Origin of the sequence: Chitinimonas prasina (assembly GCF_030160395.1) — a bacterium.
Lineage (GTDB): Bacteria > Pseudomonadota > Gammaproteobacteria > Burkholderiales > Chitinimonadaceae > Chitinimonas > Chitinimonas prasina.
Genome location: NZ_BSOG01000001.1, coordinates 957,644 through 1,188,329, shown reverse-complemented (window position 1 = coordinate 1,188,329; position 230,686 = coordinate 957,644). Strand labels below are relative to the sequence as shown.

Below are 230,686 nucleotides of genomic sequence, written 5' to 3'. Positions count from 1 at the left end.
AGCGCGCACCCGCCATGCGCGCCTACATGCGCGAGCAGTTCGCTTTCCTGGGTGTCCCCACACCTGCGCGGCGCAAAGCCAGCGCCAGCTTTATCCGCGAGGCGGCCGGGCTGGATGCTACCGCCTTGCTGGCATTGGCGCAGGCCTTGTGGGCTCAGCCCGAGCGAGAATTTCAGTATGTAGCGGTAGACCTGCTCGACAAGCACGGCAAGCAGCTGGATGCCGACAGCCTGCCGGCACTGGAAGCCCTGGCCAGCAGCAAGCCCTGGTGGGATACGGTGGATGGCCTGGCGTCCTGGGTCGTCGGCGGGCTGGTACACCGCCATCGCAAGTTGCAGGCACGCATGGACCAACTGGCTGGCGTGCGTGACCACTGGCTGCGGCGGGTGGCCATCCTGCACCAGCTAGGCTGGAAGCAGGATACCGACAGCCGCCGGCTGTTCCATTACTGCGCGGCCAACGCGGCCGATACCGAGTTCTTCATCCGCAAGGCCATAGGCTGGGCGCTGCGCGAATATGCCTATACCGATGCAGACGCAGTACGTGTCTTCGTCACCCACACCCCGCTCTCGCCCCTGTCGCGGCGGGAAGCACTGAAACATCTGACCTAGGAGCGCCAGCATGGACGGCCTGACCCAAACCAATCTCAAGAGCCTGAAGAAGATCTACAGCGGCAAGGTACGCGATCTGTACGAGATCGACGAGCAGCGCATGCTGATGATCGCCACCGATCGCCTGTCGGCCTTCGATGTCATCCTCAACGAGCCCATCCCGGCCAAGGGCAAGATACTGACCGCCATCTCCAACTTCTGGTTCGACAAGCTCAAGCACCTGGTGCCCAGCCACTTCACCGGCGACAAGCCGGAGGACATGGTCAGCGCCGAGGACCTGCCGCAGGTCGAAGGCCGCGCCGTGGTATGCAAGCGCCTCAAGCCCGTGCCGGTGGAAGCCGTGGTGCGCGGCTATATCGTCGGTGGCGGCTGGAAGGATTACAAGGCCACGGGCAAGGTCAGCGGCATCACCCTGCCCACCGGGCTGGTCGAGGCCCAGAAGCTGCCCGAGCCCATCTTTACCCCATCCACCAAGGCGGCTGTAGGCGACCATGACGAGCCCATCTCCTTCGAGCAGATGAGCGAGCTGGTGGGCGCCGAGCTGGCCGCCCAGGTGCGCGACACCGCCATCAAGCTCTACCTGGCTGCCAGTGAGTATGCTGCCACCCGTGGCATCATCATCGCCGACACCAAGTTCGAATTCGGCCTGGATGCCGATGGCACGCTGACCCTGATGGACGAGGCGCTGACCCCGGACTCCAGCCGCTTCTGGCCTGCCGACCAATACCAGCCCGGCAGCAACCCACCCAGCTACGACAAGCAGTTCGTGCGCGACTGGCTGGAAACCACCGGGTGGAACAAGACCCCCCCCGCGCCTGCCCTGCCGGTCGAAGTTGGTGAAAAAACCGCGGCCAAGTACCGCGAAGCGTTGGAAAAACTGACAGGCTGATCCCGCTCCGCATCAGCAGTCAGCATCACCGCCTTGCCGACGGCCGCCCAGCGGCCAAGGCAGGGCGTGCGCTGTCGTGGCTCGCGCCGCGGCACCCGTCCTCGCCCTGGCCCATCGCCCCATAAAAAACAGCCACCTTGCACTGCAACACCTTGGGGGCGGCACATTTCTCGGTCTATCCTGATGAACGACAGGGTATGAATCCACACGAAATGGCAGGCTACACATGGTCTTCGGGCTGATCAAAAAGCTGTTCGGTGGCGAGGAAACGCCTCCCCCACCTACTTCCGCCGCCCAGGCTGCACGTACTTCGCCCAACACCGTCACACCGGCCACCAGTGCCTTGGGCGCGGCACCGGGACAGGCTGGCTTCGTGGCAGGTGTTCCTACCGAGACCATGTTGCAGCGGGAAATCGTGCTGGATCGCGAACTCAAGGTGGTGGGCTATGACTTCCGCCTGCGCGACAGTGTGCTCAAGCGCAAGGACAAGATGGCGCACTCGGTCTGGAAGCTGTACGACGAGGTGCTGTTGCGCAACTTCCTGGCCGAGGAATCCACCAAAGCCTTCGGCGCCAAACGCATCTTTCTGGAAGTTTCGGTCTGGGCGCTGGACAGCCCCCTGCTGGCCAAGCTGCCCAAGGGCCGCTTTGTGCTCATGCTGCACTACAACGCCGAGTTCTTTCAGGATGCGCTCGAGCATATCGAGATGCTGCAGGCCCTCAAGGACCAGGGCTTCCAGCTGGGCTTCGACAATTTCCCCATGGATGCCGCCCTGCTGCCACTGTTCCAGATGGCTGACTACCACAAGCTGTCGGTGTCCGATAAGGATGTTACCGAGCTGTCCAAGATCATTTCGGCCACCGCCAATGCCGCGCCGGACGCCGAGTTGCTGGTGGGCGACATCCATTTCTTCGAGGAACTGCAGGTCTGCCGCCAGTTACAGGTGCACTATCTGCAAGGCAGCTACCTGCGCCGCAAGGAGCTGTCCGAGGCCGATGCCGTGGATGCCAGCTATCTGCGGCTGCTGGAGGTACTGAACCTGGTACGCGCCGAGGCAGAGCCACCGGTGATAGCCAACGCCATGAAGTACGACCCCATGCTCAGCTTCAAGCTGCTGCGCTATGTCAACTCGCCCGGCGCCGGCCTGCTGGCCAAGGTGGAGACACTGGACCGCGCCATGATCGTGCTGGGCCACAAGCAGCTCTACCGCTGGCTGACTCTGCTGCTGTTCAGCCATGAGCGGCAGGAAGGCGACCACAGCCTGCTACTGGAAACCGCATTGCTGCGGGGCCGCATCATGGAAACCCTGGGTGCCAAGCAGTTTAAGCGCGAAGAGCTGGACCAGTTGTTCACCACTGGCATGTTCTCCATGCTCGATGCCCTGCTGCGCCAGCCCATGGAAAAGATCGTGGAGAAGCTGAACCTGCCCGACCAGATCAACCAGGCCTTACTCACCCAGGAAGGTCGCTTCGGCCCCCTGCTGGCGCTGGCGCTGGCCTGCGAAGACGGCGACTTGCCGGAAGACCCCAAGCTGTTCGCTGCTGCCGGCGTCAGCAAATCCGAAGCCAACCGGGCACAGATAGAGGCCTTGCTGTGGGTGGAGGAAGTGGTTTGAGGGTGCGGGCGAGACCGGTTCACGGTAGATTTAGCGTAAGCGTAACAGGCTGGACTACTGCGGCTGGATGGTTGCTAACTGCCGCCCCATGTACCGTTTGCTGCGATCGAACTTGTCCAACTCACCGAAGCGCAGCTTCGTTAACAGCACTCAATTTGTAGCAAATTCAACCTAATTCTAATTATGACATTCGAGTTTATCTCTCATCGTACAAAGTAGGAACAAGGATAGTACTGCGGGTGAGCGCCTCATTGGAATCACTTAACATGATGAACGCTTTACGAAAAATCCAAAACGGGTAGATTATTACGCTCCCAGCAACTAGTCGCTGGGTCAATTACTACCAGTTAACGATTATAGGAAAAATCTATGTTTCGCAAGATAGCATTAGCCGGCGCCGTCGCTATCCTGGTTACAGGCTGCGCATCTGTACCAATGGAAAGCAAGGAAGTGTCCGACCAAGCGAAGCGTTTTGCTCCGCCTGCACCTGGCAAAGCAGGTCTCTATATCTATCGATCCGCCGGTTTGGGTGCCGCCCTGAAGAAGGATATTTTGGTTGACGGAAAGTGCATTGGCGAATCAGCGCCGAACGTCTTCTTCTATGAAGAAGTGGCCGGAGACCAAGAGCATACCATTGCGACAGAGTCAGAGTTCTCGCCAAATGAAATCAAGCTCGCTGTAACCAGTGGCATTCACTATTTTATTAATCAGTACATAAAAATGGGTGCATTTGTTGGCGGAGCAAACCTGGAAGTGGTTAAAGAAGCCGATGGGAAAGCAGCAATTCAGTCCCTAGAAATGGCCAAGAAGGGCAATTGCGGCGGTTAACAAGGTCGTACGCGTTTAGCCGGACTTCAGTCTGCTCTTCTTGACTGTAGTCCGGCCAAACGGACTGGAGATAGAGCTTTATCTATCTCTGCAGTGCCAGTAAGCAGCCAGGGAAATTATTTGGAGCACACCAGTATCTTCAAGAGCAACACCCCTGTTCCGAGCAGCGAAGGGTATGGCAGTCTGAGGCTTAGTGGCTATTGGATTTCATAATAAGATAGGGTGGGGCGGTTTCAAAAAGCCGATGCAACTGTCAGGTTGTTAATAAATTCCATCGGGTTGCACCAAAGCCTCTCTTTGCGCTTTCCAGTTCAGGCACCTGTGTGGGCGTAAGTTGATCGGTGACTATCGGCCGGTGCTTGCTCCCTTTCATTTAGCCCGTAATCACGCATGACCGCTGCTACACATAATCGGTAGTCGGTGAACATATGATTCCGTCCCTTCGCTTGTGCCTCTCTGTGAAGCTCAATATTCCGCCAGCGTTTGACAGCCTCTTCGTCACGCCAAAAAGACAAAGATAGTAATTTAGCCGGGTGGCTCAGGCTCTGAAAGCGCTCTATTGAGATGAAACCGTCTATCTGTTCAAGCAGGGGCCTAAGTTCAGCGGCGATAGCAAGATAGCTGCCTTGTGCACCAGTCGCGGGCACGGCTTCGAATATTACGACTATCATTAGATATCCTGTATTAAAGGAATTCTGGTACACGAGCGTTGAGTGATCTGCGCCAACTTTGTTGGCCCAAGACTTTTTGATCCGCTCCGGATTCCAACAAATATTCGATACCCGCTACTGCAATCGACCGGGCCCAACGGGAGCCTGGGCAGGCATGCTGGCCGTGGCCGAATGCAAAGTTACGCTGAGTCATCTTATCCTTGGCAGGAAGAGCAGTCAGCAGCACATCTCCAGCATGCACTTGGCACCCGGCAATGTTTACGTCTGCTGCGGCAAAGCGCCGTGTGTTCTGAATGGGTGGCGTCACATCAAGCACTGCGTCAACCAAGTCGGCTGCGTTGCTTTGCGACTCGCTCATATTTGCCAACATGAGCGCTTGTCCAATCAGTCCGGCGCAGCCCTCGCAAGCCTGAAACCACAAGCCAACTACATTCGCAATCAATAGCATTTGTACGTCGGGCAACCCAGTTCGTTCAAACTCGGTGACAAGCTGCTGCAACAGTGGGCCTGGAGCATCCAATTGGTCACGGACTCTTTGCTCGAGCTGACTTGCAGCCTGAATCCCTGCCGCGACCTCGACGTCGCTACCCCCTGGTGCGATACATCGGACGCAAGCCAGAACCTCATCAACCAACTCACTCCAGATATCCTGATTAATACCAATCCAATGCGCCAAAACGACGGTCGGAAATGCGTAGTTGAAGCGGGTAATAGCAGCACCGGTCGGCGGGATTGGCAGGGCGAGTACGGGTATCGTGTCAATAGCACTCTGGTAAATTTCCGTCTCACTCACACTACCGAGTGCTGCTTCAAGAGCTGCCTTGAGTGGTCCATGCCTAGGGCCGTCAGTCATTCGTACCAGAGAAGCAAAGATCTTGGCAGCCCCCGTGTTCAGCAATGATGCTGGTACGGGCTCAACCAGAGGGCGCACCTGCAGTTCTGGATGAGATAGGACCTCTTCAATAACATGCGCAGAAGATGCAACCCAACTACGTAACGTCGGATCGAAGAATAGTCCTCGGTCAGCGAGAATTGCATAGTAGCTACAAGGATCATCATGAGTTGCGGCTGCGACCAGGTCGGCGGGCAGAACTGTATTGTGAGCGGGCATCGTATTTCTCATTCAGGATGGCGCGGTAACGATACCCCTACGCTCATAGCCATGCTTCGCTTATCATCGAAACATGGATGATGATTTTCTCGAAAGGCGGCTCGCAGCAGTGGCCGCAGCCGTTGCTGACAAGACACGTGCAACCATGCTGTGCGCCCTGATGGATGGACGTGCCTATACTGCAACTGAACTGAGTGTTATTGCCGATGTGGCGGCCTCGACTGCCAGCAGTCATTTGACGCGTCTGCTTGAACAAAATTTGATCGACTGTGTACCGCAGGGGCGCCATCGCTACTTCCGCATTGCCAGTCGCCAAGTGGCCGAGGCACTAGAAACGCTAATGGGATTGGTGAGCACCAACAAGGCAATGATCCGCAGCAAAACCCCCCAAAACCTACGCTTTGCCCGCACCTGCTATGACCACATGGCTGGAGAACTGGCGGTAGCACTTCATGACAGATTTATCGCTCTTGGGTGGCTACACAGTGACAGTTACAGTTTGAGCGATGACGGTAAGCTGCAATTGAGCAATTTTGGTGTGTATAGCGAGCCTTTGGCCTCTCGTCGTCGCTTTGCCTGTGCTTGTTTAGACTGGAGCGAACGGCAGTCACATCTTGGTGGTCAGCTCGGTGCAGCCTTGTTGCAGGTATTCGAACGGCAGAACTGGGTAATCCGCCAGCTTAATAGCCGTGAGCTGTTGCTGACTTCCGTCGGTCGGAAAGCACTGAGTAGTGTTTACGGCCTGACGATTCACTAGGCGAATGGTTCGATGATCTCGTGGGCATATATACCTATATCCGACGGTTCGATTCGTCATTGAACATTTCGCTTATCTGAGGCCGCGGACCTTCCCCCATCCAGATCCCAGGAATCAGTTTGCATAAAGAGAAACGGCCCCGCAGGGCCGTTTAGTTTTCGTCAGCGCTCAATTCATACGCAAGTCATACAGGCGGGCAATCTGCTCGCTTGGTAGCAGCACCACCGCCGCGCTGGCGCTGACGGGCAGGGGGCTGAACAGTTGGTTGCTGCCGCTGTGCTGGGAGTACAGCACCAGATGATTGGGGCCGGTAGCCAGATCCAGCACCCGCCCGGTGTTGGGGCCGTACTGGATATGGCCGTCTGCCTGCTGTCGCCAGACCTGGCCGGTGGCCGCCAGGCTGCATGGCGCCATGGTCACGGCCTTGGCCCAGCTGCCGTCACTGCTCAGGCAAAGCTCGGGCCGGGCACGGTTGTGGATGGCGCCACGGGCATCGCTGAACCATTGCTGCTCAGGCTCATTGCTGCAGCTGGCGGCGGGGACGGTGACAGGCAGCGGTGGATAGGCTGCTGTGTCGAGCTTGAGGCATTTGCCGCCGTGTATCGTCAGCCGCCCACCCTGGGGGAGCAGACGTTCGCTGCTTTCGGCCAGGCCGGTGCGGCGTAACAGTTCGGCCAGCTGGCGCTTGTGGTCCTGGCTGCCTTGGCCCAGTTCGGTACGATAGCGATTGAGGAAGGCATCGATTTCCTGGGCTGCAGCCCGCTGGGCGGCAATGCGCTCGGCCACTTTGCTGGCACTGGCGCCCAGGCCCTGCAACTGCGTGCCCCAGCCGGCCAGCTTGGCGGCGGCTTCCGCTGGCAACAAGGGGACAGATTGTCCTGCCAGCGCCTGCAGTTGGCCATCCAGCTCGGCCATCTCCTGCTTGCGCAGCACTTCATAGCCGGCCTCCTGCCCCACGATCGCCGGGGCGGGCATGGGGGGCAGGCCGGTAGGAATGGACTGCCGGAACAGCACGGTCTCCTGGCCGGCCTGGCGACAGGTGAGCTTGGCTTCGGTCGGGGTGGCGGCTTCCTCCAGATTGATCTGGAACTGTTTGACACCATCACTGGGGTCAAGACTGACCCGCTGCAGCTTGCCATCACGGTAGCTGATGGCCATCCAGCATTGGCGCGACGCGGCATTCAGATCCGGCTCCGGCAGCTTGAAGACGTTGCCATAGTTGCTGCGGAAAGCCGGATAGATGAGGTTTTGCGCGGCATTGGCCGGGTTGTAGCCGCCCAGCAGGGTAAACACCGGTACGCCCACCTTGCTGGGTGCCAGGTAGTTGAATGCCGGGTTGGCCTGGCGGGTATCGATGTACTTGCCCAGTGCTACGCTCCAGCTCTTGTAGCCGCTGGGGTAGCTAGCATCGGGCACCGGGCGGGCGACATGGCTGGGGTAGCGATAGCGTCCCAGCGTCAGGTGATCCTGTATGCGCAGGGCGCTATAACCGGTGTGATGGGTGTAGCGGGACAACGCGCTCACCACTTCGCCACCCGCCATGGCATCGCGGTTGTAGAGGTAGAGGCCGGCGAAGCTCTGGCCGAAGGGTTTGCCATTGATGTCGGATTTGCCATCGCCATAAGCCCAGCTCCAGTGCAGGTTGGCGCGCATGCGGTCACGATAGGCGATATAACCCCAGCCGCTTTCGCTATGGTGGGAGGCGTGCATCAGCTTCTGGTCGGTGACCGGGTCGGAGAAATCGGCCCCTGGGTAGTGGCCCAGCTCATAGGAGTGCCCCAGCTCATGGCTCAGCTCATTGCCCCAGGAGCTGTAGAGGGTGGCCATGCCATTGCCGCCGCTCAGGCCGTGGCCTTGCACGCCGTTGGCGTACAGGCCCTGGGCATGGTGCAGGGTGCGGCGGTTATACACATGCGGGTTGGATTGATTCATGCGGGCGCTGGCTATGCCGAAGTTCGCCAGATTGATACCGGTGCTGACCTGGGCCTTGGCCACGTTCTCGCGCATGTCTCCGTCGTAGGTACCGCCCTGGTCCTTGCTGGCCGTGGTATAGATTTCCCCGCTCGCCACCATGACCTTGTCTAGCTTCATGGTCTCGTAGTGGGCCAGCGTCAGGCGGGCCAGCGGCACGGTCTGAAAATAGTCGGCTGCCGCCTTGGCCGGTTGCGTCAGCATGTAATGGTCGTCGCTGACCGGGGCATCGGTCAGCATGCCCAGGCGCAGGCTGTGTATCACCATCTCGGCCGGCGCTGCCATCTCGATCTGGTCGGCCTCCAGGGTGCCGTTGCGTCCCTGCTCATCTTCGAACTGCAGCGCCATGCCGGGCTGCACCAGCTCCCAGGGCAGGGTCACTGTCCAGGCTCGCCGCGAGTACAGCACGTCCTCACGTCCTGAATTGTCGGCATAGTCCGAACGCGGTATCAGGTTAGGGTGCTTGAGTGCGTAACTGCCTTTGTCCTGGCCGTTGATTGTCACCCTGACCTTGAGCGACTTGACCTCGCTGGCCGGGCTGACCAGCAGCAGGGCCGCCCGCTGGGCTACCAGCGTTGGCAGATTCAGCGCACGATTGCCCTGGGGCTGTATGGTGTGGCTCTGGCCAAACTGCACCATGGCAGTGAGGCTCCCCTTGAGATCATTGCGCAGGCTGCGCGGTTTACCGCCAGCATCGACATCATGCGCCCCCAGCCTGGGAGTGCTGAGATAGCTGGCCGGATTGGGCTCACTGCCACCCGTGCCCCCGCCGTTCCCTCCGCCGGTGCCGCCACCCGTGCCGCCGCCATCCCCGTCTCCGCCGCCTTCACCCCCGCCGGGCTGGGGCTCGGCCAGTTCGGTGCTGGCGTGCAGGGTCCAGCCCTCGCGGTCGGGTGCAAACAGGGCGCGCACCAGCTTGCCGTCCAGCCGCAGGGCCGGCACCACCAGATTGCCGTCGGCTACCGAATAAAGCGCCGGGCGACTGGTGGTTGTGGCCTCGCCATGATCGAGCAGACGCAGCTTGAGCACGCCGCTCTCGCTGCTGGCCGCGAACACGCCACGCAGTCGCCGCACCGCGCCTTTTTCGCCCAGCGTGGTGACCACATCGGGCAGCAACAGCTTGCCATCCTGAATGGCGATCTCGGCCGGGTTCGGCACCAAGGGCCCGGCCTTGGCGTTGGACAGTACAAATTCTATCGGCTCCACCCCAGCCAGCAGCGCCAGCTCGGCCTCCATCACCTGCATGCCGCTGCCCAGGTCCACCGACAGCGCCGGTATCAGCAGCTTGCCATCATGCAGGTTGAGCACAGCCATGCCGGGGCGGTCGGTGGTCAGCTTGCCCTGCTCCAGCCTGAACCGCATGGGGTCGCTCCCTGGCACCAGTGTCAGCAAGGCATCGTACTGATCCACCCAGCTGCCGGCGCTAACGTTCACCGCCGGCAGGCAGAGCCGGCCGCTCTTGGCATACATCGGTGTCTGGCACTCGAAAGCCATGGCGGGCGCCTGAAATGCGGTAGCAATCAGGGATGCCAGCAGCGCGCGGCGGATAGGGCGTTGCAGGTAAGTCATGGGTGTCCTCGTCGACGCTGGGCGGGGCCGCGATGACAGGTCATCATCGGTACCCAGCCGTAGCGGGAGGATGCAGCTAGTCAATTACCATGCCAACACAACGCAAACCGTGAAAATGCACAAAGCATGGACATCTTCTTGCGCGCATATATCTTACCCATTTGACATATGCCGGCACTAGCTGCCGTGTTTCGTCAGGTAGCTGCCTTCCTGGCGGGCTGCCAAAAGCCTCTCGCCTTGCCCCTGCGACAGGACAAGATGAGAGGCTTGGGATAATGCACCTGCGGTGCAAGGTAAGGCTTACTTCAAGCGATGAATCGCCGTGTACTTGCTGTCTAGCAGCAGATACAGCGATGAAGACGGCCAGGCAAGCTCCCAGGCCTTTAGCGCACGGCCTGGCGAAGTGAGCCGGCCCCGGCCATCAAACGCTGGTCGCCATCCGGGTCTTCATCGCCTCGCAGGCAGCGACCAGGCCACGGGTGATGCCCGGCTCCCAGGCCGAATGGCCGGCATCCTGCACAATGGTCAGTTCCGAGCCAGGCCAGGCCTGGTGCAGCTCCCAGGCCGAGACTGGCGGGCACAGCACGTCGTAGCGCCCTTGCACGGTAATCATGGGCAGATGCTGGATGCGGCCTACCTGAGCCAGCAGGTCGTTTTCGGGCAGGAAGATGCGGTTGACGAAGTAGTGCGCCTCGATGCGGCCCACCCCAAGTGCGACCGTGTCGCTGCCGTAGTTGGCCTGCACCGCTGGATCAGGGAACAGGGTGGCGCATTCACCCTCATAGACGCTCCAGATGCGGGCGGCGGGCATATGCACACTGTGGGCCGGGTCGTTGAGGCGGCGGTGGTAGTTGCCCAGCAGGTCGTCCCGCTCATCATTTGGCAGATAGCTTGCGAAGCGGTCCCAGGCCTCGGGGAAGAACTGCCGCATGCCGCGCATGAACCAGTCTATCTCCCATGGCCGGCACAGAAACACGCCGCGCAGCACAAAGCCCAGGCAACGCTCGGGATGGGCCTCGCCATAGGCCAGTGCCAGGGTGGAGCCCCAGGAACCGCCGAATACCAGCCAGCGCTCCACCCCCAGGGTGGTGCGCAGCTGCTCGATATCGGCAATCAGGTGCTGGGTAGTGTTGTCCTGCAGCTCGCCTAGCGGCGTGGAGCGGCCGGCACCTCGCTGGTCGAAGATGACGATGCGGTAGTAGGCCGGATCAAAGAACTGCCTATGCTTGGCCCCTGCGCCAGCACCAGGCCCGCCGTGCAGGAACAGCACCGGCACCCCGTCGGGGTTCCCTGATTCTTCCCAATACATGGTGTGTCGTGCATCCAGCGGCAGCATGCCATGGCGATGGGGTTCGATGGCCGGGTACAGCTCGGTACGTGCAGTCATGGCAAACAGTCCTTAGGCGCCTGTTATGAACTTAAAAATTGAACAGCGGAAGCTAATTCAAAATGATGGCGAGCGCCAGCGAGGCGCCCGCCACGCTGCGTGCAAGGTGGGCTTCCGTCGCAGTGGTGGGGGTTCAATCAGGGGGCGCCTACAGATTCCGGCTGAGCTGACGTCCGGCACCAGGGTTGCCCTGGCGCCCATGCATTCCGTCACCTTGCACCATGGCAGGCGCTTACTTGAGCAGGCTCTTACAGTTTCTTGAGCTGCTTTTCTGCTTCCTTGGCCGCTTCGGTGCCAGGGTAGCTGGCGGTCAGTTCTTTCAGCGTACGGGCAGCGCCCTTCTTGTCGCCTTTTTCCAGTTGCACGCTGGCGATGGCCCGCAGTGCATCGGGTGACTTGGCATGTTCCGGGTAGGCATCGACCAGCTTGCGCCAGCTGAGCTGGGCCGCCGCTATGCTGCCGGCCTGTGCCTGGGCCATGCCTAGCCAGAACAGGGCATTGGGCGCGACTTGGCTGGTGGCGTATTTGCTGCTGATACTGCCCAAGGCCTCGATGGCAGGCTTGAGCTTGCCTTCGCGGTACTGGTTGTAGGCCGCCTCATAGGCGCTGGCCGCCTCGGCTTCCAGCGCGGCATTCTGCGCTTCGGCACTCGCTGTCAGCGGCTTGTTCTTGCCTTCCTCGATATTGCGCAAGCGGGTATCGAGGTCGACATAGAGGTCCTGCTGGCGCTTCTGCAGACCTTGCAGATTGAAGGTGATCACCTCCAACTGGCCGCGCAGCTGGGCTATCTGCTGGCTCAGCTCACTTAACTGGCCGGTAATCTCAACCAGCTTCTGGCTGCTGCGGCTGTCGAGCTGGTCTACCCGCTCATTCACTGCCGTCAGCTTGGCCTCGGCCTGGTTGCGCACTTCGGCAATCTGCTTGCGGGCTTCGTCGTCATCGAACAGCCCGGCCTGGGCCGGTAGGGCCAGGGCCGACAGCAGGGCTAGGGAAAGAAGCCGCATCTGCATCGTTGTCATCCTGTCATGCAAAACCCCGTGCGGACACGGGGTGGGGAAACAGACGGGGGCTGGCAGGCCAGCCCCCGGGGGGATTACTCGCCGTTGTAGACCATGTCGGCACGACGATTCTCAGCGTAGCTGGCCTCGTCCTTGTCGGTGGCGCGCGGCTTCTCTTCGCCATTGCTGGTGGCTTCGATCTGGCCGTCCTTGGCGCCGACCACGCTCAGGGCCTTGCGCACTGCTTCGGCGCGCTTCTGACCCAGGGCCAGGTTGTATTCACGGCTGCCGCGCTCGTCGGCATTGCCTTCCACCCGCACCGAGCGGCCGGGGTTGGCGGCCAGGTAGCGGCCATGGGCCTCGACCAGGGCTTGCTGGTCGGCACGGACGTCGTACTTGTCGTAGTCGAAATACACGCCACGCTTGGACAGCATGCTGGCTGGGTCATTCAGCGGATCCAGCTTGCTACCCTGGCTGGGCTGCACAGGCTGGGTGCTGGTATTGCTGTTATTGGTGCTAGGCGTAGGCGTCGCATCGGGGGCCTTGTTCTCGACCGGCGCGGGGGTGGTGCTGGCACAGGCGGCAAGCAGGCCAACGAGCGTGAGGCTGGCGAGGGTTTTCTTCATGGCGATCTCCTGGCTGAAATATTTCATCATGTTGTGGTGATAGGGATTATGGGTTTGAGGATAGTCGAGTCACGGCAATTTGCCCGATGTAGGGCCCCCAGGCCGGCTCGCGGGCATCGCCGTTGGCCGACAGGCGCTGGCGGGTCTGGCCATCGCTGGACACCGTGCCCAACGTGCCTCGGTTGCCGGTCTCGCTGGCGTAAAGAATCAGCTTGCCATTGGGGGCAAAGCTCGGCGATTCGTCGTAGCTGCCCTGGCTGAGCGTCAGGCTCTGGCGCGAAGCCAGGTCCATGGAGGCGACCACGAAGCGGCCTTCATCGCGGCGGATATAGGTAAGCGATTTGCCATCGGGCGAGAAGGCCGGCGAGACGTTGTAGCTGCTGTCGAAGGTCAGGCGCTGCGGCTCGCCGCCGCCTACCGGCACGGTGTAGATCTGTGGGCTGCCGCCCCGGTCCGAGGTAAAGGCGATGGTGCGGCCATCGGGCGAGAAGGTGGGCTCGGTATCGATGGCGCTGCTACGGGTCAGCCGGCGGGGCGAACCGCTGCCGCTGGCATCCACCAGATAGATCTGGGAAATACCGTCGATGGTCAGGGTCACCGCCAGGGTGCCGCCATCGGGGGAGAAGGCCGGGGCGCTGTTGCTGCCCTTGAAGGCGGCGACCGGGCGACGGGCGCCGCTCAGCAGATCCTGCACGAAGACGATGGCCTTCTTGCGCTCGAAGCTGACATAGGCCAGTTTGCTGCCGTCCATGGACCATACCGGCGACATGATGGGCTCGTTTGAGGCCATCACCGTCTGGGTATTGTGGCCATCGGCATCGGCCACCTGCAGCGAGTAGCGTTTGCCTTGCTTGAGCACATAGGCAATGCGAGTGGCAAACACGCCGCGCTCTCCGGTCAGCGCCTCATAGATCTGGTCGGCCAGCTGGTGGGCCACGCCGCGCAGCTCGCTGGCTCGGGCCCTTACCTCAAAGCCGGCGATCGGCTTCTGGGTCACGGTATCGTGCAGCCGCAGCCGTATCACGGCGCTGCCGTCGGCAGCCAGTTGCACCGTGCCGCTACTCAGGGCATCGGCGCCACGGGCTTTCCAGTCGGCCAGTTCGGCCGCCACCGGCGATTCGACCGGCGGGGTGGTGCCGGTCTCTACCAGCTTGAAGCGGCCACTGCCCGCCAGGTCGGCGCGGATGATGGCGGTCAGCGGCTCCTTCAGCACGGCCTCGCCGGACAGGGTGCCGATGGCAACCGGGAACTGGCGTGTACCGGTGCCGGTCACGTCTATGGTGATATCGGCCCGGCTGCTCAGGGCGCAACAGGCCAGCAGCAGGGTGGCAAGGTAGCGTAGTGGATTAGCGCAGGTCATTGAGTCGATATTTGATCTTGTGGGTCATGAACAGGGAAAACTCCAGCCCCTCGGGCAGGGGCGGGTAGCTGCCCGCTTTTTGTATGGCACGTTGCACCGCCTGGTCAAAAGCCTTGTTGCCACTGGAGCTGACGCGGCGTACGGCCTGGATGCGCATGTCGGGCTGCAGGGTGACTTCGAACAGGGCATCGGGGTTGCCGGTCTTGCCTTTGTAGACCATCTTGCTGCGTATCAGGCGACGTACTTTGTCCACATACTGCGCCAGCAGCTCATCGCGCGATGGTGTGGCCACCACTGGTGCCGGCGCTGGGCTGACCACAGGGGCGGGCGCCTCGACCGGCGGGGGGGCGCTGGGCTTGGCACAGCCCGCCAACCCTAGGCCCAGCAAGGTGGCTGCCAGTACGCCGCACCGGCTCAGGCGTGCGCGCCTGGGGTGGGGTAGGCAATGCGCTGCCGTAGTCGTGCTACTGGCGGAAAACGTAGGCAGGTTCATAACGGGGACTAGGCATCACGCAGACGGAATTTCAGCTTGTGTTTGCGCAGGCTGGAGAAATCAACTCCGGCCGGCAGGGTTGGGTACTGGCTGGTACGCAGAATGGCGCGTTTGGCCGCTTCATCGAAAGCCGCATTGCCACTGGATTTGCTCAGTTCTGCGCTCAGCACCGACATATCCGGCAGTAAGGTGACACTGAACTCGGCCTCCGGGTTCCCCGCCTGATCGTCGGGGTAGTTCATATTGCGGCGTATCAGATTACGTACGCGGGCGTAGTAGGCTTCCATGGCACTGGCCTTCGCGCCGGCTTCGGCCGCCTGCTGGCGGGCTGCCAGAGCGTTGAGCGAGACACTGGCGTCCACCGGTGGTTTGTCGAGCTTACCGGCCAGTTCCTGCAGCACCTTGTTGGGTTTCTTCTCCGGCTTGGGCTCCACCTTCCTGGGCTCGACCACGGGTTTGGGCGGTTCGGGTTTGGGTTCAGGCTTGGGCTTTTCCGGTTTTTTCCGCGGTTTGGCAGGCTCCAGCTGTATGTCGGGCTTGGCCGGGGTAGGTTCCGGCTCGGGTTCGGGCGCCGCCTCCCTGGGTTTGGGCTGTGGCTTGGTTTGCGGTTCTCGCACGGCTTCCTGCGCACCGGCCCACAGCTCTACCTCGACTGGTGCGGCAGGCTGGGTTTGCCATTGCACGCCAAAGTAGAGCAGGGCGGCGATCACGCCGTGCATGGTGACGGCCAGTACAAACGAGAGGGCGCGATGCTCTTCGCGCGGGTCCGATCTGCTCATCGTTCCGGCATGACCTCCAGGCCCACTCGCTCGACGCCGCTCTTCTTCAAGGCGTTCATCACCTTAATGATAGCGTCATATCGCACTTCTTTGTCACCTCTGATCAATACCGGTCGCGCCTGCGCCACGGTTCTGGCCTTCACCGCAGCGATCAGGTCGTCGGTGGTGGCCAGCTTGTCGGACTTGCCCGCATCTTCCAGCGTCATCAATTCGTCACGGCTGACCTCCACCCGCAGAGGCTTGACGTCCAAGGCGCGGTCGGCCTTGTCCACCGAGGGCAGATTGACCACGCCAGGCTGCATCATGGGGGTGGCCACCATGAAGATGACCAGCAATACCAGCATCACGTCGATATAGGGCACGACGTTGATTTCAGCCTTGGCGCGGCGTTGTCGTCTGGCCATATGTACACCTTCTTCCCGACCACCTGCCCTGGCTGCTCATGCGCCCGGGCGGTGGTAGCTCAATATTGTTTGATACGGAAACCGCGGGTCTTCAGCAGTTCCAGCACACTGTCGTCGCCGGCCAGGTGGCCGGCACCCACCACCACCAGCGGCGGGCGGGCGGCGGCCATGCTGGCAATCTTGTCGGCCATGGTGCGGTTGCGCTGGCCCAGCAGCTTGTCGTTCAGGCGGCGACTCAGCGGGTCGTTGGGCATGGCGTCATCGATCACCCGGCGCAGGGCATTGGCGTCGCCACGCTGCCAGGCCGCCATGGTGGATTCCAGCATGGGCTTGAGCTGCTGCTTGTTGATGGGCTCCAGGGTGCTGAGCAGGAAATTCAGGCTTTCTTCCTGCGTCAGGCTGTCGAAAAGCTCGAACTGGGCCTTGACCGATTCCAGCTCCAGCACCTTCTTGCGATCGCTACGGGCGCGCTGCAGAAAGTGCATGTCTATGCCGTTCTGGGGCTGAAAGCCCAGGCGCTGCATCTCCAGCACTCCCAGGGTCAGCGCCAGCAGCCAAGGCTTCATCCGGTCTGCCGCTACGCGTGGCAGGTTGACGCGGGCCAGGGCCTGGTTGAGTTGGCGGTTCTGCGCCGGGCTCAGCATGCTGCCCAGGCTTTGCTCGGCCGGCAGCATGGCCATGGCGGTCAGCGGCACGAATGCCACCGGGTCGCTGATATCGGCCTCCACCGCCAGGGTGTCGGCCTCCTTGTAGGCCGCCTCAATGGCAGCGGGCAGGGGGTAGAGATCGGCGCGGCCCAGGTGGATGGAGCCCAGCAGCCAGATACGCTGGCCATCGCGCTCCGCTTCCCACAGGAATACCTTGGCCTGTGCCGCCAGCGAACTGGCCGCCAGTATCAGCAGCAGGGCCAGGCGCAGCAGGGTTTGCGGCAGTTGGTGCGTCATTTGGTGGCCTGCCGTTGCAGGATATTGCTGAACTCTTCGATAAAGCTGTCGAAGCGGTTGGCCAGGCGGTCTACATCATGCGAGAAGCGGTTGTAGGCCACCACGGCCGGAATGGCGGCAAACAGGCCAATGGCCGTGGCCACCAGCGCCTCGGCAATGCCTGGGGCCACGTGCGACAGGGTGGCCTGGCCCACATTGGCCAAGCCTCGGAAGGCATTCATGATGCCCCAGACGGTACCCAGCAGGCCCACATAGGGAGAGATGGAGCCCACGGTGGCAAGGAAGTTGGTGTGGGCGTCCAGCCTGTCCACCTCGCGCTGGCAGGCGGCCTTCATGGCGCGGCGGGTGCCTTCCATCAGGGCGCCCATATCGTGGCCGTTCTGCCGGCGCAGCTTGAGGAACTCGGCAAAGCCGGCCTCGAAGATCTTTTCCATGCCGGCGCTGTTGTTGTCGCGGCTGACCTGCTGGTACAGGGTGTTGAGATCCGAACCGCCCCAGAAGGACGTCTCGAAGCTGTCGGTCTTGCTGGCGGCATTACGCAGGCCAAACCATTTGACGAAGATATGCCACCACGACAGCAGGGACATCAGCAGCAGTATCGCCATCACGATCTGCACCACTATGCTGGCGTTGCCTATCAGGCTGAAGATGGACAATTCATCGGTGGTGAGGGTGGCTTCCAAGCTCGGGTTCCTTCTTTACGGGACGATCAGCGGCGTGCGAGCCGCGGAGTATGCTAATGGTTAACTGAGCGCAAGCTGAACGGCAGCTTAAAACCGCGACCCACTGCCGCCCGGCAGCGCGGGGAGGCATGGCGTGTCGAAGATCTATTGGCCGGCCGGCTTGAGCCCGAAGTGTTCATAGGCCAGCAGGGTGGCCATGCGGCCACGCGGTGTGCGTTGCAACAGACCCTGCTGGATCAGGTACGGTTCCAGCACATCTTCTATGGTATCGGCTGCTTCGCCTATGGCGGCGGCCACATTGTCCAATCCTACCGGCCCGCCACCAAACTTCTCAATCACGGCAGACAGCAGCTTGCGGTCCATCACATCAAGGCCGGCATGGTCCACATCCAGCATGGACAGTGCGGCGTCTGCCACCGTGCGGCTGACGCGGCCATCGTGCTTGACCTCGGCAAAGTCGCGCACTCGCCGCAGCAAGCGGTTGGCAATACGGGGGGTGCCGCGCGAGCGGCGTGCCACCTCGTAAGCGCCTTCGTCATCAATCTCCATGTTCAGCAGGCTGGCAGAGCGATTGACGATACGGGTCAGTTCGGCCGGGGTATAGAACTCCAGCCGCGCCACAATGCCGAAACGGTCGCGCAGCGGATTGGTCAGCATGCCGGCGCGGGTGGTGGCGCCCACCAGAGTGAAGGGTGGCAGGTCCAGCTTGACCGATCGGGCGGCCGGGCCCTCGCCTATCATGATGTCGAGCTGGAAATCCTCCAGTGCCGGGTAGAGGATTTCCTCCACCACCGGGCTAAGCCGGTGAATTTCGTCGATGAACAGCACATCATGCGGTTCCAGATTGGTCAGCATGGCCGCCAAGTCGCCAGCCCGTTCCAATACCGGGCCGGAGGTCTGGCGTAGGTTGACGCCCAGCTCCCGAGCGATGATGTTGGCCAGGGTGGTCTTGCCCAAGCCGGGTGGGCCGAACAGCAGCACATGGTCCAACGCCTCGGCCCGCCGCTTGGCGGCCTCGATGAAGATCTCCAGCTGGCCGCGGGCTTTCTCCTGGCCTACGTATTCGTCCAGCAGCTTGGGCCGTAGGGCGCGCTCCAGCGCTTCCTCCTGGCTGGACTGCCGCACCGGGGTGACGATGCGCTCGGGTGCACTGCTGAGATTGTCGGACTGGATCATGGCCGCCGTACTTTATTCCATGGTAATAGAGAACGATCGTACACTAACTGGCCTGGCGGGATAATCCCTGGCGAGGGCAATCGGCATATTTACCGTCTGCCGCATCAGACCTTGGCCAGCGACTTCAGCGCCTGTCGAATGCCATCGTTGACGCTGACATCTTCGGGCAGCGCCTTGATGGCGGTATTGGCCTCTTTCTCGTTGTATCCCAGCGCCAGCAGTGCGTTCACCACATCATCGCGGGTGCTGGCAGGCGGTGCAAACAGGCCGCTGGCGTGCGCCTGCAGCGCCGTGGTGCCGGCCAGCTTGCCGCGCAGTTCCAGTATCAGCCGCTCGGCTGTCTTCTTGCCTATGCCGGGCACCTTGGCCAGGCGGCCGGCATCTTCGCGTTCCACTGTGGCGGCTAACTCATCCGCCGTCATGCCCGAGAGCACGGCCAGGGCAATCTTGGGGCCGATGCCACTGACCTTGATCAACTGCCGGAAAGTCTCGCGCTCGGCCCGGCTGGCAAAGCCGAACAGCAGCTGGGCATCCTCGCGCACCACGAAGTGGGTGTAGAGCGAGGCGGGTTCGCCTGCATGCGGCAAGACATAGAGGGTGGACATGGGCACATCCACCTCGTAACCCACGCCGCCGACATCCAGCAGCACTTGCGGGGGGTGTTTTTCCAATAGCTTGCCGGTGAGTTTGCCTATCATGCTGGGGCTTTCCGTGGGGTTGGTGCGGGAGGGGGCCGCGAGTCATCAGGGGAGGGCATCAGATACTGACCCAGCGGCCACGCCGCGACTTCATGCCGATATTGGCGAGGCCGCCGGTGGCGTGGTTGGCGTGCGCCAGGGCGCAGGCCAGGGCGTCGGCGGCATCCGACTGGGGTTCGCCGCTGAGGCTGAGCAGCCGTTGCACCATATGGCTGACCTGCTCCTTGGCAGCATGGCCGTTGCCGACCACGGCTTGCTTTACCTGCAGGGCGGTGTATTCGGCTACCGGCAGGTTGGCCAGTACCAAGGCCGAGATGGCGGCGCCACGGGCCTGCCCCAGCAGCAGGGTGGATTGAGGATTCACATTGACGAACACCTGCTCAATGGCGGATTGTTGCGGCTGATAGCGCTGGCAGACCTCGCTGATGCCTTCCAGCAGTACCTTGAGCCGTGCCGGCAGGCTGCCCTCGCCGCTGCGTATGCAGCCGCTGGCCACGTAGACGCGTGTCTGGCCCACAGCGTCGATGACGCCAAAGCCGGTGGTACGCAGTCCGGGATCTATGCCAAGTATACGGATGGGAGTGTCCTTGCAGGTTGCAGTGCTATGCTGGCAATTATATCGTCCGCCCCCCACAAATTCGGTTTGATATCGTGCTCGTTCGGAAATACTTTCCCAGCAACCCCAGCCTGAATGCGGAAGCCATGATAGATGGCTACAAGCAGGGGGGGGCGATCCTGTCTGGTTTGAAGGTGGTGGCCTTTGCCATGACGCTGAGCCGCGATGCCCTGCTGTACCTGTCGCAGTCGGCCACCGATCTATACGGCGAGCAGGTTAACCTGCTGGCCCAGCACCCCAATTTCTGGTTGGAAGCCATCCACCCCGAAGACCAGCCGGCAGTGTGGCTGGGCATGGACAAGCTGCGCGAGAGCGGCAGCAATGAAGTCGAGTTCACCTACCGTCTGATGGCCAGTGATGGCGATACCTGCTGGGTACTGCACCGTTGCCGGGTAGCCACCAACGAGGCAGGCGTGCCGGTGCGCATCGACTGCCTGGTCACCCCCTGCAAGCCGCCTGCGGTGCTGCAGGCGGTGCCGCACGAGATAGGCAATGCAGTTTTCGTGGCGGCCGGCGACCCCTTGCTGGTGCGCGACGCACAGACCCTGGACATACTCGATGCCAATGCCGCCACCCTGGCCATGCTGCGGTGCAGCCGGGGAGAGCTGCTACGGCAGAGGCTGGTGGACTTCTCGGCCACCACCGAGGGCTACGACGCCCGCGCCGAGGCCGCCTATCTGGATGCCGTCCGCCATGGCAGGCCACAGCGCTACGACTGGCTGCTGGCCCCGCGCGAGGGGCCAGCCTGCTGGGTGGAGGCCATGACCACCAGCCTGCGCCACGCCGGGCGTGACTGCCTGCTGACCATCATGCGCGATACCGATCACCGGCATCGCGAGCGGGAGCGCCACACTCTGGCCAGCGAGGTGGTGGAGCGCAGCCGCGAGGTGATTGCCTGGGCAGACCCGGCTGGGCAGCTGCAGAATCTCAATGCCGCCGGCCGTGAATGGCTGGGGATCGGTATTGAGGGGCTGCACGGGCTGTTCATGACCGACCTGCTGCCGCCCTGGGCACAGCCGCACTTCCTGCACACCTGCCTGCCGCTGGCGACCAAGGATGGCGCCTGGCGGGGCGAGATGGCCTTGGTGAGCCGTGATGGCCGCAACCTGCCGGTGATGCTGACCATGCTGGCGCACAAGCAGGGCGGCGCCCTCAAGGGTTACAGCCTGATCGCCCAGGATATCGCACCGTGGAAGCTCAAGGAGCAACGCTTCAAGCGTGACAAGGAAGAGCTGGAGAGCGACAAGCTGCTGAAGGAAAAGCTGCTGGAGAATGTCAGCGCCGGGCTGATGCCCTCGCTGGATCAACTGCGCCAGATTGTGCAGATACTGGAACGCAATCCGGCCGATGCCGAGCGGGCGCTGCCGCATCTGAAGCGTGCCGTCGAACAGGCACGCAGACTGGTGGATGCTACCTCTGAATTTCTCAAGGCCGGCGCCCAGCGGGACTTGCCGCCGCGCTGAACGCACGTCGGGCGGCCTAGCCCCCGGCCGGTTCCTCGGCCGTCATGGCGTTATCACCGCGTGAGAAGGTCCACGAGCGGGTGATGGACAGAATGTCGGCAGGCGCGCCCTGGCGATCCAGTATGCCGCGCGGCAAGCCTGGGAACGGAGCAGAACGGGCCAGGATGCGGGCAGCTGCTTTCTGCAGGGCCGGATCATTGTTGCAGGTGCGGCAGTTGTCGAAGGTGACATTGCGCAGGCTGCCGTCGCGGTTGATCTCCACCGTCACCAACAGGCGGCCGTACAGGCGCTTACCCCCAGCACTGGTGGGGAAGTTCTCGTTGCCCACTCGTTCCACTACCGTACGCCAGTCATCCACGTAACGGGCCTCGGCCACCGCCTTGGAGCGGCCGGCCACGTAGGCCATGCGGGGGCGCGACTGGTAGGCAGCGATCTCGCGGGCGATCTCGCCTTCGCGGCGGGCGATCTCGCTGGCCTGCTTGTTCAGTGCCTCGGTTTCCTGCTTGCTGGTGGACGGCACCGGGCTGGGGCGCAATACCGCCTCGGCGCTCAGACTATGTGCCATCTGGGCCTGCGCCAGCAATTTGCGCAGGCGTTCTTCCTGTTCCTGCTGCTGGCGGGTGGCATGCACCAACTCATTGCTGGGCTGCAACACCTGCTGGGCCGGCAAGGGCGTCTTGATGCGGCGATTGGCCTCATCGGTATTGCCGCCGCCATCCAGGTTGGCCTGCGCCAACACATCGGCCTTGGCCGGTGCATTCTTGGAGCGTGCATTGACCAGCACGATCTCCAAGGGCGCGCGGTTGAACAGCGTACGCGGATCGGGCGGAGTGAAATGGACCAGGCCGATTACAACAACATGGGCCAGCAGGGAGAACCCCACTGTCATGGAGAACAGTCGGTTATCGGGCTGATCAGGATTCAGGGTATCAACATGCATCGGGAATAGTTTACTGGCCGGTCAAGCTGCGCGGCAGTGTAGCACAGCATATTCCACTGTCCTGAGAGCCTGTGATGAACGCAGGCCATAGCTGGGTGATAACGGGCAGTGCAGGCACCAGGGCAAGCCTGGCGTTGGACGTTGGCGCTGCCTGTGCCATCGGTGTTCTCCCTGGTCTGCCGCAACGCTGGCTAGCCTCCGCGATCTGCCTCAATTGCATCGTGTTGCGCAGGGGGCTAAGATCATTGACCAAGTCAGACCAAAAACAACAGGTCGCCCTGGAAACAGCGGGCCTGGATAGTTGTCATACCGTATTGCAGGACGAACACCTCGTCAGGAGACATTGATGAAACTGCTGCTCGCCGCCCTTGTGGCCGGCACTGCCCTGGCCGCCCAGGCTGCTCCCGATGGCGCCACCATTGCCGCCAAGAACAACTGCATGGCCTGCCATCAGGTGGCCACCAAGGTCGTCGGCCCCTCCTACAAAGATGTGGCCGCCAAGTACCGTGGTGACAAGGCTGCCGAAGCCAAGCTGATCGCCAAGATCAAGAAGGGTGGCGTAGGCGTGTGGGGGCAGATACCGATGCCGCCGCAACAGATCGCCGACGCCGATCTGAAGGTGATCGTGAAGTGGGTGTTGAGCCAGAAATAACGTAGCAAAGCCGGCCCTGGTCGGCTTTGTGTCTTTACAGGGACAGCATCGTGGCCTGTTTAACCGCAATATTCACGGTCCTGTTCCGATGATGATGGTTGCAAGGCGCCTGACACCCCGTTAAGCTCGCGCCCCGCAACTTTGGAGCATCGCCGCCTAACCTGGGCGGTGTGTCCGTCAACCAGCGTGGAGAAGCACCACCATGGCCAAGAAACTGACCGAGGAAGATATCCTCAACTGGCAGGGCGACGATTATATGAACGAGGATCACCTCGCGTTCTTCCGTCAACGCCTGCTCGATATGAAGGCCGAGTTGCTCGCCAATGCCACTGCCACCAGCCAGCACCTGCAAGAGCAGGAAGCGACACCTGATCCGGCTGACCGCGCCACCCTCGAAGAGGAATACGCGCTGGAGCTGCGTACGCGTGACCGTGAGCGCAAGCTGCTGCTGAAAATCGAATCCACCGTGAAGAAGATTGACGATGGCGATTACGGCTACTGTGACGATACCGGCGAACCGATAGGCCTGGCTCGACTACTGGCCCGTCCTACCGCGTCGTTGACGGTAGAGGCGCAGGAGCGGCGTGAACGGCTCAAGAAGCAATACGCCGACTGAGCCCGCAACAGCCCAAGACGAAACCGCCGCTTGAAACCGGCGGTTTTGTTTTTTAGAGCGGCTAACAAAACCCTTCTGGCGTTGCTGTGCGAGCTTGCCGTAGCTAAGTACTGCCGTCGCTCGCACGCCTAACCAGAAACGCTACGCTGGGTTTTGGTAGCCGCACTTAGCTCAGCTTGCGCACTGCAGTCCGGCGCATCGCATACAGGGCCAGCGAGGCAAGCAGGAATAGGCCAGCCTGCAAGGTCAGGCGCCAGGCTATCTCGGGGCGGCCGTCACCACCGTACTGCCACCAGCGCCACAGGGTGCCGATCAGGCTGTAGCCGGCCAGCAAGGCCACGCCAGCCAGCAGCCATGCAAGTAGCCTGCTCAAGCAAGGTCGATGGATCTTCAAGGTCGGCTCCCGTATATGCGTGGCCGCTATCGTGGCCATCGAACAAAGTTATTTGCGCCGCAGCAGGGCTGTCGATAACCTAGGCAGTCCCCGAATCCAACCGCAAGCGCCCGCCATGCTGTTCCAAACCGACGACGTACGCATCAAGGAAATCAAGGAATTGCTCCCGCCCATCGCGGCACTGGAAAAGTACCCGGTGACCGAGGTGGCGACGACCACGACCTTCCAGGCCCGCCAGGCCATACACCGCATCCTGACTGGCGAGGATGATCGCCTGCTGGTGGTAGTGGGCCCCTGCTCGATACACGACCCGGAGGCCGCGCTTGATTATGGCCGACGCCTGCTGGCGATCCACGAGGAACTGGCCCGCGATCTGTTGATTGTCATGCGTGTCTACTTCGAGAAGCCGCGTACCACGGTGGGCTGGAAGGGCCTGATCAACGACCCGCACCTGGATGGCAGCTTCGATATCAACAACGGCCTGCGCATTGCCCGCAAGTTGTTGCTGGATCTGAACGATATGGGGGTGCCGGCCTCTACCGAATTCCTCGACATGATCACGCCGCAGTATTTTGCCGACCTGATCAGCTGGGGCGCTATCGGTGCCCGCACCACCGAGTCGCAGGTTCACCGCGAACTGGCATCGGGCCTGAGCTGCCCGGTGGGCTTCAAGAACGGTACGGACGGCAATCTCAAGATCGCCATCGACGCTATCCGCTCGGCCAGTGTGCCGCACCATTTCCTGTCGGTGACCAAGTTCGGCCATTCCGCCATCGTCGCCACCGGCGGCAATCCGGATTGCCACGTTATCCTGCGTGGCGGCAAGACCCCCAACTACTCGGCCGAGCATGTCGCGGGCGCCGTCAACGACCTGGCGGCAGCCGGCCTGCCGGAAAAAGTCATGGTGGACTTCAGCCATGCCAACAGCAGCAAGGATTACCGCAAGCAGATCACGGTAGCCGACGATGTGGCCGGCCAGATAGCCGCTGGCAATCACGCGGTGTTTGGCGTGATGATAGAAAGCCACATCAATGAAGGCCGCCAGGATCTGGTGGAAGGCCAGCAGTTGAAATACGGCTGCAGCATTACCGATGCCTGCCTGGGTTGGGACGACAGCGTGGCCGTGCTGAAGAAGCTGGCTGGTGCCGTCAGCGAGCGTCGCAACAAGCGCTGATACCGGCCCCTGCCCAAAGGCAAAAACGCCGCTCCCAGCGGCGTTTTTTTATGGGCGGCAGCGTGCTAGCCTTAGGCCCAATTTCTAAAAGGTTCGCTACCATGCCCTCCACCACCCATCTGGTTTGCGCCCCCGACGATCTTGGCACCCCCACGGTCGTGACCGAATGGCTGGTGGCCATAGGCGCCGATATTCCGGCCGATACCCCGCTGGTGCGCTTGGCCGTGGCCGGCGAGACCCATATGGTGCTGACACCCATGGCCGGCGTGTTGATCGAGCACTGCGTAGCCATAGGCGAGCCGCTGGCGCCCAATGACCTGCTGGCCATGATAGAAGCCGAGGAACCCTCCTTCGGTATCAGTCTGCTGCCGGCCGACGATATGGACGACAACCTGTCGGTGCCGGCCTGCCGCCTGGGCCGCGCTTTGCCGCCCGTCAGCAACTACGACGACGATGCCCTGCTGCTGTGTGCCGAGCTGGGCGTGGCGCCCGATGAGGTGATCTGCAGCGGCGATAGCCTGAGCCGACAGGATGTGGTGTGCCATGTCCGCAGGCAGTTGCGCACCCTGGCCAGCGTCCGGCAGTTGCTGGGCGAATAGCTGCTTCTAGCCCGGTCTGCAAGCAGCCTGCCCGTGGCACAAGTGGCCATGCCTCAGGTTTTTCAGTTTTTTCCCAGCAGGTAGGCACGTGTCAACTCGGCCGCCAGTGCTGGGTCCTCCTGCATAAAGCAATGGCCACCACTGGTCTGCATGACTTCGACCTGAGGGTTGAGCCGTTGCCAGCGCTGGGCCGAGACCGGCACGAAGGGGTAGGTCTGGTCGCCGTGGATCAGCCGCACCGGGGTGCTGCTGGCACGTAGCGAGGGCCATAGACGCTGCGGGGCCGAACCGAAGATGGTGGATTCCAGGCTGGCAGGCGTGCACAGGCCGATACCCTCCGCAACCGGGGCCATGGCGTGGGCCACATAGGCGGCCATGGCGGCCTCGGTCCAGCCCCGGAAGATGCCTCGGCCGCTGAGTGCTGCCTGCGCCGCAGCGGCACTGGGCCAGACCCGGCGGCGCTTGCGTGACAGCCTGGCCAGCGGGGTGTGGTGCGCCAGCCCCAGGGTTTCTGCTGCCCGCAGCAGCCGGTTCATCCAGGGGGTGAAGATCACCGGGTCCAGCAGCACGGCACGTTGGAACAGGCCGGGCCGTTCTGCCAGCGATAGTGCCGTCAGCACGCCACCAAAACTGTGGCCCAGGGCGTAGCGCGGCAGCCCGGCATCCCACAGCGACTGGTGCGCCATAAAAGCGTCCAGCGACAGGCTGGCATTGCGGTTCCAGCCCAGAAAGCGATCGCCGACATCGCTGCGGCCATGGCCGGGCAGATCACACAGCCATAGGTCGAAATCCACCGCCAGCAGCGCCAGCATGGGCTCATAGGTGCGACCGCTAAAGCCATTGCCATGCAGGAAATGCAGCACAGGCTTGCCTGAGGGCGGGGTATGCCAGCCGCGCAGGGTAAGGCCGTTGGAGTCGGTGTATTGCCAGGGCTGCCAATCCATCATTGCTATTAATCTAGGGGGCGCGGGAGCCGGATGATAGCGGCTGGCCTGCGCGGCGCACAGCGCGGGTGACTGGCGGCGACCAAGCCGTGCACATGGTGCTTGACCTTGCCATGATAGGAAGGTTCAGACTGCGGTCATCACAGTAGCCATGACGAGGCATAACACCATGCAAAGCGAAACAAAGGAGCAAAACAGTCAGCTGACCGTGCCGGTGGCCGGTATGACCTGTGCAAGTTGCGTTAGCCGAGTGGAGAAAGTGCTGGCACGGCTACCCGGGGTGCAAGCCGCCAGCGTCAACTTGGCTAGCGAATCGGCCACGCTCACGGCGGGGCCCGAGCTAACGCTCGCCATGGTGCGAAGTGCCATTGCCCAGGCAGGTTTCAGCGTGCCGCAGCAGACGCTGACCCTGGCCATAGGCGGGATGAGCTGTGCCAGCTGCGTAGGGCGGGTGGAGAAGGTGCTGGCGCGGGAGCCCGGCGTGCGCGAAGTGAGCGTTAATCTGGCGACCGAGCAGGCTACGCTGCTGGTGGACCAAGGGGTGGATAGTGCCAGCCTGATGGCTGCCGTGACGCGCGCCGGTTACAGCGCCAGCCTGCACCAGGAGGGCAAGGACAGCCCACGGCCTGCGCTGCCAGCCTGGTGGCCGGTGGCCGTATCGGGTGCGCTGTCGCTGCCGTTGGTGTTGCCCATGGTGGCCGAGCTGGCGGGTGTCCATTGGATGTTGCCGGGCTGGCTGCAGCTGCTGTTGGCCACCCCGGTGCAGTTCTGGCTGGGCGCACGCTTCTACCGCGCCGGCTACCTGGCCATGCGGGCGGGGAGCGGCAATATGGACCTGTTGGTCGCCCTGGGTACCAGTGCGGCCTATGGCTTGAGTGTTTACCTCTTGCTACGGCATGGCGAGCACGGCATGCCCCACCTCTACTTTGAAGCCTCTTCCGTGGTGATCAGCCTGGTGCTGCTGGGCAAGTGGCTGGAAGCCCGGGCCAAGCGCCAGACCAGCGAGGCCATTCGCGCCCTGCAGGCCCTGCGACCGGCCACTGCAAGGCGCCGCCGCGAGGGGCGGGATGAGGATGTGCCCATCGCCCTGATTACCGTGGGTGACCTGGTGGTAGTGCGCCCCGGTGAGCGGGTGCCGGTGGATGGCGAGGTGGTGGAAGGCAGCAGCCAGCTGGACGAAGCTCTGCTGACCGGCGAGAGCCTGCCGGTGCCCAAAGGGCCGGGCGAGCGGGTAACTGGCGGTGCCATCAATGGTGATGGCCTGCTGCTGGTCCGTACCGTGGCCATCGGGGCGGAGACCACCCTGGCCCGTATCATTCGGCTGGTGGAGCATGCTCAGGCGGCCAAGGCGCCGATACAGCGTCTGGTAGACCAGGTCAGCGCGGTATTCGTGCCGGTGGTGCTGGTCATCGCCTTGCTTACGCTGCTGGCCTGGTGGCTGCTGGCTGGCCAACTGGAACCCGCCATCATCAACGCGGTGGCCGTGCTGGTGATTGCCTGCCCTTGCGCCCTGGGCCTGGCTACGCCCACAGCCATCATGGCGGGCACTGGAGTCGCGGCAAGGCACGGCATACTGATCAAGGACGCCGAGGCGCTCGAAACGGCCCATCGCATCAGCGCTGTGGCGTTTGACAAGACCGGCACCCTTACCGAGGGCAAGCCGCGCCTGCTGGCCATAGCCGGCAATGATGTAAGCGACGCTACCCTGCTGGCACTGGCGGCCGGGCTGCAGGCGGGTAGCGAGCATCCGCTGGCCCATGCCGTGATCGGGGCGGCACAGCAGGCTAGTGTTGCCGCGCTACCGGCTAGCAAGCTGCAGGCCCTGCCGGGGCGGGGCATACAGGGCGAGATCGATGGGGCGGGATACCTGCTGGGCACCGCCCGCCTGATGCAGGAGCAAGGCGTTGCCCTGGCAGGTCTGGCTGAGCAGGCCGCTGCGCTGGAGCAACAGGGCCGCACCTTGTCCTGGCTGGCTCGGGTGGGCGAGCCCTCGGTGCTGGGCCTGCTGGCCTTTGGCGATGCGGTCAAGCCCGGCGCGGCAGCGGCACTGGCCAGGCTACAGACCATGGGGGTGCAGACCATCATGCTGACGGGCGACAACCAGGGCGCCGCCGCCCAGGTGGCTGCCGAGCTGGGGCTGAGCCAGTTCCAGGCCGGTATCCTGCCGGCCGACAAGGCCCAGGCCCTGCTGGCGCTCAAGGCCGAAGGCCATGTGGTGGCCATGGTGGGCGACGGCATCAATGATGCACCGGCGCTGGCAGCCGCCGATGTCGGCATCGCCATGGGCAGCGGCACCGACGTGGCCATGCATGCAGCCGGCATCACCTTGATGCGGGGTGATCTGGCCCGAGTGGCCGACGCCATTGCCATCTCCCGCCGCAGCTATGCCAAGATCCGGCAGAACCTGTTCTGGGCCTTCTGCTACAACGTGGTGGGCATTCCGCTGGCCGCCATGGGTCTGCTCAACCCGGTGGTAGCAGGGGCAGCCATGGCGTTCTCCAGCGTCAGTGTGGTGGCCAATGCTCTGTTGCTGCGCCGCTGGCAGCCGGGGGGACGATAATGTTACGTACGCTTGTGGGCTTGTCCGCAGCGACACCGCCAGGTAAACACGCCATGAATATCGGAGAAGCCGCCCGCGCCAGCGGGGTCAGCGCCAAGATGATCAGGCACTACGAGGGCATAGGCCTGCTGGCAGCCAGCCACCGCAGCCAGTCGGGCTACCGCCAGTACGGCCAGCGCGATATCCACCTGCTGCGCTTTATCCGGCGCGCCCGTGACCTGGGTTTCTCGCTGGAGCAAATCAGCGTGCTGCTATCACTATGGCAAGACAAGCAGCGCGAAAGCGCGGCGGTCAAGCAACTGGCCGAAAGCCATATCGCCGAACTGGATGCGCGCATCGCCGCGCTGAGCGAGATGCGGGCCACCCTGCAGACCCTGGCCCAGGCTTGCTGCGGCGACCACCGGCCAGACTGCCCGATACTGGAGGGACTGGCGACGGCGCGCGATCAAGGGAGCGCTGCGGTCTGAGCCGCCGCAATCGTTGGCACCGGGGGAGCCCTGCCGCATCCGCCCGGCCTGCCCATTCAATGTGCCCACCCGTGACGGCAGGCTACCCGGTAATACTCACACTCTGACCAGGATGAGGATAGGCCAAGCGCTTGAAACAAAGGCGGAATGCGGGTTTCGGCGCAAGCGGGCAGGAGGGGAAGCTGTCTAGACAGCAACACGCTTCCTGCTACTTGGCAGCGTACAACCGACCAGCGGTCATTTAGCATTATGACGGAATGATATTATATAAGCCCTTATTAATACCGGTATCTAACCGCCTGTTGCAGCTCCCGGCGGCGCCCAAAAATCATGAATGATTACAGCGAGCTTCAGTCCATACGCATGTTTGTGGCGATCGCCGAGGCCGGCAGTTTTTCCGGCGCGGCCAAGCAACTGGACTTGAGCACGGCGGCGATGTCGCAGCGCCTGAAGCAGCTGGAGGGACGACTGGGCGTGCGGCTGCTGGACCGCAATGCGCGCGGTATCAAGCTGACCGAAGAGGGTGAATTGCTGCTGGTACGGGGACAGGAGCTGCTGCGCGAATTCGACCGCCTGATGGACGACGTGCGCGGAAGCAGCGGCCGCATTGCGGGGGCGCTGCGCATCCATGGCCCACTGGGTTTTGGCCGGCGCTACCTGGCGCCCATCGTGGCGGCCTTCCACGCCCAGCACCCCGAACTCGATATCTCTCTGATCCTGAGCGACCGTTTCTCGGTCAACCGCAACGAGCGTTTCGACCTGGTGCTGCACATAGGCGAGCTACCCGACTCCGACTGGGTAGCCTACCCCATCGCCCCCAACCGCCGCGTACTGTGCGCCTCGCCCGAATACCTGGCCCTGCACGGCTACCCCCAAACACCAGAAGACCTGCGCCGGCACCAGTGCCTGGTACTGCGCGAGAACGACGAAGACACCACCCTGTGGTCCTTCCACCAGAACGGTGAAAAGACCAATGTGCGCATCAGCGAGGCACTCAGCGTCAACGATGGCGACGTACTGCGGCAATGGGCGCTGGCCGGCAAGGGCCTGATGTTGCGCTCGGAATGGCATGTGGCCGACGACCTGGCCGCCGGCACGCTGCAACGGGTACTGCCCGATTGGCAGGTGGCCGACGCCGACGTGGTCGCCCTGGTCCCCCACCGCAACGGCATGCCTATGCGCCTGCGGGCCTTTCTCAACTTCCTGCAAGACCACTTCCGCCCAACACCGCCCTGGCGGATGGCACCGGCGGCTGTTGAGGACAGGGTGGCGGAGCTGGCGTAGCGTCTCTGGCAGCCGAGTTGTTAAACAGTGGCGTTTGTATTCATGACGCCACTGGCTGATTGACTGTGCTGACGTCTGGGGGTGCCTGCAGTAACATGATGAATATGTTAATGTTAAGGTGAATTCCATGTCGCATTCCTATGCTACCAAAACCTACATAGTAGATACCAATTCTATCCCTGCTTCATTTCCCACGCTTGAGGCGTTCGAGGATTTTAAGTCCTCTGTTGGAGCAATAAAGCATGGAGAAGCGCTTTGCAGCGTCTCTGGCGACACAAGGGGTGGGTGGGCTATCTATGCGATAAAAGCACTTCTCGAGCATGGGGACTTCCCCGCTATCGCGTTCCTTGGTGATGCCAGCAGCTGTCAATACAGTTTTGAAGGCGAGTATGGAGATATAACGAGAATTACCATCGTCAATCCAACGCAGCAGGCGCAAGTGATTGCTGATTTTGAGCGATTAATTTCTGATTTGATCAAAAACCCAGATGCTGCCTATGACATAGGGGATTTGAATGTTTATTCCGATGGTGATGTGGAGGCTGCGCTGGAGCGTGACTATGTATCGTCATCTCCTGCATTTGATAAAAATGTGAAAGGGGAAGACGGTGAAAGTGCCGATTATCTTTTTGTTTTCCTCCGGAGTATTCTTGAGGTGTTTAAGAATGCAAAATCACTGGGGCAAAGCGTTGTTCATGTGCTCTATATCTGAGTAGTTCTGTGTTTAGCGCTGCTAACGAACCCCTTATGGCGTGTTTGTGCAAGCTTGCCGTACCCGCGTACTGTCAGCATTTCCACACCTAGCCATAACCAGCCTCGCTGGGTTTTGTTAGCGGCCTTTGAGCCTGTTCCAAGTCTTTTCGCCGCGTCGCTGACGTCCCCCTGAATTCGCTAGAGTCCGATTGTAGCGTTCGGTGGGACTTCAGGGAGTTGCTGCGCCAGCCATCCTAGTTCTTGGCCTGCCCGCTAGGCTGGAACAGGAACTGCCAGTCCGCTATCCGCTCTGCCTTCTCGAATTCCTTGTAGCGCAGGGCAAAGCCCCGGCGCATCAGGGGGGGGCGGTCGGAGGGGCTGTGGACGCCGACGATACCTTCGTCTTCGCGCCGTATCAGCTGCATGGGCTGGCCGCTGACCGGGTCGGCATAGGCGCGGCGCAGGTGGCGTACCGGTTCGCTGGCGCGGGGGTCTTGCAGCAGGTCTTCCACCGAGCGCGGCAGGCTGCCGTCGCTGCCGGGCAGGGCGGCATAGCTGGCGATGGCGCGGCGGTAGGCGTCGCCCACCTGCAGCAGGGTGCGTTCGCGCTGGCGATCTGCCTGGGTGCTGGCCACCTCGATGGCGCGGCCCATGATAAGGCCCAACACCACCAGCACGCCCATCAGCCAGAGATAGGCCGAGCCCCGTTCACCAGCTGCCATAGTCGCGTCCGTCGCTGCCCCGGCCGCTGGCGCCACTGCGGACATCGCCGACATTGCCTTGGCTGCCGGGCGGCGGTGGCTCTACCCGCCAGGTATCGTTGCGCTCGGTCAGGGGGTCGACCGGGATGCTGCGTAGATAGCGGGCGCTGACCAGCTCTTCCAGATCATTGGGGTAGCGGCCACGGTCGGCATGGAATTGGTCCAGTACCTTGCGCATGGTGTGCAGGTCATCCTGCAGCACGGTCTCTTTCGCGCGGTCCACACTGCCCAGGTAGCGCGGCGCCACAATGCTGAGCAGGGTGGCGACGATGGCCATGGCGATCATCAGTTCCAGCAGGGTAAAGCCGCGATGGCGCATGGGGGTCACCATAGTCGGTAGGGCTGGCCGTCCAGCGCCGTGCCGGGGTTGAGGCTGTAGACATCGTACACGTCGGCGCCGGCCCTGGGGGCCTCGGCTGGCGAGGCGTAGCTGCGCAGGCCCCAAGTGGTCTCGGGGGGCGCGGTCTGGTCGGGGAAGAAGGGGTCGCGCGGGATGCGGCGCAGGAAGTACAGCTTCTGGGCGTCCGGCGAGGAGATATCCGATACCCCGTCCACCAGCACCCGCAGGTTGGGCGGATAGCCGCTGCTGCCCACGGTCTTTTCCAGCCGGCCTTCATCGTAGGCGCGCTTGTACTCGTCGATGGCATTGCGCAGCGACCACAGCGCTTGCCGCAGATTCTGCTCGCGGCTGCGCTGGGCCTGCAACTGGGCCAACGGTAGCGCTGCGCCGGCCAGGATGGCCAGCAGGGTCAGGGTGACCAGCAGCTCTATCAGGGTAAAGCCACGTTGTTTCATTTCGGGTTCTGCGGCGGGACCGGTAGCGGTGGCGGCGGCACTGGGTCAACCTGCGGTGGTGGCACCGGCTCTACCTGTGGCTGCGGTGCGGGCGGGGGGGCCAGCGGCTGGCTGCCCTCGGCCGGGATGCTGATCTGGCTGTTGCCGTCCGGCAGGCGCAGGGTTTCGCTGCCCACATGATCTTCCGTGCCGCTGGTGAACTCGGTCTGGCTGGCGTCGGGCACGGCCAGGTTGCGCAGTATCCTTGGGGTGATCAGCAATACCAGCTCGGATTTGGTGCGTTGCCGCTTCTCCGACGAGAACAGCTTGCCCAGCATGGGCAGCTGGCCCAGGCCCGGCAGGCGCGAGGCCGATTCCAGTTCTTCCTGTTTGATCAGGCCGGCCAGCACTTGGGTCTCGCCATCACGCAGGCGCAGGGCGGTGCTGGTGGTGCGGGTGCCGATCTGATAGGTCAGGAGGCCGGTCTTGCTGGGCACTTCCTTGACGATATTGCTGACTTCCAGGTTCAGGCGTATGCCCACCTCGTCATCCTGGAACACCTGCGGTTCCACATCGAGCTTGAGGCCCACGTCCAGATAGGCCACCGATTCGGCCACCGAGCCCGAGGTGGGATTGGTGGTGGTGGTGATCACCGGCACGCGGTCGCCGATATGGATCTTGGCCTTCTCGCGGTTGCGTACCCGTATGCGTGGGTTGGCCAGGGTATCGGTGGTGCCGTCGGTGTGCTTAAGGTTAAGCAGCAGGGCCGGGTCGCCTATGCCCAGCTTAAGGCCATCGCGGCCCAGGTTCTTCAGCTCGCCCAGGCTGAGGCTGCTGCCGTCAAAGGCCTTGGGCAGCGACAGCGACAGCTGGTCGGGGAACTGCACGCCCAGCTGGGCCAGGCGCTCGCTGCCGATTTCCATCACTTCCACTTCCAGCATGACCTCGGCCTCGGCCAGGTCATGGGCAGCCACCAGCTTCTCGGCCACGCCTATGGCCTCGGGGGTGTCGCGCATCACCAGCAGGTTGAGCTTGTCGTCGGTGTAGATGTCGCGGGTCTTGACGATGGTCTTGATCAGCGCGGCGGCCGCCTTGGCCTCGATATTGTTGAGGTAGAAGGTCTTGACGTTGAGGCCTTCCAGGTCTTTCTGCCGATTGGGCGTGGCCGGGTAGATCAGCACGGTACGGTCGTTCAGCACCCGCTTGGCCAGTTGCTGGCTGGTCAGCAGCACATTGAGGGTCTCGTCCAGCGGGGTGTCGCGGGCCAGGATGGTGGCCTGGCCGTCCAGCTTGAGATCGCGGTCGAACACGAAATTGACGCCGGTGCTCTGGCTCAGCATGTCGAAGATGCTTTGCAGCGGCGCGTTGCGGAATTCCATGGTGACGGGGGCGCGCAGTGGCGAGTTGGCCGATATCGGCGCCATGTCGGCCTTGTTGCGGGCCTTGTCCAGCTCGGCCAGGCGCTTGCGGGCGCCCAGGTGGCGGGGCGATTCGGCCAGTACCTGCTTGAGCAGGGCGCGGGCCTGGGTGGTCTGGCCAGCCTGCTGGGCCGCTATGGCTTGCTCCACCAGGCTGTTGTGCGCCAGCTCGCGGTCCAGCGCCAGCCGCATGTCGGCTGCGCGCGGGTTGCCCGGCTGTATCCGTAACACCGTCTCTATCCGTGCCTGGGCCTCGCTGTAGCGCTGGTTGATACGCAGGGATTCGGCCTCACGCAGGGTGCGCTCGACGATAGCATCGCGCTGGCGCAGCCAGTAGCGGCGGAACTCCTGGTTGCCGGGCTCCTGCTTTACCAGTTCTTCCAGCGCCAGCAGGGCTTCTTCGCTGCGGTTCTCACCCAGCATCTGGCGGGCTTGGTCGAAGCGTTGCTGGGGCTGGCTGGCACAGGCAACCAGGGTCAGCAACATCAGGCCGGTCAGGCCAGGGCGTATCAGATTCATGGCGTAAGGCCCACGGTGTGTTGTTCGCTGGTGGCGAGATGGGTGAAAACAAGCTGGCCGGCCGTCAGGCTGTTCAGCCGCCAGCCACCGGGCAAGGTATCGCCAGGGCGGGCTATCAGGGGGCTGCCCTGATTATCGAGATAGATATCCAACTTGCCGCCTTTCTCCAGCTTGCCCAGGTAGCGATAGGGCGGTGCCAGGGGCGGCGGTGGCGGCGGGGGGGCGACGACAGCGGCCGGTTCGGTCACGGCGGCTTCGGCCGGGGGCGTGGCCTTGGGCTTGCTGGAGCCAAAGGGATCGGCCACCACACCTTGCAGCGAACCGGTGTCGCGCTGCATGGCGCTCTGCCAGCTTTCGCCATTGGCCGGCGCCGTAGTGGCGTCTGGCGGCAGCACTGGGGTGGACGAAGCGACATTCGGGTCGCTGATGCTGACGGTCGGCCCTGCCGGCGTCAGGTCGTCTTCATCGCCGCCCATCCGGGTAGACCAGACGGACAGGCCGACCACGACCACCAGGGCCAGCCCCATGGCCTGCTTGCGGTTCAGGCTCATGGCCGGGCTCCCGCAGGGGGTGGCATGGGTGCGGCGGGCGGTGTGGCCGCTGCCGGTACCGATGCGGCGGGTGCTGCAGGTGTTGCTGCCGGTGCAGGTGCCGTAGTTGGGGCCGGCGTCGGCTTCGGCACTGCGGCAGGTGTTGCGGTGCCGGCCACGGCGGGTAGGCTGGCTGGCAGCGGCACATCCAGGCCTGTCGGTGTGGCTTCGCGATAGTAGTAGCTGAGCTTGAGCTGGGCCGTGACCACATCACTCTTGGGGTCGCGCTCGAAGCGGACTTCATCGAGCACCGCATTGGGCGCATCGCCCAGCGCGCGGTTGAGGAACAGCCGCAGCGACGGGTAATCGCCATCCAGCGGCAGGTTCACCTGGTAGCGCCGTAGCGCCAGGCCGTTGACGGTCTGCAGCTGGTAGTACGATTCATTGATAGCCAGGTCCGCTGCCTCGGCGGCCACGTCCAGCGCCGCCAGTTGGTCGGGTAGCTGCTCCAGCGGTGGGAAGCGGGCATAGAAGTCATTGATGCGGCGAGGCTTGGCCGGCGCGGTCAGTGTCTGCGTCTGCTGCGCTTGGCGCAGCTTGGCCTGGGTCTCGGTCAGCTGGGTGGCGGCAGGCTGCACCTGTACCAGCCAGAATACGGCGGCACCCAGCAGCAACCACACGCCCAGGCGGCCCGAGGTACCCAGCAGCATCCAGATATAACGTGGCCAGACCATCATGGTGCCCCCACCGATTCCTGGCCGGCGTCCCAGCGGGCCTGCACCACAAAGCGCAGCGCCTCGCTCTCGGCATCCCAGTGCTGTTGCAGCAGGTAGACGTCGGTTACCCCGCCCTGGCGGCGCAGCGCACGCAGGTATTCATACAGTGATTCGGCATCGCTGGCTTCACCGCCCAATTGCACCGAGGCCTTGTCGCCAGCCTGCGGCAAGATCTGGCCCAGGCGTACGCCTGGGACATTGATCTGCTCCAGCCGCTGGAACAGCATGGTCCAGGGTCGGCGGAACTGCCGGGCCAGGCGGTCGGCCGCAACCAGGGCCGTGGCCTCGGTATCGGTTTCGGGGCTGGCGGGTGGGGCCTGCAACTGCCATAGCTGGCCTTCCAGCTGCTGTTGCACCTGCTGGGTCTGGCTCATGCGCCAGCTGGCCAGCAGCAGGCAGGCCAAGCCCGCGGTGAGCAGCAGCAGACCGAAAACACTGAAATGGCGACGCGTCGCCACGAAATCCAATTGCATGCGTCCCATTCAAACACCTGTGCACAGGGCCCATTCGGGGTCCCTGCGCGGATCATAGCCGCGTTGTGCCGGCAGCCGCAGCCAGGTGGCGGACAGCCTGCCCAGGTCCGGCCGCTGGAACAGCGGGGCAGCAATGTAGACGGGGCTGTTGAGCGCGTCCAGGGTGGCGCTGGCCTGGGTAATCAGGCTAGGCAGGCGGCGCTCCCAGGGCTCGGGCAGTACCCGGTTGTAAAGACTGGCCCACTGGCCCCGCTGCAGTTGCAGCAGCGCCAGCCGGCGTGGTTCCACCACGGCCAGCAGGGCATCCTGGGGCAGCTTGTCGGCCAGCCGGTTGAACAGCGAGACCAGCACCGGCTGCATGGAAACCAGCCGGTAGCGTTGCTGCTGTGCCAGTTCGCGCAGGGCGGCCAGCCAGCGGCCATCCAGTGCACTGGCAACCCGGGCGCTGCCGGGCTTGAACGGCGACAGGGTGATTTCCCAGCCGGCACTGGCAGCGCCGTACTGCTCGGCAAACAGGGCCTGGGCCATGGCCTGCGCGACGGTTTCGTCGCTCAGGGCATTCTGCCAGGGCAGGATGGCGAAGCGCACCCAGGCGCTGGACAGCCGGACTTCCAGCCGGCGGGCACGGCGTTCGCCCAGCCACTGGGCCAGCAGGTCAAGCTGCGGCAGGCCGTCCTGCAGCCGCAGGGGCAGGCGCAGCTCGGCTGCGCGACGGCGTTGCCAGCCATGTTGCTCGACGGCAAGCAGGGAATCGGCGCCGAGGAACAGCACCACCCTATCGGGGCGCAGTTCAGCGAACGAAGGTAACACGGTTGATTTCCTGCAAAGTGGTCGCGCCCTGGGCCACGGCGGCCAGGGCGATCTGACGCAAGGGCCGGCTGCCGGCCTTGCGGGCGGCGGCCTTGATCTCGCTCATGGGGGCGCGGCTCAATATCAGCTCGCGCAGGGTGTCGTTCAGTTGCAGCACTTCGGCAATGGCAATCCGGCCCTGATAGCCGGACTGACGGCACGCCGGGCAGCCACGGCCGATACGGAACTGGAAGCGGGGCAGCCAGGATGCCTGGATGCCGGAGGCGATCAGCAGGTCCGATGGCGGCCGATAGGGCACGCTGCAGTGGCTGCAGATGCGCCGCACCAGGCGTTGGCCCAGCACGCCGTTGAGGGCGGAAACCAGGCTGTAGGGGTCTACTTCCATGTGCAGGAAGCGGCTGATCACGTCGAACACGCTGTTGGCGTGCACGGTGGAGAGTACCAGGTGGCCGGTCAGCGCCGCCTGCACGGCGATCTGGGCAGTCTCCGGGTCGCGTATTTCGCCCACCATGATGCGGTCGGGATCGTGCCGCAGGATGGAGCGCAGGCCACGGGCGAAGGTCAGGCCCTTCTTCTCGTTCACCGGTATCTGCAGCACGCCGGGCAGCTGGTATTCCACCGGGTCTTCGATGGTGATGAGCTTTTCCTCGCTGCTGTTCACCTCGGCCAGCGCGGCATACAGGGTGGTGGTCTTGCCCGAGCCGGTCGGGCCGGTGACCAGCAGCATGCCGTAGGGCTCGCGGGCCAGGCTCAGTATGGTGCTGCAGGTGGCGGCGTCCAGCCCCAGGCTGGCCAGGCTGAGGCCATTGATCTGCTGAGTGACGGCCTGCTTGTCCAGCACCCGCAAGACCGCGTCCTCACCGTGCATGCTGGGCATGATGGAGACGCGGAAATCCACTTCCCGCTCCAGGATAAAGGCCTTGAAACGGCCATCCTGGGGTACCCGGCGCTCGGCGATGTCGAGTTCGCTGATGATCTTGATACGCGAGATGGCCTGTTCGGCCAGCTCCTGGCCATTGACCCGGCTGGCGGCGTGCAGCACACCGTCTATACGGTATTTGACGCACAGCCCGTCAGGCTCGCTCTCGATATGGATGTCGCTGGCGCCGCTCTTGAGCGCATCGTAGAGGGTGGAGTTGACCAGCCTGACGGCGGCACTGGATTCCTCGGCGATGGTGGCCAGGGTGATGACTTCCACCACCTCGCCCCGCTTCTTGCCCTCGGTTTGCGGCAGCAGGCCATCGATGGCGCGGCGGCCTTCCTCCAGGGCACCCAGGCGCTCGCGCAGGGCTTCGTCATCGCACAGGGCCAACTGGTAGGCGCCATCGAGCTTGTGTTCCAGCCAGTGCAGCAGGCCGGCCTGCAGCGGGTCGGCCACGATGGCGATGGTGCGGTCCTTGTGCTTGATGGGCAGGCATAGCCGGGCCGAGGCTTCGCTGAAGGGCAGGCGGGTGAAATCGGGGCTGAGGTCGGCCAGCTTCTGGGTGGGCACCAGCGGAATCCGCAAGGTCGACGACAAGGCGGCCAGCACGGCCTCCTTGCTGGACTGCGATTGCGCGGCCAGGGCCGTCAGCAGGTGCAGGCCACCGGTCTCGGCCTCCACGCGGGCGCGGGCCAGTTGTTCGGCGCTGAGCTTGCGTTCCAGGGTGTTAGGCGTGGCCATTACTGCATGCCTCCCGCCAGGTCGAAGATGGGCAGGTACATCAGCAGCACGATCATGCCGATAAAGCCGCCCATCAGCAGCATCAGTATGGGTTCCACCAGCTTGGCGGCGGTATCGACAAAGCGGCTCAGCTCTTCATCATGGAAGGCGGCGGTACGCTCCAGCATCTCGCCCAGCTGGCCGGTGCGCTCACCCACCTGCAAGAGCCGCAGGGCGATGGCTGTGGTGAGGCCGGCGCGTGACAGCGTCTCGGCCAGCGGCTGGCCCTGGCGCAAAGCCTGTATGGCCTGGCGCAGCGGCGGCCGCAGGGCCGGGTGGAGCAGATCGGTTACCCGCTCGAAGGCGGTCACCAGCGGTATGCCGCCCTGCAGCAGCATGCCGGTGGCGCGGTAGAAGCGAGCCAGTTGGAACAGCCGCAGGCGGGCGCCCAGGCCAGGGCTGCGCCAGGCCAGATCGGCCAGCTTGGCGCGGCTGGCCGGTTGCATCAGCAGGGCCACGCTGCCGGCGATGGTGGCAAACAGCACGCCAGCCGCCATGGCACGGTGCTCGGCCAGGAAGCCGCCAAAGCCCAGCAGCAGGCGCGACATCAGCGGCAGCTCACCCTGCATGCCGTCGTAGATTTGGGAGAACTTGGGCACCAGGTAGCCAACCAGGAACAGACACACGCCACCGCCGGCGAACAGCAGCATGGCGGGGTAGGTGGCGGCACTGATCAGGCGCTTGCGCAGCGCGTCTATCTGCTGCTGGTAGGCGATATAGCGGCCCAGCGCACGATCCAGGTCGCCCGTGGTCTCGCTGGCACGCACGCTGGCCACCAGCAGTTCGGGGAACAGGGCAGGCTTGGCGGCCAGGGCGGCCGACAGCGATTGGCCCTGGTGCAGGGCATCGCGCACCTCAACCAGTATCTGCTGGGTGCCGGGGCGGGTTTCTTTTTCGGCGAGGGTGGCGATGGCTTCGCTCAGCCCTAGGCCGGCAGACAAGAGGGCGGCCAGCTCCTGGGCAAACAGCAGCAGGTCGAACTTGATCTTGGCGGCGCCTTTCGAGGCGCCAAAGCCGGCCGGACGCAGGGTCAGCGGCGTTAGCCCGCGCGCACTCAGCTGCGCCCTGGCCTCGGTATCCGAGGCCGCTTCAAGGCGAAGGCTGACGACGCGCCGCTCGCTATCGAGCGCGCTGACCAGGTACGACCGGCTCATTTCAATTGCTCAGATCCGCGTCTTCGGCGGCGCCACCAGGGCGACCATCACGGCCTAATGATAGTACTTCGAACTCGCGGCCGTTGCTGCCGGGTATCCGGTACTGGTAGGCATTGCCCCAGGGGTCGGGCGGGGCGGCTTTCTTCAGGTAGGGGCCGCGCCAGGTGCTGACGCCCGAAGGGGGCTGGGTCAGCGCGGCCAGGCCTTGCTCGTTGCGGGGGAAGTGCCCGTTATCAAGCCGGTAGGCCTCTACCGCCTTGCTGATGGCGTCTATCTGCGAGCGGGCCGTGGTGATCTCGGACTTGCCCAGGTTCTTGAACAGATTGGGACCGACCACGCCGACCAGCAGGCCGATGATGACGAGGGCGATCAGCAGTTCGAGCAGGGTAAAGCCCCGGCTTGAGCGAAAAAGAGGCATGGCAGCAAAAACCTATGATTAATAAGAGATTATGCCATCCGTGTATGCGTTGCGCATTAAGCAAATACTAACATTGCATTCGACTGTGGTAATCCTTACCCAACCGATGGCTTGGCAACGCATCTACACGACAGACGGCAGGGTGCTACAGCTGGCATCAGGGCAGGGCCAGATCCAGTTGCAGGGTCAGCGGCGCCTCAATGCGCTTCTCTTCCAGGCAATAGCCCTTGATATCGTCGGTACGGCAGTCTGGGCCTGGTTTGCCCTGGTTCTGTAGACGATAGCGCTGGGCCGTGACTTGGGCCTTGAGGCGGCCATCGGCAGCGGTGAGGAACTCGATACGGCCTTCACCACGCTCGCTGTTTTCCAGGTGTATGGCAATCATGCCCTGGGCGGTGGGATGGTAAATATCACCAAAGCGGAAATGCTGGGCCAGCTGTGCCGGGGTGTAGGGCGCTTTCAGCTCAGGGCCGAATGACAGGTAGACCTCCTGCTTGCCGACATTGACCAGCAGCGCCCGGTAGTCCGGCGTGCCATCGCAGCGCTGGTTGGCGGGGCATTGCCAGCTGCTGCTGTTGCTTTGTATCAGCAGCGGGGTGGTGGCTGCCATGGGCTGTTGGCAACCGGCAGCCAACAGCAGGCTACCGGCCATGAGCAGATGCAGTGCGTGAGACATGTTGCGCTCCTTGTGAGCATTTCCGGAAACCGCAGTTCTGTGGTCAGACCACGGCGGGGAAACCGAGGTTTCCGGAAGCGCCCTGTTTGGGGGTAAAAAAGGGCCGCCACGGCGGCCCAGGATACTCCCAGGGGAAATAGGGGGTGCTGCCCGTCGGACAGTATAGGGTAGCGGGGCCGGCGCCGGTCTTGTTGCCCTGCCATCAGGCAGGGCTGCACCGGCTTGCGGCAGGCGCGCTGCAAGGCAGCGCGCCCACTTGCACCTTACAGTGGCGACAGCAACCAGGTGGCTGCGCCGCTGGACAGCTTCACTGCAGCGCCATCGTTCTCGCTGGCAGCAGCCAGCGGCAGGTTGGCACCGCGCGACACCAGCTGGTAGCCGCTACCGCTGGCACGGGGGCAGAACTGCTGGTTGGCACCGCCGTGCACCGGCCAGACGATCACTTCGCTACCTGCCAGGGTGGCGCCGTTGGCTACATCCAGGGCCAGGCCGGTGGCGGCGCTGGCGATCACGTAGTAACCCTCGGCGTTGCGGGTGAGCTTCCAGCGCTGCTGGCCGGCATCGGGCCACAGCATCATCGGGGCGTTCTGCACGTCACCGGCCGGTACCAGCGACTTGCGCTGGCTGCTGCTGGTGATCTGGTACTGGCGGTTGACGTCCAGTACGGTTTCGCAGGCAGGCTTGGGCGTGGTGCCGCCGCCATCACCGCCGCCGACTTCAGTCCAGTACACCTTCAGCCAGTTGCTGTAGACGAACGGGGTCTGCGGGCTGCAACGGACGGGTTCGCAGTAGCTGCCCCAGATCCAGTAGGTGGTGGAGACCTTGCCGTCGATCATCACGGTCATGCTGTAGGTCTTGCCGCCGAAGCTCACCTGGTTGCCGGTGGTGTACTTGGCTGCGCGGTCATACGGCTTGGCCGTGCTGGTACCGCCGCCACCGCCGCCGGTGGTGTCCTTGGCGACCGTGACTTTGACGCTGGCCGTGACTTCCTTGCCCGAGGCCGCAATGGCACGCAGGGTGATGGTGGCCACGCCCGAGGCCTTGGCTACCGGGGTGATGGTCACGGTGCGCTGTGTACCGGTACCGGCCTGCACCACCACACCTGCCGGGGCGACCACGGCGCTGTTGTCGCTGCGGATATCAAAGCGCAGCGACTTCAGGTCGGCATCGCTGCCGGCCAGGGTCAGGCTGAACTGGCCGCTCTTGTCCTGCATGAAGCTGACCGAGCTGGTGCTGGTGGTCATGGTCAGTGGCACATTGCCGTTCACGGCCGGGTAGAACTTGTTGATGGCGGTGATATCGGCCGCGCTCAACTGGTTACGCTGGCCCATGCGGCTGGGGTCGACCTTGGGGTCCAGCGGCACGATGGTGGGCTTGCCGTTCTTGGAAAAGGCCCAGTTCGGGTAGTGCATCACCGAGTCGATATCGTAGCCACCAGCCGGGTTGACCTGGTCGGCGCGCAGCTTGGTGAACTGGCTGGCCATGCCGTCCTGGATGTTTTCTTCCACGACACGCACGTAGTTGTCGCGGTCAGGACGCATCTGTTCGTGCATCCAGCCCAGGGCGTGCATGATTTCGTGGGCGACGGTACCGCTACGCTCACAGCCATCACCGATGGAGATGGGTTGTTCCTTGCCTATCATGCCGACATAGGACCAGCAGCCGCCGTCAGACACGAACTTGACGTAGTTGGTCTCGCTGGTGCGCGGAACGAAGCGGATATTGGTGTTGTCGCTGATCAGCTTCATGCCGACGGCAATCGCATCCCGCTTCGCCTTGCTCAGCGAGGGATCGAACGTGTACGGCATGGTGTTGTTGGTCCAGCTGGTGGCGGACTTGTAATGGTTGTCCTTAGCCACGACGCGGCCGGAATCCAGCTTGTCGCCAGCTGCCTTGGGCAGGTCCAGCTTGGGCAGGTTGATGCCGTTGGTCTGCACATCCTTGTGCATGCCCAGCATGATGTCGCCCAGCATGGCGCGGCCATCGATGACCATATAGGTCATGTTCTGGTCGGTGCCACGGATCTTGGCGGTTGCGGTTTCGATGCGGCGCGGGGTGTCCAGCTCAGGGGTGGTGCCGACATCGGCCCAGACAGTGCTGCCCATCATCGCGATGGCGGTGGCCAACAGGGCCAGTTGCGGTTTCTTCATCTGTTATTCCTTGGATACGGCGCGATATCAACGGGCGTAGGCGTAGAGCGACAGGCCAGACACGGCGGCCTTGGCGTCGATCAGCAGATAGGCCTTGCCGGCACGGGGCGACTTGATCAGTACGGTTTCGGCATTGCTGGCGCCGGTCGAGGACGCGTCGAAACTGCTGGTCGAAGCCAGGGCACCCTGCTTGACGTAGAGGTTGGCGTTGCCGCTGCCATTGCCCAGACGCACGGTCAGGAAGGTGGCATTGGCGGGCACATCCACCACGTACATCAGCTGGCCGGCGGCATTAGCCTGCAGGTTGCTGACGGTGGCGCCGTTGGCGATCGCAGTGGCGGTGTTACCCGGCTGCGGCGGCACGCTGGCGCAACGCACGCCAACCTTGTCGAAGGCCGAGATCACGTCGTTGATGTTGTAACCCTTGTCGCGGGTCGCCGAGATCACGCCACAAGCGCCTTCGTTGAAAGTGCTGTTGGCCTTCCAGTACAGGCGGTTGGCGCCCAGGAACACGTCGAACGCCTTGCGCGCATCCCAGCCGCTGGTGGTGGCCAGCAAGGCGTAAGCCTTGTTGTACACGCCGCTGGAGTGGTGCACGTCCATATTGTCGTTGTACTTGCTGGCGTGGCCGATGGAAGCACCATCCTGCTCAGGGTTCAGCATGTAGCGCATGGCCTGGCCTTGGCGCTTGTAGATCTCGGCGCCGATCAGCATGGAGGCCTTGCCCATGTGGTAGAACTCGGCAGCCTGGGCCGACATGTCGGAGAAGGCTTCGTTCATGCCACCCGATTGGCGGGCATACACCAGACCGGAATTCTGCTCGGTCACGCCGTGACTCACTTCGTGCGCCATCACGCCCAGTGACACCAGCGGATAGAGGCTGCTGCCGCCATCGCCAAAGGTCATGCGCTGGCCGTCCCAGAAGGCGTTCTGGTAGTTGGTGCCGTAATGCACGCGGACGATGAGCTTGTCCTTGAGGGGACGGATGCCGTACCAGTCGCGGAACATGTTGAACACCACGCCGCCAAAGAAGTGGCCGTCGTTCAGGGGCGAGTAGGCGCCGTTGGCGACGCGCTGGGTGTTGACCGGAATGCCGGTGGCCGGGCAGTTGGCCAGCTTGTAGGGGCTGCGTACTTCGGCGGTGCGGTTACCCATGTCATAGGTAGCCACGTTGGCGTTGTCGTAGCTGCAGTCGTTGGTGATCTCCATGGCCTTGTATTCCTTGCCATAGTAGTACTGACCCATCTTGGGGTTGCCGCCGGGGCCGTGCGCATCGCGGTGGGCCAGGCCATCCCAGCTCATCAGTACCGCGCCGGTGTTGGCGTCGATCATGAAGCTCGGGCTGGCAGGCTTTTCGCCCGGGATATGCAAGGAGGTCAGGTAGACCAGTTGGGCGCGGGACTTTTCATCCAGGCGCACCACCAGTTCCGACTTTTCCAGCTCGACCGCGCTCAGCACATGGCCTTGGCGACGGGCCAGCTGGCGCGTCAGGAAGGCTACTTGCGCCTCCGACAACACCGGCTTGGTATTGGGCAGATCGGCAGCCAGGCCGCTGATCAGGGTGCCGTCATTGAAGGCTGGGGCATCCGACTGCTTGCCATCCTGACCGACGCTGAACTGGGCGACCGGTGCTGCTTCACCCCAGATGCGCACACCTTGGTGGAACTGCTGGTACTTGCGCTTGATGCTGCCATCTGCGGTGGTCATCTCGGTGCTGGTGGGGCGCAGTTCGGCGGCGCTCAGGGCACCCTCGAATTGTACGCCCTGACCCAGTTCGATACGGGTGGCGGCCTGGCTACCCAGGGCAGCCACGATGGCCATCGTCAACATTGCTTGCCGGCTTGCGCCTGGCACTCTTCTCTTCATCATGCATTTTGCCTTTGTTGTTTATGCGTTCCAGTCAGGTATGGCTGGGCTGTCCTGGCTCCTTGCCAGGGAGGACGATGCGCTGCGAGGGCAAGCCCTGGCAGACGCACCGTCAGGCGAACATCCGATGCGCTGGATAGTCGCGCTGTACAACAGCGGGCACGCCCCGTCAGGGCCGCGCCCGCCTGGGCTTAGTTCAGCTTGGCGCTGAGGGAAAGCCCCTTGAAGCTCTGCTTGGCTTGCAACTGGATGTGGTAGTAGGTGCGCCCTTGCGGGTTCTCTATCACCACCTGCTCGTTGTTGCCGGGGTTGCTGGACTGGCCGTCGTGGTCAGTCGGCGACGGCCAGTTGCGGCTCTTCACAAACATGTCGGCATTACCCTCGCCACCGCTGGTGGTCAGGGTCAGCCTGGTGGTGCCTTGCGGCACGTATATCCAGTACCAGGCCGAGTAGTTGCTGCCGATATTGGTGCGCACGCAGCCGTCGTTGAGCGAATCCTTGCGCTCGACCGGGCAGGTGGAACCATCGGCCGACAGCTTGACCTTAAAGCTGGACTGGCTGCTCAGGGCGCCATCCGAGACCGTCACGGTGACAGTGCTTTCGCCCGTCTTGCCGGCTGCCGGGATGATGCTCAGAGTGCGCTGGCCATCGCTGCCGCCCAGGATCAGGCCGCTGGCGGGGATCAGGCTGCTATCGCTGGCGACGGCCGTGACCTTGAGCTGGCTGGCAGCGGTTTCCTTGTCGGCCACGCTGAAGCGCATGGCGGGTATGGCCTGGCCCAGCTTGGTGCTGACATTGGCAAGGCCACTCAGCTGAGGTGCGGTGTTGCCTGCCACGGCCGCGATCTTGACCTTGAAGCTGCTCTGGCTGCTGAGCTTGCCGTCCGACACGGTCACCGTCACGGTGGCCTCGCCACTCTTGCCGGCTGCCGGGTTGATGGTCAGCGTGCGCTGGCCATTGCTGCCGCCCAGGATCAGGCCGCTGGCGGGAATCAGGTTGCTGTCGCTGGCGACGGCGGTGACCTTTAGTTCACCGGCAGCGGTTTCCTTGTCGGCCACGATAAAGCTCAGGGCCGGGATGGCTTGGCCGACATTGCTGCTGACATCGCGCAGGCCATTCAGCTGCGGGGCAGTATTGCTGCCGCTGGGGCCAAAGGGCTTGCCACCGACAAATTCACCGCCGGTGCCGACCGTGGCCAGCCACTGGGCGAACTCGGCGTCGTGACGGGTGCCCATGCTGGCCAGCTTGGTGGTGTAGCTGGCGTAGTCGCCGCTGCGGGTGTTGCTCAGCAGGCTCTCCAGATCAGCCCGCTGGCGCTCGTACATGAAGCGCACGGCCAGGTAGCCCCAGCGATAGGCGCGATTGCTGTAATCGGCCATGCTGTAGTTGTTCTTGAAGATGGTGCTCAGCTTGTAGGTGTTCTTGCGACCTTCGTCTATCGCTGCGCTGTAGTTGTTCTGATAGGACAGATACTCGGCAACGCCCTCACCCCACCAAGTGGTTTCGTACTTGTTGGATTTGCCGAAGTCGCCTTCCAGGTTGTAGCGGGCATCGAGGTAGTGGATGTATTCGTGCTGCAGGTTCCACACTTCAAAGGTCGGGCGCTTCCACGAGGCTTCATGGGCGATGAAGCGAGCCTGGTTGCCAGGCTTGGACGGGTTGCCTTCCAGATACATGCCACCGTTGTCGGTGCTGATGCCGAACAGCGTGCCAGCGTAGGTGTTGTAGTTGTTGTAGTCGTCGAACACCACCACTTCGAGGCTGGTGTTGTTGTCGTTCGCCACCGGCGGGCTGGCCAGCGGGTCGGTGTTGCCGAAGGTGCCGTAGTGGAACAGCTTCTCTTCCTTGGACAGCACTTCACAGGAGTTTGCCAGCTGCTCGGCGCTCATCTCCTGGGCGCGAATGGTCACGGTGGGGCCGCACTTGTGGGTAATCGGCAGGATGGCAGCCTTCAGGTCTTCCTTGTAGTTACAGGTGCCGTAGTAGCTGCAGTTGCTGCCGTCGTAATAGGTTGCGCCATCCACGGCTGCCGCCCAGATGCTGGAGCCGGCGCCCTTGATGGGGTTGTCGGTGATCATGCCGCGCAGCAGGGGCTGTACTTCAGCCTTGCGCTCGGGATACTTGAGGAAACGGGCCAGCTCGCGGGCGGCGTTCGCCAGCATGAACTCGGAACCGGTACCGCGCAGCTTGAACTGGCGACGGTAGAAGTCGTGCAGGACGGTGGCGTAGCTGCCGTCAGCCTTTACCAGGGCCTGGAAGTCGGCATTCTGGTGGCCACGGAAATACACGTTGAAGATGCTGTTGTAGGCGTTGCGGACCGAATTGTCCTTCAACTGGGCATCGCCAAAGCTATTGAGCATCTGCTTCATCAGCGGCATGTAGCGGGCGTTTTCTTCCGCGCTGTCGATGAAGATGATGGCTTCGCCCAGGATCTTGCCGTTGTCGGGCGAGACCGTGTAGATGGCCTTGTTGCCGAAGAAGGCATCCAGTGCCTTCTGCTGGGCTGCTTTGACGGCCGGGCCGTAAGCGCCCACATCCTTCTCGTGGTAGTACTGCACGTAGTAGCCGGCGCGCAGGAACAGCACAACCTGATGGATGCTGTCCTTATTGCTGCCATCGTAACGTGCGCCCAGGCGGCCCAGTTCTTCCAGTGCTGTGATGATCTTGGCTTCGTTGAAGGTATTGCGGGCATTGCTGCCAGTCAGGCTGAACAGGCCGTTCACGCAATTGGTGGTGGACGACTTGATCAGGCTCACCAGGGTGGCACCCTGGGCGGTACCGAAGGCCGAATCATTGCAGTTGGCGTCGGCCATCATGGACTTCAGCAGCGGACGGCGTTCCATCATGCGTGGATCGCTGGTCGGGCTGGGGTCGGTACGGGTGGCCGTGCCGACAACCGCTTCTTGCGGTTCCACCGGCATATTGCTGTGGGCGGGTGCCAGCAAGCTGGCGGCGTTGGCGGTGATAAAGCAACTGCTGACTGCGGCGGCCACCAGGGCGAGCGCAGGCTTGGCGTGTTTGAAAGCCATTTTCTCTATTGCATCCTTTGTATACATGTTTGGGAAGACGTCCCCGGCCGACGTCTTTATCGCGTCGTACTCATGGCGTCTTTTGTGCCTGCTCCCTGGGATTGCAGATCTCGTTACCCACGGCATGGTCCGGGCAGGCATCCGGACCCTGTTTGTCTGCAAATTCATGTATGCAAACGGGATTTCGAGGCGCGAATAGCTCGCGCATTGTTATGACGTGAGGTTATACTCACGTATCGCCAAGATCATGTCAATGACATTGTCATATTTTGGGACGAACGGTCGCGTTGTTTTGCAAGTTCCGTTTACCCGATCAGGGTTATAGACAAGCTGCAAAGCCAGCATTGACGAGGCTTGCAGCCTGCTCCCCATCCAGCCGTCCGGCTCCGTTGTATATTATTCACACTGATGTTCGCCGCGCCGGCATTGGCCTGCTGCAGGGCAGCGCTGTTGCCCGCCGCCGCCTCTCTCCCACTTTTTCGTCTGCTTGTCCCCTGCCTGCTGTCCGGACATAAAAAAAGGGCCACAGATGTGGCCCAAGGATGCATGAGGAGAAAAAAGGGGAGAGAAGGACCCGCCCAGGGGGTTCGCAGAGGAGGACGAACCGGGAACGGGGCGGGTCCAGACCGCTTTACTGTGCGGTCAGCAGCCAGTTGGATGCAGCTGCCGGTGTGACAGCGGCGCCATCGGCCTCGCTAGCGACACCGATACCACGGCCGCTTTGGCGCGATACCAGCTGGTAGGCCGAACCGCTGGCCTTGGGGCAGAACTGCTGGCTGGCATTGGCCGAAGCATTGGCGACTACCAGTTCGGTACCGGTGGCTTCCAGCGCCAGCTTGGCGGCGGGGCTGACCAGGCTGTAGAAGCCTTCGCCATTGCGTTGCAGCTGCCAGCGTTGGGCACCGCCGTCCTGCCACAGGATGGCAGGTGCGCCGGCCACATCGGCCATGGCAACCAGTGCTTTACGCTGGCCGGCCGTGGCAATCTGGTAGCTGCGCTGGGTATCGAGCACGGTGTCGCAAACAGGCTTGGGCTGACCACCGCCGCCACCGCTGTCACCGACCACCGACCAGTAGAAGGTCAGGCCACCGTAGTTGCCTTGCTTCTCGGCCGAGCAGCTGGCGGGCAGGCACATCGAACCGAAGATGTAGTAGTTGGTGACCTTCTGGCCCTTGACGATTACAGTCAGCTCGTAAACCTTGCCTTCGAAGCTGACACGATCACCACCACGGTACTTACCGGCCTTGTCATACGGCTTCTCGGTGCCGTTGCCGCCACCATTACCACCACCGTTGCCGCCGCCGCCGTTCGGATCCTTCACCACGGTCAGCTTGAAGGTGGCCTTGGCCTCCTTGCCGCTGGCGGTAATGGCCCGCACGGTCACGTTGGCCACACCGTAGGCCTTGGCCACTGGGGTGATGCGCAGGGTGCGCTGGTTGCCCATCCCGGCGCCGAACACCACACCACTGCTGGTGATTACCGAGCTGTTGTCCGAGGTGGCTTCCAGCTTCAGGCCCTTGAGCTCGGCTTCGCTACCAGCTACGTCCAGCGTCAGCGAACCGCTCTTGTCCTGGTCCAGTTGCAGTTCCAGGGCCGACAGGGCGATCTTCAGATCCACTGTGCCGCTATCGCCAGGGTAGAACTGCTTCAGCGAGGCCACATCGCCAGGGCTGAGGTCGTTACGCTGACCCAGGCGCTTGGGGTCGACGCTGCTGTCCTTGGGCAGGATGGTGGGCTTCTGGTTCTTGCTGAAGGCCCAGGTGGGGTAGTGCATCACCGAGTCGATATCGTAGCTGCCGGTTGAGTCGACCTGGTCAGCGCGCAGCTTGGTGAACTGGCTCTTGAGGGTATCGGAGATATTCTCTTCGAACACGGTCACGTAGTTGTCGCGGTCCGGGCGCATATGCTCATGCATCCAACCCAGGGTGTGGATGATTTCATGGGCTACCACGCCGGCCTTCTCGCAGCCATCACCGATGGAGATCGGCTGTTCGCCGCCCTTCATGCCGGCATAGGCCCAGCAGCCACCCGACGAGGTGAACTTGGCGTAGTTGGGCTGGTTGGTACGCTCGACAAACTTGATGGCAGTCTTGTCGGTGATCAGCTTCATGCCGGCAATGATGACGTCGCGCTTCTTCTGCGTCAGCACCGGGTCGAAGGTGTAGTACAGGGTGTTGTTGGGCCAGCGGGTGGCGCTCTTGAAGTGGTTGTCCTGGGCAGTGGCGCCGCGTTGCGACGACACCGGCTTGGTCCAGTCACCCACGAACAGCGGCGGAATGCCGGTGCGCTGGATGTCTTCGTGGCGGCCCAGGGCAATGTCACCCAGCAGTGCCATGCCGTTGACGACCGTGTAGGTCATCTGGGTATTGGTGCCCTGGATGGTGGCAGTGGCGGTCTGCACGCGGCGCGGCAGTTCCAGTTCGGGATTGTCGCCAGCGGCGGCGAATGCGCCGGTGCTGAGCAGGGCTGCGGCTACCGAGGCGGCCAGGATGGAGTAGGGAGCTTTCATGTTGGGCTAGTCCGGTTAGGGGTTCTTGACGGCATCAACGGGCGATGGCGATGACCGAGGCGCCAGCAACGGCGGCAGGGGCATCCAGCAACACGTAGTAACGACCGGCCTTGGGCTGCGGTATCACCAGGGCTTCGGCATTGGCGCTACCTTCGGACTTGGCATCGCTGCTGCTCTTGCTGGGTTCGCTGCCGAACTTGGCGTAGAGGTTGGCATTGCCGCTGCCACTACCAGCACGCACGGCCAGGAAGCGGGCGTTGGCCGGCACTTCGATGGTGTAGACCTGCTTGCCGGCAGCGTTGATGCTGATACCGGTGACGGCCGTACCGCTCTTCAGTGCAATGGGGCTGCCACCAGTGGGCGGTTCGGGCGGGGTGGTGCCATCGCAGCGCACGCCGACTTTGTCGAAGGCGGCAATCACGTCGGCCGTGTTGTAGGCCTTGTCACGCGCAGCCTGAATCACACCGCAAGCGCCTTCGTTGAAGGTGCTGTTGGCCTTCCAGTACAGGCGGTTGGCACCCAGGAAAATGTCGAATGCCTTGCGGGCATCCCAGCCGCTGGTGTTGGCCAGGGTGTAGAAGGCCTTGTTATAGACACCGCTGCTGTAGTGCACGTTGAGCTTGTCGGTGAACTTGCTGGCGTGGCCGATGGACTTGCCATCCTTTTCCGGCTCGGCCATGTAGCGCAGAGCCTTGTCAGCGCCGCCCTTGACGATCTCGCCGCCGATTAGCCAGGTTGGCTTGCCGTACATGTACTGCTCGGCCACCATGGCAGCGATATCGGAGAAGGCTTCGTTCATGCCGCCCGACATGCCACGGTAGATCAGGCCCGAACTCTGGGTGGTCACGCCATGGCTCACTTCGTGGGCCATCACGCCCAGCGACACCAGCGGATGGAAGCGGGTAGCGCCATCGCCGAAGGTCATGCTGTCGCCGTTCCAGAAGGCGTTCTCATAGCCATTGCCGTAGTGCACGCGCACCTTCAGCTTCTGGGTCAGCGGGCGGGTGTTGTACCAGTCCCGGTACATATTGAAGATGACGTTACCGAAGTAATGGCCATCATTGACCGGCGAGTAGGCGCCGTTGATGGTGCGGTAGTCGTTCACCGGGGTGCCGGTGGCGGGGCAGCTGGCCATCTGGTAGGGCGCAGTGATGCTGGCCGTGCCGTTCTTCAGGTCGATGGTGGTGACATTCTCGCTATCGAAGCGGCAGTCCTGGGTGATGTCCAGGGCCTTGAAGTCCTTGCCATACATGTACTTGCCGACCTTCTCATTACCGCCAGGGCCGTGCGCGTCGCGGTGGGCCAGGCTGTCCCAACTCATCAGTACGGCGCCGGTGTTGGCATCCAGCATGAAGGTGGGGCTGGTGGGCTCATCGCCAGGAATATGCAGCGAGGCGATGTAGACCAGTTGGGCGCGGTTCTTTTCATCCAGGCGCACCAGCAGTTCGGCCTGCTCCAGTTCAGCGCGGTTGGCCATCAGGCCCTGGCGGGTAGCCAGTATGCGCACCAGTTTCTGGATATCGTTCTTGCTCATGCGCGGCTGGGCCGACGGCAGGTCGGCGGCGATGCCGTCCACCACTACGCCAGTGCTGAATGTCGGCGTGCTGGAGACCAGGCCATTGCCCTGCTTGGCAAAGTGGGCCACGGGAGCGGCTTCGCCCCATACCCGTACGCCTTGGTAGTACTGCTGATACTTGATCTTGCGACCGCCGTCGGCGGTAGTCACGCTGTGATGGGTGGCTCGCAGGTCGGCCGAAGCCAGTGCGCCATCGCGTTGTACATTCTGGCCCAGGTCGATACGGGTGGCGGCCTCGCCATGCAGCGCACCGGCTACCGCGAGGGCGAGCAGGGCAATCCGTGTCGCACCCACGCGCTTGTTCTGTGTCATTGAAGCTCTCCTTAGTGGTTTGATGACAGGTGAATAATTGCGGAGCGCACTACAACATCATGCAATCGTCATGTCAGCGCGGCGGCGGCTTAAGTTAGCTTGAAGTGGCGCTTAATGCTGTTGGCATTTGTGTGTAAGGCATTGAAAATAAATAAGAATGATGAAAATTTTGCGCGACCTTGGGCTGCCTGGACTGCGGCATTTCGCCTAAAAAAATTGCAGCAAAGACGCATCAGGGCAGGTCTATGGGCAGCGTGCTGATGCTGCTGGCGGGTTGGTATCGGATGTGGCGGGGTGGTGGCGGCATGGACTGACCGTTGCCCGCCCCACTATATTGGCGAGCCTGGCGAGCGCAGATTGCCGGCGAACAACAACAGACAGACAAGGAGTAGAGGAATGGACGAGCAGGACCTGGTCGGCGTATGGCATCTGGTGGGCAGTGCCCACATCAATGTGGATCTGGATCTGCCAGATGATGACGACGACGATAGCGCCGTAGTGGATTGGCTGTATGGCCATAGCCCTGAATTGCTGGCACAGCTGGAAGCCACCGGCGGCCTTACCTTGCAGGTACAGGCCGATGGCAGCTTCCGCCAGACCTGCAGTGGTGAGCCGGCGGTTGAGTGGTTTGGGGTAAACGGTGTGCTGGAGGAGAAGGTGGTGCCCTTTGATGGCCTGGTCAACAGCGAGGGCGGCGAGCATTTCCTGTTGGTACCCGATCTCGACTGGGGCGCACCCGAGGGAGAGCACGAGCAGGCCACCCTGCGCTATGACGACGGCGACACCATGATATGCGACCGGGTGGCATTGCAGGGTGCGCAACTGATACGCACGGTATCGGTCGTGACCGACGAAGCCTATGGCGACCGGGTGGTGATGGCCTTCCGGCGGGCAACCAACTGAGCGACTGCGATGCCCTCAAGTCATGGCTGGGTGGTGATGGACTAAGCGGGCAGCGCGGCGGCCCCGCTGCTGGCTTTAGGGCCGCCTGAACCCGCGTCTCTCTCCTGATTGACGTGCCTATAGCCCCAGGCTGAACCGTACCTTGCTGCGCTGCTGGGCGCCCAGCCGCCGATAGAAGCGGATGGCGCCCTGGTTCCAATCCGGGGTTTGCCACTGCAGTTCCTTGCAGCCCAGGCTACGGCCGTGCTGGCAAACCGTAGCCAGCAAGGCAGCGCCTAGGCCCTGGCCGCGCGCATCGGGGCGCAGATAGAGGCAATCGAGGTGCAGATAGGCCAGGCCGGCCAGGGTGGCGTAATCCAGCGTGGTGCTGGCATAGCCCAGCACTTCGCCGGATTGCTCGGCTAGCCAGGCGTGCAGGCGCGCCTGCTGCAGTGCCGTGGCCAAACGCTGGGCATGGCCCTCAGCTTGGTAGGGGATGCGCTCGTAGCGGGCATGCGCTTCGCACAGGCGGGCTAGGCTGGCGGCATCGGCCGCTGTGGCCAGCCGTATGGTCGCCGGCTCCGTCATATCAGCAGCCGCACTCAATGGCGGGTGTATGGCCAGACAGGCTGCCGGGTTCGGTGCCGGTGGCCAGAGGGTGGCCATCGCGCTGCCAGAAATCCAGGCCGCCCAGCATCTCCTTCACCGAAAAGCCCAGGCTGGCCAGTTTGTAGGCACCCTTGGTCGAGCCATTGCAGCCTATGCCATCGCAGTAGGTGATATAGGTCTTGCTACGGTCGAGCTGTGCCGTGCTGGACGCATCAATCAGGCGGTGCGGCAGGCTGATGGCACCGGGTACGTGGCCGGCAGCATAGAGGGCTTCGCTGCGGGTATCGATGACCACGATACCGCTGACGCCATTGCGCAGGTCCTCGGCCACATCCCAGGCATCGGTGTGGTAGGCCAGCTTGGCCAGCATGAAGCTGGCGGTGTCGGCAGGGGCGGCGGCGGGGAAGGCGAGGACTTGGGAGGTGGCTGTCATGGTAGGTATCCGGTGTGGTTGGAAGGCCAGGCCATTTTAGGCAGGCTTGGCGCTATCATTAAGGCCAATTCCCTCGCCTGGATAAGGCCAATTCATGACGATACCCAGCCTATGGTTGTCGCTGTTCCGCCAGACCGCTGCACCCGGCACCAGCCTGCGCGAGCAACTGTGCCGTGCCTTGCGGCAGGCCATTGCCAACGGCACCCTGGCGCAGCACACCCGCTTGCCGGCATCGCGGGTGCTGGCGGCCGACCTGGGCCTGTCGCGGGTGACGGTGGAGGCGGCCTATGCCCAGCTGGAAACCGAGGGTTATCTGGGCCGGCATGTCGGCCAGGGTACCTTTGTCCGCATTGCCATACCCAGGCGGGAGACATCGGTGCAGGGTGGCGTGCCTGCCATTGGCCTGGGCCTGTCGCGCCGGGGCGAGCAGATACGCCGTGGTGGTGGCTGCCAGGATCCGCTACGCCCACAGGCATTCTGCGCCGGCAGCCCCGAGCTGCGCGCGTTTCCGGCCGATACCTGGCGGCAGCTGCTCAACCGCCGGCTGCGGCAGGATAGCGAGGCGCTGATGCGCTATGGGGACCCACAGGGGCACCCGGCGCTGCGCCGGGCCATCGCCCACTATCTGGGGCAATCTCGCGGGGTGCGCTGCAGTGCCGAGCAGGTGCTGGTGCTGACCAGCTCGCAGCAGGCCTTGCAGCTGCTGGCCACCATGCTGCTCGATACCGGCGACACCGTCTGGGTGGAAGAACCAGGCTATCGCGGTGCCAAAACCGCGTTTGCGGCAGCAGGGGCCAGTCTGCTGCCTCTGCCGGTAGACCAGGACGGTCTGCAGTTCAGCCCGCAGTCGGCCGCGCCACGGCTGATCTGCCTGACACCCTCGCACCAGTACCCGCTAGGCGCGACGCTCAGCCTGCCGCGCCGCCTGGGCCTGATCGACTATGCCCGCCAGCACGGCAGCTGGTTGGTGGAGGATGATTACGACAGCGAATTCCATTACGACGGCCAGCCCTTGCCGGCCATGCAGGGGCTGGATGCCCAGCAGCGGGTGATCTACCTCGGCACCTTCTCCAAGGTCTTGTTTCCGTCCCTGCGTTTAGCCTACCTGGTGCTGCCACCGGCCCTGGTCGAGCCCATGGTGACAGCGAGGACGGTGCAGGACGGCCATTGCGCCCAGCTAGCCCAGGCAGTAACGGCCGATTTTATCGAGCAGGGCCATTTCGCCGCCCACCTGCGGCAGATGCGCCAGCTCTATCGCAGCCGGCGCGATACCTTGCAGACGCTGCTGACCACCCATCTGCCCTGGCTGTCGCCGCAAGCCACCAACGGCGGCCTGCAACTGGCAGCCAGCCTGCCCACGGGTTGGGAGCTGCCGCTAAGCCGGCAGGCTGCCGCCCTGGGTATTGCCACACCCAGTCTGTCTAGCCTGTATCTGGGCACACCCAGGCAGGAAGGCTGGCTACTGGGTTATGCGGCACTGACACCGGACGAGATGGCCGGTGCGGTGAAGGTACTGGCGGGAATGAAGCGGCCTGGATGACATTGGTGGTGCGACATGTGTCCAGGCCCAACCCAGGGAGCGCCGCTGCGTGAGCTACCGCAGCGGGTCAGCACCCGGGTTTCCAAGGTGCCGCTTCAGCAGAATCTCAGAAGCGCCAGCCAGCACCTGCGCCGATCAGCCAGGGGTCGACCTTGAATTCGCCGACCTTGGTGCCGGCCGATTTCACATCGGTGCGTATCTGTACCTTCTTGATGTCGAAATTCAGATAGGTGCTGTCGTTCAGCTTGTAGTCCAGGCCGGCCTGCAGGGCCAGGCCCACGCTGTTTTTGCTGATGCTGGGCTGTAGCGCGGCCACGACGGCAGGGTGGAACTGCACCTGGGAGAAGCGGGTGTAGTTGATACCGGCGCCGACATAGGGCTTGAACGCGCCCTGGCCATTGAAGTGGTACTGCAGGGTCAGGGTGGGCGGCAGATGCTTGAGGCTGCCGATGTCCACGCTGCCTGAGCGTATGGTCTGCTTTTGCGGGTAGGTCAGGACCAGTTCGGCTGCCAGCTCCGGGGTGAAGAAGTAGGAGATATCGAATTCCGGTATCACCTTGTTGTTGATGGACAGATTCAGGCCGGTGTTGTCCTTGTTGGCGCTGTCGAGGTTGACGGCGCGCAGGCGTACCAGCCACGGGCCTTCCTCGGCTTGTGCTGCCAGCGGCAGGGCAGCGCTGGCGGCCAGTGCAAGGCTGAGGCCCAAGTGCTTGAGCGTACTGGTTTTCATGGGGAATATCCTTTGCGAGGTTGGTGAGAAATCCTGGCCTGGATTACACCTGAGCCCGGCAAGCACGGTATTGATGCGGATCAAGCGGCTGCCATCCGTCGGAATCCCGGCTTTTTACCCGATTTGCATATACCATCTAGCAGATTTGCATGCTTTTGGTCTCTGCCTGCACAAATCCGTACAATCGTACAAACTCCCCTAAGTTCATGATGCTGCAGCCGATATCCCATCGGCATAATTAGAATAGAGGCGCATCATGAAGCATTCCCTACCCTTTATGCTGGGGCTGGCTCTGGCTGGTCAGGCGGTATACGCGGCGGACGGCTTGCTGCTCCGAGTGAAGCAGAACAACGACAGGGGCAGCAGCGACTACGAGCTGGTCCATGCCCAGACCGGCCAGTTCACCAGCACGCCCAAGCCGGTACAGCCCAGTGCATCCGATCTCTATGTGGTGGGACGCGACCGCCAGGGTAGGGAACTGTTCCGTAGCCGGGTAGCCAACCCGGCCACCTTGAATGCCGAATCGTTCAACCCCGAGACCGGGGAGATAGAACACGCCCAGAAGGTCACCCTGCCACAGACCGTGTTCGAAGTACGGGTGCCGGGCTACAAGACACTGGACCATGTTGAACTGGTAGGTGGGCAGAATACCGAGTTGGGCGATGAGCGTGCCTTTGCTGCCGCTGCTGCCAAGCCCGCCAAGCGCTTCGACCGCAAGCTGCTGGACAAGCTGCTCAATGGCAACGAACGCATGATGGCCGTACGTGCCCAGGCCAGCTCGGTGCTGCTGCACAATACCGGTCCATCGAACAACCGCATGGACATCGTGCTGATAGGCGATGGCTACACCAGCGCCGAAATGAACAAATGGGCCAGCGATGCCCAGAAGGTTGCCAACGGCTTGCTGGCCGACCCCCTGTTTGGCGCCAACAAGGCCGGCATGAACATCCGCCGGGTCGATGTGGTCAGCGCCCAGTCTGGCGTGGATGAGCCGGACAAGGGCATCTACAAGGACACCGCCCTGGGTGTGCAGATAGGCTGCTGGGGCCTGGACCGCCTGGTCTGTGCCGATGACAACCTGGTGTATTCCAACGTGGGTTCGGTGACCGCCGCCGATGGCCGCGACGTGATTGTGGTGATTGCCAACTCCACCCGCTACGGTGGCGCGGGCGGCAGCATTGCTACCATGACCATGCACTCCTCCGCCATTGAGCTGGCGCTGCACGAGATAGGCCACACTGCGTTCAAGCTGGCTGACGAATATGACTACGGCAGCTGCGATACCAGCCGTGAACCGACCGAAGCCAACGTCACCCTGCAGGCCAATCGCAATGGCAAATGGGGCAGCCTGATCCCGTCGAATGTCCAGCTACCCACACCGACAGGCACCTACGCCAACGGTACCCTGGGCCTGTTCCGCGGCGGCCGCTATTGCACCAGCGGCATGTACCGACCCACCGAGAACTCGCGCATGCGCACGCTGGGCCAACCCTGGCACGCGGTGAACGAACGTCGCGCAGGCGTGGTGTTTGCCAACTACTACAAGCCCGGCGATGGCACCACGCCGGTGACGGTAACGGGCTCGGTGGCCAACAAGCAATGGGTTAATCTGCCTGCTGCCGGCGCCCATACCAGCAATCTGGGCGGCAACTTCAAGCTGCAACTGACCGGACCGGCCAACACCGACTTCGAACTGGCACTGTATAAATGGAATGGTTCCGCCTGGGCGGTAGTGGCATCGGCCACCGGCCCCACCTCCAGCGAGACCATCAACTACGCCGGCACGGCAGGGCACTACTACTTCGAGGTGAAGTCCTACTCGGGCGCCGGTAACTTCTCGGTTACGTATACCTTCCCCAAGTAAGTCATCGCCAGGTCTGGACCTGACCACCCCCGGCTTCGGCCGGGGGCAGCTGCCGCTCTCACCGTAGCGGCTTGTTGCTGGTGCCGGTCAATCGTCCCGCGTCAGCACTTCCAGCAGCTCAATCTCGAAGATCAGGTTGGAGTTGGGCTTGATATGGGCGCCGACCTGGCGCTCGCCATAGCCCAGGTGGGCCGGCACCAGCAGCTTGCGCTTGCCACCTACCTGCATGCCCATCAGTCCCAGATCCCAGCCCTTGATGACACGGCCACTGCCAATGACACACTGGAAAGGCTTGCCCTTGTCGTAGGAGGAGTCGAACTGGGTGCCGTCCTCCAGATAGCCCCGGTACTGAGTGGTGATCAGGGCGCCCTTGACGACGGCCTTGCCATCGCCCAGTTGTATGTCGATGATCTCTAGTTCTGTGTTCATGCGTTTGCTCCCTTGAAGTCCCGTGCAGCCGGCGTTGTCGCAGGATTTGGCTGCCAGGGCAAGGGGTGGCGGGGGCCAGGCGACAGTGGCGCTAGCGGGGCCAGTGTGGTTCCCACGACACCAGCGTGGATTGCGGCTGGGTCTGCAGCCACTTGCGGTAGCTGGAGGGATTGGTGCCGATCACGCGCTGGAACTGCCGGCTCAGCAGGCTGTGGTCATAGAAGCCGCACTGCAGGGCAATCTGGCTGAGCGGTGCGTCGTCGCGGCGGAGCAGGGCGCAGGCGGCGCGGACGCGGCTGCGCAGTATCAGGTCTGCCGGGCTGATGCCGTAGATCTTGCGGATACGGGCAGAAAACTGGCTGCTGCTGAGGCCGGCCTGCTCGGCCAGATCGGCAATCTGCAGCTTGTCCTCGAAGTGGATGACCATGCGGTCCACGGCATTGGCCAACTGTTCGTTGATCAGGCCGTTGCGCGAACCTTCCGGCAGATCGCGCGACAGGCACAAGATGCCTGCCAGCTCGCCGGTGGTGACATAGAGCGGGTACTTGTGGGTCACGCACCAGCCGGCTTCACCATCGGTATAGAGCGTCGGATCGAGCTGGTCGAAGATGGGCAGTTGCCGCTTGATCAGCCATTGATCCTGCTGGTTGTATCGCGCGGCCATGTTTCCGGGCCAAATTTCTGCCGCAGTGCGGCCACGTATGTCTTCCGGCCGGCGTGCCTTGACCCGCTGTATCACCGACTGGTTGAAGGAGACATATCGGCCGGCGGCATCCTTGACGACGTAGGCAAAGCCCGGCACGCCGTCGAACAACATGGCGGTCTGCGCCGCGCCGTGCAGATGTGCGGCTTGCCACCCCTGTTCATCCTGTCTGTAATCAAGCTGATTTGCTATGTGCGGCTGCCACGCCATGATGCATCCTCTAGATACGCAGCTGCGTTTACCCAAAAAGGGTTATATATAGCACGCTGTAATGCGAAAGGATGGGTCAAGCCCATGTGAAAAAGACACATGCGTTCCAGGACAACACCGATGTTATAGAACGTAGGGGGGCGGGATGACAGCGGCGCGTGCTGCCTGGGCGGTGCGGCTGGCGATGGCGGCGCTGTGATCAGGCCTTGCGGTTGGCGCTGCCATGACATCAAACCCTTGAATAGCAGAAGCCCGCCCAAGCGAGGGCGGGCTTCCTCCTTGCCCCTTGGACTGCCGTTGTGATGGCAACGGCGTAGTCCATCAAGGGGTGGCTGGTTCAGGCTACTGGCCAGCGATGGCTTGCGTCGATAACAGGTGCTCAGATTTCAAAGAAGCGGCCCGGCTCTACCAGTCTGGCGCTGACGCTGCCCAGGCCCTGCGGCGTGGCGGCGTCGTAGCGCTTGATGGCGGCGTCAAACTTGAAACCACAACGGGCTTCCACCGTGGCCAGGGGCACCTGGTACCAGCGGAACATCTCCAGCTCCAGCGCCTCGGGCTTGAGCTTGCCCAGCAGATCCTTCTGGCTGAGGATAAAGGCCCTGGCCTTGTGGCTGCCGTCGGCGTCGTCGGTAAAGAACACCACCTTCCAGAATTCGTCGGGTAGCCGGGTGCCGCGATAGGGGCGGTCGTCTTCATCCAGTATCGGGCCACCCCAGAGGCTGACCTTCAGGTCCTTGACCACCACCTCGTCCAGAATGGCGTCTTCCAGTTCGCCCCACTTGCCCTTGAGCGAAGCCTGGTTGAAGGCCTTGTGCTGGGGGGTCATATTGCTGAAATAGAAGCTGTCGATATTGGCCTGCTGGGCTTCCGCCATCTCACCCCAGACCAGGTCGTCGCGGCGGGCCACATGGCCCCGATCCAGGTCGTTGCTGGCATAGAGCTCGTCCCCCAGCTGGTAGTCCTCCAGCTCGCCACGGGTGTCCTTGCTGAAAGCGATACCCTTGCGGCTCAGTGATTTCTTGCTGTTGCCGTCGATATTCCAGGCCACGCAGCGGGCCAGCTTGCGCGATTTGGACAGCCACACACTGTAGTGGCAGTAATCAATGCGGTCCGTGTCGTCCAGCCCGATCAGGTCTTTGGCCAGCTTGCCGCTGAAGGTGGGCAGGGCTACCTCGAAGTCCAGGAACCCTGTCTGGAAGCCGGTCTGCAACAAGGACTTGCCGGCCTTGGGTGGCTTGCCCGGCTTGGTGCGGACGGTCTTGTCCAGCGGTGTGATCTCCAGTTTCTGGAACACGGCTGGGGCACTGCAAGCCAGGGCGAACTCGCCATCGCTGCCCTGCACATCGCCGCCAAAATGCAGGCCCAGCATGACCGAGGTCGGCTTGCCGGTCTTCGGGTTGGCGGCCAGCCAGGCCGCGCCCGAGTCACCTCCCTTGGATATCTCGTCACCGTCGGCCGGATGGTCGGCAGACGGGCCGATCTCGAAGCCGGAGATATTGACGATGCCCATCCCCTCATAGGGCATCTTGACCAGGGTTTCGATGCGGGTCACCTCGCCATAGGTCACCCCCGTGGTACGCCCCGACTTGACCACCAGGTCGCCCAGTTCGGGCTTACCCACGCTCTCTATGGCCACGCCCAGTTCCAGCACCGTGGTGTCGACCTTGCGGCCAGCCAGCGAGGCCACGGCACAATCGCCAGCCAGGCCCAGGTGCGAGCGCCTGAGCACGCCCAGCTTGTTGCGCTGCACCTGGCTGTCGTCAAAGGGGCCGGGCTGGACGATGGTGTCGCCTTCCTTGCCGTTGGCGCCGCAAAGCACATGCCAGTTCGACAGCAGCAGCACCTCCCCGCTGGCGGCATCCTGCACCACGGCGCCCAAGGTGCCGGCGCTAAGTTCGATATGGGAGATGCTGATGCCGCCCAGTACCGGATCCAAGCGCGACTTGCGCGGCGACTTGGCCTCCAGTGCCACCTGGATATAAGAGGGCTTGTAGCTACGCTGTATCACATCGGTGGGAATGGCCATGCCCTCGAACTCATAGCTGGCAGGTATGGGCGCGCCATGCACCGCCTCCAGCGATTCCAGCGCCACCTTGCGCTCGACGGTGAACTGCAGGGCCAATGTCCTGCCTGGTTTGCCGGCTTCTTCCTTGTAGCCTATGCCGAGGCTGGTGACATTGCGGTGCTCCAGCATCTGCTCGCCCTTGGCCCGGATAAAGCGCTTGATACGGTCTAGCTCGGTGCTCTTGGGGCTGGCGGGCTGGGCTTTGCCAGCGGTGGTTTTGCGGGCCATGTTTTCCTGTCTCCTGGATACGATCGATGTTGGGCCGCTGCACTGGCGGCTGTGATTAGCAGTCTTAGCAGCTTAGAGCCGCAAACAAAACCCTTCTGGCGTTGTTGTGCGAGCTTGCCGTACCCACGTACTGTCTGCGGCGCGCGCCTAGCCAGAACCGCTACGCTGAGTTTTGTTAGCCGCTCTTAGCGCCGTGAATGAAAGGCGGCGCGTGTAGCTGATGCACGCCGCCTAGTTTCATGCACCACGCCGCTTGCCGCTTCCCCCATATGGATGATTTTTTCCGGTTTGCTGTTTTCTATGCTCCAGCAGGCAACACAGACCCGGCTGTGTTGCGGCAATGTGCAGCATGGGCTGCGTGCGCCTTGCCGGGGCCGGTTTTCCGATGAATCTCCGCTTGGGAATACAAGGCCATGATGAGCCCCGAATTGCGCAAGGCGCTATACACGCATCTGCAGACTGCCATCGAGATTGAGCTGTCCACCATCCCGATCTATCTCTACACCTACTATTCCATACAGCGTCAGCCGCAGGATACCGATAGCCTGCCCAATGGGCGGGCGCTGGCCACCTTCGCCAACAAGGCGGGCGGGCTGCTGATGAGTGTGGCGGTGGAAGAAATGCTGCACATGTCGCTGAGCTGCAATATCCTGCGTAGCCTGGGCGGCGAGCCCAAGCTTTACTGCCGCTCGCCCGGCGCCTACCCGACCAATCTGCCTCACCACAAGGCCGGCTTTGCCGTGGGCTTGGAGCCCTTGTCGGCGCATCAGCTCGACCAGTTCAAGGTCATCGAGGTACCCGAGGCCGAGGGCGCGCCGCCGCAGAGCGACAATTGGGATTCCATCGGCCAGTTCTATCGCTATATCGTCGAGCTGCTAGACCAGACCAGCGACGAGGACTATGGCCATGGCGATGAGCAACTGGCAGCGCACCGGGGCTATTACTCGCCCAACAATGTCGACACCGTTTACCCCAAGGACGCCTATTACATCCAGCAGCCGGAAGACCCGTTCAATCCGGTCAAGCGCGGGGCAGAGCAGGCCCAGTATCCCAATAACAAGGATAGCGGCCACCTGCGGCGCATACGTTGCAAGCACGATGCCAAGATGGCCATCCATTCCATCATGCTGCAGGGCGAGGGCTATACCAACGACCCCAGCCACAAGCGCGACGACCCCGAGCGCAACGAGGTATCGCACTGGTACAAGTACGATGCATTGCGGCAGGAGATCAACCGCTTCAGCGCCAGCGACCTCAGCCTCATCATCCAGCCCTTTCCGGTCAACCCCACCCGTGCCGGTTATCCCGCCCCTTTCCTGCCCCTGGTCGATCTGGCCAATGCGGTGTACTCCTATCTGTTCCTGCTGACCGAAACCGCCTACCGGCTGGATGGCGAAGCGCAGGAATCGCTGTTCTACGTGGGCATGCACAAGGGCATGATCTTCATACTCGACAAGATACTGGGGGGCATGCGCTACCAGTACCTGAACAACCAGGCCGGCCAGGTGCTGGCCCCGACCTTCGAGAACTATCAGTTCAACAGCTTGGCCACCGCCAAGCAGGAGCTAATAGACCTGTGCCTGGCCGTACCCGCCAGCCTTGGGCTGGACAGCAATATCCTGGGGCGCATACGCGACCTGCCCGACGTGAATGTCGGGCCGGACGGCATCGTGCGCTTTTAGGCTGCAGCTTGGCCTGTTGATGCCTGTGTTCAACGACCGATGGCGGGTTTGCCGCCCACCATCCTATGCGTAGCGAGAGATACCATGACTTCACCCGTGATCAAGCAGCCCCGAGAACTGCATGCCTGCATGGGCCTCAATGCCTGTAAAGGACATGACAGGCTGGGTACCAATAGCTGCGCCGGCAGCGGCGTTTGCGCCACTGCCGCCGCCCACTCCTGCCACACCCTCAACAACTGCCGGGGCCAGGGGGGATGCGGCCTCTATGGCACGGGCGAAGAGCAGAACCACCCCGGCGAGAATCCCTGTGCCTGGCTGGGGTCCTGCGCCGTGCCCATCAATGCCGAGCGCTTCTCCACCAATGGCCCCAACCAGGGCCAGAGCGTATGGCTGCGCGCCCGCGCCCTGTTCGAGCAGCGCATGAAGGATGCCAAGCGCCAGGTGCTGCCCTCGCCATCGCCAGTTGGCCCCACGGCAGCCTGGCTGGATGCCAATTTCGATCCCGATTACGTCGCGTGCGGCGCCAGTGGCATGAGCGGCGGCGGTAGCTGCATCTGAGCATGCACGCCCCACATCCTGGCGACAACTGGCCACGGCTGGGCTTGGGCTTGGGCCTGCGCCATGTCCATGTCGAGCACATCCTCAAGCATTGGCCCGCTGTGGATTGGTTCGAGGTGATCTCGGAGAACTTCATGTTCTCGGCTGGCCGGCCGCGGCAGGTGCTGCGGCAGGTGGCCGAGCGCTACCCGCTGGTCATGCATGGCGTGTCCATGTCGATAGGCAGCAGTGACCCACTGGATTTCCGCTACCTGCAGGCTTTGAAAGCCCTGGCCGATGAGATACAGCCGAAGTGGATCAGCGACCACCTGTGCTGGACCGGGGTACAGGGTAAACACACCCACGATCTGCTGCCCCTGCCACTGACCGACGAGACCCTGCAGCATGTGGCCGAGCGCATACGCATAGTCCAGGCGGTGCTGGAGCGACCGCTGGTGCTGGAGAACCCCAGCAGCTACCTGAGCTATACGCAATCAAGCTGGACCGAACCGGCCTTCCTGGCCGAGTTGGTGGCCCAGACAGGCTGCCGGCTGCTGTTCGATGTCAACAACTGCTATGTCAGCTGTTACAACGCCGGGCTGGACCCACAAGACTACCTAAAGACCCTGCCGCACGAGGCCATCGTGCAGCTGCATCTGGCAGGGCATCAGCACTGCGGCAGCCATATCATCGACACCCATGACCGCCCGGTGGCGGCCGCCGTCTGGCAGTTGTTCCAGCAGGTCTGGCGGCGCAGCCCGGCGGCGGCCATCCTGCTGGAGTGGGACGGCAATATCCCGGATTTTGATACCTGCCTGGCCGAGCTGCACAAGGCCAAGGGCTTTATGCAGCAGCAGGTCAACCACTGGCCGGCGGTCGATATGGGCAGGGTGGATGCCGCAGAAGCGGTTTCCACCCCAGTGGATTTCATGGTTGCGCCCCTGATGGCAGAAGCACGGCAGATGGCGATGACGGAGCAGGAGCGCCAGGATGCGTGATGGTCGCGCCGACGTGGCGCCGCTGGCGCTGGCCCAGCTGCAACAATTCATGCAGTCCGCCTTGCTGCAGCAAGCCGAGGGGCCGGATCACGGCTTGATAGAACGCTATATCGCGGCCACCGGCCAACTGGCCCCGGCACAGCACCTGGCCATCTACCAGCGCGCCTACTTTGCGCGCCTGCTGCAGTGCATGCAGGGCCAGTTCAAAGCACTGGCCCATGCGCTGGAGCCAGCGCTGTTCCGCGACTTCGCCTGCGAGTACCTGCGCGCCCACCCTTCCCGTAGCCCTACCTTGGCCCACCTGGGGGCGGGGTTTGCCGACTACCTGCAACAAAACCGGCCCGATGCCCACGCTGCCCAACCAGAAGCCTGGATAGACTTCATGGTGGACCTGGCGGATTTCGAGTGGACGCTATACAGCCTGTTCGATGCCCCCGGCGCCGAGGAGCAGGGCTATGCAACGCTCGCGCAGCAGGATCACCCCATGCTGCGGCTGCAGCCCTGCCTGGCTTTGCGGCAGTATCGATTTCCGGTCGGTGCCTACTACCAGCAGGTTGCCGATGGCCATGACCCTGACTTCCCCTTGCCACAGCAGGTACAACTGGCCCTGGTACGTACTCATTATCGCCTGGGCATCTTCAGCCTGCAGCCCGCCCAGTACGTGCTGCTAAGCCGGTTGGCGCAGGCAGACGGCACGCTGGCGCAAGCCCTGGCGGCCACGGCCGACCAGTTTGGTGAGGCGATCCACAGCCTGGCCCCCATCTGGCTACGCGGCTGGCTGCAGGCGGGTTTTCTGGTGCTGGGGCATGACAGAGCCTGGTGAGTCTCGGCGTACTGCAACGCAAGTTGGGTTTCTGGAAGCGCCAGCAACAGCGGTGTTGATGACGGGCATCTATTGCCATGGCGCGCAAGCAAAACACTGATATTGCCCGGCTGATTGAATGCTGAATAAAATAAAGGCCCATATATCTATGTAAAGAAACGATATGCAAAAAGAGAAGTACACCAGCACATTCCAACATCTGCCTCTGGCTATGGTGGCTGCATTATCATTAACAATATCCACGCCGGCAATATCGGCTGAAGGGTTTTCCGATAAGTCCAATGGCGGGGTCAATCGCAATAATCCAGACTGGATGTCGCGTTTGCCTGATGCCACGCCCATCAGCCAATTATCGGTACTGGGTACGCATGACACGCCAACCTGGGATGTGATCGACTTCAATTGGATTCATATCGCCAAGACTCAGAGCATGGATATCCAGCGCCAATTACAAGCGGGTGTCAGGGCGATTGATATACGCTGCCAGCATAAGAACAATCGCTGCGCCTTGCGCCATGGTCGGTATGATCTGAATAAGGATTTGAGTGAAATCCTGGATGCCACCACCGATTTCTTGAGCAGGAATCGTGGTGAAACCATCTTTATGGTGATGAACAATCCCAATGGCAATGGTTCGGATGGTGCGCCCACAGGTAATATGCCCGCGGACAGGGATTTTACTGAAACGTTTTATGAAACCTACTGGCGGAATGCACGTTATCATCCTTATTTCTGGAAAGGTAGCACCCCCAATCGTAATGCCAGCTACCCCCAGGGTAGTGGAGATATCTTTCCTAGCGGGCAGAACAAGAACCTGCCGGCGCTGCCCAGCTTGAAGGATGTGCGTGGCAAGATTGTGGTCATGCAAGATTTCAATGAGGAATCGGCAAGAGGTTGGTTTGGCCTGCCAGGCCCAAATAGTTACGAGTGGCGTACACGCTTTGCCAACTATATCAATACGGACAACCTTTACACCGTACCCAATCCAGGTGCACGCGAAGAGTACTGGCAGAAAAAGAAGGAGGTCTTTAACAAGATTTCCAACCCCAGCCTATCAGCCAGCAATGTCATACAGTTTCACGGCATCAGTGGTGCACCGACTACCGCCTGGGCGATAGGTATGGATTTTACTCCAGAAAATATTGCCCGGCATGTGAATGTACAGGCAAATAAATATTTCAAAGAGCTGGCGCTTGCTCCCAATGCCCACCATCGTGTTGGCTTGGTCATGGCTGACTATCCCGACCTGAATCTGATTGAAAATGTCATTGCCCTGAACTACAAAGCTGCGGGCACGGTGCCGCATCGCTTTGCCATTGACTTTAGCGATATCAACGACCGGATTGAGGTGTCAGTCAACGGCGTCGATGTTTTCAACTTCAAGGACAAGGCAGTTCAGCTACCCTTTGTCAATGCCCAAAGGCTACGTCTTGGGCAAAACGAAATTGGCATCAGGCTGGGTAATAATGATTGCTTCTCTACATCATTGAAAGTGACTTTGCTGGTGGATGGTGTTGCAGTTGACCAGCAGCATTTCTACAAGCGAACCTCTCATTGTGGTCGGCAACTCAGCTGGAAATACAATGTGGATACCGTGACCGGCAGCTGGCAGCGTGTCGAATAGTCGCCGTTAGCCAGAACCGTTACGACGGGTTTTGTTAGCGACGCTAAATGGCCTTCACTCCAGAAACCTCGTCTTCGTCGCAATGATGCGTTGCTTGGATAGCGAGGTTTCTGGAGTTCCATTGTGAGTGTGGGGCAGTTCTGGTCGGCTAGCTGCGCTTGATGCCATGCCTATCGAACTTGCGCTGCACGTATTTGGTGCCTATGGCCTGGTAGCGTTCTGCGGCGTCCTTGCGGGTCGCTTCGTCCGGCGATGCCAGATCAGTAAAGATGGACTGCAGCTTAGCGCTCTTCTTGGTCCACCACTTGCCGGCCTGGGCAAAGTCCCCACTGGCCCGGACATCCTTGAGCTTTTTCACGAAGAGATCACTGGCAGCCTGATGGGCCTCTTGGTGATAGGCCTGGATATGCTTGGTCTGCTTGCGTTTACTGAACGCCGTGCCGCCAGCATCCCAGTGCGCCTTGACCGCTGCGATGCCGGTCTTTTTCAGGCCTGCTGCCTCTATGCCGTCATTGCCCAGCTGTGGTAGTGCCGTCAGCAGATCATCACGGAAACCCTGGCCGGCGTCCTCCTTGCCGCTCGCCAGTATCTGCCATTTGGTGGCCATGGTCTTTGCCCGTATGGCGGAACCGACGTCTTGCAGGCTGACTGCCCTGTACGCGGTGATGTCCTCCAGGTGAGCGCCCAGCGCAATGCCGCCCAGCGTGGTTCTTTTGGGGAAGCTGCCATCCTTGTTCAAGTTGAGCTCATCCAGCTGGGATTTCTTGGCATCGGCCTGGTAGCCGGTCTCGGTCAGTTGCTTGATGGCGCGGCCCTCCAGCCGGGCACGCTGTAGGCTGAGATTGGCCGGCAGTACGCTGTGGTCCTCGCTGGAGCCCCAATAGGCGGTCAGGTTGGGGGTATGCAGCGAGCCTTGTACCAGGCCGGTGCCCTGGCCTATCACGCTGAATTCCCCCTCGACAGGCACGCTCACCGACTTGTCGGTACCACGTTTTACCTTCAGGTTGAATTGGGTCTTGACGATCTGATCGCCGCCATCACGCAGGGCGCCTATCGCATCGTGGAATGGCTTGCCCACCTTGGGGGCAAGTGGGTGGGAGGGGCCTACGGTGGTGCTGGACTGCCGGGTGTAGGTATGGGGGACGTTCAGGTCGGGCAGTTCCGCTGGCTTGGGTTTTTTGGCCTTGGGTGCCGGCTTGACTGTGCTGCTTGATGCGAAAGTGGCGAGCGTCCTTTTTCCCTTACCCTTGCCGTCGCGCGAGCTCATCTTGGTGCTTCCTTGGTTTGGCCTGTATGCGCTTTTCCTTAGCAAATCCTGCACCATGGGGTGGCCGGCTGGGCGGGGTAGGCCCGAAACCGTGTCCAGCCAAGCCGGGCCATCGGAAGGCGCCCTGGGTTTGCCAGGGGCCTGCTTGGCAATGCCGGGTGGTTTATTACCCAGAGACGGGTAGAAAAATACCCGTTTGCCCGTGCCGCGCATGCATCGAGGCCCAAGGGGGCGAACGTGGCATTTCGCTGGCAATGCTTCCGCCTGCTGCTACCCTGATGGAATAAGGGCATGTCGCCGCGTGCCCAATGCGTCGTCCCGGGAGCGCGCCATGCGACCTCAGCTGTCTTGTTTACTCGCTATCACCGCTTGGCTTTTGTTGCCCCTGCAGACCTGGGCAGCAGAGCGACCCGCACAGTTGCATCTGTGTTCAGAAGAGGAAGACGCCTATCCCTGGGTGATGAAAGACCGCCCTGGCCTCAATATCATCATGATGCGCATGGTCGAGAAGCAGCTGTCACTGCCCATACGTATCACGCCCCTGCCCTGGAAGCGCTGCATGGCCCTGGTTGGTGCGGGGGAGATGGATGGCTTGTTCAAGATCAGCTTTGCACGCGACCGGATGGAACTGGGTGTCTACCCCATGTCGGGTGACAAGCCCGACTCCACCAAGCGTATGTTGGACGAGAGCTATAGCCTTTACCGCCTCAAGGGTAGCAAGCTGGATTGGGATGGCACCACCATACGCCATGCCAGCCTGCCTATAGGCGTACAGCCGGGTTTCTCGATCGTTGCCCAACTGACCGCCATGGGCCTGAAGCTGGATGAAGGCGTGCGCAGTACCGACGAGAACTTCCAGAAGCTGTTGCTGGGGCGGGTGTCCGGCGTGGCCCTGCAAACCCAGCGGGGTGATACCAGTATCGAGAGCCGGCCGGAGTTCCGGGCCAGGATAGAGCGGGTAGAGCCACCCCTGGTATCCAAGCCTTACTTCCTGATGCTGTCCAAACCGTTTGTGGGCAAGTACCCGGCTTACGCACAGAAGATCTGGGACAGTGTCGCCGCCGTCCGGGAGTCGCCCGAGTACAAGGCGGAAATGCAGCATTTCAAGTAGGTGCCCGTAGCGCTGCGTCAACGTGGATAGCGAACGGCCAGTTCCTTGCGTCGTCCCCGTATCAGATCATTGTTCGGCGCCGACCGCAGATGGTGGTCCGAGTTGAAGGGGAAGGTGACGCCATTACCGGCATAGCCGGTCACCCGAATGCGGGGGAAGTCCTCTTTGATGGCCTGGTACAGGGTGGGCACCAGGTAATTGGACTTCAGCGATGCTTTACGTTGCTGCGAGTTTTCGACTGGCGGCACGCCCTGGCAGGCGGTCAGCCGCAGATCAACAAAGTTCTTGGGCAACCCGGCCTGTTTCAGGTGCTCGCGCAGGGCTGGCACGTCCAACGACTGCTTGCCGTCCTGTGTCGCATAGAGCTTGCTGCTATCCGGGGCGCCGTGTCCCAGCACATAGAGTTTGTCCTTGTGTGCCAGGTGTTGCAGTGGCGGGTCGGGGAACAGCTGTGGATACAGGTGGGCCGAGGTATTGAGTATGCGGGTCTGCTGTAGCGCGGCAAAGCGCTCCTGGTGCAGGCCCAGGTCGCTCTGCGCCATGATCTTTTCGGTTTTCAGGGTATCCAGCGCAAACTGCTGCTTCTTGATCTGCGAGGCCTTCAGCTTCATGTTGGCCATGGGGCTACCCTTGTTGTGGTCGGTAATGCGCTTGATGCGATCAAGCAGCAAGGCATCCTGTTCCCGGCCGCGCTGTGCGTGGCTGTTCAGTGTCTGGTTGGCCTGGTGTATGGCACCACCCCATTCCTGCAGGCGCTGCTGCCTGATGGCTTCCAGGTTATCGGCCATCTTGTGGCTAGGGGCCAGCACGCCATGCGCCTGCTTGCCCTTGCGTATGCGCACCATGTTCTCGCCCAGTGCGCTCTTGAGGCTGTCCTCATTGGCGAACGGCGTGTACATATAGGCACGGCTTTGCCGCTGCGCCAGCGGCACATAAGGAATCGCGTCCGGGTTGAGCGGGCGTCGCACAGCAGGGCGCACTGGCGGAACCGGGATAGGTGCAAAGAACGGTTGCTGGTCACCGCTCCCTTTTCGATTCATGGCGCTCTCCTGTGTTTGGCCTTCTTTATCGTCGGCCAGCCTGCGATTTACAAGTCGCCGCAGACAACGAACCTCAGGGTATGGTCACACCATGCTGACGGGCCAGCCTGGCCAGCTCACCCTTGCGTATCAGGCCGTTGAAGAAGGCATTGAACTCTGCGCGCAAGGGGCCGGCCTCTGCCGATTTGGGGAAGGCAAAATAGCCATCCAGCACCTCGATGATCGGGCTGATCGCCTGGATGTCCGGCGGGTTGGCCATGGTGGCCAGCAGGGCTTCGGTATTGCGGCGATTGGTGGCCAGCAGGTCTACCCGCTTTTCGTTCAGCATCAGGATGCCGCTCTGCAGATTGTTGGTCATGTCCGCCTGCAGCCGGGCTGCCTCAAAGCCCGCACCATAGGCCCAGCCCCGGATGGCGGCAATGCGCAGCCCCCGCAGCTGGGCATAGTCGCCATCCCAGCGCGTACTGCTGCCCGTACGCGCATAGAACACCATTTCATCGCGGTAAAAAGCCTTGTCGGAAAAGGCAAACAGCAGCTCGCGCTCTGGTGTCTTGTAGGGGCCGATCAGCATATCGGCCTTGCCGGTCTGTACCATCATCTGCGCGCGTGCCCAGGGGTAGATGTCAAAGCGCACGGTATGGCCACCGGCCCTGGCAAATTCGCGCACCAGTGTCACGGCCAGTCCCTCGAACTCCCCGTTGGGGGCTTGTTCGAACAGCCGGCCAAACTGGGTGCCGACCACCAGCAGTTCACGGGCACAAGCGGGGAGTGCGCCTGCCAGCAGTATCAGGGCCAGCCCGGCCCTGGCCATCCATCTCAAGATCATGCATTTCCCCTCGTGGGCGCCCCTGTTCCCCGCTCGCGGGTAGATTTCTAGCATACCAAGCAGCTTTGCTGCTTGCGTATTCATCATCCACCATCTTGGAAGGATGTGCCGGAATGCAAGACAGCCCGCATGTGCGGGCTGTCTGCGGCGGTACCCTCGGGTGCTCAATAATCTAGGCTGTAGGCCATACTGAAGGTACGGCCACGACCCTGGAAGTCCACGGTGGCAGGCGCGACCAGGCTGCCGTAGAACACCTTGGCGCGCTGGCCCCAGACGGTGGCATATTGTCTGTCCTGCAGGTTCTGTATGCCAAAGCTCAGCGTGCCCTGCGGCAGGGTATAGCTGCCCAGCAGGTCGGTCAGACTATAGGCTTTCAGCCTGGCGCCGCTGGGGTCGCTCAAGCTGAAATTGCGGACAGTCTGCAGGCGCAGGTTCAGGGCTCCCTGGCTCCAGGCGGCATAGGCGGTGGCCTTGCTAGGGCTGGCAGCGGTAACGGCTTGGTTCTGCCAGTTTCCGCTCTTCTTTTCTTCAGACTTGATGGCCAGGAGGCTGCCGCCCAGCTTCAGCTGCTCGTTGAACCGGTAGCCCAGCTCACCCTCGATACCGTAGTTGCGGGTGTCCTGGTCGATGACGTTGATCGCCAGGGTGGAGGTGACGAACTGGATATTGGTATCGGACCAGGCGTGGAAGGCGGCAAGCTGGCTGCTGAAGCCACCAACACTACCGCGCCAGCCGGTCTCGAGCTGGCGTGTCTTGATGCCGGCCAGGGGCGAGCCGGCCACGCTGACACCCCGGTTCAACACCCAATTGCCATTGCGGCCACCATTGAGGCTGTAGCTGCCCTGGCCATAGTACTTGGCCGGGTCGGGCAGGTCGAAGCCTTCGGAGTAGTTCATGTACAGCTGGTTGCGGGCATTCAGCCGGTAGCTGGCGCCGATGTTGGCCAGTGTCACGCTGTAGCGGTTCTCTCCTCCGGGTATGGCAGCGGCAGACTTGCCTATGCCGGCAGCTATCAGCACCTGCTGCTGGGAGGCGACGAAGTCATCAACCGAGACATCCATGCGCTGGTGGCGGAGTCCGCCGCTCAGTTGCCATTGCTCGTTTAGGCGCCAATCTGCCTGCATGAATAGCGACCGCCCCCTGACCTCGAAACCAGGATAACGTCCGACCTCGCCGCTGCGCTTCAGGGTCATGCCACCCGTGGCAAAGCCCTGCGCCGCGTCGAACAACACTTGGCTGGCTGCAAACGCCTCCTGGTCCAGATCGATGCCGTAGCTGAGCTTGAAGTCGCCGATTTGCTTGACCAGGGCCGCCTTCAGCGCTTGGACGTCGGTGTTTTGGCGCGAGGTGCTGTAGTAGGGCACCGTAACCGGTGAGGCGCTGACGCCCGCTACCCTATAGGTGCCAGGGAAGGGATAGAAATCCAGCTTCTCGCTACGTGCTGAGCCTTGCAGATAGACATCCTGCCCGCCCAGCACCTGTGGCAGGTGGTAGTCGAACATGGCCAGGGTTCGTCGAGTTCGTGGTTCGATGTCGGACTGGAAGCCGCTGCGCACCTGCAGTAGCTCTGGTCGGCCGCCCAGGGCGCCTGCCAGATTGGGGCCTAGGTACAGTGCCTTGTCGCCATCGAAGCCAGAATCGTAGTACTGGGCAGTAAGCTTGAGGCTCTGGGCGGCAGGCAGGCTGAAATCCAGGGTGCCCAGCACGTCTACCGCACGGTTGTATTGAAGGTCGGTCTGGGTGATGTCCGGCGTCACCTGCTTGCCTGAGGCATCGAAGGCTGCGCTGTTGCGCTGGTAGGCAAAGCCAAGACGGCCCTTGACCCACGTATTGCCGCCGGATAGCGATTGGCCGATGTGCCAGTCATGGTCTTCGCTGGTTTCGAAACCCGAGCGTAGGCCCAGCTCGGTACTGAACTGCAGCCCCTTGCTGCCACGCTTGGTCACGATGTTGACGACGCCCCCGGTGGCGCCGCCGCCGTACATGGCGCTGGCGCCAGACAGCACTTCAATGCGCTCGATATTGTAGGGGTCGATGGAATCAAACTGCCGGCTCACTCCGCGCGAACTGTTCAGCGAGACGCCATCTATCATCACCAGCACGCTGCGGCCCCGCAGGTTCTGTCCGAAGTTGGTGCGGCCCTGGGGGCCGACATCCAGGCTGGGCACCAACTGGCCGAGCAGTTCCTTCAGCGGCACACCGGCCCGAGCCTGCTCGATGATTTCCTCACTGCTGACTACCCATGCGCTGCGGGGCAGATCGCTGATACGGGTGGGGGTGCGGGAGCCAGTGACCACGATGGTTTCGAGTTCGCTGTCATTGGCAAGCGCGCCCAGGCTGGCCAGGGCGAGCGACAGGGTCAGGGAGACGGGACGTAGACGGAAGGAAGACATGGTGAGGATCGTCGTAAGCAAGGGATGAATCAAACCGGGCTAAGGGAGGCCCGAAATAGGGGGGGGGCTGCTGTGCGCTAGCCTGGTGTGAGTCGAGGCGGAGAGATCAGCAATCCGCCCAACACCATCGCCCCGCCCAGCAGCGACGCCAGCAGGAAAGGCGCTGTCGACCACAGCCCGAACAGCGCGCCCGCTAGCCCGGCGGCCAGGGAGAAGCCCACGGTATGGGTGGCTGCAATGGCGCCTGCTACGCGGGATTGTCCCGCCTGGCCGGCAGCCAGGGAGGCGAGGGTGGTGTAGGTAGGCACCAGCAGGGCGGCGGCCATGCCCATTACGGCAAGGCCTAGCCAGGCCATGGCCAGGTGGTTGGCCAGCGCAAGGAGCAGGCCGGCCAAGCACAGGGCGGCACCGCCAGCCAGCAGCAGGGGACGGCCAGGCTTGCAGCGAGGCACCACCCACAGCTGCAGCAGCATCACTACTACGGCGCTGCCAGTCAGCATCCAGCCTAGCTGTGCCGAAGCCGCTGCAGCATCAAGCACGAAGCGCTGCGTCAGCCATGGACCCAGTGTGTATTGCACTTGGCCCAGCGCCATCTGCATGGCCCAGGCAAAGCCCAGCCAGGCAAGCACGGGCCGCCAGTTCAGGGCGTTGCTGACAGTTGTGCTTGCTTTGCCTGACGGGGGCCGGGCCATGGGCAGTAGCAGCAGTGCGGGCCAGGCCGCCAGTGCCACCAGCCACAAGGGACCCAAAGGGTTCAGCCACAGGCTGGCGGCGGCCAGTGCCGGGCCAAGCAACCGGCCCAGGGTCAGCCCGGCCGACAGTCGTGACAGCGCAGCCAGTCGATGTTCGGCGGCACTCAGGTCTGCCAACCAAGCCTGGCAGGTAGGTATCAGGCCTGAAACCGTCAGGCCATACAGTATTCGGCCAGCCAGCAGGGTGTCGGCTTGGCCGGCCCAGTGCTCCCCCTGCTGCATCTGCCACAGCAGCATGGCATGGCTAAGGCCGAACCCCAGTAGCGCAATGGCAACCACGCTGCGTCGCCCCAATTTGTCCGACAGCATGGCCCAGAGTGGGGAACCTAGCAGAAACAGGCCTGAACCCACGGCAAACGCCAGCGTGATGTGTGCCAGGTCCAACCCAGTGTGATGCATCAGTAGCGGTAGGAAAGTAAACAGGGTGGTCTGGCCTAGCCCCATCACCACAGCGGCCAGGGCCAGAACCACGAGCGTGCGCTTACCGGGCTGCAGCGCTTGCTGCGCGCTGCCCACTTGATGCTTCGCTGTTCTTTCCATTGCTTCTGCCTGCAATCCTTGCTCCCTTGAACGGGTGAATGGCCCAGTCCCGTTAGGCGGCGGATTGTATCGGTCGAACGTCTGTTTGCAAATAAGAATAATTATTGTTTAATAAAAAGACCTACCAATCCGCTAAGGATGAATCGCATTGATACACCCCTCCATCCGCCGTGAAACAGCCTCGCTGACGGCATTCATGAATGCCCTGTGGCGCGAGTGGCCGCATGCCGCCATGATCGGCTCCAATGCCCATGATCTGGCCGGCCCTGCAGGCGCATTGCGCTTGCCCCTGACTCGCCCGGGCGGGGCGTTGATTGTGCCCCTGTGCCATTACTCTCCTGCCGGGCGCCATCGCTTTACCGGTGAGCTGCATTTCATCAGCTTCAATGATGAGGCCTTCGAACTGGACTTTGCCCAGGCTGTTGCGTTGCTGGCAGGTGAGCCTACGCTGGCGCCCGGCACCAGCGACAATGCCCGCAGGCTGTTCCTGCGCCGGGTGCTGGATAGCGCCAACACCCTGCTGGCTGCAGAAACCAGCCGGCAGCAGGACATGCAGGCGCTGGCCTGGCCAGCAGCCGACTATCTGGCGGCGGAACAAGGGCTGATCTACGGCCATGCGGTACACCCCACCCCAAAGAGCCGCGACGAATTCACACCCGAGGATCTGCGTCGTTACAGCCCGGAGATGGCAGGAAGCACCCCGCTGGCATGGATGGCGCTAAAGGGTGCAGCGCTGTGGCATACCGATGTGGGCATGGCCACGGCACAGGACCAGCTCAATGCCCTGATTGCCAGCGACCCGGCGCTTGCGCCCATGGCGCAGGCCTATCCGCGGGCCGACGGCTGGAGCCTGCTGCCGGTACACCCCTGGCAGGCCCATGTGATCCGTCAGACCCAGGCCTATCGGTATTGGCACCAGCAGGGCGATCTGATCGACCTGGGCGAGGCCGGGGCGTCTTGGTTCCCCACCTCGTCCCTGCGGGCCATGTATGCCGCCCATGCGCCAGCCCAGCTCAAGTTCTCGCTGTCGGTCAGATTGACCAACTCCCGGCGGGTGCTGCAGCCCACTGAAGTAGCCCGTGGTCGGTTGATACACGGTGCATTTGCCAGCCGGTTGGGACGCCAGTTGCAGGAGCGCTGCCCCACGCTGGGCATACTGCACGAAACTGCGGCGTTGGCTTTGGCCACGCCTGCGGGCGAGCCGCTGGCCGAGAGCTTTGTCATCTTCCGTGACAATCCTTTCCCGGCGGGCACAACTGCCTATGTGATGGCCACTTTCTGTCAGGACGGTGTCGCCGGGGCGCCGTCGATGGTGGCGCGGCTGATACAGGATCTGGCCCACGCCAGCGGCGAGCCCCTGGCGACAGTGGCGGCCGCCTGGTTTGATCGCTTTCTCGAGGTGGCGCTCAAGCCCTTCCTGATCGCCCAGGCCGACTACGGCTTTCTGTTCAGCGCCCACCAGCAGAATACCGTGCTGGCGCTGGAGGGCGGCTGGCCTGCAGGCATGTGGTTCCGTGATTGCCAGGGCACTACCTTCCGCGCCGAAACCATTGCTGCCCTGGCTGGCGAAGTACCGGGCATCCAGGCAGCCAGCGAGCTGGCCTTCGACGAGCCCATGACCAATCAGCTGTTCGGCTACTACCTGATCGTCAACAACGTATTGAACCTGGTGGCGACATTGGGTGGCGACGGCATCGCCAGTGAGGCCGAGCTGTCCCGTCAGCTCCACGCTTTCCTGCAGGGGCTACGTCGCGAGCCGTTGCGCTATCCCCATTTCATCGACTTCCTGCTGAACTCTCCCGAAATCATGGGCAAGGGCAACTTCATGATTTGCTTCGGCGATATCAATGAGACCACCCAGCCGGAAGGCTCCTTCCGCTCCTATGTGCCCATACACAACCCTATCTGTTCCGCAGGCCTGGCCTGAGATTTCTGGAAGCCACCCATGAACACCTATACCCTAACCCTGCCCAATGGCCACCTGGCGAGTGCCGAGTGGACCGACGACAAACTGTATGTACTGATACGCGGTGAGCAACTGGCGGCGCTGCAGCTCAGCCGCCCAGCCGCAGACCGCATCGTACTGATTGGGGCGCTGCCATTGACGCCCCATCCGCTGGCCCTGATGCCGGCATTGGCCCTGCTGTTCTGCCGCGATGCCAGCCTGCAGGAGGTACGGATGGAGCTGGCCTGTCCGCGAGACTTTGCCCTGGACGCAGTGCGCCACGGCGTGGCAACCAGCATGCAAGCCATGGACTCGGGCTGGGCACTCAGTTGCAGCCGCAGCACCTTCTGGCAGCAGCCGGCGCTCTGGTTGACTGCACCCGCCTCGGCCGGCATGGCGCTGGACTACGTGATGACAGGGGAGAAACGTCATCCCCGCCGTGCGCCCAAGCCGGAAGGCGTAGTCTACCGGCGCTACCTACCCGAACTGGACAGCGTGTACACGATGCGGGTTGCCAGCGTAGCGCAGGATCTGGCGGTGTTTCACGACTGGATGAACCAGGATAGGGTGCACCGCTTCTGGGAGCTGGCTGGCGACCGTGATGCGCACGCTAGCTATCTGCAGACGCAGTTGGACGACCCCAAGACGCTACCGCTGATTGCAGAATTTGACGGTGAGCCCTTCGCCTACTTTGAGACCTATTGGGCCAAGGAAGACCGGCTGGCGCCCTACTATGACGCGCAGGACTTCGACCGAGGCTGCCATGTGCTGGTGGGCAACAGCCAGCACCGAGGCCCGGCCAAGGTAACGGTGTGGATACGGGCAATCTGCCACTACCTGTTCCTGGACGACCCCCGCACCCAGCGCATCGTCGGCGAGCCCAGGGTCGATAACGTCAAGTTCATCAGCTATGTGCAGAGCCAGGGCTTTGCCAAATGCAAGGAATTCAACTTCCCACACAAGCGGGCAGCCATGATGCTGCTGGAGCGTGAGGCTTTCTTCGACCAGTATGGTCCCTGGGGTGAGCAATGAGCGCCATGGTGATATCCCACCCCACGGTCGCGCAGGGCTACCCCGGGCTCCACTCCCCTGCGCTGTGGCATCGGGCTAATGTCCGGCTGATAGAAAAAGCGCTGTCCGAGCTGAGTTATGAAGGCCTGGTCACCGCCGAATCGCAGCCGGACAGCGTTAGTGGCGACAGCGTATTCACCCTGGCCAGCAAGGCCGGTGGCTACCGCTGGCGAGGCCACTTCAACTTGTGGGATCAAATCGTGGTCGCTCCCGGCTCGGTTCGGCAGTTGGCCGATGACCAGCCGGTGGTGGATGCCATCTCCTTGCTGGCCGATGTGCTTGCACCGCTGGCGATACCGCCAGTGACCCTGGCCAACTACCTGCGCGAGACCTTGAATACGCTGGCTGCGGATACCCAGATGCTGGCCGCCCGCGAGGGCCTGTCGGCCGCCGATTGGTTGGCGCTGCCTGCAGACCGTCTGCAGCGCTTGCTGGATGGCCATCCAAAGGCCGTGCCCTCCAAGGGCAGGGTGGGCTGGGGTTTTACAGAGAACCTGCGCTACGGGCCGGAACAAGGGGGAGGCTTTCAGTTGCACTGGCTGGCGGTAAGCCGCACGTTGGCGCAGCCGGTCTGCGCCCCTGGTTGGGATGCTGCACGCCTCTTGGCCGCCAGCTGCGATGCGGCCGAGCGTGTCCGCCTGCATCAGTTGCTGGCGGCAGCCGCTCCTCGGGCCGAAGACTACTGGCTGCTGCCGGTGCACCCCTGGCAGTGGCAGGCCATGATCGCGACACAATTTGCTGGCCTGATCAACGCTGGCCTGCTGATACCGCTGGGTGAGGCGGGTGATCGATATACCCCACAGCAGTCCTTGCGGACGCTGAACAACGTGGACCGCCCCAGCGAGCCCAACCTCAAGCTGCCGCTGACCCTACTCAATACCTCGGCCTATCGGGGCCTGCCTGCACGCTACCTTGCCATCACCCCGGCCCTGTCCGATTGGCTGCAGCGGCTGCTGGCGGCGGATGCGCTGCTGCAGCACTGCCAGTGCGATGCCCTGGCCGAGCCAGCGGCTGCCTTCGTGGCCCACCCGCTGTATCACGGACTGGAGGGCGTACCCTATCAGTTCGACGAAATGCTGGGTGCCGTCTGGCGCGAGAGTACCGAGAGCCGCTGCGGCATGGGTGAGTCCATCCTGATGGCAGCGGTGCTGCAGCAGGCGGACGACCAGGGCCAACCCTTGGTGGTAGAGCTGATCCGCGCCTCGGGCCTGTCGGCCGAGGAGTGGCTGGTCCGTCTGTTCGATCTGGCCGTGGTACCGCTCTACCATCTGCAGGCAAGGTATGGCCTGGGCTTTATCGCGCATGGCCAAAACCTGATGCTGCGGTTTGCCAACCATGCCCCAGCGGGCATCCTGCTGAAGGACTACCAGGGCGATCTGTTCCGCACCGAGGCGGAATGGGCGCAGCCGGAAGGGCTGGATCCTGCCGTCTGGGCCGCCCTCCCCACCATGCCTTCGCACTACTTAGTGCACAACCTCTGGACCGGCCTGTTTGCCAGCGTGTTCCGCTTCATGGCCCCCCTGCTGGAGGGATCCGGGCTGCTGCAGGAGCGGCGCTTCTATGCGCTGCTGAGCCAGCGACTGCGCCATTACCAAGCAGGCCACACGGCGCTGGCTGCGCGGTTTGCCGAACTGGACCTGTTCAACCCCAGTATGCCCCGCCTGTCGCTTAATCGTGCCCGCTTTGCTGCCGGATATGGCGATACCGCCAGCCGGCCCATCCACGCGCTGGGCCCTGCGCTGAACAACCCTCTGCTGATCGGGGACACGCTGGCGACAGCCTAATCCCCGACTGGGCCGGTTTGCTGCCGGCCCAGCAATCAAATTCATAACCCAGGAAGCATCATGACAGTTCAACTCGACATCGCCGGCATAGGCGCAGGTCCCTTCAATCTCAGCGTGGCTGCCCTGCTTGCGCCCATCCAGACCATGCGCAGCCGCTTTTTTGACAAGCGCGAGCACTTCGACTGGCATCCCGGCATGATGCTGGACGATGCCAAGCTGCAGACCTCCTTCCTGAAGGATCTGGTCACGGCTGCTGATCCAACCAGCGCCTACTCCTTCCTGGCTTATCTGGTGGCCCATCGCCGCTTCTATCGCTTTATCAATGCCGAATTCAGCCATGTGCAGCGCCGCGAGTTTGCCGACTACCTAAAGTGGGTGGCCGGCAAGCTGCCAAATCTGCAGCTCAATCACGAGGTGCGCGAAGTACAGTTCGGCGAAAACGGCTTTACCCTGCGTTTCGATCAGGGCGAAGCCAGGGCCCGCCACCTGGTGGTGGCAACAGGTACCACGCCACGCATCCCGGAATGGGCTCGGCCGCATGATCATCCGCAATGTCTGCACACCCACCGGTATCTGGCACGGGTGCCAGGCGTGGACGGCCAGCGGGTGGTCGTGGTCGGCGGCGGCCAGAGTGGCGCCGAAGTGGTTCTGGACCTGATGTCCGGCAAGCGTGGCAAGCCCGCCTCCATCACCTGGCTGTCACGTCGTCAGACCCTGGAAGCGCTCGATGAAACGCCCTTCTCGAACGAATTCTTTACACCCTATTACGTCGATGCCTTCCACCGCCTACCCATGGCACGCAAGCCTGCCATCGTCGACCGGCAAAAACTGACCAGCGACGGCATATCGCCCGATACGCTCAAGCAGCTGTATCAGGCGCTATATACCAATGGTTTCCTGACTGGCGACAGCCAGTGCCTGCAGATATTGCCTCACCGCGATGTCAAGGCGATGGAGGCAGCGTCCGGCGGAGGCTGGACACTGACGGCGCATAATGGCTTCGACGGCCAGTATGATAAGGTCGATGCGGATGTCGTCGTCCTGGCCACCGGCTACCTGACCAAGGTGCCAGACTGCCTGGCACCGCTGCAGGACAGGCTGGACCTGGACCCGGAAGGCCGGTTCTTGCTGCAGCGGGACTTCTCGGTAGACTGGGCCGGGCCATCCCAGCATCGTATCTATGTCCAAAACGGTGGCCGTTACAGCCATGGCATTGCCGACCCACAGCTGAGTCTGGCGGCCTGGCGTGGCGCCACCATCGTGAACTCCATATTGGGAGAGGAGCGCTACGCCACGGCTGATGCGCCGCTGCCCATTGCCTGGGCCACGCCAGACCAGGCCGAAGCCTGCTTGGAGGAGGCGGCCTAGTGGGTGTTGCCAGTAGCCGCATTCGGTCGTGATGGGGCACAGGCTGTGAGCGTATCTGCCGGCCTATTCGGACATGGGATGGGTATGAATGCATCCCTGCGGGGCGAGTGTGCGTCACTCCGACGACCCACACTGATAGTTGTGAATGCTGCTGTGCAACAGACAGACTGGACAAAATACGTAATAATTCTCGTTTGAATTATCAACCGGGCGGCCACACTATGGCTGCCCCGTCAGCGTTTATGCATACAGCTTCCCAGGCCCCCGAGACCCTCAGCGCCGAGCAACTGGCTGTGACATTGGGTGGGCGCACCATCCTGCAGGCGGTGAACCTGATGTTTCCGGCAGGACGGATCACCGCCCTGTGCGGGCCCAACGGCTGCGGCAAGAGTACCTTGTTGCGCACCCTGGCAGGCCTGATACGGCCCACCTCGGGTACTGCCCGGCTGGGCGATGCCCCTATTACCGATCTGGCGCCCAGGGAGCGTGCCAAGCGCCTGGCCATGCTGGCGCAATCGCCGCTGACCCCATCCGGCATGACCGTGCTTGAGCTGGTGTGCTGTGGCCGCTTTGCCCATACCGGGCTTGCCGACAAGGTAGGCGTGGAAGACCAGCGCTGGATCAACTGGGCCATCGACGCCACCGGGTTGGCCGCCTTGCGCGACAGAGAGCTGGCCGCCCTGTCGGGCGGTGAGCGGCAGCGAGCCTGGGTGGCCATGGCACTGGCGCAGGGCGCGCGGGTACTGCTGCTGGACGAGCCCACGACCTTTCTGGATGTGCGCCACCAATTGGAAGTGCTGCAACTGGTGCATCGCCTCAACCGCGAGCACGGCATGACCGTTGTCTGGGTACTGCATGACCTGAACCAGGCCGCTGCATTCTCTGACCATATGGTGCTGCTGCGGGAGGGGAGGGTGTATGCCAGTGGACATCCTGCCGATGTGGCGACTCCGGCCCAGCTGGAGACCATATTTGGCGTGCCGATGTGGCGTGGCGTGGTGGATGGACAATCGGTCTGCCTGCCCAGGATGGCCCAGACGATCGAGGTGTTGGCATGCGGGGATTGAACGGCGCGTCACTGCCACAGCGCCTGCCCTGGCTGCTGACTGCCGGCCTGATTCTGGCACTGTGCTGGAGCTTGCTAGGGCCGCTGCCGTCGGGTCGGGCAACGGTGTTGCAATGGCTGGCTGGCGGTGTAGATAGTGGCATGCTGTGGGTGGCGCTGGCCGAACTGCGGCTTCCCCGCCTGGCGGCCACGCTGCTGGCAGGTGCCTCGCTGGGTATGGCGGGTTGCCTGCTACAGGCCTTGTCGCGTAATCCGCTGGCCTCTCCCAGCGTGCTGGGGGTGACTGCCGGCGCGCAGCTGGGTTTGATCGTGGCCGTGCTGCTGCCTGCCAGCATGGCGCTGGCAGCCGTGCCAGCGGTGTTTGTCGGTGCCCTTTTGGCCGTTGCCTTGTGTTTTACTGTGGCGGGCGGTTGGCGGGCACACCCGCTCACTCTGGTGCTGGCTGGCACGGTAGTGTCGCTTCTGCTGTCGGCCGTGGTCAGCTTGCTGATGGTGCTGTTCGACCAGAACGTGGCCGGCGTCGCATTGTGGAGCGCAGGCTCGCTGTTCCAGCCCGGTTGGCGGGGTGTGACGACCAGCCTGCCCTGGTTCTGCCTAGCACTGCTGATTGCCTGGCGCAGCAGGGCATCGCTGCAACTGCTGGCCCTGGGCGACGATGCCGCCTCTGCTGTGGGTCTGGACGTGGATCGCTTCCGCCGCCGCCTGCTGTTGGTGGCTACCTTGCTGTCGGCGGTGGCGGTTACCCTGGCTGGGCCGATTGCCCTGGTGGGCCTGATTGCTCCCAATCTGCTGCGTATGGCTGGCCTCACCCAGTCCAGCCGATTGCTGCCTGCCTCTGCCCTTGCAGGCGCCCTGTTGCTGGCCCTGGCCGATCCGGCCGCCGACTGGCTGGCTGATACCAGCCGCAGTATGCTGCCGCTGGGCATTGCTACGGCCCTGGCCGGTACGCCGCTGCTGCTGTGGCTGATCGGCCGGCAAAGCCATACGGTATTGCCGGCACCCACGCCGCAACCGCAAGGTCGCCGCCGTGATCAGCGGTTGGTGCTGGGCATGGCGCTGCTGGCGGTATTGTTCGTAGCTATGCTGGCGCTGCAAATGTCGCCCGCAATGCTGCAGCAGGCCTGGCGTGAGCCAACCAGTTTTGCCGCCTTGCTGGTGGATTTGCGCGGTCCCCGCATAGGCGTGGCCATGCTAGCTGGTGGCCTGCTGGCGGCCAGCGGCGTGTTGCTGCAGGGAGTGGTGCGCAACCCGCTGGCCGGCCCGGAGTTGATGGGCCTGAGCCAGGGAGCCGCTCTGGCCGTGCTGCTATCGCTGTCACTGTTCGTCGAACCCACTCTGGGCTTGCGTCTGCTGTTTGCCTTGGCCGGAGCGGCCGGCATGCTGGGTATATTGCTGTGGGCTACCCGTCGGCACTCCTGGGAGCCCATGCAATTGGCTCTCGCTGGCATGGCATTGGCGACGCTGGGCGGCGCCATGGGCACACTGGTGGTATCGCAGTCCAAGCTGCAGGTAGCCCAGGCGGTAACCTGGCTGGCCGGCAGTAGTTATGGCCGAGGCTGGCCCGAGGTTGTCCTACTACTGGGGGGCGTACTGTGTCTGCTACCCGGCGCCTACTATCTGGCACGGGGGCTCGATCTGCTGGGGCTGGGCGACGAAACCGCCAGCAGCCTGGGCTTGGCTGTCCAGGCCACCCGTCTGCAAGCCTTGCTGCTGGCCAGCGCACTGACTGGCGTCGCCGTGGCCGCGGCCGGCCCTGTGGGTTTTGTCGGCCTGGTGGCACCCCACTTGGCCAGTTTGCTGGGCGTGGGCCGCTTCCGCGTCCGCCTGGTCCTGGCGGTATTGCTGGGGGCCTCACTCTGCGGCTTGGCCGATCTGGCCGGCCGCACCCTGCTGGCCCCGCGCGATCTACCGTTCGGCCTGGTGACCGCCTTTATCGGCGCCCCCTATTTTCTCTGGCTGCTGGCCAAGGCGCGCAGGACAGCATGATGGAGAAGGTAGACCCTAGACAATGGCTGATCGGGCCACTGGCCCCCTATACCCGCTGCATGGTGCTGGCGCCCGATGGTGCCGAGGAATTCCCCGTTTCCAGCCTGCTTGATCCGGCCTGCATGGCCGAGGTGCTGGCTCCCTATGCCCGGCTGCATCCCGGTGCACCCCGGCGGGCCTTGGTTTCGCAGTGGTCCAAGCGCTACTTTGCCAGTCTGCTGATTCCCATGGTGCCGCTCCTGCTGGCGGGCTGGCGCATGCCGCAGGCCATGGGCGCATTGCACCTGCGGCTGAACGCCCAGGGCGAGGTCTGCGCTTTCCGTTATGCCGAGGTCGGCGCCCCCATGCTGGCCGGACAGGCCGCTGCCGAGCGTTGGCTGCCGCTAATGGACCAACACCTGCAAACGTTGATTGCCGCCCTGGCGAAGCACGGCAAGGTGTCGCAGCGGGTGCTGTGGAATAATTTGGGCAATCTGCTTGAAGCCATCTTTGGGCAACTGGCCAAGCTCCCCCAACCGCCCCTGGTGCTGGAGCAGGACAGGGCCTTCCTGCTGGAGAACGCTCTCTGGCCGGGCGTTGACCCAGATGGGCCTGATCGGCGCAATCCCATGCGCCACCCGGTGCACTACGTCGCGCCGCTGATTCCCGAAGTGATCGCCGAGCCCACCCGGCTAAGGCGCCACTGCTGTCTGCGGCACGAGGTGCCTGGCGTGGTGTACTGCGCCACCTGCCCGCACCTGACCGCGCTGAACCAGACCCAACTGCACGCATTGATGGAGCATTGGCACCATGAAGACTGATCGCCGCCATTTCCTGGCTGCCGCCGGCGGACTGGCGCTCAGCCCCCTGCTGGCACGGGCACACAGGCGCACACCACGCGTGTTGACGTTGGAGTATCACGCCACGGAGATGGCGCTGGCGCTAGGCATCGTCCCAGTAGGCGTGGCCGACCCCAAGGGCTATGCCCGCTGGGTGGGTGTAGGCAAGGATCAGCTGCGCCATGTGGCCAGCGTCGGCAACCGGCAACAGCCCTCGATAGAGGCTATGGCCCGGTTGCAGCCCGACCTGATCATCGCCGTCGGTTTCCGCCACGCCAGCCTACGCGGCCTGTTCGAGCGTATCGCGCCAACCCTGATGCTGCCTAACCCCGAACAGGACGGCCTGGCCGGGGTGTACAGCGACTATCGAAGTGTAGGTGCTGCACTGGGCCTAGCCAGCCGTGCCGAGCAGGCATTGCAGCAGCTGGACGCGCAGATCGCGACGGAACGCCTGCGCTTGCAAGCTGCCGGCTGGGCAGGCAAACCCCTGGCCATACTGCAAGGCTTGGGCGGTGTATCGCAGATGTGGGCCTTCGCCGGCAACAGCGTGCCCGGTGGTATACAGAAAGCCCTGGGCCTGACCGGCCCGTGGATGGGCATCACGGCCAGGCAAGGTGTGGATACCAAGACGGTGGAAGACCTGCTGAGCCTGGACACCACCCTCGCCCTGCTCAGCGATGGCCGCCCCGGTGCCAGTAAATCGACCATCTGGCAGCAGGTTCCAGCAGTGAAGCAGGGCAGGCTGATCGAACTGCCCGCAGGCCTGTGGCCTTTCGGTGGCCCAGTGTCGACACCTAACCTGGTGCATGCCCTGAGCAGCGCCTTGCTGCGTGTCGCGAACTGAGGGGCTGGTGCGGTTCAGCAACCCTTATTTTCGAATCGAACCGCATCATCGGAGGAGACATCAGCGTGCGTGCTGGCGTATTGGTCATGCCGGGAGTAACGCTGCTGCCGGCTAGTCCTATTGCTGCAGATCGTGAAATACCGCTAGCAGTGCCAGGGGAGACCAAACGAGTACAAACGGGAAGTCGCTGAATGGTATGTGTGCGTGGCCGGCGTAAAATCGGGCCATTGTTCATACAGGATAACGCCAGCACCCCCTGCGATGCAGCAGATGAAGCCTACAAGGCCTATGCGCAATAATCGCCTCATCGTGATAACTCAGCTAAAAAGTCGTAAAGAAATCACGCGGAGGAGGCGGATATGCCCATAGCTTTTTCGTTCCCGTCACGTCAGTCAGCGACCTTTGGTCGAGGCTGATATCGCCGTGACAAATAGCTTGCCCTTGTCGTCGCCGCGACCAACTTGGTCCGCAGTGCAAGCTTGTTTCTGCCTCGTTCTTATGTAGCCGGCGTTTGAGCACGAATACGTCCACCCTGAAGCGGCCAATCGACTACAAACTCGATAGTTGTAGTATGCGTACCCGCTACAACGCCGGCAGTTGCTACGTCATGGCCGTGGTAGAGCGGGGACGCTAAGTTCCCCAGTAAGGCCCAGGTTGGGGGGGCGACGAAAAAAGCGCATTCATCTCCGCATACTCCACGGCCCTGTCGGTGAACAAGCCAGCCGCTTGGTGCGTATTCAGCAGGGCCTGAGTTGTTGTGAATGTGCGCCCATAGGCTAATAGAAAGTTTGCCGGGCCGGCGGTGAAACGGCGCGCACCTGCCGCAAACAGCGCCGGGATGGGAGGCATGTCTGGCAGCAGCATCAGGTTGACCGGCAAAGCTGTTCGTGTCGCGATAAATGCAGTGTCGTCGATGCTTGAGAGGCCCGGCACAAATAAGCCGTCGGCCCCAACTCCTTGATACTGCTGGGCACGCATCAAGGTGAGTTCGAGCGCCTCTGCTCCCGTCGCCAACCCACGCAGGTAGACGTCGGTTCTGGCGTTGATGAACAGCGGCCTCTTGCCCAATGCCTGGCGACAGGCTGCTATTTTTTCGACCAGCAAGTGGGAAGGTTGTGCGCCGTCCTCAAGGTTGATTCCGGTGACGCCCGTCTGCGCTACCTCGACGACCAAACCAGCCACTTGTTTTGCGTCGTTGCTGTAGCCATCTTCCAGATCGACAGTCAAAGGGACTGTTAAAACCCTTTGAATTCGCGCAATGGCCGCCAACAACTCGTGGCGCGGCAGGGTGCTGCCATCTGCATATCCGAGAGACCAGGCCAATGCCGCACTGGAGGTTGCCACTGCGGGAGCGCCAGCGCGTTGAAATATTGCTGCGCTGGCTGCGTCCCAGGCATTGGGTAGAACCAGCGGTTTCGGCTGGGTGTGCAGTGCGCAAAAATGGATGTGGTTTGGGACGGTCATGAGCAGCTCCGTATCACTCTATGCCTTCGTGTCAAAGGCGGTGTTCGGTCTATGTTGGACTAATGCTTCGGGGCAAGTTAGTCGGCGAGCTGTCCATTGCTGGTGAGGGTTCGATTGCGCAAGGCCTCGACGCGATCGTGGCTCATCTCTATCACCACATTGCTGTCTGATGCGATCAGACTCACGATGGCTTCTCGTGGACCGTTGCGCCAGGTAGGGCTTGCATAGAAGGCCGCCTGGACGGCTTCCAGGTTGGTTAAATCGTGGAAGGCGCGAATCAGGAAGTAGCAATCCCTGTCGTGGAGCGACGGGCCAACGTCCAGTACGTCAATGCCCCACGCCAGCATCAGGGGCAGGCTTTGTTGGCTGATCAGCTGGTGGAACCGATCTCCGCTGCCTGGTACAAGCCGGTAGCTGCGAATCTCGATTACAGGCATGCTGGTGTTCCTGCCATGCCATCGGTACGGCGGAAGTCCATCACCCAATTGACCTCCCAGTTGTCCCCGCCATCGGTGGAGAACGCTTGCTCCCAGCGTGGCTGCCCCAGTTCAGAGCATTGAGTCCACAAGAAGCGAACGCGAATGGCTTGGCCGTTGTATGTGTCATCGGCGTAGAAGCAGCCCTTGCCGTCTTTGAAGCCACCTACAACGGGCGTATCGAGACGACCTGGATGACGACCATCCAGCCACCAGATCGACCATAAACCACTTGATGCGTCAAAGCTTCGGATGGTCAAGGCCCGGTAATCACCATCGGGCAGGTGGATCACGTTGTCATCCACATTGGCACAGCCTCCCAGCAGCTTTTGCATGGTAGAGCTGCCTTCAAAGTGTTCCCACTCCTGGCAGCCGGTCAGCCGTTCTTTGAGACGACTGTGCTGGATCTGCCAGGAACCGACAAAGAAATCGAAGTCAGAAGCAGCACCGGTGCTGGGGAGGCTGGTTGTAGGGTTTGTCATGCCAGTTTGCTCTTGGGGTGGGCGATATAAGCAGCGAAGTATAGGTGGTTGATCGGTTTTCCTTTCATCCATCTGTGCAAGCTATCATGTCAAAAATGCAAACTCGCGCTTTCGCAACCTGTGGTAGCCCGCCATGACCCAAAGCCCTAAATCCTGGGACGACTTACGTTTCTTTTTACACATTGGTCGTGCTGGATCACTGACCGCAGCTGCCGACACGTTAGGGGTCAGCCATGCTACCGTTTTTCGTCGCCTGGGATCTCTTGAAGCCGAGCTTGGCGTGCGTTTGTTTGAGCGCAGCCGGGCTGGCTACGCGCTGACCGAGGCGGGGCAAGAGCTATTGCAAGTTGCCGCTGATATGGAAACCGAGTTGGCCTCTGCAACACGGCAACTCGGTAAGCGTGCGGCCTGGCCAGGAGGGGTTGTGCGGTTGACCACCACCGACACCCTCATGCATGCTGCCCTGGCACCCTTGCTCAGTGTCTACCAGCGGCAGGCTGGTGTGCAGTTGTTGATCAACACCTCCACGGTGCAGCAAGACATTCTGAAAGGCGAGGCCGATGTGGCCATTCGTGCGGGCGGCCGGCCGGCGGACCCACTGGTGGCAAGGCGCCTGTGCCGCATCGAGTCCACGGTGTACCGTTCCCGGCAGATTGGTGGCGCAACACCCAGCAACCTGGCCGATTTCCCCTGGGTTGCTGGCGACGAGACCTTCGCGCACCTGGATTCCACCAAGTGGTTGTACCAGCAAGGCTTGGACGCCAACGCCGTGCTGCGCACCAACAGCCACGTCAACGTATTGAATTTGGTTAAAGCCGGCGCAGGCTTGGCCGTGCTGCCATGCTATCTCGGCGATTTGGAGCCCAGCATATGCCGCGTGTTACCGTCGCCGCCCAAAGTGTGGAGTAGCGACCTTTGGCTCCTCACCCGTTTGGAATTGCGCCATGTGCCACGCATCAAGCAACTGTTTGACGCGGTGTTTGAGGGCACTCGTCCCATGGTCGAGCTGTTTGAGGGGCGCGCGGCATTGTCCTGACATTAATCTCCACTCGCGGTCGCAATGACACGCGAAATACCTACCTCTCAAGACAATATATGCCGGAGCCTGGTTGCCAGTGTTGTTCCATTTGTGAGGGGTCAACCAAGCAATACGCCAGGTCCCATGGCAACAGTACAGGCCTTTTCCCCAGGGGTGCGACGGAGACTATGCCGTTCATAGGGGGGGGGCAGGAGCATCGCTTGGCGTAGTAAATCCCCACAGCTAGGAGAACGGTCATTGAATTGGCTGGCCGCAACCAGCGCGCCAATTCGGCACGGCGGGCTATCGCCGTTTTGCCGTATCTCATGCTATGGTGCGCGCCTATGCCATTTTCATAATTGGCTGAGATAAACAGAACAAACAAAGGAGAAATGATGACAATACTGATTACCGGCGCCAGCATACAGCTGGCCCAGGCACAGGCGATGGCCACGATAGAGCGCTTTTCCGCTGCGCAGCAGGCGGGGCGCCCGCACTTCTATTTCAACCGTTTTTGCCTGGACCAAGCGGTTGCAGCAATATTCGGCGACAACATGGCTTTTGTGTCGACAAGCGACTTCCTGTCGCAAGTGGTGGAGCGCGTCGCTGCCGCCCATGCCGAGCTGGACGTGCAGAAGCACGCTTGGCGGGGCCGCACACCGGGTAATTACATTCGTTTTGCCCAGATTCCCCTGGTTTATCAGGCGGCTGTGCGTAATCTGATAGACAACAATAATCCCTTTCCCGGGCATTGCCGTGGCCCCCACACCACCAACCCCGGCGCGGCCGGTGCCGGCACGGCGAGCGAGTACGACCTGTCGGCCAGCAGGGACGGGCGCCTGACCATACGCACGCTGGGTGGGCGCCGCGCCTTCTACTACTCGCGCCACCATGCAGCCGCGACCTATGAGTACCTGCTGATCACCGACAACGCCAATCGGCCGATCTTCCGGGGCAACTTGCCGCCTAACCTGATGCGCGTGCCGGTCTAAACGGAGCCTGCTCGCTCTGTAGGGCCACCTACGGCGGCGATCAGTCCAGTAGGCAAGGGGGCACAACGGCGCTGTTGTCCCTTGCCTGCAAGTGATCTGTTGAATCAAGTCGGCATGACCATCTCATCCGTCTTCGCTCGCTTAGCTGCAGTGACGTCCAATGTCGGAGTCTGAGCACAAGCGAATCAAGCCAATCGGAATCGCCGCAACAAGCCCTGCAACTCGCCGGCCAACTGGTCCAATTGCCCCGCCAATTCAGCTGCCCGGTCGATGGAGCGGCTGTTTTCCTCTGCCAATTGGGCAATCTGTTCCACCCGGTTGGCGACTTGTCCGCTGGCTGCCTGCTGTTCCTGCATGGCTGCGGCGATCTGGTTGCTGTCCTGGCCAGTGATGACGGCCTCGTCGTTGATGCGCTGCAAGGCCTCGGCGGCACTGCGCACCAGTTGCACGCCGCCGTCCATGCGTCCGCAGGATTGCTGCATGGCATCGGCCGAGTGCACCGTATCGGTCTGAATATGGTTGATCAGCACGGATATCTCGCTGGTGGCCTTGCTTGCCCGCTCGGCCAGCTTGCGTACCTCGTCAGCCACCACGGCGAAGCCGCGCCCCTGCTCGCCGGCACGAGCGGCTTCTATGGCGGCATTCAGTGCCAGCAGATTGGTCTGGTCAGAGATATCACGTATCAGCCCGACTATCTCACCAATTGCGCCGGAGTGCTCGCGCAGGCGGGCCAGTGCGGCGCTGGATTCATCGACTTGCTCACGCATCTGCTCCATCTCGCCTACTGTCTTGCCAGCAATCTCGGCGCCTTTTCCTGCCAGGCTCTGCGTGCGCATGGCGTGGGTTTTCGAGTCGCTGGTGATGGCAGTCACTGCCGAAATACTGACCGACATTTCCTCTACCGCCGCCGCAATGGCCGATACCGCCTCGGATTGCAGGTGTGAGGCACCGGCCACCTCGCCCGCCGTGCTGGCCATTTGTTGTGTTGCGCCGGTTACGGCCGCCGCACGCTGGCCGATATCGCCCAAGGTTTCGGCCAGCTTGTCCAGTAGCAGGTCGAACGCACGGCCTATACGGGCCAATTCATCCGTGCCAGGTAGCTGTACCCGTTCGGTCAGGTCCAGATGCTCGCGCACGCCATCCATCACTCCTTCCAGCCGCTGGATAGGGTGAATGATGCTGCGGGCCACTACCAGCACGATGGCGCCGACTACCAGCAATACCACGGCCAGCAAGCCCAGCGACCAATAGAGCTGCTGGTACGCCGCATCGCGGCGGCTGGTCGCCGTGCCGGACAGCTCGCCCAATAGCCGGCCCTGCAACACATGCAAGGCATTGATGCGAGCGGTTGAGGTGGCAAACCATTGCTGGGCATCGCCTTGCAACTGCTCCGCGCCTATGGCCGCCAGCGCCTGCTGCCGCAGTGCAGCCGTGCCGGTAAAGTCGGCCGATTGCTGAAGCTCGGCGTGCTGCTGGCGTAGCCCGGCGCCCGCATATTGATCGAACTGGCGGGCACAGATCTGCTGGCGCGCTACATTGCTGCTGACTTTGAGCCCTTGCGTCAGGTCTATCTTGCCTGCGCTGAAGGCGCCATTGAGCAAAGCACGCTCACGGCCGGATTCCTCCTTGTAGCAAAGCAGGCCGATCAGCGCCTGGGTTTGCCGCAATAGCTCAGGTTCATCATTCACCAAGGCGAGTTGATCGACCACGCCCAGCAGCGTTTCGATGCGTTCGCTGTAGGCACTGATGGCGGCAGCCGGCGCCAGGCCTCTGCGGTCGACCTCGCTGCGTACGTTCGACAACGAGGCCAGGCCCGCTTCGCTGCGAGTGAGCACCTGGCCCAACTGGCCCTCGGCCGGATTGGCGGCCAAGGCAGCGCGCCAATCGGCAGCGGCCTTATCCGATTTCGCACGCGGTTCGGTGAGCACGCCAGCATTGCCATCAGCCTTGGACAGAAAACCGGCGCTGGTGCCACGCTCAACCTGCAAGGTATGGATCAGCGCGCCGGCGCGGTCGGCCAACACGGTCAGGCGTGTGGTGGCTTCCAGCTGTTGGGCCAGTTGATAGCCAGACCACGCCCAACTGGCTGCCGCCAGCAACAGGCACAGCAAGGGCAGGGCCAGTAGCAACAAGAGCTTGCCGCGGATAGGAATATTCGCCAGTGTCATGTCGTGGACTCCCCATATATGCACCACAAAGGTGGTGCCTTACCGATGCTTGCCACGCAGGCAACAGCCGGTAGCAATATATTTATAGTGACTCCATGGAGGGCTGGCATGCGGGGCGTCCATACCGTCCATCCGATAATGGTGCGCCGCATCAAAACTGGAACGCTGGAGGCGCCATCAAGGCATGTAGTACGCTACCGCCTACACACAGCGCCGAACCAAGGACATGAGACAAGTAGGAGAGCCATTGCATGTCGTTCAGCGCGCATCGACGTAAATTGTTGGACGAGACGGTGCCATTCTTGCACCGGGCATCCCACGCACGGTCCTGCGCGCTGCATGTTGCCAATAAGCTGGGGCTGGCGCGTGAGGCCGTCATCGAACGGGTTGCGCAACAGTCGGGAGTGAGCCTTCTCCAGCCTGAGAATGCCGCCCAATTGCGGGCAGCATTGGCCGTGCTGGAGTCCATGCGCCAGAATAGTTAGCCGCCCAATATTTGGCTGCATGCAGGTCCAGGTCCATCGCGCTGCAGAAGTGGTTTTTGACGGCGTGTGCGGCTAGGCTGGCAGAACCAGCCTAGCTGGCGCTTACTCGTAAAACCATGCCATGCAAACATTACCGCAACCGTTATTGCCCTTACTCGACGCAGCGCTTTCCGGCGTCATTGAATACGGCTTGCTCAAGGAGGCGGCGCTTGCTTCGGCCACTTCTGCGCCGGATGTACTGAATCGGCTTTCGCGTCATGTGGCAATCCAGTATTCATGTGGCGCCATGTGTTTCTACGACGCGGACGTCATCATGAATGCAGTCTTCAGCCTTGGGACCAGTGCACCGTACTGGGCTGATCACGATGCAACGATTCCGCAAGCCATGTTCGAGGTGTATTGCGCGCTTGATCAGGGCGAGTATCACCATCCGGGTGATGCCGAGGATGTCGATCCAGAGGTCAAATACACGCAGCAGCTTATTGCCCATTTCCTCGCAGATCAGCAGCACGATGGCTAGACCCGGCATGGCCTCGTAACTTGTGCTGGACCAGTGCCAGCTTGCCTTTACGCAGTATGTCACCTATCGATGCATCGCTATGATTGCTGGTAGGACGTTGCAGTTGTCCGGCAGTCCAGGCAGATGAAGGCGTAATAGATGCCTTCCGTACCGTCTTCCATGTCTTGATGATCGAGCTGCCCCAGGAACATCATGGTTTGTTCGCAGTCTGGACACAGGGGATACCGAGCATCCTGTATCCACGTAGGGTGCCCTCCAAGCTGCGAGAACGTGGTAGGCAGGAACTCATGTGCGGCAAACAAGGGCGGGCGTTGTGGGCCAGCCCTCAGGACGTTGCTCGGTAGCTTGTCGTATGCGCCTGTATCTGTTGGCAAAGGCGCCGGAAGGATGTTTTGGGGCGACCAATGTGCTTGCCCGCTGTCGTCCACGCACCCGAACACCGTGGCCGCGCATGTGCAACGTTCACAGCAGGCGATGGCGACCGATACACGCCAGTTTTCCAGCTCGGGTAAGTCGCAGGTGTTAGAGCTCAGCTCGAACAGGTTGGTAAGTGGCATCGCGCATTGGGGGCAGTTGTCAGTGCGCGCTATCGTTGTCCTGATGCCGGAATCCGTAGTGTTGGCGCCTCGCTCAAGCGGCGTACAGGTGGAAAAATACAAGTTGCGTCGTTGGCCGCCGCTGGTCAGTTCCCAGCCCGCCTCGCGAGCATAATCCTGCGGGGCAATATGGAGCGTCTCGCCCCAGCCGGGGGGATGACGCACCCATTGGGCGAATTGTTCGACGACCACGGCATCACCTATCCATGCCAATGCCAACAAGACATGATTGCGCTGGAGTACATCGATATCAGACTCCAACCGCGCTAACAGTGCATCCCTCACATCAGGTGGAGAACGATGAAACGGTAGACTCGGCCATAGCGTGCCTAGGTCGACAAATCGTCGCAGGCAGGCATCAAGGTTGGTGTCGGTAAAAGCCGCCAAGCAAAGGCCTATCTCTTCCGCTTCCTCGTGGCGCTCTGTACCCGCCAAATCTGCTGCATGGTCAGCCAAGCAGCGCGCCTCTTCGGCCGAGAGATTGAGGTAAAGCCTGTCTGTTCGCGTCGGGTAGGGTAACCAGTTGATGAGCGGATCGAACGGGCGAGGGCGATGAACCAGCTTCAGTATTTCGACAGGGCTGGTAATGCCCTCGAACGCATACACATCGCGCCGGTGTGCTTGGATATACGCGGCTTTTTCGCGCCTAGCTGCTGCGTGTACGCAGGGCATGCACAGGCCGTCGTTTCTCGCAGCCGTATCCGGCAAGATCCGGTGCTCACAGCTGGGGTTTTTACATCGTACTCGGTCAGTCATGCGGGCCTTTCGTGGCGTCCAGGCATGCTCAAGCGTGTAGGCTTGGTTGGCTTGGCAAGCATGCCGTCTATCTCGTTCCGTTTCCACAAGCCATGAAGCTACGCATGCCGGCACTGGATTGCAAACAGGTAGACGGGCTCCTGGCTATCTATCCGTCTGCCTATACAACGGCGAGTAGATAGACAGCACTTCTAGGCCTATGACCAATTTCTGCTTCCCGTCGGTGCGCTGTCTAAGGAACAATATGGTATTGGATGCAGGCTGCGCCGAGCAAGGCGGGGCTGCATCAGCAAGTTGCTGCGGCCGTAGCAAGTAGCAAACCTTTTACCTACGCAAGAAGTTCTCCCCATGAAGATAGAAAAGAATACTGCAGTCACCCTGCTGATGAAGGTGACTGACACCCAAGGCTTTGTATACGACGAGGGCAAGCAGCCGACGGCCTACCTGCACGGCGGCTACGACAACCTCTTCCCCAAGATCGAGGCTGCGCTGGAAGGGCAGGAGCCGGGTTATCAGGCCACGGTTGAACTGGCCACCGAAGACGCTTTTGGCCAGCGCGATGAAGCGCTGGTGACGACCATGCCCAAGGCCGAGTTCCCGCCGGGGGTCAAGGTCGGTGGTCAGATACAGCGCCGGGGGCCGGATGGCGAGCCGCGCTATTACTTTGTCACCAAGATCAAGGGGCCAACCGTGCTGCTCGATGGCAACCACCCGCTGTGCGGCAAGGCCATGCGCTTCATCCTCAAGGTGATCGATGTACGCGCTGCGACTGCTGAGGAAATCGAACACCAGCATGTCCACGGTGAGCATGGCCATCACCACTAGGCTTGGGTAGCCGAGTCCTTGCTGGCTTGGTGTGCCGTCTTGCCATAGCAGAGGCATTGGCGCCTGCCTGGCAGTCCTTCGCGGGTTTGCCGGGGGGCGCTGGGCAACTGCTGCTATGGCAGTTCCTTGGGCTCCGTAGCATGCTTGATCTTATGTGCTGTACGCCTGCCTGCGGTGAAGGTCGTGCAGCATGCCATGACCGTAAAGTGATCAGATAGATGTCCTTGTTTTCCAATGAGATTGAAAATTTTTGGCGCGCCGCTTTCCTCGGCGGGGAGATACGGTGCCGCGAGGGTAAATTGACGCTGGCAGTAAACCCGGCACTCAGTGAGGACAGGCGGGTAATGCTGCTGGCGACCGCGGATGGCCATACGAGTGCCGTCATGACGCCAGCACTGGCAGACCAACTGGACCTGGGCAGCGGCCAGGGGCTGACCGAGCAGGTATTGCGGCAAAAGCTGCGCGATGGGCAGGTTGCCCTGCATGGCGCCGACTATGTTTTCTATTTTTCCGAAGCCGCAAAGCGTGTGCTGTTGGAAGAGGCCCCGGTACACACCCTACGGCAGCTTACTGCGGCTGATGAGGCGGTGTTTGCCGAATTCCAGATGGCGGCCTCGGAGCAGGATCTGGACGATGCCTATGTCGAACTCGATCACTGGCTGGTATTTGGCGCCTTCGAGGGCGAGCGCCTGGTCTGCGCCGCCAGCATGTACCCTTGGGAGGGCCAGAAACTTGCCGATATGGGCGTGCTCACGCTGGCGTCAAGCCGGGGCAAGGGCCACGCCAGCCGGGTGGTGCGTGCGATCAGCCGCCATGCCTGTGGTCTGGGCTACCAGCCGCAATACCGCTGCCAGGTGGACAACCAGGTGTCCGCCGCCTTGGCCAAGGCGGCTGGGTTGAGTCAGTTCGGGACTTGGGAGGTGATTTCCCCTGATTCGGCAGAAAGCCTGTGAGGAACGCAAGTCATGGCTGGGTGACGGGCTGAGCAGGTACCAGTGCCAGACTGGCGCTGGGCGGGCTTCGTTCACGCCTGGCTTGCGTGGCGTAAATCAAGTATCACCATGAAGATGTAGCCATTGTCGCTTGGTGCGCGGTAGGCGGCGATACCGCCCAGGACGTCGGTAGCAATGCTGGTCATATGCCAGCCATCGGCTTGATCCGCATGCCACAGGGGTACCAGCAGGTGCGGATAGTTGTTGGCTTCGCCTACGGCACGCACAGCGTTGATGCGGGAGCGTACCGGCGCCAGCAAGCTAAAATTGGTCCAGGACCACTTCCAGGTATGGCTAACGGTAGATAGCGTGCCGACAAACTCGACGTCTGCAATCAAGTCAGGTACGTCCGCACCTGAGAACACCAACTGGGCAGTCGCCTGATCGTAGTCCCAGCGAGGGTACTGGTTGATCTGGAAGTCGTCTTGCAAGATGCTTTGCTTGCTGTTAAGCGACTGGCAGCAGTCATCGACATAGGCCTCCCAGGCAATCAGAGCATCACCTGCCAGATAGCCTACACTTTTCGCCAAACCATCGTCGTAGCATCCGCTACACAGCAGCTGTATATCAGCCACATCTGAGTTCAGCTCATTCCACTCGCCTTCACGCTCATAGGCAAGGTTGCACTCACCACACCAGGCATCCGGCCAAGGGTTATCTTCCGCTGGGTAGTCGCAATACCAGGGCTGCACGGGGTCGGCTGCCAGGTGTCGGCAGACAAAAGTCGTATGGCGGCATCCGTGTGTATCACAGCTGATCTGGTTGTCTTCGTCGCTAGCGGAGTTGGCAGCCGTACTCTCATTCATGGCGGTGTTTTGCATTTGTGGTCTTCCCGTTTTCAGATCAGCCTATCAACCAAGCCCACCTCGAACACGATGTGGGCTTGGTTGAAGCCAGGATTATCCGTGCTTTTACCCCTGCTGTTGAGCCCAATAGCAGGGGTAGGTTGGATGTGGCAAGCCATCCTGCCTTATGGGGACGCGCCTGAATACGGCACTTTGTTGCTGTCTGCCCGTTTATTCAGAACAACACCCCCGGCATTGAGGCCTTGATCGCCGGCTCGGCTTTGTTGGCTGCGTTGAGTTGGCGCATGGTGTGAATCGGGTGGAATTTGACTGCCCGATCGTCAGTACACAGAATCATGCCCGTTTCAACGCTACCAAGTGGACAACCACCTATCCGCCGCCTTGGCCAAGACGGCTGGGTTGAGCCAGTTCGGGACCTCTCCCGATTCGGTAGAAATCCTGTGACGAACGTAAGTCTCGTCTGGGTGACGGGCTGAGCAGCTACCAGCGCCAGATAGGCGCTGGGGGGCTTCGTTCACGCCTGGCTTGCGTGGCGTAAATCCAGTATCACCATGAAGGTTAGCCATGGCCGCTTGGCATTTGGGCGCGGCGGGTTTAAAGCACGGCAATGGCGGCCTGCAATCACAATTCCTCGGCGGACCCTGATGTCCGTGCCATCGCTTTAAGGCCTCTCCATCCCCCATGCGTATAGAACTAGAACCGCCCAACCAGCCTGAAGTCGTGTCGCTCATTGCGGAGCTGGATGCATATCAGGATAGCTTGTATCCAGCCGAAGCACGTTACGCGCTGGACCTCTCCGCCCTGCAACAAGAGAACGTCGTGTTTGTCGTTGCCAGGGATGAGGAGGGTATGGCCGTTGCTTGTGGTGCCGTCGTTCTGCAGCTTGAGGTGGGCGAGCTCAAGCGCATGTTCGTGCGCCCAGCCTACCGCTCGCAGGGCGCAGCAGCCAAGGTGCTGGCGAAACTCGAAGCGGAATCATATCGGCGCGGTTGCCGCCTACTGCAACTTGAGACAGGGCCGTATCAAACGGCCGCGCTGGCCTTTTACCAAAAGCACGGCTTTCAGGTATGCGGTGCGTTCGGTGATTACCCCGAGCATCCGCTCAGTGTATTCATGCAAAAGAGGCTGGGCGATGGGGTGTCATTGCAGGCCAGTTGACCACCTTCAAGCCAGTTGACGATCTTTATAGCCCGGATTGAAAAGATCGTGACCAGGCTCTTAGGTGTTCGCAGATCAACGCAACTGCCGGTGTGTCAGAACAACATGCCCAGCATGGATGCCTTGATCGCGGCCTCGGTCTTGTTGGCGGCGTTGAGCTTGCGCATGGCGTTGACTAGGTGGAATTTGACGGTTCGGTCGTCGATACCCAGGATCATGCCTGTCTCCAGATAAGTCTTGCCGGTGGCGGTCCAGCGCAGGATTTCCCGCTCTCGTGCGGTCAGCTCGGAAACACACTCCGGCATCAGCTTGGGCGCAATCAATTGGGCCATCGCACTGTGTACTAGTCGAGTCAGCCAAGTCATGTGCAGTTCCTTGGCGTCCAGTTCTGCCGGAGTGATGGCCTCGGCCGAACGCACCAGTGATAACAAGCCAGTCAGGCCATTCTTGCTCTGGGCCGGCATACACCAGCCATGCTGCAATTTGTGCTGCCGCGCTTCGTCCCAGAACTCGTTATGGGTTTGCGGATTACTGGCAGACCACAGCAACGGCGAAGTTTCCGAGAGACCGTGCTTGACCGTGGGGTCAACCTGGAAATAGTTGCGCTCCACATAACGCTGCGTCCAGCTGTCAGGGTAATCGGATAGCAGAGAGAACTTAGGCATGCTGACCGGAAGGGGGACGCGCATGCCGTAGGAGCAATAGTCAAAACCCAGTTCGCGGACGACCTGCTTTACCCGCTCGAACAGCACAGATTCAGTATCTGCCGATGAAAAAAGATCGATATAGCGTTCGCGCCAGTCATGCATGGGGCGCTGCCTTTTCATTGCACGAGATGCCCGAAAGGACAGTGTGCGAACCAAGATGAAGCCGGTAACATGAAATCATGACCCCACTCCTTTAGAATAATGGCATAAAATGGTATGGGCTCCACGGACTTTGCGGGAGCCGGTTGCGTAAAATAGCGGGCGCGCGCTTGCGCTGCAAATACAAAGGCGATCGGGCATAGGCATTTGTCTCATCGGCCATTGCAGCAATTTACGGTGGTGTGGTAATCCCGGCAGCTAAGGTGATGGCTCGTGCGTTTGATTCACGTAGCCTGGCCTCTGCAGGTGGGCCTTGCGGTTCAGTTGATCAAGCGGATCTAAGGACTACTGATGTTGACGTTAGCCCCCGATGGCCTGATACGGCTGTCCTTTAATGAACTGTGCAGCTTGAGGCTACACCCTTGCATGATCTGGTCAGACAATGATCTGCGGGTGGAGTTGAGTGAAAGCGGCATTGAAATGGTGGACGCTGGTTATTGCGAGTGGGTAAGCGAGATGGGCATGCCCCAGGTGAGCATAGGTTGGGCCTGGTACCGGGGAGAGCCTGGCCAGTGCTTGGCGCTGGCGCCCGGCGGTATCAGCAGCAATGTGATGCTGCGTAGCCAGACGGGCTATGACCTTGGCGCATGTCGTACGGGGGAGCTACTGCAAGACTGGCTGGCCCAGTTATCCTGGCAGGAGCATTTGTCACACCCTGCATCAACGGCATTGCAATGGCAGTCAACGGTAGCCCAGGCCAGATGGGCTTGCCACTAATGTTGCAGGGCCTTGCATGGTTTAGTGCGCACATCCAGTAACCTTGCTTTCAACTTTAGACTGCGTACGTGGTGTTAAGTGGCGCCTGATCTGGCTTGGGTATTGCGGTTGGTTGGAGGTCCGCTAACTGCATGGGTTGCGACAAGTCTCTCCCCACTGCAGATGGTTTAGGGTCAAGGCTGCGAACGACGTGGCTGAAAGACCTTGAACAGGCTCCAAGTGGCGGCCCCCCGGATATTGCACGGCTGTCCGTTGTAAAAAGCACGAAAAAGAACGAAAAGCGCATCTTCCCGCGCTGGCTGCGCAGCGACCGCACTTGCACCATGGCAGGGCGGCTTTTGGCCAGACACCTGCTCCTCGCGAGAAAAAGCAGCAAGGATCTCACGCCAAGTTTTTTGGAATCAGTGGCTTGTGCGCTATAGCGCCTACCGTGGCGCTATAGCAGTACGGTCCGACGATGGGCGCATCTCTGGTGCAGGTGCCTGTGCACGGCCAACTCGTGAAGTATTGCAAGAATAAGGCGATTCCACCTGCCCATATGGGCAGCTACTGCTTCTGACGGCTTGCCTTTCTAATTCGCGCCATCCTTAAAAAAATAAGATAGGTTGCGAGATGCTGCAGATGGTTTCTGGTACCCGGGAACAATTGCGGGTTGAGGTGGAGGTCTCGTTAGCGCAATACCGTTATCGGGTATTTGTAGAGGAATTGGGGTGGCCGTTGAAAACCGAGCATGGTCTGGAGCGTGATGCTTTTGACCGTGATGACACGGTTTATGTGGTTGCCCGAAATAACGAGGAACGAGTCTGTGGTTGTGGACGGCTGTTGCCCACCACAAGGCCTTATCTCCTGAGCGAGGTTTTTCCACATCTGATGGGGGGTATTCCCCTGCCGCATGCGAGCGATGTTTGGGAGCTGTCGCGGTTTGCCATCAGTTCGCCGAGTAATGCCGGCCTCAGTGTTGCCGATGCATGGCGCAACACCTGTGCGCTGATGGCCGACATCGTACGGGTCGCCGCCAGTCACGGCGCCAAGCGGCTGATTGCTTTTTCGGTGGTAGGCAATGAGCGCCTGTTGCGCCGCATGGGGGTCGATGTACACCGGGCTGCTGCGCCGCAACTACTGGACGGCAAACCGGTACTGCCCTTCTGGATAGAGATCAACAAACAAACCACAACTGCACTGGGCATAACGCTCCCCACCGGAGAGATGCCTGCTGCAACGGAAGGCAGGCATAGCTAGGTCACGGACTTACCCACCTCAAGCGCCGAAACCCCATTTTGACGTTGCGGTGCAAGCTCGTGTAACACGCTACAGCGCTAAATTGCTAGATAAACAATCCTTTTAAAAATCCGGTTAAGCATTGATTGATACGTGTGTCGGGCTGGCTTCAATTGAAGGCGGGTACAGGCTGGGCGCAGGAGTAATAGAAAGCTGGAGCGCTACTCGGGATGTACTGAAAAGCGGATTTTAAAGGTAATGCTAGTTGTTTTGGTTCCATGGTTTTACCCGATTTGAATAAATCCGGGGCAGGCTGCGGAATTTGGTCGCCATATTTCATTGCAGTGATGTGATTGCAATGTGTTGGTGATGATTGAACGGGCGCAGTCTTTGCGCCATATCACACAAAAAAGAGGAGTAGGAAATTGGAAAGTGAATGCCTGGTTTGTTCTGAAGAATTCAACGTGGCTCCCGACACCCTGGCGGGCGAAATACTCGCCTGTTCGGCCTGTGGTCAAGAGCATGAACTGTTGATGGTGGATGGCAGCCCTAAGCTCGGGCTGGCACCTGAAATCGAGGAAGACTGGGGAGAGTAAGCATGCAGACCGGTACCGTACTAGTCGTACTCACCAAGATCCGGCCTGAAGAGCGCGCCATCATCACAGCGCTGGAGGCGTTGGGCATTAATGTGATCGTTAGCGTCGACGGTCGTGATCTCGGTTGGCTGTTGCAGGGGAACGAGCGTGCACAGCCACATGTTGCGATGTTGCGGTGCCTGTCGCAATCGAGAAACGTCGAAGTGTCGAAGCTGCTGAAGGCTTGTGGTATCCCCACCATCAACAGCAGCGAATCGATCAGCATCTGTTGCAGCAAGGTCGCGCAGGCGCTGATTTTCAAACAGCACGATATCCCTGCGCCTGAATCCTGCATCGCCTTCAGCGGTGAGGAGATTGTTCGTCTGGGCGAGCAGTTCGGCTATCCCTTCGTCCTGAAACCCTCGTCCTCCTCGTGGGGGCGCGGGGTGACCCTGATACGTAGCCGCGATTGCCTGGAGGCCTGGCTGTCGGCGTGGGAAACCCACGATGCCAGCTATAAGGAATTCCCTGTCGTGGTGCAGGCATTCGTGGAAAAGCCCGGCTATGACCTACGGGTTGTGGTGGTAGGTGATCAGCCTCTGGTGGCCTTTCGGCGAGCGACTGACCACTGGAAGACCAATACCCATCTCGGTGCGAGCGTGGTGCCGTGCGAGATCACTGAGGCGATACGGACTTTGACCATGCAGGTGGTCGAGGCCATTGGCCCGGGCATCTACGGGCTCGATCTGTTTGAGCAGGTCAATTCGCCGGATCTGCTGGTCTGCGAAGTCAACCAGAACCCGGAGTTTGCCCGTTCTTCTCTTATTCACGGTGTTGATGTTGCAGGTGCAATTGCTTCCTGGGTTGGCCACGAGGTGGCGATCTATGAGCCGGCATTCCTGATGATCAACCCAGTGCAGCATTCAATGGTGGCCGCGTGAACAATTTTCAGCAATCCCTCGTACTCACTCGCGTCATGACCAGTGGCGTGGTCATGAGCATAGAAAAGAACGACCGGCAGTTGCCCGGTCTGGAAACACAAATCCGCAACAAGGTCGATCGCCAGTATGTGGCCTTGTTCAATTCGGTCACAGGCGCCATCCACGCCGCCTTACATGGTCAGCAGATCGGCTTTGGTAGTAAGGCGGTGTTTCCTCGAGTCAGCCAGCGTGAGCAGAAATTCCTGACCTGGCTGGGCGTGGGCATAGAAGAGAGCACCAGCATACCGCGCACCTACGGCATGGCCTCGATCGCCTGGCAAGACGCCGGGACGACGCTGGATGCCGCCGTTGCTGCCGTTAGCCACGACAAGGTGCAGGTGCTGGACTTTACCGAACTGGGCTTTGGCCCCTGTGCGGCCATCGCCACCAATGATGAACAGATCTGGAAGCGGGCTGAGCGATTGAAGATTTTCGGTGCATTCGATCTGCGGACCATGTGGTCGCAGGCGGAAAGCGAACCCGAGATACAGCCCACCATACAGTTCAACTATCGACTCAGCCCGCTAGTTGCCGCCTGCGTACGTCAGGCCATCCAAGGAAACCAATGATGCAAACCGATTTTCCTGCACTGCCACTGCCGTGGCCGACCGACGACATGGCCCAACAGGAACTGGCCCATCTGGGCGGTAATCCGGTGATTGGTCATGGATTCCGCAAGACGCTTTTCCCGGTGATTACCAAGGAGGACGTGCTGCAGATGCAGATCAGCATCCTGCGCAACCACTCCAACTCGGAAGCCCAGTTCACTGAAGACTACCGTAACTATGTGGGTGCGAAGTACGCCATCGCCACGGCGAGCGGAACCTCCGCACTGCACCTGGCCTTGGTCGGTGCCGGCGTGACGCCGGGCGACGAAGTCATCGTGCCCTGTTTCACCTTTATTGCTACTGCCCAGGCCATCGTTGCAGCCAAAGGCATCCCGGTATTTGTTGATATCGACCCGGTGAACTATTGCATCGACGTAGCGGCGGTGGAAGCGGCCATTACGCCCCGCACCCGAGCTGTCATGCCGGTGCACGTGCATGGTCTGCCCGCCAATATGCCGGCCTTGCGCCAGCTCTGCACCAAGCATGGGCTGCTACTGGTAGAGGACGCCTCGCATGCTCACTCGGCTGCCATCGACGGCACCATCTGTGGTGCACTGGGCGATGCCGCCGGGCAGAGCTTGATGGCTGACAAGAACTTCCCAGTGGGTGGCGAGGGCGGTATCGCCTTCTTCGCCGACGAAGCGAAGTACAAGCGTGCCCGGGCCTTCCTGGAGGAAACAGGTATCGACTACAGCATGTCCGGTATCGTCGCGGCGTTTGGTATCAGTCAACTCAAGCGCCTGCCGTACTACGACGCCATCCGCCAGCGCAATGCCGCCTACCTGACAGCGGAGCTGGCCAAGACGGGGCTGTTTACCGGCCCTGAAGTGCCGGCCACTTATGTCCATGCCTACAATATGTACCGTATCGCCCTGCATCCTGCCGCCGTGGGGCTGGACGACCTGCCCATCCATGCGGTCAAGGGCGCAGTACAGGAGCTCCTCGTGGCCGAGGGCGTACCGGCGCGTGAATGGCAGAACAAGCCTATACCGGGACATCTGCCATTCCAGAACCGTCAGGGCTTCGGTCAAGGTTACCCGTTTACCTTGAGCCAGCGCGACTTCAGCGAATACTCACTGGATCGCTTTCCCAATGCACTGAAGATGCTGGCTTCCACGCTGACCCTGTGCCGAGAGCTGCGTTCGCCGGTCGAAACCGAGCGCATCCAGTCCTACGCCCTGGCATTCCACAAGGTTGCGGCAAGGCCCGACGCGATACGCAAGCTGGCCACTGAAAACACCTACCCCCTGCCTTACGAGCGCGACGGCAGGCTGGGTTGATGATGAAGACTGTCACTGTTTCCGTCCTGGGCGCTGCCGGCTTTGTAGGGGGCGAGTTGATACGCCTGCTGCAGTCGCACCGGCACGTCCAGCTGGTCGATGTCACTTCCCGCGCGCGCGCAGGCCAGCCCATAGGTCGCAGCCTACCTGCATTGCGGCATTTTCCTGAAACTGGCAGAAAGCGCTTCGCCACGATAGAGGCGATGCGCGAGGTGGATATTGTGTTCTCCTGCCTGCCCGGTGGGGTGCTGCCCAAGATCATGGAGCAGATCCGTCCCAAGGCCAGGCGCATCATCAATCTGGCTGGTGACTACCGGCTGCGTGATCCAGCACTACTAGCGCGGCACTATCCAGAGACGGCCGTCACTGGCGTTCCGGCTGACTCCCGCTATGTTATTCCCGAGCTGTGGCAGCCTGAGTATGCCGACAGCAGCCTGCTCAACCTGCCTGGTTGCATGGCGGTGGCTACTTTCTACGGTCTCTATCCGCTGGTGGCCCGTGGTCTGGTTGAGAGCGAGATTGTGGCGGAAGCCAAGACAGGCTCCAGCGGTAGCGGCAAGGAAAGTGCCGAACACCCGGCCGAGCGCAGCCACAACTATCGGCCCTATATGTTGTCTGGGCATAGGCACGAGCCTGAGATCATGCAGGCCTTGCATGATCATACCGGCCACCAGGTGGCATTGCGTTTTTCGGCAGGCAGCCTGGACAGCCCTCGCGGTATTGCAGTGTCGTCCTTTCTGACGCTGCGCGAGGGGGTGACCGAGCTGGATGTGCGCAAGGCCTTCTTCAGTACCTATGGGACTACCCGCTTTGTGCGCTACCTTGGACCCGCTCAGGGGCCGTGGAGCATGCCCATGCTCAAGACCGTGGTTGGCTCAAATGCAGTGGAAGTGGCGACCGATATTGATGGTCGCCGCTGCACGGTGGTCAGTGCACTGGACAATCTGATCAAAGGCGCAGCCGGGCAGGGCATACAGGCCATGAATCTGGCTGAGGGCTTCGACGAGGATGAAGGCCTGTCGCACGGGGGGATGTGGCCATGACCGCCGCCTTGAATCCTGCAGCCAGCAGCCCCGTGCCTGGCGCGCCAAGCAGTCTTGCAGCACCTCGCCAGCGTGCCCGCGAGCCGCTCTATGTCATCAAGGTGGGTAGCGCTTCGCTCGATGCCGGCAGCGGCATATTGGACGAGATCGCGGTCTTGTCGCGGGCAGGCCGGCGCGTGTTGGTCGTCATAGGCGGCGGCAGTGCCATCGCCCGGCAGTACGGGATGGAGTCGCGGACCATGGCTTTCCATACCCTTGCCAATGGCGATGTGGTGAGGACCGCGACCGCCGATGATATCGGTGTGCTGGTGCGTGCCTACCAGGGCCAGGTCCTGCCGCCCATACAGAATGCCTTGCAGCAGTTGGACCTGCGCGCCTTTGCCGCACCAGCCTACAGCCTGGGCCTGGTGGAGGCCAGCCGTAACCGCCCCATCAAAGTGATGCGTGATGGCAAGACCCTGGTGGTACGGGAACACCTGGTCGGCACCCCCTCGCGTTGCCGTACCGAGCTGCTGCTGCATCTGCTGGAGCACAATGATGTGGTCTGCTTGACGGCCCCGGTGGCAGAGGAAGGCGTGAATGGCGGCATACTCAATACCGACGCCGATATGCTGGCGGCTTTCCTTGCCACGGCGCTCAAGGCCGACCACATTCGCTTCGTGACATCGACACCGGGGATACTCCGGCAGGTTGACGACCTGAGCTCGCAGCTGGCCGACATCTTCCCCGGTGAGCCGCTGCCCTTCGTGCAGGGGCGCATGAAGCAGAAGATGCGTGCCGCCAACCACGTGCTGGAACATGGCATCGCCGATGTGGCCATCGTAGGCCCCCATTCGGTAGCCAAGCCGGCGGGTAGCACCCGGGTCTGGCCGCTGATGCCACCCGATCCCGCATTGAAGCTGTTGACCCAGACGGTCTCCATCAACTCGGTTTCGATGGATGAGACCGAGGCGGTGGAATGGCTGGTAAGTCATTGCCTCAGTCTGGGCATTGCCGCCTGGCGCGACGATGCCGGTAACTTCGTCGCCAGTAAGGGCGAAGGCGCGGACCATCTGCTGTTGCTGGGGCATATCGATACCGTACCTGGCCCCTGGCAGCCGCTACTCAATGCAGAAGGGCATTTGAGTGCGCGTGGCGTGGTCGATGCGAAAGGCTGCCTGGTCAACTTCATTGAGGCGCTGATCGCCGCCGACGTTCCTCCTCATGGCCGCCTGACGGTGGTGGGTGCGGTGGAGGAAGAGGTGTCGTCCTCCAAGGGGGCATTCCATGTGCGCGACACGTTGGTGGCGGATGCCGTGGTGATCGGCGAGCCCAGCCGTGCCGATACGCTGACCCTGGGTTACTACGGACTGCTCAAGATCCGCCTCCTGGCTGCGGTGCCGCATGCCCACTCGGCTGGCAAGGGTGTCGTCTCTGCGCCCGATCTCATGGTAGAGACCGTAGCGCGCTTGCGTACCCATGCTGACGAATTCGATCCGGAAGGCATCAGCGCGCTGATCTCCACCAAGAGCTGGAGCGACCCGGCGCGACAGTACGCGGAAGGCATACTGAATTTCCGGGTTTCGCCCCAGGCTGATCTAAAGGGCCTGCTGGCTGCAGTGGAGGCCGCCGGATCGACGGAAGTGCGCTGCGAAATACTGCGTGCTACGCCAGGCTATAGCACGCCGCGTACCTGCAATCTGGCGCGTTGCTTTACCCGCGCGTTTGCGGCGACCAGCACGCCGCCCCGTTTTGTGGTCAAGAAGGGCACCAGCGACATGAATACCCTGGCCACCCGCTGGACAGGGGTGGACATGGTGGCCTACGGCCCGGGGGACTCTGCCCTGGACCATACCGACCATGAGTTCCTGACGGTAACGGAATACAAACAGGCACGCCACATCCTGGATCTGGCCATCAACAACTGGTTCGCGAGCAGGGTGAAATGAACATGCAGACACGCATCGAAGATAGCGATATGCAGGCACCCCGGCACGCTGCCCAATGGGCGCCACTGCAGCAGAAGATAAGGCGAACCATAGTCGATCTGGCGGCCACACCGACAGGCTGCCATATCGGCGGCAGCCTGTCGGTCGCCGACATACTGCTGGCGGCCTTTGCCTGCAGCGATCGAGAGCAAGGTGACGAGGTGATCCTGAGCAAGGGGCATGCGGCAGCCGGGCTGTACGCCGTCATGTACCACCTGGGCGAGTTGGCGGATGACCCGGTAGCCAGCTACGGGGCCAAGGGCTCCATCCTGACCGGCCATCCCAACCACAAGATACCAGGCGTGCGTTTCTCAACCGGCAGCTTGGGCCATGGCGTGGCCTATGCAGTGGGTTGGGCGCTGGCGCGCAAGATGAAGGGCGACCTGCGCCGCGCGCTGGTTGTGGCGGGAGACGGCGAGCTGCAGGAGGGCTTGTGCTGGGAGGCATTCCAGCTGGCCAGTGCCCAACAGCTGGGTAATTTCGTCATGGTGGTGGATCGCAACGGCGGGCAGAACGATGGCGCGGTGGCGGATATATCGCCACTGAACCGGCTGGATCTGCGCTTGCAAGGTTTTGGCTTCTGCGTGGTGGAGCTGGATGGCCACGATGTGCAGGCCATGGTCGACGTCATCCGTGCCCATGACCATCACGGCGGCCAGCCACTGGCCATCATTGCCAACACAGTCAAGGGCAAGGGTGTCCCGGCCATCGAGAACAACCCATCCTGCCATTACGCGGTGCTGCGTCCCGCGCTGGCGCATAAGTGGAAGGAGGCCGTGGTATGAGTCTCGCAGGACGCATTGCCTACCGGGATGAACTGACCCGCCTGGCGCAGGAGCACCCCGGCATTGTCTGCCTGGAGGCTGACCTCGGCGGAGCCAAGCACCCCTTTCAGGAAGCCTTTCCTGATCGGTTCTTCAACCTGGGCATCGCCGAGGCGGCAGCCATAGATTGCGCCACAGCCATGGCATTCAGCGGCTATACGCCGTTCTTCAGCACGTTCGCGCCGTTCGCGGTATTGCGTGCGGCCGAGAGCATCAAGTTATCGCTGGGCTATATGGTCGCCAACGTCAAGATCGTTGCCCCCTATGCCGGCGTGGCTGGTGGCTGGTTCGGCACCACCCACCATTGCCTGGAAGACCTGGCTGTGGTGCAGGCCTTCCCGGGTGTACGCATCCTGGCACCCTACGGCGAGGAGGAGACACGGGAGATGGTCCGTCTGATGGCGACCACCGATGGGCCCTTCTATATGCGGCTGGGTCGTAATGGCGCCTATGCCAGCATCGAAGGCCGCCGTGATGAGCACGGCATCACCTGGCAGCACGAGGAAGGCAGGACGGCTGACAGTCTCTGCGTGGTATCCGTCGGCGAGATGGGTACCGTGGCCGCCCTGGCGGCCTGCGAGCAGCGCAGCGATATCGTGCACGCCCATCTGTGCCAGCTCGATCAAGCCGCGCTGTCGCAGGCTGCCGCTGTGCTGGCTGGCCGATTCCGGGCTGTGCTGGTCGTGGAAGAACATCGTCCCATGGGTGGCATAGGCGCGGCGCTGGCGCTGCTGATGCCCACCTGCCAGGTTTATTCATTCAACTGCGGACAGGCTTGGCCCGGCACTGGTGGTAGCCACGAGGAAGTATTGGCATCGCTGGGCTTCTCGTCCGAAGCGCTGCTGGATCGTATCGCACAAATCACAGCCGAGCCCCTCGGGTCGGCGTCTAACCAAGCAAGTCTCACTAAGAGCGAGGAACTCACATGCATATCCTGATGATTGAATGCAACCCCAATGGTGTTGCTGGCATTGCAAACGCGCTGGAACTCGGCCACGACGTCACGCTGGTCTCGGCCGATCCCGACTTCTATCTGAACGCTTCCCCGCTCGCCAAGCCTGCCTTCGAGCATCCGCGCTGCCAGGTGCTGAAAGCGGCCGATGCTTTTTCCATTGAGGCCCTGGAAGCTCTGGTCAAGCGCGTGCATGCAGAAAAGCCGGTGCATGGCGTGGCAACCTATAGCGAATACCATACCGTGCATGCCGCTTCGGCTGCCCGTGCACTGGGCTTGCCCGGCATGAGCGTGGACGGTGCCCTCAATGCCCGCCACAAGCACCGCACCCGCCTGACCCTGGCCGGTACGGGTATACGCCAGCCGCGCTTTGTCCATGTCCAGAGCCCGGAGCAGATCGAAGCGGCCGTCCGTGAGATCGGTTTCCCCTGCGTGATCAAGCCTTCCGACGGTACTGCCAGCCTGCATGTGCTGCATTTGACCAACGAGGCAGAACTGGCCCGCTATCTGGAAGACCTGGCCAAGGTGGCTGATTACGGCCGTGGTGTGGTCCGCATACCCGACATCCTGGTCGAAGAGTTTGTCGAAGGCGAGCTGGTGTCGGTGGAAGCCTGTGTGCACCAGGGCGGCAAGATCGTGAACCTGGGCATCACCGACCGCTGCCTCAGCGGCTTTCCGTACTTCATCGAAATGGGCGCTACCTATTTTAGCGGCCACCCCCTGCAGGATGAGCTGTTCGCCATGAACGAGCAGGTGCTGCGCCATCTGGGCATCGACTTTGGCTTTATCCATACCGAATACCTGCTGAGCAAGGACGGTCCGGTGCTATGCGAGGTCAATGGCCGCCTCATCGGCGGTATTGTGCCTGGCCTGATGAAGATCTCCAGCGGCGTGGATCCTTATCTGGAGGTGATACGCCAGGCCTTGGGCGAAACCCCCGAGCATCCGCTACCGGGTGAGCTGGTGGCAAGCGTACGTTGGTTTGGGTCGCCCGTGGATGGCACCCTGGCAGAGATCGACCTCGGCGCACTCAAGAGCCTGCCCGGCTATCACGATGCCCTGAGCTATCGCGCCAAGGGCCGTGCGGTGTCGCGTCTGTCCAAGAGCAACTTCGACTGGCTGGGCCACTTGGTATTTACAGGCAGCAGCCGCGATGAGGCGACTGAGCGCTGTGAGGCTGCCCTCGATAACATCCATCTGGCAGTCAACGTCGGCGTGGCGCGATGATGGAACTGGCCACACCAGACGCAGGACAGACCGCCGGCAGCATCCCGGCGGATGGGCGAAGGTCCGTCCGCCGGGTGGCGATTCCGTGCATCGATGCCGACACGATATTTGATGTGACGGTGGAGGAGGGCCTGTTTGCCAGCATCCAGCCTGCGGGGGAGCGGGCGGACAGTGCTGGCCCGGGGGGGCTGGCGGATGTGCCGACCTTGTGGCCGGCCTATACCGAGTGCCACGCCCATTTCGCACTCCCGCCGAACTTCGACGACAGCCTGGATGACCCGGCTATTATGGCCATGCAGTACCTGTACCACGGTGTGGCCCATGTCGTGGACATGTTTGGCTTTCCACTGGTGAAGGCCGCCTGGGAGCGTAGCGCCGCACAGGCTACGCTGCCCTATCCGGAGGTGGTCCATTGCGGTTATGCCGTGACGGCCATGTGCGGTTACGACGGCAAGATAGGGCATGGCAGCGAGTTCCCCGCGCCTGTCTTCATGCTGGGCGGCAAGCACGATCTCGACGTGATCCTGGAAGGCAACCGGCATCTGGGCGCCACCTTTCTCAAGGTGATGTTCACCAATGGCGTGGAACAGCCCGGTGGCAGCCCTCGCTTCTCCCGGATATCGCCCGAGATGCTGGCAGCGCTGGCCCAGGTGGCGAGCGCGCGGGGCATCAGCTGTGTCCTCGACTGCAATACCCGCGACGAAGTCATGCTGGCGCACCACTTTGGCTTCCGCTATTTCGCCCATGCTGTGCGGGACGAGGTGCTGTCCGACGCAGACTGGCAGCAACTGAGCGGCAGCTGCTTTGTGTCCACGCTCAGTGGTTTGCGGCCCATGGTGCTGCGGCGCGAGGAATTCCTCGATGAGTACGGCCGCCCGGGGTTCTCGGATACCCAGGACACCCGGAACCTGGATTTCGTGGCCGGTATCGATGAGCCTTTCGGTATCAAGCGTAACTGCCAGGAATCCCGTACCCGTGCAGTGGAGACCATGCGCCAGAACAGTCTCGCCGCCCTTGAGCGGGGCATGCTGCTGACAGGAACCGATGCGGGCAATAGCGGCTGTTTCCATGGTTACAGTCTGTTGGGCGAGCTACGCCTGCTGAGCGCGCGACCCGACGCTGCCAACCTGCCACTGCAAACGGTCGCTACCGTCGCCGGGCGGCAGTTCTTTGACCGCATGGCAGGTCATGCCTCGCCAGCCCACCCATTGCGCGTGGGGGCGGCGGCCACCTTCAATCTCTTTTCCAGACACGGCCATGCCGCGGGCGGATTGCCCGATGCCACGTTGATCCGTGGCATCCCAGTTGATCGCCAGCAGGTTGTCAAGACTATCCAGGCGCTGCGTGCGTCCCCAACACAAGGAAAAATCACGCTATGACACCTAGCCTGAAAAGGACGCTGTTTGGTATCAATGCGGGTATCGCATTGGCCCATATCGGCAACTTCATCTACTTTCCCCATCTGGTTTCTACCCTGGGGGTCACCTACAGTGGTTTCTGGGCTGGCTTCGTCATGTTCATGACCTATGTCGGCCGGCTGAGCGCCACCTTTTGCTACGAGGGCTTCGCTGCCCGTACCGGCCTGCGTAACAGCATTGTTGCCGGTATCGCGGTGGAGGCCGTGGCACTGGGCCTGATGGCCTACGCCGAAGGTGTTGCCTTCTACAGCCTGCTGGCTTTCTTCGTCGGCTTTGGCTCGGGCCTATCTTTCCCTGGCCTGAAAAACATTCTCGGTACCTTCCCCGAGGCAGACCGGCCCAAGGCTTTCTCCTCGTTCCAGATGGCCTGTCAGCTGGGCGCCATTGCCGGTGCGCTGATCGGTGGCATATTCACTGGCGCTCATATGGCGACCGTGTTTGCGGTGGTATTCGGGCTGTTCATGCTGTATTGCCTGGCGGCATTCTTCTTCATCCCCAGCAGTCCCGCCACCAATCCTGGCGCACCCTTGGTCAATACCAAGATACTCAGCGGCCTGCAGGCGGGTAATGGCACGCAGTATTTCCTGCTGTCCAGCTTGTTCTGGTTTCTCTCCATCAATTTCATCGTGGGCATGCCGCTGCATATGCAGGCCTATGTGAAGGAGATACCGCTGACAGCGCCATTCTGGATTACCGGCATCTGCATACTGATCCTGCAGTACCCCCTGTTCCGCTTTTTCAACCAACGCTTCCAGCCAGGTACGGTGATGGCTGTCGCATTTGCCGGCATGGCCTGCGCCTACCTGTTGTTCGGTGCCGGTATTACCGCAAGCTGGGTGGTACTGGGCTGCTTCCTGGTGATTGTCGGCGATATCCTCTTTACCCCTTCGTTCGATCTGTGGGTATCGGCCAAGATCCCCAGCGACCGCCTGGCCAAGGCCATGGGCGCGATGCATTTCTTCCGCAGCTTCGGCAATATGGTTGGCACCTTTATGGCGGGCCTGTTATTCGACCTGTCGCGCCACGTTGCCATCCCTGGTATCAACTGGTACATCGTTGCAGCCATCGCCTCCTCGGCGGCGGTCTTCAGCTACCTCAGTGGCCGTCGTGAATCTGAGGCAGCAACTGCCTTGGTCGCACAGAAAGAGGCGGGCTGATCGTCTAGTAGACGCCCTCTGCTGCTGCCAGGCGACCTTGCCTGGCAGCAGGCTTGCGCGACGCCTGGCCTCTAGATACCGGGTACGGTGTATTCGGGCAGCCTTTGTCTCGTGTGGGACATGGCTGCGTTCAGCTCAACGTTCCAGATGCTACCCGCGCCCAGGCGGTATCAGTCGTCCAGCGTCTCGTGCGAGGCCATCTCGCCTTGTTTCCAGTAGCTTGCGGCGCGCACCCGTGCCTTGTCCCACCCCCGCTCCAGCAGCAGGCTGCGTACGGCCCTGACCATAGCCAATTCGCCGGCTACCCAGGCATAGCCCTGGCCTGTAGGGGTGGCCCATTGCTGCAGGGCGGCGAGCATGCTGTCCGCCTGTCTATGGGGGCTGTCTGCCGTTAGCCAGGTAAGGTGCAGTTGGGCGGCGCTCTGCAGCGTGAGCCGAGCCGCCTCGTGGCCGACAGACAGGAAGGCATGGGCCTGGCAGCCGGCGGGTAGCTCCTCCAGCCTGCGGGCAATGGCGGGCAGGGCGCTTTCGTCGCCGACCAGCAGGTGCCAGTCATAGCCGGTGGGAATCACGAAGGAGCCACGTGGCCCGCCTATGCCTATGCATTGCCCTGGCTGGGCTTGCGCGGCCCAGAGGGTTGCTGGTCCCGCATCGTGCAGCACGAATTCGATGTCCAGTTCGCCGGTGGCGGCATCGTAGCGCCGTGGGGTGTAGTCGCGGGTGATGGGCTTGCTGCGGCCCTGGGGGTAGACGGGGCCATCCGGGCCCAGGGTCGGCAGGGCGGGTGCGGTTTCGCCGGGGTGGGGCAGAAAGACCTTGAGGTGATCGTCGAACGAGGCCGAGATGAAATCGGCCAGGTCGTCGCCGGTAAAGGTGATGCACACCATATAGGGCGAAAGGCGAACGACCCGGCGTACCTGCAGCAGCCTGAACTTCAGGGGATGCCGCAGGCGTTCTACGGTCAGTGGTGTGGAGGGTGTCATGGAGGAATCCTGTCTGTGGAGTAGCGGCTCTTAGGGATGCACCCAAAAGACCACCACCTTAGGGAGGGCGGTGGCCTGGCTGGGTATCAGTAGCGGTAGTCCAGCGTGATGCCGGCGGTTCTCGGCTGGCCCACGGTGCCGATATTGGAACTGCGGCCGGTGTTGACGTGATAGAGCACGTCTTCGTCGGTTGCGTTTTTCATATAGGCCCTTACCGTGTAGCTGCTGGCCGCGTAGCCGGCATTAAGGTTGACGACGGTGTAGCCGCCGGCCTTGAATGCCGGGTTGTTGTCGATCTCCGAGTAGTAGTCACCGGTGCGGTTGAGATCGGCACCGACAAACCAGCCACTGTCGAAGCGCTGCTTGAAGCCCAGGTTGGCGGTCAGCCTGGGGGCGTAGTTGAAGTGATTGCCCAGGATGGCCGGGCTGCCGGCGGGTGCGCCGGTGACCTTGGTATTGAGCAGGCCCAGCGAGCCGAACAGCTCCAGGGTGCGGGTGGCCATGCCGTTGAGGCTGATTTCCAGGCCGTAGCTGCGGCCCTTGGGGATGTTGACGAAGCGGCGGTTCAGCAGGGCCTGATAGTCGTCGTAGCGGTTGAAGAAAAGGTTGGTGTTGAGGTTCAGGCGTTTGTCCAGCAAGACCGAACGGGTGCTCAGCTCATAGGTGCTGACCTCTTCCTTGCCGTACTCGTAGAACTCGCTGGTGATCCAGTCGATGCTGCCGGCGCCGGGGTTATAGCCTTTGCGGGCAGTGAAGCCCAGGGTGGTTTCGGGCGACAGCCGGTAGCTGAGTCCCAGCTTGGGCAGCAGCATGGTTTCGCCGATATCGGTCCGGATATGGCCGGCCCAGGGGCGTCCCGGCCAGGCCATGACGTCGCGGTCCTGTTCCTCTCGTTCGATGCGGCCGCCCAGAATCAGATCCAGCTTGCTGCCTAGCGCGATGGTGGATTCACCGTACAGCGCCATCGTCTTGACCTTGTCATCGCCCTCGAAGCCATCGGGGCCGGCATAGAGGTCTTGGTGGCGATCGTAGTAGAACAGGCCGATCACGCCGCGAACGCCGCTATCCCTGGCGTCGTAGACCAGCCGCGATTCCAGGGTATTGCTGTCTTCATCCAGCTTGAGCGAGAAGCGATCGGGGCCGGATTCCTGGAAGTTTGCATCGTAGTTGCCACGGCTGTAGAGGAAGTGGCCGGTCAGTACGGGCGAGAACTCATAACTGATATCGGTACTGACGGTGGTATTGGCGGAATCCTGGTAGCGGGTGTTCGAGGCGATGCCACGGAACTGGTGGTCGAAGAAGTTGCCATCGACGGTGTTGAGGTACTCGCCCTTGTTGGCGCGATGGGACACGGTCAGCTTGGCCGATAGCTGGGGGGCGTCCTTGGGCAGCCAAAGCAGTTTGGCGCGCACATTGTTGCGGCGGATTTCGGAGGGATCCCACGGCCAGTTGCCGGGATAGTCGATGAAACCGTGGCCGCGCAGCCCTTCGGCGGCAACACGGAAGGCCAGTTCGTCCTCGACCAGGGGGCCGGATACCACGCCGGCCAGCAGGGTCTTGCCGTCCTGGTTCTCGTAGCCGATGCGCGCCGCGCCTTCCCACTGGAAGCTTGGGTCCTTGGTGTTGACGACAATGGCGCCGCCTATGGTATTGCGGCCCTGGGTGGTGGACTGCGGGCCGGCCATGACTTCGACCTGGGCGATATCCCACAGGCCGGCATCGACATAGCGCTGGCCGGACCAGCTCTCGGAGACGCCGTCGACCGAGGTGCTGACGCGCGGACGGGCGCCGGAGACAAAGGAGAAGACGCCGGTCGATGGGCCTGTGCCGGAGATGCCGCGCATATTGGGAATGCCGGCGCCGTTGAAGCTTACATTGGGCGCACGGTTGACGACGTCGTAGACCGAGCGCAAGCCGCCCTGGTCGACATCGCGGCCGCGCAGCACGGTTACCGCCGTGGTGGTTTCCTGCAGCGAACGGTTGATCTTCTCGCCGGTCACCGTGATGGTGGCCAACTCGCCTTCGGCCGTGTACAGCGTAAAGCGGCCATTGCCCTGGACCGCAATATGCAGGCCGGTACCCGCCAGCAGGGCGGTCAGAGCGGCTTGCGGGGTGTGGCTGCCCTGTACGGCCTGGCCATTCAGATTCTTGAGCAGGGATTCTTCCACCGTCACCTGGACGCCCGATTGCCGGATGAACTGCTTGAGCTGGCTGGCCAGTGCGCCGGCGGGGATCTGGTATTGCTGCTGCACGGCAGCGGTTTCCGCGGCCCAGCCGCTGCCCACGGTGGCCATGGCAGTCATGCAGGCAAGTGTCAGTTTGCTAGCCAGCAGCAAGGCATGGCGGTGGGTCTGTCTACCTCTGTCCATCGTGGTTTCTTTCCCTGGTGATGATCTATACAGCGTCTCAGCGTATTCTCAATTAAGAATACAAATGATAATATTTCTCATTATTACATAAAACGCCGCACCGAGCCTAGATGGGCGCTACGCCGCTTTGGGTCTGGAGAGACGTTGCGGGATATCAGCCCAGTGCGGCCAAGGCTACCAACCTGGCTGTGCTGCTGGGCATTCTGGAGGAGAGTGGATTTGAACCCTGTGGCACCCGAAACGGCAGCCTGGCTGCAAGCGGTGGAGGTGGGCAGTGAGCGATGGTGGCAGGCAGTTGCCAAGCTGGGCGCGCCGCTGTGCGAGCCGGTGGCCGAGGATACCTATTGCATCACCTTTCTCTGGCGCGATCCGGCAGGGGATGAATCCCGCTCTGCTACCCACCGGGTCTATATCGATGTGAACTCGGTGACCAACCACCATGCCTTCGACCCCGAATCGCTGCAGCGCATTGCCGGCACCGATGTGTGGTACTGGCAGGTGCTGCTGCCTGCCAGCTGGCGGGGCAGCTATGCCTTTATTCCGGTCGATGCCAGCCTGTTGCCGCCGATGGCCGAGGGCACGCTGGAGGACAGGCGTGACCGTCACCGACAGTGGTGGCGGTCGGTCATGGGGCTGGCGCAGGCCGATGCCCTGAACCCACTGCCGCCCCATGCCAGCGGCTGGGCCGGCATGCTGTCCGCCTTGCACCTGCCCGGCGCACCCGACCAGTCTGCCTGGCGGGTGCATGACCGTGGTGAGGGCAAAGGCCAGGCTGCGCAGCACCTGAAGAAGCTGCATTGGAAAAGTGACTTGCTGGGCAACCAGCGAACTGTCTGGGTCTATGCCTGTGGCCAGGCCGATACCCCGGCCGAGCAGCTGGCGCGACCCTTGGTGCTGCTGCTGGACGGGCAGCACTGGGCTGAGCGCATGCCCATCTTTTCTGCGCTTGAGGCCCGCACCGAGGCGGGCGATCTGCCTGCCGCCGTCTATGTCCTGATCGATGTCATCGACGGTGGCTACCGCCAGGCGGAGCTGTCGTGCAATCCCCTGTTCTGGCAGGCCGTGCAGCATGAATTGTTGCCCTGGGTCGCCGGCCTGGTACCCAGTAGCTCCAAGCCGGCCCGTACCGTGGTGGCGGGCCAGAGCCTGGGAGGGCTGGCCGCCCTCTATGCCGGGCTGCACCATCCGCAGCGCTTTGGTGCGGTGCTGAGCCAGTCGGGCTCGTTCTGGTGGCCCTATGTGGAACTCCTGCAGGCGCCGCCGGGCGAGGCCTGCCCACGCAAACCCGGCAGCCGTGGCCGGCTGGCCGAACTGCTGACTGACGGCACCTTGCCGCCTGGCCACCTGCGGGTTTTTCTGGAGGTGGGCAGCCGCGAGGACGTGATGATAGACCTGAACGACAGCGTGCATGAGGGCTTGTGCCAGGCTGGCCATGCCGTGGCCTACCAGCAGTTCGAAGGTGGCCACGACTGGCTTTGCTGGCGCGGTGGCCTGCTTGACGGCCTGGCCTGGTTGCTGGCGGCGCCGAGCGGCACTCGCACGGATACCGCGTTACCTATGTCGGCCGACCAGGCCCGCTAGCCCGCATACACCATAAGCCAGCCCAGGCGGGGTGGCGATCTGAAGGAGAAAACCATGCATGCCGACACCCCCAATCCGTTTGACGACGAAAGCCAGACTTTTCTGGTGCTGATCAATGCGCAGGCGCAGTACAGCCTGTGGCCCACGCTGGCGGCCGTGCCCGCCGGCTGGCATAGCGTGCTGGGCCCCGAGAGTCGCGCGGCCTGCATGGCCTACCTCGATACCAACTGGGCCGATATCCGCCCCCGCCAACTGCGCGGCGCCTGACCCGGCCGCTGTCTATCGCCATGGCGGCCGGCCTACCAGGCGGGCCGGCCCAGGCCAAGGGAACTACGACGTGTTGAATACCGCAAAATCGCAGTCGCCTGCCGACGACCTGCTGGAACTGCCCTTGCTCGGCGCGCAGCTGGGCATCTGGCTGGCTGATCAGATTGCCGACCGGAAGAATCTCTATACCGTGGCCCACTATGCCGAATTGACCGGCCAGGTGGATACCGACCTGCTATCCCAGGCGATACGGCAGGGGCTGAGCGAGGCAGATACGCTGCATGCCCGTTTTGTCGAGACGGCTGCAGGGCCGGTGCAGCGATTGCCGCAGCACAGGCTGCCGGCGGCCATGCCAGGGCCCGTGTGCGTGGACCTGACCGCCGAGCCCGATCCGGCCGCGGCGGCGCTGCAACTGATGCGTTCAGACCTGGAGCACGCGCTGCCTGCCGATGGCGAGGCGCCCTTGTTCTGCCATAAGCTGATGCGCCTTGGGGCCGATCGCTGGTTCTGGTATCAGCGCTACCATCATGCCTGTGTCGATGGCTACAGCTTTGCCGCGCTGACCCGCCGCATGGTTGAAATCTACAACGCGCTGCGCCGTGGCGAGATACCGTCGGCCAGCCCTTTCGTCCCGTTCGGCCGTGTGGTGGAAGAGAGCCAGGCTTATCGCCAGGGCGAAGCCTGGCAGCGCGACAAGGCCTTCTGGCAGGACTATGCGGGCCGCCTGGCCCTGCCGGTCAGCCTGTCCAGCCGCGACGCCGGCCCGGCCAGTGTCGCCAATGTCGAGGTGCTGCGGCAGCGGCTGCATTGGCCGCCGCAACAGGTCGCACAACTGGCCCGGCTGGGCGAGGCCGACCGCCTGAGTCCGGCCGAACTGGCCATGGCGGCGGTCGTGGCCTACCTCCATCGCCTGAGCGGGCAGGCCGACATTGTGGTGGGCGTGCCCTTTATGCGGCGCCTGGGCTCGGTGGCGGTTCGCGCTTGCGGGCCGGTGGTGAATGTGCTGCCCCTGCAGGTGACGGTGCAGGCCGAGGAGACCTTGCCCCAGCTGGCGCAGCGCATGGTGGCTGGGCTGCGCCAAATACGCCGGCATGAGCGCTACGATGCCGAGCAATTGCAGCGCGATATGGGCCTGGTGGGCTCGCGCCGCGCACTGTATGGCCCGACGCTCAATCTCAAGATCTACGACCAGCAGCTGGCGCTGGAAGGTGCCAGCGGCATGACCCATCTGCTGGCCGCTGGCCCGGTGGAAGACCTGGAGTTCGGCCTGTGGCTGGAAGACGGCGCGCTGACGCTGGAACTGGCTGCCAATCCCGCCCGTTACCGCGCCGATGAGCTGGCTTTGCACGCTGAACGACTCGATACCCTGCTGCGCGGGCTGCTGGCCGGTGAGCAGACGCCGCTATCGGCGCCGGCACTGCCGGGGCAGGCCGAGCTGGCCCGGCTGGCGGCGTGGTCGCAGGGGGCAATGGTAGACGATGCGGCCGATGTCATGGCGGTGTTCTGGCAGCAGGCCGAGGGCCAGGCGGCGGAGCGCGCCCTGGTGTGCAATGGCCAGGCGCTGGACTTTGCCACGCTGGCCGGGCAGGTGGCCCAACTGGGCCGGGAACTTTTGGTACAGGGCCTGGGGGCGGACGATGTGGTCGCCATTGCACTGCCACGGGGCGCGCAGGCCGTGGTGGCCATCCTGGCCGTACTGGCGGCCGGCGCTGCCTATCTGCCATTGGAGCTGGATTACCCCGATGAGCGTCTGGCCTTGATGTGCGAGGACGCCCGGCCGGCACTGCTGCTGACCACGACGGCCTTGCGCGGCCGGCTGCCGGCCATGGACAGCGTGCTGAGCCTGGACGACGCGGTGGTGATGCAGCGCATGGCTGCGCGGTCGCTTATGCCTATCGATGATGGCGAGCGGCGCCAGCCATTGCAGGCCGCGCACCTCGCCTACCTGATTTATACCTCGGGTTCCACCGGCACACCCAAGGGCGTGATGGCTTGCCGAGGGGGTTTGAACAACCTGCTGGCATCGCACCGCCATGGCCTCTATGGCGACACCCTGGCGGCCCTGGGCGGGCGCCGATTACGGGCCATGCACAGCACTTCGTTCGCTTTTGATGCCTCGTGGGAGCAGTTGTTCTGGCTGGTGCTGGGGCAAGAACTGCACCTGTGCGACGAGATGCTACGGCGCGATGCCCAGGCGCTGGTTGAACTGGTGCGCAGCCAGGCCATCGACGCCATCGATATGCCGCCCTCGCTATTGCAGCAGATGCTGGATTGCGGCCTGCTGGCGGCAGGCTGGCACCAGCCCTGCCTGGCCCTGGTGGGTAGCGAGGCGGTCTCGCCGGCCCTGTGGCGGACAGTGCGGCAGTACCCCAGCCTGCGGGTGCACAATTTCTATGGCCCCACCGAATACACCGTCGATACCCTGAGTGCCGATGTCGTCCTGAGCGAGGAGCCCGTGGTGGGGCGGCCGGTGGCCAACACCCGCGTCCATGTGCTCGATGCCCAGCTGCGCCCGGTGGCAACCGGCATGGTGGGCGAACTGTATATAGCCGGGCCGGGGCTGGCGCGGGGCTATCTGGGTCGGCCGGCCATGACGGCCAGCCGCTTCGTGGCCGACCCCTGGGCCGATGGCGGCCTGATGTACCGCACTGGCGACCTGGTGCGCTGGCGTGCCGACGGGCAACTGGAATTCATCGGCCGGGGTGACCAGCAGGTCAAGGTACGCGGCTTCCGTATCGAGCTGGGCGAGGTTGAGCATGCACTGGCCGCGCTGCCGGGCGTGACGGGTGCGGTGGTGCTGGCGCAGGCCGTGGGCAGCAGCCACCGCCTGGTCGCCTACTGCGTGCTGGCGGACGGTCTGGCGGCTGAGGAGGGCCGGGAACAGGCCCTGCTGGCCGAGCTGGCCGGCCACCTGCCGGACTATATGGTGCCGGCCGCCTTGATGCTGCTGCCGGCATGGCCCTTGACGGTCAATGGCAAGATAGACCGCAAGGTCCTGCCCGCTATCGTGCCGCAGGCTGCGGCCACGCAGCGCGAAGCAGCCACCGAGGCTGAACGGCTGGTCTGCCAGAGCGTGGCCAAGGTGCTGGGCCTGGCAGGCGTGGGCGCGGACGATGATTTCTTCAGCCTGGGGGGCGACAGCATCTCGGCCATGAGCCTGGGGAGTGAACTGCGCCGTGGCGGTTTTCTGCTGCGCCCCCGTGACATCTTTGCCTTGCGCACGCCGTCGCGCATGGCCGGGGCCATGCAGGCACTCGCCGGCGTCGAGTCTGTGGTGGGCGACGCGGTCGGCAAGGTAGGCCGCTTACCCATAGTCAGTTGGTTCCACCAGCACTACGGGTTGGATAGGCGCTACGCCCAGGCCGTGCTGCTGAAGCTGCCTGCAGGCGTGGCCAAGCGCCACCTGGCGCAGGCGCTGCTGGCCCTGCAGCGCGCCCACCCGGCCCTGCGCAGCAAGGTGGAAGGCGATGGCCTGGTGCTCGGCCAGATCCATGCCGAACTCGATAGCCGCATCCTGCATGAAGCGGCGCTGGCCGATGGCGAGCTGGACTCGCTGTTCCGGCAGGCCGCTGCCCGCCTGGTGCCATCGCAAGGTCTGATGATGCAGGCGATCCGCCTGACCAGCAGCGCAGGCGAGGCCTCGCTGCTGTGGGTGATCCACCATCTGGCGGTCGATGGGGTGTCCTGGCGCGTCCTGCTGTCCGAACTGGCCCTTGCCTGCGAGGCCGCCATGGCCGGTGTGACGCCCATGGTGCCGCGTGAGGAGACGGCACTGCCGGACTGGTCGCGCAGCCTGGCCGCCAGCGTGCCTGCCCGCCGTGCCGAGCTGGCCATGTGGCGGGGCATGCTGGCCGACCCGCTCCCTGCCTGGGGCCGGCGACCGCTTGATGCCACCCAGGATCACTATGGCGCGGCCAGACAGCAGCGCACGCTGCTCGACGCCGACCTGACCGACGCCTTGCTGCTGAGCCTGCCAGCCGCCTACCGCGCCAACGTCGAGGAAATACTGCTGACGGCCGTGAGCATGGCCTGCAAGACCGTCTTCGGCTCGCCCCAGCTGCGCCTGGCGATGGAATCGCACGGGCGGCAGAGCGACGACGAGCGTGTGGACCTGGGGCGCACCGTGGGCTGGCTGACGGCCGAATACCCGGTGGGCCTTGATCTGCGTGCCGTGACAACGCCAGTGGAGGCGGTGCGGGCTATCAAGCAGGGCTTGCGGCAGATACCTGAGCGGGGCCTGGGCTACGGTGTGCTGCGCTATCTGGACGACGACCATGGGCCGGCGCTGGCAGCGCTGGAGGCACTGCATAGGCCGGCCATGCTGTTCAACTACTTGGGCCGCTTTGGCGCCAGCGAGGGCGACTGGATGCCGCAGCGGGCCGGCGGCTGCTTCGCCGATGCCTTTGCCGTGGACATGGACCCGGACATGGCGATGTTGTACGGGCTGGAACTCAATGCCTTTGTTGAAGAGGGCGCTGCCAGGCCGCGCCTGGCGCTGAACTGGAGCTGGGCGCCAGCCATCCACGACGAGGCCACCATCGCCCATCTGCACCAGGCGCTGGCGCAGCATGCCGGCGAGCTGGCGGCGTATGCGCAGCAGCATGCCGATGCCGCCAGTGACACGCTGGTGGCGGCGCAGACCCCGCTGGCGCCGGGGCTGACGCTGAGCGCTGCCGAGCTGGCGGCCTTGCGCGAGCGGCATGGCCCCCTGGCGGCGGTGCTGCCCGTCTTGCCCTTGCAGGAAGGGCTGCTGTTCCACGCACAACTGGGCGAGACCGCGAGCAAGTACAACTCCATCACCCGGCTGGATTTCACCGGGCCGATCGATGTGGCCGGCCTGCGCGATGCGCTGGAGGCCGTGCTGAGGCGCCATCCTCAGCTGGGGGCGCGGTTTGACGACGAATTGCGGCAGGAGGCACTGCAGGTGCTGCCCTTGCCGCCCACGCAGGCAGGGCACCGCTGGCCCTGGCAGGAGGTTGATCTGGGCAGCCTGCCACGCGATGCACAGGCGGCGGCCCTGCAGGAACTGGAGCGCGCCGAGCTGGATCGCGATTTCGTCATCGGCACGGCCGGCAAGGCACCCTTGCTGCATGCTCTGCTGGCGCACCATGGCGACGCCGTGCACAGCCTGTTCATCACCGCCCACCACTTGGTGGTGGACGGCTGGTCCACGCCCATCCTGTTGCGCGACCTGCTGCTGGCCTACGGTGACGGCCCCGCATGCCTGCGGCCTACGCGGGTGGACTACGCCACCGTGGTACAGGCCCTGTCGCGGCGCGACCTGGCTGCGGCGCGGACGCTATGGCGCGAGGTACTGGACCATGCCAAACCCACCTTGCTGTATGGCGGCGAGACAGCCGAACCGGAGGTACACGAGCTGGAGATGGTCGTCCCCGCCAAGCTGGAGCAGGCACTGACGGCCCGTTGCCGAGAGCAGGGGGTGACGCTCAATACCCTGATGCAGGGGGTGTGGGCGGCATTGCTGTCCATCCTCACCGGCCGCGACGATGTGGTGTTTGGATCGCCGGTATCGGGCCGCTTCAGCCCGGTGGATGGCATAGACGAGCATATTGGCCTGTTCAGCAACACCATTCCGGTACGTATCCGCCTCAACCCGCAACAGCCGCTGCTGGCGCAACTGACCGCCGTGCAGGCGCAGCAGATACAGCTGCTGGAGAACGATGGCCTGGGCCTGGGCGAGATACAGCGGCTGGCGGGGCAGACCAATCTGTTCGATACCCTGCTGGTGGTGGAGAACTACCCGGACCAGGATGATCTGCATGCCCGGAACTACCGTGGTGCGCAACTGGGTGCGCTGCGCAACCGTGGCCATACCCATTACCCGCTCACCGTCCTGGTACTGCCGGGCGAGCAGCTGCGGCTGTTGATCGAGTATCGCAATCTGGTGCGCGAGCCGGCCTTGCTGGCCGAGCGGCTACGCATGCTGCTGGACTACCTGGCCTACCGGCCTGAGCTGCCGTGGGGCGACTATCTGGCACCGACGCCCGCCGAGCTGCAGCTGGTGGACGCGATCAACGCCACCCAGGCCGAGGTGCCAAGCACGACCTTGCGCGCCATGCTGGCGGAGCAGGCCGGGCGCACGCCCCAGTGGCCGGCGCTGCTGGACGAGGTACACCAGCTGGACTACTGGCAGACGCGCCGCCAGGTAGCACTGCTGGGTGCGCGCATGCAGGCGGCCGGGGTGGGGCTGGGCGATATTGTCGCCGTGGCGCTGCCGCGTTCGGTCCTGCTCAGCCTGGCGCTGATGGCGGCGATAGAGGCCGGAGCGGCCTACCTGCCGCTGGATACCGGCTACCCAGACGAGCGCCTGGCCTATATGGTCGGCGACGCAAAGCCTGCCGCGATCGTGACCACCAGCGCACTGGCGGCGCGCTTTGCACACCTGGGCAAGCTGTTCCTGGTCGATGCGCTGGAGCCGGATGCCGGCCAGCCTCTGCCGGCCTGTGCGGCGGACGGGCTCACGCCTGAGCATCCGGCCTATCTGCTGTACACCTCCGGCTCCACGGGCCGGCCCAAGGGGGTGCTGGTATCGCACCAGGCCATCGTCAACCGGCTGGTGTGGATGCAGCATGAGTATGGCCTGAGCGCCGAGGACGTGGTGCTGCAGAAGACACCCTGCAGTTTCGATGTGTCGGTCTGGGAGTTCTTCTGGCCATTGCTGTACGGAGCGCGCCTCTACATGGCACCGCCTGAGTCGCACCGCGACCCGGAGGCCCTGCTGCGCCTGATCGACGAGCAAGGCATTACCACAGCGCACTTTGTGCCCTCGATGCTGGCGGCCTTCGTGGGCCACCTGCAAGGGCTGCCGGTCGCGGAGGCAGGCCATTGCGCCAGCCTGCGCCGGGTATTCTGCAGCGGCGAAGCCCTCTCGCGCGAACTGGCCTACCTGTATGGCGTGTTGCTGGCGGCGCCATTGCATAATCTGTACGGCCCCACCGAAGCGGCCGTTGATGTCAGCTACAAGCCGGCGGCAGATGACGACGCCGGTACCCGGCTGGCGGCCAGCGTACCTATCGGCCGCCCGGTCTGGAACACCCAGCTGCGCATCCTCGACCACTACCTGCGGCCGGTGCCGGTGGGCGTGCCGGGCGAGCTGTACCTGGCCGGCATACAGCTGGCCCATGGCTATCTGGGCCGGCCCGACCTGACGGCGACCCGCTTTGTGGCCGACCCCTGGGGCGATGGCGAGCGCATGTACCGTACCGGCGACGTGGCGCGCTGGCTGCCGACCGGCGATGTGGAATACCTGGGCCGCAGCGATGACCAGGTCAAGATACGCGGACAGCGCATCGAGCTGGGCGAGATCGAGGCGGTGCTGCTGATACAGCCCGGCGTTGCACGGGCAGTGGTGCATGCCCGCACCCTGGGCAGCCAGCCGGGCATGGCAGGAGCCGATACCCGGCAACTGGTGGGCTATGTGGTTCCCAGCGATCCCGCGGCGGACTTGGACACTACGGCCTTGCGCGCGGCGCTGGCGGCCCGGATGCCCGCGCATATGGTGCCGGTGGCGATCGTCAGCCTGGCCAGTTTTCCGCTCAGTGCCAACGGCAAGCTGGACCGCAAGGCTCTACCCGAGCCATCCGGCGCGGCTGCATCCGGCGGCCGGTTGCCGCGGCCAGGCCTGGAGAGCCAGGTGGCGGCGGCCTTTGCCCGTATCCTGGCGGTGCCGGCCGTGCTGGCGGAGGACGATTTCTTTGCACGGGGCGGCCACTCGCTGCTGGCCATGCGACTGGCGGCAGAACTGCGGCGCGAATTGCGGCAGGGTGTGTCGGTCGGGCAGATCATGGTCTCGCCCACGGTGGCCAAGCTGGCTGCCGTACTGGGCGATGCCGGGCAGGCGGCAGACCCGGCCAATGCCGGTTTCGGCGAGGTGCTGCACCTGCGGCCCGGCCAGGGCAAACCCTTGTTCTGCATCCACCCGGCATCGGGCTTTGCCTGGCAGTACAGCGGCTTCTCCCGCTACCTGCCCGAGGGCCTGGGCCTGGTCGGGCTGCAGTCGCCACGGCCGCAAGGTGCGATCGCGGCCAGCGCCGACATGCCGGCCATGGTGGAACAGCACCTGACCAACCTACGGCGCATACAGCCACTGGGCCCCTATCACCTGATCGGCTATTCGCTGGGCGGCACGGTGGCACAGGGCCTGGCTGCAAGGTTGCAGGCAGAAGGCGAGACGGTGGCCTTCCTGGGCCTGCTCGATACCTACCCACCCGAGGGACAGGACTGGAGCGGCCCGACAGAGGAGGAGGCTAAGTCCGAGGTGGCGCGCGAGCAGGCGCAGTTCATGGCGGCGACCGAAGAGGCAGCGGACGATTTCATGCTGCGCGAGAAGACCGAGATGTTTGGCCATATCGTGGCCAACTACCAGGACGCCGTCCGCCTGTTGTCACAGGCCAGTACCAAGCGGTTCGAGGGCCAGGCGGTGCTGTTCGTCGCCAAGCGGACCCTGCCGCAGGGCATGGACGTGCAGCAGACCTGGGCACCGTTCGTGGCCGGCCTAGCGGTGCATGAGTTCGACTGCGCGCACGAGGACATCGTCTCGCCGGCGTCGCTGGAGGTGCTGGGGCCGTGCCTGGCGCAATTGCTGGGGGAGATTGATACCTTGGGTTGAGGGCTATTCGGGCCGGTGCCTCAAGGCGCCGGCCTAGAGTCCGCTTGCGCGTTCATCGTTGAATTTAGGTGGCGAATGTAAAGGCATTGGAAGCAGTGGCGCTAGGCCATATGCACCTTGCCCCTCGGAATCACCATGGGGGTGTGGCTAACGGGGTCGGCCATCACCAGGCAGGGCAGGCCAAAGACCTGTTGCACCATGTCGGCCGTCACCACCTTGCCCGGCGCGCCCTCGGCCACGATGCGGCCCTCGCGCATAGCGATCAGGTGGGTGGCGTAGCGGCAGGCATGGTTCAGGTCGTGCAGCACGGCGATCAGGGTGCGGCCGTTGTGGCGGTTGAGATGGCGGAACAGTTCCAGCAGCTCGATCTGATGGGCGATGTCCAGATAGGTGGTGGGTTCGTCCAAGAGCAGCAGGGGTGTCTCCTGCGCCAGGGCCATGGCGACCCAGACGCGCTGGCGCTGGCCGCCCGATAGCTCATCCACGGCGCGGCCGGCCAGGTCGGCCACACCGGTGGCCTGCATGGCGGTCTGTACCGCGATCTCGTCCTGCGGGCTCCATTGCCGCAGCAGGCTTTGGTGGGGGTAGCGGCCGCGCGATACCAGGTCGAGCACGCTGATGCCGTCGGGCGCCGTGGCGCTCTGCGGCAGCAGGCCCAGCTGCTGGGCCACGGTGCGCGCCGGATAGTCGCGTATCTGCTTGCCGTCCAGATAGACCTGGCCGGCCTGTGGCGTGATCAGGCGGCACAGGCTGCGCAGCAGGGTGGATTTGCCGCAGCCGTTGGGGCCGACGATGACGGTGAAGGAGCCGTCGGGGATGCGTACATCCAGTTGCGGGCAGATCACCCGGTCGCCATAGCCCAGCCGCAGGTGCTGGCCCCGCAGCCGGACCGTAGCGGGCTCGGTATGGTACGGGGTGGCCTCGTCAGGGACAGGTTGGGCGAGGGATAGGCGGGCAGGGGTCATGATGAGGCCAGGCGGGATTGACGGAACAGCAGCCATACCAGGTAGAGGCCGCCGATACTGACGGTAACGATGCCGACCGGTAACTGGCGTGGGGCGAACAGGTGCTGGGCGCAATAGTCAGCCAGCAACAGCAGCAGCGCACCGACCCAGAAGGCGCAGAGCAGTGCCGTGCCATGGCTGCGGCTGAGCCGCTGCGCGATCTGCGGTGCGGCCAGGGCGATGAAGGAGATGGGGCCGGCAGCGGCGGTGGCGGCGGCCGTGAGCACCACGCCCAGGCTCATCAGCTGCAGGCGCGTGCGCTCGGCCGGCACGCCTAGCGCGCTGGCGCTGTCATCGCCCATTTCCAGCAGCGCCATGCGCCGACCGAGCAGCAGCGTCAGCACCATGGCGACCAGGCTGAACAGCGCGGAAGGCAGGGCCTTGTCCCAGGTGATGCCGTTGAGCGAGCCGGCGCCCCAGAGTGCAGCCGTCATGGCCGATTCCAGGCTGGCGCTGATCATCAGCCAGGTATTGAAAGCCGCCAGCATGGCACTGATGGCGATGCCCACGATGATCAGGCGAAAGCCCTGGATGCCGCGGCGATAGGCCAGCAGATAGACCAGCAGGGCGGCAGCCAGGCCACCCACCAGAGCGCCTGTGGCGATTTCGAAGTAGGAGCCTTGCAGCAGGATGATGGTGACCAGGGCACCGGTATAGGCACCGGTGTTGAAGCCGATGACATCCGGGCTGCCCAGCGGGTTGCGTATCAGCGACTGGAAGATGGCGCCGCTCATGCCCAGCGCGCCACCGACCACCAGTGCCATTACCACACGCGGCAGCCGCCATTCACGCACCACGGCGCCCAGCCGTGCAGGGCCCTCACCCAGCAGCGCCTGCCAGACCTGGGCATGGCTCAGTTCCAGCGCACCGGCACCGAGGGCAAGCCCGGCCAGCATCAGGGCTGCCAGAGCCAGCAGCATGCCCACCCAAAGGCCCTTGGCCCGCACGCGCAGGTAGATAGGGCCTGTGGGCCGGCCCAGGTAGAGGTAATCGGATGGGCTCATGTGCGGCTCCCGCTGAGCTGCGCCCGGCGCGCCAGCCAGATCAGCACCGGGGCGCCGACGAAGGCCGTCACGATGGACACACGCAGTTCGCCCGGCACCAGCAGCCGACCGATGATGTCGGAGGCCAGCAACAGTACCGGTGCCAGCAGCAGCGTGCAGGCCATGATCCAGCGCTGGTCGGTGCCTACCATCCAGCGGGCAATGTGCGGAATCATCAAGCCGACAAAGCCTATGGGGCCGGCGATGGCGGTACTGGCGCCGCACAGCAGGGTGATGGCCAGTACCGCCGTCGCATGGATCAGCCTAGGCCGGCTGCCCAGCGAGACGGCCAGGTCCTCGCCCATGCCCAGCACATTGAGCGGGCGTGCCAGCAGCAGGGCGATGACGATGCCCAGCAGCAGGGCAGGCGCCACCTGCAGCACCAGGTCCAGATCGCGTACATCGAGCGAGCCGGCGCTCCAGAAGCGCACGCGGTCGAAGGCCCAGGGATTGAGCAAGGTGATGCTGGAGGCAAAGCCCATCATCACCGCGCTGATGGCCACACCGGCCAGTACGAAGCGCATGGGCTCCAGCCTGGCTGTGCCATAGGCGCCGACCAGATAGACCAGCAAGGTGGTGGCCAGCGCGCCGACAAAGGCAAAAGCCAGGTAGCCCGCGGCCGAAGTAATGCCGAAGACGCCCGCGCCCAACACCACGGCAAAGCTGGCGCCAGCGTTGACGCCCAATATGCCGGGATCGGCCAGCGGATTGCGGGTGAGCGCCTGGATGATGGCGCCGGAGAGGCCCAGCGCGGCGCCGGCCAGCAGGCCCAGCAGGGTACGCGGCAGGCGGCCTTCGGTGATGATGATGGCGTCGGGGTGCTGGCCCGGCCCGAACAGGCTGTCGGCCACTATCGCCAGGGAGATGGACTTGGCGCCCAGGGTCAGGCTGAGCAAGGTCAGCACCGACAGCAGGCCTAGGCAAAGCACCAGCCAGGCCAGCCGGTTGGCGGCAGGTAAGGCGGTGGGCAGGGGAGTTTTACGCATTAACAAATGCAAATCATTCGTATTTAGATTTGACCATGTTAACATGCCGGACCGGCAAAAGCCCGGCAAGCGCCTCGCCTTGCCGCCATTCTCTCAGTCCATCGGATCACCCGCTCATGAGTCGACCCAGCATTTTCCTGGATTTCAGCCTGCTCAAGCAGAACGCCCATTTCCGGGCCGTGTTCGTGGCCCGCATGATGTCAGTGCTGGCCCTTGGCATCCTGATGGTGGCCGTGCCGGTGCAGATCCATCAGCTGACCGGCTCTACGCTGCAGGTTGGCCTCGCCATGGCGCTTGATGGTATCGGTATGTTCGTGGGCCTGATGTGCGGCGGCGTGCTGGCAGACCGGTATGACCGGCGCAGCTTGATACTGCTGGCGCGGGGGCTGTGCGGCATTGGCTTCCTGGCCTTGGCTGCCAACAGCTTTGTCGCCGCGCCGTCGCTGACGGCGCTCTATCTGGTATCGCTATGGGATGGCTTCTTCGGGGCCATGGGCATTACGGCGCTGATGGCGGCCACACCTACGCTGGTGGGGCGCGAGAACCTGCCTGCCGCCGGCGCCTTGAGTATGCTTATCGTGCGCTTTGGCGCCGTGTTGGCCCCAGCCATCGGCGGGGTGCTGATCGTGAGCGCAGGTGTCAGCTGGAACTACCTGCTGGCCGGCGTGGGTACCCTGTGTACGCTGCTGCCGCTGACTCGTCTGCCTGCTCTGCTGCCGCAGGGGGGCGAGCCGGAGCACCCGCTGCAGGCGCTGCGCGAGGGCGTGCAGTTCCTTTGGCAGAACAAGGTGGTGGGGGCCGTGGTGGCAGTGGGCACCCTGCAGGCCTTGCTGAGCGCAGTGCGTGTGCTGTTTCCTGCCTTGGCAGAAGACGGCTACGGCGGCGGGGCATTCGAAGTGGGCCTGATGTACGGCGCCGTGCCGCTCGGCGCCATGCTGGGCGCCTTCACCAGTGGCTGGGTGGGCGGCCTTCGCCGGCCAGGCAGGGTGATGCTGGGCGCCGTGCTGGGCTCCTCCCTGGCCGTGTCTGTGCTGGGCCTGGTGGGCCACATCCTACCGGCGCTGATGGCGCTGGCCATCATCGGCTACCTGGGCTCCATTGCCTCGCTGCTGCAGTTCACCCTGGTGCAAAGCCATACGCCCGATCACCTGCTGGGCCGTATCAACAGCCTGTGGAATGCGCAGGACGTGGTAGGCGATGCGGCTGGGGCGGTGGGTGTGGGCGCGCTGGCACGCGTAGTGGCACCCCTGGGTGCTGCCGCCACGCTGGGCGGCATCGCTGCCGGCCTGATGGTGCTGATGGGCCTGGGCTTTGGCACCCTGCGCCGGCTGGGCGGCCAGGCGTCGACCGCGCCTGCGCCGCAGCCTGCTGCTGCCGCTGCGGAGTAGGGGCACTTGGCGGTAGGCGGGCGTGCCGCCACCCTCAGCCGGTGCCCGCTTGCAAGCGCTTTGCGACCTTGTTTATCAAACTGGGCCTCGACGCCAGACGAGGCCCGGGTTTGTCGGGTATCGAGTGCAGCGCATGAGCCTGACCATGGCGCAAGCCATCTTCAGGCGCGTCGTTTCCGCCTATCCCCGGCTGGCGGGCTTGGTTGCCGCTTTACCCTGCTCGCTCGCGGCCGCCTGGCTGCCGTGGAACAGCGTCTGCATATGCCGCAGCAGCTGGGTGGCGCTGTAATAGTCTAGGCGGAAGGTGTCTAGCCCCATGGGGTAGACATGACCGGCCTTGATGGCCGGGCTGCCCGCCAGGAAGCGGTTGCGCTTCACCTGTGCGGCGGTCTGCGGATTGCCCGAGAACAGCAGCAGGGTCTGGCCCTGCAGGCCGTCGGCGAATTTCTCACCCGACAGCTGGATGATGTCCTTGCGTATGCCCATGCTCTTGTCGCCCTTGACCGAGTCGGGCACGGCGGCGAGCTGGAAGCCCAGATCCGTCAGCAGCTTTCCCTGGGCTGATGCGCCGGTCCAGACGTTGGCGCCGGAATCGTCCTCGTAGTAGACCAGGGCCGTGGTGGGTTGCGGCGGCAGCACCAGGCTGGCGCGGGTGGCGGCCGCCAGGCTGTCGAAGCGCTGGATGGCAGCGGCGGCATCGGCCTCGTGGCCGGTGGCGCGACCGAACAGCGTGGCCAGTTCCTGCCAGCTCTTGTCGTCGTAGTTGACCACCAGGGTCGGTGCCACCAGGTTCAGCTGCTCATACAGCTTGAGCGCCGAATCGCCACCGGTACCGGCCACGATGATGAGGTCGGGATTGGCCGCGATGATGGCTTCGGCGTTCGGCTCGCCGCGATAGAGCGGCTGCAGCTTGCGGGCCTTGGCAACGTCTGACCATTGGGTGAAGAATCCCTGGTCGTCGGTGATGGCAGTACCGCCCTGGGTGGCACCGCTGGCCACGATGGGCGCGTTGATGGTGAGCAGGGTGCCGGTCAGTGTGACGCTGGTGGAGACGATGCGCTGCGGCGGGCGGTCAATGACGACTTCACCCTTGGCGGTCATGATGCTGCGCGGCCAGCCGCTGGCCTGGGCAGGGCTGGTTTTGGCGGCGGTGGTTGCCTCGGCCTGCTTGCCACAGCCGCCAAGCAGGGCGAGCAGCAGGCAGGTGGCCAGCCAGGCCGTGGTGGAGGCAGAAGCTGCTTCTCGCTTGAATAGGCAGGGGATACGCATGTTTTCCAGGGTCTTGGGGGGAAGGGGGCCTGCGGCAGCGATTGACAGGTGCGGCCTGCATGCGCAATTCTATTACGAATGATAAGTATTATCATTAAATTCCTGGCAATGAGGCTTACTGCTGCGTGCAGGGCCAGGGTAGATGCCCTGCCGGTTTTTCTAGGTTAATTCCCCACTGTGAACAAGGAGTCGCCTGCCCACGGCAGCCAGCGCAAGCGCGGCTGCTGACGGGAGGCTATCGACCATGCTAAAGAAAAGTCTTGCCCTGTTGCTGCCGCTTGGCCTGCTGGGCTGTAGCAAGGCCCCCGCAGGCGACCCAGCGGCCGAAGGCCCGCCCACCATGGCACCCAAGGTCGGCGTCCTGACCCTGGCGGCGCAGGATGCACCGGTGCTGACCGAGTTGGCGGGGCGCACGGCGGCGTATCGTGTGTCAGAAGTCCGGCCGCAGGTGTCGGGCATCGTTCAGCGCAGGCTGTTCGAGGAGGGGGCCCTAGTCCGCGCCGGCCAGGTGCTGTACCAGATCGACTCGGGCAGCTACCAGGCGGCGCACGACCAGGCACAGGCCAATCTGGCCGATGCCGAGGCCAACCTGGCCAGCCTGCAAGCCAAGGTGCGTCGCTATGACGAGCTGAGCAAGCTCAATTTCGTCAGCCCCCAGGCGCTGGACGACATGAAGTCGGCCTACCAGCAGGGCGCTGCGGCGGCGGCGGCGCGCCGTGCCAGCACCAAGGCCACCCAGGTGGAGCTGGACCGGACCCGGATTACTGCACCGATCAGCGGCCGCATAGGCCGCTCCGAGGTGACCGAGGGCGCGCTGGTCTCTGCTGGGCAAGGTGGGGCGATGGCGACCATACAGCAGCTTGATCCCATCTATGTCGATATCGTCCAGTCCAGCCAGGCGCTGCTCAGTCTCAAGCGCACCTTTCCGCAGGGCGGGCTGCGCACCGCGGGTGCCAAGGTCACGCTGCGGCTGGAAGATGGCCAACGCTACCAGCACGCGGGTGTGCTGAAGTTCGCCGAGGTGGGGGTGGACCCGGCAACCGGTGCGGTGACGCTGCGGGCAGAATTCCCCAACCCTGAGGGCCTGCTGCTGCCTGGCATGTATGTGCGGGCAGAAGTCGAACAGGCGGTACAACGGCGGGTTTTCCTGGTGCCGCAGCAAGGCGTGGCCTACAGCGCCAGGGGCGAGCCCACGGCGCTGGTGGTCAATGCCCGTAGCCAGGCCGAAGCGCGGCAACTGGCCGTGCAGGGCAGCCTGGGCAACTACTGGGTGGTCACCGCCGGCTTGCGCAGCGGCGATCGGCTGATCGTCGACGGTTTGCAGCGGGTGCGGCCGGGGCAGCCGGTCGAGGCGGTGCAGGCCGTGGCAGGTGCCGACGCACCCGCGCCCGGACGCGGAAAGGGGGGCTGATCCATGCTGGCACGCTTCTTCATCGAGCGCCCGGTGTTTGCCTGGGTGCTGGCGATCATGACCATGCTGGCCGGCGCCGTGGCGGTCAGCCGTCTGTCCGTCTCGCAGTACCCCGACATTGCCCCGCCGTCGGTGATGATCAGTGCCAGCTATCCCGGCGCCTCGGCCCAGGTAGTGGAAAACAGCGTCACCCAGGTACTGGAGCAGGAGCTGAAGGGCCTCGACAACCTGATGTACTTCAGCTCGAACAGCAGCGGCGCCGGGCGTGCCGAAATCATGCTGACGTTCAAGCAGGGCACCGATCCTGACGTCGCCCAGGTACAGGTGCAGAACAAGGCCAGCCAGGTGGCCAGCCGGCTGCCAGGACCGGTACAGCAGAACGGACTGACCATCACCAAGCTGCAGAGCGGTTTCCTGATGATTGCGGCGTTCTACGACACCACGCGCCAGCGCAGCGATACCGATATCTCGGACTGGCTGGCCAGCACGCTGCAAGACCCGCTGAGCCGGGTGGAAGGGGTGGGCCGGGTGCAGAATTTCGGCGCGCCCTATGCCATGCGTATCTGGCTGGACCCGCACAAGCTGCGCAGCCATGGCCTGATGCCCCTGGATGTGACTGACGCCATCGCCAAGCAGAATACCGAAGTCTCGGTGGGCGAGATGGGTGCGCGGCCCTCGGCCGATACCCAGCAGCTCAACGCAACAGTGACGGCGCTGTCGCGGCTAAAGACGCCCGAGCAGTTCCGTCACATCGTCATCAAGACCAGCCCCTATGGTGCGGTGGTGCGGCTGGGTGATGTTGCCCGGGTTGAGTTGGGCAGTGAGGACTATGGCAGCACCTCGCGGTTGAATGGCTACCCGGCCTCCGGGCTGGCCTTCATGCTGGCACCGGACGCCAATGCCCTGGTCACCGCCCAGGCAATCAAGGACAAGGTCGCCGAACTGCGCAAGGCGTTTCCGCCGGGCATGGAAGTGTCCTTCCCCGAAGATACCTCGCGCTTCGTCAAGCTCTCCATCCTGGAAGTCTGCAAGACGTTGCTGGAGGCCGTGGTGCTGGTCGTGCTGGTGATGTATCTCTTCCTGCAGAACTGGCGTGCCACGCTGATTCCCGCCATCACCGTGCCCATCGTGCTGCTGGGGACCTTTGGCGTGCTGGCCGTGGCGGGGTACGCCATCAACACCCTGACCCTGTTCGCCATGGTGCTGGCCATCGGCCTGCTGGTGGACGATGCCATCGTGGTGGTCGAGAACGTCGAGCGCATCATGTTGGAGCGTGGCCTTGACGCGCGGGCGGCCACCCTGGCTTCCATGCGTGAGATCACAGGCGCCCTGGTCGGCATCGCCATGGTGCTGGGGGCGGTTTTTCTGCCCATGGCCTTCTTCGGCGGATCGGTCGGTGTGATCTACCGCCAGTTCTCGATCACCATCGTGGCGGCCATGGCACTGTCGGTGCTGGTGGCGGTCTGCATTACGCCAGCGCTGTGCGCCACCTTCCTCAAGCCTGGCCACACCGTGCGGCAGGGCGGCTTGCTGGGGCGCTTCAACCGTGGTTTCGATGCTGCACAACGGCGCTATGGCGGCTGGCTGGCGGGCCTACTGGCGCGGCCGGTGCGCTACGGCCTGGTCTACCTGGCCATAGTGGGGCTGATGGGGGTCTTGCATTACCGCCTGCCCACGGCCTTCATACCTGACGATGACCAGGGCACGGTCATGGTGCAGTTCACCCTGCCCGGCGGCGCCACCTATCCCCGCACGGCCAATGTGGTAGAGGCGGTGGAGCGGCATTTCCTGGAGGCGGAAAATGCCAATATCGAGGCCATCTACACCCTGGCTGGCTTCAGTTTCGGTGGCCCTGGGCAGAATGCCGGCATGGCCTTTATCTCGCTCAAGGACTGGTCACAGCGCAAGGGCGAGGAGAACAGCGCGCTGGCCATTGCCGAGCGCGCCAACCAGGCCTTGAGCCAGCTACGCGATGCCGAGGTCTTCAGCATGGTGCTGCCCCCCATCGAAGGCCTGGGCCAGACCAATGGCTTTGATTTCTGGTTGCAGGACATCAGCGGCCAGGGGCAGTCCAGCCTGGCACTGGCCAGGGAGCAACTGGTTGCCGAAGCCCAGCGCGACCCGCGCCTGATGGCGGTGCGGGCCAACGGCAACGACAGCATGCCGCAACTGCGGGTGGAGGTGGATCAGGTCAAGGCCGCCGTGTTGGGCCTGGACCTTGCGGATGTGAACAGCACCCTGGGCACGGCCTGGGGAGGTAGCTACGTCAATGACTTTATCCACCAGGGGCGGGTGAAGAAGGTCATGGTGCAGGCGGATGCACCGTACCGCTCGCGCCCCGAGGATATCGGGCTGTGGGCGGTACGCGGTGGCAGCGGCCAGATGACGCCATTCAGCGCCTTCGCCCAGACCCGCTGGGAGGAAGGCCCGGCACAGCTGCGCCGTTACAACGGCATGATGGCGACCCAGGTATTTGGCTCCGCCGCGCCCGGCGTCAGTTCAGGCGATGCCATGGCGGCCATAGAGCAACTGGCGGCACGCCTGCCCGGCACCAGCTATGAGTGGAGCGGCCTCTCCTACCAGGACAAGCTGTCCAGCGGCCAGGCCCCCATGCTGTATGCCGCCTCCATCCTGTTCGTCTTCCTGTGCCTTGCGGCGTTGTATGAGAGCTGGTCGGTACCCGTGGCGGTACTGATGGTGATACCGCTGGGGGTGGTCGGGGCCATGCTCGCTGTCAGCATCCGAGGCCTGCCCAGCGACATCTATTTCCAGGTGGGGCTGTTGACCACGGTAGGCCTGTCCGCCAAGAATGCCATCCTGATCATCGAGTTCGCTGAGGCTGCCGTACGCAATGGTGCTAGCGCGCTGGATGGTGTGCTGCAGGGTGCCAGCCTGCGCCTGCGGCCTATCCTGATGACCTCGCTGGCCTTTGGCGCGGGTGTCGTGCCCTTGGTGCTGGCCACAGGGCCGGGCTCGGCCAGCCAGCATGCGGTCGGCACCGGCGTGCTGGGTGGGGTGGTGACGGCGACCTTGCTGGCGATATTCTTTGTGCCGCTGGCCTATCTGCTGACGCATGGCTTGGTCGCACGATTACGGTGCTGGCGCCAGCCTGTGGCTAAGGCAGTGGTGGCCGGATCAGCCTGAACAGGAGGGTGTGAGTGAGTTTGGATGGCGCGAGGGTACGGTGTCGGCAACTGGATATCCGTCCGCTGTATATCAGTGGGGTGGCGGTCTGGCACCTGCTGCTGGATCTGACCGCCCCGCTCCCGTCCGCCGTATGGGCCGAACTGAGCGAGGCCGAGCAGGCGGCCTGCCTGCGCTATCGGCAGCCTGCTGATCGCCTACGCTATGCCAGCACCCGCGCGACCCTGCGGCAGTTACTGGGCGCGCACCTGGGTCAATCCGCCGGCGCATTGCAGATACAGCCCGGCGCGCACGGCAAGCCGGTGTTGCAGGCTGCGGGCCCACAGTTCAACGTCAGCCACGCGGGGCAACATGCCCTGATCGCGATTTCAGAGACTCACCCGGTAGGCGTGGACGTGGAAGTGCACGACACCCGGCACCCGCTGACCTTGCTGGCAGAGGCCTATACCCCGATGGAACAGGCCCACTGCCAAGGGGGAGAGGAGGTGGCGGCATTCTTCGATGTCTGGAGCGGCAAGGAGGCTCTGCTCAAGGCCTGGGGGGTAGGCGTGGCCGACCACCTGGCCAGCGTCACGGTGCTGCCGCAAGCTACACTGGACTACCTGCTGCACTGGCATATCCAGCCCGCCCGCACCATGCAGCTTAAGCGCCTCGACCTGGGCATGGCAGGCGTCAGCGCCGCCCTGGCACTGGATCTGAGCCCGCCATGAGGGCTAGCCCTTAGGTCTAGCTCCCGGAGACCGTTAATTTCTCCGCCTGCAATTCCAATATCAGGTCCTCAAGCATCCAGCGTCGCGCCGCCATCTACCCGCAGGTCATGCAGCGTGATGTGGCGGGCACGGTCCGATGCCAGATAGCAGACCGCTTCGGCAATATCCTCGGGCTGGGCGATGCGCCCCAGGGGTATGCCCAGCCTGTAGCCTTCGGCCGAGCCGGCGATGATGGATTGCACGCTGTCAGGGCGGCTCCACAGCTGGCGCTGCATATCGGTCTCGGTGGAGCCGGGCGACACGATGTTGCAGCGTATGCCGTGTGGCGCCAGCTCCAGCGCCAGGCAGCGCAGCAGTTGTGCAGTGGCGGCCTTGGAGGCGGCATAGGCGGCCATGTTCAAGCGCGGTGTGCTGGCCGCATTGGAGCCGACCACCACGATGGCACCACGGCGGCGCGCCTGCATACGCCCCGCCACCGCCCGGCAGAGCTGGAACACCGCGGTGGTGTTGACGCTGAAGGTCTGCTGCCATTGCGCGTCGGTGGTGGCCTGGGTGCTGGCCAAATGCAGCACACCGGCCACGCTGGCGAGCAGATCGATCTCGCCCAGCTCGCGCTCGGTTTGTGCCACCGCGGCATCGATGGCGGCGGCATCGGTCAGATCCACCGCCAGGGCCAGATGGCCCTGGCCGGGCAGGGTGGCCGCCACGGTGGCGATGCGATCGGCCTGTCTATCCAGCACAGCCACGCGTGCGCCGCGGCTTGCCAGCATGGTTGCTACCGCCAGCCCTATGCCCTGCGCCGCGCCCGTCACCAAGGCAATCCTGCCCGCGAACTCCATGGCTAGTTGCCCTGCCGGCTGAGCAAGGCCCACCACTGCGCGATGGTGGGTTGCTCGGCCATTTCGGCAAAGCCGACCTGGGCCCCCGCTGCCCGCCAGCCTTCCACCAGGCTCATCAGGCGGATGGAGTCGAGTCCGGCGTGGATCAGGTTGTCGTCCGCATACAAATCCGACGGCTGCATCTGCAGCATCCTGGCCACCTCGGCCAGCAGCGCTGCCTGGTCGGCCGGCAGCTTGCCCTGGGGGCGGAGCGCCGCCAGCACGTCCTGGGTGCTGCGTACGGCACCACAGCGCCGCGAGACATAGGCCAGCGCACCGGCATGCTCCTCGGCCGAGAAATCGGCAACCGCATCGCCCACATAGATGGGGCGGATGTCCCGCATAAAGGCATCCGCCGCCGTCACCTGGCAGCCGATATGGGCGTAGATGCCGCAGATGATCAGCTGGTCGCGGCCCTGGGCGCGCATGCGCTGTTCGAGATCGCTGCGGGCAAAGGCGCTGTAGCGCCACTTGGTCAGCACCACATCCTGCTCGCGCGGTGCCAGGGCAGCCACCACAGGCGCAAGTTGCGGCTGCGCGGTAATGCCCGGCCCCCACCACTCGGTCAGCAGGCCCCGCTCCTCTGGTGATTGCTCACCCGGTTGGGCCGTGTACACCACCGGTATGCCCACTGCGTCGCAGGCCTGGCGCAGTGCCTGGATATGGGCGATCAGCGAGGGGATGGGCGCTGCCGTGTGGTCGTAGAAATCGAGAAAATACTGCTGCATGTCGTGGATCAGCAGCACGGCACGGTTGGGCTCCGGCAGCCAGTCCACCCGGTTTTCGGGCAGGGTGGTGGGCATGGGATAGGTGGCGATGCGGGGTATGGTCATATCGTGTAAGCCAGGCGATCGAAATGGAAAAGAGGAGCAGGTGCCTGCCCGCTGCCCGGGTTTACCCTGGGCATTGCGGTATGCGGTACAGGCTGTGGCTCAGTCGGTGGCCGCGATCAGCTCGGCAATCCGCTCACGCAGCGCCCGCTTGTTGACCTTGCCCACACCGGTCTTGGGAAACTCGGTCACGAATTCGATGCGGTCAGGTATCTTGTACTGGGCAACACCGCGCTCGCGCAGAAAGCGCATCAGTTCGACAGGGCGCAAGGGATCGCCGCGCGTGACGATAAAGGCGCAGCTGCGCTCACCCAGGTAGGCGTCCGGCATGGCGACCAGGGCGGCATCGTGCACGGCTGGGTGGGCCAGCAAATGGTTCTCCACCTCTTCTGCCGCGACCTTGTCGCCGCCACGGTTGATCTGATCCTTGGCGCGGCCCTCTACCGTCAGGTGGCCGCTGGGTAGCCGGCGCACCAGATCGCCGGTGCGGTAGTAGCCGTCGGTGGTGAAGGCGCGTGCGTTGTGTTCATCGGCAAGGTAATAGCCGCGTATGGTGTAGGGGCCACGGGTCAGCAGATGGCCCAGTTCACCATCGGGCAAGTCGCGATCCTCGTCGTCCACCACGCGAACTTCATCGTGCGGCGAGATGGCGCGACCCTGGGTATGGTGCAGCAGTTCGTCGCTGTCCTCAGGACGGGTGTAGTTGACCAGCCCCTCGGCCATGCCAAAGACCTGCTGCAGGCGGCAGCCCAGTTCCGGCAGCACACGGCATGCCACCTCGGCGCCAAACTTGGCGCCACCCACCTGCAGCAGCTTCAGTGTCTTCAGTTCCGGCCGGCGCTGCCGGGCCGAATCCAGCCATACCATGGCCAGCGGCGGCACCAGCGCGGTGATCGTAACGCCTTCCGTCCCGATCAAGGGGAACACCTCGTCAGGGCTGGGACGGCGCGCCAGCACGATGCGCCCGCCGGCATGCAGCACGCCCAGGGTGCCCGGTGAGCTGAGCGGGAAATTGTGGGCCACCGGCAAGGCGCACAGATAGACGGCATCCTGGTCCAGCCCGCAGATCTCGGCGCTGGCGCGTACGCTGTAGAGGTAGTCGTCATGGGTGCGCGGGATCAGCTTGGGCAGGCCCGTGCTGCCGCCAGACAGCTGCAGGAAGGCCACCCCGCCGGCCGATGGGCCGGCTAACTCGATGGGTGTGTCGTGCAGGTCGGCCAGCGCAGTGAACTCGGCGGCCTCGCCTGCCACCACCACATGGCGCAGGGTCGGGACTTCAGCCTGTACTTCCCGCGCCAGCGTCCGGTAGTCAAAGCCACCGTCCAGGTCGGCGATGACATAGGCCTTGGCATCGGCAAAGCGGCAGAAGTGGCTGATCTCTGCCCGGCGGTGCGCCGGCAGGGCAAAGACGGGCAGGGCGCCCAGGCGGAACAGGCCGAAGCAGACCGAGAAGAACTCGGCCACATTGGGTAGTTGCACCACGACGCGATCCTGCGCGCCTATGCCCAGGCGGGCGAAGCCTGCGGCCAATTGGTCTGCTTTCGCATCGAGTTCGGCATAGGACCATCGCCGTTTGCCGCAGACGATGGCGATACGGTCGGGGTGTTCGCCGGCCTTGCGCTGCAGCATGGCGCCCAGTGTTTCACCGGTCCAGTAGCCAAGCTCGCGGTAGCGCTGCGCGTCCTGCTCGGGCCAGGGGGTAAAACCGGTCAGCTGGCTCATGCCGCTCCCTCCAGCACGCTCTCCAAGGCCATGGCGCTGAGCATGGTACGCAGCTTGGCGCTGGTTTCCGCCAGCTCCAGATGGGGCTCTGAGCCGGCCACGATGCCGGCCCCGGCATAGAGCGTTGCAGTGTGTTCGCCCACTTCGGCGCAACGTATGGTGACGGCCCATTCGCCATCGCCGCTGGCATCGCACCAGCCGACCAGGCCGGTGAAGAAACCACGGTCGAAGCCTTCCACCGTCTCGATAAAGGAGCGCGCTGCCGCCGTGGGGTGGCCGCAGACTGCGGGGGTCGGGTGCAGGGCCAGCGCCAGTTCCAGCGCGCTGCATTCCCCATCTGCCAGGTCGCCGCGTATCTCGGTGGCCAGGTGCCACATGCTGGGGGTGGAGACCAGCGACGGGCCGCTGGGCACGTGTACCGCATTGCAATAGGGGCCCAGCGCGGCCACCACGGCATCGACCACCAGCTGGTGCTCGTGCCTGTCCTTGGCCGAGCCGAACAATTGTTCGGCTCGCCGCGCGTCTTCTAGCGGGTCGCTGCTGCGGGGGATGGAGCCTGCCAGCGGATGCGAAACCACCTGCCGGCCACGGCGCGACAGCAGCAGCTCGGGGCTGGCGCCGACCAGCGTACGGCGCTCGCCGTCGGCATCTGGTAGGTCGATGGCGAAGGTATAGCCGCTGGGATTACGGTTGGCCAGGCGCTGCAGCAGCGTAGGCACGGCAATGTTGGCATCGACCTTGATCGAGCGCGACAACACCACCTTGTCCAGCCCGCCCTCGCCGATCTGGCTCAGTGCCTGCGCCACATTGTCGCGGTAGCGGTCGGGGTGGGGCAGCGCCTCGCTGCTGATGTCCCGCAGGGATTTTGACTCTGCCTGGGTAGGTAGCGCGGTTTCACCGGCACCCCGCCCTTGCACCGTGCTTTCCGGTATGAACAGATGGGCCGGTGCCTGGGCATTGAAGGGAACCGCGCCCAGCAGGATGGGCTGCACCAGGCCTTCTGCCTGTGCCTGCCGCAGCAACTGGGCCGCACGTTGTGCCAGGGTGTCGGCCGGCCCGTGAGCGAGCGTGGCATGGCGGCCCAGCGTCAGTACCGTGCGGCGTGGTGAGGTAAACAGCGAGCCACCGTTGGGGTAGAGGCGGAGCAGGTCGTTGGCTTTAGGGGTAGTCAAGCCGGAATCGTGCTGGGATGGTTGCATAGTGGCTCCTCATGAAAGACCAATACCGCTGCCGCTGCTGGATATCAGCCGTGGCAGGCGTGTGTTGCGCCGGGCGGTGTGGCTATTCTTGTGAGTGCCCGGTAGCGGAGCGATGGCGTCGCGGTGGGATGGTTTGCAGCTGTCGTACGCGAGCCAGGCGCCGGATTGGCGAAGCATCGTAACGGTAAAAAAATCTAAATGCAAATGAGATTGACTCTCATTATTTATGGTTGCATGATGTTTGCCAGAAACCCAGTGGGTCACGGGCGGGGCGTATGCAAGTGTGGGCCTAGCGGCTTGTGCAAGGGCAGACAGGCAAGCCCCAGGCTCACGACCACGCGAATACCGGAGGAAGCATGACGATAGCCTTTACAGCAACGGGCCGGACGGGAGCGGTGTATCCGAGAGGGCCGGGGGGCATGCCCGACGCCATTTTCGAGCAGGTGCCCGCGCCGGCGGAGATGTATCGGCGGATGCCAGCGTCAGAGCGGATTGCCGCAACCGTACAGGCGGGGCGGCAGACGATCCGCGACATCCTGGATCGCAAGGACGACAGGTTGCTGGTGGTGGTCGGGCCATGCTCCATCCACGATACCGAAGCAGGCCTGGACTATGCGCAGCGGCTGGCTGCCTTGGCCGACGAGCTGTCCGATACCCTGTATGTGGTGATGCGGGCGTACTTCGAGAAGCCGCGTACCACAGTGGGCTGGAAGGGCCTGGTCAACGACCCGCATATGGACGATTCCTGCCGGATAGGCGAGGGCATGGCGCGCGCCCGGCAGTTCCTGCTGGCGGTCAATGCGCTGGGCCTGCCGGTCGCGACCGAGGCGCTGGACCCACTATCGCCCCATTATTTTGGCGACCTGATCAGCTGGACGGCGATTGGTGCGCGCACCACCGAATCGCAGGTGCACCGCGAACTGTCATCGGGCCTGGCCACGCCCGTGGGGTTCAAGAACGGTACCGACGGCAGCGTCGAGACCGCCGTCAATGCCATCCTGTCGGCAGCCTGCCCTCATGCCTTCATGGGGATGGATCAGGATGGCAGGCCGGCCATCGTCCGCACCCAGGGCAACCGCTACTGTCACTTGGTCATGCGTGGCGGCGGCGGACGGCCCAACTACGATACGGTCAGCATCCACCTCGCCGAAAAAGCGCTGGAAAAGCACCATATCCCCGCCAACATCATTGTCGATTGTGCCCATGCCAACTCCTGGAAACAGCATGCCCTGCAGCCTGTCGTGCTGGCCGATGTGGTGAACCAGATACGCGAAGGCAACCGCGCCATCCGCGGCGTGATGATAGAGAGCTTCATCGAGGCGGGTAATCAGCCTATCCCGGCAGACTTGGGCGACCTGCGCTATGGCTGCTCGGTGACGGATGCCTGCGTGAGCTGGCCGACCACCGAGAAGATACTACGCCAAGCCGGCCAGCGGCTGGCCGGGCGGCGAGGCTGGCAGGCCTGATGCCACGCTAACGCCGGGCAAGCCAGCGGCACTGGCGGCGGCCACCCTCCATAAGGGTGAGCCAGCATGGCTGTGCCCGGCGTATCTGCATGGGTAGGTCGCCCAAGAGCAGCTGGTGATTCTGGAATAAAGTCTGGGATACTCCGCCACGTGTTTTCTATGGGCTTGGCGATGCCCCGACACAGGGCAAAACCGGTAGCCGCAGCGCCTTTATCCCCAACAGCCGACGGTGCCTGGCGCAAAGCAAGCCGTGTCGTCACAGCGTCTTGAACCCTTCAATGGGTTCTTCTGCTATTGAACCAAGGCAACCGAAAGGTTTACCCATGTCTCCGCAATCGCACCTTCGCTGGCTTTTCCTGGCAAATGCCACGGTTCTGGTCACGCATCAAATCGACGCAGCCTATTGGCGCGAATGGGAGTTGTTCAACATTCCTGGTGGCAATCAGGTCAACCTGCTGCTGAACATTCCCATCATTGCGCTGGTTCTGTATGCACACAGCCGGGTGGTCGCCAACCTCCGCACTGGCTTGAACTATTACAAGCTGCTGGCTGTGCTGGGCTTCCTCACTGTCGGCATCCATGCGTTTTTCTTTACCCTGGGCCGCGAGGCGTTCATGCAGCCTATGTCGGTTGCGCTTCTGCTCGCCACGCTGGTGCTCTCGGTGTGGCAGTTGGTTGCCTTGCGCAGGTTTAAAGAATCAACCTCCGTGGCGGCACCGTGACACTTTGCAGGCTTTGCCAGTCCCTCTGCGTTTCAGGCCGGTAGTTGGCCACCAGCATGAAAAAGGCGCAACCCCTTGCTGGAGTCGCGCCTTGAGACAAGTTGCTTTGCTAATACGGTTTATTCAACCGAGAACGACTGAGCAGTCCCATCCTGGTTGTTGATATAGAAGGTGCTGCCATCTTGCCACCAGGTATCGGCAGCATGTGCTTCTGGGGTGTTGACGAGCATATAGCCAGCCCGCAGCTTATAGCTGACGTTACCTATGGTGGTGGTGACGGAGCCATCGACATCCACTGCAGGCACGGATGCGCCGATGATGGTGCTCAGTGTGGCTGCCACGACATCAATGTTGGCAAACGCCGGGTAGAGCGTCTGCTGCACACTGCCATCGCCATGGATCAGGCGACCAGCACTGTCGTAGGAGAAGCCATTCAAGGTGCTGGGCGTTGCAGTCCATGCCGGCCGGACCACATACTTGGCACCACCCACTGTAGCCTTGATCAAGCCGTCAGCCGTGACCATGCCGGTAGCTTGGCTATCCACGGCCATGAGCTGCGCCGCGAAGTTGCTTGGGCTCACCAGGCTGGGGGCCAATTCCGTGACCGCACCTCTTACTACCACGCGCATCCGCCCGTTGCTTTGCAGCCCATTGGGAACGCCTGGTGCGACCATTAGCTGGCCAACTGGTACGCCGGCGATCCGCGTGCCGTCCGGCGCGGTCATGACCATGCCACCAATCGGGGTATTGGCGCTGCGCGTCAGCTTGATACCCAGCTCCTTGCTCAGGGTAGTCACAATCTCGGTGCCCAGATAGGAACCATTCAGGCGGGCGGGGTTGCCGTCTATGGACACCGGTATGCTTTCCAGCGTCATGCCGGTAGGAATGGCACTCAGGGTTTGTGCCACGCCTGCACCACCATCTGCTAGCGTGACCCCAATCTCGTTGCCCGCGCTGTCGTAGGTGATGGTCTCGCCCTTGAACAGCATCAAGGTAGACGAGGTCAGCATGTTGGCGCGGTCGCTGATCAAGGACCTTTGTAGGTTGACCGAAGGGAGTTGTGCAATGCATAGCGAGTATGCCAACAGTTCTCTTTGGTAGACCTTCACGCTCGAGAAGTAGGTATTCCATGTGCTGGACCTACTTCCGGTTGGCGGGGTGGCCGGTATTGCGGGGCGCGACCCGCAGGTATGCGGCGTGGTGACCGTGCCGGAAACAACCGCAACAGTGGTGGTACCACCGCTGTTTGCCGTCGCGGTGATGGCTGAACCGGTACTGCCCGATGTGATGACTATCGGTGACTCACCACTGCCGCCAACCGAAAGAATCGCACCGCTGCTCCCGCTGGAGAGAGTAGCGCTGCCTTGTGAAAGGCCCACCACATTTTGTCCGCCCGACGTGGTACTGACTTTCAGTACGACGCCCGATGATCCGGTAGAGACCGAGACAGACGGTGTGCTGCCGCCCAGATTCACGCTGACTGGTTTGGTCGAAGCATCGATGGTCAGGGTGCTGCCGCTGGCACCGTTTGCCGAGACATCCACGCTGCTGCCTGCAGTGACGGTCACACTCGCCGAACCTGTTATCGTTCCGGTGCCATCGATTGTGCCCGTGCCACCAGTGATTGTGGTGTTCGCAGCGGTGACGGTAATCGCCTGGGTCGCCGTGACGGCGGTGCTGCCGTTCAAGGTCGCACCAATGATGCAGCTACCGGGACTGACAGCAGTGATGGTGGCGGTAACGGTACCGTCGGTGGTGCTGCGCGTCGGGGTGCCTACCGTACAACTGGAACTATTGCTGGTAATGGTGGCGCCGCTGGCACTGACATTGAACAGGCTGGTGCTGCTGGCATCCTTCAGCGTGAGGATGGCGGAGGTGGAGCCCGCCGTAATCAGACTGGACGTGCCCACGGTCAGTGTCGATTGGGCTGCCGTGGCAACGTCGACAGCAGCTGCGACAGCGGTAAAGGCGGTGCCGGGTGTGTTGGCGGTCAGCACCAGCGTCCCGGTGTTAAGCGTGGGGGTCACCGTGGTGCTGGGTATGGCAGCGATAAGGCCATTCACCACATCCGTGGCCGAGGTCGTGGTCGCCACAAAGGTATAGGTTGTGCCATTGAGTGTCACGGCAAATGTATTGCCAGCCATGATGGAGGCCGGCGTCAGGGTATTAACCTGTGCCACAGCAGTCGCATTGGTGCTCCCGGTCGCGCCCAGGGTCCAGCCGGTGCCCGCACTCTTGGCGGTGAACACAATGTCGCTGCCAGTCACGCTGGTCGTATAGTCCTGCGTCGCATAGGGCACGCCGGAGTCGGCCTGGATGGCGGCATTCAGGCCGGCGGCCACGTCTGCAGTGCTGGTGGTGGTGGCCGTAAAGCTCACCGTGCCCGAGCCTGGCAGGTCAATGCTGTAGACATCCCCGATGTCCACGCTGCCGCCTATCGTCAGCGTATCAATCTGGCTTTGTGCCGGCACGGCGGGCACATTGGCCTGCATTTCCGCGCCATCAATGGACGCAGTGCTTGAGTTAGTTGAAATGCTTGCCGCATCGGCCGGGAAGGACATCGCAAACGATGTGCCCGGCGTGGTGGCAGTGAAGGTCAGCACGCCCGAGGTGTTGTCAGTAACCTGGTAAGTGGTATTGCTGATGTAGTCGGCGTGGGCAACGATAAGATCGTAGAGTTCTGTCGCCATGCTGGCCGGGGTGTCTCCAGCGGCTACCGTGGTCGTGATGGTGGTGGCCGTACCAGGCAGGGTAATGCTAAATGTATCGCCATCGGTTACCGTCCCGCTGATGGTCACCGTCTCAGTCTGGGCCTGCGCCATCACAGCAGGCATATTTGGGGCGGTGGGCGTCAGGGTCAGCGTCTGCGTGACATTGGCACCAACCGCGCGGTTAGGTGTTGTCGCCGTATTGTTGAACGTAGGTACAGCGAACGCAGTGGTTGACAGCATTACGACCAATGCCAAGCTGAGCGGACGCAGTCGCATATGGGGGGTTTGGCGGGAGTGCAGAGATCTCATGGGGAACTTAGCTCCATAATAAAGTGTTGGCCGAAAACTGCTGTCACTTGCAACCGAAATATCCCCCCAGGCCCGCAATCCGATGCGACAAACTTCCACCCTCTGATACCGGTACCTTTGCACCGGACCAAATAGGTGAATCCACCAAAGGCAAGCGTAAAGCCGCCTTTGGCTGCATCGCTGACGGTCTATCCCGCGCTGGCAGCGAGTGCTGCAAGCACGAGAAAAGTGGATATGGTCAAAAGCACGACACGCGCTGCGTGTGCATTGAGCTTAGTAGGCGATTATTGCAAGTAAAGGTATTTGATGAGGGCAAGCTCCCCTTTGGGCGTGGCGACGCCAAGAGAAATGGTAGGGGCGCGGGCTAGCGCCGCCAGCTGGCAGATTGGAGCGCATGGTCTTCGAATTGCGCATGCACATGGCGAGCATAAAGCGTAGCGGCTCTGGCTAGGGGCGCCTTGCGACTGCCCGAACCAACTGCAGGAGGTATAACATGGCAAACGCTAGGCAGAACAACATGACACCCGCAGAAGCCCATGAGCTGCTTCAAATGCACTCAGGCAGACACAGCGACACCAACCACCCGAAGTGGGAGTTCGGGTTTCTTGGTAGCCTCCGCCCATACAGCGGCTTGCGTGTAGAAAACTTCCACGAAGTCATGGCCTGTCTCAAGGTGTTGGCAAACGAGCTGGGGAGCGGTGCCCTCTGTGATCGAGAGCTGATTGCCGCCATCTGGGGCATCTGCCATCTTGGTCGCGCATGGGGCGTGGAGCCCGGTGGCATGCTTCGTAGCAATAAACTGATCCCGAGCGAGCAGCTTGATCGACTCAGCTCATGGATAACTCAAATATCGTATGCAGCATTCTGTTTGCTTGATGGTTGCGGCACTGACGTTGCGTTTGAACACTATGACGAATGGGAAGCATAAGAGGAGCTGGAATGGGCTGTGACCAAGTAGGTGTGATGGTGTTCTACATCCTCCTGGCCCCGCACCGCACTTGAAGACATTAGGCGTGCGGATACGCTTAATACTCTCTGCGAGCTTTCAACCGGACTATCCGGAATGCCGCACGCGTCAGCAGCGGGCATGATCAGCGTTCATGCCCTGCCTAAGTCCAAGCGGGTTGGTGTGCGTTAGATGCCCTGTGTTGCCAACGCCAAAAGCAGACGCTCGGCACCGATTCCGAAGCCAGCACCTTCCTTATAGGCGCCACCCCCAACTACCTGCTGCTGCGCGCCAAGTTCGGCGCATCGGATCTCGAAGCCTTGCCCGTTAAGGTAATAGCTAAGTCCACGCTGTGCAGCGTCGTCAATCTCATATCGCAAACCAAGCGAATCCAGAAAGCCAGTGCAGATATCCTGGCAAATACGCAGTGCCCTAACCGGGTCGGGGCTCAGGTATTCAAGCCCAAGTTGGACAAACTCCCGATAGCGACCCGCTTGAGGCCGCTCGTAGCGATAACAGCGGGCGGTGTAAAAAAGCATACGCTCCCTGCGCTGTCCAAGCAGCTCCTTGCTCTTTTCCTGAAACAGCGCAGTTGCCTCAGGAATCAGGCAGCATGGCCTACCTTTCTTGTCAGCGAAGGCCCACATCTGCCCTATGATTTCACTGCCGCCGGTCTTCTCGATAAATGTGTCTTGTGACCAAAGGGCCGGTACGATTGCCTCCTCGGCTCCTGCTTCAATGAAGGTAGCTCCGGAAACGGCCCTCTAGTATGCGTGCTTGGGCGGCTTCTTGGCCGACAATAAAACGAGTTCCCCGGATCATGCTCATGTTTGCTCTCCTGATGTAGAAAAAAGAAAAAGGCGCCGTAGGCGCCTTGGTCGTTGCTGCAAGAGTCGGATACTTCCGACGCAAGCTATGGACGTAACGAACCACGGCGCAATCGATTGCGACCGTGATGATGTGATGCGTTGCGCATTTCGCTACGAGTTTCCATGTCTTTATCTTGGCATGACCACGGGAGATCGCGCAAGCGGGTGCGATTGCACTGTTCGCTTTGCATCCGCTTTAAGAAACAACACTTGTGGCGACGCGATGGCACCCGTGCCACATGGTTTCTTGGCGCTTTCCATTAGGTGAAAGTTCTTCGACGCATTTTTCTTCGCCCAAGAGCCTTGGAGAAGATCGCCTGACGCCTGGCTTTGCCGCTGGCTAGCGCAAGCCATGGTCTCGCCGAATCAAGCCAGATCATTAGCGAGCCGCGCACCTCGAGCAAGGCATCCTACTCACGCCAGTTGATTGATATGTACTGGACTGGGGAGGGCCTAGTCATGGCCGAGGCTTACGGGTGGCGCCAAGGTGAGGGGCGTTGTGCAACAGGGCCCATCCACTGCATGCACGTGGGCCTCGCATGCCACCTCACCAGAAGCGCTGCCAGTAAACACCGCACTACCTGACATTCATCAGGGGTTGCCCGAGTGCCAGCTTGGCGAAATCTATGGCAGGAATCGGCCTTGAAAAAAGATAGCCTTGAATCAACTCACAGCCCATGGATGAAAGCAGACCGTACTGCTCGTGGGTTTCTACACCTTCTGCTACGAGTGTCATACCCAACTCATGGGCGAGGCCGATGATGGCACGTGCAATTGCCTGGTCTTTTGTATCATTCGCCAAGTTGGCCACGAATAGACGATCAATTTTTAGTACATCCAACGGCAATTGCTTCAGGTAGGCCAGTGCAGAATAACCTGTGCCGAAATCATCCATGGCCGTGCGAATTCCCAATTTATGCAAGTCTTCCAGAATTCTTCGCCCTTTGTCGATATCCTCAATCACTGTGCTTTCGGTGACCTCCACTTCGAGCCAACGTGCAGGGATGCCGGTATCTGAAATAACATCCTGAATGTGCTTACAGATTAATTCATCGGAGAATTGACGCGCGGACAAGTTGACGGCCATGGTCACACTGTCGTCCAGGATGTCTGCCCAGGCCATCCGTTGGGCGCATGCGGTCCGAAGTATCCAGAGGCTGACCTCGACGATCAATCCACTATCTTCAAGCACTGGGATGAATACGGCGGGTGATACCGTCCCTGCAGTGGGATGGTGCCATCTAAGTAGCGCTTCGATGCCATGTATCCGGCCATCAAGGGTCGAGACCTGTGGCTGGAATACCAGTTCGAATTGCTCCTTCTCCAAGGCGTACATCAAGCTCTCTCGCAACATGGTCCTGGCCGTCACTTGGGCATTCATCTCTGCTGAATAGTGACGATAGGATTGACGGCCATTGCGTTTGGCTTGGTACATTGCCATGTCGGCCGCGCGCAGCATTTCGCCGGCAGAGGTACTGTCTTCAGGGCAATTTGCGATGCCTATGCTGACGCTGACCAGTAAGGAATGCCCGTCTATGACATAAGGTTGCGCCTGGATACGTAGTAGTTTTTCTGCGATGGCGGATATTTCTGTTTCACTCAGCGCACCCTCGATCAAGATGGCGAATTCATCACCACCTATGCGCCCAAGTGCATCATGAGTGCGTAGCTGACTTCTTAGCCGTTCACAAAAGCTTTGCAGTAGCATATCTCCCGTGGCGTGTCCGTAGGTGTCATTGACATCCTTGAAGTAGTCCAAGTCGATATAAAGCAGGTACAGTGATTGCGAATGCCGCAGGCTTCGCGATACGGCAGTCGATACAGCTTGAAAAAAGCCGTTACGATTCAGAGCGCCAGTCAACGTGTCGGTCACAATCAGTTGGGCCAACTCCTCCTGAAGGGTGAGCGCAGCCGTGATATCTTGGTAAGCAACAACCCAACCTTGCTGCTGAGGAAGTGGCGCACAACTTAATTGAACAGGTAGTGCCGCCTCTTTGGCGGAGATGATTCTTGCTGCATGGCTATGAATGGCATGTTGTGACCGGTAGGCCCCAAGTAGCATGTCCATTTGCAGGTCAGACCAACAATGCAGTATTTTCCCTTTAACCTCGGACTGCGTAAGACCTTGAAGCCGGCTGCCAGCGGGGTTGACATAAATTTGCGACAGATCTGGTGCAACGACAGAGATACCTTCATTGACTGTATTCAGAATATCGCCCAGAAATGCATTGACTTGGGCTAGGTCATGCATCTCTTTTTTTGATGATTCGCTCAATGCCCATTGATTTAATAGCTGCTGGACCTTGGCCTCCAGGATGCGGGGTTGAATAGGTTTATGCATTAGATCGAAAGCACCTGCCTCCAAACCATCAAGTGAGGCGTACTCATCTTCGCCGTGCGCAGTGACCAGCAAAACAGGGATATGCCTTGTTCGGCTGTTCTTACGCATAAGCTTCACGGCTTCAATACCATCCAGCTCTGGCATGTCGACGTCCATCAAGACCAGGGCGATGGTTTCGTTTAGCAGGATGCGCAGAGCGTCCTGGCCACTCGCTACACGTATGAAGCGGCGCTTACCATCGTCAAGAACGGCTTCCAGCGATTCCAGGTTTTCAGGCTTATCATCAACTAGTAACAATATGGGTAAAGTTTCCTTGAGCATGACATTACTCCTGGCGCCCACTGCTACAGCGACCCAGGGCCGTTAGCAGATCCGCCTCACTGATTGGTTTACTGAGGTAGTCATCGCAACCTGCCTCGATGCAGCGCTCGCGATCTCCTGGCATTGCCAATGCCGTCAATGCCAGAATTGGCCCTTTGTAACCCACGTCATTCCTTAGGCGACGCGTTGCCTCAAAACCATCCATCACTGGCATCGACATGTCCATCAGCACTGCTTGGGGATGCGTCCGAGTAAACGCATCCAGCGCCTCTTGTCCATTGCTTGCCACCTCAACTCGATATCCGGCCGCCTCCAGTGTGCTTAGCATCGCATACGTGTTGCGGACGTCATCTTCAACCAATAGCACCTCGTAATTACTCTTCGCACATTGAACAGGTGTGGTATTTAAAGGCACTGCAGCTCGAGCCGGCGCAATCACCGGCATTTTGGCATCACATGGCAGCCACAGCGTAAAAGTACTGCCAACCTGTTCGTGGCTTATTAAATGCAATGACCCACCAAGCAAGGTTACCAACTCTTTCGTAATGGCTAAGCCTAGCCCGGTTCCACTGTATCTCCGGCTTGTAGAGCCATCCGCCTGAACAAATGCATCAAACACCCGGTCTTGAAGTTCGGCAGGAATACCAATTCCGGTGTCACCGACAGCGATAGATAGGCTACTCTCCTGATGGGTAGTCAGGCATGCGCGAATGGTGATCCGTCCCTGATCAGTAAATTTCAAGGCGTTGCCCAAGAGGTTACGCAGAATTTGCATCAGCCTCCTTGGGTCTGTTGCAATCGTAAAGTCAGTTGGCAGATCTATCTCTGTTATTAACTCCAAATGTTTTTGTTGGCATTGAAGCTGAAATTCATGACGTAGTCTATCTAGTACTTCTCGAACTGACGTTACTTCAAATTGCGCTTGCATTCGGCCTGCTTCGATCTTGGCAAGATCCAGTATGTCGTTGATCAGCAAAAGCAGATCACTGGCGGAGCGATGGACAATAGCCGCATGGGTACTTTGCTTCTCGCTCAAATTACCTTGGCGGTTCAGTTTTAGTTGTTCGCTGAGCATCAAGATGCTGTTCAGTGGCGTTCGCAGCTCATGGGACATATTGGCCAGGAACGCCGACTTGTAGCGCGAGGCTGCGGCCAATTCCTCTGTGTGATGCTTCATCGCCGCCTCCTGGGCCCGTCGCATGCTGATGTCGACTACCGTCGCTTGTACAAGCACGGTTTCGCCTTCGTACAGTGGAGCCAACGCCACTTCAACCGGTATTTCCCGGCCAGTGCTGTGCCTGGCAAAAAGCTCGCGGCCCGCCCCCATCGAGCGGGCAGTGGGTTGGGCGTTGAACTTGGCTCGCAAATCGCCATGGTTGGCGGCCAACTGTTCCGGCAGAAGCATCTCGATCTGCGCACCAATGAGGGCGCTCCTTGCATAGCCAAACAGCGACTCCGCTTCTCTGTTGACTAGTTCAATCGCTCCCTTTTCGTTACAGATCAGAATCGCAATCGGAGAAGCTTCGATGGCCTCACGCATACGTGTGACGGCATTTAGTCGCTCGCTCAGATCAAGTAGGGACACCATGGTCGTATGAGTCTCGGCGGTACCAGTTTCCAACGGTCCCAGGCCTATTTCTACAGGAAGCTCACGCCCGTCGCGTCGCAGCAGGAATAGCTCCTGTCCCGCGCCCATACGTCGGGTGCGGGGCTCCTGAAGGTAGCCATGCCGGAAGCCAGAGTGTGCGGTCCGATACCGCTCGGGAACCAGGGCCTCAACCCGCATGCCGATCAGCTCACCTAATGGATAGCCGCAAAGCGTAGCGGCCAATTCGTTGGCATTGGTGATGGTGCCGCCTGCATTGATCAAGAGCAGAGGCGTTGGTGCATTACGTAGCAAAGCGCCCAATTCGACCCTGCCAGGGTCATGAGATCGCTTGAACATGCGCCTGCCGATCCACCATAAGGCGATCGCTATGGCGGCTAATGAAATAATAGCCGGTATCAACTTTTTCCTCCTGAACTGCGCGAACTTTTCTTGTGTGTGCGTACATGTTTGCTTGAATAAGCAATGCCCAATATGAGCCGACGCCTATGAGTTCAACATAGCAGCTTTGGACCCTTCCCACCGATGAGTACCAAGAATGGGTCAGCGAGAAGCATGCATGCGCCTCTCACCACGAAGTCTCATCTCAATGAGGCGCTGATCATCTCCATCCTGAAGGAGGCTGGGACCGTTTTGGATGCAGCTGAACTCAGCTGTAGGCCGCCGCGTCAAGACTGGCAGTTCAATCGCAAGTGGGGCTAGCGGGTCCACGGTGGCGTGGTTGTCCCTGCGGTTACGGTGCGGGTATCAGCGGTTAAATCAACCGGGCATGGCGCAGCTACTGCCGAGCCTACAAACCGGCACAGCCCCCAGACCATGTGGTCGATACACTGCGGCATGGCGTGCAGGGCGGGCTATGGACAGTATGCGATACCTGGAATTGGTAGACGGACTGGCTTGGAATCGATCAAGCGCTAACAGGTAGGCCCAGTGCCTGTGTACGGGATGGGCGAAGACGTTCACGACGCGCCCTGGGTCTAGTGGCGCAGGGCTATTGGGTACGTTTGGAAGTCGGTAGGAACTAGAAAAAACGCAGCCGCATTGACTATCCTTTTTAAGTGGCCCGACCACGGCATGCACAGAATATGTCTACCCTGCTTCCGCGCTTTGCGGCATAGGGTTCATGTGTAGGAGGAAACAGTTGGCAGAGCCCCAAGCGCTTCGGTTGCGTGCGCCGTCGATTCTCATCGTCGACGACCAACCCGCCAATATCCATATTTTACGGGCGGCCGTAGAGGATATGGGGGAGGTCAGGTTCGCCACGTCCGGGGCGGTTGCACTCGAGATGATTAAGCGGCAGACGCCCGATCTTGTCCTGCTCGACATCGAGATGCCTGGCATGAATGGCTATGAAGTCTTTCAGGCAATAACAAGGGGAGACCATGCGGCCGGTGACATCTCAGTGATTTTCGTGACAGCTAACGATCCGGCGCTGCATGAACTGACGACGCTCTCCTTGGGGGCTGTGGACTACCTCCAAAAGCCACTCGATATCCCTGTGGCGCGAGCAAGGATCAAGACACACCTCGAGTTGCGAGTCAGGACGAAGCAGCTCGCACATGCGGAGCGAAATCTCTCCGAAGTCATGCATAACCTCCCAGGTTTCGTCGCGCAGTGGAACCTCGAGATGCGTAACGTATTTTGCAACGATACCAGCGGTGCCTGGTTTGGCATCCCCGCGTCGACAATGAGAGGTATGCATGTCAGCGATGTCGTCGGCCCCAGTAATTTTCTGGCCCTGGAAAGGCACCTCAGCGCCGTATTACACGGCCAGGGCAGTGCCTTCGATTTTGCCTTTGTGGGAAGAGGAGGTGTACTGCGGCATGGGCAGGTAGCCCTGGTATACCGAGATGACAGCGATTTTGGCGGTAGCTTCATGATGCTCATCGCTGACATTACCGACCGCCGCGCGGCGGAAGATGCACTTCACGACGAAAAGGAGAAGTATCGCATTACGCTCAATTCAATCGGTGATGCAGTCATTGCAACCGACGTAGCTGGCAATATCGTCTTCATGAACCCGATTGCGGAGGACCTCACCGGCTGGACTGCGCGGGATGCCATGGGGGAGGCCATCGAGCGGGTGATGCCCCTGCAGGAAAGCTCGTCAGGCCATGTCTTGCAGAATCCAATCAGGATTGCCCTAGCGGAGCGTCGCGCTGTCGGCATGGCGCTGGACTGCGTCCTGGTGCGTCGTTACGGCGAACCCACACCGGTCGAGGATTCCGCCTCGCCTATTGTTGACTGCGCAGGCAATATCTCTGGGGCGGTCATAGTCTTTCATGACGTGAGCGAGGCGCGCGCGATGGCCATCAAGATGAGCCATCTCGCAAACCACGACCCGTTGACCAACCTGCCCAACCGTCTGCTCCTTCGAGACCGAACAGAGCAGGCGCTCCGGTCAGCCAAGGCTGCCGGCCATCGGGTAGGGCTGCTCATTGTCGATTTCGACCACTTCAAGACAATCAACGATTCCGAGGGCCATTCCATCGGGGACAAATTGCTTATCGAGGCCAGTCGGCGCCTGCAGCTACTTGCGCCACCGGCAGCGACAGTCAGCCGCCAAGGCGGGGACGAATTCGTCGTGCTGGTGCCAGAGGTGAGTGAAGTGGAACGGCTGACAACCCTTTCTGAAGCAATGCTTTCCCATCTGGCGATGCCATACACAGTAGAGGGCATGCAGCTCAAGATATCGACGAGCATAGGAGTTGGCATCTATCCGGACGACTCACCTGACATGGAGTCACTTTACCGACATGCCGAATCCGCCATGTATCGCGCGAAGCAGGCAGGGCGAAATCGCATCAGCTTCTTCTCTGCCGAAATCGAAGAGGCAATCCGGACGCGCCATACGCTAGATCAGAAGATGCGGCAAGCGATTGAGCTTGACCGTTTCGAAGTGTTTTACCAACCGAAATACGATACAGCAATCGATACGATTGCCGGCGTCGAGGCGCTCGTCCGATGGCGTGATGAGGATGGCTCGCTGATTTCTCCCGCCCAATTCATCCCTTTGGCAGAAGACAATGGCTTGATTATTCAGATCGGCAGATTTGTCATGCGCACCGCTTGCTTGCAAGGTGTGAAGTGGCATAGCCAAGGCAAACTACTGCGGATTGCCGTGAATGTCTCACCTATTCAACTGATGCAGCCAAACTTTATCGAATTTGTACGCGCCGTCATTGCAGAGAGTGGAATTAGTAATCATCTGCTCGAACTGGAAATAACTGAAAGTGTTTTGGCGCATGATACCAATACTATTCTGGAAACGCTGAATGCACTCAAGCGTGAAGGTGTTTCCATTGCAATTGATGACTTCGGTACCGGTTACTCCAGCTTGGCCTACCTCAAGCGGTTTCCTATCGACGTACTGAAAATTGACCAGAGCTTTGTGCGTGATATGTTGGTAGATCAACTTGATATGAGCATTGTCGAAGCCATTACAATGCTCGCCAAAGGCTTGGGGCTTAGATTGGTTGCTGAAGGCGTTGAAACACTTGAGCAGGCGGAAGCCCTTAAAGCCCTTGGATGCAAGATCATGCAAGGGTACTACTATGGCCGCCCGCAGCCCGCCGAAGAGATGAGCAAGCTGCTCGGGGTTTCATAATGCACCCAATACCAATACGTAAAAGCTGAAAACTATGTCTGGCGCGCAATCATTTTTAATTGACCTGCACCGGCTCCACCTGCCGAAATCGGTGCTCTATGTCTTTGTAGCTTGCATCGCTGCTGTGTTGGTAGCGGCTCAGGCTGCTCGTGAGCACAATGAAGAGTTAATTGTTCGTGCTGCTGCGGGCCGCATTGAGTCTATTTCCAGCCAGATTAAAGAAACTATTCACCGCTTCCAGTATGGCCTGCGTGGCGTGCGGGGGGCGATTTTAACGGCTGGCGTGGATCAGGTCGGTTACGAAGACTTTCGTCGATATAGTCGAAGTCGCAATATACGGCTGGAATTTCCTGGCGCATTGGGTTTTGGGTTTATCCGCTACGTGCCGCGAGACCGTGAGGCTGCATTTCTTGCGCAAATGCGCAAGGATGTTCGCCCCGATTTCAGGATACGAACCTTGTCTCCCAACGACGGTGATCGATATGTCATCCAATTTATTGAGCCCTCGGAACGTAACGCGGCCGCAATTGGCCTGGACGTTGCTTCCGAACAAAATCGACGCGCAGCGGCCGATAAAGCACTGAAGACTGGTCTGCCAACACTTACCGGGCCTATTACTTTGGTTCAGACCTCCGGTAAGGCTAAACAATCTTTCCTGTTCATGATGCCGATTTTCGCGGATGGGTCAACGCCCGCGAGCAACCGCATGAATGCCCTTGTCGGATGGTCGTATGCACCGCTGTCGATGTCCGATGTTTTGTCATCGATAAAGCTAAACTCGGAGGAAGAAGGCCTCAAACTCGCAGATGTACCGCTAGGGGGAACGCCGGTCAATATCTATAAGGCTGGCCCCGGTCGCGCTATCGATGTTGCGCCGCTGGCAACAAAAAACAATCACTTTCATATATTTGGACGGACGTGGCAGATTGAGTATGAGGTGTACCCCGCATTTACTAAAAAGCTGCCGCTAATTTCGATTAGAATTATCGCGATACTAGGCAGTCTGCTCACGATTCTTATTACGATTGCATTTTGGATGTACCAAGCAAACCGGGTAAGAAAGTTAGAGCTTGCCGAGGCACGGAATGCATTAGCATCGATTGTGGATAGCGCTGTTGATGGCATCATCGGTAAAACATTGAGTGGCCAAGTCACGAGCTGGAATCAGTCGGCGGAAAAAATGTTCGGATATGTCGCCAGTGAGGCAATTGGAAATCGTTTGGTCGACTTGATTGTGCCGGAGGGTCGTATTGCAGAAGAAGAGGGAATTCTTGCCACAATTTCAAAAGGAGAGGCGATAGCGGCTTTTGAAACCATCCGGCGGCGTAAGGATGGCAGTATGTTTGATGTGTCGGTATCTGTCGCGCCGATCAGGAACCAAGCTGGACAAATCATCGGTGCTTCTAAAACGGTACGGGACATTACCCTGCAGAAGCAAGCCAAGATGGCGTTGGCGAGAGTTAATCAACAACTGGAAACGGAAGTCGCGGCGCGTACGGCCGCACTTACAAAGGTTTTAAACGAGAACCAGATTCTACTACGTGCGATTAACGAGCAGCTTCTTTATTCGACGACCGATCTTGCTGGAAGAATTCTGGATGCCAACAAAAACTTCTGCCTGGCACATGGTTATTTGCAGGAAGATCTTGTTGGCCAGGATCATCGAATTTTAAGGTCCGGCCTGCACGATGCCGATTTCTATAAAAATATGTGGTCAACCTTGAGTGAAGGCAATACGTGGCGAGGTGAGATATGCAATATAACCAAAAGCGGCCAGCAGCGCTGGTTTGATACAGTTATCGCGCCAATTGTTGGTGCGGATGGCAAGGCAGAGCGCTATATCGCGCTTCGTGTTGATATTACAGAGCAACGAACCGCCATTGCCGAAACCAATCGCCTTAATGTCTTGCTGACCGGCGTACTGCAATCGGCGTCTGAGCTGTCTATCATCGTCACTCAGACAGATGGAACAATCGTACTGTTCAATCACGGCGCGGAGCGGATGTTAGGCTACGCTGCAGATGACATGATAGGAAAAGAGACGCCAGCGCTTTTTCATTTGCCAGGCGAGGTACAAAAACGTGGGCGAGAGCTGAGTGATCAATTTGGTGTGAAAATCGAAGGTTTTCGGGTTTTTGTACATGTCCCGGAAATTGCAGCCGCAGAGGTTCGCGAGTGGACCTATGTGCGTAAGAGCGGCGAGCACTTGACCGTATCGCTGGCCGTGACGGCGATGCGCGATACCAAGGGGCAGATTTCGGGCTATCTTGGCGTGGCCGTCGATGTGACTGAAATTCGTCGACAACAGCGTGAGCTCGCCGCCGCGCGTGATCAGCTCTTACTTGCGGCGGATGTGGCCCATCTCGGTATATGGAGTTGGTTGGTGAGCGACAATTCGCTTACCTGGAATGCGCAAATGTTTGCGATATATGATCAGCCCGCGAGCCTTGCTGGAAACGGACTGAACTACGAGCACTGGCGATCACGCGTGCACCCTGAAGACATCGAATCCACGGAAGCAAGTTTGTTGAGCGCGGTGGCCGGGCACGGTGAATACGACCCGATATTTCGGGTGGTCAGAACAGATGGTTCGATAAGGCACATCCAAGCCGGTGCATACATAGAGCGTGATGCAGATGGGAAAGCCTTTCGTGTTACGGGGATCAATCTGGACATCACCGAACGCAAGCAGTTTGAGCAGACCATTCTGGACGCCAAGATGTTGGCCGAGCAAGCCAGTGTCACTAAGAGCCAGTTCCTGGCAAACATGAGCCATGAGATTCGCACGCCGCTCAATGCGACGCTTGGTATGCTGCAGCTGCTCAGGCAAACGCCGCTAACGGAACGCCAGGCAGATTATGCGGTGAAGGCGCAATCTGCTGCGCACTCCCTGCTAGGTTTGCTGAACGATATTCTTGATTTCTCCAAAATCGAAGCGGGAAAGCTTCAGCTGGACAATCACGTATTTGTGCTGGAAGAGCTCATGCGCGACTTGTCTGTGGTGCTCTCGGGCAATGTGGGGGACAAGAACGTCGAGGTGCTCTTCGACTTAGATACCAATCTCCCGCGAGCCATAATGGGAGATCGTCTGCGGCTGCAACAGATACTGATCAACCTCGCAGGCAATGCGGTCAAATTTACCGCCGAAGGACAGGTAGTCATATCCGTCGCCAATATCGGTGAAATGGGTAGTGAAATCCGGCTGCGCTTTGCCGTCACTGATACCGGCATCGGCATTTCGCAAGAGCAACAAGCCCGGATATTCGAAGGATTTTCTCAGGCAGAAGCCTCAACCACTCGCAAGTATGGTGGTACAGGGCTCGGCTTGGCCATCAGCAAGCGCCTGGTTGAGTTGATGGGCGGGGAGCTGAAGCTTTTCAGCGAGGCCGGCAAAGGAAGCCGATTCTGGTTCGAGATTTCGACCGAGGCAGTTGGAGAGAGGGGGCTGGAGGCCTCGCTCATTGCTGACAAGCTGGGGCATACACCTCAAGTACTGATTGTTGATGACAACGAGGCATCCTCCGTCATCCTTTCGGCGCTGATCCAAACACTGGGCTGGGGCGTGGACACTGCGAGTTCTGGCGCTGAGGCACTCGATAAGATGCGTGAATGTAGCGCCAACGCCACTCCGCCAGACATCGTACTTATGGACTGGCGCATGCCTGAGATGAGTGGTCTGACGGCAGCTGAGCTGATCCGGCACCAATTTACGCAGCAGCCGATCATCGTCATGATCACCGCTTTTGGGCGGGAGGCTCTGCAGGAAGCCTACGATCAGACCGCCCCCCCGTTTTCGACGATTCTGACCAAACCATTCACGCCAGTCCAACTGGTTCAAGCGCTGAATAAGTGCTTTGGGCTTGTAAGCGAGTCGGCCCCGCTAAATATGGATACCGTGCTCGAAGGCCAGCTCGAAGGCCTGCACTTGTTGGTTGTCGAAGACAATGCGCTCAATCGGCAAGTAGCCGCAGAACTGCTGGAAAGCGTCGGCGCACAAGTCAGCCTCGCAGAGGGAGGGCTGCGTGGCGTGGAGCTTGCAACAGCGGACGAGACGCACTTCGACATCATCATCATGGACATGCAAATGCCGGATATTGACGGGTTGGAAGCGACACGACGCATTCGGCAGCATCCTCGGGGGAGCAATATTCCTATTGTCGCCATGACTGCGAACGCATCCCTTGCCGATCGCGAGCTTTGCCTGGCGGCAGGTATGAACGAACACACCGGTAAGCCGATCAGCCTGTCCACAGTCGTCCCTGTCTTGCTGAAAGTGCTGGGGCGTGAGGTTCCGCATAAGTTGACGCCAACACCAGACAGCCCACCTAGCGCTCAGGTGCATGACATCGAGTCTTGGTCGCGCATACTGTCGAGGTTTGGCGGCAACGTTAAGACCTATCGCTTTGCACTGGGGGCCTTCCTACCCGAAGTGGAAGAGCAGGTTGCAGCGTTAAGGGTATGTGTCGATACCGGTGACATGCGGCGGGCAGGCGCATACCTGCATGCCCTCAAAGGCGTTGCGTCAACTGTCGGTGCCATTACAGTGGCCGCGTATGCAGCCAAGCTGGAATCGGGCTTGAAAGCCGCTGCCATAACCTTGAGCATGGACGACATCGACGCGATCGTGAAAGCTGCGGAATCAGCAGCCGCCACCTTGGAGGGCAGGCTGGAATCCGAAGTGGAAGATTCGCTGCCGGCGGGGGGCGGCGCCAACTCGGCACACGCAATTGGGGGGGCGGCATGGGAAGAGCGGGCCGCTGCACTGTTAGTCTTGCTGCGGGACTCCAATATGCAGGCCATTAATGATGCAGAGTCGTTGGTGCAGGCGGCGCCAAGTGAATATGGGGATATCGCAAGAAACATATGCAATCTTGTGCAGAACCTCCAGTTCGTAGAGGCTGTCGCACTAATTGAAAAAATAACCAGGAAAGATTCATGATTAACGATTTGAAGATGTTGATTGAATTGCGGGGGGCGCGACCGAAGATATTGGTGGCAGATGATCAGCCAATAAACATTCGTGCTATCCATGAAATATTCAAAAGCGAATGTGACATCTTTATGGCGACGAGCGGCGAGCAGGCATTGTCGCTTGCATCAAGCCACCGCCCGGACCTCATCATTTTAGATGTCATGATGCCCGAAATGGATGGGCATGAGGTTTGCCGGCGCTTGAAGCAAGATGTGGTTACAAAAGAAATCCCGGTGATTTTTTTAACCGCGCAGCACACACCAGAGGACGAAGTCCTGGGTTTTCAGCTCGGTGCTGTAGACTTTATACACAAGCCCATCGACAGTTTTGTCATTCAAGCGCGAGTGGAAACGCACCTCGCCTTGAAGCTACAAACCGAGTATCTTCGTAAAATCGCACTAACCGACGGACTGACGGGTATTGCAAACCGTCGGCAATTCGACGTGACATTGGTGCAAGACTGGCTGCAATGTACAAGAGAGGCAAATCCACTATCTATTGTAATAGTGGATGTCGATCATTTTAAGAAATTCAACGACACGTATGGGCACTTGTTGGGTGATAAATGTTTGCGTGATGTTGCACATGCAATTCGTGCTGCGCTTCGCCGTCCATACGATTTGGCTACTCGCTACGGCGGTGAGGAGTTTGCTTGTCTGTTGCCCAATACGGATTTCGACGGCGCCATGCATATTGCTGAACTGATAAGACAAGCGGTAGCGGCGCTGGAGATTGCGCATCAACAATCTGAAACTAGCCCAGTGGTGACCGTGAGTCTGGGTGTTGCTACGTGCATCCCTACGTCAGCCTATGAATCGGCTAAGCTGCTTGCAGCAGCAGACGCGCAGCTATACGAGGCAAAGCAGTCGGGCAGGAATCAAGCAAGAGGAAAATACTTGGTTGAGTAGCTCAAGCCCTCAGGATCGTTGTTGCATTCCCGGGATGCAATTTATCCTTGAGTTGGCACATCTTCTGCTGAGATTTGATTGCACCAATGTCAGGCACGGCGCAGTCCCCGGCGAACTTGGCGCGTGCTCTCGTCATTAATATTAAATCCCTCACCGCGCTCGACTTGGCGTAGCACTTTTCTTGACGTGCAGCTGACGCTGCGAAGCTTTGGGCTGTCACGTTGACCGAAAGGCTAGCACGCAGCAAGGTAAGCAGAGAGGCGCTTAGCAACTGTTTTGGCACCAAAACAGCGAAAGCGAAACTCTCCTTCTCTGTGATATACGACAATAATACCTGTAACCCAGCCAAATTCACGATGTACAGATAGTATGTCTAGCATTGCGATGTGCACTGTTAAGGGGTGGGGGTTTATGGCTCTATTCATTGCATTTTCAGTAAAACATATACCGTTGCCGGTTATTTCCACAGACCCTCCCACCCATGCGCCACCGTGCTTTATTTTGTAGCGCTCAACGGCATCAATAGCAAAATCTCCAACGGCTGGAACTTCACTAAAAGAAGGTTTTATTTTGGTTGAGGTGCTAAATGCGTTAGCAAATTTTCGAATATGTAGCGTGCGTTCCATATGCGGTATTCTATATTGTGGAAGCTGGCTTGCGTGCAGGCCGCCGCAGGCGTGGAGAAAGCCCAAAGCAATACTTTGGGCTGTCACATCGGCCGAAAGGTTAGGCGCGGTTTTTTAAGTGCGAAATTGCGAGGTTATATGCCGTCGCTAATGCATCATTTGCGTCTGTCGGGATGTCTGGTTTAACGCCGGCTTTCTCCCAGTTCGAGTTGGTTATCGGATTAATTGGCCGAGCTTCGGGTAGCAGCAAACTAAAGTGCGGTGTTGGCCAGACAAACTGGCATGCGTGAGCACCGCCACCGGATGTTTCACCTATCACGGTTGCTCGACCTTTGGCCTGAAGGTCGTAAGCTAGCATTTCCGCGCCGGAAAAGGTGTAGTGCGCCATAAGGAGGTATACAGGCTTTTCCTCACCAAAGCGTTGTCCTGGAACCCAGTCTTGAGTATGGAACTGATCAATTTCGTGATTTTCTCTAAGGTGCAGTGCGCTCAAGCTGGTGCGTTTGTTGAATAGATAACTACAAAGCCAAGCTACCGTTGCAGGGTCCCCGCCGCAGCACTTTCTCAGGTCAATAATTAGGGCGTTGCTTTTAGATAGCAGTGTCATCGCTGCGGTAATGTACTCGGCAGCCCTGTTGTGCTCAATTAATTCACGAATATCAATGTAGCCAATGTTTTCTTCAAGAAATTCTATCTTGGCTATGCCAAAGCCTATTTGCTCAACATGAGTTTGTCGATCATTCTGTTCGCGGATTACATCGCCATCTGCTTCAGGTATGTGAGGCTCAGAGGAATAGCGAACGCGCAAATGTTCGTCGTTTGAAATAAGACGAAGGTCAGTTGTTATGGCGTTGGCTAATTCTTCATTTGAATCACATGTGCTGTAGCCACCTGTATTTAGCTTGGACTCCAGGAAAGAGCTGATCGACTGTGCTACGTCTGGAAAGACGTATCTTGCCGATACTTCGTTTTTTATGTTCGTTATTAGTTCATGCAAGTTTTCTGTGTTCATTTTTTTTAGGCTTGATGCAAGTTGATTGTGTGGAAAGTGCCTGAAAACCCTCGATGGACAGGTCAGGCTTCACCGTATGAGTAGCGCTGTGTCTGGATATACTGTTCAGCTTGCTCTCGCGAGAATACCCCAAGCGATACAGCAACAGTGGCGGCGAACTTCACTCTTGCCCAGTGCTGTGCCGTGATGAACGGTTCATCTACCACGATGTCGGCCCGTTCGAAAGCGACTCCATCGAAGATCGGGTCTGTGCACGCCAGAACCTCGGCAGTTGTGTGTTCGACAGTGTAACTGTGCGTAGCTCGCTTGCCGTGCAAAAGCCCGGATCGTGCGATGACCAAGACACCCGCGCAAATGCCAGCGAGTACCGCACCACGATCGTAAGCCGCGGCAATGCATGAGTTGGCACTACCCGGTTCAATTATGGAGTCTGGGTTCCCGCCAGGAATGACAACGCAGTCGACTGGAAAGTCCTTGGCTTGCGCAAAGGAGCCATCCGCGACAACGCGTGTTCCATTGGACGCATCGTGAACGGCGCCATCTGGTGTAAAGAACGAGATATCGCACTTAGGTGCGAGCACCTCGAGCAAGGGGGCGATCTCCAGGAAGATGCATCCCGGGTACAGGAGGACGGTGACGCTACGGCGCATAACAGGTATTCAACGGACGAACAGGTCGGTGCATAGATAATATGACAGCTGGACGATATTGAGACGGCGGTTTCAAAACGCCAATGCAACTGTCAAGGGGTTAATAAATTCAATTGGTTAGCTCCATAACCTCGCGCGGCGCTTTCCAGTTCAGGCACTTGCGTGGGCGGCAGTTTATCAGTTTCTCCACCCAGGCAATCTCATCAGCCCCAATCTCGCCGAAGTTCGTCCCCTTGGGGAAGAATTCCCGAATCAGCCCATTCATGTTTTCATTCGTGCCACGCTGCCACGACGCATAGGGTCGGGCAAAGTACCACGTCAGTTCCAAGCCTTCGACGTCCACCCGGATTTGAGTAGCACCACGATTTGGAGTCCAATCCCATCGAAGGAGATTGGACATGAAGAAGCGCTTCACTGAAGAACAGATCATCGGCTTTCTACGCGAGGCGGAAGCCGGTGTGCAGGTCAAGGAATTGTGTCGGCTGCACGGCTTCTCCGAAGCCAGCTTTTACCGGTGGCGCAGCAAGTTCGGCGGGATGAATGTGTCCGACGCCAAGCGGCTCAAAGAGCTCGAAGCCGAGAATGCCCGCCTCAAACGCATGCTGGCCAACTCGATGCTTGAGAACGAGGTCATCAAGGAAGCGCTGCAAAAAAAGTGGTGACCGCACCAGTGCGACGTGAGCTGGTGCGGTTCCTAGCTGGGCGTGGGCTGAGCGAACGCCAAGCGCTGCGGGTCGTTCGGATGAGCGCAAGTGCCTTCCGCTATCGCGCCAGGCCAGACGGTAATATCGCGTTGCGCGAACGGATCGTCGAGCTAGCTGAGCGCCATCGGCGCTACGGTGCTGGCATGCAACGGTGGGGTCAGGTCTTGTATTTTGCATCATCAAAACAGCCTTGGAATGCAACGACGTCCCCCCAGATTCAGTAACACTCGGCTTTAGAGTCCGGGTTCAATGTAGCTGATTTCCCGGCAAGTTGAAGAGCCGAAGTGCGGGCGCCGTTAGTTGTTGACCGCTATTCCGGCGGACGCTGGTCGCTGTGCTGGCGACGACTGATCTTTGATAAGCGGGCACAGCATTGCCCTGCGCCGACTTGCTGCCCGCGATCTGGAGTGGAATCCCGTGCTTGGAACGTCCGTGACTGTTACTCGGACTGAACAGACGTTTGTCCCGTGCGGGGTCAAAGGCTGCAATCCACTAGGTACCTGTCGGTCGTGTATGCGCTTGCATCAGCATCCGCGGGATGAACGATTCATCCTGCCTCAAAGACGGCTTGACTATGGATGGAGTCGCCTTCAAAAAGATCAAGCTGGCGCATATGTGTCTCAGCCTGTTCGGGATCAGCGGTGAAGAGGACGACTGCCAAGTCTTTTAGCGCCCTTGTGCAGCTCACGTAGAAAAGACGGCGTGTTCGATCGACAGTCGTTTCTTCGCCTGCTTCGATGTGTTTCCGGTCGGTATCCGAAAGCGCTTTGAGACCCAGGTATTTTTCATAGGAAAACTGGAAATGGGTACTCTCTGCATCGTCTAGCACGACGAGCACCCTATCGAATTCAGCCCCCTTGATGCCTTGCTGAGTCCCAAAAGGTGAGCGCTCCGAAATGTAGGTCTGGTACGCCAGAAGCTGTGTAGCCGGACACGCCAGAAAAGCATCCATCGAGGCCATTTCCTTATCGGACTCATCGTCTTCCTGGTCGTCGTCATTATCTTCTCCTTCTGCAGGCGGGGCAGGCGGAGCTGCTTCCGGGTCCAAGTAAGATGCTAGCCGGGGATCAAGGATTAGTAATCCTGCGGCATACACTTGCTTCAAAAGATCGCCAATCGTTACGTTGGAATTCCCGGCTATGCCTTCTGCAATTGAGGCAACAAGCTCTCTGAGTGCTTTAAGCCGTTCTGCGACGTTCGCCCCGGCCAGAGTGTCTCTTTCAAGAAGGGGCGAATACTCCCGGATCAGCCGCATCACTTCGAGCTGCCGCCCCTCTGTATGGGCAACTGCTACTGGAATCAGAAATTTCACACACGGTGAAAGGGGCCATGCAGAGCCATCCAGAAAACCGTCTTTGAATGCTGTCGGCGCTTTGGAGTTGAGCGCCGAGTAAAGCTCTCCGAACCCTAAGCGTTTCGCGGCCATCTGGTGAACAATGACAAGAAGCTTGACCTGCTCTTGGTCATCATCACCGAGTCGCCAGCGATTATCACCAGTTCGAGCCGCCATCCAGTCGCGCACTCTAGCCAAGTTTGCATCTCGCGTATCGTCCGCAGGCAAGACGAAAAGGTGGGCCGAACCTTCAGGAGTTGGCATGATGCCCTCGGGGCCTAGGCGTTGGCCAGGAACCTGAACGAGGTCATCACCATCGCGACGAATAGCATTTGCAAGATTCAAGACCTTATTTGAACACCTAAAATTCTCCGGCTTCGGAATGTCGGCCCAATTAGGTGCTGCTTCAACCAAACCAGTCCCCGTGGCATAAATGCGTTGCATCGGGTCGCCGAAGAAGCCAAGGCAAAGTGTCACGCCGGGCTCGCGCTCAACGGTCTTCAGTGCCTCTATGACTTCTGTGGTCGTGTCCTGACTCTCGTCCACAAATACGAAAGGAAATTGGCGTGCGAGAAGGGTTCGAAAGAGAGGACGCTCAGCGATGAGGTAGGGCACAAGCCTCAAAATGTCATCGTGCCCCAGAATTCCTTTTACGTAGTCGCTACCCGTTCCGTATCGGAAGCCTTTGACTGCAGCAATCCGCCCCGACTGCCTGTGGAGACGCTCCAGGTCTCGGGTGTCCTTGTCCTTTGTGCGCTGTTGAACCCTGGGGCCATAGCTTGCCTGTTTCTGTTCAAGCGTCTCAATTTTCTCTGCGATACGCGCAGAGACCCAGACGCGGATGTCGTTCTGAAACGGTTTGGCTAGCAGCCACATGAAGCTGTGAATCGTCGAAACGTGAACCAGCGGATCACTGCCGACATCCCTCCATATCTCTCCGGCTGCGATCTCCGTGTAAGTAATGCAGGCGATGCGCTGACGGGCTTTCTTCAGTTTCTCCCCATGCATTCGGATGGCCGATGACAACCCCTTAATGAGAGAGGTGGTTTTTCCAGAACCGGCACCGGCCTTCATTATGAAGCTGCGCGGTGGAACGTTCCCAAGACAGTTTCGCAGGTCGATGTCTGCCTGGGTGTCCGGCTTATTTGCCCGGCTACTCATGCTCGGCCCCTATCGCGCCAGCTTCTGCGGCAAGAACGGCGTCGGGCAGTACGGTCTCAAGTTCGATCCGTACTTCGTCCTTTAGCCAAACCAGTCCGTCACGGATGTATGCCGGGACATGCCACGCATCCTCGTTTTCAGTTAGTACAGCGAGCGCGAATTTCGTCTTATCGAAATTTTTCCGCGAAACCTTCTGATGGAGGCATTTGGCAAGCGCTCCGGGATCGGCGGCTTCCCCCTTCACAATCAGCCCAAGAGGCTTCCTTGCCGCGGCTTGAGACCACTCTGGATTTTCGAGGCCAAAATCCTCCTCAAGCGTGCGCCCGCAAAGGTTTTCAGTGGAGCCGTTCCAAGTGACGGCCCGTTCGATCTGATAGGCGACGCGAACCTTTGCGCCGTCTACAAGCTCTTGAGTTTTGTCGGCTCCCGAGGCATTGCGCAAGTCTTCGATTGTTAGCTTGCCAGGAAGCCACTTTATAAGGGTTTGATTCGAGGTCGCGGCGCCTGGCTCATTGGGCAAACAAGCTTTACCGTATTTTTTCTTGAGTGGAGCAGCCACCGGCTCACCAACCGGATTCTGTCCAGCATCCTGATCCTGCACAGCGTTGCCTTCCACTTCATCGGCAGGAACCTCAAACTCCTCGACTTCCTCATCATCGACTGCATCGCCAGCATCAGGAGCCACGAGGGCGACGCTATCAATATCGGTAACGATTAGTGTCGTTAGACCGAGAAACTCTATGAGCGATTGGAAACGATGACCAAAGGCCCCTCCGACCTCCAAAATACATAGACAAGCTGATCGGAGAGTTTTCGCCACCTTCCGGATCATTATGGGCAGGAGCAATCTTTCAACATTGCCTTCAACAAGGATAGCGGCATCTGCGAAGAAGAGGTCGCAGTGCGTCAGCTTCAAATACCTTTCTAGAAAATCCCGGTCATCTGGCTGGGCTTGGTAGAAGGCAGATAGGTTTAGAACCTCGGTCAACTGTTCATTGCCAACTTTCTTCCGGCGGAAGTAGCGGATTGGCTTGAATCCTCGTTCGTAAAGAATGTGCGGCGAGTGGGTCGTTATGACCATTTGACTACCAAAAATACTTCCGTCGTCGCCTTCTATGTTCAGAAGCTCAAGCACATTCCGGATAAATACCTGCTGGAGTTGGGCGTGCAGATGGGCCTCTGGTTCCTCCACGAAAATCAGGTGCAATGGAGGGCGATTGTCCATCGTCACCCATCTCGCTTGGGCGTCCAAGATCTCCACGACCATATAGATCAAATTCTTGAACCCAAGTCCGTTGTAACTGTCGGGAAGTGTGGCAATGTCTTCGCCATCTCCGATCTGATAGTGGACACGCGCGTCCTGGCTCATGACGTGGGCGGGGTCTAGCGCCGACATAATTTTCAATCGCGGGTTGTTAATGCCCGGATAACCCAGCTTCGCGAGCCGATCAAGCATCGGCTTGAATACGCCATCTAGGTGAATGTTGAGCGCTTGCTCGGAGTCGAACAACGCCTTGAGAGCTGTGTGATCGTCTTGCCTTTGATTAAGGTTGCGCTTGTAGAAGCGGCTCAAACGCTTTGATAGGTCTTCCGATCTCCCGCCGGCTTCCGGACTGGGGTCGGCCAGGTGTCGTTGAGCCCCCAAACTGTCGATATGGATAAGTGATTTCAGGATTGTTCCGCCGCCCGGCTCCCCACCTAACTCTTCGGGAACATAGTCCCCGATCTCACGGAAATTTTCATCAAATTGGGTGCGATCCAAGATGAAGTAGCGCAGCTCATATTCGCTCTTAAGTTCGCGCTGAAGGTAGTCTGTCAGGGAGCGAGGCCAAGGAACATATTGTGACCCTGGCGGCAGTTCCGCGGCTTGCTCTGCAACTTTAGCCTTGGCTTCTTGGTAATTTTGAATGAGGTTAGTGGAATTTCGTGCAGCCAGCGAAACCCGTATGCCGACTTTAGTTCCTTCCCATGCTGTACTCGGAAGCAAGGGAATCACTAGATAGAGGTCTGGCGCAGCAACTTCGAACCAGAGATCAAGCTCTATGCTTGGAAGTGAGAAACCATCGGGATCTGGGTCGGCCAGGTTGATGCCTCCAGCTTCATCGAAGGCCTTCCAACAAGAAGAACTGAAATCATAAAGACTGAAACGATCCCTTCCACCTGTGACAAACGCATGGATGGCCTGAGTTGCCGACGTTTTTCCGCTGTTATTCGATCCCACAAATATTGATATGTCGTCAGCTAGCTCTATATGAGCGTCCTTCAGTCGTCGAAAATTCCTGAGACGATACGAGTGAAGATGCACGAATCCCTCCGCTGTCTTTATGACTTCTAGGAGGCTGTATTCGCTAATTGATGACAAAGCGTTGTTGTCTTTTCAGAGTCATCACCACGCCTTAGCCGAAAGCAGCCATTCATACAAGCAAATAGTAAGCGAAACGCGTTACCACGTCTCCGCTTCGCGGACCGCGCTGTTTCAGGTTCGCTGCTCGCTCATCCCTGACGGGACCGGCAAGTGCCGGTCTTCCACGTTCCTGACGCCTCCAGCACCGTGGGCCTGTGCTGTGCGCTGCGCTTGCTCATCCGTCATCTCTGCGGATGTGGTGTGGGCGGTCTTGCTGTTCCCTTCACCGTATCACGGCGTTCTCGCCATCAGGGGCTGAGCGCGCTTCACGCGCTTGCGCCCTAGCGGTAGTTGCTGCCCCCTTGGCTGCTTGCGCTGCACTGGAGCTGGTTCATGCAATTCCGCCCACTAAATTACAGTCCCGACTATTCCCGTCGAGACCAACGCCCAGTTAGCTTTCCATTGCGTACCGAGTAGGCCGGCTCCTTCAAGGTCGGCTTTGGCCGAGAAGCGGCCGCGGCCACAACCAGCCGCGCACGGCAAGAGCGCCCAGCGACAGCGGATCCAGGGGGATGGGCCTAGTTTAAACGAGACGGCAACTGACGGCCCGCGAAGGGAAGTAGCCAGCCTTTCGGGGCTGGCTGTCTCAGACTTTAATGTAACGTCTCCGACTTTAATGTCATGTCTCAGACATTAATGGCGAAGAACACGACAGTAATTCCATACTCACAGCTACTCCACCGTCACCGATTTCGCCAAATTCCTCGGTTTATCCACGTCCGTCCCCTTAGCCAGTGCCGTATGGTAGGCCAGTAGCTGCACCGGGATGGCGTGCAGAATGGGGGAGAGGACGCCGACGTGGCGGGGGGTGCGGATGACGTGGACGCCGTCGGATTCGCCGAAGTGGCTATCCAGGTCGGCGAAGACGAACAGTTCGCCGCCACGGGCGCGGACTTCCTGCATATTGGATTTCACTTTCTCCAGCAGGCTGTCGTTGGGGGCAATCACCACCACGGGCATGGCTTCGTCCACCAGGGCGAGGGGGCCGTGCTTGAGTTCGCCGGCGGCGTAGGCCTCGGCGTGGATGTAGGTGATTTCCTTGAGCTTGAGCGCGCCTTCCATGGCGATGGGGTAGTGCACGCCACGGCCCAGGTAGAGGGCGTGGTGTTTGGGCGAGAAGCGGTCGGCCCAGGGTTTGATCTGGGGTTCGAGGTTGAGGGCGTGCTGTACGCTGCCGGGTAGCTGGCGCAGGGCATCCAGGTGGTGGGCTTCGCTGTCGCTGTTGAGTTTGCCGCCCAGCTTGGCCAGGGTGGCGGCCAGGGTGAACAGGGCGACCAGCTGGGTGGTGAAAGCCTTGGTGGAGGCCACGCCGATCTCGGCGCCGGCGCGGGTGTAGAACACCAGGCGGCTGGCGCGGGGGATGGCGGATTCTCGCACGTTGCAGATGGACAGGCTGAGATCGTGGCCCAAGGATTGGGCGTATTTCAGCGCTTCCATGGTGTCCAGCGTCTCACCCGATTGCGAGATGGTGACAATCAGGTACTTGGGGTTGGCCACGGCTTCGCGGTAGCGGTATTCGCTGGCGATTTCGACCGTGCAGGGCAGCTTGGCGATGCTTTCTATCCAGTACTTGGCGACCGAGCCGGCATAGAAGCTGGTGCCGCAGGCCAGGATCTGCACGCCTTCAACCTGGCGCAGCAGCTCGCCATCGGCATCGCCGAACAGGGTGGGGCTGAAGCCTTCTTCCAGCACCTGTTCTATGGTGTCGGCCAGGGCCTTGGGCTGCTCGTGGATTTCCTTCTGCATGAAGTGGTTGTACGGGCCCAGCTCCAGCGAAGCCAGCGAGACATCAGAGAGGTGTACCGTGCGCTCGGCGGGGGCGCCGGTCTTGTCGAGTATCTTGACACCGCTGGTGGTGAGGGCGGCCACGTCGCCTTCTTCCAGGAAGATGACGCGACGGGTGGCGGACAACACGGCCGAGACATCGGAGGCGATGAAGTTCTCGGTCTCACCCAGGCCGATCAACAGCGGGCAGCCCATGCGGGCGCAGACCAGCAGGTCGGGCTGGCTTTGCGACATCACGCCGATGGCGTAGGCGCCATGTAGTTCACGCACGGCTTGTTGCACGGCGACGAACAGCTCGCCAGTCTGCTTCAGGTAGTGCTCGATCAGGTGGGCGATGACCTCGGTATCGGTCTGCGATTCGAACACATAGCCTAGCGCCTTGAGGCGTTCGCGCTGCTCGTCGTGGTTCTCGATGATGCCGTTGTGCACAACGGCCACGCCGCCGGAGATATGCGGGTGGGCATTGGGTTCGGTCACGCCGCCATGGGTGGCCCAGCGGGTGTGGCCTATGCCCAACTTGCCGTGCGTGCCTTGGGCCTGTGCGGCGGATTCCATCTCGGCCACGCGACCCACGCGGCGCACGCGCTCTATGCCGCCGTTGAGCACGGCGATGCCAGAGGAGTCGTAACCCCGGTACTCCAGCCGCTTCAGGCCGTCGATCAAATGGGCTACTACATCACGCTGCGCTATTGCGCCGACTATGCCGCACATAAGGTATTTCTCCGTGTGTTGGGTTGCTGCACTTGGGTCAGTGCCTGAGTCCGCCAGGGGGCGGGTCCAGCGGGTGACTAGAAGTCTAGGCAAAGTCGCGCATGATGGGAGTATGTTTTCGTCATTGCAAGATGCAAAATGAAAATGACAATGGCATTATCAGTGTCAGGGCGGCATCCTTTCACGTATCCAGGCCACGCCCAGCTCGGCCAGTTGTGGCAGGTGATCGGCAAAGCTGTGGCGTGCGCCTTCGATCACCGCGTGGCGGGAGCCGGTGGGCAGCAGATGCAGGCCTTCGCGGTTGCCGGCCAGCAGGGCACATTCCTCGGCATCGTCGGGGTGGTTGCCGTTGACGATGAGCACGGGGCAGGGCAGGTCGTGCAGCAGCGCTGCCTGTTCGAACTCGGCGAAGTCACGCAGCATCTGGGCTTCGATCACCTGGGTCTGGCGGTTGCAGCCCGGGGCGGCTTCGACCGTCATGCGGCCATTGGCGGCCAGTTCTGCCAGTTCTTCGGCGCTGTAGTAGTCGGGCCAGTGGTAGTGCATGGGGGTGGTGCCCGCGCCAGATAGCACCATGGTAGTGACCCATAACGGTTTCGCCATCAGGCATAGCCGCGCGCCCAGGCTGTGGCCCCACAGGGCAATGCGCTGGTAGCCCATGGCCCTGGCCTGGTCCACGGCGGCGTGGACATCCTGCGCCAGCTTGTCGGCACGCAGGCTGTCGTCGTCGCTATCGCCGCAACCGGCAAAATCAAAGGCCAGGGCTGCATAACCGTGCTGGTTGAGCTGCGCGGCAATATAGGGGAAGCGACCAGCCCAGCGCTTGTGACTGGTGTAGCCGTGGGCCATGACTACCACGGTGTCGGTCTGGGCCGGGTAATGGTCGGCCACCAGGCGTATGCCGCGACGGTTGGGGAAAGTGACTTGTTCGGTCATGCCTTATTCCATGGGGATGTGCATTAGTAGCCTGGCCAATAAAAACGGCCGCTCTGGGAGCGGCCGCGTGATGAGGGGTAGAGATGCGCGCGTGCGACCGCTAGGCGGGAGGGGCCGAGGGGCTAGGGTGCTGGCACGGATGGCACATGGTCTGGTTCATGGGTTTATCTTGCCTTTGCAAGCGTGGCCTTGTCTATTTGTTCTTGCTTGGCCGTTTCCAGCCCGGCAGGGATTTCTGCCCCCGTGCACGGCAGATGGTCAGGGCGTCGGCGGGGGCGTCCAGGGTGATGGTGGAGCCGGCGGCGATATAGGCACGCTCGGCGATGGTGACCGGTGCGACCAACTGGCTGTCGGTGCCAATAAAGGCATCGTCGCCTATGGTGGTGACGAATTTGTTGGCGCCATCGTAGTTGCAGGTAATGACACCGGCCGAGACATTGACCCGCTCACCGATGACGGCATCGCCCAGGTAGGCCAGGTGCCCGGCCTTGGTGCCATTGCCCAGCCTGGCCTTCTTGAGTTCCACGAAGTTGCCTATATGCACCTTTTCGCCCAGCACCGAATCGGGCCGGATGCGGGCAAAGGGGCCTATGTCCGAGCCAGCGCCGACCGTGCTGTCTTCGATCACCGTATTGGCCTTGACGATGACGCCATCCCCCAGGGTGACGTTCTTGAGATAGACATTGGGGCCGAGTTTGACGCCATCACCCAGGCGTATCTGCCCTTCCAGCACGACGTTGATATCGATTTCCACATCCTGGCCGTGGCTGACGGTGCCACGCAGGTCGAAACGGGCCGGATCGATCAGGGTGACGCCGGCGGCCAACAGCTTGTCGGCCTGCTGCCTTTGGTAAACCCGCTCCAGTTCGGCCAGTTGGCGCTTGTCATTGACGCCGGCGGCCTCCCAGGCGTCGGCCGCAACCAGGCCTGCGACTTCCACGCCATTGGCCACGGCCATGGCGATAACATCAGTCAGGTAATACTCGCCCTGGGCATTGGCGTTCTTGAGCTGCGGCAGCCACTCGCGCAGGCGGGCCAGCGGCGCGGCGATAAAGCCGGTGTTGATTTCACGGATGGCCAGCTGGGCTGGGCTGGCATCTTTCTGCTCGACGATGCTGACCACCTGGCCGGCCTCGTTGCGAACAATGCGGCCATAGCCGCTGGGGTTGTCCATGATAGCGGTGAGCACGGCCAGTTTGTCGCTACCCGCTGCGGCCAGCAGGCCTTGCAGGGTGGCCGGCGTGATCAGTGGGCAGTCACCATACAGAATCAGCGCCACGCCCTCGCTGCACTCTGGCAGCGCCTGGGCCACTGCATGGCCGGTCCCCAGCTGCTGGGCCTGGTGCGCCCAGCGCACATCAACCTGGCCCTGAAAGGCCGCCTGCACCTGCTCGCCACCATGGCCATAGACCACCACCAGGCGCTCGGCCGCCAAGGCCCTGCCGGCATCCAGCACATGGCCCAGCATGGGTTTGCCGGCCAAGGGTTGCAATACCTTGGGCAGCTTGGAGTTCATGCGCTTGCCTTGGCCAGCAGCGAGGATGATGACATTGAGGGACATGGTGAGCGGTCCGGCGATGGATGGGAGGGGAGATTATCGCGGGCTTGGGGGGAAAGCGGAATCCCCGCTGCTGCGATAGGCACGCGGTGCCAAAAACGGCTGGCGGCGGTTTGTCGCGTCACGGCCTGTGGCTAGACGAAGCCCAGGCTTGTGCTGGCGGCAGGCTTAGTCCCGATACAGCTTGAGAAAGCGGAACATCTTGGGCCAGGCTTCTGCCGCGCGGGGCTTGAAGACGATGGCGACTTCGCGGCCATCGAGGGCGGACTCGGTCAGGACAACGTGGTCGGCCACCGACTTGGCGTTCTCGAACTCCTTGGCGTTGACTTTGCAGACTGCCTTGAAGAAGGGGCCATCCAGCCATTGGGCAACTTCTGGTGTGTCCTTGTAAGCCAGATAACCGGCTAAGAGCCTGTTCAAAGCCTTTTCGCCTTGTCGCTGATCTGGAAAACGGCCAGGCACAAGGCGTGGCGCGCAGGCAATAACGTGTTATTGCCAAGCGACACAACGCAGTGAATGGCCGTTTTCCAGATCAGCCCTATGGGTTCGCAGCCATGCCGGCGAAGGGCGGCGTTGCAAGCCGCTGACGGTACCCGTACCGCTGCGCAGCTTGCGCCTTGCCCTTCATCCGGCATGGCTGCGAACGACGAGGTGAAAAGGCTTTGAACAGGCTCTTAGGATGCGTGGGCGACGGCGACCATGGCAAAGCCCAGGGGGATATCGTCGCGGACCAGGATGTACATTTTCATAAGGGGCGCCACTGCGGATGATGGCCCATTACGGTAATTCACACCAAAGCAAAAGGGCAACCCATGGGGTTGCCCTTTTGCTTGGTACTGCTAAGCCACGGGTCAGGCGCGATTGCGGAGTTTCTTGATCGCGGCCAGCTGGGCGACAGCCTGCGCCAGTTCGGCTTGTGCCGAGGCGTAGTCCATCGAACCCGAGCGGTTGGCCAGGGCTTCTTCGGCCAGTTTCTTGGCTTCCAACGCTTTCGCCTCATCGAGGTCGCTACCGCGGATAGCGGTGTCGGCAAGTACCGTCACCACATGCGGTTGCACTTCGAGGATGCCGCCGGATACATAGACCAGCACTTCCTCGTCGTTGCTGTTGGCGACCTTGATGCGCAGCGCGCCCGCTTTGATACGGGTGAGCAGCGGAGCGTGGCGCGGCAGCACGCCGATTTCGCCCATCTCGCCGGGGGCGGCCAGGAATTCGGCCGTACCCGAGTAGATCTGCTCTTCAGCGCTGACTACGTCCACATGCATGGTCATGGCCATTTCCTACCCCTTATTGCAGGGTCTTGGCTTTTTCGACAGCTTCGTCGATGCCGCCGACCATATAGAAGGCCTGCTCCGGCAGGTGATCGTACTCACCGTTCAGAATGCCACGGAAGCCACGCAGGGTTTCCTTCAGGGACACATACTTGCCAGGTGCGCCGGTGAACACTTCGGCGACGTGGAAGGGCTGCGACAGGAAACGCTGGATCTTACGGGCGCGAGCCACGACCAGCTTGTCTTCCGGCGACAGTTCATCCATACCCAGAATCGCGATGATGTCGCGCAGTTCCTTGTAGCGCTGCAGCGTTTGTTGCACGCCACGGGCCACTTGGTAATGCTCTTCACCAACCACTTGCGGGTCCAGCTGACGCGAGGTCGAGTCGAGCGGGTCCACGGCGGGGTAGATACCCAGCGAAGCAATATCACGCGACAGCACGACGGTTGCGTCCAAGTGGGCGAAGGTCGTGGCAGGCGACGGGTCGGTCAAGTCATCGGCAGGCACGTAAACGGCCTGGATGGAGGTGATCGAACCGGTCTTGGTCGAGGTGATACGCTCTTGCAGGCGGCCCATTTCGTCGGCCAGGGTGGGCTGGTAGCCCACGGCGGACGGCATACGACCCAGCAGAGCGGATACTTCGGTACCAGCCAGGGTGTAGCGGTAGATGTTATCCACGAAGAACAGCACGTCACGGCCCTTGCCGTTTTCGTCCTTCTCGTCGCGGAAGTACTCGGCCATGGTCAGGCCGGTCAGCGCTGCGCGCAGACGGTTGCCGGGAGGCTCGTTCATCTGGCCGTAAACCATGGCCACTTTCGATTCGGCCAGGTTGTCCAGCTTGATCACGCCCGAGTCGGCCATTTCGTGATAGAAGTCGTTACCTTCACGAGTCCGCTCGCCCACACCAGCAAACACCGACAGACCCGAGTGAGCCTTGGCGATGTTGTTGATGAGTTCCAGCATGTTCACGGTCTTGCCCACACCGGCGCCACCGAACAGACCCACCTTGCCGCCCTTGGCGAACGGGCAGATCAGGTCGATCACCTTGATACCGGTTTCCAGCAGGTCCACCGAGCTCGACAGTTCGTCGAACTTGGGGGCCTTGCGGTGGATGGACCAACGCTCTTCAGCGACCACGGGACCGACTTCATCCACGGGGTTGCCCAGCACGTCCATGATACGGCCCAGCGTGGCCTTGCCGACCGGCACCGAAATCGGGTTGCCGGTGTTCAGCACAGCCTGGCCGCGCTTCACGCCATCGGTCGAACCCATGGCGATTGCACGGACCACGCCATCACCCAGCTGCTGCTGAACTTCCAGCGTCAGTTCGGGGTTGGCCAGCGTCAGCGCGTCAAATACCTTCGGCATGGCGTCGCGTGGGAATTCCACGTCAACCACCGGGCCAATGATTTGCACGATTTTACCTTGGCTCATCGTTGCATTCCTTAATGTTAAATACTGTTCCGCGCTGCGATCAAACCGCTGCTGCACCGGCGACGATTTCCGACAGTTCCTTGGTGATGGCTGCCTGGCGGGTCTTGTTGTAGACCAGCTTGAGCTCATCAATCACCGTTCCGGCGTTGTCGGATGCGGCCTTCATGGCCACCATCCGGGCGCTTTGTTCGGAAGCGATGTTCTCGGACACTGCCTGGTACACCAGCGCCTCGATATAGCGAACCAACAGATCGTCAATCACCACTTCCGGCGCCGGTTCGTAGATGTACTCGAACGGGTGGTCGCTGACCGGTTTCATGCGGTCGGCCGGTACCGGCAGGAGCTGTTCCATCACCGGTTCCTGCTTCATCGTGTTGATGAAGCGGGTGTAGACGATATGCAGTTCGTCGATCTGGCCGGCCTGGTATGCGTCGAGCATGACCTTGACCGGGCCGATCAGTTTGTCGAGGTGCGGCGTATCACCGAGTTGCACAACGTGCGAGACCACACGGCCGCCAGTACGCTGCATGAAGCCAAAGCCTTTGTTACCGATGGCAGTGACATCGACATCGATGCCGGCCTGTTGCCAGGCCTTCATCTGGTTGACAGCGGTACGCAACACGTTGGTGTTGAGGCCGCCGCACAAACCCTTGTCGGTGGTTACCACGATAATGCCGACGCGCTTCACTTGCGCACGCTTGGTCAGGAAGGGGTGAGCGTAGTCCAGCAGGGCTTGGGCCAGGTGGGCGGTCACATTACGGATTTTTTCACCGTAAGGACGAGCCGCCTTCATCCGGGCTTGGGCCTTGCGCATCTTGGATGCGGCTACCATTTCCATGGCGCGGGTGATCTTGCGCGTGTTCTGCACGCTCTTGATCTTGTTGCGAATTTCTTTGCCGCCTGCCATGACTTGACCTTTCTATCGTTAGATCAAATCAGAAAGCGCCGTTGGCCTTGAACGACTTGATGGCTTCCGCCAGCTTCTTGTCGTTGTCGCCAGACAGCTCACCCTTGCCGTCCATCTCAGCGATGATATCGGCGTGGTTGGCTTTGACGTAGGCATACAGGGCAGCTTCGAAAGCCAGTGCCTTTTCAACCGGCACGTCATCGGCCAGGCCCTTTTCCACTGCGTACAGGGTCACGGACAGCTGCGACACCTTGAACGGAGCGTATTGGCCTTGCTTCAGCAGTTCGGTCACCAGACGGCCGCGATCCAGCTGCTTGCGGGTCGCTTCGTCGAGGTCGGAGGCGAACTGGGCGAAAGCAGCGAGTTCACGGTACTGGGCCAGGGCGGTACGGATACCACCGGCGAGCTTCTTGACGACCTTGGTCTGGGCTGCACCACCGACGCGCGACACCGAGATACCGGCGTTGATGGCGGGGCGGATACCAGCGTTGAACAGGTCCGATTCCAGGAAGATCTGGCCGTCGGTAATCGAGATCACGTTGGTCGGCACGAAGGCGGAGACGTCACCAGCCTGGGTTTCGATGATAGGCAGGGCGGTCAGCGAACCGGTCTTGCCCTTCACGGCGCCATTGGTGATCTTCTCGATGTAGTCTTCGTTGACGCGCGATGCACGTTCCAGCAGACGCGAGTGGATGTAGAACACATCGCCTGGGTAGGCTTCGCGGCCCGGCGGACGACGCAGCAGCAGCGAGATCTGACGGTAAGCCACGGCTTGCTTGGACAAGTCGTCGTATACGATCAGGGCATCTTCACCGATGTCGCGGAAGTATTCGCCCATGGCGCAACCTGCGTACGGCGACAGGTATTGCATGGCGGCCGATTCGGAAGCCGAGGCGGCGACAACGATGGTGTGATCCAGGGCGCCGTGCTCTTCCAGCTTGCGTACCACGTTGGCGATCGACGAAGCCTTCTGGCCGATAGCAACATAGATACAGGTAACGCCGTTACCCTTCTGGTTGATGATGGCATCCAGGGCCACGGCGGTCTTGCCGGTCTGGCGGTCGCCAATGATCAGTTCGCGCTGGCCACGGCCAACGGGCACCATGGCGTCAATCGCCTTGATACCGGTTTGCAGTGGTTGCGACACGGACTGACGGGCGATAACGCCAGGGGCGATCTTTTCGATCGGGCTGGACAGCTTGGCGTTGATCGGGCCCTTGCCGTCGATGGGCTGACCCAGGGCGTTGACCACGCGGCCACGCAACTCGGGGCCGACCGGCACTTCCAGGATGCGACCGGTACACTTGACTTCCGTACCTTCGGAAATGTGTTCGTAGTCGCCCAGAACCACGGCGCCGACCGAGTCGCGCTCCAGGTTCAGTGCCAGGCCAAAGGTGTTGCCCACGAATTCGAGCATTTCGCCCTGCATGACGTCAGACAGGCCGTGCACACGGACGATGCCGTCGGACACCGAAATCACGGTGCCGGTGGTGCGGCTTTCTGTGCCAGCGGACAGGTTCTGAATCTTGCTCTTGATCAGGTCGCTGATCTCGGACGGATTCAATTGCATTGTTTGCACTCCTAACTGGTGAGGCGGGCCGAGAGGGCCGCCAGCTTGCCACGCACCGAGGCGTCAATGACGTCATCACCTAGGGTCATCCGCACACCGCCGATCAGCTCGGGGGTGACGGTAACCGTGGTGTCGATCTTCTTGCCAACGCGGCGGGCCAGGATGGATTTGAGTTCTTCCACCTGGGCTGCGTTGAGTTCGAAAGCCGACTCGATGTGCGCTGTAACCGAACCTTCTGCTGCGGCCTTCAGTTGCTCGAACAGGTCGGCAATATGGGGCAGCAGGACAAAGCGGCGGCTTTCCAGCACGGTAGCAACAAAGTTGCTGACCTGCGGGGTGGCGCGCGCGCCCAGGAGTTCGGTCAGGAGCGCATGTACCTGGCTCGCGGAGAACTTCGGATTGGCGGCGAACTCGACTGCCAGCGGGTCTTGCGCGGCGGCGGCCAGTACAGCCAGCGCCTCCGACCAGGCCGGCAGGCTGTTCGCTTCCTGCGCCAACCGGAATACGGCCTCGGCGTAGGGTCTTGCGACGGTAATGAGTTCAGCCATGAGCGTTTACAGCTCCGCTTTAAGGGTAGCGAGCAGATCGGCGTGACGAGCAGCGTCGATTTCCTTGCGCAGGATCTTCTCTGCACCGGCCACGGCCAGGGCGGAAACCTGCTGACGCAGTTCTTCCTTGGCGTGGTGGACTTGCTGGTCGACTTCCGACTTGGCACCGGCGATCAGACGGTCGCCTTCGACGCGTGCTGCATCCTTGGCTTCGTCAACGATCTGGGTAGCGCGCTTCTCGGCTTGGGCGATGATCTCGGACGCTTGTGCTTTGGCCTTGCGCAGTTCCTCTGCAGCGCGCTTTTCAGCAAGCTCGAGGTCATGCTTGGCGCGGTCTGCGGCGGTAAGGCCATCAGAAATGCGCTTGGCACGTTCATCCAGCGTGGCCATCAGCGGCGGCCAGATGAACTTCCAGGTGACCAGCACCAGCACCGCGAAGACCAACGCCTGCAGAAACAGGGAGGCGTTAATATTCATGAGTTAACCCCTTGAATTGTAGAGGGTTAAATTAGGCGGCGGTTCTGATCAGGGCGACGAGCGGGTTGCCGAAGGCGAACATCAGGGCAACAGCAACAGTAATAATGAAGATGGCGTCAACCAGACCAGCAATAACGAACAGCTTGGGTTGCAGGGCAGCGGCGGATTCCGGCTGGCGAGCTGCGCCTTCCAGGAACTTGGCACCAACCAGAGCCACGCCGATAGCGGCGCCAACGCCTGCCAGACCAATCATCAGGCCGATGGCGATAGCGGTGAATTGCTGAACGTTAGCGATCAGGACTGCGTGTTCCATGTGTTACTCCTAGTGAGGATGGTGATGTAAAGAAAAAAGTGAAACGTTAGAACCAGGTACAGCGAAATCAGTTGCGACTTAGTGCTCTTCGACGGCCAGACCACAGTACACAATGGTCAGCATCATGAAGATATAAGCCTGCAGTATCACGATCAGGATGTGGAAGATGGCCCAGGCGGAGCCTGCTACCACCTGACCCAGCGCACCCAGGATGGAACCGGGGTTGGCACCGGTCCAGCCCATGCCCAGCAGGGCGATCAGCATGAACACCAGTTCGCCGGCGAACATGTTGCCGACCAGACGCAGGGCCAGCGACAGGCCGCGCGAGCCGTATTCGATACATTGCATGGCGCCGTTGACGGGGATCAGGATGATCTTCATCAGCAGGCCGTCGGCATGGAAGGGGGCGGTGAAGAATTCCACCACGAAGCCGACCAGACCCTTGGCCTGTATGCCCAGCAGCACCGACAGCAGCACGACCGACAGCGACATGGCCAGGCCCTGGTTGATGTCAGCGGTAGGCACGACCTTCAGATATTCGACGCCAAACATGGCGGCGATCTTGGGCAGCAGGTCAACCGGCAGGAAGTCCATGGCGTTCATCAGCACCACCCAGACGAAGACCGTCAGGGCCAAGGGTGCAACCAGCTTGCTCTTGCCGTGGAAGATTTCCTTCACATTGGTGTCGACCAGCTCGATGATCAGCTCGATGAACAGCTGGAACTTGGATGGCTTGTCCACCGATGCGCGGCGGGCCACCATGCCGAACACGAAGAGGAAGACAAAGCCCAGGACCAGCGAGATCCAGAAGGTGTCCAGGTGGATGTTGCTAGGATCGACGGGATCCAGAGCGGGATTGGCGCGCAGGTTCAGCAGGTGATGCTGAATGTATTCCGTTGCGTTGGCGGGTGCGTGATGTTCAGCCGACATAGTGTTGATCTTGTGATTTATTTGAGAATCAGTACCAGCAAATAGGCCGCCAGTGCGGCCACGAATGCACCGGCAAACCACGGTGCACTCGCCCCGAAGAAGAGATAGCCGGCGATCAAGAGGATCAGCGCAACTACCACCTTGACGATTTCGGCCAGTAAGAACTGTGCCAGCATCGCCTTCGGGGCCGGAATTCCATTGAATCGGCTGACTCGGCCATATGCCACTACCGCCGCGATCTGGCTCAAGCCACCCATCAGGGCGGCGAGCATCGCTTTGGTATCGGCGATAAAAAATGCTGCCGCGGCAACAACCCCGGTAAGGGCCGACATCGCGATCAGCACTGCTCGAATCTGTTTTCTCAGCTTCTCTGCCGGGCAGAGGGGGCCGGAAAACTCGCGGATATTAGCGTTTTGTTGGTGCATTGGTCAAGCCACGCGCCCCGCAACAGGGCGTAATCGCCTGTTTTTTCTGGCGAATTTCTCGGTGCAACCGCTGGCAGGCCAGTTGCGGGCCTGCCGGGTCAGTTACTTGGGGTGCTGGCGGGGTCTGCCAGCTGTCCTGCTGCCTTAGAGTCTGTCTGCGATTTTTTCACTCCAGGGCGAAAAGATCGTGAACAGGCGCTTAGTTGCGCAGCAGGTTCAACAGGCTGTCGAGCTGGTCCAGCGAGCCATATTCTATGGTGACCTTGCCACGACCCTGGCGGTTGGCGGCTATCTGCACCTTGGCACCCAGCTTGTCGGACAGGTCTTCCTGCAGGCGGGCCAGATCGGGGTCCAGCTTCTTGTCGGTGATGGCAGCTGGTGCCGGCTTGCCGGCCTGCAGGGCTTGTACCAGTTTTTCGGTTTCGCGTACCGACAGGCCTTTCTCGGCAATCATGCGGGCCAGCTCCACCTGCTTGATAACGGGCAGGGTGAGCAGGGCGCGGGCGTGGCCCATGTCGATGGCGCCCTGCATCAGCAGCTCGCGCACCGGCTCGGCCAGGTTGAGCAGGCGCAGCAGGTTGGTGACGGCCGAGCGCGATTTGCCGATAGCGTGGGCGCAGGCTTCGTGAGTCATGCCGAATTCGTCTATCAGCCGCTGCAGGCCGACGGCTTCTTCCAATGGGTTGAGGTTCTCGCGCTGGATGTTCTCGATCAGTGCCATCACCAGCACGACTTCGTCGGACACCTTGCGCACCACCGCAGGCAATTCGGTCAGGCCTGCCTTCTGGGCGGCCCGCCAGCGGCGCTCGCCGGCGATGATCTCGTAACGATCCACTCCGGTCTCGCGTACCAGCACGGGCTGGATCACGCCCTGGGTGCGTATGCTCTCGGCCAGGTCGGCCAGGGCGTGCTCGTCCATATGCGAGCGGGGCTGGTATTTGCCGGGCTGCAGGTAATGGATGGGCAGGGTCTGCAGTTTTTCTTCCACGGGTGCGGCGCTGCCCAGCAGGGCATCAAGACCGCGACCGAGACCTTTGAGCTTGGCCATGGTTTATTTTCCGAAACGCTGATTCAGCTCGGTTGCCAGCTCAAGATAAGCCAGCGCACCGCGCGAGGATTTGTCGTAGGCGAATATGGGCCGGCCGTAGCTGGGGGCTTCGGCCAGGCGGATATTGCGCGGGATCACGGTCTTGAACACCTTGTCGCCGAAATGCTGGGCCAGCTGGGCCACCACATTCTGTGCCAGGGTGGAGCGAGGGTCGTACAGTGTGCGCAGCAGGCCATCGATCTCGATGCGCGGGTTCAGCGCCAGCCGCACCTTGCGCAGGGTATTGACCAGGTCGGTCAGGCCTTCCAGTGCGTAGTACTCGCACTGCATGGGGATGATGACACCATCGGCGGCCACCAGGCCGTTCAGGGTCAGCATATTCAGTGCGGGTGGGCAGTCGATCAGGATGAAGTCGTAGTCGCGGCGCACGTCTTCCAGCGCCACCCGCAGGCGTACCTCGCGGTGCTCCATCTCGATCAGCTCGACTTCGGCGCCGCCCAGTTCGCGGTTGGCCGGCAGCAGGTCGAAGCCAAACTCGGTGCTGACGCGCACATCGCTTAGCTCGGCGTGGCCCAGCAGCATGTGGTAGATGCTGCGGCCCAGCGAGTGCTTGTCCACGCCGCAGCCCATGGTAGCGTTGCCCTGGGGGTCCAGGTCGATCAGCAGGACTTTCTTCTCCAGCTGGGCGAGGCCCGCCGCCAGGTTGACCGCGCTGGTGGTCTTGCCTACGCCGCCCTTCTGGTTGGTGATGGCGAGTACGCGGCTCATGCCTTGGGCTCCATCCAAACGATGCAGCGCTCGGCACCCAGGCCCGGCACCGTCAGTGGCTCGATGCGGCTGACGATATCAGCGGGCAGGGCGGCGATTTCCTCGAACGGTTGCACCCCCTTGAGCGCGGCCCAGCTGCCGCCTTGTGCCAGCAGGGGGCGGGTGAGCCGGACAAAGTCGGCCAGGTCGGCAAAGGCGCGGGAGGTGATCAGGTCATAGGGCGCTGCCGTCACATTCTCGACCCGGTCGCACACCACGCTGACCTGGCGCAGGCCCAGCTCAATCACTGCTTGCTGCAGGAAGGCGGTCTTCTTGTGGTTGCTGTCCAGCAGGGTGATCTGCCAGTCGGGCTGTACGATGGCAAAGGGGATGCCGGGCTGGCCGCCGCCGCTGCCCACATCCAGCAGACGCTGCGGTTGGCGGCCGGCGATGGGGCGCAGTGCCGCCAGGCTGTCGAGCAGGTGATGCGACACCATGCGCTCGGGCTCGGTGATGGCCGTGAGGCTGTAGGTCTTGTTCCACTTGAGCAGCAGGGCCAGGTAGGCCAGCAGACGGGCGACAATGCTGTCGTCCAGCGCCAAGCCCAGAGATTGCAGGCCTTCCCGCAGTTGTGTTTCTTGTTGTTGGCCGATCATGCGGCTGATTCCTCGTCGTGTTCGCGATACAGGGCTGTATGGCTAAGCCTGCTGCCTATTGACGCCAGCTTTGTTGCAATCCCGTTCCGGCCGTACCCTGGGGTGGCGGCGCGTGCCAGGATGGCTGAATTGCTATGTATTAGGCGGCCTTGAAACCGCGCTTCAGGTGTACCAGCAGCAGGCCGATGGCGGCCGGGGTCATGCCCTGCAGTCGGGACGCCTGGCCCAGCGTCTCGGGCCTGTGCTGATTGAGGCGCTGCTGTACTTCCTTCGACAGCCCCGGCACTTTGCTGTAATCCAGGTCGGCGGGCAAGCGCACGTCCTCGATGTCGCTGCGGCGGGCGACTTCGTCCTTCTGCCGTTCGACATAGCCGGCATACTTGATCTGGATTTCCACCTGCTCGGCCACCAGCGGGTCGGCCACGGCCTCACCCGCCACCGGCAGGGTCAGCAGGCTGGCGTAATCCACATTGGGCCGGCGCAGCAGTTGTTCCAGCGTGTATTCGCGCTCTATCTGCTGGCCCAGCACACGCTGGGCATCTTCGGGGCTGACCAGGCGCGGGTTGACCCAGGTGGACTTGAGCCGCTCCAGCTCGCAGGCCACAGCATCGCGCTTGCGGCTGAACAGCGCCCATTGCGCCTCGCTCACCACGCCCAGGCGGTAGCCGTCTTCTGTCAATCGCAGATCGGCATTGTCCTCACGCAGTTGCAGGCGGAACTCGGCCCGGCTGGTGAACATGCGATAGGGTTCCGACACCCCGCGAGTGATCAGGTCGTCCACCAGCACGCCCAGATAGGCCTGGTCGCGCGTGGGGGTCCAGGCGGGCTTGCCCTGTACTTGCAGGGCGGCGTTGAGGCCGGCGAACAGTCCTTGGGCGGCAGCTTCCTCATAGCCGGTGGTGCCATTGATCTGGCCGGCAAAGAACAGGCCGTTGATGGCCTTGCTCTCGAAGCTGGCCTTGAGTGCCCGTGGGTCGAAGTAATCGTACTCGATGGCGTAGCCGGGGCGCAGGATATGCGCCTGCTCCAGGCCACGGATGGATCGCACGGCGGCCAGCTGGATATCGAATGGCAGGCTGGTGCTGATGCCGTTGGGGTAGAACTCGTGGGTCTGCAGGCCTTCCGGCTCCAGGAAGATCTGGTGCGAATCCTTGTCGGCAAAGCGGTTGATCTTGTCCTCGATGGAAGGGCAGTAGCGCGGCCCTACGCCTTCGATGACCCCGGTAAACATGGGGGAGCGATCGAAACCCGAGCGGATGATCTCGTGGGTGCGCTCATTGGTGTGGGTGATCCAGCAGGGCAGTTGCTGCGGATGCATGCCGCGATTGCCGCGCACCGAGAACACAGGTGTGGGGTCGTCACCGGGCTGGGCTTCCAGCACCGAGAAATCAATGCTGCGGCCATCGATACGGGGCGGCGTACCGGTCTTGAGCCGGCCTACTGGCAGGTTCAGCTCGCGCAGGCGGGATGACAGGGTGACCGAGGCGGGGTCGCCAGCGCGGCCGCCCGTATGGTTCTCCAGCCCCACATGGATCTTGCCAGCCAGAAAGGTGCCCGCCGTCAGGACAACTGTCGGCGCCTCAAAGCGTATGCCTATCTGGGTGACCACGCCCACTACCCGGTCGCCCTCGACCACGATGTCGTCCACCGCCTGCTGGAACAGGGTGAGGTTGGGCTGGTTCTCCAGCATGCTGCGTATGGCGGCCTTGTACAGCACCCGGTCGGCCTGGGCGCGGGTGGCGCGCACGGCCGGACCCTTGGAGCCATTGAGGGTGCGGAACTGGATGCCGCCCATATCGGTGGCCAGCGCCATGGCACCGCCCAGGGCATCGACCTCCTTGACCAGATGGCCCTTGCCTATGCCGCCTATGGAGGGGTTGCAGCTCATCTGCCCCAAGGTCTCGATATTGTGGCTGAGCAGCAGGGTGCGCACGCCCATGCGGGCGGCAGCCAGCGCGGCCTCGGTGCCGGCGTGGCCACCACCGATCACAATCACATCGAAACGTTCGGGGTACAGCATATTGGGCGCCTGTTGGTTAAGTGCCTGAATATCAAAGGCAAAGGGTCGGTATTGTACGACAAAATGCTGCACTGCGGCTGACAGGCCACGTTAAAACCCGCGCAGGGGGTGCGAGGGGCTGGTCGCCAGTGCCGGCCAAGGCTATAACATAGGGGCCGCCTGGGTGGTACACAAGGCGGATTGTCGCTGAGCGGTCGGGTGGTCTTGGCCGTTGGCGCGAAGCAAGTGCTTGAATGCCCGGTGGTTTTTCGGCGATGGTCTGGCTGCCTGGGCGTGGGGCTGACTGATAGTGTGATCTTGCAAGGACTTATGGAAAATTATCTGGTCTGGTTTGTACTGGCGGCCGCCCTGATAGGGTTGGAGATGCTGGTGGGTACCTTTTACCTGTTGGTATACGGCCTTGCCTGTGCCTTGGGCGGTGTTGCAGCCTGGGCTGGGCTGACGGTGGTGCCGCAATTGGTGGTGGCTGCGTTGGGGGCTGTCAGCGGTACGGTTTGGTTGCGCCTGCATCCGATGAGCGCTCGGCGCAAGGGAAGCGATTTGCTGGATATAGGGCAGCGCGTTGAGGTGGAAAGCTGGAAGACAGATACCCAGTTAAGGGTGCGCTATCGCGGCACCAGCTGGGATGCTGAGCTGCTGGCTCCCCTGCCGGATAGGCCAACCTCTCTCTACATCGTGGCGCAGCGGAGCAATACCTGGGTGGTGGCTGCTGAGCCGCCGGCCGCTTGATTGCCATCACTTTAAAACGATTTGTTCAGGAGGATCGATAGATGGAATTTGCCATAGTCCTATTTGTGGTGGCACTGGTGTTTGCCATGAAGTCACTCAAAGTTGTACCCCAGCAGCACGCCTGGGTGGTGGAGCGCCTGGGGCGCTTTCATGGCACGCTGGAACCGGGCCTCAATATTGTGGTGCCCTTTGTTGACCGGGTCGCCTACAAGCATGACCTGCGCGAGGTGCCGCTCGACGTGCCCAGCCAGATCTGTATCACCAAGGACAATACCCAGCTGCAGGTGGACGGCATTCTGTATTTTCAGGTGACCAATCCGCAGCAGGCCTCGTATGGCTCCAGTAACTTCGAGCTTGCCATCACCCAGCTGGCGCAGACCACGCTCCGGTCGGTGATAGGCCGCATGGAGCTGGACAAGACCTTCGAGGAGCGCGATGACATCAACCACACGGTGGTGACGGCACTTGACGAGGCTGCCGCCAATTGGGGGGTGAAGGTGCTGCGCTACGAGATCAAGGATCTGACCCCGCCCAAGGAGATATTGCATGCCATGCAGGCGCAGATTACCGCCGAGCGGGAGAAGCGGGCGCTGATCGCCGCCTCGGAAGGGCGCAAGCAGGAGCAGATCAATATCGCCACCGGCCAGCGCGAGGCCGCCATCCAGGCGTCCGAAGGCGAGCGGCAGGCATCGATCAACCAGTCCGAGGGCGATAAGGCGGCGGCCATCAACCGGGCAGAGGGTGAGGCGGAATCCATACGGCTGGTGGCCCGTGCCACGGCCGAAGCCATCCATATGGTGGCGCAGACCATACGCCAGCCAGGCGGCCATGAGGCAGTCAACCTCAAAGTGGCAGAGCGCTATATCGAGGCCTTCGGCAATATCGCCAAGGAAGGCAACACCATGATATTGCCGGCCAATGCCGCTGATGTGGCCGGCTTGGTGGCTACGGCCATGAACGTGGTGAAGCAGCAAAACAGCTGACCATGTTCCTGCGGGCACTCTTGCTGGCCTGGGCCGCGACCCTGGTGGCGCATGCCGAGATACTGCCGCTGCGGGTAGGGGTGGGTAATACCCCGCCCTACAGCTATCTGGAGCAGGGCAAGCCGGCCGGCATGGAGGTGGAGCTGCTGCGCGAAATGGCACGCTTGGATCCGTCGCTGCAGTTTGTCGGGTTGGACAACTTCCTGACTGCGCGGCGGGTAGTGGAAGAAATGAATGCCGGCAGGCTGGACCTGGCGCTGGGCGGCAAGACGCCGGAGCGGGGGGGCCGCTTCCATGTGCTGGAGCCGGCCATCCATAGGGTAAGACTGCGCTTGCTGAGCCGTGCCGATGAGCCGTTGCGGGTAGATAGCCTGGCCACGTTGGCGACGCATGGCGAGCGGGCTGCCGTGCTGGTGATACCAGGTACGACGGCGCATACGCTACTACTGAAGCAAACCGGCCTGGTACTGGATGCTGCACCGGTAGATGTGGAACAGATGCTGCAGAAACTGGTGGCCGGGCGGGGAAGGTTTGCCTTTGGCCTGGAGAGCTCTCTGCTGATATCGGCCGACCGCGTCGGCCTAAGTAGCCGCCTGCGCTGGCAGCCGCTGGATGCAGGCGAACTCGATATACACCTGCTGGTGTCGCAGCATCTGCCTGCCGATACCGTGCAGCGTTTAAATGCGGCCTGGAAAAAACTGGCCGCAAGTCCGAAACTGAAGGAAGTCGTCCACCGCTATACAGGCGAAGCCATCGTCGAGACCCAGTAGGAGCCACCCATGTCACAACAGAAATACCGCCTGATCACCCGCAGTGACTTCGACGGCTTGGTATGCGCCGTGCTGCTGAAGGAGCTCGACCTGATAGACGACATCCTGTTCGTCCACCCCAAGGATATGCAGGACGGCAAGGTGGCGGTCACCGACCGCGACATCAGCACCAACCTGCCCTTTGTGCCGGGCATACATCTGGCGTTTGACCATCATTTGTCGGAAACCCTGCGCAACGAGAAGCGCGACAACCACATCATTATTCCCAGTGCACCTTCGGCGGCGCGCGTGGTGTATGAGTACTACGGCGGCAAGAAGGCCTTCCCGCGTGTGCGGGAGGACATGATGGAGGCGGTGGACAAGGGCGATTCGGCCGATTTCACCGCAGACGAGATACTGAGTCCGGAAGGCTGGGTGTTGCTGAACTACCTGATGGATGCCCGCACCGGCCTGGGCCGCTTCCGTGATTTCCGGGTCAGCAACTATCAGTTGATGATGGATCTGATCGACTATTGCCGCACCCATGGCATAGAAGACATCCTGACATTGCCCGATGTACGCGAACGAGTGGAGCTGTATTTCGACCACGAGCCTAGGGCCAAGGAACAGATACAGCGTTGCACCACCGTACATGGCAACCTGGCAGTGTTCGATCTGCGCAATGAAGAAACCATCTACGCCACCAATCGCTTCATGATCTACGCCCTGTTCCCGGAGACCAATATCTCCATCCACGTGATGTGGGGCAGGGAGAAGCTGAACACGGTCTTCGCCATCGGCAAGTCCATACTGGATCGCAGTTCGGTGACCAATGTCGGCGAGCTGTGCCTCAAGTACGGCGGTGGTGGCCATGGTGCGGCAGGTACTTGTCAGGTAGAGAACGACCAGGCGGTGGCGGTGTTGGCGGAGCTGGTGAGCAAGATCAACGCTGACGGTTGAGAGCCTGTTATGGGCTCCAAGCGGCAAGGCAAGGCGGCCTGACGCGCAGGCACTCGGGAAACCCGGGTGCTTACCCTTTGAGTCGTCTCAAACAGCGGCTCTCCCTGATTTATCCCCACCCCTCTGCCCCGCCCGCCGGCGGGGAACCTCGCTACGCTCGATGGCGTTAACGGTAAATTGCAAACGGCAAGGTAAGGCGGCCTGACGCGCAGGCACCCGGGAGACCCGGGGGCTCACCCTATGAGTCATCTCAAGCCGCGGCTCGCCCCTGATTGATCCCCACCCCTCCGCCCCGCCCGCCGAACCGACCCCATCCCTGCAACTAATCGGCGCCCAGGCGCCGGTTTTGGCTGCACAGGGGTAGCCATCGCCTATGCTGAGGGGGAGGAGGTTGCCATGGTGCGATGCCACTTGCTAAAGCAGGGCTTTGCCACCCGTCTGTGCGTGGGCGTGTTGGCCTGGGTGCTGGCGGTACCCGCCTGGGCAGAGAGCCTGACCATCTGCGCCGAAGATGACTGGTACCCCTACTCCGCCCTGCGGGATGGCACCTCGGTAGGCATGTCGGTCGAGCTGGCCAGGGCGGCCTTTGCCCACAAGGGGGTGACAGCCCTGTTCGAGAGCGGTAGCTATCAGCGCTGTATCCGGCTCACCCAGCAGGGCAGGTATGTGCTGACCTTGAACATGGCCAAGACGGCAGACCGCGAGCCCACCTATCTATGGCCCAGGCCGCCCCTGCTGGAAGTCCGGGGCGTGCTATGGGGGCGGCCGGGGCTGGTCAGCGGCAGCCTGGACCATGCGGATTTGCGTCATCGCCAGTTTGGCGTGGTCAAGGGATATGAGTACCCCGCTGCCATTGCCGATGATCGCGACATCATCAAGGTTGAAGCCGATTCCGATGCGGTAAACCTGCGTAATATCGCCCTGGGCCGGGTGGATGTGACCTTGATGGATGAAAAGATAGGCCGCTATCTGATTAGCCGTCATGGCCTGGCTGGCAAGGTGGTGCCCTATGGCGTGTTCGAGCGCTTCCCGGTCTATGCGGTGTTCAGCAAGCGCCACCCCAAGTCGGTCCACTATCTGAAGTTGTTCGAGCAGGGCATGGCGGTGCTGCAGCAGAGTGGCGAATACCAGCGTATTGCCGAGGCATGGCCGCCTAAGGCGGCTGGGGATTGACGGGAACCTGTTGGTTCGCTGTCGTCCAGCAGCCCAGCGGGTGTCCGGTAGACCAAACCCAAAGAAGGTATCTGGATGCGTAGCGAGTTTGTCGAATGGCTGTGTGAGCAGCTGTCGCCCATGGGACATATGAGCAGCCGCGCCATGTTTGGTGGCTGGAGCGTGTATTGCGATGGCCTGATCTTTGCCATCGTGGTGGACGAGGTGCCTTACCTGAAGGCCGATGCGCAGACCATACCCAGCTACACGGCACAGGCTTGTGGGCCGTTTGAATACAGCGGCAAGGACGGCAAGCTGTCGAAGATGAACTACTACCGCATACCTGACGAGGTGCTGGAGGAACGCGGCGAGCTGCTGCAATGGGCGCGCGCCGCGTTGGAGGTGGCATTGCGGGCCAGGGCCGCCAAGGTGCCCAAGGCCCGCAAACCCCCTGCTGCCTGATTACTCGCCGCGTGGGCCGCAGCATTCGCCCTCATGCACATGCGCTGCCGTGGCTACGCTGGCTGCCGAGAGGGACGCTGCCGTACCGGCGGCCAAGCGCTGGCGCAACTGGCGAGTGGCTGCCAGCATATTGATCAGCGCCGCTTCGGTCTCTGGCCAGGCGCGGGTCTTGAGGCCGCAATCCGGGTTCACCCACAGCCGCTCTGCCGGAATCACCTTGAGGGCCTTCTCCAACAAGGTGGTCATTTCCGTGACGGGTGGCACCCGTGGCGAGTGGATATCGTAGACGCCGGGGCCGATTTCATTGGGGTAGCGGAAGTCGCCAAAGGCATCCAGCAGGGTCATGGCGGAGCGTGAGGTCTCAATGGTGATCACGTCGGCATCCATGGCGGCGATGGCAGGCAGGATGTCCTCGAACTCTGAATAGCACATATGGGTGTGCACCTGGGTTTCTGGCCGGCTGCCAGCGGCGCTGAGCTTGAAGGCGGTCACAGCCCAGTCCAGATAGGCCGGCCAGTCGGCGCGCTTCAGCGGCAGGCCTTCACGGAAAGCCGGCTCGTCTATCTGGATGGCGGCGATACCGGCGGCATCCAGCTCGGCCACTTCATCGCGCAGGGCCAGGGCCATCTGGTAGGCCACTTCGGCGCGCGGCTTGTCGTCGCGCACAAAAGCCCATTGCACCAGGGTGACCGGGCCGGTCAGCATGCCCTTCATGGGCAGGCTGGTCAGGGACTGCGCATAGCGGGTCCACTCCACCGTCATGGCCACCGGCCGACTGACGTCGCCCCAGATCATGGGCGGCTTGACGCAGCGCGAGCCGTAGCTCTGTACCCAGCCGTGCTGGCAGACTGCCACGCCGGCCAGCTGCTCGGCAAAGTAATCGACCATGTCGCTGCGCTCGGCTTCGCCATGCACCAGCACATCCAGCCCCAGGGCCTCCTGGCGGCTGACGGCGTGGGCGATCTCGGCCTGCATGGCGCGGGTGTAATCGGCCTGGCTCAGCTCGCCGCGTTTGTAGGCACCGCGCTGGGCGCGTATGGCATTGGTCTGGGGGAAGGAGCCTATGGTGGTGGTGGGCAACAGTGGCAGCTTCAGCCGCTCGCGCTGCAGCAGGGCGCGCTCGCCATAGCTGAGCCCGCGTTCGATCTCGGGCAGGTTGGCCAGGCGGCGGGCGACGGCGGCATCGTTACGGGCAGGCAGGGTGCGGTAGCGTGTCAGTGCCGCCCGGTTCTGCTCCAGCGCCTGGAAGCAGACGCTGCGGCCCAGGCACAGGGCGCGTGACAGGGTGGCCAGCTCTGCCAGCTTCTGCCGGGCAAAGCTGAGGCCATCCTTGATCTCTTCGGCCAGGCGGGTTTCCTGGTCCAGGTCGACCGGTACGTGCAGCAGGGAGCAGCTGCTGCCTATCCAGAGATTGTCGCCCAGGCGGTGGTAGAGCGGGGTGAGCTTGTCCAGCGCGGCATCCAGATCGGTCTTCCAGACATTGCGGCCATCGACGATGCCGACCGATAGCACCTTGCCGGCGTGCCAGTCGCCAAAGGCGCCCAGCTGTTGCGGGGCGCGCACGGCGTCCAGGTGCAGGCCGGCTACCGGCAGGCTTTTCAGCAGCTCGGCATGCTCGGCCACACCGCTGAAATAGGTGGTCAAGAGGATGCCGGGGTGGGCTTCAGCCAGCTCGCGGTAGACCGGGGCGTAGGCATTCAGCCAGTGGCTGTCGAGATCCAGGCCCAGGATGGGTTCGTCCAGCTGCACCCAGTTGCAGCCTTCGGCTGCCAGCTGCCTGAGCAGGCGTACATAGGCAGGCAGCAGGCGCGGCAGCAGGGATAGCGCGTCTATGCCCTGCACCCTGGCCAGCTTGAGCAGGGTCAGCGGGCCCACCAACTGCACCTTGGCCTGGAAGCCGGCCTGGGTCGCCTCCTGCAGCTCGTCCAGCAGCCATTGCGGGCCGCCGTCAAAACGGGTGTCATGGTCAAACTCAGGCTTGAGGAAGTGGTAGTTGGTGTCAAACCACTTGGTCATTTCGCAAGCCGGCTGGGCGGCATTGCCACGCGCCAGTTCAAAATACTGGCTGCGGCTGAGCTGGGCTGCATCAAAGCCGAAGCGCTTGGGGATGGCGCCCAGCAGTACGGTGGTATCCAGTATCTGGTCGTAATAGGAGAAATCCCCGACAGCGACAAACCGCAAGCCGGCGGCGTGCTGCCATTGCCAGTGGCGCAGGCGCAGTTCGCGGCCGGTGGCATTGAGGCCGGCCTCGTCCAGCTCACCGCGCCAGAATTGCTCGACGGCAAACTTCAGCTCGCGTTGGCTGCCTATGCGGGGGAAGCCCAGGGTATGGGTGGTTAACATGAGTAATCCTTTCGATGGAGTAATGCATCAATGAACGCTTTGCATGATGCGCGTGCTCCGTCTATGATCAAAACGCATCTTTTTACGGTTTGTTATCGAAATTACTCATGAGCACAGCACTGGAACTACGCCACCTCCGTACCATTGCCGCCCTGGTGGAAACCGGCGGGGTGGCCCGCGCCGCCGAGCGGCTCAATCTGACCCAGTCGGCCCTGTCGCACCAGCTCAAGCAGCTAGAGGACCAGTTCGGGCTCAGCCTGTTCGAGCGCAAGTCCCAGCCGCTCAAGCTGACGCCAGCCGGCCAGCGCCTGCTCGCGCTATCCGACCAGGTGCTGCCCCAGGTGGGCGACGCCTTGCGTGATATCGGCCGTATCCGCGATGGCGCGGCGGGCAGCCTGCGTATTGCGGTGGAATGCCATACCTGTTTTGACTGGCTGATGCCGGCCATGGACGAGTTCCGCCCCCGCTGGCCGGAGGTGGAACTGGATATCGTTTCTGGCTTTCATGCCGATCCGGTGGGTCTGATCCATCAGAACGAGGCCGACCTGGGCATCGTGTCGGAGCGCGATGAGGCTGAGCCGGTGCATTACTTCCCGCTGTTCCGCTACGAGATCGTGGCCCTGCTGGCCAATGACCATCAGCTGGCCGGGCGTACTGCCCTGCAGGCCGAGGATTTTGCCGACGAAACCCTGATCACCTACCCGGTGCCGGACGATATGCTGGATGTGATACGCCAGGTATTGCGGCCGGCTGGTGTGCAGCCGCGCCGCCGCAGTAGTGAACTGACGGTGGCCATATTGCAGTTGGTGGCCAGCCGGCGCGGTGTGGCAGCACTACCGGAGTGGGCGGTGGCGCCGTATCTGGAGCGGCGCTACGTGACAGCAAGGCCCATAGGAGAGCAGGGCTTGTTTGGCGAGCTGTACGCGGCCGTGCCGCCCAGCCGCGCTGGCCTCGCCTATGTCGAGGACTTTGTCGATACTGTCAGGGCTACCTGTGCCAGCAGCCTGCCGGGTATCAGCCTGCTATAGGGTAGCGGGGGGCGGCGAGGGCGGCCGACGCGGTCGTGTCGCAGGGGTGCCGTCAGCCCCGGCCATATCTTAAGGATTAGTTGCCTTTCAAGCACTTGCTTGGTTACAGTGAGCGCCACATGAACGATACCGCGAAACGCATACTCGATCTGGCGGAGGCGCTTTGGCTGGAGAGGGGCTTCAATGGCTTCAGCTACCATCATCTGGCGCAGCCTTTGGGGTTGAAGAATGCGGCTATCCACTACCACTACCCGACCAAGACCGATCTTGGCCTGGCGCTGGTAGGCCGCTATCGGCGGCGGATACGGCGCACGGCAGAGCACCATGCCATCACCACCCAGGATGCCTGGCAGAAACTGGAATGGTATGTAGACCTGCTGACCATGGATTATGCCGACAGCGAGCGGCTTTGCCCCACCGGCATGTTGGCTGCTGAGTGGGCTACCCTGCCAGAGCCGGTGCGTGAGGAAGCCCGCGCCTTTATGCAGGAGCTGTACCAATGGTGCCTGGGGGTGCTGCGCGAGGGCATAGCAGGCGGGTACTTTCAGTTCGCCGGCAGTTGCGAGGACAAGGCGGCCACCCTGCTGGCTACCTTGCAAGGCGCCTTGCAGCTTGCCCGCTTTGATCCGACCTGGATGGATGCGGTCAAGAAGCAGCTCAGGCTGGACCTGGGTGCCCGCTGAAAGCGGTGCCCGCGCAGTATCGTTCGAGCACAACGGCCACTGGCTATAACGGGACACACCAAGGAAACACGATGGAACAGACCTTCAGCAATGCCTTCAGCCGTATCGTCGCCAAGTTCGAGAAGGTCCCCGGCCCCTTGCGCCGCTGGGCGCGCTCCAAGGCTTTCGGTCGCTATGTGAAGTTTGCCGGTACTGCCGGTATCGACTTCGAGGAAGTCAGCACCGCACGGGTGATCTGCCATATCCGCAATGTCAGCAAGAACCAGAACCACATCAAGGGCGTGCACGCCGCTGCCATGGCGCTGCTGGCGGAGACGGCCACCGGCTTTGCCGTGGGCATGAACCTGCCGGACGACAAGCTGCCCCTGCTCAAGTCCATGAAGGTGGAGTACAAGAAGCGCGCCCAGGGCGACCTCAAGGCTGTGGCCGCCCTGACGGCCGAGCAGATCAACAGCGTCCGCACGCTGGAGAAGGGCGATGTACTGGTGCCGGTGACGGTGACCGATGAATCGGGCAATGAACCCATCATCTGCGAAATGGTCTGGGCCTGGATACCGAAGAAGCGCAACTGAGCGCCCGTCGCTTGAGTGCAATGAAATAATCCTGCCGCAACCATGTTGTGCGGCAGGAACTGACTATCCTGTAAGTATCTGCTTGCGACTACCCGTACACCCATGAGCCTGCCTACCTATACCACCCTGTCCCTTACCCTGGAAAACCATGTAGCCCAGATCACGTTGAACCGACCTGATCGGGCCAATGCCATGAACGAGCCCATGTGGCGCGAGCTGCGCGATGCCATGCGCTGGCTCGATGGCGAGCCGGCTGCACGGGTGGCTGTGCTATCGGGCAACGGTGCCAACTTTTGCTCGGGCATAGACCTGGGCATGCTGATGGCGGTGCAGGGGCGCATACAGGACGATTGCCAGGGCCGGCAGGCAGAGAAGCTGCGGCGCTTTATCCTGGACCTGCAGGATTGCCTGACCGCCATAGAGCAATGCAGCAAGCCGGTTATTGCCGCTGTCCACGGCAGTTGTGTGGGGGGCGGGCTGGATCTGATCGCCGCCTGCGATCTGCGCTACTGTTCGGCGGATGCCCGCTTCTGCCTGAAAGAGGTGGACCTGGGCATCGTGGCCGATGTGGGGGTGTTGCAGCGCCTGCCCAAGATCATAGGCGATGGCCGTACCCGCGAGCTGGCATTCACCGCACGTGAGGTCAGCGGCAAGGACGCTGCCAGGATGGGGCTGGTCAGCAACTGTCTGGCCGACCGGGCCAGTCTGCTGATGGAGGTGATGACGGTGGCCGAATCGATCGCCGCCAAGGCGCCGCTGACCACGCGCGGCATCAAGGACAACCTGAACTATGCGCGCGACCATACGGTGGCCGAAGGCCTGCGCTATGTGGCGACCTGGAATGCAGCCATGCTGATCTCGCGTGACTTGGAGGCTGCAGCCATGGCACATGTGATGAAGGAAAAACCGACCTTCCGCGACTGATCGCCGCCAGCGCCCGGCCAGCCCGGGCGCTTGTCTTTACAGGGCGGTGAAGGGCGCGGGGTGCTATACCGAACTAGCGCCTCACCGGGTCTTGCCATGTTGCGTCTGCTATCCCTGTTCACTGCCTTGCTGCTGTTGGCAGCGCCTGTCATGGCAGCACCCGCGCCGCTGTTGGCCTGTGCGGCCGATGCCCAACTCCCTCCGTTTACCTATAGCCAGCATAACCGCACCATAGGCATGACTGTGGACTTGCTGGCCCGCCTGCTGCTGGAGGCAGGCCTGCCTGCCGCCCAGGTGGAGATGCTGCCCTGGCGGCGATGCCTGGCCCTGGTGCAATCGGGGCGCTATGCGCTGGCGCTGAATGTCGCCACGGCCCAGGTCGATCCTGCGCCTTTTCTGGTGACCGAACCCTATGTGCAGCTAAACAGTGTCTATCTCTACAGCAACCGTTACTTCGCCAACGGATTGCCGATCAGGCTGCTGGATGACTTGCATCGCTACAGGGTCTGCGGCCTGATGGGGCACACCTTCGAGAGCTATGGCCTGGACAATGCCAAGGTGGATGTGGGAGCGGCCAACTATCCGCAGTTGATTGCCAAGCTGCATGCCGGCCATTGTGATCTGTTTCTGGACAAGCGCGAGGTGATCGCTGCCTTGCACCTGGTTGACACCCATCTGAAGGACATGCTGACGGATGGCAGCCTGCAGATCAGGCCGGTGCCGGAAGAGGCACCAGTAGGATTGCACTTCCTGGTCAGCCGCCGCATCAAGCAAGCCGTGCCACTGCGCAAGGCGCTGGATGCCGGCATACAGCGGCTGATACGCAACAAGTCCATGCAAGGCCTGCTGGCGCCCTACCAGGGGGCAGTCAAGTATTGAGGCGGGGTATGGATGCCATAGCGCGTTAATGCAACAGGCCCGAATCACCAATTCGGGCCTGTTACTTGGGCCTGTTGCTCGACGGCCTTCCCGCTGTAAACGAGAGGGCGGCTGCTCGCTCAGTGTTGCAGAATCTTGGACAGGAACAGCTGCGCCCGCTCGCCACGGGGGCTGCCGAAAAAGTCTTCCTTGGAGCAGTCTTCCTCTATCTTGCCCTTGTCCATGAAGATCACCCGGTTGGCCACCTTGCGGGCAAAGCCCATCTCATGGGTGACGCACATCATGGTCATGCCCTCGTGGGCCAGTTGCACCATCACGTCCAATACCTCGTTGACCATTTCCGGGTCCAGAGCCGAGGTGGGTTCGTCGAACAGCATGACGATGGGGTCCATGGCCAGGGCGCGGGCGATGGCGACGCGCTGTTGCTGGCCACCCGAAAGCTGGCCGGGGAACTTGGCGGCATGCGCCGACAAACCTACGCGCTCCAGCAGCTTGGCGCCCTTGGCCCGTGCCTCATCGCGGCTACGGCCCAGCACCTTTTGCTGGGCGATGGCCAGGTTGTCGGTGATGGTGAGGTGCGGAAATAGCTCGAAATGCTGGAACACCATGCCCACCCGCGAGCGCAGCTTGGGCAGATTGGTCTTGGGGTCGGCAATGGAGATGCCGTCGACCACGATGTCACCCTTCTGGAAGGGTTCCAGCGCGTTCACCGTCTTGATCAGGGTGGATTTGCCCGAGCCGGAGGGGCCGCAAACCACCACGACCTCGCCCTTTTTGACCTCGGTGGTGCAATCGGTCAGCACCTGGAAGTTGCCGTACCACTTGGAAACGTTCTTGATGGAAATCATGGTATGAGTCCTCAATGCCTTAGCGTATCACTGCGATCGCGGTATGCAGGCGCTTGACCAGGCGCGACAGCACAAAGCTGATGGTGAAATAGATGACGGCGACGGTGACATACATCTCTACGGGTATGTAGTCGCGGTTGGCAACCTTGCTGGCGGCGCCCAGCAGGTCGGTGGCGCCTACCACGTAGACCAGCGAGGTATCCTGGAACAGGATGATGGTTTGGGTCAGCAGTAGCGGCACCACGTTGCGGAAGGCCTGCGGCAGGATCACGTAGCGCATGTTCTGGGCATAGGTGAAACCCATGGCCTGGCCTGCCGATACCTGTCCGCGTGAGATGGACTGGATACCAGCCCGGATGATCTCGCAGAAATAGGCCGCTTCGAAGATGGCAAAGGTGATGTAGGCCGATTTGTCTGCCCCCACCTGTACCCCGCTGATCAGCGGCACCAGGATGTAGAACCAGAAGATCACCAACAGCAGCGGCACCGAGCGGAACAGGTTGACATAGGCCGACGCCGCCAGATTGAGCGGTTTGATGCTGGACAGGCGGGCCATGGCCAGCAGGGTGCCAAACACGATGCCGAAAAAGGTGGCGAACAGGGTCAGCGATGCAGAGTACTTCAGCCCTTCCCAGAGGAAGTCCTTGGAATCGACAATGGCGGAGAAATTGAAGTCCATTACTTGCTTCCTCCGCTGATGTAGCCGGGCACCTGGGTGCGGCGCTCGATAAAGGCCATCAGGCGGTTCACCGAGAAGGCCATGATCAGGTAGATGACGCTGACCATGGTCATGACTTCAATTGGGTTGCCTGGAGCATATTCGCCGGTGATCTGCCGCATCTGGAAGGTCAGTTCGGTCACGCCTATGGCCAGCGCTACGGCCGAGTTCTTGAACACATTCATGAATTCGGACGTCAGTGGCGGAATGACGATGCGGAAGGCCATGGGCAGCAGCACGTAGCGATAGGTCTGCCCCAGCGTGAAGCCCAATGCCTGGCCAGCATAGCGCTGGCCGCGTGGCAGGGCCATGATGCCGGTCCGTACCTGCTCGGCCACCCGGGCACTGGTGAACAGGCCTAGGCCGATCACGGCGGTGATGAATTCGGGCATAGGCATGTCCTGCTTCATCCAGGTGCCCATCTGCTCGGGCAATACCTCGGGCAGGACGAAAAACCACAGGAACAGCTGCACGATCAGCGGAATATTGCGGAACAGCTCCACATAGGCGGTGGCCAGGCCAGCCAGCCATTTGTTGGGCATGGTGCGCACGGTACCTATCAGCGAACCCAGTATCAGGGCGATGACCCAGGCGCTGAGGGCGGTCGCAACCGTCCAGCCCAGGCCGGTTATCAGCCACTGGTAGTAGTACTCACCGGTGCCATATACCTCTTCGAGGATAATGCCCCAGTTCCATTGGTATTGACCCATGGGTAACTCCTTAAACACAGGGGGAGCGTTAAGCTCCCCTCGCAGCGGCCACACCGCAGGGTGCGGCCGCAGGCAATGCCATCAAGCAGGTGACAACGAGATCAGATACCGACGTCGGTCGGGGTCTTGATGGCTTCCTTGAGCTTGTCGCTCATGGGCAGGTTGATATTGATGTTCTTGGGCGGAATCGGGGTCATGAACCACTTGTTGTAGATGGTATTGATCTGACCCGACTTGAAGATGGCCGCCAGGGTGTCGTCGGCTACCTTCTTGAACTGGGGGTCATCCTTGCGCAGCATGATGCCGTAGGGCTCGACCGACAAGGCGGGGCCGACGATGGCGAAGTCCTTGGGGTTACGCGAGTTGGCGATCAGGCTGGCCAGCAAGATGTCATCCATCACGAAGGCGGCGGCGCGGCCGGTATCCACCATCAGGAAGCTCTCGGCGTGGTCCTTGCCGTAGACGTTCTTCACGTCGATGGCCTTGCCCTGCTCGTTCTGCTTGATATAACGGTCGGAGGTGGTGCCGGTGGTGGTTACCACGGGCTTGCCGTTCAGATCGTCCAGCGTCTTGATGCCGGCACTGGCCTTGGCGGCCATGCGTACGGCGGTAACATAGTAGGAATAGCTGAAGCCGACCTGCTTCTGGCGTTCCTTGGAGTTGGTGGTGGAGCCGCATTCCATGTCTATGGTGCCATTGACCATCAGCGGGATGCGGGTCTGCGAAGTGACGGGCACCAGCTTGACCACCAGCGAAGGCTTGTTCAGCTTCTTCTTCACTGCAGCGACAACCTGATGGCAGAGGTCCATGGCGTAGCCGACGGGTTTTTGCTTGTCATCCAGGTAGGAGAAGGGGATGGACGACTCGCGGTGGCCCACGGTGATGATGCCGGTATCGTTGATTTTCTTCAGCGTGCCGGTGAGCTCCTCGGCGTGTGCGCCGCCAGCAAAGACGGCTGCCACGGCGGCCGACAGGATCAGGGACTTCTGCATTGCGGTTTGCTCCTTTAGGGTTGTTCGATCATCGCACTTCACGAAAAGACTATAGCTGCTCCCGGCATGGCCTAGGCATCAATTCGTATCGGTTCCGTGGGTTTGTACTGCTGCGTGTCTTGCGACCTTGCAACATGACGGCGGGCGCATTCCTGCTTGCTCGAGCCTGCATCGGCGATGGCAGGCTGGCCTTGTGCTTCAGGACTGGTAAGTCCTTGAACCGTCATGGAACGTTGCCGGTTGATCCGGCAACTCGTCGGGATGGGCAAAGTGTAGCGGCCGGCATAGGCGCAACAAGCGGGGAATCCCTAATAATGGGGAAAAAGCAGGGAAAACCGCAGTGATCCGGTGGTTTTCAGGCTCGTTCCAGGCCCTTTTGTGTGGGCTGTAGCCCACACAAAAGGGGGCTGGCCAACTAGTCAGGCAGGGCGTTGGTCAGCCGCACGTAGTCGTGTACCGACAGGTTTTCCGCACGGTCGCCAGCATTTATGCCTGTGGCATCGAAAAGCGCGTCATCGACGATGCCCTTGAGGTTGTTGCGCAGGGTCTTGCGGCGCTGGGCAAAAGCCTGTGCCACCAGCTTCTCCAGCGCATCCAGATTGCGTACCGGCATGGGGAAGGGGCGGGGAATCATCCGGACGATGGCCGAATCCACCTTGGGGGGCGGGAAGAAGGCTTCGGGGGGGACATCCAGCAGTTTTTCCATGTGGAAGTGATACTGCAGCATTACCGAGAGCCGGCCGTAATCGGCGCAGGCGGGCTCGGCCACCATGCGCAGCACCACCTCGTTCTGCAGCATGAAATGGCAGTCGCTGATCACGCTGGCATAGCCGGCCAGATGGAACAGCAGGGGTGTGGAGATGTTGTAGGGCAAGTTGCCAACCAGGCGAACCTGGCGGCCCGGTGCGATCTGCTCGGCCAACTGGCCAAAGTCGAACTTCAGTGCATCGGCATTGTGGATGACCAGCTTGCCTGGCGCGAAGCGGCCGGACAGCTTGGCGACGATGTCGCGGTCGATTTCCACGGCGTGCAAAACATCCAGCTTGGCCAGCAGAGGCTCGGTCAGCGCGGCGAGGCCAGGACCGATCTCTATCATGGCATCGGCCGGTTGCGGGTTGATACAACTGACGATGTCGGATATCACGCCTTGGTCCTGCAGGAAATTCTGACCAAAGCGCTTGCGGGGGATATGGGAGCTCATGGGCTGTATTGTAGGGCCGTCAGCCCTCAGTGGCTAAGCGCCGCTAACAAATCCCTTCTGGTTAGGCGTGCAAACCTAGGCGCGCCATGCCGCGAACAAACTCCTTGCGGCAGGGTGGCGCGGGCTAGCCGGCCCTTTGGGCCTGGTTGGCGGCCAGTGTGATGGCCAGGTCTACGGCGGCGAGCAGCGAGCCGCCATCGGCGCGGCCGGTGCCTGCCAGGTCCAGCGCGGTGCCGTGGTCGACCGAGGTTCGTATCAGCGGCAGGCCCAGGGTGAGATTGATGCCCTGGCCGAAGGTGGCATGCTTGAGTACGGGCAAGCCTTGGTCGTGGTACATGACCAGTACGGCATCGCCCTGCGCCAGCACAGGTGGATTGAACAGGGTGTCGGCCGGCAGCGGGCCGACCAGGCGCATGCCTTCGCGACGCAGGCTTTCCAATACGGGAATGAGGATGTCGAGTTCCTCGCGGCCCAGGTGGCCGCCCTCGCCAGCGTGCGGGTTGAGGCCGGCCACCAGTATGGTGGGCTGGGCCAGGCCGAATTTGTGCTGTAGATCGGCATGCAGGATGCGCAGGGTCTGGGTCAGGCTGGCCGGGGTAATGGCATCGGCCACTTCGCGCAGCGGCAGGTGGGTAGTCGCCAGGGCCACGCGCAAGGCATAGCCGGGTTTGACGGCATCGCAACGGCCTGCCAGCAGCATCACCACCTGAGGGGTGTCGGTCAGTTCGGCCAAGTATTCGGTATGGCCGGTAAAGCGGCCATAGCCGGCATCACGGATGATGCCCTTGTGCAGGGGGGCGGTCACCATGGCGGCAAATTCGCCTGACTGGCAGCCCGCCACCGCCCGGTCCAGCAGGGCCAGCACCTGCGGGGCATTGGCCTGGTCAAGCTGGCCTGCAACACAGGGGGCCGCCAGGGGAATATGCAGGACTTCCAGGCTGCCTGGCGCGGGCTGGGTCTCCGGCGCGTAGTCCACCAGCTGCACGGCACTGCCGGTCTGGCGCGCACGCGCCTGCAATAGTGGCTTGTCACCCAGCAGTATCAGCCTGGCGGCGTGCTGGCCAGGCTGGAGTGCGGTACACAGTTCCGGGCCTATGCCGGCCGGCTCTCCGACGGTGATGGCGATGCGTGGCGTGCTCATGCGGGGGTGTCCTCGGGCTCGTGCCCAGGGTAGATGCGATAGCGCGGCAGGTCGGTGCCTGGCTCGTCCCAGTCTGCGCGGGCGTCGCAGAACACATGGTGCGCAGGTCGGCTATCGGTCGGGCTGTCCAGGCTGCCCATGCAGACCACCACGATCTCGGGCCTGTCGGTGCGGCGTATCTGCAGCTGCGAGCCGCACTGCCGGCAGAAGTACTTGCGTCGGTGGGGCGAGGACGCATACTCGGTCAGCAGGGCGATGCCCGCCAGCCAGCGGAAATCAGCGGCTGCCGCCACGGCATTGCTGGAGTAGGCCGTGCCGTGGGCCTTGCGGCACATGCTGCAGTGGCAGAGATCGATGGGCGACAGTGGCCCGTCTATCTGGTAACGGACACCGCTACAGAGGCAGCTGCCTAGTAGCGGTACCGCTGTCATGCTTACTTGTCGTCCAGGCGGATTTCCACAAAGGCCTGGTCGCGCTGCTGGCGTGCCCAGTCTTCATACTGCTCGTCCGACTTGCGCTCGCGCAGTTCCATCCGCACGCGGGTGCGGCGTTTGTCCTGCGTCACATCCTGGTCGCGGCGTTCTATCACCTGTATCAGGTGCCAGCCGAATGGCGAGCGCACCGCCTGCGACAGTTCGCCAGGCTGCAGTGCATTCATGGCCTGCTCGAACTCGGGCACGGTATCGCCGGGCGAGATCCAGTCCAGGTCGCCACCCTTCTGGGCCGAGCCATCCTCGGAATGCAGCTTGGCCTGTTCCTCGAAGGCGGCGCCGTTGACGATGCGCTCGCGCAGTTCCTGAATGCGGTTCTTGGCGTCGGTATCCGAGGTCAATTCGTTGACCTTGACCAGGATATGGCGGGTATGGGTCTGCTTGATGATTTCCTTGCCGTCGCGCTGGCGTTTTTCCTGCAGCTTGACCAGGTGAAAACCGGCCGGGCTACGCAGCACCTGGGTTACGCCCCCGGCTTCCAGCTTGTTCAGCGCTTCCAGGAACAGCGGCGGCAGGCGGCCGGCAGAGCGCCAGCCCAGCTCGCCACCGCTGAGGGCATCGCCCGCATCGGAGAAGGCCGCCGCCACTTCGGCAAACGGCTTGCCGCCTGCCAGTTGGCGGGCGGCTTCGGCGGCACGCTGGCCCTTGGTAGTGACCACGTCCTGGCCAGAGCCTTCGGGAATGGCGACCAGAATGTGCGACAGCCGGTATTCCAGCTCGGCCTTGGCCTGATCAGGGTTGGCCGCCAGATATTGATCTATCTCGGCATCGGTGACGTAGATGCGGTTATCCACCTCACGCTCGCGCAGACGCTGTATCTGCATGTCCTGGCGTATCTGCTCGCGGAAGGCGGGGTAGCTGGTGCCTTCCTTTTCCAGGGCGGCCTTGAACTGGGACAGGTTGAGCTGGTTCTGGCCGGCTATCCGTTCCATGGTCTGGTCGAGCTGGCGCTCATCCACCCGTATGCCGGTATCAGCGGCGTAATCAGACAGCACTTTCTCGTTGACCAGCCTGTCCAGCACCTGGCGCCGTAGCACGTCCTCGGCGGGGAGGGCGATCTTCTGGCGCTGCAGGTTGGCAGTCACGCTGCGTACCCGGGTATTGAGCTCGTACTCGGTGATGACGGTTTTGTTCACCACCGCCACGATGCGATCCAGCGTCAAAGGGTCGGCGGCATGGGCCGTGGCCAGCAGGCTGGAGGCAAGCAGGGCGGCGGCAAGGCGGGACAAGGTAGCGGTCATGGTCAGTTCAACTTGGTGTAGCCGGGAATGCTCTCTTTGAGCGTTTGCAGCGGATTGGAGCCGAGTCGACCTACATCGTTCAGTTCCAGCTGTAGGAAGAAGGGGCTGCTGGTCTGGTTGCCCGAGGTGACGAAGCGTTGCGACACCATGCGGAATACCCAACAGCCGCCATTGTATTCGAGGCCGAGCAAGCGCTCCAAAGAACGCTTGTCGCGGATGGACCAGTTCTGCCGTGCCACCACGTGCCAGCGGGCGCTGACCGGCCATTGGGCCGACAGGTCTATCTGCTTGATATCAGTCAGGCGATCGAGCCGGTAGCGCAGGTTGAGCAGTTTGCCGGCCTCGGGCTGGTAGCGCAGGTTGAGCGCGGCCTTGCGGGTCTGATGGCCGTTGCCGTCGGTCTGCACGGCGCCATCCATCCACCAGTGATCAAAGGGCTGGCCGCCGGCGGTGGCGATCAGATCGGAGGCGCTGGTGTCCTGGCTGCGTGCCGCTTCGTTCAGCGTGACCCGCTGGCGGTCGAAATAGAAGCGCTGGCCCACGGCCACGCGGGCACGTTCTATGCCGCTGTCGGCTTCGAACAGCCGCGAGGTCAGTGCCAGGGTCAGCTGATTGGCATCGTTGATGCGGTCGCTGCCGGTGTATTGGTTCTCGCTGAACATCTGGGCGAAATTGAAGTCGGCCACGCCCGAGTCGAAATTGGGGAAGGCCGACTGATCACGGTGCGGTATGCGCACATAGTAGGCCCGTGGCTCCAGCGACTGCACCATGTCCTTGCCGAAGAACTGGCCTTCGCGGTCGAAATACAGGCCGGAATCCACGCTGAAGATGGGCAGGTTGCGGCTGAGGCTGCGGCCATCGTCCAGCTTGTAATGGCTCAGATGCAGGCCGACCTTGGGCGTGACGAAGCCCCAGGCCTGCTCCATGGGCATGCTCAGGCTGGGGTAGGCCACCACCCGCTCACCGGTCAACTGGGTGGGGTGATGGAAGGAGACAGCTTCGCCATTCAGATCCAGCCGGAACGGCGCCGGCAGGACGGGCTGATAGTTGACGGTCAGCTGCGGCAGGCGGGCATAGGGCACGGCCACCGGGTTGGTAGGATCCTGCAGCGTCTGGTAGCGCTGCATGCGCAGTACTGCGCCAAAGTTGCCATGGCTGTAGCTCAGATAGCCTTCACGCGGCAGAAAGGTCTGCGATGCCACGGCGATACGGTCGCCAAAGTCAGCGAAATAGCGATCGTCGGTGGTTTTCTGCAGGTTGAGGCCCGTGCGCAGGCCGGGCGCCAGCCCTTGCTCGTGCTGCAGGCGGAAGGCACTACGGCTACTGCCGTACACCCTGTCCTTCAGTATGGTCTCGACCGTCAACTGGCCGGCCATGTCCTTGCCCAGATAGCGAAACTCATTGTTGAACATCAGCCCGCGCTTGCTGATCAGCCGCGGGGCGATGGTGGCGTCCATATTGGGCGCGATGTTCCAGTAGTAAGGCACAATCAGCTCGAAGCCGCCTGAACCGCTGGAGCCGATGGACGACGACAGGAAACCGGACTTGCGCGAGCCATCCAGGCTGAAATCCAGATAGGGGGAGTACAGCAGCGGTACGCCCTTGAATTCGATGGTGCTGTTGCGGGCCACACCGACATTGCGGGTGTAATCCAGCTCCAGTTCGCGGGCGCGGATGAACCAGTCGTCCTGGCCGACCTGGCAGGTGGTGAAGCGGGCCTTGTTGAGGCGGTATTTATCCTTGCCCTCGAACAGCAGCTTGACGGCGTCGCCACGCCCCTGCCTTTGTCCCAGCCGGTAACGGGGGGCATCGAGCTCGCCGGTACGGGTGTCTTCCTTCAGGTACAGCTCGCCACCTTCCAGCAGATCACCCTGCTGGCTGAGCCGGGTCTGGTCGCCGGCACGGATCTCGCGGGTGGTCTCGAACAGCTTGAGCCATTGCGCCTCGATGCGGCGGCCATCCCGATCCAGCGCCACATTGCCGCTGGCGCACGCTTCGGTATTGCCAGTACCTTCTATCTTGTCGGCCTGCAGCACGGTAGGGCCGGCGACTTCTTCGGCATGGGCTGCAAGGGCCGTACAGAGGGCCAGGGCGAGGGGGAGCGGAGAGAAACGCGGCATGTGACGCAGGGAGGGAGCCTGATAGGAAGTGCGCTAAAATCGCATACTTTCCCGCTTCGCACAAACTCGCCCCATGGATCGAATCAATACGCTGCGTCAGTGGCTACATACTCAACTGCCCGGTGACCATAGCCTGTCGGACCCGATAGGCGATGCCAGCAGCCGGCGTTATTTCCGGGTTTTGCTGGCTGACGGCAGCAGCCGCATGGTGATGGACGCCCCGCCGGACCGCAACGACCTGACACCCTTTGTGCAGGTAGCGGCCCTGCTGCAACCCGCGCTGCGGGTGCCACGGGTGCTGGCGCAGGATCTGCAGCAAGGCTTTCTGCTGCTGGATGACTTGGGCGAGGTAGACCTGCAGATGGCCCTGGCCACCACCGATGAAGCCGGTGCCGAGGTGCTGTATCGCTGGGTGATCGCCAGCCTGATTGCCCTGCAGCGCGATGTGCCGGTCGACAGCCTGCCCAGCTACAGTGCCGAGATCATGGTGGAGGACCTCAACCGCTTTGCCGAATGGTATGCCGACCGCCATCTGGGCAAGCCGCTGACAGGCGAGGATCTGGCCATCTGGGAGCGCAGTCGATCGCTGCTGGTGGCACGCGCCCAGATGCAGGGCAAGGTCGCCATCCATTTCGATTTTCATTGCCGTAACCTGATCGTCACCGGTAGCCGCCAGGCCGGGCTGGATGAGCGGGTAGGGGTGATAGATTTCCAGGATGCCCGCGTCGGCCCCATCTGCTATGACCTGGCTTCGCTGCTGAAGGATATGTACGTACAGTGGCCCGAGGATTTCCGGCTGGATCTGGCTGTGCGCTATTGGGAGGCGGCACGCCAGGCCGGTTTGCCGGTGCCGGCAGCGTTTGATGATTTCTATACCCAGTTCGAGATCATGGGCGTGTTTCGCCAGATACGGACGCTGGGCACCTTTGCCCGGTTGGCTCACCGCGACGGCAAGCAGCGTTATATAGACGACATGCCGGTGGCAGTGGCCTATCTGCGTGAAACCTGCGCCCGCTATACCGAGCTGCATCCGCTGTACAAGCTGCTCAACCGGCTGACTGATTTTGTGCCGGGAGTGGGTTACACCTTTTGATAGCAGGCCATGCGCTTGTGGCATGGATGGTTGATGGCGGGCTGGGTGGGCGCCAGCGCATCCTCCGCGCCTGTTCCAGTCCACCCCTCCCGGGCGCTTGCCATCATTGTTGAAGCGCGGCTGCGGTGCAACGCTACCCGCTCATCACAGGCGCTGAGCCCATTGGCACGGTTGGCCCTGGTGCCGGCTTGAACCTGCAGGTCGCGGTTCTGTCCCTGTCCATTCTGCGTAGTATGCTGCGAGCAAAGTTGAACAAGGCGCTGCCCGGGTGATGAGGGCGGCATGATTTAGCAACAAGCCATTGATAGGATTTGCCATGAGCTACCCCCAGGCTGCAAGCGGCCCCGTGCTGTACGATTTCCGGTCCGATACGGTGACCCGGCCGTCTGATGCCATGCGTGCAGCGATGGTGGCGGCGCCGGTAGGTGATGATGTTTGGGGCGATGACCCCACAGTGCAGCGGCTGGAGGCCTATTGCGCGGAGCTGCTGGGCTTTGAGGCGGGGCTGTTCGTGCCCAGCGGCACCCAGTCCAACCTGATAGGCCTCATGGTGCATTGTCAGCGTGGCGATGAATACTTGGTGGGCCAGGACGCCCATACCTACAAGTACGAGGGTGGGGGTGCCGCCGTGCTGGGCAGCATACAGCCGCAGCCGATAGAGAACCTGGCCGATGGAACACTGCCGCTGGAGAAGCTGAAGCGGGCCGTGAAGCCCGATGATGCCCACTTTGCCCGTACCCGCCTGCTGGCGCTGGAAAACACCATAGGCGGCAAAGTATTGCCGGCCAGCTATGTCCGCATGGTGACAGACTGGGCCCACGGACTGGGTCTGGCTACCCATCTGGATGGCGCCCGCTTGTGGAACGCCGCCGTGGCCAGCCATGTTGCGCCGGCCGAGATCGCCAATGGTTTCGATTCGGTCTCGGTCTGTCTGTCCAAGGGTTTGGGGGCACCGGTGGGTTCGGTGCTGCTGGGCAAGCGCGATTTCATCCAGTCGGGCCGGCGTTGGCGCAAGATGCTGGGCGGCGGCATGCGCCAGTCCGGCATGCTGGCCGCTGCCGGGCTGTATGCGCTGGAACACAATCTGGCCCGGCTGGCCGATGACCATGCCAACGCGGCCCTGCTGGCGGACGGCTTGCGCAAGCTGCCGGGTCTGACGGTGGAGGCCCAGACCAATATGGTGTTCGTACATCTGGAACCAGGTATGGCCCAAGGCTTCAGTACCCATCTGGCCGAGCAGGGCCTGCTGGTCAGCAGCGTGGGTACGGCCCAGCGCTGGGTAACCCACCTGGATGTGGATGCCCAGGCGGTTGCTGCAGCGCTGGCGATTGCCGCCCGCTATTTCGAGGGACGCTGAGATGCGGGCGATGATCTTGGCCGCAGGCAGGGGCGAGCGCATGCGGCCATTGACCGACACCACGCCCAAGCCCTTGCTGGAAGTGGGCGGCCTGCCCTTGATAGGCTGGCATTTGCGCCGCCTTGCCGCCGCTGGCATCCGCGAGGTGGTGATCAACCATGCCTGGCTGGGCCGGCAGATAGAAACCACCCTGGGTGACGGCAGCAATTGGGGGGTAAACATCCAGTACTCGCCAGAGCCCATCCCCTTGGAAACCGCCGGCGGTATCTCCCAGGCATTGCCCTTGCTAGGCGATGCACCCTTCCTGGTGGTCAATGGCGATGTCTATACCGATTATCCGTTTGCCCAGTTGCAGCCGCTGGCGCAGCAGCTGGCAGAGACAGGCGGGGCGTGTGCCCACCTGGTGCTGGTGCCCAAGCCCGATTACAAGACGGGCTTTGATCTGGCGCTGCAGTCTGATGGCAAGCTGCTACCCCATGCAGATGGCCTGCAGCCGCTGACGTTCGGCGGCATGGCGCTGTATACCCCGGCATTCTTCGCCGAAGTACCCAGGGGGCAGCCCGGCCCCTTGCTGCCCTGGTTTCTGGCAGGCATGGCCGAGGGCCGCATCACCGGGGAGTGCTATACCGGGCAATGGCTGGATGTGGGTACGGTAGAGCGGCTGGAGGCCGCCCGCGCCGCTTGTCGGGTGTCTTGATAGCCTGCCGGACAAGCGCCTAGTCTGGGAGTTGGATGCCACTTGCGGTATCCGGGAGAACATCATGCGCTTGCTGATTGTTGCGGCCATGGCCGCCCTGCTGACGGGCTGTGCGACCCACACCGACTATGAGTATGTGGTGGATGCCAAGTATGTGGATGCGGTGAATCGTGGTGCCCGTATTGGTGGTGGCCAGGTTCATTGGGTGCACTATCCCACCATACGCCAGCCGGTGGCACAGCAGCCGGCATCCTGACTGATTGCGGCGTACCTGGCCGGCGCGGCTACGCTGGGCTGGGCTGGTGGCGTTTATCCAGCAAGGCCCATAGCAGGCTTGCTGTGATCAGCAGTGCCAGGCCGCCCAACAGGGTGGCGTAGGCCGCGCTTGTGTCCAGATTCCAGCGATGTTCCAGACTGTGCAGGGCAAAGCCGGCGCCGGCCTGCACGCCAAATGCCACCACAAAGATCAGCAGATTGACCGAGGTGTTGGCGCGGCCAGCCAGCGCAATGGGAAAGCGTGCCGTCAATACGGCATAGCAGAGGCTGCCACCCATGCCAGTGAGGGCGTAGGCAGCAGTCAGCCAGGCCGCTGGCAGGGCCGGGTTGGCGGCCAGCAGCAGCAGGGTCAGCACATGCAGGCCACAGGCCGCGCCATAGACGCTCAGCGGCGCAACGCCATGGCGTGCCAGCCGGGTTGCTACCTGCCCCCAGCCCAGCGCGCCTACCGCTCCTGCCACCATCATCCAGAACAATGCCTGGGTTACGTCCGCCTCGTTCAACAGGCGCACATGGCGTAGCCATTGCCCTACCCACAGGCCCTGCATGGCCATGTGGGAGCCCAGTGCGATGGAGGCCACAGTGGCCAGGCTCCAGAATTCGCGCGCACGGAACACCCTCCAGGTTCCCGCCAGATTCTGGCTCAGGGTTTCGGCTGGGCCGGCCTGAGGCTTGTCGGGGTAGCACCCCCACAGCAGCAGGCTGGCCGCCAGCCCCACGGCGGCTGCGGCCATAAAGGCGCCGGGTATGCCGGCCACCCCGACCAGCCAGGCGATGGGCACGGTGGAGGCCACCGCACCCAGCAAGCCCCACACATGGACCCAGGCATTCATGGCAGGCAGATGGTGCAGATCGAACCATTGGGCGTTGGATTTGATCGCTGTCATCAAGGCGCCCGATACACCCAGACCGATCAGGGCGCGGGCCAGGAGCAGGGTGGATTCGGCACGCCCCACGGCAAACAGGCCGCAGCCGGCCACGGCGACCAACAGCAGCAGGGCATTGACCCGGCGTGGGCCGTAACGGTCGATGGCGATGCCGATGGGGAGCTGGGCGGCCGCGAAACTGAGAAAGTAGGCAGCGGTCATCAAGCCCAGCGCAGCTTCGCTGATGCCCAGTTCGGCGATCAGCTTAGGGGCGATGGCGGCGTTGACCGTGCGCAGTCCATAGGAAAAGAAATAGCCCAGGGCAAAGGGGGCGATCAGGCGCAGGGTAGATGGCATGGCGGGCATGGGGGAATTTTGCCCCAGGGCAGCGCGGCCCGGTTTTATATCGTGTGCCAGATGGCTAGCGATGGGCCATCAGCCGGTAGTCGCTATTTTGCAAAGCCGGATGGTCTGGCGTGGGTTTGTCGAGGTAATAGCCTTGCACCATGTCCACGCCAAACTCCACCAGCATCTTGAGGGTTTCCTCGTTCTCGACGAACTCGGCCACGGTCTGTTTGCCCATGTCGCGGGCGATGGCGGCCATGCCTTTGACGAAAACCTGGCTGTCGTGATCGCGTGGCAGATCGCGGATGAACAGGCCGTCTATCTTCAGCACATGGGCCTTGAGGTGCTTGAGATAGGCGAAGGAGGAGAAGCCCGCACCAAAGTCATCCAGGCAGACGGTACAGCCGGTGGCGCGCAAAGCCTCGATAAAGCGCTGCGCATCGCGCATATCGCTGACGGCAGCCGTTTCGGTCAGTTCCACCATCAAGCGCTCAGGCCTGACCTCATGTTCCTGCAGCAAGTCGTTGATATAGCTGGGTAGGCTGGTTTCGTCGAAGCTGCGTCCGGAGATATTGACCGCCACCGGCGGCATATGGGGATTGCGGGCCAGCAACCGTATGCTCTCGCCTATGACCCAGCGGTCTATATCGAGTATCTTGCCGCTCTTCTCGGCGTGGGGAATGAAATGGCCAGGTGGAATGATCTGGCCGGGGTTGTTGCTGTCCTTCATGCGGACCAGCGCCTCCAGGTGGGCCACTTCCAGCGTTCTGGCTTCGTAGATGCCCTGGAAGTACAGTACCAGGCCATCGTGCTCCAGTGCCTGCTGGATGCGTTCGTTCCAGGTCAGGCGGTTCACCATCTCGCGGCTGGCATCACGCTCGGCCTGATACATGCGCCAGGTTGCCTTGCCGGCAGACTTGGCCTGGTACATGGCAGTATCGGCGTGGGCCACCAGGTCTTCGGCATTCTCGGCATGTTGCGGATACATGGCCACGCCCAGGCTGGATGAAAGCCGCAGGGGCTGGTTGTCCACATTCAGCTGTATGCCCGACACCGTTTGCACGATGCGGCCGGCCAGATGGCTGACCTCCACTTCGCTGCCATTGGGCACCAGGATGGCGAATTCGTCCCCGCCAAGGCGCGCAAAGAACTCATTGCGCCGCACCTGGCCTGATATTTCCTGCGCCACCCGCTTGAGCAGTTCGTCCCCGGCACCGTGTCCAAAGGTATCGTTGACGTACTTGAACTCGTCCAGGTCGAAATACAGCACGGCCAGGGCATCCTGGCTACGTTCCGCCTCGGCCAGCATGCGGGTCAGTTGTTCTTGAAAGGCATGGCGGTTATAGAGGCCGGTCAGGGCATCGCGTTCCGCCAGGAACACCATGCGCTCGTTCAGGAAGTGCTCCTGCGTGACATCCTCGTACACCCAGAGCCGGCCGGTGAAGATGCCCGTCTCGTCCCGTACGGTATAGCAGTGCTGGGTGACGATACGGCCGTCGTTCATGGTCAGGTCGCCGGGGTAGACATCCATGGCCGCCATGGCCTCGCTGGCCTCCAGGTGGGTGCCAAAATCATAGTTGGCTGGACGGTTGAGCGCCGTCTGCAGCACCTGGCCTATGGGCTTGTCGATGATGGGGGTGCTGTCGTCTATCAGCCATAGCGTCTTGAAGGCGGGGTTGTGGAACACCACCAGGTTGTCGTTGTCGACGAACAGCACGCCAAAACGCATGGCCGACAACAGTGCTGTCAGGCGAGCGCGCTCGCCTTCGGCGCGCGACAGATAGGTCTGGTTCAGCGATTGGGACTGTTGCAACTCATAAACAGCCCGCTTGAGTGCCAGCCGGTCTTCCTTGAACTGGCTGTTGTCGTTGATGGAGGCCCGTATGCCCCGGTAGTTGGCCTGGGCATCGTAGATGGGTTGCCAGCTCATGGCCGCCCAGAAGGTTTTGCCGTCGCGGCGCATGGCACGGAATTCGAAATCCTGGCCGGCAGTGCCTTGCAAGGCCTGTTGCACTGCGGTGCCCAGCTTGCCACGCTCCTCCAGTGCGGCCAGTGGCACCGGGAAGTTCAGCATGTCCATGCATTCGCGCACGGTATAGCCCGTCAGGCGGGTGACCGAGGCATTGACCCATACCAGCTTGCCTTCCGGGTCCAGCCAGAGCTCCACCCCATAGGTGTAGTCAGCAATGGCGAGGAACTTCTCCTCGCTTTGCTTGAGCGCATCCAGCCGCTCTTGTATGCCGGTCGACATCTGGTTGAAGCGCTGAGCCAACTGGCTGACCTCGTCATCCCCTTCCACCAGTATGCGCTCGGGCATGCCTGCTGCCGTCTGCCGCTCTGCCGCATCGATCAGGTGGTAGAGCCGGCGGGTAAGCCAAAAGCCGATCAAGGCCAACAGCAGGGCAGAAACGATGGCGCCCACCACCACCACCGAGGCGATCTGCCAGACAATGCGATCGACCGATTCGCGCAGCAGCTCGGTCGAGATACCGAATCGAAGCAGGCCATATTGCTGGCCAGCCAATTCTATGGGGGTGCTGGCATGCACGATGGGTGGGATATCGCGGCCATCATTCAGCTGCTTGAGGTCGTCCGGTGGCGGCAGTGGCGTGCCGCTACCCGGCTCGGCATCCCAGCCCCGCTTGGCGACGACCTTGCCCTGGCGGTCGAACAACACCAGATAATCAATGCCCTCAGGGGTACGCACCCCGTCCAGCAGCTCCGCTGCCGGGGCGTAGTCGAGCGAGGCCATGGGGGGCGCAAGTGCGGCATTAAGCAGGCGAGCTAGTTCCTGTACCCGTACATCGGTAGCCCTGAGTACCATATCGGACCAGACGCGATTGACGTTGGTAAGCAGGACACCGAGCACGGCGAACTGTACCAGCAGGATGGCCAGCACCAGTCTGGCCCGGAGGGTACGGAAGAACGGAACCTGCATGCTTACTCGGCTTTCAATCGGCGCTTGAGTTCGACCACAAAGGGCTCTACCTGATTCAGTTCCCCGTCCTTAAGGGGATCGGCACCGGCGAAACCGATCTTGCCGGCGAAGCTTTCGCCGTGTTCGCGTGAATTGACGATGTTGGCCAGGGTATCTGCATAGCGTTTACGTGTGGCGGCGTCCAGCCGGGTATTAATCAAGACCACCATGTGCGGCAGCGTACGGGTTTCAGCCAACACACGCAGCTTGTTGCGGATATCGGCAGGCATGTTGGCAAAGGCGGTCTTGTTGACGATGGCGGCCTGGGCATCGTTTCGTATCACGGCCATGGCCGCAGCATTGTGGAAATCGTAATAGCGCAGGGCGGGTTTGAGGTTCTGCTTGCGCAACCATTCCTCGCCCAGCATGGCCGTGGCGGTGAGGGGATCAGGCATGGCCACGGTAACCTCGCCCAGCTCACTGACCTGCCGGAGATTGGCCTCGCGCTGCACCACTACCAGGCCTATCAGCTTGCTGCGTCCTATCAGCGCGGGCACGTAGGTTGCCAATTGTTCAGCATAGCGGGCGGTATGGGGGCCGATGACGACAATATCGAACTCTTGAGCCTCCATGCGGCGGACGAATTGGCGATAGTCGGGCGCGGTCAGCAGCACCACCGGCTGGCCCAGGCTGGTCTGCAGGGCATCGCGTAGCGGCTGGAAGCTGGAAATCAACAGGCGTGGGGTGAAGTAGGGCTCCAGCCCTATGCTGACTTCCTTACCCGCGGCATGGGCAAAAAAGGTGTTGGCGATGATGGCGCATAGGCAAAGCCACCTGTACATGGATTGTCTCCCTGGGCTTGTGCGCGGCGCAAGGGAGGCCGGGCCAGGGGCCTCCTGCGCAGCAATGCCGATTAGAACAAGCCTAGCAGATGCTCGGCCGCCACGGAGACCTATCAAGCAGGCCGGTACTGCGGCCATCGCGGTGGGGAGAGGGCAATCCCTTGCCTGGCTTGCCTTGCGCCGGGTGCGGGGAAAATCAGACAGTATCCGACCAGTACTTGTTCAGCCTGACACCGGACTCGACAGCTGTGATGCGCTGAAATACGGCTGCCGGCTTCACTCCCGAACCAGCGAGGGCGGGAGGTGGCAATCAGGGGGAAGGCCCATGGATCAGGCTGGGGTGACGGCCAGCGCCAGGGTTGCCCTGGCGCCTGCTCAAGCCGTCATCTCCGTGCAAGGGCTTGGCTTGCTGGCAGATGCGCTCACAGTGCCTTGATAAACACCTTGGAGCGGCGCTGCCAGTTGTACATGGCCTTTTTCTTCATGGGCAGTACTTCCACATCGGCCAGCTTGAAGCCACGTTCCACGAACCAGTGGGCGGTACGGGTGGTCAGCACGAACAACTGCTTGAGCTTGAGCCGGCGGGCTTCGCGTTCCACGTGCTTCATCAGTTGTTCACCGCGTCCGCCGTCACGGTAGTCGGGATGGACCGCAAGGCCGGCCAGTTCGGCGATATCGCTGTCCTCGAACGTATAGAGTGCCACCGAGCCGATGATCTTGCGGTCATGCTCGAGTACGGCAAAGCGCTCGATTTCGCGCTCCAGCAATTCCCGGCTGCGCTTGACCAGCACCCCTTGCTCCTCCAGTGGTTCGATCAGCGCCAGAATGCCGCCAACGTCGTCGATGGTGGCGCGCCGCAGGGTCTCCAGCGGCTCGCGCGAGATCATGGTGCCTATGCCCTCGTGGGTGAACAGCTCGGTCAGCAGCCCGCCGTCCAGGTGACGCGAGATCAGGTGGGCGCGCGCTACGCCGTGGCGCACGGCACGTATGCAGCAGGGCAGGTAGAAGTCGATATCGTCGGTAACGCGTATCTCCTCGCGCACAAAGCGTTCGGCCTCGGCGGCGGTCAACTCGTTGTGCAGGTGGCCGTTTTCGTCGACCACGCCTGGCTGGTCCAGCAGGAAGATCAGCTTGTCGGCCTGCAGCGCCACGGCTGCCGTGGTGGCCACGTCCTCCAGCGTCAGGTTGAACGCCTCGCCGGTGGGGGAGTAGCCGACCGGCGACAGCAAGATGGTCTCACCGAACTCCAGCCGGTCACGCATGGCGGCGACGTCGAGCTTGCGTACCTCGCCGCTGTATTGCATGTCTTCGCCCTCGCGCACGCCCATGGGCTGGGCGGTGACAAAGTTGCCACCGGCCACCCGGATATCGGCATTGGCCATGGGCGAGTTGGCCAGGCCCATGGATAGCCCGGCCTCGATCTCGAAACGTACCTGGCCTATGGCCTGCAGGACGGCTGAAATGGATTCACGCTCGGTGATGCGTATGCCCTGCTCGAAGCGGCAGGGCAGGCCGCCTTCCTGCAGCCGGGCATTGATCTGGGGGCGGGCGCCATGCACCAATACCAGGTTGACCCCCAGGCTGACCAGGGTGTTGAGATCATGCGCCAGGCTGACAAAATCACCGTCGCGTACCAGGTCGCCGCCAAAGGCCACCACAAAGGTGCGGTTGCGGAAGGCGTGGATATAGGGGGCCGCCTGGCGAAACCAGAAGACGAATTCGGGGGAGCCGATATCGGGCATGGGGTAAGCGCTCCGGGGCAACGAGGGCGGGGTAGGGACGGGGCCAAGAGTAACAAAAAAAGCCCGTGATCCACGGGCTTTATGGGGCTTGTTTTGTGCGCTTGCAACAAGGGGAATCCCTCGTCAGGCCAGGCTGGCGGCATGTTCCTGCTGCCATCGCACAAAGGCATCTGCCGGCATGGGCTTGCCGAACACATAACCCTGTATGCGATCACAGCCCATGCGGGCCAGAATGTCCACTGTGGGCTGGTCCTCCACGCCTTCTGCCACCACCTTGAGCCCCAGCCTGTGGCCCAGGTCTATGGTGGACTGCACGATCTGGGCGTCGCCATCGTTGTGCGCCAACTCGATCACAAATGCCCGGTCTATCTTGAGCTCGGTCACCGGCAGTCGACGGATATAGGCCAGTGAGGAATAGCCTGTACCGTAGTCGTCTATGGCCAGCGACAAGCCCAGAGCGCGCAGCCTGTTCAGCACATCGAGGGCGCGGCCCGGGTCTTCCATCAGGCCGCTTTCGGTGATCTCCAGGCATAGATACTGCGCCGGCATGGCATGCTGCGCCAGCAGGGCAGCTACCTGGTCGGGCAGGCCGGGGTCCAGCAGATCGCGGGTGGACAGGTTGACCGATATCTTGATGGGGTGGTCAGCTGCCACCCATTGGCCGGCCTGGGCGATGGCATGGGCCAGTACCCAGCGGGTGACCTCCCGGATATAGCCGGTTTGTTCGGCAAAGGGGATGAACTCGCCTGGCGGGATAAAGCCCTTATCAGGGTGTATCCAGCGTACCAGCGCCTCGGCCTCATCCGCGCGGCCATCGGCCAGGCTGACCTTGGGTTGGTAGTAGAGGGTCAGCTCGTTGCGTTCCACCGCCTGCTGCAGGTCGCCCAGCAAGGACAGGTGCTCTTCGCGGAAACTCTGCATGCCTGGGTCGTACAGCATCTGTGGTTCGCCGCTGCGCTTGGCGCGGTACATGGCCATGTCGGCACAGCGCAGCAGGTCTGTGGCGTTCTGCCCATGCTCGGGGAAGCCCGCTGCGCCCATGCCGGCCCGCACGTCCAGGGTGCGGCCACCCAGCTCGAATCGCCGGTCAAAGGTGCGGTGTATGCGCTCCAGCGTGGGTAGCGACTGCCCAACCTGCACACCGGGCAGCAGTACGGCGTACTCATCACCCGACAGCCGCGCCACCTGATCTTCAAAGCGGACCGCCTCGCGCAGGCGCTCGCCGACCAAGGCCAGTACCCGGTCGCCGGTAGGATGGCCCAGGGTGTCGTTGATTTGCTGGAAGCGGTCCAGATTGATCAGCAGTACCGTCAGGCTGTCGTCGTGCTCGCGGGCGCGGGCGATGGCTTCGTCCAGCAGCTGGTTGAAGCGCACGCGGTTGGGCAGGCCGGTCAGCGGGTCCTGGAAGGCCAGCTTGGTGATCTCGGCTTCGCGCTCGGCGATGGCGGTCTGCATATGGGCCAGGCTGCCGGCCAGTTGCGCAATTTCACGGGTGTCCTGGGTGGCCGGTTTCTGCTGGTAATCGCCCTGCTGTATCCGCTCCGCCACCCCTGCCAGATCGCGCAAGGGGCCGGTGATGCGGCTGGCGATGCGTATTCCGGCAAGCAGGAAGACCACAATGGCAACCAGCGCCAACACCACCAGGGTACCCTGCAAGGCATAGAACGGGGCCATGGCTTCCTTCAGGGAGCGGGCCAGCAGGGCGTGGATGGGGCCTTCCGGCGTATCGGCCAGCTTGGCCAGGCGGATTTCGTAGTCTTCCTCTTCCAGCGCCAGGCGGCCGGCCATCTGCCGGTCGCTGAGGGTGCCGTTGAGGGCAATGCGCTGGGCCGGCGGCAGGGTGGAGGCCAGCAGGTTCCAGCCGCCCTGATTGCGGCCCAGGAAAGACACCTGCAGGCCTGCCAGGGCTTTCAGGTCGGCTGCGATCTCGTCGTTGATCTCGAAGCCCATGGTGACCCAACCAATGACAATGGGAGCCTTGATCGGCACCACCACCAACTGGTAGAGCTTGCCATCTATGCGCTCTATGCCGCTGGCCCCGCCACGCTCGCCAGCCTTTTCCAGCAAGTCCACAAAGGGATAGGCCTTGCCCACCCGCTCGGGTTTGACGGTATCGGCTTGTATGGTGTTGTCGAGCCGGGACAGCATGACCAGGTCGGCCTTGATGCGGCCACCATGGTTGGCCAGGGCAGAGGCGATGGTATCGGTATCGCCGGTACCTATCGCCTGGCGGAAACCGTAGTCGGTGGCCAGGGCGCTGACCGCCTGCGTCAGCTGCTGGCCCTGTTGCTCGAGCAGGCGGCGGAAGATGCGCTCGCCAGTAACTAGCTCGTGGGCGGCGTTCTGGCGCGAAATACGCAGGTTGGCCACGCTGACCAATACGAAGGTGGCGACCAGTACCAGGGCCAGCAGGCTGGTAAAAAAAACAACAATGCGGGAAGTCAGGCTACGTATGCGCACGGCGGGTAGTGGGTTCAGTAGTTTTGTTTACCAGAGGCGGGCGGTGGCGTCAGCTTGAGCCTGAATGCAAAGGCGCTTGCCGCTCCGGTGCCCAGCTTGATCTTCTGTGCCGGTGCGGCGCTGGTCTGGTAGGGATGCCAGACCTTAAGCTCATACTCACCGGCTGGTAGATCGCCCAGCCTGGCCATGCCACGGGCGTCGGTCTTATCGAACCAGGGGGTATCGACGATCAGCAGATAGCTCACCATCCAGTCGTGGATATTGCAGCCCAGCACCACCTGGCCTGGTTTATCGAACACCACAGGCGAGGAGGGCGTGCCCGAATAGAGCTTGAGATCGAAGGGCTTGGGGGGCGAGAAGGAATAGATGTTGTGGCGGATATTGTCCTTGTTGGGGAAGCTGATCGCCGTACCGACCTGCACCACATTTACCAGTGGCACGAATTCCTTGTCCACCTGGTCGATGATATGCGCAAGCTTGCCCTTGGGGGCTTTGGCCGAGAGGGGCGCCGCATAGGCCACCACTTCATCCAGCGGTTTGCCTGCGGCATCCAGTACCTGGACCTCTACCGGTATGGCCAGAGCGCAGAGGCTGGACAGCGCCACCAGCAGGCGGGGTAAGCTTGCATGCATTATGGTTTCGCCTCCATCAGGGCCAGCTCTAGGAGCGCCAACTGCGCCAGCTCGGTAGTGTGGCGGCCGGCATGCGATTGCTGAATGACGTCGCCCGAGTGTAGGCCGGGGCTGCTGCCGAATTGGCACTGCTGTCCGGCCGGAACGGCGGCGTGGTCGCCCAGCCTGTCATGCAGGATGCGGGCCGACACCGGCAGGGCAAGGGCGGCGATGAGGCTCAGCGGGACAGAGGTCAGGCGCATGCAGCACTCCGTGGCGGAATAGCATTCAAAGTATAGACTTAAGTGTCAGGCCGCAACTTGCCGCTAGTGAGCGGACGCCCGCCCCGGGGGACATGCCTCCTGCTAGGCACGGCGTGGCGGTATGCTGCCGCGGATGGCACCAAGTACGGCGCTGTGGGTGGCAGGCAGCACCGCCGCACGCACGATCGATGCCGTGATCTTGGGGCTTGATTAGTGGCAGCCGAAGATAACCTTCCCTTGTTCCGCGATTTTTGCTTCGCCGAGGCGTCCGTCTCCAGATGGCCCTGCCACCGCTTTTGCATCGCAGCAGCCTATACCGAGCTGAAAGCGATACTAGGTGGCTGCGGCTATTGCGCGATTACCTTATCCCGCGCCGCGTGCAGGGTATTGCGATAGGGACTGGTCTAGTACTGCAACGATGGTACATAGCTGCTCGTTACTCAGGTTGAAAATGATCTGCCAGGTTTGTGCTTCAAATCCAAACTGATGCAAGGGGAACGGCGGTTTCAGCTCGGCATCGAGTTCCACCCCGATACGAACGTGTGCTGGGTCCGATCGCAGAAAGTGGAAAGTGAAGCACGGCTCAGTGAAATCGACGGTTGCGTACTTTGGCAATCGCCGATGTTGCAGATCATGGAACCAGTTGCGCAGATCAAGTAGTTCATTCACTTCTATTGCAGGATCGATACGCCCGAAACATTGGTCATCATGATGGACTGTGAGATCAATCAGAAGCCAGTCCTCATCGGGGGAGTCTGGAAACTGATAGCCGGCCACACGCAGTGTCAAATGGACGTTGCCCTCAACGTTCCACAGGTCGATAGTTTCGTCCATACAGGTAATGAGTGCTCTCGGTGAACTGTATCAGGCCATGGTAGCCAGAGGTTTGACCAACTCGCGCTGCACCATCTTTAGCCAGGCAGTGTAGCTGCCCTATTATCACCTTTAAGCGAGGCTGAACCGCACTGGGTCGCAACGTAGCCGCTACAATCGGCACCATGAGCAAACGTATCCTGCTGATAGAAGACGAAGCGGCCATTGCCGACACCATTGTTTATGCCTTGCAGCGTGAGGGTTATCAGGTGAGCTGGCATGGCTTGGGCCGTGATGGACTGGCGGCGCTGGATGCCGACGGTGCGGCGCTGGTGGTGCTGGACGTGGGCCTGCCGGATGGCAGCGGCTTTGATCTTTGTCGCGAGCTCCGCCAGCGCCATGCTACCCCGGTGATCTTTCTGACGGCACGTGGCGATGAGATAGACCGGGTGGTAGGTCTGGAGCTGGGTGCCGATGATTATGTGGTCAAGCCCTTCAGCCCGCGTGAACTGGTTGCCCGCATCAAGGCCATTTTGCGGCGTGGTGCGCCGGTGGCGACAGCACCAGCCAGCGGTGGCCTGCAGCATGATGTGGGCCGTGCCCGCATCTGCCTGCATGGCCAGCCACTGGAGCTGACACGCTATGAATACCGCCTGCTGGCCCAGTTGATGGCCCAGCCCGAGCGGGTGTTCAGCCGCAGCCAGCTGATGGATGCTGTCTGGCAAGACCCGGCCGCCAGCTTCGAGCGCACCGTCGACGCCCATATCAAGAGCCTGCGCGCCAAGCTGCGCGAGGCCGACCCTGCCTGCGATCCCATCCGTACCCACCGTGGCCTGGGCTATAGCTTGAGCTGGACGGCCTAGCCCCATGCGCATAGGCATACGCATCTTTCTCGGCTACTTCGTCATGATAGGGCTGGTCGCCTGGTTCCTGCTCGATACCGCGCGCGAGCGGCTGCAGCCGGCTTTGCGCCAATCCATGGAAGACACCCTGGTGGACACGGCCAACCTGCTGGCCGAGTTTGCCCGGGCCGACCTGGTGGCCGGTACTGCCGGCCAGGGTACTTTCGCCCGCAATGTGGCCAGTTTCAGCGAACGGCGGCTCAATGCCGAGATCTGGGGGGTGCGCAAGGACCGCCCCAATCACCGCATCTATCTGACCGATGCCCAGGGTAGGGTGCTGTACGACTCCGACCAGTTGGCCGTGGGGCAGGATTACTCGCGCTGGAACGATGTCTACCTGACCCTGCGCGGCCGCTATGGTGCCCGCACCAGCCGGGGCGACCCGGACGACCCGGCCACCTCGGTGATGTATGTGGCGGCCCCTGTCATGCACCAGGGCCAGCGCATAGGCGTGGTCACGGTGGCCAAGCAGTCCGGCAGTGTGCAGCCTTTCTTTGACCAGGCGCTGGCAGGGTTGACCAAAGCGGGTGTGTTCGTGCTGGTGGCGGGCATGCTGCTGGGCCTGCTGCTGTCGTGGTGGATTACCCGCTCGCTGACCCGGCTGGAGGACTATGCCCATGCTGTCGCGCGCGGTGAGCGGGTCAGCCTGCCCGAGCTGTCGGGGCGTGAGGTGAGGGTGCTGGGACGGGCGCTGGAGGGTATGCGCGCCAGGTTGGAGGGCAAGCAATATGTGGAGCACTATGTGCACAGCCTGACCCACGAATTGAAGAGTCCGCTGGCCGGTATACGGGGGGCGGCCGAGCTGATCGAGCCCAGCATGCCGGCCGACGACCAGGCGCGTTTCCTCGGCAATATCCGCCAGCAGACCGAGCGCATGACCGAGATCATCGACCGTTTGCTGGCACTGGCCAGGCTGGAGAGCCGGCAAACGCTGGATGCGGTCGAGCCTGTCGAAGTGGCTGATCTATGCGAGGAAGTATGCGCCAGCAAGGCGATTGCCCTGGCGGCGCGGCAGCAAACCATCGTACGGCATGTGCCGGCGGGGCTGCAGGTACAGGGAGAACGCTTCCTGCTGGGGCAGGCCCTCTCCAACCTGCTGGACAATGCCATGGCGTTTGCGCCTGCGGGTAGCCAGATTACCCTGACGGCCAGCCGCCAGGGCGGGCAGTTGGCGCTGAGTGTGCGCGACCAGGGATCGGGCGTACCCGACTATGCCCAGGCCAGGGTGTTCGAGCGCTTCTACTCGCTACCGCGCCCTGATGGCGCCCCCAAGTCCACCGGGCTGGGCCTGCCTTTGGTGCACGAGGTGGCGGCGCTGCATGGCGGCAGCATCAGTCTGGTCAATCACCCGCAGGGCGGCGCAGTGGCGACCTTGCTGCTGCCAGGGTGAGGGGCTTCATGGGCTCACTCGATGTGGTGCGGGTAGGCGCTGCTCTGGCGGCAACCCTCTCCTGACACTGCGCTACCCATCCGATCCGCTGGTCTATGCCAAGTGGCCGGCGCGACTTCATACAACTTCACAAACAGCACATCGTCAGCGCACATGGGCTGGTCACACTGGCTCCCGTTATTCAAAGGGGAGTTACAAGATGTCCAGATCCATGATGTGGAAATTGCTGGCCGTGGCGGTGCTGGCCTTGCTGCTGTTGATCCCGCTGAGCATGGTGCGGGGCCTGGTGGCCGAGCGGCAGGCCTACCGTGCCGATGCGCTGCGGTCTATTGCTGACGGTACGGCAGGCAGCCAGACGCTGAGCGGACCGGTGTGGGTGCTGCCCTACCGGCAGCAGGTGACCGAAACCGTGAATGCCGCAGCCGGCACCGTCCGCACGGTGTGGCACGAGCGTGAGATACGGGTGTTGCCGGACAAGCTGGCGGTGGCCGGCAAGCTGGGCACCGAGCCCCTGCAGCTTGGCATCTACCAGACCCGCCGCTATATGGCTGACCTGACGGTGACCGGCCTGTTCAAGCTGCCGGATCTGGTGCAGCGGGATGGCGAGGGCCCGATAGAGTGGGGCCAGCCCTATCTCAGCGTCGGCATAGAGGACGTACGTGGCATCAAGGCCAGCCCGATTGCACAGTGGGCGGGCGGCACCACCCAGTTTGCACCGGGTACCCGGCTCAAGGCTTTGGGGGGCGGCATTCATGCCAGCCTGCCGCGCCATACCGGGATGGCCGCCAGTGTGCCCTTCAGCTTCCGCCTGAGCCTGGGCGGGATGGATGACCTGCATGTGCTGCCGCTGGGGCGGGATACCGAGGTGTCGCTGCAGTCGGAATGGCGGCATCCAAGCTTTGTCGGCCGCTTTCTGCCCGAGATGCGCAAGACCGGTGACGAGGGGTTTACCGCCCGTTGGCGTACCAGCTGGTTTGCCAGCAACCTGAACGAGCGCTTTGACCAGTGCGCCATCAGCGCTGAATGCGATGCCATGAACAGCAGCAGCCTGGGTGTGCGCCTGATCGACCCGGTGGATGTCTACCTGCAGTCCGACCGGGCCGGCAAGTATGGCTTTCTGTTCGTGTTCCTGACCTTCTCGACCTTCTTCCTGACCGAGGTACTCAAGCGGGTGAGCATACATCCGGTGCAGTACGGTCTGGTGGGGCTGTCTCTGGCGGTGTTCTTCCTCTTGCTGCTGTCATTTGCCGAGCAACTGCAGTTTGCCCCGGCCTATGCCCTGGCGGCGGCAGCCTGCGTGTTGCAGAACGGTTTCTATGCCAGCCATGCGCTGGGCAGCCGCTGGCGTGGCCTGGGGTTCGCGGCGCTGCTGAGCGGCTTGTACGGCATGCTCTACCTGCTGCTGCGCTCCGAGGACTTTGCCCTGCTGCTGGGTTCGCTGCTGATCTTCGGCCTGCTGACGGTAGTCATGGTGCTGACCCGCAAACTGGACTGGTATGAGCTGGGCTCGGACAACTCGGCCGATTACGTGAAGGTTACGCAAGGGAGCGAAGCATGAGTGCGATCATCATGAGCTATGTGGATACCCGGCGGCAGGAGCAAAGCCGGCGGCGCTTGGTCAAGGCAGCACAATGGTGTGGCTTGCTGCCCATGCTGGCTGGCAGCTTGATACTGTTGGGCTGGGTGGCGACGGGCAGCAATCTACTGCCTTTGTTGGGCGGGCTGAACGTGGTGCTGGGCATCGCCCTGTTCGGCGCCGGCCTGGGCCTGGTGTATGCGCTCTACCTGCAAACCGGGCGCACCCTGCCGGGGATGGGCGTGGCCTTGGGCCTGTTGCTGGCCAACTTCCCCCTGGCCATAGGTTATGCGGTGGTGGCGGGCAAGGTGGAGGAGCAACGGATGCAACAGCAGCAATGTCGGCAGATGGCAAAAAGCTGGGGTGACGAGCCTACTGGCCTGGCCGATGCGAGACGGCCGCCGTGTTGATGCCGGGCAGGCATTGAAGCGCTGAGCCTCGGCATGGCGAAGGGATGGTGATTAGCGCCATCCCTTCTGCTGGCTCATGCCTGGGCCTTTGTTTGGGCCGCTGCGGGCTGATCATGCTGGGCCAGGCTGCGTTCAAAGTGATGTTGGGAGACGGCGCTGAAGCCTTGCAGGGTCAGCATCATGGCCACGGCAACTGCGGCGGCGGCGCTCAGGCGGACGATCAGGTCTTGGGTCTGGCTCTTCATGGTGTGGCTCCTGGGTGGCGTTGCATTTCGATGGACGTATCTTGGCAAATGCCAAGGCAAAGGAAATCCGAAAGGCGACGGTATGCAGGAACGGCGGGATGAACTACGGGCAGGCCTGACAAATTGCAGGGAAGTAGCCCGCGCCTTTGTCCTGCCATGATTGAAAACAAGGGATTGCATTACTGTCGCAGGTTATCCGCAGATAGTGCTGCAGACCTCTGGGAGCATTAAATTCATGCCAACTATCTTCAGCCACGCCCTATTGCCACTGGCCGTCGGCCTGGGTTTGGGGCGTAACCGGGTACCGCCTGCGCTGCTGCTGGCGGGTATGCTGGCCGCTGTTTTGCCCGATGCCGATGTGATTGCCTTCAAGC

At 61.7% G+C, this 230,686-nt stretch carries 191 protein-coding genes and 2 pseudogenes (2 of these 193 cut by a window edge); 84 read left to right on the top strand and 109 right to left on the bottom strand.

All coding sequences use genetic code 11. The annotated features are described in order from the left end of the window. The 4 genes from QQK16_RS05495 to QQK16_RS05480 all read left to right on the top strand — a co-directional run. Positions 1 to 611: the 3' portion of a DNA alkylation repair protein gene (locus QQK16_RS05495; RefSeq protein WP_284195422.1), read on the top strand. It extends 55 nt beyond the left edge of the window; the window shows 611 of its 666 coding nt (coding positions 56-666); its start codon lies beyond the left edge, outside the window; it ends in the stop codon at positions 609 to 611. 10 nt (positions 612 to 621) lie between these two features. Beyond that, the gene (locus QQK16_RS05490) at positions 622 to 1,500 is read left to right on the top strand and encodes a phosphoribosylaminoimidazolesuccinocarboxamide synthase (RefSeq protein WP_284195421.1); all 879 of its coding nucleotides are present in this window, start codon (positions 622 to 624) and stop codon (positions 1,498 to 1,500) included. 226 nt (positions 1,501 to 1,726) lie between these two features. After that, on the top strand, positions 1,727 to 3,115 hold the full coding sequence (locus QQK16_RS05485; RefSeq protein ID WP_284195420.1) for an EAL and HDOD domain-containing protein: 1,389 nt from the start codon (positions 1,727 to 1,729) through the stop codon (positions 3,113 to 3,115). Positions 3,116 to 3,484: 369 nt separating this feature from the next. Further along, positions 3,485 to 3,943 (top strand): DUF2846 domain-containing protein, encoded by a 459-nt coding sequence (locus QQK16_RS05480; protein ID WP_284195419.1) that lies wholly within the window; start codon positions 3,485 to 3,487, stop codon positions 3,941 to 3,943. Positions 3,944 to 4,254: 311 nt separating this feature from the next. Here QQK16_RS05480 and QQK16_RS05475 read toward each other — a convergent pair whose 3' ends face one another. Then, the gene (locus QQK16_RS05475) at positions 4,255 to 4,614 is read right to left on the bottom strand and encodes an antibiotic biosynthesis monooxygenase family protein (protein ID WP_284195418.1); all 360 of its coding nucleotides are present in this window, start codon (positions 4,612 to 4,614) and stop codon (positions 4,255 to 4,257) included. A gap of 13 nt (positions 4,615 to 4,627) precedes the next feature. Next, a complete protein-coding gene (locus QQK16_RS05470) occupies positions 4,628 to 5,725 on the bottom strand; it encodes a hypothetical protein (RefSeq protein WP_284195417.1) in 1,098 nt (365 codons plus the stop codon). Between the two features lie 73 nt (positions 5,726 to 5,798). Here QQK16_RS05470 and QQK16_RS05465 point away from each other — a divergent pair, with 73 nt between their 5' ends. Beyond that, a complete protein-coding gene (locus QQK16_RS05465) occupies positions 5,799 to 6,482 on the top strand; it encodes an ArsR/SmtB family transcription factor (protein WP_284195416.1) in 684 nt (227 codons plus the stop codon). 168 nt (positions 6,483 to 6,650) lie between these two features. Here QQK16_RS05465 and QQK16_RS05460 read toward each other — a convergent pair whose 3' ends face one another. From QQK16_RS05460 to ruvC, 13 genes are all read right to left on the bottom strand, one after another. Further along, positions 6,651 to 10,022 carry a M66 family metalloprotease gene (locus tag QQK16_RS05460; protein WP_284195415.1) on the bottom strand — a complete coding sequence of 1,124 codons (3,372 nt, stop codon included), beginning with the start codon at positions 10,020 to 10,022 and terminating at the stop codon, positions 6,651 to 6,653. Positions 10,023 to 10,443: 421 nt separating this feature from the next. Beyond that, a complete protein-coding gene (gene pip, locus QQK16_RS05455; RefSeq protein WP_284195414.1) occupies positions 10,444 to 11,409 on the bottom strand; it encodes a prolyl aminopeptidase in 966 nt (321 codons plus the stop codon). A gap of 248 nt (positions 11,410 to 11,657) precedes the next feature. Then, on the bottom strand, positions 11,658 to 12,419 hold the full coding sequence (locus QQK16_RS05450; protein WP_284195413.1) for a YbgF trimerization domain-containing protein: 762 nt from the start codon (positions 12,417 to 12,419) through the stop codon (positions 11,658 to 11,660). An 83-nt stretch (positions 12,420 to 12,502) separates the two neighbouring features. Beyond that, positions 12,503 to 13,033 (bottom strand): peptidoglycan-associated lipoprotein Pal, encoded by a 531-nt coding sequence (gene pal / locus QQK16_RS05445; RefSeq protein ID WP_284195412.1) that lies wholly within the window; start codon positions 13,031 to 13,033, stop codon positions 12,503 to 12,505. A gap of 46 nt (positions 13,034 to 13,079) precedes the next feature. Then, positions 13,080 to 14,393: a Tol-Pal system beta propeller repeat protein TolB gene (gene tolB, locus QQK16_RS05440; protein WP_284195411.1), complete on the bottom strand. Its 1,314-nt coding sequence runs from the start codon at positions 14,391 to 14,393 to the stop codon at positions 13,080 to 13,082. Next, on the bottom strand, positions 14,380 to 14,886 hold the full coding sequence (locus QQK16_RS05435; RefSeq protein ID WP_284195410.1) for an energy transducer TonB: 507 nt from the start codon (positions 14,884 to 14,886) through the stop codon (positions 14,380 to 14,382). Before QQK16_RS05435 ends, tolB begins: the two co-directional genes overlap by 14 nt. Before the next feature lie 8 nt (positions 14,887 to 14,894). Beyond that, positions 14,895 to 15,665 carry an energy transducer TonB gene (locus QQK16_RS05430; protein ID WP_284195409.1) on the bottom strand — a complete coding sequence of 257 codons (771 nt, stop codon included), beginning with the start codon at positions 15,663 to 15,665 and terminating at the stop codon, positions 14,895 to 14,897. After that, positions 15,662 to 16,069 carry a protein TolR gene (gene tolR, locus QQK16_RS05425; RefSeq protein ID WP_284195408.1) on the bottom strand — a complete coding sequence of 136 codons (408 nt, stop codon included), beginning with the start codon at positions 16,067 to 16,069 and terminating at the stop codon, positions 15,662 to 15,664. Before tolR ends, QQK16_RS05430 begins: the two co-directional genes overlap by 4 nt. Positions 16,070 to 16,128: 59 nt before the next feature. Beyond that, positions 16,129 to 17,013 carry a TraB/GumN family protein gene (locus QQK16_RS05420; RefSeq protein ID WP_284195407.1) on the bottom strand — a complete coding sequence of 295 codons (885 nt, stop codon included), beginning with the start codon at positions 17,011 to 17,013 and terminating at the stop codon, positions 16,129 to 16,131. Then, the gene (tolQ, locus tag QQK16_RS05415; RefSeq protein WP_284195406.1) at positions 17,010 to 17,696 is read right to left on the bottom strand and encodes a protein TolQ; all 687 of its coding nucleotides are present in this window, start codon (positions 17,694 to 17,696) and stop codon (positions 17,010 to 17,012) included. The genes QQK16_RS05420 and tolQ overlap by 4 nt, the downstream gene beginning before the upstream one ends. Positions 17,697 to 17,840: 144 nt before the next feature. After that, entirely contained in the window at positions 17,841 to 18,872 is a 1,032-nt protein-coding gene (gene ruvB, locus QQK16_RS05410; protein WP_284195405.1) for a Holliday junction branch migration DNA helicase RuvB, read from the bottom strand. Positions 18,873 to 18,976: 104 nt separating this feature from the next. Then, complete coding sequence (ruvA, locus tag QQK16_RS05405) at positions 18,977 to 19,570, bottom strand: Holliday junction branch migration protein RuvA (protein WP_284195404.1); 594 nt, start codon at positions 19,568 to 19,570, stop codon at positions 18,977 to 18,979. Positions 19,571 to 19,628: 58 nt separating this feature from the next. Continuing rightward, entirely contained in the window at positions 19,629 to 20,147 is a 519-nt protein-coding gene (gene ruvC / locus QQK16_RS05400) for a crossover junction endodeoxyribonuclease RuvC (RefSeq protein WP_284195791.1), read from the bottom strand. A 74-nt stretch (positions 20,148 to 20,221) separates the two neighbouring features. Between ruvC and QQK16_RS05395 the strand changes: the two genes are divergently transcribed. Further along, positions 20,222 to 21,649: a PAS domain-containing protein gene (locus QQK16_RS05395; protein ID WP_284195403.1), complete on the top strand. Its 1,428-nt coding sequence runs from the start codon at positions 20,222 to 20,224 to the stop codon at positions 21,647 to 21,649. 16 nt (positions 21,650 to 21,665) lie between these two features. On the opposite strand, the gene QQK16_RS05390 is transcribed toward QQK16_RS05395, so the two are convergent. Next, positions 21,666 to 22,589 (bottom strand): hypothetical protein, encoded by a 924-nt coding sequence (locus QQK16_RS05390; RefSeq protein ID WP_284195402.1) that lies wholly within the window; start codon positions 22,587 to 22,589, stop codon positions 21,666 to 21,668. 346 nt (positions 22,590 to 22,935) lie between these two features. Between QQK16_RS05390 and QQK16_RS05385 the strand changes: the two genes are divergently transcribed. Both QQK16_RS05385 and dksA read left to right on the top strand, forming a co-directional pair. Next, on the top strand, positions 22,936 to 23,241 hold the full coding sequence (locus QQK16_RS05385; protein WP_284195401.1) for a c-type cytochrome: 306 nt from the start codon (positions 22,936 to 22,938) through the stop codon (positions 23,239 to 23,241). Between the two features lie 202 nt (positions 23,242 to 23,443). After that, entirely contained in the window at positions 23,444 to 23,857 is a 414-nt protein-coding gene (gene dksA, locus QQK16_RS05380; protein WP_284195400.1) for an RNA polymerase-binding protein DksA, read from the top strand. A 166-nt stretch (positions 23,858 to 24,023) separates the two neighbouring features. Here dksA and QQK16_RS05375 read toward each other — a convergent pair whose 3' ends face one another. Next, entirely contained in the window at positions 24,024 to 24,230 is a 207-nt protein-coding gene (locus QQK16_RS05375; protein ID WP_284195399.1) for a hypothetical protein, read from the bottom strand. Positions 24,231 to 24,366: 136 nt separating this feature from the next. On the opposite strand from QQK16_RS05375, the gene aroG reads away from it, so the two are divergent. Together aroG and QQK16_RS05365 are read left to right on the top strand one after the other, a co-directional pair. Beyond that, positions 24,367 to 25,425 carry a 3-deoxy-7-phosphoheptulonate synthase AroG gene (aroG, locus tag QQK16_RS05370; RefSeq protein WP_284195398.1) on the top strand — a complete coding sequence of 353 codons (1,059 nt, stop codon included), beginning with the start codon at positions 24,367 to 24,369 and terminating at the stop codon, positions 25,423 to 25,425. A gap of 101 nt (positions 25,426 to 25,526) precedes the next feature. Continuing rightward, a complete protein-coding gene (locus QQK16_RS05365) occupies positions 25,527 to 26,024 on the top strand; it encodes a hypothetical protein (RefSeq protein WP_284195397.1) in 498 nt (165 codons plus the stop codon). 62 nt (positions 26,025 to 26,086) lie between these two features. Here the strand turns inward: QQK16_RS05365 and QQK16_RS05360 are convergent, their stop codons facing one another. Further along, positions 26,087 to 26,971, bottom strand: coding sequence for an alpha/beta fold hydrolase (locus QQK16_RS05360; RefSeq protein ID WP_284195396.1), 885 nt, complete (start codon positions 26,969 to 26,971; stop codon positions 26,087 to 26,089). Positions 26,972 to 27,137: 166 nt separating this feature from the next. Here QQK16_RS05360 and QQK16_RS05355 point away from each other — a divergent pair, with 166 nt between their 5' ends. The 4 genes from QQK16_RS05355 (at position 27,138) to QQK16_RS05340 (ending at position 31,991) form a co-directional block, all read left to right on the top strand. Further along, positions 27,138 to 29,528 (top strand): heavy metal translocating P-type ATPase, encoded by a 2,391-nt coding sequence (locus QQK16_RS05355; RefSeq protein ID WP_284195395.1) that lies wholly within the window; start codon positions 27,138 to 27,140, stop codon positions 29,526 to 29,528. Positions 29,529 to 29,581: 53 nt separating this feature from the next. Further along, positions 29,582 to 29,995: a Cu(I)-responsive transcriptional regulator gene (gene cueR / locus QQK16_RS05350; RefSeq protein WP_284195394.1), complete on the top strand. Its 414-nt coding sequence runs from the start codon at positions 29,582 to 29,584 to the stop codon at positions 29,993 to 29,995. Positions 29,996 to 30,325: 330 nt separating this feature from the next. Further along, positions 30,326 to 31,279 (top strand): LysR family transcriptional regulator, encoded by a 954-nt coding sequence (locus tag QQK16_RS05345; RefSeq protein ID WP_284195393.1) that lies wholly within the window; start codon positions 30,326 to 30,328, stop codon positions 31,277 to 31,279. A gap of 127 nt (positions 31,280 to 31,406) precedes the next feature. Next, entirely contained in the window at positions 31,407 to 31,991 is a 585-nt protein-coding gene (locus tag QQK16_RS05340) for a hypothetical protein (protein WP_284195392.1), read from the top strand. A 235-nt stretch (positions 31,992 to 32,226) separates the two neighbouring features. On the opposite strand, the gene QQK16_RS05335 is transcribed toward QQK16_RS05340, so the two are convergent. The 17 genes from QQK16_RS05335 to QQK16_RS05255 form a co-directional block, all read right to left on the bottom strand. Next, the gene (locus QQK16_RS05335; protein WP_284195391.1) at positions 32,227 to 32,694 is read right to left on the bottom strand and encodes a type II secretion system protein; all 468 of its coding nucleotides are present in this window, start codon (positions 32,692 to 32,694) and stop codon (positions 32,227 to 32,229) included. After that, on the bottom strand, positions 32,681 to 33,052 hold the full coding sequence (locus QQK16_RS05330; RefSeq protein WP_284195390.1) for a type II secretion system protein: 372 nt from the start codon (positions 33,050 to 33,052) through the stop codon (positions 32,681 to 32,683). The genes QQK16_RS05335 and QQK16_RS05330 overlap by 14 nt, the downstream gene beginning before the upstream one ends. 5 nt (positions 33,053 to 33,057) lie before the next feature. Continuing rightward, entirely contained in the window at positions 33,058 to 33,528 is a 471-nt protein-coding gene (locus QQK16_RS05325; protein WP_284195389.1) for a type II secretion system protein, read from the bottom strand. Then, a complete protein-coding gene (locus tag QQK16_RS05320; RefSeq protein ID WP_284195388.1) occupies positions 33,525 to 35,444 on the bottom strand; it encodes a secretin N-terminal domain-containing protein in 1,920 nt (639 codons plus the stop codon). The genes QQK16_RS05325 and QQK16_RS05320 overlap by 4 nt, the downstream gene beginning before the upstream one ends. Next, positions 35,441 to 35,995: a hypothetical protein gene (locus tag QQK16_RS05315; RefSeq protein ID WP_284195387.1), complete on the bottom strand. Its 555-nt coding sequence runs from the start codon at positions 35,993 to 35,995 to the stop codon at positions 35,441 to 35,443. The genes QQK16_RS05320 and QQK16_RS05315 overlap by 4 nt, the downstream gene beginning before the upstream one ends. Next, positions 35,992 to 36,711: a hypothetical protein gene (locus QQK16_RS05310; RefSeq protein ID WP_284195386.1), complete on the bottom strand. Its 720-nt coding sequence runs from the start codon at positions 36,709 to 36,711 to the stop codon at positions 35,992 to 35,994. Before QQK16_RS05310 ends, QQK16_RS05315 begins: the two co-directional genes overlap by 4 nt. Continuing rightward, positions 36,708 to 37,223 carry a hypothetical protein gene (locus QQK16_RS05305; RefSeq protein WP_284195385.1) on the bottom strand — a complete coding sequence of 172 codons (516 nt, stop codon included), beginning with the start codon at positions 37,221 to 37,223 and terminating at the stop codon, positions 36,708 to 36,710. Before QQK16_RS05305 ends, QQK16_RS05310 begins: the two co-directional genes overlap by 4 nt. A gap of 9 nt (positions 37,224 to 37,232) precedes the next feature. Then, positions 37,233 to 38,033, bottom strand: coding sequence for a hypothetical protein (locus QQK16_RS05300; protein ID WP_284195384.1), 801 nt, complete (start codon positions 38,031 to 38,033; stop codon positions 37,233 to 37,235). Next, positions 38,014 to 39,696, bottom strand: a complete 1,683-nt coding sequence (locus tag QQK16_RS05295; protein WP_284195383.1) for a GspE/PulE family protein — start codon at positions 39,694 to 39,696, stop codon at positions 38,014 to 38,016. Before QQK16_RS05295 ends, QQK16_RS05300 begins: the two co-directional genes overlap by 20 nt. After that, on the bottom strand, positions 39,696 to 40,889 hold the full coding sequence (locus QQK16_RS05290) for a type II secretion system F family protein (protein WP_284195382.1): 1,194 nt from the start codon (positions 40,887 to 40,889) through the stop codon (positions 39,696 to 39,698). The genes QQK16_RS05295 and QQK16_RS05290 overlap by 1 nt, the downstream gene beginning before the upstream one ends. Before the next feature lies 1 nt (position 40,890). Beyond that, positions 40,891 to 41,307 carry a type II secretion system major pseudopilin GspG gene (gene gspG, locus QQK16_RS05285; protein ID WP_284195381.1) on the bottom strand — a complete coding sequence of 139 codons (417 nt, stop codon included), beginning with the start codon at positions 41,305 to 41,307 and terminating at the stop codon, positions 40,891 to 40,893. Positions 41,308 to 41,464: 157 nt separating this feature from the next. Continuing rightward, positions 41,465 to 41,983, bottom strand: coding sequence for a hypothetical protein (locus tag QQK16_RS05280; RefSeq protein WP_284195380.1), 519 nt, complete (start codon positions 41,981 to 41,983; stop codon positions 41,465 to 41,467). 263 nt (positions 41,984 to 42,246) lie between these two features. Further along, the gene (locus QQK16_RS05275) at positions 42,247 to 44,133 is read right to left on the bottom strand and encodes a M12 family metallopeptidase (protein ID WP_284195379.1); all 1,887 of its coding nucleotides are present in this window, start codon (positions 44,131 to 44,133) and stop codon (positions 42,247 to 42,249) included. A 27-nt stretch (positions 44,134 to 44,160) separates the two neighbouring features. Next, entirely contained in the window at positions 44,161 to 45,963 is a 1,803-nt protein-coding gene (locus tag QQK16_RS05270; RefSeq protein ID WP_284195378.1) for a M4 family metallopeptidase, read from the bottom strand. Between the two features lie 227 nt (positions 45,964 to 46,190). After that, positions 46,191 to 49,028, bottom strand: coding sequence for a M9 family metallopeptidase (locus QQK16_RS05265; protein WP_284195377.1), 2,838 nt, complete (start codon positions 49,026 to 49,028; stop codon positions 46,191 to 46,193). Positions 49,029 to 49,659: 631 nt separating this feature from the next. After that, a complete protein-coding gene (locus QQK16_RS05260; protein ID WP_284195376.1) occupies positions 49,660 to 51,537 on the bottom strand; it encodes a M12 family metallopeptidase in 1,878 nt (625 codons plus the stop codon). A 34-nt stretch (positions 51,538 to 51,571) separates the two neighbouring features. Then, positions 51,572 to 53,425 carry a M4 family metallopeptidase gene (locus QQK16_RS05255; protein WP_284195375.1) on the bottom strand — a complete coding sequence of 618 codons (1,854 nt, stop codon included), beginning with the start codon at positions 53,423 to 53,425 and terminating at the stop codon, positions 51,572 to 51,574. A 396-nt stretch (positions 53,426 to 53,821) separates the two neighbouring features. On the opposite strand from QQK16_RS05255, the gene QQK16_RS05250 reads away from it, so the two are divergent. Then, positions 53,822 to 54,328 carry a hypothetical protein gene (locus QQK16_RS05250; RefSeq protein WP_284195374.1) on the top strand — a complete coding sequence of 169 codons (507 nt, stop codon included), beginning with the start codon at positions 53,822 to 53,824 and terminating at the stop codon, positions 54,326 to 54,328. 117 nt (positions 54,329 to 54,445) lie between these two features. Here QQK16_RS05250 and QQK16_RS05245 read toward each other — a convergent pair whose 3' ends face one another. Together QQK16_RS05245 and QQK16_RS05240 are read right to left on the bottom strand one after the other, a co-directional pair. After that, a complete protein-coding gene (locus QQK16_RS05245; RefSeq protein WP_284195373.1) occupies positions 54,446 to 54,895 on the bottom strand; it encodes a GNAT family N-acetyltransferase in 450 nt (149 codons plus the stop codon). Position 54,896: 1 nt separating this feature from the next. Next, a complete protein-coding gene (locus QQK16_RS05240; protein WP_284195372.1) occupies positions 54,897 to 55,349 on the bottom strand; it encodes a rhodanese-like domain-containing protein in 453 nt (150 codons plus the stop codon). 94 nt (positions 55,350 to 55,443) lie between these two features. Between QQK16_RS05240 and pdxR the strand changes: the two genes are divergently transcribed. Continuing rightward, entirely contained in the window at positions 55,444 to 56,889 is a 1,446-nt protein-coding gene (gene pdxR, locus QQK16_RS05235) for a MocR-like pyridoxine biosynthesis transcription factor PdxR (RefSeq protein WP_284195371.1), read from the top strand. 106 nt (positions 56,890 to 56,995) lie between these two features. Here pdxR and QQK16_RS05230 read toward each other — a convergent pair whose 3' ends face one another. Continuing rightward, a complete protein-coding gene (locus QQK16_RS05230) occupies positions 56,996 to 57,619 on the bottom strand; it encodes an OmpW/AlkL family protein (protein WP_284195370.1) in 624 nt (207 codons plus the stop codon). Positions 57,620 to 57,875: 256 nt separating this feature from the next. Between QQK16_RS05230 and QQK16_RS05225 the strand changes: the two genes are divergently transcribed. After that, on the top strand, positions 57,876 to 59,483 hold the full coding sequence (locus QQK16_RS05225; RefSeq protein WP_284195369.1) for a M64 family metallopeptidase: 1,608 nt from the start codon (positions 57,876 to 57,878) through the stop codon (positions 59,481 to 59,483). Between the two features lie 87 nt (positions 59,484 to 59,570). Here QQK16_RS05225 and QQK16_RS05220 read toward each other — a convergent pair whose 3' ends face one another. The 3 genes from QQK16_RS05220 to QQK16_RS05210 all read right to left on the bottom strand — a co-directional run bounded on the left by QQK16_RS05220 (position 59,571) and on the right by QQK16_RS05210 (position 63,118). Beyond that, positions 59,571 to 59,912, bottom strand: coding sequence for an FKBP-type peptidyl-prolyl cis-trans isomerase (locus tag QQK16_RS05220; RefSeq protein ID WP_284195368.1), 342 nt, complete (start codon positions 59,910 to 59,912; stop codon positions 59,571 to 59,573). Between the two features lie 91 nt (positions 59,913 to 60,003). Further along, the gene (locus QQK16_RS05215) at positions 60,004 to 60,825 is read right to left on the bottom strand and encodes a helix-turn-helix domain-containing protein (RefSeq protein WP_284195367.1); all 822 of its coding nucleotides are present in this window, start codon (positions 60,823 to 60,825) and stop codon (positions 60,004 to 60,006) included. A gap of 379 nt (positions 60,826 to 61,204) precedes the next feature. Beyond that, entirely contained in the window at positions 61,205 to 63,118 is a 1,914-nt protein-coding gene (locus tag QQK16_RS05210) for a DNA/RNA non-specific endonuclease (RefSeq protein WP_284195366.1), read from the bottom strand. A 413-nt stretch (positions 63,119 to 63,531) separates the two neighbouring features. Between QQK16_RS05210 and QQK16_RS05205 the strand changes: the two genes are divergently transcribed. The 5 genes from QQK16_RS05205 (at position 63,532) to QQK16_RS05185 (ending at position 68,782) form a co-directional block, all read left to right on the top strand. Then, positions 63,532 to 64,800 (top strand): ferritin-like domain-containing protein, encoded by a 1,269-nt coding sequence (locus QQK16_RS05205; RefSeq protein ID WP_284195365.1) that lies wholly within the window; start codon positions 63,532 to 63,534, stop codon positions 64,798 to 64,800. An 84-nt stretch (positions 64,801 to 64,884) separates the two neighbouring features. Continuing rightward, positions 64,885 to 65,358, top strand: a complete 474-nt coding sequence (locus tag QQK16_RS05200) for a hypothetical protein (RefSeq protein ID WP_284195364.1) — start codon at positions 64,885 to 64,887, stop codon at positions 65,356 to 65,358. 2 nt (positions 65,359 to 65,360) lie between these two features. Continuing rightward, positions 65,361 to 66,335: an MNIO family bufferin maturase gene (gene bufB, locus QQK16_RS05195; RefSeq protein ID WP_284195363.1), complete on the top strand. Its 975-nt coding sequence runs from the start codon at positions 65,361 to 65,363 to the stop codon at positions 66,333 to 66,335. Further along, positions 66,328 to 67,158, top strand: coding sequence for a DNA-binding domain-containing protein (locus tag QQK16_RS05190; protein WP_284195362.1), 831 nt, complete (start codon positions 66,328 to 66,330; stop codon positions 67,156 to 67,158). The genes bufB and QQK16_RS05190 overlap by 8 nt, the downstream gene beginning before the upstream one ends. A 163-nt stretch (positions 67,159 to 67,321) precedes the next feature. Next, positions 67,322 to 68,782 (top strand): phosphatidylinositol-specific phospholipase C domain-containing protein, encoded by a 1,461-nt coding sequence (locus tag QQK16_RS05185; RefSeq protein ID WP_284195361.1) that lies wholly within the window; start codon positions 67,322 to 67,324, stop codon positions 68,780 to 68,782. Between the two features lie 148 nt (positions 68,783 to 68,930). Here the strand turns inward: QQK16_RS05185 and QQK16_RS05180 are convergent, their stop codons facing one another. Continuing rightward, complete coding sequence (locus QQK16_RS05180; protein ID WP_284195360.1) at positions 68,931 to 70,049, bottom strand: hypothetical protein; 1,119 nt, start codon at positions 70,047 to 70,049, stop codon at positions 68,931 to 68,933. Positions 70,050 to 70,428: 379 nt separating this feature from the next. On the opposite strand from QQK16_RS05180, the gene QQK16_RS05175 reads away from it, so the two are divergent. After that, complete coding sequence (locus tag QQK16_RS05175; protein ID WP_284195359.1) at positions 70,429 to 71,160, top strand: substrate-binding periplasmic protein; 732 nt, start codon at positions 70,429 to 70,431, stop codon at positions 71,158 to 71,160. A 17-nt stretch (positions 71,161 to 71,177) separates the two neighbouring features. On the opposite strand, the gene QQK16_RS05170 is transcribed toward QQK16_RS05175, so the two are convergent. The 4 genes from QQK16_RS05170 to QQK16_RS05155 all read right to left on the bottom strand — a co-directional run bounded on the left by QQK16_RS05170 (position 71,178) and on the right by QQK16_RS05155 (position 76,711). Next, positions 71,178 to 72,200 carry a hypothetical protein gene (locus tag QQK16_RS05170; RefSeq protein ID WP_284195358.1) on the bottom strand — a complete coding sequence of 341 codons (1,023 nt, stop codon included), beginning with the start codon at positions 72,198 to 72,200 and terminating at the stop codon, positions 71,178 to 71,180. Positions 72,201 to 72,273: 73 nt separating this feature from the next. Next, the gene (locus tag QQK16_RS05165) at positions 72,274 to 73,026 is read right to left on the bottom strand and encodes a substrate-binding periplasmic protein (RefSeq protein WP_284195357.1); all 753 of its coding nucleotides are present in this window, start codon (positions 73,024 to 73,026) and stop codon (positions 72,274 to 72,276) included. Between the two features lie 164 nt (positions 73,027 to 73,190). Then, entirely contained in the window at positions 73,191 to 75,419 is a 2,229-nt protein-coding gene (locus QQK16_RS05160; protein WP_284195356.1) for a TonB-dependent receptor, read from the bottom strand. A gap of 77 nt (positions 75,420 to 75,496) precedes the next feature. Continuing rightward, positions 75,497 to 76,711 carry an MFS transporter gene (locus tag QQK16_RS05155; protein WP_284195355.1) on the bottom strand — a complete coding sequence of 405 codons (1,215 nt, stop codon included), beginning with the start codon at positions 76,709 to 76,711 and terminating at the stop codon, positions 75,497 to 75,499. 148 nt (positions 76,712 to 76,859) lie between these two features. Here QQK16_RS05155 and QQK16_RS05150 point away from each other — a divergent pair, with 148 nt between their 5' ends. From QQK16_RS05150 to QQK16_RS05115, 8 genes are all read left to right on the top strand, one after another. Then, complete coding sequence (locus tag QQK16_RS05150; protein WP_284195354.1) at positions 76,860 to 78,638, top strand: IucA/IucC family protein; 1,779 nt, start codon at positions 76,860 to 76,862, stop codon at positions 78,636 to 78,638. A gap of 18 nt (positions 78,639 to 78,656) precedes the next feature. Next, the gene (locus QQK16_RS05145) at positions 78,657 to 79,688 is read left to right on the top strand and encodes a GNAT family N-acetyltransferase (protein ID WP_284195353.1); all 1,032 of its coding nucleotides are present in this window, start codon (positions 78,657 to 78,659) and stop codon (positions 79,686 to 79,688) included. 5 nt (positions 79,689 to 79,693) lie between these two features. After that, on the top strand, positions 79,694 to 81,511 hold the full coding sequence (locus QQK16_RS05140; RefSeq protein ID WP_284195352.1) for an IucA/IucC family protein: 1,818 nt from the start codon (positions 79,694 to 79,696) through the stop codon (positions 81,509 to 81,511). 60 nt (positions 81,512 to 81,571) lie between these two features. Next, positions 81,572 to 82,879, top strand: a complete 1,308-nt coding sequence (locus QQK16_RS05135; RefSeq protein ID WP_284195351.1) for a lysine N(6)-hydroxylase/L-ornithine N(5)-oxygenase family protein — start codon at positions 81,572 to 81,574, stop codon at positions 82,877 to 82,879. 242 nt (positions 82,880 to 83,121) lie between these two features. Continuing rightward, positions 83,122 to 83,946, top strand: coding sequence for an ABC transporter ATP-binding protein (locus tag QQK16_RS05130; RefSeq protein WP_284195350.1), 825 nt, complete (start codon positions 83,122 to 83,124; stop codon positions 83,944 to 83,946). Next, complete coding sequence (locus tag QQK16_RS05125; protein ID WP_284195349.1) at positions 83,934 to 85,931, top strand: iron ABC transporter permease; 1,998 nt, start codon at positions 83,934 to 83,936, stop codon at positions 85,929 to 85,931. Before QQK16_RS05130 ends, QQK16_RS05125 begins: the two co-directional genes overlap by 13 nt. Next, a complete protein-coding gene (gene fhuF / locus QQK16_RS05120; RefSeq protein WP_284195348.1) occupies positions 85,928 to 86,731 on the top strand; it encodes a siderophore-iron reductase FhuF in 804 nt (267 codons plus the stop codon). Before QQK16_RS05125 ends, fhuF begins: the two co-directional genes overlap by 4 nt. Then, positions 86,721 to 87,593: an ABC transporter substrate-binding protein gene (locus QQK16_RS05115; RefSeq protein ID WP_284195347.1), complete on the top strand. Its 873-nt coding sequence runs from the start codon at positions 86,721 to 86,723 to the stop codon at positions 87,591 to 87,593. Before fhuF ends, QQK16_RS05115 begins: the two co-directional genes overlap by 11 nt. Positions 87,594 to 88,223: 630 nt before the next feature. Here the strand turns inward: QQK16_RS05115 and QQK16_RS05110 are convergent. The 3 genes from QQK16_RS05110 to QQK16_RS05100 form a co-directional block, all read right to left on the bottom strand. Further along, the gene (locus tag QQK16_RS05110; protein ID WP_284195346.1) at positions 88,224 to 89,057 is read right to left on the bottom strand and encodes an isocitrate lyase/PEP mutase family protein; all 834 of its coding nucleotides are present in this window, start codon (positions 89,055 to 89,057) and stop codon (positions 88,224 to 88,226) included. Positions 89,058 to 89,134: 77 nt separating this feature from the next. Then, positions 89,135 to 89,494: an NIPSNAP family protein gene (locus tag QQK16_RS05105; RefSeq protein WP_284195345.1), complete on the bottom strand. Its 360-nt coding sequence runs from the start codon at positions 89,492 to 89,494 to the stop codon at positions 89,135 to 89,137. Continuing rightward, entirely contained in the window at positions 89,485 to 90,015 is a 531-nt protein-coding gene (locus QQK16_RS05100; protein WP_284195344.1) for a DUF1579 domain-containing protein, read from the bottom strand. Before QQK16_RS05100 ends, QQK16_RS05105 begins: the two co-directional genes overlap by 10 nt. Positions 90,016 to 90,148: 133 nt before the next feature. Between QQK16_RS05100 and QQK16_RS05095 the strand changes: the two genes are divergently transcribed. Both QQK16_RS05095 and QQK16_RS05090 read left to right on the top strand, forming a co-directional pair. After that, the gene (locus tag QQK16_RS05095) at positions 90,149 to 91,051 is read left to right on the top strand and encodes a LysR family transcriptional regulator (RefSeq protein WP_284195343.1); all 903 of its coding nucleotides are present in this window, start codon (positions 90,149 to 90,151) and stop codon (positions 91,049 to 91,051) included. A gap of 374 nt (positions 91,052 to 91,425) precedes the next feature. Further along, positions 91,426 to 92,025 carry a hypothetical protein gene (locus QQK16_RS05090; RefSeq protein ID WP_284195342.1) on the top strand — a complete coding sequence of 200 codons (600 nt, stop codon included), beginning with the start codon at positions 91,426 to 91,428 and terminating at the stop codon, positions 92,023 to 92,025. Positions 92,026 to 92,210: 185 nt separating this feature from the next. On the opposite strand, the gene QQK16_RS05085 is transcribed toward QQK16_RS05090, so the two are convergent. Continuing rightward, positions 92,211 to 94,193 (bottom strand): methyl-accepting chemotaxis protein, encoded by a 1,983-nt coding sequence (locus QQK16_RS05085; protein WP_284195341.1) that lies wholly within the window; start codon positions 94,191 to 94,193, stop codon positions 92,211 to 92,213. 606 nt (positions 94,194 to 94,799) lie between these two features. Here QQK16_RS05085 and QQK16_RS05080 point away from each other — a divergent pair. Further along, complete coding sequence (locus tag QQK16_RS05080; protein WP_284195340.1) at positions 94,800 to 95,198, top strand: hypothetical protein; 399 nt, start codon at positions 94,800 to 94,802, stop codon at positions 95,196 to 95,198. Positions 95,199 to 95,275: 77 nt separating this feature from the next. On the opposite strand, the gene QQK16_RS05075 is transcribed toward QQK16_RS05080, so the two are convergent. After that, positions 95,276 to 96,550 carry a hypothetical protein gene (locus QQK16_RS05075; protein ID WP_284195339.1) on the bottom strand — a complete coding sequence of 425 codons (1,275 nt, stop codon included), beginning with the start codon at positions 96,548 to 96,550 and terminating at the stop codon, positions 95,276 to 95,278. A gap of 348 nt (positions 96,551 to 96,898) precedes the next feature. On the opposite strand from QQK16_RS05075, the gene QQK16_RS05070 reads away from it, so the two are divergent. Both QQK16_RS05070 and QQK16_RS05065 read left to right on the top strand, forming a co-directional pair. Further along, positions 96,899 to 97,375, top strand: a complete 477-nt coding sequence (locus tag QQK16_RS05070; RefSeq protein WP_284195338.1) for an FKBP-type peptidyl-prolyl cis-trans isomerase — start codon at positions 96,899 to 96,901, stop codon at positions 97,373 to 97,375. 383 nt (positions 97,376 to 97,758) lie between these two features. Continuing rightward, positions 97,759 to 98,328 (top strand): GNAT family N-acetyltransferase, encoded by a 570-nt coding sequence (locus tag QQK16_RS05065; protein ID WP_284195337.1) that lies wholly within the window; start codon positions 97,759 to 97,761, stop codon positions 98,326 to 98,328. 71 nt (positions 98,329 to 98,399) lie between these two features. Here QQK16_RS05065 and QQK16_RS05060 read toward each other — a convergent pair whose 3' ends face one another. After that, positions 98,400 to 99,188 carry a DUF6882 domain-containing protein gene (locus QQK16_RS05060; RefSeq protein WP_284195336.1) on the bottom strand — a complete coding sequence of 263 codons (789 nt, stop codon included), beginning with the start codon at positions 99,186 to 99,188 and terminating at the stop codon, positions 98,400 to 98,402. 666 nt (positions 99,189 to 99,854) lie between these two features. On the opposite strand from QQK16_RS05060, the gene QQK16_RS05055 reads away from it, so the two are divergent. Further along, on the top strand, positions 99,855 to 100,331 hold the full coding sequence (locus QQK16_RS05055) for a GNAT family N-acetyltransferase (protein ID WP_284195335.1): 477 nt from the start codon (positions 99,855 to 99,857) through the stop codon (positions 100,329 to 100,331). A gap of 95 nt (positions 100,332 to 100,426) precedes the next feature. On the opposite strand, the gene QQK16_RS05050 is transcribed toward QQK16_RS05055, so the two are convergent. After that, positions 100,427 to 101,140 (bottom strand): LuxR family transcriptional regulator, encoded by a 714-nt coding sequence (locus QQK16_RS05050; RefSeq protein WP_284195334.1) that lies wholly within the window; start codon positions 101,138 to 101,140, stop codon positions 100,427 to 100,429. A gap of 348 nt (positions 101,141 to 101,488) precedes the next feature. Here QQK16_RS05050 and QQK16_RS05045 point away from each other — a divergent pair, with 348 nt between their 5' ends. The 13 genes from QQK16_RS05045 to QQK16_RS04985 all read left to right on the top strand — a co-directional run bounded on the left by QQK16_RS05045 (position 101,489) and on the right by QQK16_RS04985 (position 115,163). After that, the gene (locus QQK16_RS05045) at positions 101,489 to 101,914 is read left to right on the top strand and encodes a DUF4902 domain-containing protein (RefSeq protein WP_284195333.1); all 426 of its coding nucleotides are present in this window, start codon (positions 101,489 to 101,491) and stop codon (positions 101,912 to 101,914) included. 621 nt (positions 101,915 to 102,535) lie between these two features. Next, positions 102,536 to 103,153 carry an acyl-homoserine-lactone synthase gene (locus QQK16_RS05040; RefSeq protein WP_308446983.1) on the top strand — a complete coding sequence of 206 codons (618 nt, stop codon included), beginning with the start codon at positions 102,536 to 102,538 and terminating at the stop codon, positions 103,151 to 103,153. Between the two features lie 404 nt (positions 103,154 to 103,557). After that, positions 103,558 to 103,728, top strand: coding sequence for a sulfonate ABC transporter (locus QQK16_RS05035; protein ID WP_368860124.1), 171 nt, complete (start codon positions 103,558 to 103,560; stop codon positions 103,726 to 103,728). Between the two features lie 2 nt (positions 103,729 to 103,730). Then, a complete protein-coding gene (locus QQK16_RS05030; RefSeq protein WP_284195330.1) occupies positions 103,731 to 104,648 on the top strand; it encodes a RimK family alpha-L-glutamate ligase in 918 nt (305 codons plus the stop codon). Continuing rightward, the gene (locus tag QQK16_RS05025; protein ID WP_284195329.1) at positions 104,645 to 105,256 is read left to right on the top strand and encodes a hypothetical protein; all 612 of its coding nucleotides are present in this window, start codon (positions 104,645 to 104,647) and stop codon (positions 105,254 to 105,256) included. Before QQK16_RS05030 ends, QQK16_RS05025 begins: the two co-directional genes overlap by 4 nt. Further along, positions 105,253 to 106,575, top strand: a complete 1,323-nt coding sequence (locus QQK16_RS05020; RefSeq protein ID WP_284195328.1) for a DegT/DnrJ/EryC1/StrS aminotransferase family protein — start codon at positions 105,253 to 105,255, stop codon at positions 106,573 to 106,575. Before QQK16_RS05025 ends, QQK16_RS05020 begins: the two co-directional genes overlap by 4 nt. Then, positions 106,575 to 107,618, top strand: a complete 1,044-nt coding sequence (gene argC / locus QQK16_RS05015) for an N-acetyl-gamma-glutamyl-phosphate reductase (RefSeq protein ID WP_284195327.1) — start codon at positions 106,575 to 106,577, stop codon at positions 107,616 to 107,618. The genes QQK16_RS05020 and argC overlap by 1 nt, the downstream gene beginning before the upstream one ends. Beyond that, positions 107,615 to 109,546: a M20/M25/M40 family metallo-hydrolase gene (locus tag QQK16_RS05010; protein ID WP_284195326.1), complete on the top strand. Its 1,932-nt coding sequence runs from the start codon at positions 107,615 to 107,617 to the stop codon at positions 109,544 to 109,546. The genes argC and QQK16_RS05010 overlap by 4 nt, the downstream gene beginning before the upstream one ends. A 2-nt stretch (positions 109,547 to 109,548) precedes the next feature. After that, positions 109,549 to 110,370 (top strand): 1-deoxy-D-xylulose-5-phosphate synthase N-terminal domain-containing protein, encoded by an 822-nt coding sequence (locus QQK16_RS05005; RefSeq protein WP_284195325.1) that lies wholly within the window; start codon positions 109,549 to 109,551, stop codon positions 110,368 to 110,370. Then, positions 110,367 to 111,347, top strand: coding sequence for a transketolase family protein (locus tag QQK16_RS05000; protein ID WP_284195324.1), 981 nt, complete (start codon positions 110,367 to 110,369; stop codon positions 111,345 to 111,347). Before QQK16_RS05005 ends, QQK16_RS05000 begins: the two co-directional genes overlap by 4 nt. Next, positions 111,335 to 112,588: an ATP-grasp domain-containing protein gene (locus QQK16_RS04995; RefSeq protein ID WP_284195323.1), complete on the top strand. Its 1,254-nt coding sequence runs from the start codon at positions 111,335 to 111,337 to the stop codon at positions 112,586 to 112,588. Before QQK16_RS05000 ends, QQK16_RS04995 begins: the two co-directional genes overlap by 13 nt. Continuing rightward, positions 112,585 to 113,967: a hypothetical protein gene (locus QQK16_RS04990; RefSeq protein WP_284195322.1), complete on the top strand. Its 1,383-nt coding sequence runs from the start codon at positions 112,585 to 112,587 to the stop codon at positions 113,965 to 113,967. Before QQK16_RS04995 ends, QQK16_RS04990 begins: the two co-directional genes overlap by 4 nt. Further along, complete coding sequence (locus QQK16_RS04985) at positions 113,964 to 115,163, top strand: MFS transporter (RefSeq protein ID WP_284195321.1); 1,200 nt, start codon at positions 113,964 to 113,966, stop codon at positions 115,161 to 115,163. Before QQK16_RS04990 ends, QQK16_RS04985 begins: the two co-directional genes overlap by 4 nt. 170 nt (positions 115,164 to 115,333) lie before the next feature. On the opposite strand, the gene QQK16_RS04980 is transcribed toward QQK16_RS04985, so the two are convergent. Then, positions 115,334 to 116,146: a siderophore-interacting protein gene (locus QQK16_RS04980; RefSeq protein WP_284195320.1), complete on the bottom strand. Its 813-nt coding sequence runs from the start codon at positions 116,144 to 116,146 to the stop codon at positions 115,334 to 115,336. Positions 116,147 to 116,232: 86 nt separating this feature from the next. Beyond that, the gene (locus QQK16_RS04975; RefSeq protein ID WP_284195319.1) at positions 116,233 to 118,515 is read right to left on the bottom strand and encodes a TonB-dependent receptor domain-containing protein; all 2,283 of its coding nucleotides are present in this window, start codon (positions 118,513 to 118,515) and stop codon (positions 116,233 to 116,235) included. Between the two features lie 228 nt (positions 118,516 to 118,743). Here QQK16_RS04975 and fes point away from each other — a divergent pair, with 228 nt between their 5' ends. The 3 genes from fes (at position 118,744) to QQK16_RS04960 (ending at position 128,992) form a co-directional block, all read left to right on the top strand. Further along, complete coding sequence (gene fes, locus QQK16_RS04970) at positions 118,744 to 120,096, top strand: enterochelin esterase (protein ID WP_284195790.1); 1,353 nt, start codon at positions 118,744 to 118,746, stop codon at positions 120,094 to 120,096. 54 nt (positions 120,097 to 120,150) lie between these two features. Next, the gene (locus tag QQK16_RS04965) at positions 120,151 to 120,363 is read left to right on the top strand and encodes an MbtH family protein (protein ID WP_284195318.1); all 213 of its coding nucleotides are present in this window, start codon (positions 120,151 to 120,153) and stop codon (positions 120,361 to 120,363) included. A gap of 70 nt (positions 120,364 to 120,433) precedes the next feature. Beyond that, the gene (locus QQK16_RS04960) at positions 120,434 to 128,992 is read left to right on the top strand and encodes an amino acid adenylation domain-containing protein (protein ID WP_284195317.1); all 8,559 of its coding nucleotides are present in this window, start codon (positions 120,434 to 120,436) and stop codon (positions 128,990 to 128,992) included. Positions 128,993 to 129,093: 101 nt separating this feature from the next. Here QQK16_RS04960 and QQK16_RS04955 read toward each other — a convergent pair whose 3' ends face one another. From QQK16_RS04955 to fepD, 3 genes are read right to left on the bottom strand one after another with little or no spacing between them, the layout of a single operon-like run. Then, complete coding sequence (locus tag QQK16_RS04955) at positions 129,094 to 129,957, bottom strand: ABC transporter ATP-binding protein (RefSeq protein WP_284195316.1); 864 nt, start codon at positions 129,955 to 129,957, stop codon at positions 129,094 to 129,096. Continuing rightward, on the bottom strand, positions 129,954 to 131,000 hold the full coding sequence (fepG, locus tag QQK16_RS04950) for an iron-enterobactin ABC transporter permease (protein WP_284195315.1): 1,047 nt from the start codon (positions 130,998 to 131,000) through the stop codon (positions 129,954 to 129,956). The genes QQK16_RS04955 and fepG overlap by 4 nt, the downstream gene beginning before the upstream one ends. After that, positions 130,997 to 132,025, bottom strand: a complete 1,029-nt coding sequence (gene fepD, locus QQK16_RS04945; RefSeq protein WP_284195314.1) for a Fe(3+)-siderophore ABC transporter permease — start codon at positions 132,023 to 132,025, stop codon at positions 130,997 to 130,999. The genes fepG and fepD overlap by 4 nt, the downstream gene beginning before the upstream one ends. Before the next feature lie 116 nt (positions 132,026 to 132,141). On the opposite strand from fepD, the gene entS reads away from it, so the two are divergent. Continuing rightward, the gene (gene entS / locus QQK16_RS04940; RefSeq protein ID WP_284195313.1) at positions 132,142 to 133,413 is read left to right on the top strand and encodes an enterobactin transporter EntS; all 1,272 of its coding nucleotides are present in this window, start codon (positions 132,142 to 132,144) and stop codon (positions 133,411 to 133,413) included. A gap of 180 nt (positions 133,414 to 133,593) precedes the next feature. On the opposite strand, the gene fepB is transcribed toward entS, so the two are convergent. Beyond that, positions 133,594 to 134,682, bottom strand: a complete 1,089-nt coding sequence (gene fepB, locus QQK16_RS04935) for a Fe2+-enterobactin ABC transporter substrate-binding protein (RefSeq protein ID WP_284195312.1) — start codon at positions 134,680 to 134,682, stop codon at positions 133,594 to 133,596. 244 nt (positions 134,683 to 134,926) lie between these two features. On the opposite strand from fepB, the gene QQK16_RS04930 reads away from it, so the two are divergent. From QQK16_RS04930 to QQK16_RS04920, 3 genes are read left to right on the top strand one after another with little or no spacing between them, the layout of a single operon-like run. Beyond that, positions 134,927 to 136,093, top strand: coding sequence for an efflux RND transporter periplasmic adaptor subunit (locus QQK16_RS04930; RefSeq protein ID WP_284195311.1), 1,167 nt, complete (start codon positions 134,927 to 134,929; stop codon positions 136,091 to 136,093). Between the two features lie 3 nt (positions 136,094 to 136,096). Further along, on the top strand, positions 136,097 to 139,237 hold the full coding sequence (locus tag QQK16_RS04925; RefSeq protein ID WP_284195310.1) for an efflux RND transporter permease subunit: 3,141 nt from the start codon (positions 136,097 to 136,099) through the stop codon (positions 139,235 to 139,237). Positions 139,238 to 139,251: 14 nt separating this feature from the next. Continuing rightward, positions 139,252 to 139,947: a 4'-phosphopantetheinyl transferase family protein gene (locus QQK16_RS04920; RefSeq protein WP_284195309.1), complete on the top strand. Its 696-nt coding sequence runs from the start codon at positions 139,252 to 139,254 to the stop codon at positions 139,945 to 139,947. 68 nt (positions 139,948 to 140,015) lie between these two features. Here the strand turns inward: QQK16_RS04920 and QQK16_RS04915 are convergent, their stop codons facing one another. The 4 genes from QQK16_RS04915 to QQK16_RS04900 form a co-directional block, all read right to left on the bottom strand. Further along, on the bottom strand, positions 140,016 to 140,786 hold the full coding sequence (locus QQK16_RS04915) for a 2,3-dihydro-2,3-dihydroxybenzoate dehydrogenase (RefSeq protein ID WP_284195308.1): 771 nt from the start codon (positions 140,784 to 140,786) through the stop codon (positions 140,016 to 140,018). Between the two features lie 2 nt (positions 140,787 to 140,788). Then, complete coding sequence (locus tag QQK16_RS04910; protein ID WP_284195307.1) at positions 140,789 to 141,658, bottom strand: isochorismatase family protein; 870 nt, start codon at positions 141,656 to 141,658, stop codon at positions 140,789 to 140,791. A gap of 99 nt (positions 141,659 to 141,757) precedes the next feature. Then, positions 141,758 to 143,377: a (2,3-dihydroxybenzoyl)adenylate synthase gene (locus QQK16_RS04905; protein ID WP_284195306.1), complete on the bottom strand. Its 1,620-nt coding sequence runs from the start codon at positions 143,375 to 143,377 to the stop codon at positions 141,758 to 141,760. After that, positions 143,374 to 144,576: an isochorismate synthase gene (locus tag QQK16_RS04900; protein WP_284195305.1), complete on the bottom strand. Its 1,203-nt coding sequence runs from the start codon at positions 144,574 to 144,576 to the stop codon at positions 143,374 to 143,376. Before QQK16_RS04900 ends, QQK16_RS04905 begins: the two co-directional genes overlap by 4 nt. A 419-nt stretch (positions 144,577 to 144,995) precedes the next feature. On the opposite strand from QQK16_RS04900, the gene QQK16_RS04895 reads away from it, so the two are divergent. Continuing rightward, positions 144,996 to 146,042 (top strand): 3-deoxy-7-phosphoheptulonate synthase, encoded by a 1,047-nt coding sequence (locus QQK16_RS04895; protein WP_284195304.1) that lies wholly within the window; start codon positions 144,996 to 144,998, stop codon positions 146,040 to 146,042. A 323-nt stretch (positions 146,043 to 146,365) separates the two neighbouring features. Continuing rightward, positions 146,366 to 146,764: a DUF6713 family protein gene (locus QQK16_RS04890; RefSeq protein ID WP_284195303.1), complete on the top strand. Its 399-nt coding sequence runs from the start codon at positions 146,366 to 146,368 to the stop codon at positions 146,762 to 146,764. 119 nt (positions 146,765 to 146,883) lie between these two features. Here the strand turns inward: QQK16_RS04890 and QQK16_RS04885 are convergent, their stop codons facing one another. After that, on the bottom strand, positions 146,884 to 149,715 hold the full coding sequence (locus tag QQK16_RS04885) for a beta strand repeat-containing protein (RefSeq protein WP_284195302.1): 2,832 nt from the start codon (positions 149,713 to 149,715) through the stop codon (positions 146,884 to 146,886). Between the two features lie 562 nt (positions 149,716 to 150,277). Here QQK16_RS04885 and QQK16_RS04880 point away from each other — a divergent pair. Further along, positions 150,278 to 150,712, top strand: a complete 435-nt coding sequence (locus QQK16_RS04880) for a hypothetical protein (RefSeq protein ID WP_284195301.1) — start codon at positions 150,278 to 150,280, stop codon at positions 150,710 to 150,712. A gap of 206 nt (positions 150,713 to 150,918) precedes the next feature. Here the strand turns inward: QQK16_RS04880 and QQK16_RS04875 are convergent, their stop codons facing one another. From QQK16_RS04875 to QQK16_RS04865, 3 genes are all read right to left on the bottom strand, one after another. Then, positions 150,919 to 151,470 carry an ATP phosphoribosyltransferase regulatory subunit gene (locus tag QQK16_RS04875; protein WP_284195789.1) on the bottom strand — a complete coding sequence of 184 codons (552 nt, stop codon included), beginning with the start codon at positions 151,468 to 151,470 and terminating at the stop codon, positions 150,919 to 150,921. 706 nt (positions 151,471 to 152,176) lie between these two features. Beyond that, positions 152,177 to 154,261 carry a putative bifunctional diguanylate cyclase/phosphodiesterase gene (locus QQK16_RS04870; protein ID WP_284195300.1) on the bottom strand — a complete coding sequence of 695 codons (2,085 nt, stop codon included), beginning with the start codon at positions 154,259 to 154,261 and terminating at the stop codon, positions 152,177 to 152,179. A gap of 4 nt (positions 154,262 to 154,265) precedes the next feature. Next, positions 154,266 to 156,206: a PAS domain S-box protein gene (locus QQK16_RS04865; RefSeq protein ID WP_284195299.1), complete on the bottom strand. Its 1,941-nt coding sequence runs from the start codon at positions 156,204 to 156,206 to the stop codon at positions 154,266 to 154,268. Between the two features lie 802 nt (positions 156,207 to 157,008). Between QQK16_RS04865 and QQK16_RS04860 the strand changes: the two genes are divergently transcribed. The 3 genes from QQK16_RS04860 to QQK16_RS04850 are packed head-to-tail and all read left to right on the top strand — an operon-like array spanning position 157,009 to position 165,354. Continuing rightward, complete coding sequence (locus tag QQK16_RS04860) at positions 157,009 to 159,474, top strand: two-component system response regulator (protein ID WP_284195298.1); 2,466 nt, start codon at positions 157,009 to 157,011, stop codon at positions 159,472 to 159,474. Between the two features lie 34 nt (positions 159,475 to 159,508). Next, positions 159,509 to 164,413, top strand: coding sequence for a CHASE domain-containing hybrid sensor histidine kinase/response regulator (locus tag QQK16_RS04855; protein ID WP_284195297.1), 4,905 nt, complete (start codon positions 159,509 to 159,511; stop codon positions 164,411 to 164,413). Next, complete coding sequence (locus QQK16_RS04850; protein ID WP_284195296.1) at positions 164,410 to 165,354, top strand: diguanylate cyclase; 945 nt, start codon at positions 164,410 to 164,412, stop codon at positions 165,352 to 165,354. Before QQK16_RS04855 ends, QQK16_RS04850 begins: the two co-directional genes overlap by 4 nt. 233 nt (positions 165,355 to 165,587) lie before the next feature. Here QQK16_RS04850 and QQK16_RS04845 read toward each other — a convergent pair whose 3' ends face one another. The 4 genes and pseudogenes from QQK16_RS04845 to QQK16_RS04830 all read right to left on the bottom strand — a co-directional run. Beyond that, entirely contained in the window at positions 165,588 to 165,980 is a 393-nt protein-coding gene (locus tag QQK16_RS04845; protein WP_284195295.1) for a hypothetical protein, read from the bottom strand. Positions 165,981 to 166,080: 100 nt separating this feature from the next. Next, entirely contained in the window at positions 166,081 to 166,992 is a 912-nt protein-coding gene (locus QQK16_RS04840; RefSeq protein ID WP_284195294.1) for a S41 family peptidase, read from the bottom strand. Between the two features lie 62 nt (positions 166,993 to 167,054). Continuing rightward, positions 167,055 to 167,642 (bottom strand): DJ-1/PfpI family protein, encoded by a 588-nt coding sequence (locus tag QQK16_RS04835; protein ID WP_284195293.1) that lies wholly within the window; start codon positions 167,640 to 167,642, stop codon positions 167,055 to 167,057. 109 nt (positions 167,643 to 167,751) lie between these two features. Further along, positions 167,752 to 167,955: pseudogene (locus tag QQK16_RS04830) on the bottom strand (transposase); the annotation flags it as partial. 85 nt (positions 167,956 to 168,040) lie between these two features. Here QQK16_RS04830 and QQK16_RS04825 point away from each other — a divergent pair. After that, positions 168,041 to 168,492 (top strand): annotated as a pseudogene (locus tag QQK16_RS04825) (transposase); the annotation flags it as partial. Between the two features lie 401 nt (positions 168,493 to 168,893). Here the strand turns inward: QQK16_RS04825 and QQK16_RS04820 are convergent. The 19 genes from QQK16_RS04820 to mnmG all read right to left on the bottom strand — a co-directional run bounded on the left by QQK16_RS04820 (position 168,894) and on the right by mnmG (position 190,581). Then, positions 168,894 to 170,840 carry a UvrD-helicase domain-containing protein gene (locus tag QQK16_RS04820; RefSeq protein WP_284195292.1) on the bottom strand — a complete coding sequence of 649 codons (1,947 nt, stop codon included), beginning with the start codon at positions 170,838 to 170,840 and terminating at the stop codon, positions 168,894 to 168,896. Further along, positions 170,833 to 173,145 carry an ATP-dependent nuclease gene (locus tag QQK16_RS04815; RefSeq protein ID WP_284195291.1) on the bottom strand — a complete coding sequence of 771 codons (2,313 nt, stop codon included), beginning with the start codon at positions 173,143 to 173,145 and terminating at the stop codon, positions 170,833 to 170,835. Before QQK16_RS04815 ends, QQK16_RS04820 begins: the two co-directional genes overlap by 8 nt. 771 nt (positions 173,146 to 173,916) lie before the next feature. Then, positions 173,917 to 175,740 (bottom strand): glutamine--fructose-6-phosphate transaminase (isomerizing), encoded by a 1,824-nt coding sequence (gene glmS, locus QQK16_RS04810; protein ID WP_284195290.1) that lies wholly within the window; start codon positions 175,738 to 175,740, stop codon positions 173,917 to 173,919. Between the two features lie 165 nt (positions 175,741 to 175,905). Next, the gene (locus tag QQK16_RS04805) at positions 175,906 to 176,676 is read right to left on the bottom strand and encodes an alpha/beta hydrolase (protein WP_284195289.1); all 771 of its coding nucleotides are present in this window, start codon (positions 176,674 to 176,676) and stop codon (positions 175,906 to 175,908) included. A gap of 193 nt (positions 176,677 to 176,869) precedes the next feature. Further along, positions 176,870 to 178,237 (bottom strand): bifunctional UDP-N-acetylglucosamine diphosphorylase/glucosamine-1-phosphate N-acetyltransferase GlmU, encoded by a 1,368-nt coding sequence (gene glmU, locus QQK16_RS04800; protein ID WP_284195288.1) that lies wholly within the window; start codon positions 178,235 to 178,237, stop codon positions 176,870 to 176,872. A gap of 165 nt (positions 178,238 to 178,402) precedes the next feature. Then, on the bottom strand, positions 178,403 to 178,654 hold the full coding sequence (locus QQK16_RS04795) for a hypothetical protein (RefSeq protein WP_284195287.1): 252 nt from the start codon (positions 178,652 to 178,654) through the stop codon (positions 178,403 to 178,405). A 431-nt stretch (positions 178,655 to 179,085) separates the two neighbouring features. Next, complete coding sequence (locus tag QQK16_RS04790; RefSeq protein ID WP_284195286.1) at positions 179,086 to 179,511, bottom strand: F0F1 ATP synthase subunit epsilon; 426 nt, start codon at positions 179,509 to 179,511, stop codon at positions 179,086 to 179,088. A gap of 10 nt (positions 179,512 to 179,521) precedes the next feature. Next, the gene (gene atpD, locus QQK16_RS04785; RefSeq protein ID WP_284195285.1) at positions 179,522 to 180,940 is read right to left on the bottom strand and encodes a F0F1 ATP synthase subunit beta; all 1,419 of its coding nucleotides are present in this window, start codon (positions 180,938 to 180,940) and stop codon (positions 179,522 to 179,524) included. A 40-nt stretch (positions 180,941 to 180,980) separates the two neighbouring features. Next, complete coding sequence (atpG, locus tag QQK16_RS04780; RefSeq protein WP_284195284.1) at positions 180,981 to 181,847, bottom strand: F0F1 ATP synthase subunit gamma; 867 nt, start codon at positions 181,845 to 181,847, stop codon at positions 180,981 to 180,983. A 28-nt stretch (positions 181,848 to 181,875) separates the two neighbouring features. Then, on the bottom strand, positions 181,876 to 183,417 hold the full coding sequence (atpA, locus tag QQK16_RS04775) for a F0F1 ATP synthase subunit alpha (protein WP_284195283.1): 1,542 nt from the start codon (positions 183,415 to 183,417) through the stop codon (positions 181,876 to 181,878). A gap of 11 nt (positions 183,418 to 183,428) precedes the next feature. After that, positions 183,429 to 183,965 carry a F0F1 ATP synthase subunit delta gene (locus QQK16_RS04770; protein ID WP_284195282.1) on the bottom strand — a complete coding sequence of 179 codons (537 nt, stop codon included), beginning with the start codon at positions 183,963 to 183,965 and terminating at the stop codon, positions 183,429 to 183,431. Positions 183,966 to 183,971: 6 nt separating this feature from the next. Then, positions 183,972 to 184,442 carry a F0F1 ATP synthase subunit B gene (locus tag QQK16_RS04765; RefSeq protein ID WP_284195281.1) on the bottom strand — a complete coding sequence of 157 codons (471 nt, stop codon included), beginning with the start codon at positions 184,440 to 184,442 and terminating at the stop codon, positions 183,972 to 183,974. A 31-nt stretch (positions 184,443 to 184,473) separates the two neighbouring features. Continuing rightward, positions 184,474 to 184,755, bottom strand: a complete 282-nt coding sequence (atpE, locus tag QQK16_RS04760; protein WP_284195280.1) for a F0F1 ATP synthase subunit C — start codon at positions 184,753 to 184,755, stop codon at positions 184,474 to 184,476. Positions 184,756 to 184,833: 78 nt separating this feature from the next. Further along, complete coding sequence (atpB, locus tag QQK16_RS04755) at positions 184,834 to 185,685, bottom strand: F0F1 ATP synthase subunit A (protein ID WP_284195279.1); 852 nt, start codon at positions 185,683 to 185,685, stop codon at positions 184,834 to 184,836. Positions 185,686 to 185,702: 17 nt separating this feature from the next. After that, positions 185,703 to 186,110, bottom strand: a complete 408-nt coding sequence (locus tag QQK16_RS04750; protein WP_284195278.1) for a hypothetical protein — start codon at positions 186,108 to 186,110, stop codon at positions 185,703 to 185,705. Positions 186,111 to 186,309: 199 nt separating this feature from the next. Next, complete coding sequence (locus QQK16_RS04745; protein WP_284195277.1) at positions 186,310 to 187,158, bottom strand: ParB/RepB/Spo0J family partition protein; 849 nt, start codon at positions 187,156 to 187,158, stop codon at positions 186,310 to 186,312. Positions 187,159 to 187,161: 3 nt separating this feature from the next. After that, on the bottom strand, positions 187,162 to 187,926 hold the full coding sequence (locus QQK16_RS04740) for a ParA family protein (protein WP_284195276.1): 765 nt from the start codon (positions 187,924 to 187,926) through the stop codon (positions 187,162 to 187,164). Further along, positions 187,923 to 188,561 (bottom strand): 16S rRNA (guanine(527)-N(7))-methyltransferase RsmG, encoded by a 639-nt coding sequence (gene rsmG, locus QQK16_RS04735; protein ID WP_284195275.1) that lies wholly within the window; start codon positions 188,559 to 188,561, stop codon positions 187,923 to 187,925. Before rsmG ends, QQK16_RS04740 begins: the two co-directional genes overlap by 4 nt. 139 nt (positions 188,562 to 188,700) lie before the next feature. After that, positions 188,701 to 190,581, bottom strand: a complete 1,881-nt coding sequence (gene mnmG, locus QQK16_RS04730; protein WP_284195274.1) for a tRNA uridine-5-carboxymethylaminomethyl(34) synthesis enzyme MnmG — start codon at positions 190,579 to 190,581, stop codon at positions 188,701 to 188,703. Between the two features lie 309 nt (positions 190,582 to 190,890). Between mnmG and QQK16_RS04725 the strand changes: the two genes are divergently transcribed. The 6 genes from QQK16_RS04725 to QQK16_RS04700 all read left to right on the top strand — a co-directional run bounded on the left by QQK16_RS04725 (position 190,891) and on the right by QQK16_RS04700 (position 195,616). Further along, positions 190,891 to 191,310, top strand: a complete 420-nt coding sequence (locus QQK16_RS04725) for an NfeD family protein (RefSeq protein ID WP_284195273.1) — start codon at positions 190,891 to 190,893, stop codon at positions 191,308 to 191,310. A gap of 41 nt (positions 191,311 to 191,351) precedes the next feature. Continuing rightward, positions 191,352 to 192,293 (top strand): SPFH domain-containing protein, encoded by a 942-nt coding sequence (locus QQK16_RS04720; protein ID WP_284195272.1) that lies wholly within the window; start codon positions 191,352 to 191,354, stop codon positions 192,291 to 192,293. Between the two features lie 2 nt (positions 192,294 to 192,295). Continuing rightward, the gene (locus tag QQK16_RS04715; protein WP_284195271.1) at positions 192,296 to 193,063 is read left to right on the top strand and encodes a substrate-binding periplasmic protein; all 768 of its coding nucleotides are present in this window, start codon (positions 192,296 to 192,298) and stop codon (positions 193,061 to 193,063) included. 9 nt (positions 193,064 to 193,072) lie between these two features. Next, a complete protein-coding gene (locus QQK16_RS04710) occupies positions 193,073 to 194,002 on the top strand; it encodes an exopolyphosphatase (protein WP_284195270.1) in 930 nt (309 codons plus the stop codon). Between the two features lie 396 nt (positions 194,003 to 194,398). Next, complete coding sequence (locus QQK16_RS04705) at positions 194,399 to 195,175, top strand: substrate-binding periplasmic protein (protein WP_284195269.1); 777 nt, start codon at positions 194,399 to 194,401, stop codon at positions 195,173 to 195,175. Between the two features lie 75 nt (positions 195,176 to 195,250). Further along, positions 195,251 to 195,616 (top strand): TfoX/Sxy family protein, encoded by a 366-nt coding sequence (locus QQK16_RS04700; protein WP_284195268.1) that lies wholly within the window; start codon positions 195,251 to 195,253, stop codon positions 195,614 to 195,616. On the opposite strand, the gene metE is transcribed toward QQK16_RS04700, so the two are convergent. After that, the gene (gene metE / locus QQK16_RS04695; protein ID WP_284195267.1) at positions 195,617 to 197,959 is read right to left on the bottom strand and encodes a 5-methyltetrahydropteroyltriglutamate--homocysteine S-methyltransferase; all 2,343 of its coding nucleotides are present in this window, start codon (positions 197,957 to 197,959) and stop codon (positions 195,617 to 195,619) included. A 107-nt stretch (positions 197,960 to 198,066) separates the two neighbouring features. On the opposite strand from metE, the gene QQK16_RS04690 reads away from it, so the two are divergent. From QQK16_RS04690 to QQK16_RS04670, 5 genes are all read left to right on the top strand, one after another. Beyond that, the gene (locus QQK16_RS04690) at positions 198,067 to 198,987 is read left to right on the top strand and encodes a LysR family transcriptional regulator (protein ID WP_284195266.1); all 921 of its coding nucleotides are present in this window, start codon (positions 198,067 to 198,069) and stop codon (positions 198,985 to 198,987) included. Positions 198,988 to 199,106: 119 nt separating this feature from the next. Beyond that, positions 199,107 to 199,670 carry a TetR/AcrR family transcriptional regulator gene (locus QQK16_RS04685; RefSeq protein ID WP_284195265.1) on the top strand — a complete coding sequence of 188 codons (564 nt, stop codon included), beginning with the start codon at positions 199,107 to 199,109 and terminating at the stop codon, positions 199,668 to 199,670. 71 nt (positions 199,671 to 199,741) lie between these two features. Further along, a complete protein-coding gene (locus tag QQK16_RS04680) occupies positions 199,742 to 200,242 on the top strand; it encodes a DUF4442 domain-containing protein (protein ID WP_284195264.1) in 501 nt (166 codons plus the stop codon). 102 nt (positions 200,243 to 200,344) lie between these two features. Next, positions 200,345 to 201,166: a crotonase/enoyl-CoA hydratase family protein gene (locus tag QQK16_RS04675; RefSeq protein ID WP_284195263.1), complete on the top strand. Its 822-nt coding sequence runs from the start codon at positions 200,345 to 200,347 to the stop codon at positions 201,164 to 201,166. Positions 201,167 to 201,262: 96 nt separating this feature from the next. Then, on the top strand, positions 201,263 to 202,045 hold the full coding sequence (locus tag QQK16_RS04670; protein WP_284195262.1) for a substrate-binding periplasmic protein: 783 nt from the start codon (positions 201,263 to 201,265) through the stop codon (positions 202,043 to 202,045). 119 nt (positions 202,046 to 202,164) lie between these two features. Here QQK16_RS04670 and QQK16_RS04665 read toward each other — a convergent pair whose 3' ends face one another. The 9 genes from QQK16_RS04665 to QQK16_RS04625 all read right to left on the bottom strand — a co-directional run bounded on the left by QQK16_RS04665 (position 202,165) and on the right by QQK16_RS04625 (position 211,507). Then, positions 202,165 to 202,893: an amino acid ABC transporter ATP-binding protein gene (locus QQK16_RS04665; RefSeq protein WP_284195261.1), complete on the bottom strand. Its 729-nt coding sequence runs from the start codon at positions 202,891 to 202,893 to the stop codon at positions 202,165 to 202,167. 19 nt (positions 202,894 to 202,912) lie between these two features. Then, a complete protein-coding gene (locus tag QQK16_RS04660; RefSeq protein ID WP_284195260.1) occupies positions 202,913 to 203,572 on the bottom strand; it encodes an amino acid ABC transporter permease in 660 nt (219 codons plus the stop codon). After that, on the bottom strand, positions 203,572 to 204,321 hold the full coding sequence (locus QQK16_RS04655; RefSeq protein ID WP_284195259.1) for an amino acid ABC transporter permease: 750 nt from the start codon (positions 204,319 to 204,321) through the stop codon (positions 203,572 to 203,574). The genes QQK16_RS04660 and QQK16_RS04655 overlap by 1 nt, the downstream gene beginning before the upstream one ends. Positions 204,322 to 204,422: 101 nt before the next feature. Next, positions 204,423 to 205,313, bottom strand: coding sequence for a transporter substrate-binding domain-containing protein (locus tag QQK16_RS04650; RefSeq protein WP_284195258.1), 891 nt, complete (start codon positions 205,311 to 205,313; stop codon positions 204,423 to 204,425). 415 nt (positions 205,314 to 205,728) lie between these two features. Beyond that, on the bottom strand, positions 205,729 to 206,514 hold the full coding sequence (gene rsmA, locus QQK16_RS04645; RefSeq protein ID WP_284195257.1) for a 16S rRNA (adenine(1518)-N(6)/adenine(1519)-N(6))-dimethyltransferase RsmA: 786 nt from the start codon (positions 206,512 to 206,514) through the stop codon (positions 205,729 to 205,731). Between the two features lie 124 nt (positions 206,515 to 206,638). Then, a complete protein-coding gene (gene pdxA / locus QQK16_RS04640; RefSeq protein WP_284195256.1) occupies positions 206,639 to 207,655 on the bottom strand; it encodes a 4-hydroxythreonine-4-phosphate dehydrogenase PdxA in 1,017 nt (338 codons plus the stop codon). Continuing rightward, a complete protein-coding gene (locus QQK16_RS04635) occupies positions 207,652 to 208,086 on the bottom strand; it encodes a GFA family protein (RefSeq protein WP_284195255.1) in 435 nt (144 codons plus the stop codon). Before QQK16_RS04635 ends, pdxA begins: the two co-directional genes overlap by 4 nt. A 2-nt stretch (positions 208,087 to 208,088) precedes the next feature. After that, positions 208,089 to 209,387 carry a peptidylprolyl isomerase gene (locus QQK16_RS04630; protein WP_284195254.1) on the bottom strand — a complete coding sequence of 433 codons (1,299 nt, stop codon included), beginning with the start codon at positions 209,385 to 209,387 and terminating at the stop codon, positions 208,089 to 208,091. Between the two features lie 2 nt (positions 209,388 to 209,389). After that, a complete protein-coding gene (locus tag QQK16_RS04625; RefSeq protein WP_284195253.1) occupies positions 209,390 to 211,507 on the bottom strand; it encodes an LPS-assembly protein LptD in 2,118 nt (705 codons plus the stop codon). A gap of 73 nt (positions 211,508 to 211,580) precedes the next feature. Here QQK16_RS04625 and QQK16_RS04620 point away from each other — a divergent pair, with 73 nt between their 5' ends. From QQK16_RS04620 to QQK16_RS04605, 4 genes are all read left to right on the top strand, one after another. Continuing rightward, positions 211,581 to 212,600 (top strand): aminoglycoside phosphotransferase family protein, encoded by a 1,020-nt coding sequence (locus QQK16_RS04620; RefSeq protein WP_284195252.1) that lies wholly within the window; start codon positions 211,581 to 211,583, stop codon positions 212,598 to 212,600. Between the two features lie 316 nt (positions 212,601 to 212,916). Then, positions 212,917 to 213,957, top strand: a complete 1,041-nt coding sequence (ltaE, locus tag QQK16_RS04615) for a low-specificity L-threonine aldolase (protein WP_308446982.1) — start codon at positions 212,917 to 212,919, stop codon at positions 213,955 to 213,957. A 1-nt stretch (position 213,958) separates the two neighbouring features. Further along, on the top strand, positions 213,959 to 214,654 hold the full coding sequence (gene murU / locus QQK16_RS04610) for an N-acetylmuramate alpha-1-phosphate uridylyltransferase MurU (protein ID WP_284195251.1): 696 nt from the start codon (positions 213,959 to 213,961) through the stop codon (positions 214,652 to 214,654). Positions 214,655 to 214,718: 64 nt separating this feature from the next. Then, the gene (locus QQK16_RS04605) at positions 214,719 to 214,910 is read left to right on the top strand and encodes a hypothetical protein (RefSeq protein ID WP_284195250.1); all 192 of its coding nucleotides are present in this window, start codon (positions 214,719 to 214,721) and stop codon (positions 214,908 to 214,910) included. Between the two features lie 28 nt (positions 214,911 to 214,938). Here the strand turns inward: QQK16_RS04605 and QQK16_RS04600 are convergent, their stop codons facing one another. The 8 genes from QQK16_RS04600 to QQK16_RS04565 form a co-directional block, all read right to left on the bottom strand. Next, entirely contained in the window at positions 214,939 to 216,162 is a 1,224-nt protein-coding gene (locus tag QQK16_RS04600) for an MFS transporter (protein ID WP_284195249.1), read from the bottom strand. Positions 216,163 to 216,217: 55 nt separating this feature from the next. After that, entirely contained in the window at positions 216,218 to 219,079 is a 2,862-nt protein-coding gene (locus QQK16_RS04595) for a bifunctional diguanylate cyclase/phosphodiesterase (RefSeq protein WP_284195248.1), read from the bottom strand. 2 nt (positions 219,080 to 219,081) lie between these two features. After that, positions 219,082 to 219,900, bottom strand: coding sequence for a phosphate/phosphite/phosphonate ABC transporter substrate-binding protein (locus QQK16_RS04590; RefSeq protein ID WP_284195247.1), 819 nt, complete (start codon positions 219,898 to 219,900; stop codon positions 219,082 to 219,084). Between the two features lie 422 nt (positions 219,901 to 220,322). Beyond that, positions 220,323 to 221,642, bottom strand: coding sequence for an amino-acid N-acetyltransferase (gene argA / locus QQK16_RS04585; RefSeq protein ID WP_284195246.1), 1,320 nt, complete (start codon positions 221,640 to 221,642; stop codon positions 220,323 to 220,325). Between the two features lie 123 nt (positions 221,643 to 221,765). Further along, positions 221,766 to 224,102: a bifunctional diguanylate cyclase/phosphodiesterase gene (locus tag QQK16_RS04580; protein WP_284195245.1), complete on the bottom strand. Its 2,337-nt coding sequence runs from the start codon at positions 224,100 to 224,102 to the stop codon at positions 221,766 to 221,768. 14 nt (positions 224,103 to 224,116) lie between these two features. After that, positions 224,117 to 224,734 (bottom strand): methylamine utilization protein, encoded by a 618-nt coding sequence (locus QQK16_RS04575; RefSeq protein WP_284195244.1) that lies wholly within the window; start codon positions 224,732 to 224,734, stop codon positions 224,117 to 224,119. Next, positions 224,734 to 224,976: a hypothetical protein gene (locus QQK16_RS04570; RefSeq protein ID WP_284195243.1), complete on the bottom strand. Its 243-nt coding sequence runs from the start codon at positions 224,974 to 224,976 to the stop codon at positions 224,734 to 224,736. The genes QQK16_RS04575 and QQK16_RS04570 overlap by 1 nt, the downstream gene beginning before the upstream one ends. Positions 224,977 to 225,339: 363 nt before the next feature. Then, positions 225,340 to 225,810, bottom strand: coding sequence for a WapI family immunity protein (locus QQK16_RS04565; protein WP_284195242.1), 471 nt, complete (start codon positions 225,808 to 225,810; stop codon positions 225,340 to 225,342). 164 nt (positions 225,811 to 225,974) lie between these two features. Between QQK16_RS04565 and creB the strand changes: the two genes are divergently transcribed. From creB to QQK16_RS04545, 4 genes are all read left to right on the top strand, one after another. Continuing rightward, positions 225,975 to 226,652 carry a two-component system response regulator CreB gene (creB, locus tag QQK16_RS04560; RefSeq protein ID WP_284195241.1) on the top strand — a complete coding sequence of 226 codons (678 nt, stop codon included), beginning with the start codon at positions 225,975 to 225,977 and terminating at the stop codon, positions 226,650 to 226,652. 4 nt (positions 226,653 to 226,656) lie between these two features. Further along, complete coding sequence (creC, locus tag QQK16_RS04555) at positions 226,657 to 228,081, top strand: two-component system sensor histidine kinase CreC (RefSeq protein ID WP_284195240.1); 1,425 nt, start codon at positions 226,657 to 226,659, stop codon at positions 228,079 to 228,081. Positions 228,082 to 228,280: 199 nt separating this feature from the next. After that, complete coding sequence (gene creD / locus QQK16_RS04550; protein ID WP_284195239.1) at positions 228,281 to 229,639, top strand: cell envelope integrity protein CreD; 1,359 nt, start codon at positions 228,281 to 228,283, stop codon at positions 229,637 to 229,639. Next, positions 229,636 to 230,067 carry a hypothetical protein gene (locus tag QQK16_RS04545; RefSeq protein WP_284195238.1) on the top strand — a complete coding sequence of 144 codons (432 nt, stop codon included), beginning with the start codon at positions 229,636 to 229,638 and terminating at the stop codon, positions 230,065 to 230,067. Before creD ends, QQK16_RS04545 begins: the two co-directional genes overlap by 4 nt. Positions 230,068 to 230,141: 74 nt before the next feature. Here the strand turns inward: QQK16_RS04545 and QQK16_RS04540 are convergent, their stop codons facing one another. Next, positions 230,142 to 230,312, bottom strand: coding sequence for a hypothetical protein (locus QQK16_RS04540; protein WP_284195237.1), 171 nt, complete (start codon positions 230,310 to 230,312; stop codon positions 230,142 to 230,144). Positions 230,313 to 230,547: 235 nt separating this feature from the next. Here QQK16_RS04540 and QQK16_RS04535 point away from each other — a divergent pair, with 235 nt between their 5' ends. Continuing rightward, on the top strand, positions 230,548 to 230,686 hold the start of the coding sequence (locus QQK16_RS04535) for a metal-dependent hydrolase (protein ID WP_284195236.1). 395 nt of this gene lie beyond the right edge of the window; the window shows 139 of its 534 coding nt (coding positions 1-139); its start codon is at positions 230,548 to 230,550; its stop codon lies beyond the right edge, outside the window.

Coding starts and splice junctions, on each gene's coding strand:
- QQK16_RS05365 (WP_284195397.1), top strand. CDS start 25,527: ATGCCCTCCACCACCCATCTGGTTTGCGCCCCCGACGATCTTGGCACC.
- QQK16_RS04630 (WP_284195254.1), bottom strand. CDS start 209,387: ATGACCGCTACCTTGTCCCGCCTTGCCGCCGCCCTGCTTGCCTCCAGC.
- QQK16_RS04985 (WP_284195321.1), top strand. CDS start 113,964: ATGACACCTAGCCTGAAAAGGACGCTGTTTGGTATCAATGCGGGTATC.
- QQK16_RS05130 (WP_284195350.1), top strand. CDS start 83,122: ATGCATACAGCTTCCCAGGCCCCCGAGACCCTCAGCGCCGAGCAACTG.
- QQK16_RS04890 (WP_284195303.1), top strand. CDS start 146,366: ATGTCTCCGCAATCGCACCTTCGCTGGCTTTTCCTGGCAAATGCCACG.
- QQK16_RS04975 (WP_284195319.1), bottom strand. CDS start 118,515: ATGGACAGAGGTAGACAGACCCACCGCCATGCCTTGCTGCTGGCTAGC.
- QQK16_RS05095 (WP_284195343.1), top strand. CDS start 90,149: ATGACCCAAAGCCCTAAATCCTGGGACGACTTACGTTTCTTTTTACAC.
- atpB (WP_284195279.1), bottom strand. CDS start 185,685: ATGTCGGCTGAACATCACGCACCCGCCAACGCAACGGAATACATTCAG.
- QQK16_RS04740 (WP_284195276.1), bottom strand. CDS start 187,926: ATGAGCCGCGTACTCGCCATCACCAACCAGAAGGGCGGCGTAGGCAAG.
- QQK16_RS04620 (WP_284195252.1), top strand. CDS start 211,581: ATGGATCGAATCAATACGCTGCGTCAGTGGCTACATACTCAACTGCCC.
- QQK16_RS05020 (WP_284195328.1), top strand. CDS start 105,253: ATGATGCAAACCGATTTTCCTGCACTGCCACTGCCGTGGCCGACCGAC.
- QQK16_RS05490 (WP_284195421.1), top strand. CDS start 622: ATGGACGGCCTGACCCAAACCAATCTCAAGAGCCTGAAGAAGATCTAC.
- QQK16_RS05275 (WP_284195379.1), bottom strand. CDS start 44,133: ATGAAGAAACCGCAACTGGCCCTGTTGGCCACCGCCATCGCGATGATG.
- QQK16_RS05185 (WP_284195361.1), top strand. CDS start 67,322: ATGCAAAAAGAGAAGTACACCAGCACATTCCAACATCTGCCTCTGGCT.
- QQK16_RS04915 (WP_284195308.1), bottom strand. CDS start 140,786: ATGGAGTTCGCGGGCAGGATTGCCTTGGTGACGGGCGCGGCGCAGGGC.
- QQK16_RS05335 (WP_284195391.1), bottom strand. CDS start 32,694: ATGGCAGCTGGTGAACGGGGCTCGGCCTATCTCTGGCTGATGGGCGTG.
- QQK16_RS05315 (WP_284195387.1), bottom strand. CDS start 35,995: ATGAGCCTGAACCGCAAGCAGGCCATGGGGCTGGCCCTGGTGGTCGTG.
- QQK16_RS05085 (WP_284195341.1), bottom strand. CDS start 94,193: ATGACACTGGCGAATATTCCTATCCGCGGCAAGCTCTTGTTGCTACTG.
- QQK16_RS05190 (WP_284195362.1), top strand. CDS start 66,328: ATGCGTGATGGTCGCGCCGACGTGGCGCCGCTGGCGCTGGCCCAGCTG.
- pdxR (WP_284195371.1), top strand. CDS start 55,444: ATGACGATACCCAGCCTATGGTTGTCGCTGTTCCGCCAGACCGCTGCA.
- pal (WP_284195412.1), bottom strand. CDS start 13,033: ATGAAGAAAACCCTCGCCAGCCTCACGCTCGTTGGCCTGCTTGCCGCC.
- QQK16_RS04750 (WP_284195278.1), bottom strand. CDS start 186,110: ATGCACCAACAAAACGCTAATATCCGCGAGTTTTCCGGCCCCCTCTGC.
- atpA (WP_284195283.1), bottom strand. CDS start 183,417: ATGCAATTGAATCCGTCCGAGATCAGCGACCTGATCAAGAGCAAGATT.
- mnmG (WP_284195274.1), bottom strand. CDS start 190,581: ATGCTGTACCCCGAACGTTTCGATGTGATTGTGATCGGTGGTGGCCAC.
- QQK16_RS04670 (WP_284195262.1), top strand. CDS start 201,263: ATGTTGCGTCTGCTATCCCTGTTCACTGCCTTGCTGCTGTTGGCAGCG.
- QQK16_RS04820 (WP_284195292.1), bottom strand. CDS start 170,840: ATGAGTAGCCGGGCAAATAAGCCGGACACCCAGGCAGACATCGACCTG.
- QQK16_RS05210 (WP_284195366.1), bottom strand. CDS start 63,118: ATGGCCCGCAAAACCACCGCTGGCAAAGCCCAGCCCGCCAGCCCCAAG.
- rsmG (WP_284195275.1), bottom strand. CDS start 188,561: ATGATCGGCCAACAACAAGAAACACAACTGCGGGAAGGCCTGCAATCT.
- QQK16_RS05140 (WP_284195352.1), top strand. CDS start 79,694: ATGGTGATATCCCACCCCACGGTCGCGCAGGGCTACCCCGGGCTCCAC.
- QQK16_RS04660 (WP_284195260.1), bottom strand. CDS start 203,572: ATGGACTTCAATTTCTCCGCCATTGTCGATTCCAAGGACTTCCTCTGG.
- QQK16_RS05060 (WP_284195336.1), bottom strand. CDS start 99,188: ATGCAAAACACCGCCATGAATGAGAGTACGGCTGCCAACTCCGCTAGC.
- QQK16_RS04880 (WP_284195301.1), top strand. CDS start 150,278: ATGGCAAACGCTAGGCAGAACAACATGACACCCGCAGAAGCCCATGAG.
- creB (WP_284195241.1), top strand. CDS start 225,975: ATGAGCAAACGTATCCTGCTGATAGAAGACGAAGCGGCCATTGCCGAC.
- QQK16_RS05160 (WP_284195356.1), bottom strand. CDS start 75,419: ATGTCTTCCTTCCGTCTACGTCCCGTCTCCCTGACCCTGTCGCTCGCC.
- QQK16_RS04725 (WP_284195273.1), top strand. CDS start 190,891: ATGGAAAATTATCTGGTCTGGTTTGTACTGGCGGCCGCCCTGATAGGG.
- QQK16_RS05000 (WP_284195324.1), top strand. CDS start 110,367: ATGAGTCTCGCAGGACGCATTGCCTACCGGGATGAACTGACCCGCCTG.
- QQK16_RS04925 (WP_284195310.1), top strand. CDS start 136,097: ATGCTGGCACGCTTCTTCATCGAGCGCCCGGTGTTTGCCTGGGTGCTG.
- QQK16_RS04965 (WP_284195318.1), top strand. CDS start 120,151: ATGCATGCCGACACCCCCAATCCGTTTGACGACGAAAGCCAGACTTTT.
- QQK16_RS04745 (WP_284195277.1), bottom strand. CDS start 187,158: ATGGCCAAGCTCAAAGGTCTCGGTCGCGGTCTTGATGCCCTGCTGGGC.
- QQK16_RS04710 (WP_284195270.1), top strand. CDS start 193,073: ATGTCACAACAGAAATACCGCCTGATCACCCGCAGTGACTTCGACGGC.
- QQK16_RS04565 (WP_284195242.1), bottom strand. CDS start 225,810: ATGGACGAAACTATCGACCTGTGGAACGTTGAGGGCAACGTCCATTTG.
- QQK16_RS05170 (WP_284195358.1), bottom strand. CDS start 72,200: ATGAATCGAAAAGGGAGCGGTGACCAGCAACCGTTCTTTGCACCTATC.
- QQK16_RS05100 (WP_284195344.1), bottom strand. CDS start 90,015: ATGACAAACCCTACAACCAGCCTCCCCAGCACCGGTGCTGCTTCTGAC.
- fhuF (WP_284195348.1), top strand. CDS start 85,928: ATGATGGAGAAGGTAGACCCTAGACAATGGCTGATCGGGCCACTGGCC.
- QQK16_RS05340 (WP_284195392.1), top strand. CDS start 31,407: ATGTCGCATTCCTATGCTACCAAAACCTACATAGTAGATACCAATTCT.
- QQK16_RS05460 (WP_284195415.1), bottom strand. CDS start 10,022: ATGACTTACCTGCAACGCCCTATCCGCCGCGCGCTGCTGGCATCCCTG.
- QQK16_RS05295 (WP_284195383.1), bottom strand. CDS start 39,696: ATGGCCACGCCTAACACCCTGGAACGCAAGCTCAGCGCCGAACAACTG.
- QQK16_RS05075 (WP_284195339.1), bottom strand. CDS start 96,550: ATGACTGACCGAGTACGATGTAAAAACCCCAGCTGTGAGCACCGGATC.
- gspG (WP_284195381.1), bottom strand. CDS start 41,307: ATGCCTCTTTTTCGCTCAAGCCGGGGCTTTACCCTGCTCGAACTGCTG.
- QQK16_RS05330 (WP_284195390.1), bottom strand. CDS start 33,052: ATGCGCCATCGCGGCTTTACCCTGCTGGAACTGATGATCGCCATGGCC.
- QQK16_RS04980 (WP_284195320.1), bottom strand. CDS start 116,146: ATGACACCCTCCACACCACTGACCGTAGAACGCCTGCGGCATCCCCTG.
- QQK16_RS05260 (WP_284195376.1), bottom strand. CDS start 51,537: ATGAAAGCTCCCTACTCCATCCTGGCCGCCTCGGTAGCCGCAGCCCTG.
- QQK16_RS04595 (WP_284195248.1), bottom strand. CDS start 219,079: ATGCAGGTTCCGTTCTTCCGTACCCTCCGGGCCAGACTGGTGCTGGCC.
- bufB (WP_284195363.1), top strand. CDS start 65,361: ATGCACGCCCCACATCCTGGCGACAACTGGCCACGGCTGGGCTTGGGC.
- QQK16_RS05465 (WP_284195416.1), top strand. CDS start 5,799: ATGGATGATGATTTTCTCGAAAGGCGGCTCGCAGCAGTGGCCGCAGCC.
- atpE (WP_284195280.1), bottom strand. CDS start 184,755: ATGGAACACGCAGTCCTGATCGCTAACGTTCAGCAATTCACCGCTATC.
- QQK16_RS05125 (WP_284195349.1), top strand. CDS start 83,934: ATGCGGGGATTGAACGGCGCGTCACTGCCACAGCGCCTGCCCTGGCTG.
- QQK16_RS04805 (WP_284195289.1), bottom strand. CDS start 176,676: ATGACCGAACAAGTCACTTTCCCCAACCGTCGCGGCATACGCCTGGTG.
- argA (WP_284195246.1), bottom strand. CDS start 221,642: ATGCCCGATATCGGCTCCCCCGAATTCGTCTTCTGGTTTCGCCAGGCG.
- aroG (WP_284195398.1), top strand. CDS start 24,367: ATGCTGTTCCAAACCGACGACGTACGCATCAAGGAAATCAAGGAATTG.
- QQK16_RS04665 (WP_284195261.1), bottom strand. CDS start 202,893: ATGATTTCCATCAAGAACGTTTCCAAGTGGTACGGCAACTTCCAGGTG.
- QQK16_RS05055 (WP_284195335.1), top strand. CDS start 99,855: ATGCGTATAGAACTAGAACCGCCCAACCAGCCTGAAGTCGTGTCGCTC.
- QQK16_RS05205 (WP_284195365.1), top strand. CDS start 63,532: ATGATGAGCCCCGAATTGCGCAAGGCGCTATACACGCATCTGCAGACT.
- QQK16_RS05345 (WP_284195393.1), top strand. CDS start 30,326: ATGAATGATTACAGCGAGCTTCAGTCCATACGCATGTTTGTGGCGATC.
- entS (WP_284195313.1), top strand. CDS start 132,142: ATGAGTCGACCCAGCATTTTCCTGGATTTCAGCCTGCTCAAGCAGAAC.
- QQK16_RS04655 (WP_284195259.1), bottom strand. CDS start 204,321: ATGGGTCAATACCAATGGAACTGGGGCATTATCCTCGAAGAGGTATAT.
- QQK16_RS04850 (WP_284195296.1), top strand. CDS start 164,410: ATGATTAACGATTTGAAGATGTTGATTGAATTGCGGGGGGCGCGACCG.
- QQK16_RS05430 (WP_284195409.1), bottom strand. CDS start 15,665: ATGAGCAGATCGGACCCGCGCGAAGAGCATCGCGCCCTCTCGTTTGTA.
- QQK16_RS04900 (WP_284195305.1), bottom strand. CDS start 144,576: ATGCAACCATCCCAGCACGATTCCGGCTTGACTACCCCTAAAGCCAAC.
- QQK16_RS05385 (WP_284195401.1), top strand. CDS start 22,936: ATGAAACTGCTGCTCGCCGCCCTTGTGGCCGGCACTGCCCTGGCCGCC.
- ruvA (WP_284195404.1), bottom strand. CDS start 19,570: ATGATAGGCAAACTCACCGGCAAGCTATTGGAAAAACACCCCCCGCAA.
- QQK16_RS04650 (WP_284195258.1), bottom strand. CDS start 205,313: ATGCAGAAGTCCCTGATCCTGTCGGCCGCCGTGGCAGCCGTCTTTGCT.
- QQK16_RS05110 (WP_284195346.1), bottom strand. CDS start 89,057: ATGACCGTCCCAAACCACATCCATTTTTGCGCACTGCACACCCAGCCG.
- QQK16_RS04570 (WP_284195243.1), bottom strand. CDS start 224,976: ATGCGCCTGACCTCTGTCCCGCTGAGCCTCATCGCCGCCCTTGCCCTG.
- QQK16_RS04635 (WP_284195255.1), bottom strand. CDS start 208,086: ATGACAGCGGTACCGCTACTAGGCAGCTGCCTCTGTAGCGGTGTCCGT.
- QQK16_RS04835 (WP_284195293.1), bottom strand. CDS start 167,642: ATGCGCCGTAGCGTCACCGTCCTCCTGTACCCGGGATGCATCTTCCTG.
- QQK16_RS05180 (WP_284195360.1), bottom strand. CDS start 70,049: ATGAGCTCGCGCGACGGCAAGGGTAAGGGAAAAAGGACGCTCGCCACT.
- rsmA (WP_284195257.1), bottom strand. CDS start 206,514: ATGAGCTCCCATATCCCCCGCAAGCGCTTTGGTCAGAATTTCCTGCAG.
- glmU (WP_284195288.1), bottom strand. CDS start 178,237: ATGTCCCTCAATGTCATCATCCTCGCTGCTGGCCAAGGCAAGCGCATG.
- QQK16_RS05045 (WP_284195333.1), top strand. CDS start 101,489: ATGTTGACGTTAGCCCCCGATGGCCTGATACGGCTGTCCTTTAATGAA.
- creC (WP_284195240.1), top strand. CDS start 226,657: ATGCGCATAGGCATACGCATCTTTCTCGGCTACTTCGTCATGATAGGG.
- QQK16_RS05270 (WP_284195378.1), bottom strand. CDS start 45,963: ATGTTGACGATGGCCATCGTGGCTGCCCTGGGTAGCCAGGCCGCCACC.
- QQK16_RS04910 (WP_284195307.1), bottom strand. CDS start 141,658: ATGACCATACCCCGCATCGCCACCTATCCCATGCCCACCACCCTGCCC.
- QQK16_RS04995 (WP_284195323.1), top strand. CDS start 111,335: ATGCATATCCTGATGATTGAATGCAACCCCAATGGTGTTGCTGGCATT.
- QQK16_RS04705 (WP_284195269.1), top strand. CDS start 194,399: ATGGTGCGATGCCACTTGCTAAAGCAGGGCTTTGCCACCCGTCTGTGC.
- QQK16_RS05065 (WP_284195337.1), top strand. CDS start 97,759: ATGACGCCAGCACTGGCAGACCAACTGGACCTGGGCAGCGGCCAGGGG.
- argC (WP_284195327.1), top strand. CDS start 106,575: ATGATGAAGACTGTCACTGTTTCCGTCCTGGGCGCTGCCGGCTTTGTA.
- QQK16_RS04600 (WP_284195249.1), bottom strand. CDS start 216,162: ATGCCCGCCATGCCATCTACCCTGCGCCTGATCGCCCCCTTTGCCCTG.
- QQK16_RS05310 (WP_284195386.1), bottom strand. CDS start 36,711: ATGATGGTCTGGCCACGTTATATCTGGATGCTGCTGGGTACCTCGGGC.
- QQK16_RS05070 (WP_284195338.1), top strand. CDS start 96,899: ATGAAGATAGAAAAGAATACTGCAGTCACCCTGCTGATGAAGGTGACT.
- pip (WP_284195414.1), bottom strand. CDS start 11,409: ATGACTGCACGTACCGAGCTGTACCCGGCCATCGAACCCCATCGCCAT.
- QQK16_RS05485 (WP_284195420.1), top strand. CDS start 1,727: ATGGTCTTCGGGCTGATCAAAAAGCTGTTCGGTGGCGAGGAAACGCCT.
- QQK16_RS04590 (WP_284195247.1), bottom strand. CDS start 219,900: ATGTACAGGTGGCTTTGCCTATGCGCCATCATCGCCAACACCTTTTTT.
- QQK16_RS04990 (WP_284195322.1), top strand. CDS start 112,585: ATGATGGAACTGGCCACACCAGACGCAGGACAGACCGCCGGCAGCATC.
- QQK16_RS04545 (WP_284195238.1), top strand. CDS start 229,636: ATGAGTGCGATCATCATGAGCTATGTGGATACCCGGCGGCAGGAGCAA.
- cueR (WP_284195394.1), top strand. CDS start 29,582: ATGAATATCGGAGAAGCCGCCCGCGCCAGCGGGGTCAGCGCCAAGATG.
- QQK16_RS05155 (WP_284195355.1), bottom strand. CDS start 76,711: ATGGAAAGAACAGCGAAGCATCAAGTGGGCAGCGCGCAGCAAGCGCTG.
- QQK16_RS05135 (WP_284195351.1), top strand. CDS start 81,572: ATGACAGTTCAACTCGACATCGCCGGCATAGGCGCAGGTCCCTTCAAT.
- QQK16_RS05475 (WP_284195418.1), bottom strand. CDS start 4,614: ATGATAGTCGTAATATTCGAAGCCGTGCCCGCGACTGGTGCACAAGGC.
- tolB (WP_284195411.1), bottom strand. CDS start 14,393: ATGACCTGCGCTAATCCACTACGCTACCTTGCCACCCTGCTGCTGGCC.
- murU (WP_284195251.1), top strand. CDS start 213,959: ATGCGGGCGATGATCTTGGCCGCAGGCAGGGGCGAGCGCATGCGGCCA.
- QQK16_RS04930 (WP_284195311.1), top strand. CDS start 134,927: ATGCTAAAGAAAAGTCTTGCCCTGTTGCTGCCGCTTGGCCTGCTGGGC.
- QQK16_RS05390 (WP_284195402.1), bottom strand. CDS start 22,589: ATGCATGTTGATACCCTGAATCCTGATCAGCCCGATAACCGACTGTTC.
- QQK16_RS05240 (WP_284195372.1), bottom strand. CDS start 55,349: ATGACAGCCACCTCCCAAGTCCTCGCCTTCCCCGCCGCCGCCCCTGCC.
- QQK16_RS04895 (WP_284195304.1), top strand. CDS start 144,996: ATGCCCGACGCCATTTTCGAGCAGGTGCCCGCGCCGGCGGAGATGTAT.
- QQK16_RS05040 (WP_308446983.1), top strand. CDS start 102,536: ATGGTTTCTGGTACCCGGGAACAATTGCGGGTTGAGGTGGAGGTCTCG.
- QQK16_RS05360 (WP_284195396.1), bottom strand. CDS start 26,971: ATGATGGATTGGCAGCCCTGGCAATACACCGACTCCAACGGCCTTACC.
- metE (WP_284195267.1), bottom strand. CDS start 197,959: ATGTTAACCACCCATACCCTGGGCTTCCCCCGCATAGGCAGCCAACGC.
- QQK16_RS05215 (WP_284195367.1), bottom strand. CDS start 60,825: ATGGCGTGGCAGCCGCACATAGCAAATCAGCTTGATTACAGACAGGAT.
- QQK16_RS05225 (WP_284195369.1), top strand. CDS start 57,876: ATGAAGCATTCCCTACCCTTTATGCTGGGGCTGGCTCTGGCTGGTCAG.
- dksA (WP_284195400.1), top strand. CDS start 23,444: ATGGCCAAGAAACTGACCGAGGAAGATATCCTCAACTGGCAGGGCGAC.
- QQK16_RS05090 (WP_284195342.1), top strand. CDS start 91,426: ATGATGACAATACTGATTACCGGCGCCAGCATACAGCTGGCCCAGGCA.
- QQK16_RS05470 (WP_284195417.1), bottom strand. CDS start 5,725: ATGCCCGCTCACAATACAGTTCTGCCCGCCGACCTGGTCGCAGCCGCA.
- QQK16_RS05030 (WP_284195330.1), top strand. CDS start 103,731: ATGCAGACCGGTACCGTACTAGTCGTACTCACCAAGATCCGGCCTGAA.
- QQK16_RS05255 (WP_284195375.1), bottom strand. CDS start 53,425: ATGACACAGAACAAGCGCGTGGGTGCGACACGGATTGCCCTGCTCGCC.
- QQK16_RS05355 (WP_284195395.1), top strand. CDS start 27,138: ATGCAAAGCGAAACAAAGGAGCAAAACAGTCAGCTGACCGTGCCGGTG.
- ltaE (WP_308446982.1), top strand. CDS start 212,917: ATGAGCTACCCCCAGGCTGCAAGCGGCCCCGTGCTGTACGATTTCCGG.
- QQK16_RS04840 (WP_284195294.1), bottom strand. CDS start 166,992: ATGAACACAGAAAACTTGCATGAACTAATAACGAACATAAAAAACGAA.
- QQK16_RS04905 (WP_284195306.1), bottom strand. CDS start 143,377: ATGAGCCAGCTGACCGGTTTTACCCCCTGGCCCGAGCAGGACGCGCAG.
- QQK16_RS05245 (WP_284195373.1), bottom strand. CDS start 54,895: ATGACGGAGCCGGCGACCATACGGCTGGCCACAGCGGCCGATGCCGCC.
- QQK16_RS05220 (WP_284195368.1), bottom strand. CDS start 59,912: ATGAACACAGAACTAGAGATCATCGACATACAACTGGGCGATGGCAAG.
- QQK16_RS04715 (WP_284195271.1), top strand. CDS start 192,296: ATGTTCCTGCGGGCACTCTTGCTGGCCTGGGCCGCGACCCTGGTGGCG.
- QQK16_RS04865 (WP_284195299.1), bottom strand. CDS start 156,206: ATGTTCAAGCGATCTCATGACCCTGGCAGGGTCGAATTGGGCGCTTTG.
- QQK16_RS04700 (WP_284195268.1), top strand. CDS start 195,251: ATGCGTAGCGAGTTTGTCGAATGGCTGTGTGAGCAGCTGTCGCCCATG.
- QQK16_RS04765 (WP_284195281.1), bottom strand. CDS start 184,442: ATGAATATTAACGCCTCCCTGTTTCTGCAGGCGTTGGTCTTCGCGGTG.
- QQK16_RS04605 (WP_284195250.1), top strand. CDS start 214,719: ATGCGCTTGCTGATTGTTGCGGCCATGGCCGCCCTGCTGACGGGCTGT.
- fepB (WP_284195312.1), bottom strand. CDS start 134,682: ATGCGTATCCCCTGCCTATTCAAGCGAGAAGCAGCTTCTGCCTCCACC.
- QQK16_RS05320 (WP_284195388.1), bottom strand. CDS start 35,444: ATGAATCTGATACGCCCTGGCCTGACCGGCCTGATGTTGCTGACCCTG.
- creD (WP_284195239.1), top strand. CDS start 228,281: ATGTCCAGATCCATGATGTGGAAATTGCTGGCCGTGGCGGTGCTGGCC.
- QQK16_RS04625 (WP_284195253.1), bottom strand. CDS start 211,507: ATGCCGCGTTTCTCTCCGCTCCCCCTCGCCCTGGCCCTCTGTACGGCC.
- QQK16_RS05435 (WP_284195410.1), bottom strand. CDS start 14,886: ATGAACCTGCCTACGTTTTCCGCCAGTAGCACGACTACGGCAGCGCAT.
- QQK16_RS05145 (WP_284195353.1), top strand. CDS start 78,657: ATGAACACCTATACCCTAACCCTGCCCAATGGCCACCTGGCGAGTGCC.
- QQK16_RS05105 (WP_284195345.1), bottom strand. CDS start 89,494: ATGCCTGTAATCGAGATTCGCAGCTACCGGCTTGTACCAGGCAGCGGA.
- QQK16_RS04845 (WP_284195295.1), bottom strand. CDS start 165,980: ATGGAACGCACGCTACATATTCGAAAATTTGCTAACGCATTTAGCACC.
- QQK16_RS04885 (WP_284195302.1), bottom strand. CDS start 149,715: ATGCTGTCAACCACTGCGTTCGCTGTACCTACGTTCAACAATACGGCG.
- QQK16_RS04720 (WP_284195272.1), top strand. CDS start 191,352: ATGGAATTTGCCATAGTCCTATTTGTGGTGGCACTGGTGTTTGCCATG.
- QQK16_RS04770 (WP_284195282.1), bottom strand. CDS start 183,965: ATGGCTGAACTCATTACCGTCGCAAGACCCTACGCCGAGGCCGTATTC.
- QQK16_RS04870 (WP_284195300.1), bottom strand. CDS start 154,261: ATGCTCAAGGAAACTTTACCCATATTGTTACTAGTTGATGATAAGCCT.
- atpD (WP_284195285.1), bottom strand. CDS start 180,940: ATGAGCCAAGGTAAAATCGTGCAAATCATTGGCCCGGTGGTTGACGTG.
- QQK16_RS04955 (WP_284195316.1), bottom strand. CDS start 129,957: ATGACCCCTGCCCGCCTATCCCTCGCCCAACCTGTCCCTGACGAGGCC.
- QQK16_RS05165 (WP_284195357.1), bottom strand. CDS start 73,026: ATGATCTTGAGATGGATGGCCAGGGCCGGGCTGGCCCTGATACTGCTG.
- QQK16_RS05250 (WP_284195374.1), top strand. CDS start 53,822: ATGGACGAGCAGGACCTGGTCGGCGTATGGCATCTGGTGGGCAGTGCC.
- QQK16_RS05280 (WP_284195380.1), bottom strand. CDS start 41,983: ATGTCTCACGCACTGCATCTGCTCATGGCCGGTAGCCTGCTGTTGGCT.
- QQK16_RS05265 (WP_284195377.1), bottom strand. CDS start 49,028: ATGGCTTTCAAACACGCCAAGCCTGCGCTCGCCCTGGTGGCCGCCGCA.
- fepG (WP_284195315.1), bottom strand. CDS start 131,000: ATGAGCCCATCCGATTACCTCTACCTGGGCCGGCCCACAGGCCCTATC.
- QQK16_RS05290 (WP_284195382.1), bottom strand. CDS start 40,889: ATGAGCCGGTCGTACCTGGTCAGCGCGCTCGATAGCGAGCGGCGCGTC.
- QQK16_RS04690 (WP_284195266.1), top strand. CDS start 198,067: ATGAGCACAGCACTGGAACTACGCCACCTCCGTACCATTGCCGCCCTG.
- QQK16_RS05200 (WP_284195364.1), top strand. CDS start 64,885: ATGACTTCACCCGTGATCAAGCAGCCCCGAGAACTGCATGCCTGCATG.
- QQK16_RS05420 (WP_284195407.1), bottom strand. CDS start 17,013: ATGACGCACCAACTGCCGCAAACCCTGCTGCGCCTGGCCCTGCTGCTG.
- atpG (WP_284195284.1), bottom strand. CDS start 181,847: ATGGCAGGCGGCAAAGAAATTCGCAACAAGATCAAGAGCGTGCAGAAC.
- QQK16_RS04540 (WP_284195237.1), bottom strand. CDS start 230,312: ATGAAGAGCCAGACCCAAGACCTGATCGTCCGCCTGAGCGCCGCCGCC.
- QQK16_RS04855 (WP_284195297.1), top strand. CDS start 159,509: ATGTCTGGCGCGCAATCATTTTTAATTGACCTGCACCGGCTCCACCTG.
- QQK16_RS04685 (WP_284195265.1), top strand. CDS start 199,107: ATGAACGATACCGCGAAACGCATACTCGATCTGGCGGAGGCGCTTTGG.
- QQK16_RS04790 (WP_284195286.1), bottom strand. CDS start 179,511: ATGGCCATGACCATGCATGTGGACGTAGTCAGCGCTGAAGAGCAGATC.
- QQK16_RS05005 (WP_284195325.1), top strand. CDS start 109,549: ATGCAGACACGCATCGAAGATAGCGATATGCAGGCACCCCGGCACGCT.
- QQK16_RS05115 (WP_284195347.1), top strand. CDS start 86,721: ATGAAGACTGATCGCCGCCATTTCCTGGCTGCCGCCGGCGGACTGGCG.
- fepD (WP_284195314.1), bottom strand. CDS start 132,025: ATGCGTAAAACTCCCCTGCCCACCGCCTTACCTGCCGCCAACCGGCTG.
- pdxA (WP_284195256.1), bottom strand. CDS start 207,655: ATGAGCACGCCACGCATCGCCATCACCGTCGGAGAGCCGGCCGGCATA.
- QQK16_RS05080 (WP_284195340.1), top strand. CDS start 94,800: ATGCAAACATTACCGCAACCGTTATTGCCCTTACTCGACGCAGCGCTT.
- QQK16_RS05480 (WP_284195419.1), top strand. CDS start 3,485: ATGTTTCGCAAGATAGCATTAGCCGGCGCCGTCGCTATCCTGGTTACA.
- QQK16_RS04575 (WP_284195244.1), bottom strand. CDS start 224,734: ATGCATGCAAGCTTACCCCGCCTGCTGGTGGCGCTGTCCAGCCTCTGC.
- QQK16_RS05050 (WP_284195334.1), bottom strand. CDS start 101,140: ATGCATGACTGGCGCGAACGCTATATCGATCTTTTTTCATCGGCAGAT.
- QQK16_RS04680 (WP_284195264.1), top strand. CDS start 199,742: ATGGAACAGACCTTCAGCAATGCCTTCAGCCGTATCGTCGCCAAGTTC.
- ruvB (WP_284195405.1), bottom strand. CDS start 18,872: ATGATCCAGTCCGACAATCTCAGCAGTGCACCCGAGCGCATCGTCACC.
- QQK16_RS05450 (WP_284195413.1), bottom strand. CDS start 12,419: ATGCAGATGCGGCTTCTTTCCCTAGCCCTGCTGTCGGCCCTGGCCCTA.
- QQK16_RS04675 (WP_284195263.1), top strand. CDS start 200,345: ATGAGCCTGCCTACCTATACCACCCTGTCCCTTACCCTGGAAAACCAT.
- QQK16_RS05305 (WP_284195385.1), bottom strand. CDS start 37,223: ATGCAATTGGATTTCGTGGCGACGCGTCGCCATTTCAGTGTTTTCGGT.
- tolR (WP_284195408.1), bottom strand. CDS start 16,069: ATGGCCAGACGACAACGCCGCGCCAAGGCTGAAATCAACGTCGTGCCC.
- QQK16_RS05230 (WP_284195370.1), bottom strand. CDS start 57,619: ATGAAAACCAGTACGCTCAAGCACTTGGGCCTCAGCCTTGCACTGGCC.
- QQK16_RS05325 (WP_284195389.1), bottom strand. CDS start 33,528: ATGAAACAACGTGGCTTTACCCTGATAGAGCTGCTGGTCACCCTGACC.
- QQK16_RS05010 (WP_284195326.1), top strand. CDS start 107,615: ATGACCGCCGCCTTGAATCCTGCAGCCAGCAGCCCCGTGCCTGGCGCG.
- glmS (WP_284195290.1), bottom strand. CDS start 175,740: ATGTGCGGCATAGTCGGCGCAATAGCGCAGCGTGATGTAGTAGCCCAT.